Origin of the sequence: Pseudomonas guangdongensis, assembly GCF_900105885.1 — a bacterium.
GTDB lineage: Bacteria > Pseudomonadota > Gammaproteobacteria > Pseudomonadales > Pseudomonadaceae > Geopseudomonas > Geopseudomonas guangdongensis.
The window spans coordinates 615,344-840,594 of the sequence record NZ_LT629780.1; the positions used below are offsets into that span (position 1 = coordinate 615,344).

Annotated in this window: 211 protein-coding genes, 3 tRNA genes, 5 pseudogenes and 1 riboswitch (2 of these 220 running past the window's edge); of the genes and pseudogenes, 96 read left to right on the plus strand and 123 right to left on the minus strand. The window is 66.8% G+C overall.

Features of this window, described 5'->3' with window-relative positions; all coding sequences use genetic code 11:
- Positions 1-285, minus strand: partial view of a fumarylacetoacetate hydrolase family protein gene (locus tag BLU22_RS02955; RefSeq protein WP_090212009.1) — the 5' end (the start) only. It extends 495 nt beyond the left edge of the window; the window shows 285 of its 780 coding nt (coding positions 1-285); it begins with the start codon at positions 283-285; its stop codon lies off the left edge, out of view.
- A gap of 11 nt (positions 286-296) precedes the next feature.
- Complete coding sequence (locus BLU22_RS02960) at positions 297-1,046, minus strand: fumarylacetoacetate hydrolase family protein (RefSeq protein WP_090212011.1); 750 nt, start codon at positions 1,044-1,046, stop codon at positions 297-299.
- 201 nt (positions 1,047-1,247) lie between these two features.
- Here BLU22_RS02960 and hpaA point away from each other — a divergent pair, with 201 nt between their 5' ends.
- Complete coding sequence (gene hpaA / locus BLU22_RS02965; RefSeq protein WP_090212013.1) at positions 1,248-2,153, plus strand: 4-hydroxyphenylacetate catabolism regulatory protein HpaA; 906 nt, start codon at positions 1,248-1,250, stop codon at positions 2,151-2,153.
- 55 nt (positions 2,154-2,208) lie between these two features.
- Here the strand turns inward: hpaA and BLU22_RS02970 are convergent, their stop codons facing one another.
- Positions 2,209-3,513, minus strand: a complete 1,305-nt coding sequence (locus BLU22_RS02970) for an OprD family porin (protein WP_090212015.1) — start codon at positions 3,511-3,513, stop codon at positions 2,209-2,211.
- Between the two features lie 641 nt (positions 3,514-4,154).
- On the opposite strand from BLU22_RS02970, the gene BLU22_RS02975 reads away from it, so the two are divergent.
- The 4 genes from BLU22_RS02975 to BLU22_RS02990 all read left to right on the plus strand — a co-directional run bounded on the left by BLU22_RS02975 (position 4,155) and on the right by BLU22_RS02990 (position 8,305).
- A complete protein-coding gene (locus tag BLU22_RS02975; RefSeq protein WP_090212016.1) occupies positions 4,155-5,177 on the plus strand; it encodes a TRAP transporter substrate-binding protein in 1,023 nt (340 codons plus the stop codon).
- A gap of 6 nt (positions 5,178-5,183) precedes the next feature.
- Positions 5,184-5,717, plus strand: a complete 534-nt coding sequence (locus tag BLU22_RS02980; RefSeq protein ID WP_090212018.1) for a TRAP transporter small permease — start codon at positions 5,184-5,186, stop codon at positions 5,715-5,717.
- Positions 5,714-7,036, plus strand: coding sequence for a TRAP transporter large permease (locus BLU22_RS02985; protein ID WP_090212019.1), 1,323 nt, complete (start codon positions 5,714-5,716; stop codon positions 7,034-7,036). Before BLU22_RS02980 ends, BLU22_RS02985 begins: the two co-directional genes overlap by 4 nt.
- Before the next feature lie 66 nt (positions 7,037-7,102).
- Complete coding sequence (locus tag BLU22_RS02990) at positions 7,103-8,305, plus strand: Bcr/CflA family multidrug efflux MFS transporter (protein ID WP_090212021.1); 1,203 nt, start codon at positions 7,103-7,105, stop codon at positions 8,303-8,305.
- Between the two features lie 213 nt (positions 8,306-8,518).
- Here the strand turns inward: BLU22_RS02990 and BLU22_RS14910 are convergent, their stop codons facing one another.
- From BLU22_RS14910 to BLU22_RS03080, 18 genes are all read right to left on the minus strand, one after another.
- Positions 8,519-11,437: a DUF6701 domain-containing protein gene (locus tag BLU22_RS14910; RefSeq protein ID WP_157718962.1), complete on the minus strand. Its 2,919-nt coding sequence runs from the start codon at positions 11,435-11,437 to the stop codon at positions 8,519-8,521.
- The gene (locus BLU22_RS03000) at positions 11,434-11,835 is read right to left on the minus strand and encodes a hypothetical protein (protein ID WP_090212024.1); all 402 of its coding nucleotides are present in this window, start codon (positions 11,833-11,835) and stop codon (positions 11,434-11,436) included. The genes BLU22_RS14910 and BLU22_RS03000 overlap by 4 nt, the downstream gene beginning before the upstream one ends.
- Positions 11,825-12,754 (minus strand): PilW family protein, encoded by a 930-nt coding sequence (locus BLU22_RS03005; protein WP_231975261.1) that lies wholly within the window; start codon positions 12,752-12,754, stop codon positions 11,825-11,827. The genes BLU22_RS03000 and BLU22_RS03005 overlap by 11 nt, the downstream gene beginning before the upstream one ends.
- The gene (locus tag BLU22_RS03010; protein WP_231975262.1) at positions 12,754-13,206 is read right to left on the minus strand and encodes a type IV pilus modification PilV family protein; all 453 of its coding nucleotides are present in this window, start codon (positions 13,204-13,206) and stop codon (positions 12,754-12,756) included. Before BLU22_RS03010 ends, BLU22_RS03005 begins: the two co-directional genes overlap by 1 nt.
- A gap of 14 nt (positions 13,207-13,220) precedes the next feature.
- Entirely contained in the window at positions 13,221-13,655 is a 435-nt protein-coding gene (locus BLU22_RS03015; RefSeq protein ID WP_090212027.1) for a GspH/FimT family pseudopilin, read from the minus strand.
- 92 nt (positions 13,656-13,747) lie between these two features.
- Positions 13,748-14,218 (minus strand): type II secretion system protein, encoded by a 471-nt coding sequence (locus BLU22_RS03020; RefSeq protein WP_090212028.1) that lies wholly within the window; start codon positions 14,216-14,218, stop codon positions 13,748-13,750.
- Positions 14,219-14,260: 42 nt separating this feature from the next.
- On the minus strand, positions 14,261-14,752 hold the full coding sequence (locus BLU22_RS03025) for a pilin (protein ID WP_090212030.1): 492 nt from the start codon (positions 14,750-14,752) through the stop codon (positions 14,261-14,263).
- Positions 14,753-15,009: 257 nt separating this feature from the next.
- Entirely contained in the window at positions 15,010-15,486 is a 477-nt protein-coding gene (locus BLU22_RS15370) for a type II secretion system protein (protein ID WP_090212032.1), read from the minus strand.
- Between the two features lie 33 nt (positions 15,487-15,519).
- On the minus strand, positions 15,520-16,017 hold the full coding sequence (locus BLU22_RS15375) for a prepilin-type N-terminal cleavage/methylation domain-containing protein (RefSeq protein ID WP_157718964.1): 498 nt from the start codon (positions 16,015-16,017) through the stop codon (positions 15,520-15,522).
- Between the two features lie 91 nt (positions 16,018-16,108).
- Entirely contained in the window at positions 16,109-17,362 is a 1,254-nt protein-coding gene (locus tag BLU22_RS03040) for a type II secretion system F family protein (RefSeq protein WP_090212035.1), read from the minus strand.
- Positions 17,362-19,086 carry a GspE/PulE family protein gene (locus BLU22_RS03045; protein WP_231975263.1) on the minus strand — a complete coding sequence of 575 codons (1,725 nt, stop codon included), beginning with the start codon at positions 19,084-19,086 and terminating at the stop codon, positions 17,362-17,364. Before BLU22_RS03045 ends, BLU22_RS03040 begins: the two co-directional genes overlap by 1 nt.
- Positions 19,083-20,486, minus strand: coding sequence for a tetratricopeptide repeat protein (locus BLU22_RS03050; RefSeq protein WP_090212037.1), 1,404 nt, complete (start codon positions 20,484-20,486; stop codon positions 19,083-19,085). Before BLU22_RS03050 ends, BLU22_RS03045 begins: the two co-directional genes overlap by 4 nt.
- Positions 20,483-21,412 (minus strand): ExeA family protein, encoded by a 930-nt coding sequence (locus BLU22_RS03055; RefSeq protein ID WP_090212038.1) that lies wholly within the window; start codon positions 21,410-21,412, stop codon positions 20,483-20,485. The genes BLU22_RS03050 and BLU22_RS03055 overlap by 4 nt, the downstream gene beginning before the upstream one ends.
- Positions 21,413-21,415: 3 nt before the next feature.
- On the minus strand, positions 21,416-23,035 hold the full coding sequence (mshL, locus tag BLU22_RS03060) for a pilus (MSHA type) biogenesis protein MshL (protein ID WP_231975264.1): 1,620 nt from the start codon (positions 23,033-23,035) through the stop codon (positions 21,416-21,418).
- Positions 23,035-23,358, minus strand: a complete 324-nt coding sequence (locus tag BLU22_RS03065; protein ID WP_090212040.1) for a hypothetical protein — start codon at positions 23,356-23,358, stop codon at positions 23,035-23,037. The genes mshL and BLU22_RS03065 overlap by 1 nt, the downstream gene beginning before the upstream one ends.
- Positions 23,359-23,365: 7 nt before the next feature.
- On the minus strand, positions 23,366-24,055 hold the full coding sequence (locus BLU22_RS03070; RefSeq protein ID WP_090212042.1) for a hypothetical protein: 690 nt from the start codon (positions 24,053-24,055) through the stop codon (positions 23,366-23,368).
- A complete protein-coding gene (locus BLU22_RS03075) occupies positions 24,055-24,690 on the minus strand; it encodes a PilN domain-containing protein (protein WP_231975265.1) in 636 nt (211 codons plus the stop codon). Before BLU22_RS03075 ends, BLU22_RS03070 begins: the two co-directional genes overlap by 1 nt.
- Positions 24,690-25,607 (minus strand): MSHA biogenesis protein MshI, encoded by a 918-nt coding sequence (locus BLU22_RS03080; RefSeq protein ID WP_231975266.1) that lies wholly within the window; start codon positions 25,605-25,607, stop codon positions 24,690-24,692. Before BLU22_RS03080 ends, BLU22_RS03075 begins: the two co-directional genes overlap by 1 nt.
- 140 nt (positions 25,608-25,747) lie before the next feature.
- Here BLU22_RS03080 and trmL point away from each other — a divergent pair, with 140 nt between their 5' ends.
- Positions 25,748-26,209 (plus strand): tRNA (uridine(34)/cytosine(34)/5-carboxymethylaminomethyluridine(34)-2'-O)-methyltransferase TrmL, encoded by a 462-nt coding sequence (gene trmL, locus BLU22_RS03085; protein WP_090212043.1) that lies wholly within the window; start codon positions 25,748-25,750, stop codon positions 26,207-26,209.
- 121 nt (positions 26,210-26,330) lie between these two features.
- Here trmL and secB read toward each other — a convergent pair whose 3' ends face one another.
- Genes secB through BLU22_RS03100 form a run of 3 tightly spaced genes read right to left on the minus strand, consistent with a single transcriptional unit; the run spans position 26,331 to position 27,510 of the window.
- On the minus strand, positions 26,331-26,807 hold the full coding sequence (gene secB, locus BLU22_RS03090) for a protein-export chaperone SecB (RefSeq protein ID WP_090212045.1): 477 nt from the start codon (positions 26,805-26,807) through the stop codon (positions 26,331-26,333).
- 30 nt (positions 26,808-26,837) lie between these two features.
- Positions 26,838-27,092, minus strand: coding sequence for a glutaredoxin 3 (gene grxC / locus BLU22_RS03095; protein WP_090212046.1), 255 nt, complete (start codon positions 27,090-27,092; stop codon positions 26,838-26,840).
- Between the two features lies 1 nt (position 27,093).
- On the minus strand, positions 27,094-27,510 hold the full coding sequence (locus BLU22_RS03100; protein ID WP_090212047.1) for a rhodanese-like domain-containing protein: 417 nt from the start codon (positions 27,508-27,510) through the stop codon (positions 27,094-27,096).
- A 166-nt stretch (positions 27,511-27,676) separates the two neighbouring features.
- On the opposite strand from BLU22_RS03100, the gene gpmI reads away from it, so the two are divergent.
- The 3 genes from gpmI (at position 27,677) to BLU22_RS03115 (ending at position 31,915) form a co-directional block, all read left to right on the plus strand.
- The gene (gpmI, locus tag BLU22_RS03105; protein ID WP_090212048.1) at positions 27,677-29,215 is read left to right on the plus strand and encodes a 2,3-bisphosphoglycerate-independent phosphoglycerate mutase; all 1,539 of its coding nucleotides are present in this window, start codon (positions 27,677-27,679) and stop codon (positions 29,213-29,215) included.
- Positions 29,216-29,302: 87 nt separating this feature from the next.
- Positions 29,303-30,565 (plus strand): murein hydrolase activator EnvC family protein, encoded by a 1,263-nt coding sequence (locus tag BLU22_RS03110; RefSeq protein WP_090212049.1) that lies wholly within the window; start codon positions 29,303-29,305, stop codon positions 30,563-30,565.
- A gap of 45 nt (positions 30,566-30,610) precedes the next feature.
- Positions 30,611-31,915: a S41 family peptidase gene (locus BLU22_RS03115; RefSeq protein ID WP_090212051.1), complete on the plus strand. Its 1,305-nt coding sequence runs from the start codon at positions 30,611-30,613 to the stop codon at positions 31,913-31,915.
- Between the two features lie 85 nt (positions 31,916-32,000).
- Here BLU22_RS03115 and BLU22_RS15450 read toward each other — a convergent pair whose 3' ends face one another.
- Both BLU22_RS15450 and BLU22_RS15455 read right to left on the minus strand, forming a co-directional pair.
- The gene (locus BLU22_RS15450; RefSeq protein WP_394327545.1) at positions 32,001-32,501 is read right to left on the minus strand and encodes an RNA-guided endonuclease InsQ/TnpB family protein; all 501 of its coding nucleotides are present in this window, start codon (positions 32,499-32,501) and stop codon (positions 32,001-32,003) included.
- 34 nt (positions 32,502-32,535) lie between these two features.
- Positions 32,536-32,877, minus strand: a pseudogene (locus BLU22_RS15455) (hypothetical protein); the annotation flags it as partial.
- Positions 32,878-32,961: 84 nt separating this feature from the next.
- Between BLU22_RS15455 and BLU22_RS03125 the strand changes: the two are divergent.
- Together BLU22_RS03125 and BLU22_RS03130 are read left to right on the plus strand one after the other, a co-directional pair.
- Entirely contained in the window at positions 32,962-33,327 is a 366-nt protein-coding gene (locus tag BLU22_RS03125; protein ID WP_231975291.1) for a recombinase family protein, read from the plus strand.
- A complete protein-coding gene (locus tag BLU22_RS03130; protein ID WP_090212052.1) occupies positions 33,318-34,634 on the plus strand; it encodes an RNA-guided endonuclease InsQ/TnpB family protein in 1,317 nt (438 codons plus the stop codon). The genes BLU22_RS03125 and BLU22_RS03130 overlap by 10 nt, the downstream gene beginning before the upstream one ends.
- Before the next feature lie 42 nt (positions 34,635-34,676).
- Here BLU22_RS03130 and hisF read toward each other — a convergent pair whose 3' ends face one another.
- The 5 genes from hisF to hisB form a co-directional block, all read right to left on the minus strand.
- Entirely contained in the window at positions 34,677-35,447 is a 771-nt protein-coding gene (hisF, locus tag BLU22_RS03135; protein WP_090212054.1) for an imidazole glycerol phosphate synthase subunit HisF, read from the minus strand.
- A gap of 99 nt (positions 35,448-35,546) precedes the next feature.
- Entirely contained in the window at positions 35,547-36,284 is a 738-nt protein-coding gene (hisA, locus tag BLU22_RS03140) for a 1-(5-phosphoribosyl)-5-[(5-phosphoribosylamino)methylideneamino]imidazole-4-carboxamide isomerase (protein WP_090212055.1), read from the minus strand.
- Positions 36,285-36,323: 39 nt separating this feature from the next.
- Positions 36,324-36,584, minus strand: a complete 261-nt coding sequence (locus BLU22_RS03145) for a DUF2164 domain-containing protein (RefSeq protein WP_090212056.1) — start codon at positions 36,582-36,584, stop codon at positions 36,324-36,326.
- Positions 36,584-37,222, minus strand: coding sequence for an imidazole glycerol phosphate synthase subunit HisH (gene hisH / locus BLU22_RS03150; RefSeq protein ID WP_090212057.1), 639 nt, complete (start codon positions 37,220-37,222; stop codon positions 36,584-36,586). Before hisH ends, BLU22_RS03145 begins: the two co-directional genes overlap by 1 nt.
- Positions 37,222-37,815 carry an imidazoleglycerol-phosphate dehydratase HisB gene (gene hisB, locus BLU22_RS03155; protein WP_090212059.1) on the minus strand — a complete coding sequence of 198 codons (594 nt, stop codon included), beginning with the start codon at positions 37,813-37,815 and terminating at the stop codon, positions 37,222-37,224. The genes hisH and hisB overlap by 1 nt, the downstream gene beginning before the upstream one ends.
- Positions 37,816-37,958: 143 nt before the next feature.
- Between hisB and BLU22_RS03160 the strand changes: the two genes are divergently transcribed.
- The 7 genes from BLU22_RS03160 (at position 37,959) to BLU22_RS03190 (ending at position 44,929) form a co-directional block, all read left to right on the plus strand.
- Positions 37,959-38,360 carry an acetyl-CoA sensor PanZ family protein gene (locus BLU22_RS03160; RefSeq protein WP_090212060.1) on the plus strand — a complete coding sequence of 134 codons (402 nt, stop codon included), beginning with the start codon at positions 37,959-37,961 and terminating at the stop codon, positions 38,358-38,360.
- Positions 38,361-38,497: 137 nt separating this feature from the next.
- The gene (locus tag BLU22_RS03165) at positions 38,498-40,729 is read left to right on the plus strand and encodes an AsmA family protein (RefSeq protein ID WP_090212062.1); all 2,232 of its coding nucleotides are present in this window, start codon (positions 38,498-38,500) and stop codon (positions 40,727-40,729) included.
- Between the two features lie 86 nt (positions 40,730-40,815).
- A complete protein-coding gene (mutY, locus tag BLU22_RS03170) occupies positions 40,816-41,892 on the plus strand; it encodes an A/G-specific adenine glycosylase (protein WP_090212064.1) in 1,077 nt (358 codons plus the stop codon).
- Between the two features lie 38 nt (positions 41,893-41,930).
- On the plus strand, positions 41,931-42,203 hold the full coding sequence (locus BLU22_RS03175) for an oxidative damage protection protein (protein ID WP_090212066.1): 273 nt from the start codon (positions 41,931-41,933) through the stop codon (positions 42,201-42,203).
- 95 nt (positions 42,204-42,298) lie between these two features.
- Positions 42,299-42,374 (plus strand) — tRNA-Phe (locus BLU22_RS03180).
- Positions 42,375-42,402: 28 nt separating this feature from the next.
- Positions 42,403-42,478: transfer RNA gene (locus BLU22_RS03185), tRNA-Phe, on the plus strand.
- 282 nt (positions 42,479-42,760) lie between these two features.
- The gene (locus BLU22_RS03190) at positions 42,761-44,929 is read left to right on the plus strand and encodes a putative bifunctional diguanylate cyclase/phosphodiesterase (protein WP_090212068.1); all 2,169 of its coding nucleotides are present in this window, start codon (positions 42,761-42,763) and stop codon (positions 44,927-44,929) included.
- A gap of 76 nt (positions 44,930-45,005) precedes the next feature.
- Here BLU22_RS03190 and BLU22_RS03195 read toward each other — a convergent pair whose 3' ends face one another.
- The 6 genes from BLU22_RS03195 to BLU22_RS03220 form a co-directional block, all read right to left on the minus strand.
- Positions 45,006-47,132, minus strand: coding sequence for a methyl-accepting chemotaxis protein (locus BLU22_RS03195; protein ID WP_090212069.1), 2,127 nt, complete (start codon positions 47,130-47,132; stop codon positions 45,006-45,008).
- A gap of 323 nt (positions 47,133-47,455) precedes the next feature.
- The gene (locus BLU22_RS03200; protein WP_090212071.1) at positions 47,456-49,576 is read right to left on the minus strand and encodes a putative bifunctional diguanylate cyclase/phosphodiesterase; all 2,121 of its coding nucleotides are present in this window, start codon (positions 49,574-49,576) and stop codon (positions 47,456-47,458) included.
- A 246-nt stretch (positions 49,577-49,822) separates the two neighbouring features.
- Positions 49,823-51,436, minus strand: a complete 1,614-nt coding sequence (locus BLU22_RS03205) for a methyl-accepting chemotaxis protein (RefSeq protein ID WP_162274130.1) — start codon at positions 51,434-51,436, stop codon at positions 49,823-49,825.
- Positions 51,437-51,863: 427 nt separating this feature from the next.
- Positions 51,864-52,901, minus strand: a complete 1,038-nt coding sequence (locus tag BLU22_RS03210) for an IS630 family transposase (protein ID WP_090211663.1) — start codon at positions 52,899-52,901, stop codon at positions 51,864-51,866.
- A gap of 182 nt (positions 52,902-53,083) precedes the next feature.
- Positions 53,084-55,138: a putative bifunctional diguanylate cyclase/phosphodiesterase gene (locus BLU22_RS03215; RefSeq protein ID WP_162274131.1), complete on the minus strand. Its 2,055-nt coding sequence runs from the start codon at positions 55,136-55,138 to the stop codon at positions 53,084-53,086.
- Between the two features lie 336 nt (positions 55,139-55,474).
- A complete protein-coding gene (locus BLU22_RS03220) occupies positions 55,475-55,801 on the minus strand; it encodes a TraR/DksA C4-type zinc finger protein (RefSeq protein WP_090212075.1) in 327 nt (108 codons plus the stop codon).
- Positions 55,802-56,052: 251 nt separating this feature from the next.
- Between BLU22_RS03220 and BLU22_RS03225 the strand changes: the two genes are divergently transcribed.
- Positions 56,053-57,702: a response regulator gene (locus BLU22_RS03225; protein ID WP_090212077.1), complete on the plus strand. Its 1,650-nt coding sequence runs from the start codon at positions 56,053-56,055 to the stop codon at positions 57,700-57,702.
- Between the two features lie 83 nt (positions 57,703-57,785).
- Here BLU22_RS03225 and ettA read toward each other — a convergent pair whose 3' ends face one another.
- Positions 57,786-59,450: an energy-dependent translational throttle protein EttA gene (ettA, locus tag BLU22_RS03230; RefSeq protein WP_090212079.1), complete on the minus strand. Its 1,665-nt coding sequence runs from the start codon at positions 59,448-59,450 to the stop codon at positions 57,786-57,788.
- A 265-nt stretch (positions 59,451-59,715) separates the two neighbouring features.
- On the opposite strand from ettA, the gene glyA reads away from it, so the two are divergent.
- Together glyA and BLU22_RS03240 are read left to right on the plus strand one after the other, a co-directional pair.
- Complete coding sequence (gene glyA / locus BLU22_RS03235) at positions 59,716-60,972, plus strand: serine hydroxymethyltransferase (RefSeq protein WP_090212080.1); 1,257 nt, start codon at positions 59,716-59,718, stop codon at positions 60,970-60,972.
- A 112-nt stretch (positions 60,973-61,084) separates the two neighbouring features.
- Complete coding sequence (locus tag BLU22_RS03240) at positions 61,085-61,453, plus strand: PilZ domain-containing protein (RefSeq protein ID WP_090212082.1); 369 nt, start codon at positions 61,085-61,087, stop codon at positions 61,451-61,453.
- Positions 61,454-61,462: 9 nt separating this feature from the next.
- Here BLU22_RS03240 and radA read toward each other — a convergent pair whose 3' ends face one another.
- Positions 61,463-62,824: a DNA repair protein RadA gene (gene radA, locus BLU22_RS03245; protein WP_090212084.1), complete on the minus strand. Its 1,362-nt coding sequence runs from the start codon at positions 62,822-62,824 to the stop codon at positions 61,463-61,465.
- A 216-nt stretch (positions 62,825-63,040) separates the two neighbouring features.
- On the opposite strand from radA, the gene BLU22_RS03250 reads away from it, so the two are divergent.
- Together BLU22_RS03250 and mscL are read left to right on the plus strand one after the other, a co-directional pair.
- Entirely contained in the window at positions 63,041-63,793 is a 753-nt protein-coding gene (locus BLU22_RS03250) for an EAL domain-containing protein (RefSeq protein WP_197676766.1), read from the plus strand.
- 73 nt (positions 63,794-63,866) lie between these two features.
- Entirely contained in the window at positions 63,867-64,280 is a 414-nt protein-coding gene (mscL, locus tag BLU22_RS03255; protein WP_090212086.1) for a large-conductance mechanosensitive channel protein MscL, read from the plus strand.
- 6 nt (positions 64,281-64,286) lie between these two features.
- Here mscL and BLU22_RS03260 read toward each other — a convergent pair whose 3' ends face one another.
- Entirely contained in the window at positions 64,287-65,063 is a 777-nt protein-coding gene (locus tag BLU22_RS03260) for a ferredoxin--NADP reductase (protein ID WP_090212087.1), read from the minus strand.
- Between the two features lie 64 nt (positions 65,064-65,127).
- On the opposite strand from BLU22_RS03260, the gene BLU22_RS03265 reads away from it, so the two are divergent.
- Positions 65,128-66,255 (plus strand): methyltransferase, encoded by a 1,128-nt coding sequence (locus BLU22_RS03265; protein ID WP_090212089.1) that lies wholly within the window; start codon positions 65,128-65,130, stop codon positions 66,253-66,255.
- Positions 66,256-66,353: 98 nt separating this feature from the next.
- Here the strand turns inward: BLU22_RS03265 and BLU22_RS03270 are convergent, their stop codons facing one another.
- From BLU22_RS03270 to rplU, 5 genes are all read right to left on the minus strand, one after another.
- Positions 66,354-66,821, minus strand: a complete 468-nt coding sequence (locus BLU22_RS03270; protein ID WP_090212090.1) for a CreA family protein — start codon at positions 66,819-66,821, stop codon at positions 66,354-66,356.
- Entirely contained in the window at positions 66,818-67,936 is a 1,119-nt protein-coding gene (gene proB, locus BLU22_RS03275; protein ID WP_090212092.1) for a glutamate 5-kinase, read from the minus strand. The genes BLU22_RS03270 and proB overlap by 4 nt, the downstream gene beginning before the upstream one ends.
- 122 nt (positions 67,937-68,058) lie before the next feature.
- Positions 68,059-69,282, minus strand: a complete 1,224-nt coding sequence (gene cgtA / locus BLU22_RS03280; RefSeq protein ID WP_090212094.1) for an Obg family GTPase CgtA — start codon at positions 69,280-69,282, stop codon at positions 68,059-68,061.
- A 98-nt stretch (positions 69,283-69,380) separates the two neighbouring features.
- Positions 69,381-69,638 (minus strand): 50S ribosomal protein L27, encoded by a 258-nt coding sequence (rpmA, locus tag BLU22_RS03285; RefSeq protein WP_090212096.1) that lies wholly within the window; start codon positions 69,636-69,638, stop codon positions 69,381-69,383.
- 28 nt (positions 69,639-69,666) lie between these two features.
- The gene (gene rplU, locus BLU22_RS03290; protein WP_090212097.1) at positions 69,667-69,978 is read right to left on the minus strand and encodes a 50S ribosomal protein L21; all 312 of its coding nucleotides are present in this window, start codon (positions 69,976-69,978) and stop codon (positions 69,667-69,669) included.
- Between the two features lie 241 nt (positions 69,979-70,219).
- Between rplU and BLU22_RS03295 the strand changes: the two genes are divergently transcribed.
- Together BLU22_RS03295 and BLU22_RS03300 are read left to right on the plus strand one after the other, a co-directional pair.
- Positions 70,220-71,188, plus strand: coding sequence for a polyprenyl synthetase family protein (locus BLU22_RS03295; protein WP_090212099.1), 969 nt, complete (start codon positions 70,220-70,222; stop codon positions 71,186-71,188).
- Positions 71,189-71,331: 143 nt separating this feature from the next.
- A complete protein-coding gene (locus BLU22_RS03300; RefSeq protein ID WP_090212100.1) occupies positions 71,332-71,559 on the plus strand; it encodes a hypothetical protein in 228 nt (75 codons plus the stop codon).
- 13 nt (positions 71,560-71,572) lie between these two features.
- On the opposite strand, the gene BLU22_RS03305 is transcribed toward BLU22_RS03300, so the two are convergent.
- The 6 genes and pseudogenes from BLU22_RS03305 to BLU22_RS03330 form a co-directional block, all read right to left on the minus strand.
- Positions 71,573-72,190: an FKBP-type peptidyl-prolyl cis-trans isomerase gene (locus BLU22_RS03305; RefSeq protein ID WP_090212101.1), complete on the minus strand. Its 618-nt coding sequence runs from the start codon at positions 72,188-72,190 to the stop codon at positions 71,573-71,575.
- 38 nt (positions 72,191-72,228) lie between these two features.
- Positions 72,229-72,366, minus strand: a complete 138-nt coding sequence (locus BLU22_RS03310; protein WP_090212103.1) for a DUF2256 domain-containing protein — start codon at positions 72,364-72,366, stop codon at positions 72,229-72,231.
- On the minus strand, positions 72,363-73,898 hold the full coding sequence (locus BLU22_RS03315; RefSeq protein WP_090212105.1) for a cryptochrome/photolyase family protein: 1,536 nt from the start codon (positions 73,896-73,898) through the stop codon (positions 72,363-72,365). Before BLU22_RS03315 ends, BLU22_RS03310 begins: the two co-directional genes overlap by 4 nt.
- 37 nt (positions 73,899-73,935) lie before the next feature.
- Positions 73,936-75,333, minus strand: coding sequence for a 3'-5' exonuclease family protein (locus BLU22_RS03320; protein ID WP_090212106.1), 1,398 nt, complete (start codon positions 75,331-75,333; stop codon positions 73,936-73,938).
- Positions 75,330-75,635, minus strand: a complete 306-nt coding sequence (locus BLU22_RS03325; RefSeq protein WP_090212108.1) for a DUF6482 family protein — start codon at positions 75,633-75,635, stop codon at positions 75,330-75,332. Before BLU22_RS03325 ends, BLU22_RS03320 begins: the two co-directional genes overlap by 4 nt.
- 165 nt (positions 75,636-75,800) lie before the next feature.
- Positions 75,801-76,064 (minus strand): annotated as a pseudogene (locus BLU22_RS03330) (YqhA family protein); the annotation flags it as partial.
- Positions 76,065-76,540: 476 nt separating this feature from the next.
- On the opposite strand from BLU22_RS03330, the gene BLU22_RS03335 reads away from it, so the two are divergent.
- The gene (locus BLU22_RS03335) at positions 76,541-77,443 is read left to right on the plus strand and encodes a bacteriophage abortive infection AbiH family protein (RefSeq protein ID WP_090212110.1); all 903 of its coding nucleotides are present in this window, start codon (positions 76,541-76,543) and stop codon (positions 77,441-77,443) included.
- Positions 77,444-77,504: 61 nt separating this feature from the next.
- Here the strand turns inward: BLU22_RS03335 and BLU22_RS03340 are convergent, their stop codons facing one another.
- The 5 genes from BLU22_RS03340 to cadR form a co-directional block, all read right to left on the minus strand.
- Positions 77,505-78,542: a hypothetical protein gene (locus BLU22_RS03340; RefSeq protein ID WP_090212112.1), complete on the minus strand. Its 1,038-nt coding sequence runs from the start codon at positions 78,540-78,542 to the stop codon at positions 77,505-77,507.
- 199 nt (positions 78,543-78,741) lie between these two features.
- The gene (locus BLU22_RS15460) at positions 78,742-78,807 is read right to left on the minus strand and encodes a DUF4113 domain-containing protein (RefSeq protein ID WP_394327546.1); all 66 of its coding nucleotides are present in this window, start codon (positions 78,805-78,807) and stop codon (positions 78,742-78,744) included.
- Between the two features lie 109 nt (positions 78,808-78,916).
- Positions 78,917-79,165, minus strand: a complete 249-nt coding sequence (locus BLU22_RS03350; protein ID WP_090212113.1) for a hypothetical protein — start codon at positions 79,163-79,165, stop codon at positions 78,917-78,919.
- 320 nt (positions 79,166-79,485) lie between these two features.
- Positions 79,486-80,004 carry a hypothetical protein gene (locus BLU22_RS03355; protein WP_090212115.1) on the minus strand — a complete coding sequence of 173 codons (519 nt, stop codon included), beginning with the start codon at positions 80,002-80,004 and terminating at the stop codon, positions 79,486-79,488.
- A gap of 153 nt (positions 80,005-80,157) precedes the next feature.
- Positions 80,158-80,622: a Cd(II)/Pb(II)-responsive transcriptional regulator gene (cadR, locus tag BLU22_RS03360; RefSeq protein WP_090212117.1), complete on the minus strand. Its 465-nt coding sequence runs from the start codon at positions 80,620-80,622 to the stop codon at positions 80,158-80,160.
- A gap of 372 nt (positions 80,623-80,994) precedes the next feature.
- Here cadR and BLU22_RS03365 point away from each other — a divergent pair, with 372 nt between their 5' ends.
- The 11 genes and pseudogenes from BLU22_RS03365 to BLU22_RS03415 all read left to right on the plus strand — a co-directional run bounded on the left by BLU22_RS03365 (position 80,995) and on the right by BLU22_RS03415 (position 92,814).
- The gene (locus BLU22_RS03365; protein WP_449404113.1) at positions 80,995-83,130 is read left to right on the plus strand and encodes a heavy metal translocating P-type ATPase; all 2,136 of its coding nucleotides are present in this window, start codon (positions 80,995-80,997) and stop codon (positions 83,128-83,130) included.
- A gap of 203 nt (positions 83,131-83,333) precedes the next feature.
- Entirely contained in the window at positions 83,334-83,846 is a 513-nt protein-coding gene (gene lspA, locus BLU22_RS03370; RefSeq protein ID WP_090212119.1) for a signal peptidase II, read from the plus strand.
- Positions 83,847-83,905: 59 nt separating this feature from the next.
- Positions 83,906-84,277 (plus strand): annotated as a pseudogene (locus BLU22_RS03375) (ISL3 family transposase); the annotation flags it as partial.
- A 113-nt stretch (positions 84,278-84,390) separates the two neighbouring features.
- Positions 84,391-84,717, plus strand: coding sequence for a DUF2946 domain-containing protein (locus tag BLU22_RS03380; RefSeq protein WP_231975292.1), 327 nt, complete (start codon positions 84,391-84,393; stop codon positions 84,715-84,717).
- Positions 84,718-84,850: 133 nt separating this feature from the next.
- Complete coding sequence (locus BLU22_RS03385) at positions 84,851-86,140, plus strand: TolC family protein (protein ID WP_090212122.1); 1,290 nt, start codon at positions 84,851-84,853, stop codon at positions 86,138-86,140.
- Between the two features lie 29 nt (positions 86,141-86,169).
- Positions 86,170-86,712: a hypothetical protein gene (locus BLU22_RS03390; RefSeq protein ID WP_090212124.1), complete on the plus strand. Its 543-nt coding sequence runs from the start codon at positions 86,170-86,172 to the stop codon at positions 86,710-86,712.
- A 9-nt stretch (positions 86,713-86,721) separates the two neighbouring features.
- On the plus strand, positions 86,722-87,831 hold the full coding sequence (locus BLU22_RS03395) for an efflux RND transporter periplasmic adaptor subunit (protein WP_090212125.1): 1,110 nt from the start codon (positions 86,722-86,724) through the stop codon (positions 87,829-87,831).
- 14 nt (positions 87,832-87,845) lie between these two features.
- Positions 87,846-90,965, plus strand: a complete 3,120-nt coding sequence (locus tag BLU22_RS03400) for an efflux RND transporter permease subunit (RefSeq protein WP_090212127.1) — start codon at positions 87,846-87,848, stop codon at positions 90,963-90,965.
- Between the two features lie 146 nt (positions 90,966-91,111).
- Entirely contained in the window at positions 91,112-91,435 is a 324-nt protein-coding gene (locus tag BLU22_RS03405; protein ID WP_090212129.1) for a DUF2790 domain-containing protein, read from the plus strand.
- 273 nt (positions 91,436-91,708) lie between these two features.
- Positions 91,709-92,143, plus strand: coding sequence for a disulfide bond formation protein B (locus BLU22_RS03410; RefSeq protein WP_090212130.1), 435 nt, complete (start codon positions 91,709-91,711; stop codon positions 92,141-92,143).
- Positions 92,140-92,814 carry a DsbA family protein gene (locus tag BLU22_RS03415; RefSeq protein ID WP_090212132.1) on the plus strand — a complete coding sequence of 225 codons (675 nt, stop codon included), beginning with the start codon at positions 92,140-92,142 and terminating at the stop codon, positions 92,812-92,814. The genes BLU22_RS03410 and BLU22_RS03415 overlap by 4 nt, the downstream gene beginning before the upstream one ends.
- A 143-nt stretch (positions 92,815-92,957) precedes the next feature.
- Here BLU22_RS03415 and BLU22_RS03420 read toward each other — a convergent pair whose 3' ends face one another.
- Complete coding sequence (locus tag BLU22_RS03420; RefSeq protein WP_090212133.1) at positions 92,958-93,917, minus strand: arsenic resistance protein; 960 nt, start codon at positions 93,915-93,917, stop codon at positions 92,958-92,960.
- 291 nt (positions 93,918-94,208) lie between these two features.
- Between BLU22_RS03420 and BLU22_RS03425 the strand changes: the two genes are divergently transcribed.
- Complete coding sequence (locus BLU22_RS03425) at positions 94,209-94,766, plus strand: recombinase family protein (protein ID WP_090212135.1); 558 nt, start codon at positions 94,209-94,211, stop codon at positions 94,764-94,766.
- A 62-nt stretch (positions 94,767-94,828) separates the two neighbouring features.
- Here BLU22_RS03425 and BLU22_RS03430 read toward each other — a convergent pair whose 3' ends face one another.
- Both BLU22_RS03430 and BLU22_RS03435 read right to left on the minus strand, forming a co-directional pair.
- Complete coding sequence (locus BLU22_RS03430; RefSeq protein WP_090212136.1) at positions 94,829-95,146, minus strand: hypothetical protein; 318 nt, start codon at positions 95,144-95,146, stop codon at positions 94,829-94,831.
- Between the two features lie 259 nt (positions 95,147-95,405).
- The gene (locus BLU22_RS03435) at positions 95,406-95,903 is read right to left on the minus strand and encodes a hypothetical protein (RefSeq protein WP_157718965.1); all 498 of its coding nucleotides are present in this window, start codon (positions 95,901-95,903) and stop codon (positions 95,406-95,408) included.
- A 431-nt stretch (positions 95,904-96,334) separates the two neighbouring features.
- Between BLU22_RS03435 and BLU22_RS15465 the strand changes: the two genes are divergently transcribed.
- Both BLU22_RS15465 and BLU22_RS15470 read left to right on the plus strand, forming a co-directional pair.
- Complete coding sequence (locus tag BLU22_RS15465; protein WP_394327534.1) at positions 96,335-96,463, plus strand: hypothetical protein; 129 nt, start codon at positions 96,335-96,337, stop codon at positions 96,461-96,463.
- A gap of 8 nt (positions 96,464-96,471) precedes the next feature.
- On the plus strand, positions 96,472-96,693 hold the full coding sequence (locus tag BLU22_RS15470) for a hypothetical protein (RefSeq protein WP_394327535.1): 222 nt from the start codon (positions 96,472-96,474) through the stop codon (positions 96,691-96,693).
- Here BLU22_RS15470 and BLU22_RS03445 read toward each other — a convergent pair.
- Together BLU22_RS03445 and BLU22_RS03450 are read right to left on the minus strand one after the other, a co-directional pair.
- Positions 96,647-98,038, minus strand: coding sequence for a DEAD/DEAH box helicase (locus BLU22_RS03445; protein WP_090212138.1), 1,392 nt, complete (start codon positions 98,036-98,038; stop codon positions 96,647-96,649). The two genes, BLU22_RS15470 and BLU22_RS03445, sit on opposite strands and share 47 nt — an antisense overlap.
- Entirely contained in the window at positions 98,035-98,625 is a 591-nt protein-coding gene (locus BLU22_RS03450; RefSeq protein ID WP_090212140.1) for a hypothetical protein, read from the minus strand. The genes BLU22_RS03445 and BLU22_RS03450 overlap by 4 nt, the downstream gene beginning before the upstream one ends.
- Before the next feature lie 102 nt (positions 98,626-98,727).
- On the opposite strand from BLU22_RS03450, the gene BLU22_RS03455 reads away from it, so the two are divergent.
- Positions 98,728-98,958, plus strand: coding sequence for a helix-turn-helix domain-containing protein (locus BLU22_RS03455; RefSeq protein ID WP_090212141.1), 231 nt, complete (start codon positions 98,728-98,730; stop codon positions 98,956-98,958).
- On the opposite strand, the gene BLU22_RS03460 is transcribed toward BLU22_RS03455, so the two are convergent.
- The 12 genes and pseudogenes from BLU22_RS03460 to BLU22_RS03515 all read right to left on the minus strand — a co-directional run bounded on the left by BLU22_RS03460 (position 98,955) and on the right by BLU22_RS03515 (position 112,302).
- Entirely contained in the window at positions 98,955-99,173 is a 219-nt protein-coding gene (locus tag BLU22_RS03460; protein ID WP_090212143.1) for a BPSL0761 family protein, read from the minus strand. The two genes, BLU22_RS03455 and BLU22_RS03460, sit on opposite strands and share 4 nt — an antisense overlap.
- Positions 99,174-99,385: 212 nt before the next feature.
- Positions 99,386-100,414, minus strand: coding sequence for an IS5 family transposase (locus tag BLU22_RS03465; RefSeq protein WP_394327536.1), 1,029 nt, complete (start codon positions 100,412-100,414; stop codon positions 99,386-99,388).
- Between the two features lie 13 nt (positions 100,415-100,427).
- Complete coding sequence (locus BLU22_RS03470; protein ID WP_394327537.1) at positions 100,428-101,024, minus strand: endonuclease; 597 nt, start codon at positions 101,022-101,024, stop codon at positions 100,428-100,430.
- 227 nt (positions 101,025-101,251) lie between these two features.
- A complete protein-coding gene (locus BLU22_RS03475; RefSeq protein WP_175578014.1) occupies positions 101,252-101,692 on the minus strand; it encodes a hypothetical protein in 441 nt (146 codons plus the stop codon).
- Positions 101,689-103,695, minus strand: a complete 2,007-nt coding sequence (locus tag BLU22_RS14920) for a hypothetical protein (RefSeq protein WP_157718966.1) — start codon at positions 103,693-103,695, stop codon at positions 101,689-101,691. Before BLU22_RS14920 ends, BLU22_RS03475 begins: the two co-directional genes overlap by 4 nt.
- Positions 103,692-105,647, minus strand: coding sequence for a hypothetical protein (locus tag BLU22_RS14925; RefSeq protein WP_157718967.1), 1,956 nt, complete (start codon positions 105,645-105,647; stop codon positions 103,692-103,694). The genes BLU22_RS14920 and BLU22_RS14925 overlap by 4 nt, the downstream gene beginning before the upstream one ends.
- Entirely contained in the window at positions 105,644-107,104 is a 1,461-nt protein-coding gene (locus BLU22_RS03490; protein WP_090212151.1) for a tyrosine-type recombinase/integrase, read from the minus strand. The genes BLU22_RS14925 and BLU22_RS03490 overlap by 4 nt, the downstream gene beginning before the upstream one ends.
- Before the next feature lie 71 nt (positions 107,105-107,175).
- Positions 107,176-107,415 (minus strand): annotated as a pseudogene (locus BLU22_RS03495) (YqhA family protein); the annotation flags it as partial.
- Positions 107,416-107,494: 79 nt separating this feature from the next.
- Positions 107,495-107,836: a PA4575 family protein gene (locus BLU22_RS03500; RefSeq protein WP_090212152.1), complete on the minus strand. Its 342-nt coding sequence runs from the start codon at positions 107,834-107,836 to the stop codon at positions 107,495-107,497.
- A 164-nt stretch (positions 107,837-108,000) separates the two neighbouring features.
- Positions 108,001-110,451 carry a Lon protease family protein gene (locus BLU22_RS03505; RefSeq protein WP_090212154.1) on the minus strand — a complete coding sequence of 817 codons (2,451 nt, stop codon included), beginning with the start codon at positions 110,449-110,451 and terminating at the stop codon, positions 108,001-108,003.
- A 212-nt stretch (positions 110,452-110,663) separates the two neighbouring features.
- Complete coding sequence (locus BLU22_RS03510) at positions 110,664-111,488, minus strand: OmpA/MotB family protein (protein WP_090212156.1); 825 nt, start codon at positions 111,486-111,488, stop codon at positions 110,664-110,666.
- 10 nt (positions 111,489-111,498) lie between these two features.
- Complete coding sequence (locus BLU22_RS03515; protein WP_090212157.1) at positions 111,499-112,302, minus strand: motility protein A; 804 nt, start codon at positions 112,300-112,302, stop codon at positions 111,499-111,501.
- Between the two features lie 417 nt (positions 112,303-112,719).
- On the opposite strand from BLU22_RS03515, the gene BLU22_RS03520 reads away from it, so the two are divergent.
- The 7 genes from BLU22_RS03520 to BLU22_RS03550 all read left to right on the plus strand — a co-directional run bounded on the left by BLU22_RS03520 (position 112,720) and on the right by BLU22_RS03550 (position 120,495).
- Entirely contained in the window at positions 112,720-113,910 is a 1,191-nt protein-coding gene (locus BLU22_RS03520; protein ID WP_090212159.1) for a FliC/FljB family flagellin, read from the plus strand.
- Between the two features lie 264 nt (positions 113,911-114,174).
- Positions 114,175-116,415, plus strand: coding sequence for a class I SAM-dependent methyltransferase (locus BLU22_RS03525; protein WP_090212161.1), 2,241 nt, complete (start codon positions 114,175-114,177; stop codon positions 116,413-116,415).
- A gap of 14 nt (positions 116,416-116,429) precedes the next feature.
- A complete protein-coding gene (locus tag BLU22_RS03530) occupies positions 116,430-117,611 on the plus strand; it encodes an SET domain-containing protein (RefSeq protein WP_090212162.1) in 1,182 nt (393 codons plus the stop codon).
- 227 nt (positions 117,612-117,838) lie between these two features.
- Positions 117,839-119,290: a flagellin N-terminal helical domain-containing protein gene (locus BLU22_RS03535; RefSeq protein ID WP_090212164.1), complete on the plus strand. Its 1,452-nt coding sequence runs from the start codon at positions 117,839-117,841 to the stop codon at positions 119,288-119,290.
- 150 nt (positions 119,291-119,440) lie between these two features.
- Positions 119,441-119,659, plus strand: coding sequence for a DUF2835 family protein (locus BLU22_RS03540; protein WP_090212166.1), 219 nt, complete (start codon positions 119,441-119,443; stop codon positions 119,657-119,659).
- Positions 119,660-119,721: 62 nt separating this feature from the next.
- Positions 119,722-120,039, plus strand: coding sequence for a hypothetical protein (locus BLU22_RS03545; RefSeq protein ID WP_090212168.1), 318 nt, complete (start codon positions 119,722-119,724; stop codon positions 120,037-120,039).
- Positions 120,040-120,192: 153 nt separating this feature from the next.
- A complete protein-coding gene (locus tag BLU22_RS03550) occupies positions 120,193-120,495 on the plus strand; it encodes a hypothetical protein (protein WP_090212169.1) in 303 nt (100 codons plus the stop codon).
- Between the two features lie 71 nt (positions 120,496-120,566).
- Here BLU22_RS03550 and BLU22_RS03555 read toward each other — a convergent pair whose 3' ends face one another.
- The 4 genes from BLU22_RS03555 to BLU22_RS03570 all read right to left on the minus strand — a co-directional run bounded on the left by BLU22_RS03555 (position 120,567) and on the right by BLU22_RS03570 (position 125,425).
- Positions 120,567-120,908 (minus strand): hypothetical protein, encoded by a 342-nt coding sequence (locus BLU22_RS03555; protein ID WP_090212171.1) that lies wholly within the window; start codon positions 120,906-120,908, stop codon positions 120,567-120,569.
- Between the two features lie 118 nt (positions 120,909-121,026).
- Complete coding sequence (locus BLU22_RS03560; protein WP_090212172.1) at positions 121,027-123,144, minus strand: putative bifunctional diguanylate cyclase/phosphodiesterase; 2,118 nt, start codon at positions 123,142-123,144, stop codon at positions 121,027-121,029.
- Complete coding sequence (locus BLU22_RS03565; protein WP_090212174.1) at positions 123,141-123,593, minus strand: response regulator; 453 nt, start codon at positions 123,591-123,593, stop codon at positions 123,141-123,143. The genes BLU22_RS03560 and BLU22_RS03565 overlap by 4 nt, the downstream gene beginning before the upstream one ends.
- Before the next feature lie 2 nt (positions 123,594-123,595).
- Complete coding sequence (locus tag BLU22_RS03570; RefSeq protein WP_162274132.1) at positions 123,596-125,425, minus strand: ATP-binding protein; 1,830 nt, start codon at positions 125,423-125,425, stop codon at positions 123,596-123,598.
- 236 nt (positions 125,426-125,661) lie between these two features.
- Here BLU22_RS03570 and BLU22_RS03575 point away from each other — a divergent pair, with 236 nt between their 5' ends.
- The gene (locus BLU22_RS03575; protein WP_090212177.1) at positions 125,662-126,036 is read left to right on the plus strand and encodes a flagellar protein FlaG; all 375 of its coding nucleotides are present in this window, start codon (positions 125,662-125,664) and stop codon (positions 126,034-126,036) included.
- Between the two features lie 82 nt (positions 126,037-126,118).
- Here BLU22_RS03575 and BLU22_RS03580 read toward each other — a convergent pair whose 3' ends face one another.
- The 27 genes from BLU22_RS03580 to fliE form a co-directional block, all read right to left on the minus strand.
- Positions 126,119-127,834 carry a PilZ domain-containing protein gene (locus BLU22_RS03580; RefSeq protein ID WP_231975267.1) on the minus strand — a complete coding sequence of 572 codons (1,716 nt, stop codon included), beginning with the start codon at positions 127,832-127,834 and terminating at the stop codon, positions 126,119-126,121.
- 109 nt (positions 127,835-127,943) lie between these two features.
- Positions 127,944-128,642: an RNA polymerase sigma factor FliA gene (locus BLU22_RS03585; RefSeq protein ID WP_090212179.1), complete on the minus strand. Its 699-nt coding sequence runs from the start codon at positions 128,640-128,642 to the stop codon at positions 127,944-127,946.
- A 179-nt stretch (positions 128,643-128,821) separates the two neighbouring features.
- Positions 128,822-129,232: a flagellar protein FlhE gene (locus BLU22_RS03590; RefSeq protein WP_090212180.1), complete on the minus strand. Its 411-nt coding sequence runs from the start codon at positions 129,230-129,232 to the stop codon at positions 128,822-128,824.
- A complete protein-coding gene (locus tag BLU22_RS03595) occupies positions 129,229-129,819 on the minus strand; it encodes a hypothetical protein (RefSeq protein WP_090212182.1) in 591 nt (196 codons plus the stop codon). The genes BLU22_RS03590 and BLU22_RS03595 overlap by 4 nt, the downstream gene beginning before the upstream one ends.
- Positions 129,819-132,143: a flagellar biosynthesis protein FlhF gene (flhF, locus tag BLU22_RS03600; protein ID WP_090212184.1), complete on the minus strand. Its 2,325-nt coding sequence runs from the start codon at positions 132,141-132,143 to the stop codon at positions 129,819-129,821. Before flhF ends, BLU22_RS03595 begins: the two co-directional genes overlap by 1 nt.
- Positions 132,144-132,146: 3 nt before the next feature.
- Complete coding sequence (gene flhA / locus BLU22_RS03605; RefSeq protein ID WP_090212186.1) at positions 132,147-134,222, minus strand: flagellar biosynthesis protein FlhA; 2,076 nt, start codon at positions 134,220-134,222, stop codon at positions 132,147-132,149.
- An 8-nt stretch (positions 134,223-134,230) separates the two neighbouring features.
- Positions 134,231-135,391, minus strand: coding sequence for a flagellar biosynthesis protein FlhB (gene flhB, locus BLU22_RS03610; protein ID WP_090212187.1), 1,161 nt, complete (start codon positions 135,389-135,391; stop codon positions 134,231-134,233).
- A 203-nt stretch (positions 135,392-135,594) separates the two neighbouring features.
- Positions 135,595-136,293, minus strand: coding sequence for a protein phosphatase CheZ (gene cheZ / locus BLU22_RS03615; protein WP_090212189.1), 699 nt, complete (start codon positions 136,291-136,293; stop codon positions 135,595-135,597).
- A gap of 22 nt (positions 136,294-136,315) precedes the next feature.
- Positions 136,316-136,690 carry a chemotaxis response regulator CheY gene (gene cheY, locus BLU22_RS03620; protein WP_269457643.1) on the minus strand — a complete coding sequence of 125 codons (375 nt, stop codon included), beginning with the start codon at positions 136,688-136,690 and terminating at the stop codon, positions 136,316-136,318.
- 95 nt (positions 136,691-136,785) lie between these two features.
- A complete protein-coding gene (locus BLU22_RS03625; RefSeq protein ID WP_090212192.1) occupies positions 136,786-138,507 on the minus strand; it encodes a methyl-accepting chemotaxis protein in 1,722 nt (573 codons plus the stop codon).
- A 24-nt stretch (positions 138,508-138,531) separates the two neighbouring features.
- Positions 138,532-139,602 carry a protein-glutamate methylesterase/protein-glutamine glutaminase gene (locus tag BLU22_RS03630; RefSeq protein ID WP_090212194.1) on the minus strand — a complete coding sequence of 357 codons (1,071 nt, stop codon included), beginning with the start codon at positions 139,600-139,602 and terminating at the stop codon, positions 138,532-138,534.
- 97 nt (positions 139,603-139,699) lie between these two features.
- Positions 139,700-140,548 carry a CheR family methyltransferase gene (locus BLU22_RS03635; RefSeq protein ID WP_197676776.1) on the minus strand — a complete coding sequence of 283 codons (849 nt, stop codon included), beginning with the start codon at positions 140,546-140,548 and terminating at the stop codon, positions 139,700-139,702.
- A 20-nt stretch (positions 140,549-140,568) separates the two neighbouring features.
- A complete protein-coding gene (locus tag BLU22_RS03640; protein ID WP_090212195.1) occupies positions 140,569-142,332 on the minus strand; it encodes a methyl-accepting chemotaxis protein in 1,764 nt (587 codons plus the stop codon).
- Positions 142,333-142,398: 66 nt separating this feature from the next.
- Positions 142,399-143,718 carry a methyl-accepting chemotaxis protein gene (locus tag BLU22_RS03645; RefSeq protein ID WP_090212197.1) on the minus strand — a complete coding sequence of 440 codons (1,320 nt, stop codon included), beginning with the start codon at positions 143,716-143,718 and terminating at the stop codon, positions 142,399-142,401.
- Positions 143,719-143,762: 44 nt separating this feature from the next.
- Complete coding sequence (locus BLU22_RS03650) at positions 143,763-145,397, minus strand: methyl-accepting chemotaxis protein (RefSeq protein WP_090212199.1); 1,635 nt, start codon at positions 145,395-145,397, stop codon at positions 143,763-143,765.
- Between the two features lie 149 nt (positions 145,398-145,546).
- Positions 145,547-146,047, minus strand: coding sequence for a chemotaxis protein CheW (locus tag BLU22_RS03655; protein ID WP_090212201.1), 501 nt, complete (start codon positions 146,045-146,047; stop codon positions 145,547-145,549).
- Entirely contained in the window at positions 146,044-148,164 is a 2,121-nt protein-coding gene (cheA, locus tag BLU22_RS03660) for a chemotaxis protein CheA (protein WP_090212202.1), read from the minus strand. The genes BLU22_RS03655 and cheA overlap by 4 nt, the downstream gene beginning before the upstream one ends.
- A gap of 23 nt (positions 148,165-148,187) precedes the next feature.
- Positions 148,188-149,150, minus strand: coding sequence for a flagellar motor protein MotB (gene motB, locus BLU22_RS03665; RefSeq protein WP_090212204.1), 963 nt, complete (start codon positions 149,148-149,150; stop codon positions 148,188-148,190).
- On the minus strand, positions 149,147-150,022 hold the full coding sequence (motA, locus tag BLU22_RS03670; RefSeq protein ID WP_090212205.1) for a flagellar motor stator protein MotA: 876 nt from the start codon (positions 150,020-150,022) through the stop codon (positions 149,147-149,149). The genes motB and motA overlap by 4 nt, the downstream gene beginning before the upstream one ends.
- Before the next feature lie 152 nt (positions 150,023-150,174).
- A complete protein-coding gene (flhC, locus tag BLU22_RS03675) occupies positions 150,175-150,759 on the minus strand; it encodes a flagellar transcriptional regulator FlhC (RefSeq protein ID WP_231975268.1) in 585 nt (194 codons plus the stop codon).
- Positions 150,760-150,789: 30 nt separating this feature from the next.
- Complete coding sequence (flhD, locus tag BLU22_RS03680) at positions 150,790-151,119, minus strand: flagellar transcriptional regulator FlhD (RefSeq protein WP_090212210.1); 330 nt, start codon at positions 151,117-151,119, stop codon at positions 150,790-150,792.
- 279 nt (positions 151,120-151,398) lie between these two features.
- Positions 151,399-151,689, minus strand: a complete 291-nt coding sequence (locus BLU22_RS03685; protein WP_090212212.1) for an EscU/YscU/HrcU family type III secretion system export apparatus switch protein — start codon at positions 151,687-151,689, stop codon at positions 151,399-151,401.
- Entirely contained in the window at positions 151,682-152,911 is a 1,230-nt protein-coding gene (fliK, locus tag BLU22_RS03690; protein ID WP_090212213.1) for a flagellar hook-length control protein FliK, read from the minus strand. Before fliK ends, BLU22_RS03685 begins: the two co-directional genes overlap by 8 nt.
- Entirely contained in the window at positions 152,908-153,288 is a 381-nt protein-coding gene (locus tag BLU22_RS03695; RefSeq protein WP_090212214.1) for a flagellar protein FliT, read from the minus strand. Before BLU22_RS03695 ends, fliK begins: the two co-directional genes overlap by 4 nt.
- Positions 153,285-153,683, minus strand: a complete 399-nt coding sequence (fliS, locus tag BLU22_RS03700; RefSeq protein ID WP_231975269.1) for a flagellar export chaperone FliS — start codon at positions 153,681-153,683, stop codon at positions 153,285-153,287. The genes BLU22_RS03695 and fliS overlap by 4 nt, the downstream gene beginning before the upstream one ends.
- A gap of 33 nt (positions 153,684-153,716) precedes the next feature.
- A complete protein-coding gene (fliD, locus tag BLU22_RS03705) occupies positions 153,717-155,120 on the minus strand; it encodes a flagellar filament capping protein FliD (RefSeq protein ID WP_090212215.1) in 1,404 nt (467 codons plus the stop codon).
- A gap of 144 nt (positions 155,121-155,264) precedes the next feature.
- Entirely contained in the window at positions 155,265-155,591 is a 327-nt protein-coding gene (gene fliE, locus BLU22_RS03710; protein ID WP_090212216.1) for a flagellar hook-basal body complex protein FliE, read from the minus strand.
- A gap of 317 nt (positions 155,592-155,908) precedes the next feature.
- Between fliE and fliF the strand changes: the two genes are divergently transcribed.
- The 13 genes from fliF (at position 155,909) to fliR (ending at position 167,162) form a co-directional block, all read left to right on the plus strand.
- Entirely contained in the window at positions 155,909-157,678 is a 1,770-nt protein-coding gene (gene fliF / locus BLU22_RS03715; RefSeq protein ID WP_090212217.1) for a flagellar basal-body MS-ring/collar protein FliF, read from the plus strand.
- A gap of 1 nt (position 157,679) precedes the next feature.
- Entirely contained in the window at positions 157,680-158,666 is a 987-nt protein-coding gene (fliG, locus tag BLU22_RS03720; protein ID WP_231975270.1) for a flagellar motor switch protein FliG, read from the plus strand.
- The gene (fliH, locus tag BLU22_RS03725; protein WP_090212220.1) at positions 158,659-159,390 is read left to right on the plus strand and encodes a flagellar assembly protein FliH; all 732 of its coding nucleotides are present in this window, start codon (positions 158,659-158,661) and stop codon (positions 159,388-159,390) included. Before fliG ends, fliH begins: the two co-directional genes overlap by 8 nt.
- On the plus strand, positions 159,387-160,778 hold the full coding sequence (fliI, locus tag BLU22_RS03730; RefSeq protein WP_090212222.1) for a flagellar protein export ATPase FliI: 1,392 nt from the start codon (positions 159,387-159,389) through the stop codon (positions 160,776-160,778). The genes fliH and fliI overlap by 4 nt, the downstream gene beginning before the upstream one ends.
- Before the next feature lie 34 nt (positions 160,779-160,812).
- Positions 160,813-161,283, plus strand: a complete 471-nt coding sequence (gene fliJ / locus BLU22_RS03735) for a flagellar export protein FliJ (protein WP_090212224.1) — start codon at positions 160,813-160,815, stop codon at positions 161,281-161,283.
- Positions 161,284-161,292: 9 nt separating this feature from the next.
- Complete coding sequence (locus BLU22_RS03740; protein ID WP_090212225.1) at positions 161,293-162,609, plus strand: flagellar hook-length control protein FliK; 1,317 nt, start codon at positions 161,293-161,295, stop codon at positions 162,607-162,609.
- Between the two features lie 228 nt (positions 162,610-162,837).
- The gene (gene fliL / locus BLU22_RS03745; protein ID WP_090212227.1) at positions 162,838-163,323 is read left to right on the plus strand and encodes a flagellar basal body-associated protein FliL; all 486 of its coding nucleotides are present in this window, start codon (positions 162,838-162,840) and stop codon (positions 163,321-163,323) included.
- 4 nt (positions 163,324-163,327) lie between these two features.
- Positions 163,328-164,380, plus strand: coding sequence for a flagellar motor switch protein FliM (gene fliM, locus BLU22_RS03750; protein ID WP_090212228.1), 1,053 nt, complete (start codon positions 163,328-163,330; stop codon positions 164,378-164,380).
- Positions 164,373-164,903 (plus strand): flagellar motor switch protein FliN, encoded by a 531-nt coding sequence (gene fliN / locus BLU22_RS03755; protein ID WP_090212230.1) that lies wholly within the window; start codon positions 164,373-164,375, stop codon positions 164,901-164,903. The genes fliM and fliN overlap by 8 nt, the downstream gene beginning before the upstream one ends.
- Positions 164,900-165,322: a flagellar biosynthetic protein FliO gene (fliO, locus tag BLU22_RS03760; RefSeq protein ID WP_090212232.1), complete on the plus strand. Its 423-nt coding sequence runs from the start codon at positions 164,900-164,902 to the stop codon at positions 165,320-165,322. Before fliN ends, fliO begins: the two co-directional genes overlap by 4 nt.
- Positions 165,319-166,077 (plus strand): flagellar type III secretion system pore protein FliP, encoded by a 759-nt coding sequence (gene fliP / locus BLU22_RS03765; protein WP_090212233.1) that lies wholly within the window; start codon positions 165,319-165,321, stop codon positions 166,075-166,077. Before fliO ends, fliP begins: the two co-directional genes overlap by 4 nt.
- A gap of 25 nt (positions 166,078-166,102) precedes the next feature.
- On the plus strand, positions 166,103-166,372 hold the full coding sequence (gene fliQ / locus BLU22_RS03770; protein ID WP_090212235.1) for a flagellar biosynthesis protein FliQ: 270 nt from the start codon (positions 166,103-166,105) through the stop codon (positions 166,370-166,372).
- A gap of 4 nt (positions 166,373-166,376) precedes the next feature.
- Positions 166,377-167,162, plus strand: coding sequence for a flagellar biosynthetic protein FliR (fliR, locus tag BLU22_RS03775; RefSeq protein WP_090212236.1), 786 nt, complete (start codon positions 166,377-166,379; stop codon positions 167,160-167,162).
- A gap of 94 nt (positions 167,163-167,256) precedes the next feature.
- Here the strand turns inward: fliR and flgL are convergent, their stop codons facing one another.
- The 11 genes from flgL to flgB form a co-directional block, all read right to left on the minus strand.
- Positions 167,257-168,474, minus strand: a complete 1,218-nt coding sequence (gene flgL, locus BLU22_RS03780) for a flagellar hook-associated protein FlgL (RefSeq protein ID WP_090212237.1) — start codon at positions 168,472-168,474, stop codon at positions 167,257-167,259.
- 19 nt (positions 168,475-168,493) lie between these two features.
- Positions 168,494-170,389 carry a flagellar hook-associated protein FlgK gene (gene flgK / locus BLU22_RS03785; RefSeq protein WP_090212239.1) on the minus strand — a complete coding sequence of 632 codons (1,896 nt, stop codon included), beginning with the start codon at positions 170,387-170,389 and terminating at the stop codon, positions 168,494-168,496.
- Between the two features lie 101 nt (positions 170,390-170,490).
- Positions 170,491-171,531: a flagellar assembly peptidoglycan hydrolase FlgJ gene (gene flgJ, locus BLU22_RS03790; RefSeq protein WP_090212241.1), complete on the minus strand. Its 1,041-nt coding sequence runs from the start codon at positions 171,529-171,531 to the stop codon at positions 170,491-170,493.
- On the minus strand, positions 171,531-172,676 hold the full coding sequence (locus BLU22_RS03795) for a flagellar basal body P-ring protein FlgI (protein WP_269457639.1): 1,146 nt from the start codon (positions 172,674-172,676) through the stop codon (positions 171,531-171,533). Before BLU22_RS03795 ends, flgJ begins: the two co-directional genes overlap by 1 nt.
- A gap of 11 nt (positions 172,677-172,687) precedes the next feature.
- A complete protein-coding gene (locus BLU22_RS03800; RefSeq protein WP_231975271.1) occupies positions 172,688-173,371 on the minus strand; it encodes a flagellar basal body L-ring protein FlgH in 684 nt (227 codons plus the stop codon).
- 27 nt (positions 173,372-173,398) lie between these two features.
- Entirely contained in the window at positions 173,399-174,181 is a 783-nt protein-coding gene (gene flgG / locus BLU22_RS03805) for a flagellar basal-body rod protein FlgG (RefSeq protein ID WP_090212246.1), read from the minus strand.
- A 47-nt stretch (positions 174,182-174,228) separates the two neighbouring features.
- Positions 174,229-174,981, minus strand: coding sequence for a flagellar basal body rod protein FlgF (locus tag BLU22_RS03810; RefSeq protein WP_090212248.1), 753 nt, complete (start codon positions 174,979-174,981; stop codon positions 174,229-174,231).
- A gap of 19 nt (positions 174,982-175,000) precedes the next feature.
- A complete protein-coding gene (gene flgE / locus BLU22_RS03815; RefSeq protein WP_090212250.1) occupies positions 175,001-176,152 on the minus strand; it encodes a flagellar hook protein FlgE in 1,152 nt (383 codons plus the stop codon).
- 73 nt (positions 176,153-176,225) lie between these two features.
- Entirely contained in the window at positions 176,226-176,918 is a 693-nt protein-coding gene (flgD, locus tag BLU22_RS03820; RefSeq protein ID WP_090212252.1) for a flagellar hook assembly protein FlgD, read from the minus strand.
- 11 nt (positions 176,919-176,929) lie between these two features.
- Entirely contained in the window at positions 176,930-177,337 is a 408-nt protein-coding gene (flgC, locus tag BLU22_RS03825; protein ID WP_090212254.1) for a flagellar basal body rod protein FlgC, read from the minus strand.
- A gap of 13 nt (positions 177,338-177,350) precedes the next feature.
- The gene (gene flgB / locus BLU22_RS03830; protein WP_090212256.1) at positions 177,351-177,764 is read right to left on the minus strand and encodes a flagellar basal body rod protein FlgB; all 414 of its coding nucleotides are present in this window, start codon (positions 177,762-177,764) and stop codon (positions 177,351-177,353) included.
- 161 nt (positions 177,765-177,925) lie between these two features.
- On the opposite strand from flgB, the gene flgA reads away from it, so the two are divergent.
- The 9 genes from flgA to BLU22_RS03875 all read left to right on the plus strand — a co-directional run bounded on the left by flgA (position 177,926) and on the right by BLU22_RS03875 (position 185,339).
- Positions 177,926-178,627, plus strand: coding sequence for a flagellar basal body P-ring formation chaperone FlgA (flgA, locus tag BLU22_RS03835; protein ID WP_090212257.1), 702 nt, complete (start codon positions 177,926-177,928; stop codon positions 178,625-178,627).
- 112 nt (positions 178,628-178,739) lie between these two features.
- Positions 178,740-179,036, plus strand: coding sequence for a flagellar biosynthesis anti-sigma factor FlgM (gene flgM / locus BLU22_RS15220; RefSeq protein WP_231975272.1), 297 nt, complete (start codon positions 178,740-178,742; stop codon positions 179,034-179,036).
- 25 nt (positions 179,037-179,061) lie between these two features.
- A complete protein-coding gene (locus BLU22_RS03845) occupies positions 179,062-179,514 on the plus strand; it encodes a flagella synthesis protein FlgN (protein ID WP_090212261.1) in 453 nt (150 codons plus the stop codon).
- Between the two features lie 80 nt (positions 179,515-179,594).
- On the plus strand, positions 179,595-180,863 hold the full coding sequence (locus BLU22_RS03850; RefSeq protein WP_090212262.1) for a sensor domain-containing diguanylate cyclase: 1,269 nt from the start codon (positions 179,595-179,597) through the stop codon (positions 180,861-180,863).
- Between the two features lie 102 nt (positions 180,864-180,965).
- Positions 180,966-181,739 (plus strand): ABC transporter ATP-binding protein, encoded by a 774-nt coding sequence (locus BLU22_RS03855; protein WP_090212264.1) that lies wholly within the window; start codon positions 180,966-180,968, stop codon positions 181,737-181,739.
- Positions 181,740-181,799: 60 nt separating this feature from the next.
- Complete coding sequence (locus BLU22_RS03860; RefSeq protein WP_090212266.1) at positions 181,800-182,558, plus strand: ABC transporter substrate-binding protein; 759 nt, start codon at positions 181,800-181,802, stop codon at positions 182,556-182,558.
- A gap of 45 nt (positions 182,559-182,603) precedes the next feature.
- The gene (locus tag BLU22_RS03865) at positions 182,604-183,299 is read left to right on the plus strand and encodes an ABC transporter permease (protein ID WP_090212267.1); all 696 of its coding nucleotides are present in this window, start codon (positions 182,604-182,606) and stop codon (positions 183,297-183,299) included.
- Positions 183,296-183,988, plus strand: coding sequence for an ABC transporter permease (locus BLU22_RS03870; protein WP_090212269.1), 693 nt, complete (start codon positions 183,296-183,298; stop codon positions 183,986-183,988). The genes BLU22_RS03865 and BLU22_RS03870 overlap by 4 nt, the downstream gene beginning before the upstream one ends.
- A 139-nt stretch (positions 183,989-184,127) precedes the next feature.
- Entirely contained in the window at positions 184,128-185,339 is a 1,212-nt protein-coding gene (locus BLU22_RS03875) for a methyltransferase (protein ID WP_090212270.1), read from the plus strand.
- A 184-nt stretch (positions 185,340-185,523) separates the two neighbouring features.
- On the opposite strand, the gene adeC is transcribed toward BLU22_RS03875, so the two are convergent.
- From adeC to BLU22_RS03890, 3 genes are read right to left on the minus strand one after another with little or no spacing between them, the layout of a single operon-like run.
- Positions 185,524-186,921 carry an AdeC/AdeK/OprM family multidrug efflux complex outer membrane factor gene (gene adeC, locus BLU22_RS03880; RefSeq protein WP_090212272.1) on the minus strand — a complete coding sequence of 466 codons (1,398 nt, stop codon included), beginning with the start codon at positions 186,919-186,921 and terminating at the stop codon, positions 185,524-185,526.
- Positions 186,918-190,052, minus strand: coding sequence for an efflux RND transporter permease subunit (locus BLU22_RS03885; protein WP_090212273.1), 3,135 nt, complete (start codon positions 190,050-190,052; stop codon positions 186,918-186,920). The genes adeC and BLU22_RS03885 overlap by 4 nt, the downstream gene beginning before the upstream one ends.
- A gap of 12 nt (positions 190,053-190,064) precedes the next feature.
- Positions 190,065-191,216: an efflux RND transporter periplasmic adaptor subunit gene (locus tag BLU22_RS03890; protein ID WP_090212274.1), complete on the minus strand. Its 1,152-nt coding sequence runs from the start codon at positions 191,214-191,216 to the stop codon at positions 190,065-190,067.
- A gap of 158 nt (positions 191,217-191,374) precedes the next feature.
- Here BLU22_RS03890 and BLU22_RS03895 point away from each other — a divergent pair, with 158 nt between their 5' ends.
- From BLU22_RS03895 to BLU22_RS03940, 10 genes are all read left to right on the plus strand, one after another.
- Entirely contained in the window at positions 191,375-192,013 is a 639-nt protein-coding gene (locus BLU22_RS03895; RefSeq protein WP_090212276.1) for a TetR family transcriptional regulator, read from the plus strand.
- A 104-nt stretch (positions 192,014-192,117) separates the two neighbouring features.
- Positions 192,118-192,468 (plus strand): YajD family HNH nuclease, encoded by a 351-nt coding sequence (locus BLU22_RS03900; protein ID WP_090212277.1) that lies wholly within the window; start codon positions 192,118-192,120, stop codon positions 192,466-192,468.
- A gap of 111 nt (positions 192,469-192,579) precedes the next feature.
- Positions 192,580-193,275 (plus strand): UPF0149 family protein, encoded by a 696-nt coding sequence (locus BLU22_RS03905; RefSeq protein WP_090212279.1) that lies wholly within the window; start codon positions 192,580-192,582, stop codon positions 193,273-193,275.
- Between the two features lie 176 nt (positions 193,276-193,451).
- Positions 193,452-193,808 carry a histone-like nucleoid-structuring protein, MvaT/MvaU family gene (locus BLU22_RS03910; protein ID WP_090212281.1) on the plus strand — a complete coding sequence of 119 codons (357 nt, stop codon included), beginning with the start codon at positions 193,452-193,454 and terminating at the stop codon, positions 193,806-193,808.
- A 124-nt stretch (positions 193,809-193,932) separates the two neighbouring features.
- Positions 193,933-195,117 (plus strand): efflux RND transporter periplasmic adaptor subunit, encoded by a 1,185-nt coding sequence (locus BLU22_RS03915; protein ID WP_090212282.1) that lies wholly within the window; start codon positions 193,933-193,935, stop codon positions 195,115-195,117.
- A 4-nt stretch (positions 195,118-195,121) separates the two neighbouring features.
- Positions 195,122-196,342, plus strand: coding sequence for an ABC transporter permease (locus tag BLU22_RS03920; RefSeq protein ID WP_090212284.1), 1,221 nt, complete (start codon positions 195,122-195,124; stop codon positions 196,340-196,342).
- Entirely contained in the window at positions 196,335-197,051 is a 717-nt protein-coding gene (locus BLU22_RS03925) for an ABC transporter ATP-binding protein (RefSeq protein WP_090212286.1), read from the plus strand. The genes BLU22_RS03920 and BLU22_RS03925 overlap by 8 nt, the downstream gene beginning before the upstream one ends.
- Positions 197,052-197,210: 159 nt before the next feature.
- A complete protein-coding gene (gene ahpC / locus BLU22_RS03930) occupies positions 197,211-197,774 on the plus strand; it encodes an alkyl hydroperoxide reductase subunit C (RefSeq protein ID WP_090212288.1) in 564 nt (187 codons plus the stop codon).
- Positions 197,775-197,903: 129 nt separating this feature from the next.
- On the plus strand, positions 197,904-199,460 hold the full coding sequence (gene ahpF / locus BLU22_RS03935) for an alkyl hydroperoxide reductase subunit F (RefSeq protein ID WP_090212289.1): 1,557 nt from the start codon (positions 197,904-197,906) through the stop codon (positions 199,458-199,460).
- Positions 199,461-199,628: 168 nt separating this feature from the next.
- Positions 199,629-200,234: a hypothetical protein gene (locus tag BLU22_RS03940; RefSeq protein WP_090212291.1), complete on the plus strand. Its 606-nt coding sequence runs from the start codon at positions 199,629-199,631 to the stop codon at positions 200,232-200,234.
- Between the two features lie 83 nt (positions 200,235-200,317).
- Here BLU22_RS03940 and BLU22_RS03945 read toward each other — a convergent pair whose 3' ends face one another.
- Positions 200,318-201,757, minus strand: a complete 1,440-nt coding sequence (locus BLU22_RS03945) for an aminotransferase-like domain-containing protein (protein WP_197676767.1) — start codon at positions 201,755-201,757, stop codon at positions 200,318-200,320.
- A 154-nt stretch (positions 201,758-201,911) separates the two neighbouring features.
- On the opposite strand from BLU22_RS03945, the gene BLU22_RS03950 reads away from it, so the two are divergent.
- Positions 201,912-202,511, plus strand: coding sequence for a LysE family translocator (locus BLU22_RS03950; protein WP_090212294.1), 600 nt, complete (start codon positions 201,912-201,914; stop codon positions 202,509-202,511).
- Here BLU22_RS03950 and BLU22_RS14930 read toward each other — a convergent pair.
- The 3 genes and pseudogenes from BLU22_RS14930 to BLU22_RS03960 form a co-directional block, all read right to left on the minus strand.
- Positions 202,441-203,028: a hypothetical protein gene (locus BLU22_RS14930; RefSeq protein WP_157718968.1), complete on the minus strand. Its 588-nt coding sequence runs from the start codon at positions 203,026-203,028 to the stop codon at positions 202,441-202,443. The genes BLU22_RS03950 and BLU22_RS14930 overlap by 71 nt on opposite strands.
- Positions 203,029-203,462: 434 nt before the next feature.
- Positions 203,463-204,779 (minus strand): annotated as a pseudogene (locus BLU22_RS03955) (tyrosine-type recombinase/integrase).
- Between the two features lie 173 nt (positions 204,780-204,952).
- Positions 204,953-205,028, minus strand: a tRNA-Thr gene (locus BLU22_RS03960).
- Between the two features lie 405 nt (positions 205,029-205,433).
- Between BLU22_RS03960 and BLU22_RS15225 the strand changes: the two genes are divergently transcribed.
- The 10 genes from BLU22_RS15225 (at position 205,434) to BLU22_RS04010 (ending at position 221,720) form a co-directional block, all read left to right on the plus strand.
- Positions 205,434-207,347: a methyl-accepting chemotaxis protein gene (locus BLU22_RS15225; RefSeq protein WP_162274133.1), complete on the plus strand. Its 1,914-nt coding sequence runs from the start codon at positions 205,434-205,436 to the stop codon at positions 207,345-207,347.
- Between the two features lie 89 nt (positions 207,348-207,436).
- The gene (locus BLU22_RS03970) at positions 207,437-209,251 is read left to right on the plus strand and encodes a sensor histidine kinase (protein ID WP_090212298.1); all 1,815 of its coding nucleotides are present in this window, start codon (positions 207,437-207,439) and stop codon (positions 209,249-209,251) included.
- Positions 209,248-210,630 carry a sigma-54-dependent transcriptional regulator gene (locus tag BLU22_RS03975; protein WP_090212299.1) on the plus strand — a complete coding sequence of 461 codons (1,383 nt, stop codon included), beginning with the start codon at positions 209,248-209,250 and terminating at the stop codon, positions 210,628-210,630. Before BLU22_RS03970 ends, BLU22_RS03975 begins: the two co-directional genes overlap by 4 nt.
- Positions 210,631-210,965: 335 nt before the next feature.
- The gene (gene dctP / locus BLU22_RS03980) at positions 210,966-211,958 is read left to right on the plus strand and encodes a C4-dicarboxylate TRAP substrate-binding protein DctP (protein WP_090212301.1); all 993 of its coding nucleotides are present in this window, start codon (positions 210,966-210,968) and stop codon (positions 211,956-211,958) included.
- Between the two features lie 134 nt (positions 211,959-212,092).
- Positions 212,093-212,725, plus strand: coding sequence for a TRAP transporter small permease (locus BLU22_RS03985; protein WP_090212302.1), 633 nt, complete (start codon positions 212,093-212,095; stop codon positions 212,723-212,725).
- On the plus strand, positions 212,722-214,002 hold the full coding sequence (gene dctM / locus BLU22_RS03990; protein WP_090212304.1) for a C4-dicarboxylate TRAP transporter large permease protein DctM: 1,281 nt from the start codon (positions 212,722-212,724) through the stop codon (positions 214,000-214,002). The genes BLU22_RS03985 and dctM overlap by 4 nt, the downstream gene beginning before the upstream one ends.
- A gap of 203 nt (positions 214,003-214,205) precedes the next feature.
- The gene (locus tag BLU22_RS03995; protein ID WP_090212305.1) at positions 214,206-215,222 is read left to right on the plus strand and encodes a TRAP transporter substrate-binding protein; all 1,017 of its coding nucleotides are present in this window, start codon (positions 214,206-214,208) and stop codon (positions 215,220-215,222) included.
- Between the two features lie 136 nt (positions 215,223-215,358).
- Complete coding sequence (locus tag BLU22_RS04000; RefSeq protein WP_173867166.1) at positions 215,359-216,324, plus strand: MBL fold metallo-hydrolase; 966 nt, start codon at positions 215,359-215,361, stop codon at positions 216,322-216,324.
- 167 nt (positions 216,325-216,491) lie between these two features.
- Entirely contained in the window at positions 216,492-218,189 is a 1,698-nt protein-coding gene (ligB, locus tag BLU22_RS04005; RefSeq protein ID WP_090212307.1) for an NAD-dependent DNA ligase LigB, read from the plus strand.
- A 150-nt stretch (positions 218,190-218,339) separates the two neighbouring features.
- Positions 218,340-221,720 (plus strand): PAS domain-containing protein, encoded by a 3,381-nt coding sequence (locus BLU22_RS04010; protein WP_090212308.1) that lies wholly within the window; start codon positions 218,340-218,342, stop codon positions 221,718-221,720.
- 19 nt (positions 221,721-221,739) lie between these two features.
- Here the strand turns inward: BLU22_RS04010 and BLU22_RS04015 are convergent, their stop codons facing one another.
- Complete coding sequence (locus BLU22_RS04015) at positions 221,740-222,186, minus strand: c-type cytochrome (protein ID WP_090212310.1); 447 nt, start codon at positions 222,184-222,186, stop codon at positions 221,740-221,742.
- 172 nt (positions 222,187-222,358) lie between these two features.
- Positions 222,359-222,482, plus strand: a riboswitch (S-adenosyl-L-homocysteine riboswitch).
- Positions 222,483-222,489: 7 nt separating this feature from the next.
- Between BLU22_RS04015 and ahcY the strand changes: the two genes are divergently transcribed.
- The 3 genes from ahcY to BLU22_RS04030 form a co-directional block, all read left to right on the plus strand.
- Positions 222,490-223,896 carry an adenosylhomocysteinase gene (gene ahcY / locus BLU22_RS04020; protein WP_090212311.1) on the plus strand — a complete coding sequence of 469 codons (1,407 nt, stop codon included), beginning with the start codon at positions 222,490-222,492 and terminating at the stop codon, positions 223,894-223,896.
- Positions 223,897-224,082: 186 nt separating this feature from the next.
- The gene (gene metF / locus BLU22_RS04025) at positions 224,083-224,928 is read left to right on the plus strand and encodes a methylenetetrahydrofolate reductase [NAD(P)H] (RefSeq protein ID WP_090212313.1); all 846 of its coding nucleotides are present in this window, start codon (positions 224,083-224,085) and stop codon (positions 224,926-224,928) included.
- A 265-nt stretch (positions 224,929-225,193) separates the two neighbouring features.
- Positions 225,194-225,251, plus strand: the 5' portion of a protein-coding gene (locus BLU22_RS04030) for a DEAD/DEAH box helicase (protein ID WP_090212315.1). The gene runs 1,862 nt beyond the window's last position; the window shows 58 of its 1,920 coding nt (coding positions 1-58); it begins with the start codon at positions 225,194-225,196; its stop codon lies off the right edge, out of view.

The window sequence follows — 225,251 nt, forward strand, 5'->3', positions numbered from 1 at the left end:
GTGCATGTAGGCGACGTTATCCGGACGCCAGGTGATCTGGCGGTGGCCGGTGTAGGTGTTCGGCGCCTTGATGAACACCAGCGGCTCGGTCGGCGCCTTGAACGCCAGCTCGGCGGCGTGGTCGGCGTAGTTAAGACCGAGGGCGAACATGCTGCCGGTGGCCGGCGGCAGCCACTCGACCTGATCCTCGGCCAGCAGGGTGCCATCGGCCAGACGGACGGCGTTGGCGTCCTCGACGGTGACGTTGTGGACTTCGCCCTGGTAACGGATGCGTGCGTGTTTCATGTTCCGGCTCCTTATTCCGCGACCACGGTGTTGCTGAGGCGGCCAAGGCCGGCGATTTCGACTTCAACCTTGTCGCCGACAGCGATGTCGACGCGGCCTTCCGGCACGCCGGTGATGATCAGGTCGCCCGGCTCGAAGGTCATGAACTGGCTGAGGAAGCTGATCAGCTCGGGAATGGAGCGCACGAAGTTGGCGGTGCTGTTCTGCTGGCGGACTTCGCCGTTGACCAGCAGCCTGATCTCCAGCGCGTGCGGATCTTTGATGTCGGCGGCATCGACGACGACCGGGCCGACCGGGCAGAAGGTGTCGCGGCACTTGGCCTTGACCGCCGGGCGGTAGAAGCTGACTTCCGGCAGGGTGACCTCGTTGACCGCGGTGTAGCCGCCGACGTAGTCCATGGCCTCTGCCTCGGAAACGCGGCTGGCGCGCTTGCCGATCACCACGCCCAGCGCCGGACCGGCCTGGATGGCGTCGACGCCGGCCGGGAAGACGATGTTGCCCTCGTGACCGACCACTGTGTTCGGGGTCTTGATGTACAGCACCGGGGTCTTCGGCGGGGTCTTGTACGGGTCCTGGTTGAACTCGGCAATCTTGCTGTCCAGCAGACCTTGGTAGTTCAGCGCGATGCCGAACACGGTGCCGCTGAACGGGGCTTTCCAGGCGTCAGGCTTGACGACCTGGCCATTCACGAGCGCTTGACCCTTGTCGTCAACCGTCGCCTCGAGGACCTTGCCGTCCACTTCAATCATCGCTCGGCGCATGCCAGCTTTTCTCCACAGACCAATGGGATGAATCCGGAACCTGCCCAGCAGGACACGGCGATCACCGTAACCGAACGTCGACGACCCCGGTTAACATGTGAACTTTATAGTTAACATGTTAATCGTGGTCAAGCCTTTCCTCGCCGATTCCTGATCGCGAGGTATCATTCAGACTAGTTCGGCCCTGTGGAGAGACCAGCGATGCGCGGCAACGAGCCGATCCCGAACATCAATATCGGCCAGGTCTACGACCAGCGGTACGCCGACGAGGACGTCCACTATGAGGCACTGGGCAAGCTGGCCGACTTTTTCGGCCACAACATGCCGGTGCATCGGCACGACCGCTTCTTCCAGCTGCACTACCTGACGCGGGGCGCGGTCAGGGTCTATCTCGACGACCAGCAGTACAGCGAGAGCGCCCCACTGTTCTTCCTGACCCCGCCGACCATCCCGCACGCTTTCGTCACCCACCCGGACAGCGAAGGCCATGTGCTGACGGTGCGCCAGCAACTGGTCTGGCCGCTGCTGGAGGCCCACCGCAGCCAGTCGGGCGAACCGCGTCTGGTATCGCCCACCTGCGTAGCGCTGGGCGCACCCGACGCCCGGCATGCCAGCGAGGTGGAACACCTCGACCGCCTGTTCGCGATGCTCGCCGACGAGTTCGGCCAGCAGCTGCCCGCGCGCAACGCCAGCCTGCAGGCACTGACCCAGCTGATCTTCATCGCCCTGCTGCGCCTGTCCGCCGAGCCGGTGAAGAACCAGCACGTGCGCCACGACAACCTGCAGATCTTCCACCGCTTCAACGCACTGATCGAGGACCGCTACCGCGAACACTGGCCCCTGTCGCGCTATGCCGAAGCGATGGGCGTCACCGAGGCACGCCTCAACGACATCTGCCGGCGCATCGCCGACCTGCCGTCCAAACGCCTGGTCCACGAGCGCCTGATGCAGGAAGCGCGACGCCTACTACTATTCACTGCCGGCTCGGTCAACGAAATCGGCTACCAGCTCGGCTTCAAGGATCCGGCCTACTTCACCCGCTTCTTCAGCCGCGAGGCCGGCATGACACCCAGCGAGTACCGCCTGCGCGAAAGCGCCCGCGCCTGAGAATCGCACCCACGAAAAAGCCCGCCGGGGCGCGGCGGGCTTTTTTAGCGACTGCTTAGAGCAGCGGCAGGGTGTAGCTGACGATCAGACGGTTTTCGTCGACGTCGCGACCAATATGCGACTCGGTACGATAGGTCACGTTACGCACATGGAAACGCAGCCCCTTGAGAGTGCCCTCCTGCAGGGTATAGACGATATCGGTATCGCGCTCCCATTCCTGACCACCATTCTTGCCGCCAGCGGCGATGTTGGTGCCGTCGACATAACGAGTCATAAAGGTCAGACCTGGAATACCCAGCGAGGCGAAGTCGTAATCGTAACGAACCTGCCAAGCATCAGTCTCTTCTTTGGTGAAGATGTTATAAGTCACCAAGTTGATACTGTAGGGATCCGCGCCAGCAACCATCGGGAATGCTCCATCACCCGACAGGTCTTGGAACCCCAAACCAAATTTGTGCGCCCCGACACCCAGAGTGAACATGCCCTGATACATGTCATTATCAACCTGAGACGGATTGCGCCCCTGGTCTTTGGACTTGAAGTAGCGCAGGTCACTAGTAAGGCTCATACCCTCGCCCAGCGGCAGCTTATGTACCAGACCAGTAAAGTGCTGCTTGTAGACGTTGTCGTAATCGCCGTAGTAGTAGCTTGCAGTCAGCTGCGGGCTGAAGGCGTAAGCGCCACCAGCAAAGTCAAAGTTTTCGGTATGGACATTTGCATTGACATCAGGAAACTCCTGATTATTGCTGGAGTCACGCAGATTGAACTCGGTCAAACGCCCAGCGTGGAGTGTCAGACCATCCACCTCTTGGGAAGTGATCATACCGCCGGTGTAGGTGCCCGGCAGCAAGCGGGTATTATTGTACTGCACGACCGGCAGGGTCGGCATCAATGTGCCGATGTGCAGGGTCGACTTGGATACACGTACCTTACCCGTCAGACCAAGCTCACTGTAATCGCCAACCGGGTCACCATTGCGCTCCAGCGGCGACATGCCGATGCCACCGCTGGCACCACCACCGTTAATACCATCAACCCGCCCCTTGCCGGAGTCAAGACGGACACCAAGCAGACCGATAGCATCAACGCCCACACCTACGGTGCCTTCGGTGAAACCGGACTCAAACTTGGCAATGAAGCCTTGCCCCCAGTACTCACCATAGGACTGGAATTCGTTATCGAAAGCACGGCGAGTGGTAGAAGTCGCCTCATCACGATAATCACGGTTCAGATACATGTTGCGCAGTTCGAGGCTCGCCTTGCTGTCTTCGACCAGAGCGGCCTGGGACACGGCAGGGACGGCCATAGCGGCAGCGAGAATGCTCAAAGCCAGTTTCGAGCGCTGAGAAATTTTGCTCATTGTTGTTCTGTCTCCACGGGGACTTTTTTCTTCTTCGACGTTCACCCGCCAGCCGGCAGCAGGCCGACGAGCGGCCGTTGTTCTAGCACTGGACTAACATGTTAACAACGGCTTTTTTGCCTTGCGTGCTGATCCTTTTCGGTTTTTCAGCCCGCGCAACATGCCGGAAAAAACGGCGCATGGGAAGCTTCGGGGCCAATTCTGGCAAATCGAAAGGCTGCCTACTGCCCTCCCATGGGATGGGTTGACAGCCCGAAACGATTGTCACACCATCGCCAGCGTTAACTTGTTAACAAACGGCATCCAAGCCTCGGCAACCGCCTCATCGCGGATGGCGGCAGGGGCAGGGTTTGCCGCGCGCGTAACAGGTCCGGGCGCGCCTTGTAGCCCATCGTTGTGCCTGTCCCGGGTTGCCGCTGCCGCGGCGAAACCCGCATGGCAGGCAGTGCGCGTACGCCTCGGCTATGCTGGGCGTACGTTTGCCGGGACGATGTCGCGCACGCCCGGGCATGTCCCGTCTAGGTACCCGAACCACTCGTTACCCGGAGCCGTAAGCGTTCATCCGACAGCTTGCAGAAATTGCGTGCAAGCCTTCGATTAACATGTTACCAATCCAGGTACAACAATAACGGGAGTCTCTCATGAGAACCTTGAAACTCGCTGCCCTTGCCGTATCCATCGGTTTCGCTGCCGCCGCCCAGGCCGCCGACAGCTACACCCTGAAAGTCGCGCACTTCCTGCCGTCCACCTCCAACGCCCAGGCCAACATCATCGAGCCGTGGTGCGAGACCCTGCGTCAGGAGTCCAACGACCGCATCAAGTGCCAGCTCTACCCGTCGATGCAGCTGGGCGGTACCCCGGCCAAGCTGGCCGACATGGCGCGCACCGGTGTGGCAGACGTCGTCTGGACCGCCCCGGCCTACTCCGCCGGCAAGTTCCCGCGCGTCGAGGCCCTCGAACTGCCGTTCATCCTGCCGCCCGGCGCCAAGGCCGGCAACGAGATCATCTGGAGCTTCTACGAGAAGTACGCCAAGGACGATTTCAAGGACTACAAGGTACTGGTCGTGCATGGCGACGGCGGCATGGAGCTGCACACCCGCGGCAAGCAGGTCAAGAGCCTCGACGACATGCAGGGCCTGAAGATCCGCGCCTCCAGCCGCACCGCCGCCAAGAGCCTCGAAGCCCTCGGCGCCACCCCGGTGAGCATGCCGCCGGCGCAGATGACCGAAGCCATCTCCAAGGGCGTGGTCGACGGCGCGCTGGCCTCCTGGGAAGTGGTTCCGGCCACCAAGCTGGATGAAGTCACCCAATACCACAGCACCATCCCGGCCGGCGAAACCGCTCTCGGCTACACCGTGCTGACCATGCTGATGAACCAGAAGAAGTTCGACGGCATGCCCAAGGATCTGCAGGAAATCATCGAGCGCAACAGCGGCAAGGCCCTGCTCGACCGCTTCTCCACTGCCTGGGAAAAGGCTCTGGACGGCGCGCGCGCAGCCACTCCGGCCGAAGGCCTGGTGGCCATCGACGCCGCCGCCTACAAGGGCATGCAGAATGCTGCAGCCGGCGTAGCCGACGCATGGGTCAAGGAAGTCAGCGCTAAAGGAATCGACGGCCAGGCGCTCGTCGACGGCGCACGCAACCTCACCTCCGCCTCCCGGTAATCCTCCATGAACGAGTCGCTATCCTTTGGGAGCGACCAGCTGGCTGAGCGCGGCGCCTACCGCCGCGCTCTCCACTACACCGCCCAGGGCTTCGCCCTGGCCGGTGGTCTGGTCCTGATCGCCCTCATCAACATGTCGCTGATCTCCATCATCGGCCGCAAGCTGTTCTCCGCCCCGATCCGCGGCGATATCGAGCTGATGGAAATCGGTGCGTCCATCGCCATCGCCGCCTTCCTGCCGATGTGCGAGCTGCGCGGCATGCACATCAAGGTCGACACCTTCACCATGAAGCTGTCGCCATGCATCCAGCGCGCCCTGGACACCCTCGGCCACACCCTGTGCCTGCTCGCCGCGCTGATCCTCGCCTGGCGTACCGGCCTGCAGCTGTTCGACAACATGGAGTACGGCGACGTCTCCACCCTGCTGTCGATCCCCATGTGGATTCCGCTGGTCTTCATCGTGCCCAGCCTGGTGCTGCTGGCGCTGTGCTCGCTGGCCCGCATTACCGACCTCTTCCATCGTTCCGGAGGCCACGCATGAGCGGCTTGAGTCTCGGCCTGATCGCGCTGGCCATCACCCTGACCCTGCTGGCCCTGCGCGTGCATATCGGCATCACCATGCTGATCGGCGGCGCCGCCTGCTTCTGGGCAGTCAACGACGGCGACCTGTCCTCGCTGTTGTTCACCCTCAACAACCTCGCCTATTCGCGCCTGTCCAACTACGACCTGGCGGTGATCCCGCTGTTCGTGCTGATGGGCCAGTTCGCCACCCACGGCGGCCTGTCACGGGCGATCTTCCGCTGCGCGGCGGCCTTCATCGGCCACTGGAAAGGCGGCCTGGGCATGTCGGCGATCGGCGCCTGCGCCGGCTTCGGCGCGATCTGCGGCTCCTCGCTGGCCACTGCGGCAACCATGAGCCACGTGGCCCTGCCCGAACTGCGCCGCTACAACTACTCCGGTCGTCTGGCCACCGCTACCGTGGCAGCCGGCGGTACCCTGGGCATCCTGATCCCGCCGTCGGTACCGCTGATCATCTACGCGGTGCTGACCCAGGAATCCATCGCCAAGCTGTTCGTCGCTGCGGTGATTCCCGGCATCCTCGCGGTGCTTGGCTACATGGTGGTGCTGCGCATCATGGTCGCCCGCGAAGGCGGCCACGATCACGAACAGCAGAAGGCCAGCACGGCCGAGCGGATCAAGGCGTTCGTCAACGTGCTGCCGGTGATCGGCGTGTTCATGGTGGTGATCGTCGGCATCTACGGCGGCTGGTCCAACCCCACCGAGGCGGCCTCCATCGGCGCCGCGGCCTGCGGCATCCTCGCGGTGATCCAGGGCGGCATGCGCTGGGACGGCATCCGCACCAGCCTGCTCGGCACCGCGGAAACCACCGCGATGATCTTCCTCGTGCTGCTCGGCGCCGACCTGCTCAATTCCGGCCTGGCGCTGACCCAGATGCCCAACGAGCTGGCCGAGTGGGTGAAGAACAGCGGCCTGGCGCCAATGCTGGTGCTGTTCGCCATCCTCATCCTCTACCTGCTGCTCGGCTGCGTGATGGACTCGCTGGCGATGATCCTGCTGACCATCCCGATCTTCTACCCGGTGATCATGGGCCTGGACTTCTTCGGCCTGGACCCGTCCGAGAAGTCGATCTGGTTCGGCATCCTCGCCCTGATGGTGGTGGAGATCGGCCTGGTGACGCCGCCGCTGGGGATGAACCTGTTCATCGTCCAGCGCGCCGCCGGCAACGTGCCGCTGGCGGAAACCGCCAAGGGCGTTATCCCGTTCATCGCCTCGGACATCCTGCGCATCATCGTGCTGGCGCTGTTCCCCGCCATCAGTCTGTGCCTGCTCAGTCTGTAAACTGCACCTCCAAGGCCGCCTTCGGGCGGCCTTGTTCTTTTCACCCGGCATCCACCTGGAGGGCCCATGTCCAGCGTCGTCGCCAAACCCCACCGCCTGATCGTCCTGCTCGCCGCGCTGGTGGCCTTCGGCCCCCTGTCCATCGACATGTACCTGCCGAGCCTGCCGCTGATCGCCCAGGATCTCGGCGCCCCCGAGGCGCAGATCCAGCTGACCATCAGCGTATTCCTCGCCGGCCTGTGCGCCGGCATGCTGCTCTACGGACCGCTGTCCGACCGCTTCGGCCGCCGCCGCCTGCTGCTCGGCGGCATCGCCCTGTACCTGGTCGCCACCGTCGGCTGCATCCTCGCCAGCAAGGCCGAACAACTGGTGTTCTGGCGGCTGTTCCAGGCCCTCGGTGGCGCCGGCGCCTCGGTGCTGGCGCGCGCCATCGTCCGCGACCTGTTCCCCCTCAACGACGCCGCGCGCGTCCTGTCGCTGATGCACCTGGTGACCATGATCGCCACCCTGATCGCCCCGCTGCTGGGCAGCTGGCTGATGATGTTCGACGGCTGGCGGGCGATCTTCGTCGCCCTGCTGGCCTTCGCCGGCGTCTGCCTGCTGGCCAGCGCCTGGAAGATCCCCGAGACCCACCCGGCCGACGCTCGCGGCGCCTCGGTGGCTGCGGTATTTCGCGCCTACGGGCAGATCGCCCTGCAACCCCAAGCCCTCGGCTACATCCTCTGCATGGGCCTGTCGTTCGGCGGCATGTTCGCCTTCATCACCGCCTCGCCGTTCGTCTACATCGAACACTTCGGCGTCTCGCCGCAGGGCTATGCCTGGCTGTTCAGCCTGAACATCGGCGGCATCATCGTCGCCACCCTGCTCAACGCACGCCTGGTCACCCGCCTCGGCACCCAGCGCATGCTGGTCTGCGGCGCCAGCATCGCCGCCCTCTCCGGTATCGCCCTCGCCCTGCTCGGCGGCAGCGGCACCGGCGGCCTGCCGGCGGTGGTGATCTGCCTGCTGTTCTACGTCAGCGTCACCGGCCTGCTCGGCGCCAACAGCGTCGCCAGTCTGCTGTCGCGCTACCCGAAACAGGCCGGCGCCGCCGCCGGCCTCGCCGTCGCCGGCCAGTTCGGCCTCGGCACCGCCTGCAGCGCCCTGGTCGGCGCCCTGCACGATGGCAGCCCGCTGCCGATGAGCCTACTGATCGGCGTGACAGGTGTCGGCTGCCTGCTGGCCCTGCTCCTCACTCGCCAGGGCCGGCCGGCCGCTAGCGCGCAGTAAGGAAATTGAAACTGGCATGTCATATGCATTGCGTATACTGCGCCAGTTTCGGGGGCCACGGTACAAGGCAGGTCGTGGATTCCCCCTTTTAATCGCCAAGGCCCCGGAGCAGCACAGCGCTCCGGGGCCTTTTCTTTAATGGTCACTGCCGCTGCGACCAGCGGCGCAGCGCACCATGAGAGTGCGCCGCGCGCCATCCACGGGCACGGTGCCTCAGCGATACAGCTCGCGGCGGAAGATCAGCGGTTGGGGCCCTTGGTAGATGCCGAAGGTGGCAATGCCCGCTGCGGGCTCACGACCAGCTCCTTTCCAGTCGAAGTGCAGCCACTCCGGCAAGTCCTGAATCCCCACATTGACGCTGCCCGTTTTTCCAGCGCCGGGCGCAGTCAGCTTGATCTCACCGCCAGTCCCAGCGCCCAATACCACACCCGTAGTATCTCCGGCCTTCAGAACGCCGGAGAAGTCATCCAGCTTGGCTGCGGCGCCAAGCTCCGCCGCGCTACAGCTATCCCCGGAAGACGCCCGGAAGACACCCGGTGCCTGCCAGCTTTCCAGCGTCCAGGGCAGCGCCAGATCCGCCAGCTCCGAACCGCTTGCGTTGTCGATACGCAGGCGGCCCAGGCGGATCTCGCTGTGGTCGTACTTCAGGACATAGCCGCTGCTCGTCAGGCATGCTATCTCGCCCGGGCGGCGCGCACAGACATCGTCCGCATCCGTCAGCTCGGCTGCGGAAAAGCGTCGCTCAAGCGATACGGGCAAATCATTTCCGCCCGGCAGCGGATCACCCGAGGCGTAGCTCAGACCATCCCCGTTCCAGACAAAGGAGCGCTTGCCGTCGCCGTCACCGCCCCCCTCCACATCCTCACTGGGATTCAACAAGGTCAACGTGGCGGGTAGCAGCAGCCGCTCTTGGGCGGCAGCCGCATAGACGGCCCAGATCTCGCCCTGCGGACGCGACGACAAGCGCCAGAAATCGCCCAGGTCATAGTTGCCGGTGACAGCGCCACTTCGATTGCGAGCCGTCACGGTCAGGCGCGGCGCGTTCAGATACTTGATCTTCTCGCGCTGGTAACTGATGCCGTCGCAGCTATCCATGCTCGCCAGGCCGGACACCTCCAGATAAGCCGGCACGAAGCGTCCGACCAGCGCCTCGCTGCTACCGATGTCATAAGCAAAGTAGGGCGGCGGCGTGGCTGTCAGCCTGAAGATACCGACCTCGCTCTGCTGAGCCTGCACCTCGGTCTGCTCACCCAAGGCATGGCTGTAGCTGCCCGGCGAGAAGCTGCCGGCGGCGCCACCGGCCGGAGCCACGACGCTGCTGCCCAACGTGATCCCCGCCAGACGGAAACTCGGCGTGGTCGGGTTACCGGCCAGCTCGCTCGCCGTGCGTGGCTGATTGTCCCGCGTCCAGGCCACCGCACGGATGCGCAAAGGGAACGGATCGCCGGCCGCCACCAACTTCGCGCAGTCGGCCACCGTCGCGCCATTGCAGCTCGCGTCGTGGCTGATATGCAGCCCATAGGGACGGCTGACGAACTGCGTATTCCCCTCCATCACCAGCCCCGCATCGCCACGACTGGCATCGCCCTGATAACGGGCATCGAGCTGCATCTTGCCGGCATCGTCGTAGCGCACGCCGCTCTGTGCCTGACCGTTGGCATTGAAGGCAAGATTCCGCGTGACCGGCGTGGAGTCAACCGACTGTCCCCCAACCTGGATCAGCTTGTTGCCCCTCTGCTCGGTCGGCCCCGGATCGATGTAGCGCCCCCACAACTGCACCGGACGGGTCACGTTGGCGAACGCCGGGATACAGGCCGGGCTGTTGTCGCTCTTGCGTACCGCGCTGATCGTCAGCGTATCCGACTTGCCGGCAATCAGCGGCGGAACCGAAACCAGCAGGCCGCTATCGGCGAAGGTCAATGCACAGGTATTGATCGCCTGGCCGTCCCGGTAGCAACGCAAGGGTGCCGATGCCGGTTCGGTAATGCCTAGCGCCACCGTTCGCTCCTCACGAATCGCCAAGGCCAGGCTCGTGCTGCCAGTAAAGGTGACTGTGCTGCCGCCCACCCAGCCAGCGGGAGAAAGGCTAACCGTGCTTGCGCTCTGATAGGTTTGGCTGCAGGCATCATCGGAACAGGCCTGCAATGTCACTGGATGAGGCTGGCAGGTCAGGGCCTGGCTGGAATAACTCAGGCGGTAGTGATGCACAGCCACCAGCGGTGCGTCCTGACATAGCTTCTGCGGCGTTGTATCTGAAGGCTTACAGACCCCATAAATTGCACTATTGCCAGTTCCCTTGATGGTTTGGGCATCCCAACTCGCCGCTGTAACATTCCCCCAGACCGTCGACATCTTTAGATGAACCCTGTTGGTTGTGGTTATATTGCCCACAACCTCGCCACCATCCAGCTCGATATCATTGTTAGTCAGTCTTATGTTTCCTGTAAGCCGCAAATTGCTCAGCGATATCTTGCAGCACCCACCCGTAACGTTACCCCTAACTTCACCACCTTGTAGCTCGACCGTTCCATTAGGGCTATTGATCGCTCCATTGATATTGACGAGACTCGTCTTTATCCCATTGGCAGCCTGAATGTCGCCCTGTACCTTCCCGCCGGTCAGATCGACCGAGCCATTGCTGACGGCGATACCCGATTGGAACTCGGTGTTGTTGGCGGATATACCGTTATTGCGCTGCACCAACCCGCCGATCTTGCTGTCCTTGAAGCGTGCGTTACCAGACCCTGTAACCGAACCACTCACCTGAGTTCCCGTCAGATCAACCTCGCCACTATCCGATGCGATAGCACCGAAGATGCTCCCCGAGGCACGAACCACAATGCTGCCATAAGTGGACTTGAGCGAGATGCCATGATTGTTAGAGCCCAGCGTGTTGCTACCCTTCAACTCGAAACCTCTCTCGGCCTGGATGGTCAGGGCAACACTTGCAGTCACCGAGTCACCGACCCCGAAAATCACCCGACCATCGCAGCTGTTTTGTGACTGATTCCATGTGCCGGAGCATGGCGGGAAGGTGGCTGCAGGCAAGCTGTAGCTCGCCGCCAAACTCACCTGCACCTGCAGCAGCGACACGCATAGCAGTGAAAGTCCGATCAGAATCCGCATATTCATGGCGCCTCCGTTTCCACGACCGTTTCCAGCTTGCGCCAGGCGTAATCACGATCATCACCCAACTCGGCGCGTGCGGTCAGGTAATAGCACTTGATCTTGTCAGGAGTTTCTTCTGCAAGATCTGCATCATCGCAGAGTGACAACGACTTGCACTCGACACTCACCGAAGCATTTCCAACAGTGAATGGTGGTGCAGCCGAGCAGTCATGACGCACAGCTCGCACAATGCCCCACTCCAACCCCGCCCGCGCCGCCTGATAGGCACGGGCCTGTTGCAACAGCAGGTCGACGCTGGCGGTCTGGGTGACTGACAGCCGGCTCATCGCTGCCACCGCCAGACCGATCACCACCATCACGAACAAGGCAGCGACCAGCGCGAAGCCGCGTTCAGGGCGCATTGTCGACATGAACCTGTTGTAGCAGCACGACTTCTTCTCCACCTTTCTTGACTCCCAACTCGATAGTCACCAAGGCGTTACGGGTATTGGTACCCGGCTTGTAGTTAATCCGGCAACGGGATACCGAGCCGACCAACCAGCGGGCATTGCCATATTCATAGGTTCCGGCCGCACGCAAATCCGAAAAACTCGCCCGACGTAGACTTGTTTCGCCGCCCTCCGTCACGCACTTGTAGCCAACCACCTCCTTGGCCAGATAGAAGCGATGCTGCGGCGAAGCGTAGGCGAAGCCGAAACCATCGAGTTGCACGCCGCTCAACACGAGTTTCTGTTTATTCTCCGGTGGCTGTGCGGGCTCCAGACCGAAACCGACACCTGTCGGAGTGATAACGCCCGGCTTGCCATAGGCCCATACATTGGCTCCCGCCTGCGGCGCCGACGCGCCGCCAGCACCGATGTTGTAGATCACCATCCACTTCGATTCCTCGACTCTCGGCTTATCGAGCGGACTCAGAACCTCAATCTGGCACGTACCGGGGGGGGGCGGGCAGCGCGGTGGATCATAACGAACGCTGTTCAGATCAATATTGCCTGAGGCATTGGGCAATTGATTAGCACGATAACGCCCGGCCTCATGAATCGGCAGCAGCTCCAACGTATCGCCATAGCCGTCGCCATCGCTATCGGACACGCGCAGGGAGTTCGGCACCGCCAGACGAATGTCGCGTGTCATACGGTTAAGGGCGATTGCAGCCATGTCGGTCAGCTCGGCGCGGCGACTCTGCGCCATGAAGCCTTCCAGCGGACGGGACAGCACGCTGGACACCATCACCGCGACCACCGAAGCCAGGGCGATGACCATGACCAGCTCGACCAGGGTGAAGCCGCGCAGACGACGGGTATCGGTCTTCAGGATCATTACAGGCACACCTCGCCATAGCAGGTGCGCCAGCCGGTCAGGGTCAGAGTCTGCCCCTGCGGATCACGCACCGTCACATCGATGCGCAAGGCTGCTTCACCGTTGAACGCAGGCTTTTGCAACTCGCTCACCTCAATCTTGACGCCATAGCTCGCCAGCTTGTCGATCGCCTCACCGGCCACATCCTGCGGCGCCTGGAACTCTCCGTGGCTATGGTAGTCGCGCACATCGTTGAAACAGCGCCGCTCGCTGTTCGTGCAGCCAGCCGGAGGATCGGCCTCGTCATAAGGTTTGGCGAGGATTTCTTCCAGATAGGCCTCGGCAATCATCAGGCTCTGCTGACGCAGCATCGGATCGGCGGAGCGGGCGGTGATGGCGGCCATGGCGCTGTATAGCGCAGCAGCGGCGATGCCGACGATGACAATGGCGATCACCAACTCGACCAGGGTCATGCCGCGTTGCCTGTTCATCGCACATACCCCGTTTCGGCTTCGATACTGATGCGCTGACTGTCAAAGCTGACACTGCCATTTCCATCAAAAAACTCTGGCTGCCCTAAGCTCCCGAAAATAATTCTGAAACCCTCTGGATCCGATTTTTTCGCCAGCTCTTCTGCCTTGCCGACATTCTGGTAGGCATTTCCATCGCAGCTACGCGAGAGCTGGTACTTGTACTTGCCATCATCCGGATCGGTGAAGCAGGCCAGTCTTACCTTGCATCCGCTGGCAATCGCAAGTTTCTGTGCATAGCGCAGCCCTGAGCGCAGCTCCTCCGCGGCAGCTCTCTCATCGAACACCGCGCGATCGAAGAACCGCGGCCCGACCACGGCGGCCAGCACGCCGATGACCACCAGCACCAGGATCAGCTCGACGAGGGTGAAACCGTGCTGGCGGGTGGGCATCGAAGCTCCTTGGGCGGCAGGCCGGCGCATGGCCTAGCCGCGCGGCGGATGGTGGTGGGTGATCGGCGACTGTGGCGGAACCGCCGCTGGCATTACTTGCAGTTCGCGGCCAGCAGGCTGTCCGAGGTGATGCTGGGCGTCGGTACGCTCCAGCTGGCGCGCAGGGTGTAGTTGAACTTGCAGTCCCAGTTGCCCCAGATGGCCACGTTGATATTGCCATCTTTGCTGTCGCTGATGGCGATGATGTCGTTTTCTTCCAGCTGCGCAGCCTTGACGATGCCGTCCATGGTCGCTGCCGGGTAGAGGCCGAGCATTTCGATGGCCTCGCCCTCCAGGTAGATGACGCGCTTGCCGCCGACCTCGACCGGCGGGGTGACCTGCGCCTGCAGGTGGGCAGTCGCGGCGGCCGACTTGAACGCGCCGAGGGCGCCCTGCAAGGCGGCCAGCTTGGCGGCGCCGCCGAAACTGGCGAAGCGCGGCAAGGCGAAGGCCGACAGGATGCCGAGCAGGACGATGGTCATGATCAGCTCGATCAGGGTGAATCCGTTCTGGGAGCGCGACATGCAACCCTCCTGGTTGTCGGGCCGGGCGACCGGCAGCGTGGCTCAGCAGCCGTCGAATGCATCGCCCCACAACTGCATCGCCGGGGGCTGCTGGCTGTCGGCGGCGGGGGCTTCGTAGACGAAATAGCAGGTGTCCGGGTCGGGGGCGTCCTTGAGCTTGACCAGCAACAGGTCATATGTGGCGGTGGTCTGTCGCTCGCCCTCGAAGTCGTCGGTCAGCCGCGCGGCCAGCATGATGCCGCCGGTGGTGTCGCCGGGCTGGCTGGGGCTGGGCTCGGGGTAACCGTTCTGCATCTTGATGGTGACGCCTTCGAGCAGGACGCTGGCAGCGCGGTCGCCGCCGGCGGTGCGCTGCGCGGAGCCGGCGATCAGAGCCGCCGAGCGCGCCGCGCCCATGGCGTTCTCGACCACGGCGATGCGCGCGTCCTTGCCGAAATCGGCGAAGCGCGGCAGGGCGAAGGCGGCGAGGATGCCGAGCAGGACGATGACCATGATCAGCTCGATCAGGGTGAAGCCGCGCTGGTGGCGTGGCATGACTGTCTCCTTGTCGGTGAGCGCCTGGGCCTTCCTGTATGGCGCCCTGTTTGCAATGTCGGGTGAACACTGCTGTAGACCAGACCCGCATCGCCCCGCCCGGCGATGGGCGGGGCGATGTGTCGAACGTGAGAAAAGGCGGCTTTCCCGAACGGCTTAGTTCCTACGAACTAACATACGAGACACCCTATAACCAAGCATGCGGCGAGCCGTGCGTTGGACAAGCGCTGTGCGAGTTATCCACCTAACATGATGTCTCAGTTACAGTTCGCCGCCGTCAGTCCAGCTGCATTCCAAGTAGGCGCTGCCTGAACGCCACTGGCAACAGCGGTCACACTATAGGTGAAAGCGCAGGCGGCCTTACCCTTGGCAGCGACTGTATATGTCCCAGTGCCATCGGCAGCTGCACTGGGCGTAATATCGAAATCCGCAGTGCTCAGCTGCGCAGCCTTGGTAAGGCCGTTCGCATTGGCCGCCGGATAGGTACCCGTCATCTTGATTTTCTCGCCCTCGAGAGTGATCTCCGAGTTTGCATCCGGCGGAGTAATCAGCGCCTGCGAGTGTGCAATCGCCACGGCAGACTTTGCAGCTCCCAGAGCCCCCTGCAGTGCAGCCAGGCGCGCATCACCACCAAAATTCGCAAACCGCGGCAACGCAAACGCCGCCAGAATCCCCAGTACCACAATCACCATGATCAGCTCGATCAGGGTAAAACCGCTTTGCTGTCTTTTCATCGTCCTGTCCTTTCTTACGGGTTTTAAACGGCCTCAATCGGCCCTGATGTCGACCACACCACTTACGGTGTCGTAGGTGATGGTGCGCGGGGTTGCCGTGCGGCCATCGAGTCTGTAGGCGTAGCGGCAGAGGCTGCCGCTGCGGCTGACCTGGTAGTCGGCCTGGCCAGCATCGCCGGCGAGCGTGGGGATCGGGCCCTGCATCACCCCGCGCCACACCTCCATGCAGGCGGCGATGCCGCTGCCGCCGCTGCCCTGCGGCCAGCCGGCGGGGCTGGCGAGCATGTCGTCGGCACCGAAGCCGAGAATCCGCCCGCGGGCGTCCTGGGTACCGCGGGCACGGTTCATTTCCCACTGGCCGCGCGCCAGGATCACGCCGCCGGCCAGCGCGCTGCCGGTGCTGCGCACCGACACCGCATGGGCATCGTCGGCGGAGTTCAGGAAACGCGGCAGGGCGACGACCACCAGGATACCGATCACCGCGATCACCACTATCAGCTCGATCAAGGTGAAGCCTCGCTGGTGCGACATTTTCGCAATCATTCTTGCTCCCTGGTTCACCGTTCGTCCGTGCATGGTCGGCTTTTTGACCATTTTATCGCAATCGTGGCGCCCTCGTCCTTCAGCGTCCGCCCTTGGCTGCGGCGGACAGTTCCCACATCGGCAGGAACACGCCGAGCGCCAGCACCAGCACCATGATGCCCATGGCGACGATGAGGATCGGTTCGATGGCGTCGGCCAGTTGCTTGAGGTCGTAGTCGACCTCCTGCTCGTAGAAGTCGGCCACCTCGATGAACAGGTCGTCCATCGCGCCGGTTTCCTCGCCGACCGCCATCATCTGCAGCACCAGCGGAGTGAACAGCCCGGTGGCGGCGGCGCCGCGGGTCAGCGCCTCGCCACGCTCGACGCCTTCGCGCATGGCGACGATCGCCTGGCCGATATGCCGGTTGCCCACCGAGCTGCTGGTGATGTTGAGGGTCTGCAGCAGCGGCAGGCCGGCGCGGTACATCATCGCGAAGGTGCGGGTGAAGCGTGCCAGGGCGATGCGCTCGAACACCGGGCCGACGATCGGCAGGCGCAGCTTGTAGCGGTCCCAGGTCAGCGCGCCGGCGTCGGTCTCGATCCAGCGGAAGAATCCCGACAGCACCGCGGCCAGGGCGATGCCGAGCAGCCACCACCAGTTCTGCATGAATTCGGAGAAGCCGATCAGGATGCGCGTCGGCAGCGGCAGGTCGGCCTGGAACTGGGCGAACACCTTGGCGAAGGCCGGGATCACCAGCAGGTTGATCACGGTGAGCGCCACGCCCATGGCGATCAGCACGAACAGCGGGTAGCGGGTGGCCTGCTTGATGCGCTTGCGGGTCTCGCGCTCCAGTTCCAGGTGCGCGGCGAGCTGGCGGAACGCCTGGTCGAGCTGGCCGGTGTTCTCGCCGACGTTGACCATGCTGACGAACAGCTGGCCGAACACCTTGGGATGGGCGGACAGCGCCACGGCCATGGCGTTGCCGGCCTCCAGGTCGTTGCGCACCTGCTGCAGCACCTCGCGGAAGTGCGGGTTGCGGCTCGACTCGGCCAGCCCGCCGATGGCACGGATGATCGGCACGCCGGCCTTGCTGAGGCTGAACATCTGCCGGCAGAAGATGATCAGCTCCTCCAGGCGCACCCGCTCGCGGCCGAGCAGCTGGTTCAGCTTGCGCAGCAGGGCGTCCGCGCTGCCGGCGCCGGCCGGCGCTTTCTCGGCCTGGGCGTCGATGCTCAGCGGGGTGATGCGCTCGGCCAGCAGCTCGCCGGCCAGCGCCTCGGCGCTGGCGGCCTGGCGGGTGCCGGAAACCTTGCGGCCCTGGGCGTCGCGGCCGCTGAAACGGAAGCGGGCCATCAGCCCACCCGCTCGTCGCTGAGGCTGGCGCTGACCCGCAGCACCTCCTCGACGCTGGTCACCCCGGCGAGGGCCAGGTCGAGGGCGCTGGCCGCCAGCGGCCGGTAATGGGGCTGGGCCTGGGCGGTGTCGATGAAGCCCTGCGGATCGTTGCGGCGCAGCGCGGCGGCCAGCGCGGCGTCGATTTCCAGCAGTTCGTAGACGCCGACGCGGCCGAGGTAGCCGGTGTTGTGGCACTGGTGGCAGCCGCGCCCGCGCACGAAGCGCCGCCCGCCCAGCGTCTGGTTCTGGATCGCCTCCAGCCAGCGCAGCTCGCGCTCGTCCGGCTCGTGGGCCTCGCGGCAGTGCTCGCAGACCTTGCGCACCAGGCGCTGGGCCAGCACGGCGTTGAGCGCGTTGGCGACCAGGAACGGCTCGGTGCCCATGTCGATCAGGCGCAGCGGCGAGGTCAGGGCGTCGTTGGTGTGCAGGGTGGAGAGCACCAGGTGGCCGGTGATCGCCGCGCGCAGGCCGATCTCGGCGGTTTCCTGGTCGCGCATCTCGCCGACCAGCACGATGTCCGGGTCCTGACGCAGGGCGGCGCGCAGCACGCGGGCGAAGGTCAGGTCGATCTTGGCGTTGACCTGCACCTGGTTGATCCGCGGCAGGCGGTATTCCACCGGGTCCTCGACGGTGATGATCTTCTTCTCCGGGCTGTTCAGCTCGGCCAGCCCGGCGTAGAGGGTGGTGGTCTTGCCCGAGCCGGTCGGCCCGGTGACCAGCACGATGCCGTGGGGGCGCTGCAGCAGGGTGCGGAAGCGCGCCAGCATCTCCGCCGGCATGCCGCTCTTGTCGAGGCTGGCGACGCCGCCGCTCTGGTCGAGCAGACGCATGACCACCGACTCGCCGAACTGCACCGGCATGGTCGAAACCCGCACGTCGAGGTTGTGGTTCTTGACCCGGATGTTGAAGCGGCCGTCCTGGGGCAGGCGCTTCTCGGAGATGTCCAGGCCGGCCATGATCTTCAGGCGCATGACCAGCGCCGAGGCGATGCGGGTTTCCTTGATCAACTGCTCGTTGAGCACGCCGTCGATGCGCTGGCGCAGGCGCAGCACCTTCTCGTCGGGTTCGATGTGGATGTCCGAGGCCTTCATCTTCACCGCGTCCTCGAAGAGCATCTGCAGCAGGCGCACCACCGGCGCGTCGCTGTTGTCCAGGCTCAGGCCGCCGAAGTCGAAGTCGCTCTGTTCTAGGCGCTCGTCCAGCTCGCCGGCCAGCGACTCGATCTCGCGGGTGTTGCGGTAGAAGCGGTCGAGGCTGTCGAGCAGGTCGCCTTCGCGCACCACCGCCGGCTTGAGCGGCTGGCGCAGCAGACGGCCGATCTCGTCGAGGGCGTAGATGTCGAGCGGGTCGGCCATGCCGACCAGCAGGCCATCGGGCTCCTCGACCAGCAAGATGACCCGGAAGCGCCGCGCCACCGCTTCGGGCAGGCGCTGGATCAGCCCCTCGCTGAGCTTGAACTGGCGCAGGTCGACATAGGGGATGTTGAGCTGGCGCGACAGCGCTTCGAGCAGCTTGAGTTCGGAGATGAAGCCCAGGTCGACCACCGCGCGGCCGAGCTTGGCGCCGCTGCGCTTCTGCTCCAGCAGGGCCATCTGCAACTGGTTGTCGCTGATCAGCCCGGCCTGCACCAGCAGGTCGCCGAGGCGCAGCTTGCGTTGGGGAGTGGCGGGGGTGTCGGTCACGGGGCATCTCCAAGGGCCAGGGCGCGCTCGCGGGCGAACTGGCGGCTGTTGTCGTCGAGGCCGGCGCCCTGGGCGGCCTGGCGGTAGTGGCGGGCGGCCTCGGCGCGCTCGCCGAGGCGCTCCAGGGCGATGGCCAGGCCGAGCTGCCAGGCCGGACGCGGGGTACCGAGGGCCAGCAGCTGGCGATAGGTGGCGGCGCTTTCCGGCCACTGCCCGGTCTGCTGGTAGGCGGCGGCGAGCAGCGCATGCCAGGCCGGATCGCGGGCCAGCGGCGGCGGGTTGCGGCGCAGGGTGGCCACCGCGGCCGGGCTGTCGCCGCCCTGCAGCTGGGCGCGCGCCAGCAGCAGCGGCAGCTCATGGTCGGCGGGGAAGTCGGCCAGCCGTGGCGGCAGCTCCTCCAGCAGCCGCGCGCTTTGGCCGGCAGCCAGCCAGGCGCGCGCCAGGGTACGCAGCAGATCGAGGTTGTGCGGCTGCTGGCGCTGCAGCGGTTCGAGCAGGGCCAGGGCGCCGGCGGCATCGCCCTCGGCCAGCGCGCGCCGGGCGCGGGCCAGGGGATCGGGTCGGTGGCTGGCGATGCTCACCTGCGGCTGGCGCGCGATGCCGGCGGCCTGCACCGCCACCACCGGCGGCGCGGGCGGCAGTTGCCGCACGGCGGGGGCGGCGGCGAGCGAGGGATCATGCGGCGGCGCCGCGCCGGGGAGCGGCTCGCCCGCCACCGGCAGGTCGTCCAGCTCGACCGGCAGCGCCTGCGGCGTCTCGAACGGCACCTCGACCCACAGCTGCCAGCGCTCGCCGGCCGGCTCCAGGCGGTCATGCACCTGCAGCTGATCGCCGAGGCCGACCAGCAGCAGCTCGACGCCCTCCTCCTGCGCTTCCAGGCTCCAGGCCAGGCTGCGCCCGTCGCGCTCGAAGCGTCCCTCGCGGGCGCCGCTGGCGGGCAGGCGCAGATGCGGCAGATGCAGGGCGACCACCCCGCTCTGCTCGCTGCGCCGGTAGCTCGGCGCGCCATCCAGCAGCAGCTGCAGGGTGAAGCCCTGGCGGGCGTGCTGCGGCAGCACGGCGAGCAGGCGCAGCGGTGGGTCGACCGGCGCGGCAAACTCCGGCGCAGGCGGAGCCGTGCTCGGGGCCGGCGCGGCCGGGACGACCGGTGCCGGCACGGGGGCTGCCGCGGGCGCCGGCGCCGGATCGCCCGCCTGTAGCGGCATGCCGAAGCGCCACAGCCCGGCCGCGCCGGCGGCCAGCAGCAACAGCAGCAGGCCGCCGAGCAGCGCCCGCCGGCGGCGGCGCAGGCTGCGCGCGGAGGATTCCTCGACCGCCTGCAGGCCGGCCAGCGCGGCGCGCTCCTCGGCCGGCGCCTGGCGCGCATCGAGATCGCGCAGCAGATCGTTGACCAGGCTCATGGCGCGCGCTCCTGCCACCACAGCCAGCCGGACAGCAGGAACAGCAGCAGCGCCAGCGTCAGCAGGCCCCAGAGCAGCAGGTCGGCGAGCGGCGGCAGGCGGCGCAGGAACGGCCGCGCACCCTCGGTATCGCGCAGCGCGCGGCGCACATGACCGGCGCCGACCTGGCGGCGACCCTGGCCGAAAGCCACCATCAGCGCCTTGTTGGCGAGGATGTTGATCAGCCGCGGAATGCCGCCGCTGCCGCTGACCAGCAGGCGCAGAGCGCCGGGGGCGAACAGCGGCGCGCCGCGGTAGCCGGCCTGGGCCAGACGCTGGTTGAGGTACTGCTCGGTTTCGTGGCGATCCAGCGGCTCCAGGCAGTAGGAAAAGGTGATGCGCTGGCGCATCTGGCGGAACTCGGGACGCTCCAGCAGGCGATCCAGCTCGGGCTGGCCGAACAGCACCACCTGCAGCAGCTTGCGCCGCTCGGTCTCCAGGTTGGTGAGCAGGCGCACGGCTTCGAGGGTTTCCGGCGGCAGGGCCTGGGCCTCGTCGATCAGCAGCACGGTGCTCTTGCCGGCGGCGGCCAGCTCGATCAGCCGGCGGTTCAGCGCATCGAGCAGCGCGTGGGGCTCGGGCAGCGGCTCGCCGGGCGCCTGCAGTTCGCACAGCAGCGCCTGCTGCAGCTGCAGCGGCGTGAGCCCGGAGTTGGGCAGCCAGGCCGGCTGGTAGCGCCCGCGATTGAGGCTGTTGAGAAAGGCGCGGCACAGCAGGGTCTTGCCGGTGCCGACCTCGCCGGTGATCTTGACGAAGCCCTCGCCCTCAGCCAGCGCCACGCGCAGCAGGTTCAGGCAGGCGCGATAGGGCGCCAGCTGCACCAGGAACGCCGGATTCGGCGTCAGCGCGAAGGGCTTGGCCTGCAGGCCGAAGAACTCCAGATACATGTATCAGTCCAGCTCGCCGAAGCTGGCGGCGCTCTTGCGCAGCTCCTCCAGCCAGGTGTCCGCGCCGACCACCTGCGGGCGCAGCAGGATCACCAGCTCGCTGCGCTCCAGATCCTTGCGTTGCTGCTGGAACAACCAGCCGACGAAAGGCAGCTCGGACAGCCAGGGCACACCGGCATCGAGGTTGTCGTTGGCGTTCTGCAGCAGGCCGCCGATCACCACCACCTGGCCGCTGCGGGCGCGGATGATGGAGTCGGACTGGCGGGTAGTGGACAGCGCCAGCGGCAGGTTCAGGTCGCGACCCTCGCCGAGGCTGATCACCTTGTTCTGGTCCTGCACGCGGCTGACGCTCGGCCGCACGTGCAGGGTGACCTCGTCGTGCTGGTTGATCTGCGGAGTGACGTCCAGGGAGATGCCGGAGAAGAACGGCGTCAGGGTCACGTCCTGGGTCGGCTCGGAGACGCCGCCGGAGGTGACGGTGTTGCTGGACGACACTTCGGTGACGAAGAACTCGTCGCTGCCGACCTTGATCACCGCCTTCTGGTTGTTGAGGGTGGAGATCCGCGGGCTGGACAGCACGCGCACCTGCCCCTGGGTTTCCAGCAGCTCCAAGAGGCCGCTGAAGTCGCCGAGGGTCAGCGCCGCGCTGAACACCCCGCCGACGCCCTGCGGGCCGGCCAGCGAGTCGCCGACGATGCCGAAGCGGCTGTTGCCGTTGCGGTCGCGCCCCAGATCGGACCAGTTGATCCCGGCCTGGAAACCGTCCTTGAGATTGACCTCGAGGATCTTCGCCTCCAGCACCACCTGACGCTGCAGGTTGCGCTCGGCCTGTTCGAGGAACGCCTCGACGTTCTGCTGGTCAGCGCTGGAGGCGCGCACCACCAGCAGGCTGGCCTGCGGGTTGACCACCACCCGGTTGCCCTCCTCCTCGCCGATCAGCGCCTGGATCACCCCGGCCACCTCGCGCCAGAAGTCCACCTCGCTGCTGGTCACCACCTGGCTGGCGTTCACCGTGCTGACCCCGCTGCCACCGCTGCCTTCGCTACTGCCGGTGCCGCCGCTGCCGTTGTTGAGGCTGCTTTCGTTGGCGGTTACCTGCCCGGAGCTGACCCGCGTGTCGGTTTCGCCGCGGCGCTGCAGGTTGAGGTAGTTGAGGTTGTAGGTGCGGGTGATCAGCTGGTTGGGCAGGATGCGGTAGCCGTAGCTGGTGCGCCGGTAGTCGTAGCCGTAGGTGTCGCGCACCGCGCCGAGCACTTCCTCGAGGGTGACGTTGCGCAGGCTGAAGGTGATCAGCCCGCTGACCTCCGGATGCACCACCAGGTTCTCGCCGGCGCCGTCCATCAGGCTGAGGAAGAACTCGCGGGCCTCCATGTCGCGCACCGCGACATCGAAACGCGGCCCGTTGGCGCGGCCGGCGCTTTCCAGGCGCAGCGGCGGAATCAGCGCGGCCTGCACTGCCGGCGGCGGCGTGCCGGCCTCGCTCTGCGCCAGGCTTTCCGCCAGCAGGCGCTCGCTCTGCGCCTTGAGCTGGCGGTCGCCGTCGCGGAACGTCTGGCAGGCCGCCAGCAGGCAGCAGAGGCAGATCAGGCTCAGCTGAGGGAGTCGGAGGGGCATCATCGACATCAGTGCCTCGGAGTCAGAATGGGTTGGCTGAGGAACAGCTCGCTGCGCTGTCCCTGACGTTCGATCACCACGCTGCGGCTGCGAATCGCCAGCAGGCGCAGGTCGCCATGGCGCTCGCCGACGCGCAGGCTGCGTCCGTCGAGTACCGCGCGGTGGCCGTGCGGGCCGCGCAGGATGGCCTGCAACAAGGGCGCGGCGGCGACGGTTTCGCGGCTTGCCGCATCGAGCCGCACGCCGGCCGGCGGCTGGGTCGGGTCGCTCGCGGCCAGGACCGGCGATCCCAGCAGCAGACCCAGAATGGTGGCGCCGAGGGCGCGGAGCATCGTCGACTCAGACACCGATCCACCCCGCTTCCCGGCTCAGGGTATACAGCTCGACGGTAATCCGCGCGCGGCCGGGCCCGGCCTCCTCGACGCGGTAGTCGAGGCGCTCCCAGAACAGCCGCCAGTCGCCGCCCTCGATGCTGCGCAGGTAGTCGCGCAGCTCGAAGTAGCTGCCCTCCAGGCTCAGGCGCATGCCGTGGCGATAGAGGATCGGCGCCGGCTCCACCGCCGGCGCGGCGCTGTCGGCCACCGCGCCCGCCGGGGCCGGCGCGGCGGGCAGGCGCAGCGGCTCGGAGAAGCTCTCCAGGCCCTGCAGACGCAGACCGGGGCGGCTCTGCAGCAGGTCCTGCAGCACCTTCTGCATGCGCTGCGGGTCGATCAGCGCGGCGGTTTCGCGCTGCAGGACGTTGAGGTGGCGCTCGCGCACCGCCTCGGCGGCCTGCAGCGCCTCGCGCACCGCGCGGTCGGGATCGGCGGCGGCTCGTGCGGCCAGCTCGGCGCGCGCCACGTTGGCGTCGAGCAGGCGGGCGTGGTCGGCCTGCTGCTGGCTGCGCAGCCGCTCGTGGCGCTGCGCCAGCGGATCATGGACCAGCACCAGCCAGAGCATCGCCGGCAGCAGCAGGGCCACCGCCAGGCACAGCCACTGCTCGCGCGGCGCCAGCGCCTGCCAGCGCTCGATCAGGGCACTCGCATTCATCACTGCTGCTCCTCGTCATCGTCGGTGGCGCTGGAGGACAGGCGGAAGCGCAGGGTGCCGGCCTCGTCGCGGTCCAGGTCGAAACGGGCGAACTGCCGGCCGGCGAACGCCGGGCTGCGCCCCAGGCTGTCGAGATAGCCCGGCAGCAGGGCCGGGGTCTGGCCGAAGCCCTCCAGCAGCAGTTGCCCGCCGCCCTGTTCGATGCGGATGGTGTTCAGCCAGACGCCGCGCACATGGCGCTCGGCCAGCGCATCGAGCGCCGGACTGAAGCCGGTGCTGCGCTCGCGCAGCAGCATCTGCAGGTGCTCGGTCAGTTGCAGCAGCTGGCGGTTGCTCGCCTCCAGCGCGGCCAGGCGCTGCGGCAGGCGCGGGTCGGGCTGCGGCTCGCGGAAGCTGCGCTGCGCCTCGGCCAGCGCCTCCTCGGCCTGGCCCGCCGCCTGCGCCGCGGCGGCGGCCTGCTCCTGCATGCGCGCCAGGCGCCAGTAGCTCCAGACGCCGTCGGCGGCCACCGCCAGCACCAGCAGCGCCGCGCCCAGCAGCATCTGCCAGCGTTGCGGGCGGCCGTCGCGGGCGGCGCGCTGCGGCTGGTAAAGGTTGAGGTTCTGCAGCTTCGCTGCGGAATGCTGGGCGGACATCAGAGCGCCTCCCGGCGCAACGCCGCGCCAATGGCCGGCAGGCAGCGCGCCTGATGCGGCGGAGCGAGGTCCAGCAGCGGCGAGTCGGCAAACAGCATCGCCAGGTCGAGCAGCTGCACGCGCTGCGAGAGCCGCGAGGACAGCTCCATCTGCACCAGCTCGCCGCCCAGCTCCGGCGGCAGCAGCAGCAGGCGGCCGAGATGGCCCTTGCCCATCTGGCTTTCGAAATAGTCCAGCGAGCGCTGGATTTCCAGGGCCAGCAGGCCGCTGTCCTCGCCACGGTTGTCCAGCCCGCGTTCGATGCGCCGCGCCATGTACAGGTCGGCGCCGTTCTGCACGCAGACCAGGCTGTCGCGTCCGCCGAGCTGCAGGGTGGCGAGGTTCTGTCCTTCGGCGCCGGCCAGCAGGCCGAGGTTGCGCAGCGCCAGTTCGGCGACGTCGATGCTCGCCAGGCGCAGGCCGGCGGACTCGCACAGCGCCGCCAGTTCGTTCATCCGCGTGCGCGCCAGCGCCGCGCAGTAGACCATCGGCGTGCGACCGCGAAAGGCGTCGGCGGGCAGCGCGAAGGCGTCCACCACCAGGCCGTCGACGGGCTGGCTGACCAGCTCGCGGATGCGCCAGCGCACCGCATCGCGCAGCTCGCTGTCGGCCACCTCGGGGCGCTCGACCAGCAGCATCTGGTAGTCGTTGCTGGCGGCCAGCAGGTTGACGCTCAGCCCGGCCAGCCCCTCGCGCTCGACATACTGCTGCAGGGCGCCCGGCTGCGCGTCGGCGCTCGCGGCAAGAAAGGCGCAGGACTGCAGGCGCGGCACGCCGGCCTGCCAGTGCAGGCGCGCCAGCGCCAGGCCGTCGGCCGTCGGCGCCAATCCCAGCATCCCCGCAGCGGTCGTCTTGTTCTTCTTCCAGAAAGCCAGCAAATGGCATCTCCTTGCCGGTTATCGTTGCATTGCGACCCGCTTGGCTGCGCGCCGGTCGAGCCCGTCCGCAATGGACTGCCTACCGCTCCACAAGCCGCTAAGATACGCCATCTTCGAGATTGCGCAGAGCCCCCGCCCCCATGTTCCACGTCGTCCTGTTCCAGCCGGAAATCCCGCCCAACACCGGCAACATCATTCGTCTGTGCGCCAATGCCGGCTGCCAGCTGCACCTGATCGAGCCGCTCGGCTTCGAGCTGGACGACAAACGCCTACGCCGGGCGGGACTGGATTACCACGAGTACGCGACGGTGAAACGTCACGCCAGCCTGCAAGAGTGCCTCGTCCAGCTGCCCGGCGCCAGAGTGCTGGCTCTTTCCACCAAGGCCAGCCACAGCTACGCGCAGATGCGCTACCGGCCGGGCGACGTGTTCCTGTTCGGCCCGGAAAGCCGCGGGCTGCCGGCGGAGATCCGCGACAGCCTGCCGGCCGAGCACCTGCTGCGCCTGCCGATGCGGCCCGGCTGTCGCAGCCTGAACCTGTCCAACGCGGTGGCGGTGACCGTCTACGAGGCCTGGCGCCAGCTGGACTTCGCCCTCGACTGAGGCCGCCGGCCCGGCGAGCGGCGAGTATGCCAGCCGCGCCGGCACGCGCCTTGACGCCCGTCAGCGCCGGCCCTGAAAAGCAAAAGCCTCGCATTGCGAGGCTTTTCGGCAGTGCTGCGGATCAGGCCTGGGCCTCTCCGGCCTGCATGCGCGCCAGCTCCTGGGCGTAGAGCGCATCGAAGTTCACCGGCGCCAGCATCAGCGCCGGGAAGGAACCGCGCACCACCAGGCTGTCCAGCGCCTCGCGGGCGTAGGGGAACAGCAGGTTCGGGCAGAAGGCGCCGAGGGTGTGGCTCAGCGAGGCGGCGTCCAGGCCCTTGGCGAGGAAGATCCCGGCCTGCTGGACTTCGGCGATGAACGCCACTTCCTCGCCGTTCTTCGCGGTCACCGAGAGGGTCAGCACCACTTCGTGGAAGTCGCCGCCCAGCTCCTTCTGCCGGGTGTTGAGGTCGACGCTGATCGCCGGCTGCCACTCCTGGCGGAAGACTTCCGGGGTCTTCGGCGCCTCGAAGGACAGGTCGCGCACATAGAGGCGCTGCAGGGCGAACTGCGGCTGCTCGTTCTGGGCGGCAGCGGCGTCGTTGGCGTGTTCGGTCATGTGAGCTTCCTTGTTATTCGGGAAAGGGGATCAGCCGTTGAGCAGCGCGTCGAGCTTGCCGGCGCGCTCCAGGGCATGCAGGTCGTCGCAGCCGCCGACATGGGTGGCGCCGATCCAGATCTGCGGCACCGAGGTGCGCCCGGCCTTGCGGGCCATCTCGGCGCGCACCTGGGGCTGGCCGTCGACGTTGATCTCGGTGAAGCGCACGCCCTTGCGCTCGAGCAGCTGCTTGGCGCGCATGCAGTAGGGGCAGTAGTCGCTGGAGTAGACGATCACCTCGGACATGTCACTTCACCACCGGCAGGTTGTCGCCGCGCCAGCTGGCGATGCCGCCGCTCAGCCGGGTGGCCTCGAAGCCGGCCTTCTTCAGCTTGGCGCAGACGCTGCCGGCGTGCTGGCCCATGGCGTCGATGACGATCAGGGTCTTGCCCTTGTGCTTGTCCAGTTCGGCGATGCGGCTGTCGAGCTTGTCGAAGGGGATGTTCAGCGAGCCGGTGATGTGCCCGCCGGAAAACTCCTTGTGGGCGCGCACATCGAGCAGCACCGCGGCGCCGCCGTTGATCTGCGCGGTCAGTTCGCGGCAGTTCAGGCTGCGCCCGCCGCGCCGGGCCTCGTTGGCGATCAGCAGGGCCAGCAGCACCACGAACAGGGTGCTGAGGATGTAGTGGTTGGAGACGAACTCAGTCAGCTGGGCAAGGAACATCGCAAGCATCCGGCACGGAAAAATTGGCCCGCAGTATACACAGCCCACCGGCACGGCTGAACCCGGACGAAGGCCCCGCCACGCCGCCAGCAGTCAGCCTGCCGTGACGCCCGCCGGCGCAGCCCGTAAAATGGTGGCCTTTCGTATCCAGCCACGAGTCGGACGCATGCCTGCCACGCCCAAACCCCTGGTTCTGATGATCCTCGACGGCTTCGGCCACAGCGACAGCCCGGATTACAACGCCATCTTCCACGCCCGCACCCCGGTCTGGGACCGCCTGCGCGCCAGCTGCCCGCACGGCCTGATCTCCGGCAGCGGCATGGACGTCGGCCTGCCCGACGGCCAGATGGGCAACTCCGAGGTCGGCCACATGAACCTCGGCGCCGGCCGCGTGGTGTACCAGGACTTCACCCGCGTCACCAAGGCGATCCGCGACGGCGAGTTCTTCGCCAACCCGGTGATCAACGCCGCGGTGGACCAGGCGGTGGCCGCCGGCAAGGCGGTGCACATCCTCGGCCTGCTCTCCGACGGCGGCGTGCACAGCCACCAGGAGCACATCGCCGCGATGGTCGAGTCGGCGGCCCGCCGCGGCGCCGAACACATCTACCTGCACGCCTTCCTCGACGGCCGCGACACCCCGCCGAAGAGCGCCACCCCCTCCATCGAGCTGCTCGACGCCACCTTCGCCAAGCTCGGCAAGGGCCGCATCGCCAGCCTGACCGGCCGCTACTTCGCCATGGACCGCGACAACCGCTGGGATCGCGTCGAGCAGGCCTACAAGCTGATCGTCGACGGCGAGGGCGAGTTCGCCGCCGCCAGCGCCGTCGAGGGCTTGGAAGCCGCCTACGCACGCGGCGAGAGCGACGAGTTCGTCAAGGCCACCACCGTCGGCGCGCCGGTGAAGGTGGAAGATGGCGATTGCGTGGTGTTCATGAACTTCCGCGCCGACCGCGCCCGCGAGCTGACCCGCGCCTTCGTCGAGGGCGACGAGTTCGCCGGCTTCCAGCGCGCGCGCGTGCCGCAGCTGGCCGGCTTCGTCATGCTCACCCAGTACGCGGCGAGCATCCCGGCGCCCTGCGCCTTCCCGCCGGCCTCGCTGGACAACGTGCTGGGCGAGTACCTGGCGAAGAACGGCAAGACCCAGCTGCGCATCGCCGAGACCGAGAAGTACGCCCACGTCACCTTCTTCTTCTCCGGCGGGCGCGAGGAGCCGTTCGCGGGCGAGGAGCGCATCCTCATCCCCTCGCCGAACGTCGCCACCTACGACCTCAAGCCGGAGATGAGCGCGCCGGAGGTCACCGACCGCATCGTCGAGGCCATCGAGCAGCAGCGCTACGACGTCATCGTGGTCAACTATGCCAACGGCGACATGGTCGGCCACACCGGCGTGTTCGACGCGGCGGTCAAAGCGGTGGAATGCCTGGATACCTGCATCGGCCGCATCGCCGCGGCGCTCGACCAGGTCGGCGGCGAGGCGCTGATCACCGCCGACCACGGCAACGTCGAGCAGATGGAAGACGAGTGCACCGGCCAGGCGCACACCGCGCACACCTGCGAGCCGGTGCCTTTCCTCTATTACGGCCAGCGCGCGCTGCGCATCCGCGAAGGCGGCGTGCTCGCCGACGTGGCGCCGACCATGCTGCGCCTGCTGGACCTGCCGATTCCGCCCGAGATGACCGGCACGCCGCTGGTCGAGCTGCAGTGAGGATCGCGCCCCGGCCATGGCCGGGGCGTTCTTTTTGCCGGACTGCGGATGCATACTAGGCCGCTCCCGAACCGGAACCCCGCCGCCATGCTGCGTACCCTCCTGCTAGCCCTGCTCGTCTGCTGCCTCGCGCCGGCCCACGCCGATGAGCGCGCCGACGCCCAGCGCCAGCTGGAAGCCGCGCAGAAGGACATCGCCGAACTGCAGAAGCTGCTCGGCACCCTGCAGCAGGAGAAGTCCGGCATCCAGAAGCAGCTACAGGGCAGCGAGCGCGAGATGGGCGAGCTGCAGAAGCAGATCGACGCCCTGGAGCGCCAGCTGCAGGAAGGCGAAAGCGACATCCAGCGCCTGGACGAGGGGAAAAAAAAACTCCAGAGCCAGCGCGCTGAACAGCAGCAGCTGATCGCCCTGCAGATCCGCGCCGCCTACCAGAGCGGGCGCCAGGAATACCTCAAGCTGCTGCTCAACCAACAGCAGCCCGAACAGTTCGCCCGCAACCTCACCTACCACGACTACCTGAGCCGCGCGCGCAGCGCGCAGCTGGCCACCTACAACGCCACCCTGCAGCAGCTGCACGCCGTCGAGGCCGAGCTGGCCACCCGCCACGCGCTGCTCTCCGGCCAGCAGGTCGAGCTGCAGGAGCGCCGCGCCGCGCTGGACAAGGCGCGCGACGAGCACCGCAGCGTGCTGGCCCGCCTCAACGGCGAGCTGGGCGAGGGCGACCGCAAGCTCAAGGCGCGCCAGCAGGAACAGGCGCGCCTGGACGAGCTGCTCAAGACCATCGAGGCCACCCTCGCCCGCCAGGCGCGCGAAGCCGAGCAGCGCCGTCTGGCCGAACAGCGCGCCCGCGAACAGGCCGAGCAGCGCCGCCTGGCGGCCAGCGCCGGCCCCGCCGCGAGCAAGGCTGCCGGCCCGCAGGTGTCCAGCGCCGTGCCCAGTCCCGGCGGCCCCTTCGCCCAGGCCCGCGGCAAGCTGCCCTGGCCGGTGGACGGTCGCCTGCTGGCGCGCTTCGGCACGCCGCGCAGCGATTCGCGGCTGAAGTGGGACGGCGTGCTGATCGGCGCCCCCGCCGGCACCCGGGTGCGCGCCATCCACGACGGCCGCGTGGTGTTCGCCGACTGGCTGCGCGGCGCCGGCCTGCTGCTGATCGTCGACCACGGCGGCGGCTACCTCAGCCTCTACGGCCACAACCAGAGCCTGCTCAAGGGCGCCGGCGAGCGGGTGCGGGCCGGCGAGGCCATCGCCACCGTCGGCAACAGCGGCGGACAGGACAGTCCCGCGCTGTACTTCGCCATCCGCCAGCAGGGCCAGCCCAGCGATCCGCTGCGCTGGTGCAGTACCCAGGGCTAGAACGCGCCTGTCGCCGCGTCCGCCCCATCCACTCAGGAGTCCTTCATGTCGTCGCGTTTCCCTCTCTCCGCCCTGGCCCTGTCCCTTGCCCTGCTCGGCGGCGCGCCGCTGGCGCAGGCCAGCGAAACGCCCGAGGCCGGCACCGCCGCCCGCGGCACCCTGCCGCTCGACGAGCTGCGCACCTTCGCCGAGGTGCTCGACCGCATCAAGACCGCCTACGTCGAGCCGATCGACGACAAGACCCTGCTGGAAAACGCCATCAAGGGCATGCTCAGCAACCTCGACCCGCACTCCGCCTACCTGGAGCCGGAAGCCTTCCAAGAGCTGCAGGAAAGCACCAGCGGCGAGTTCGGCGGCCTCGGCATCGAGGTCGGCCAGGAAGACGGCATGATCAAGGTGATCTCGCCGATCGACGACACCCCGGCGGCGCGCGCCGGCATCGAGGCGGGCGATCTGATCAGCCGCATCGACGGCCAGCCGACCAAGGGCTGGACCCTGCTGCAGGCGGTGGACAAGATGCGCGGCAAGCCCGGCAGCAAGATCACCCTGACCCTGATCCGCGAAGGCGGCAAGCCGTTCGACGTGCAGCTGGAGCGTGCGGTGATCAAAGTGCGCAGCGTGAGGAGCGAGCTGCTCGACAAGAGCTACGGCTACCTGCGCATCACCCAGTTCCAGATCGACACCGGCAAGGAGGTCGGCAAGGCGCTGGCCAAGCTGCGCAAGGACAACGGCGGCAAGCTCGACGGCCTGGTGCTCGACCTGCGCAACAACCCCGGCGGCGTGCTGCAGTCGGCGGTCGAGGTGGCCGACCATTTCCTCGCCAAGGGCCTGATCGTCTACACCCAGGGGCGCATCGCCAACTCCGAGCTGCGCTTCTCCGCCGACCCGGCCGACGCCAGCGCCGGCGTGCCGGTGGTGGTGCTGATCAACGGCGGCAGCGCCTCGGCGGCGGAAATCGTCGCCGGCGCCCTGCAGGACCACAAGCGCGCCGTGCTGATGGGCACCGACAGCTTCGGCAAGGGCTCGGTGCAGACCGTGCTGCCGCTGACCAACGACCGCGCCCTGAAGCTGACCACCGCGCTCTACTACACCCCCAACGGCCGCTCGATCCAGGCCCAGGGCATCGAGCCGGACATCGTCGTCGAACGCGCACGCCTGACCCGCGACCAGGCGGCCAGCGGACCGATCAAGGAAGCCGACCTGCCCGGCCACCTGGGCAACGGCAACGGCGGCGCGGACAAGCCGAGCAACGCCAAGAACGTCCCCGCCGGCAAGCCCCAGGACGACGACTACCAGCTGGCCCAGGCCCTCAACCTGCTCAAGGGCCTGAACATCACCCGCCGGCCGTGAGTCCGTGGTCGGGTTAGCCGCAACGCGGCGTAACCCGACCCACGCCGGTCGCGACTCCCTCCAGTTCCATTAGACCTATCCAAAACTACCCATAGGTAGCTTTGGCGCTAACTTCCTGCTTCGCCGGGGGCGGCTTCGCCTTGGCGTTGCCGCCAGGGCCAGCGCCTTTCCCTCCACAGGCAGACACCGTGGAACTCACGGCGTCATGCTTCAAGTTGATGGCAGCGTTACCATCCCGGTCATGTGAGGTCTGGCATGCCGGGCATGTCCAACCGCGCACCAACAGCGGCAGGCTCTCCAATACATACCCGCAGCACGAACAGGTCTTGCTCTGGCAAACCAGCAATCCGCCACCACCACCTCGCTGCCGCACAGGTCGCTCTTGTAGCCGAGCTGGCGGCGGAACTCGAAGAACCCCATGCCCACAATCGAGCGGGGCCAGACGGCGATTCTTCAGCATGCCAGACACATTCAAGTCCTCGATCCCGATCACCGGGCAGCGGCGCGTCAGGCTCGTGGTGAGCGGGTGCAGGGCATCCTGGCGAATGTTGGCGATCCGGGCGTATAAGTCTGGCCAGCCGGACACGGGCCTTCTTGCTGTTGGCCGAGCCCTTCTGCTTGCGACTCAGGCTGCGGGACAGTCGGCGCAGGCGCTTGAGCAGGCGGGTATGGGCTTTCGGCCCGGCGATCACCTCACCGGTCGAGAGCGTGGCCAGCGCAGCCCCCCCCCCCAGATCCACACCGACCGCGCTTTGGTTTTCGGCTTTGGGCAAGTGGGACAGGTCCTGGGTGTCCACAGTAATGCTGGCGAACCAGCGGTCAGCCACGCGACTGATCGTCGCCGAGAGGATCTTGCCGGTGAAGCGCAACGTCTCTCGCGTCCGCCCCCAGCCAAGGTTGGGGATGCGGATGCGGCAGCCGTCGCCAGCAATCGTCGCTGCTACACTAAACGCCAGATCCATGCGCTCCTGGGGCTGTAGCTACCCGTCCGTGCGGTACGACAGGTCGCATATTGCCGGGTCTCCAGCACAGCGCAGCGGCCGGACCTGGCCAACCAGCGTCGGGGGCTCGAGAAGTTCGTCGTTGCTCGAGGGCTCGCCGGCGGCTTGAACTTCAAGCGCAAGAAGTTTCTCGCCCTGATGGACTCGATCGGTCGCGGCGAGGTCAAGGTCTTGATCCTCGCACACCGTGACCGACTGGCCCGATTCGGCTTTGACTGGTTCGAGCATTACGCGCAATCGAATGGCTGTGAAGTCTTGGTACTCAACCAGGAACGCCTGTCTCCCGAACAGGAGATGGTTCAAGATCTGATGACCATCACGCATAGTTTCTCGGCCCGGCTTTGCGGGCTGAGAAACTACCGCAAGAAGCTGGATGCAGCGCTCAAGGAAGCGGAGCCGCCATGCACCTGACCCACAAGATCGCCTTGCGCCCAACTGCCGCCCAAGTGGACTACTTCGTGCGTGCCTGCGGCACGGCGCGCAGGGTGTGGAACTGGGCGCTCGACGAGTGGGTCAAGCAGCATGCCGCCGGTGGCAAACCCAATGCGATGGCGCTGAAGAAGCAGTTCAATGCGATCAAGTACGACCTCTATCCCTGGCTCAAGGACATCCATCGGGATGCCCATGCCCAGCCATTTGCTCACCTGGGCAAGGCCTGGTCTACGTTCTTCGCGGACATCAAGGCCGGGCGGCGAGCGCATGAACCGCGCTTCAAGAAAAAGGGTCGCTGCCGCGACAGCTTCTACGTCGCCAACGACAAGTTCAGCCTGGACGGCAAGCAGATTCGTTTACCGAAGATCGGCGCCGTGGCGATGACCGAGGCGCTGCACTTCGAGGGCAAGGTTCTCGGCGCGACCGTGTCGCGCAGCGCCGAGCGCTGGTTTGTCGCCATCCAGGTCGATGTGCCGGAGCATCAGGCACTACGCCCGCGTGCGGGTCACGGCGTGGTCGGCGTCGACCTGGGGATCAAGGCGGCAGCCATCACCTCGGCCGGCGATGCCTTCGAAGCCCCCCGGCCGCTGAAGGCCGCCCTGCGTCGACTGAAGATCCGCAGTCGACGGCTCAGCCGTCAGCTGGAAGCGGCCAAGGCCGCCGCCGGCTTTGCCCCGGGCGCCCGGCTGCCCAAGGGCACCCGCCTTCCAGTCTCGAACAACCGGCGCAAGTCCACTGCGACCTTGGCACGGCTGCACCATCGTATTGCCAATATCAGAGTGGATTTCACTCACAAGCTCACCACGAAGCTCTGCCGCGAAAACCAAGCGGTAGTGATCGAAGATCTGAACGTCAAGGGCATGTTGGCCAACGACCGGCTGTCCCGCGCGATCAGCGATGTGGGCTTTGGGCTGTTCCGCCAGCAGATGGCCTACAAGGCGCAACGCTACGGCGTGCGCCTTGTGGTAGCGGATCGCTGGTATCCCAGCAGCCGGCTCTGTTCGGCCTGCGGCTGGAAAAACGAGGCACTGACGCTGAAAGACCGGGAGTGGACGTGCGCCGACTGCGGCACACGCCACGACCGTGACTTCAACGCTGCGTGCAACCTGAAGCGGCTCGCAACCGAAACTGCGCTACCCGTGGCAAGACCGTCCGGCAACGGCGGCGCTACGGCGGGGGAGGTCCCCGCCGTAGCCGGGAAAGTGACGCCTGTCAGAGACGAATGCGGCCAACAAGGCGCGTCGGGGCAGGAAGAAAGGCGTGAATATCTTTGTTCACCTTTTTGATAGCAGCCACTGGCTCCCGTCTTCATTCCCGGCAGCAGCGCCTCAACGCACCACGATGCCGCGGCTGGCCAGGTAGGCCTTGGCCTCGGGCACGGTGTACTCGCCGAAGTGGAAGATGCTCGCTGCCAGCACCGCGTCGGCCTTGCCTTCGAGAATGCCGGCCGCCAGGTGCTCCAGATTGCCGACACCGCCGGAGGCGATCACCGGAATGCCCACTGCCTCGCTGATGGCGCGGGTCACGCCCAGATCGTAGCCGCTCTTCACCCCGTCCTGATCCATGCTGGTCAGCAGGATCTCGCCGGCGCCGTAGTCTTCCATCTTCTTCGCCCAGGCCACGGCGTCGAGGCCGGTGGGCTTGCGCCCGCCGTGGGTGAAGATTTCCCAGCGGCCCGGCTCGCCGGGGGCGGAAACCTTCTTGGCGTCGATGGCCACCACGATGCACTGCGAGCCGAAGCGCTCGGCGGCCTCGCGGACGAACTCGGGGGTGAACACCGCGGCGGTGTTGATCGACACCTTGTCGGCGCCGGCGTTGAGCAGGTTGCGGATGTCCTGCACGGTGCGCACGCCGCCGCCGACGGTCAGCGGGATGAACACCTGGCTGGCCATGCGCTCGACGGTGTGCAGGGTGGTGTCGCGGCCATCGGAGCTGGCGGTGATGTCGAGGAAGGTGATCTCGTCGGCGCCCTGCTCGTCGTAGCGGCGGGCGATCTCCACCGGGTCGCCGGCGTCGCGGATGTTCTCGAACTGGACGCCCTTGACCACGCGGCCGTTGTCCACGTCGAGGCAGGGAATGATGCGTTTGGCGAGGGCCATGACAATCTCTCTCGTAGGGTGGACAACCGCGCAGCGTTGTCCACCGAGTCACCGGGTTGACGGTGGACAAGCAGAGCGTTGTCCACCCTACGGCTCACATCAGCCTTTGAAGCTATCGCACAGCGCCTGGGCTTCGGCCACGTCGAGGGTGCCCTCGTAGATGGCGCGGCCGGTAATAGCGCCGACGATGCCGGCGTTGCGGGTGTCGAGCAGCTTGCGGATGTCGCCGAGGTTGTGGATGCCGCCGGAGGCAATCACCGGGATGCAGCTGGCGTTGGCCAGGGCCACGGTGGCCTCGACGTTGCAGCCCTGCATCATGCCGTCCTTGGCGATGTCGGTGTAGACGATCGCCGAGACGCCGTCGGCCTCGAAGCGCTTGGCCAGGTCGGAGGCCTGCACGCTGGAGACTTCCGCCCAGCCGTCGGTGGCGACGAAGCCGTCCTTGGCGTCCAGGCCGACGATCACCTTGCCGGGGAACGCCTTGCAGGCCTCGGCGACGAATTCCGGCTGCTTGACCGCCTTGGTGCCGATGATCACGTAGCTGACCCCGGCGCGCACGTAGTGCTCGATGGTTTCCAGCGAGCGGATGCCGCCGCCGATCTGGATCGGCAGGTTCGGGTAGCGCGCGGCGATGGCGGTGACCACCTCGCCGTTGACCGGCTGGCCCTCGAAGGCGCCGTTGAGGTCGACCAGGTGCAGGCGGCGGCAGCCGGCCTCGACCCACTTGGCGGCCATCGCCACCGGGTCGTCGGAAAACACCGTGGCGTCGTCCATCAGGCCCTGACGCAGGCGCACGCAGGCGCCGTCCTTCAGATCGATTGCGGGGATGATCAGCATTGCTCGAACCTGTTCAAGTCGGTTGGAATCGGTGACGGGTCAGCTCTTTTCGAGCGCCCACAAGTCGCTCTCGATGCTCTCGAACCTGTCTTTCAGGTGCGCCTGCACATCGAGGATCGCCTTGTTGTAGAAGTACGGGGCAATGTCGCGAGCGAACAGATCCAGCAGCTCCTGGGCTTCGAAGGCGCCCAGTTCCAGCTCGAAACGCTCGGCCAGGAAGTCCTTGAGGATCTGCTGCGCCGCCTGCTCCTGCGCGCGGTCCAGCGCGAGGAGCGGCGCCTTGCCCTTGGCCCGGCTCATTACCGGCGGCCGTCCCAGCTCACGAAGTTCTGCAGCAGCTGCAGGCCGTGGCTGTGGCTCTTCTCCGGGTGGAACTGCACGGCGAAGCGCGAGCCGTCGGCCAGCGCGGCGGCGAAGTCCTTGCCGTAGTGGCCGCGCCCGGCCACCTGCGCCGGGTTGCCGGCCTCGATGTAGTAGCTGTGCACGAAGTAGAAGCGCCCGCGGTCGGGGATCTCGTGCCACAGCGGGTGGTCGAGGCTCTGCTCGACCTCGTTCCAGCCCATGTGCGGCACCTTGAGCTGCTCGCCATCCTCGACCATGTCCTTGCCGAAGAAACGCACCTGGCCTGGGAACAGGCCGATGCAGTCGACCCCGCCGTTCTCCTCGCTGCGCTCGAGCAGCGCCTGCATGCCGACGCAGATGCCGAGGAACGGGCGGTCGGCGCTGACCTCGCGCACCAGCTCGTCGAAGCCCAGGCGACGGATCTCGGCCATGCAGTCGCGGATCGCACCGACGCCGGGGAACACCACGCGGTCGGCCTCGCGGATGGTCTGCGCGTCGCTGGTCACCAGCACCCGGCCGGCGCCGACGTGCTCCAGCGCCTTGGCCACCGAGTGCAGGTTGCCCATGCCGTAGTCGATGACGGCGACGGTCTGCATCACAGGCACCCTTTGGTGGAGGGCATCTGCCCGGCCATCCGCGGGTCCTCGGTCAGCGCCATGCGCAGGGCGCGGCCGAAGGCCTTGAACACCGTCTCGATCTGGTGGTGGGTGTTGGTGCCGCGCAGGGTATCGATGTGCAGGGTCACCAGGGCGTGGTTGACGAAGCCCTGGAAGAACTCCTGGAACAGGTCGACGTCGAAGCCGCCGACCGTGGCGCGGGTGTAGGGCACATGCATGGTCAGGCCGGGACGGCCGGAGAAGTCGATCACCACGCGCGACAGCGCCTCGTCCAGCGGCACGTAGGAGTGGCCGTAGCGGACGATGCCCTTCTTGTCGCCGATGGCCTTGGCGAAGGCCTGGCCGAGGGTGATGCCGACGTCCTCCACGGTGTGGTGGTCGTCGATGTGCAGGTCGCCCTTGCACTCGATGTCCAGGTCGATCAGCCCGTGGCGGGCGATCTGGTCGAGCATGTGCTCGAGGAAGGGTACACCGATGTCGAATCGGGCCTTGCCGGTGCCATCCAGGTTGATGGAAACCTTGACCTGGGTTTCCAGGGTGTTGCGCTCGACGGACGCCTTGCGTTCGGCCATTGCCAGCTCCACAGAATCACGGGGCGAATTGAGGCGCCATTATAGGCCGCAGCCGCCCCTACGGGCTACCGACGCGCCCGGCGCGCAGGGCTGCGCGCAAAGGCATACAATCGCCGTCTGCCTTTCACCGCCCGGAGCCCGCCATGCCCGTCATCGTCGAAGCCGTCACCCAGCCCAGCGCGCAGGATCGTCTCGACCTGGAGAAAATCTACGCCGACGCCCCGGCCTGGCTGCTGACGCCCCATGCCGATGCGCAGGCGCTGATCGACGCCGGCCTGGCCGGCGGCCGACTGATCGCCGGGCGCTTCAACGACCGCCTGCTCGGCGCCGCCTGGCTGGAGCCGGGCAGCGATGGCTGGCGACTCTCGCACCTGTGCGTGCGCAAGATCACCCGCGGGCGCGGCGTGGCCGCCCGACTGGTCGCCGCCGCCCGCCAGCAGGCCGAGAGCGCCGGCGCGCCGCTGCGCCTGCTGGCGCCGGCGCAGCAGCTGGAAGTCCAGGCCTGGGCGAAGCGCCTGGCCCTGCCGCTGGACGAGCAGCACTGACATCCGCCGCGCCGCCGCGCAGGGCCGCCACCTGAGACGCCAGGCGCGGAACACCGGCGCGGCCTGTCGGTCATAGGCGGGCCGCGGCCCGATATACTCCAGGGCCGGTTTCCGCCCCGCACAAGGATCGCTCCCCGATGAAAAACCTCGGCAAGCTGCTCGGCGCCCTGCTGCTCGGTCTGTTCCTGCTGCTGATCGCGCTGGGCGTGGCCGTCACCCAGTTCTTCGACCCCAACGACTACAAGGCCGAGATCCGTCAGCTGGCCCGCGACCGCGCCGGCCTGGAGCTGGACCTGCGCGGCCCGCTCGGCTGGAGCCTGTTCCCCTGGCTCGGCCTGCAGATCCACGACGCCAGCTTGGCGCGCAGCGAGCGTCCCGACCAGCCGTTCGCCGAGGTCGACATGCTGGGCCTGGCGGTGCGGGTGCTGCCGCTGCTGCGCCGCGAGGTGGAGATGAGCGACATCCGCATCGACGGCCTGCGCCTCGACCTGCAGCGCGACGCCCAGGGTCGCGGCAACTGGGAAGGCCTCGGTCGCCCGGCCGCAGCGCAGCCCGGCGCCGCGGCCGCGCCGGCCGGCGAAAACGCCGCCAGCGCCGCCGCCACCGAGGCGAACAGCGACAGCCGCGCCCCAGCGCTGCGCCTGAACATCGACAGCCTGGCGCTGAGCAACGCGCGCATCGACTACCGCGACGCCGCCGGCAACCGCCGGTTCAGCCTCGAAGGCATCGACCTGCGCAGCGGCGCGATCCGCGAAGGCGCGGCGATCCCGCTGCGGATCAGCGGCTTCTTCGCCAGCAACCAGCCGCTGCTGCGCGCCCGCGCCGAGCTGCTCGGCCAGCTGCGCTTCGACCGCGCCCTGCAGCGCTACCAGCTGGAGGAGGCGCGCCTGCAGGGCGACATCTCCGGCCAACCGCTGGCCAACCGGACCCTGAACTTCGACGCCCAAGGCGACCTGCTGGTCGACCTAGCCGCCCAGGTCGCCGAATGGAACGCCCTCAAGCTGCGCGCCAACCAGCTCGACGCCCTCGGCGAGCTGAAGCTGCGCGAACTGGACCGCGCGCCCAAGCTCGAAGGCGGCCTGTCGCTCGCCGAATTCGACCTGCGCGCCTTTCTCGAAGGCATCGGCCAGGAGCTGCCGGCGATGGCCGACCCCGGCACCCTGCGCCGCGCCGCGCTGGTCGCCCGGCTCAGCGGCACGGCCGACAGCCTGAGCCTCGACGACCTCAAGCTGCAGCTCGACGACAGCCGCATCGAGGGCCGTCTGGCGCTCGACGACTTCGCCCGGCAGCGCCTGCGCGCCCAGCTCAAGGGCGACCGCCTCGATCTGGACCGCTACCTGGCGCCGCCGGCCAAACCGGACGCCGCCGCCCGCAGCCGCCAGGCGCAGGTCGCCGATAGCCTGCAGCGCCCCGGCGAGGGCAGCACACCGCTGCCGGAGGCGCCGGCCGAGGCGGTCTGGAGCCGCGCGGCGCTGCTGCCGCTGGAGCGCTTGCGCAGCCTGGACGCCGAACTCGACCTGCAGTTCGCCCACCTGACCCTGCGCCAGCTGCCGCTGGAAGACACCCGCCTGCGCCTGCGCGCCGCCGGCGGCCAGCTGCACCTCGAACGCCTCGACGGCACGCTGTTCGACGGTCGCTTCGCCTTCGCCGGCAGCCTCGACGCGCGCGGCGAGCAGCCGCTGCTGCAGCTGCGCCCGGAGCTTGAAGGGCTGCCGCTGGAGCGCCTGCTGCAGGCCTTCAAACCCGAGCAGCCGGCGCCGCTGCGCGGCAACCTGCAGCTGCAGGCCGACCTGCAGGCGCGCGGCAACAGCGAGCAGGCGCTGATCGACAGCCTCGCCGGCAGCGCCAGTTTCGCGCTCGACAACGGCGTGCTGCCCGACGCCAACCTCGAACAGCAGCTGTGCCGCGGCATCGCCCTGCTCAACCGCAAGGTGCCGAGCAGCGACTTCGCCGCGCGCGACACCGCACTGCGCGAGCTGAGCGGCAGCCTGCAACTGCAGGACGGCGTGGCCCGCAACCGCGACCTGCGCGCGCGCATCCCGGGTCTAGCGGTCAACGGCCAGGGCGACGTCGACCTGCGCGTGCTCGGCCTCGACTATCGCCTCGGCGTGGTCATCGAGGGCGATGCCCGCGAGATGCCCGACCCGGCCTGCCAGGTCAGCGCCCGCTACGTCGGCCTGGAATGGCCGCTGCGCTGCCGCGGTCCGCTGGAGCTGGGCGCGCGCGCCTGCCGCCTCGATCAGGACGGACTGGGCAAGATCGCCGCCCGTCTGGCCGGCGAGAAGCTCAGCGAAAAGCTCGACGAGAAACTCGGCGACAAGGTCAGTCCGGAGCTCAAGGACGCGCTGCGCGGCCTGTTCCAGCGCTGAGCCGCGCCACCCCGGGGACGAATTCGGCCGCCGCTCCCTGTAGCATGGCGGCCGAACCCCTTCCGCCTCCCACCGCCATGACGCCCATGACCGCACCCGCCCCCACCGCCGACTTCGCCGCCCGCGTGCTCGCCTGGTTCGACCAGCACGGCCGCCACGACCTGCCCTGGCAGCAGGACATCACCCCCTACCGGGTCTGGGTGTCGGAAATCATGCTGCAGCAGACCCAGGTGGCCACCGTGCTCGGCTACTACGACCGCTTCATGGCCGCCCTGCCGAGCGTGCAGGCGCTGGCCGCCGCTGCCGAGGACGAGGTGCTGCACCTGTGGACCGGACTCGGCTACTACAGCCGCGCGCGCAACCTGCACAAGGCGGCGAAGATCGTCGTCGCCCAGCACGGCGGCGAGTTCCCCCGCTCAGTGGAGGCGCTGGCCGAGCTGCCGGGCATCGGCCGCTCCACCGCCGGCGCCATCGCCAGCATCGCCATGGGCCTGCGCGCGCCGATCCTCGACGGCAACGTCAAGCGCGTGCTGGCCCGCTACCTGGCCCAGGACGGCTATCCTGGCGAGACCCGCGTCGCCGCGCAGCTGTGGGCCGCCGCCGAACGCCTGACCCCGCAGGCGCGGGTCAACCACTACACCCAGGCGATGATGGATCTGGGCGCCACCCTGTGCACCCGCAGCAAGCCGAGCTGCCTGCTCTGCCCGCTGGTCGAGGACTGCCAGGCCCACCGCCTCGGCCGCGAGAAGGACTACCCGCAACCCAAGCCGCGCCGCGAGCTGCCGCAGCGCCGCACGCTGATGCCGCTGCTGCACGACGGCAAGGGCGCCATCCTGCTCTACCGCCGCCCGCCGAGCGGGCTGTGGGGCGGCCTATGGAGCCTGCCGGAGCTGGAGCAGCGCGAAGCCCTCGACGCCCTGGCGCGCCGTCATAATCTGCGCCTGGGCGAGGCGCAGCCGCTGCCGGCGCTGCTGCACACCTTCAGCCATTTCCAGCTGCACATCGAGCCGCTGCTGGTCGCCGCGCAGCCGCTCGGCTACGCCGTGGCCGAGGGCGACTGGCTCTGGTATAACCTCGCCAGCCCGCCGCGCCTGGGGCTCGCCGCCCCGGTGAAGAAACTGCTCAAGCACGCGCAGGCCGCCCTGCAGCCCCCGGCCGCCTGACGGCTGCGCCTTTCGCCCCCGTTTCGAGGAGAGACCCGATGACCCGCATGGTGATGTGCCGCAAGTACAACCAACAGCTCCCCGGCCTGGAGCGTCCGCCCTACCCCGGCCCCAAGGGCGAGGACATCTTCAACAACGTCTCCAGGCAGGCCTGGGAAGAGTGGCAGAAACACCAGACCATGCTGATCAACGAGCGCCGGCTGAACATGATGGACGGCGAGGATCGCAAGTTCATCCAGGCGGAAATGGACAAGTTCCTCGCCGGCGAGGAGTACGCCCAGGCGGAAGGCTACGTGCCGCCCAGCGCCTGACCCGTCACGGCCGCAAGTGTCTGAAAAAAACTGATTTTTTTCGCGGCGACGGTTGACTGCGCAACGGGAAAGACGGTTTAATGCCGCCCGTTGTTGCCCAGGTAGCTCAGTTGGTAGAGCAGGGGATTGAAAATCCCCGTGTCGGCGGTTCGATTCCGTCCCTGGGCACCACTTGTTTCAGGTGCCCGATCCCTGATTCGCCCAGGTAGCTCAGTTGGTAGAGCAGGGGATTGAAAATCCCCGTGTCGGCGGTTCGATTCCGTCCCTGGGCACCATCGAACATCGTCAAAAGCCCCGGCCCAGCGCCGGGGCTTTTGCATTGCGCGCCCGTCACGCAGAGCGGCCGGTGCGCATCCGCACTGGTGACGCCCCGCCCCGCCGGCCTATACTGCGCCACCGGCTCGCACAGCCCAACTTCAAGGCTCGGAAGGGAATCGCCACATGCCGAGGACGATCGTCAGCGCCCGCACCGCGACAGCGATGCCCTCCGCAGCCGCAGGCCCTCTCCGCGCCGTGCAGCCCATCCGTCCCCGGTACGAGCGGCAGCGTCAATCCCCATGAGCTCCAAGTCCCCCGACTCCCACGCCATCGCCCTGCTCGAACGCCGCCTGGCGCGCGAACGCGCCGCCCGCAAGGCCGCCGAGACCCTGCTCAGTAGCAAGAGCAGCGAAGTCTACGAAGCGCTGCTGCGCTCCTCCGACACCCAGCGCCTGCTGGAAATGGCCCTGTGGGCCAGCGGCGAATCGATCTGGGAATGGTCGGCCGAAGACGACACCTACATCACCCGCAGCTTCGCCAACCCGGACCTGCCGCCACGGGTCGCCAGCGGCTCCCTACAGCAACTGGCGCAGCACCTGCACCCCGACGACCGCGACCGCTTCTGGCTGAGCTGGCGCATGCACGCCGCCGGCGCCAGCGAACCCCTCGACCTGGCCATCCGGGTCAGCAACAGCCGCCGCCACTGGCGCTGGATCCGCGTGCGCGGCAAGGCCGTCGAACTCAGCGCCGACGGCACCGCGCAGCGCATCGTCGGCACGGTCAAGGACATCACCGCGCACCGCGAGGCCGAATACTCCTTCCGCCTGATGGCCTCGGCCTTCGCCAGCTCGCGCGACGCCATGCTGGTGCTGCGCGACAACTGGCAGATCATCGAGGCCAACGACGCCTTCCAGCAGCTCACCGGCGAACAGGGCCTGCCCGGCCGCGCGCTGTCCGACTACCTGCGGCTGCCCGACAACCTGCAGCAGCGCTTCGACGACGGCGGCCATGCCCAGTGCGAAACCCGCCTGCGCGCGCGCAGCGGCGTCGAGGTGCCGGTCGAGCTGACCCTCAGCCGCTTCGCCGCCGAGGACAGCACGCTGTCCTACCTGATCGCCACCCTGCGCGACATCACCGACCGCAAGCGCACCGAAACCGCCCTGGAACGGGTCGCGCGCTTCGACGCGCTGACCGAGCTGCCCAACCGCAGCAGCCTGCAGCAGCAGCTCAGCCTGCAGCTGCGCAAGGTCGACGCCAACCGGCAACTGGCGGTGCTGTTCATCGACCTGGACGGCTTCAAGCAGGTCAACGACTCCCTCGGCCACCAGGCCGGCGACGAGCTGCTGCGCATCGTCGCCGCGCGCCTCGGCCCGCTGCTGGCCGACAACGGCCTGCTGGCGCGTTGGGGCGGCGACGAGTTCGTCGCCCTGCAGCGGGTCGGCGCCGACCGCGAGCAGACCCTGCAACTGGCCGAGCGCCTGCTCCACCAGCTCAGCCAGGACATGCAGATCCGCGGCCACCGCATCAGTATCTCCGGCAGCATCGGCATCGCCTTCGCCCCCGAGGACGGCAGCGACGCGGAAACCATCCTGCGCCACGCCGACGCCGCCATGTACGCCGCCAAGCACGCCGGCAAGAACCGCTGCAAGGTCTACCACCCGGGGCTGACCGCCGACGCCCTGGAGCGCGTCACCCTGCTCGCCCAGCTGCGCACGGCGATCGACAACGAGGAGCTGGATTTCGTACTGCAGCCCAAGTTCAACGCCCGCGGCGAGGTGGTCGGTGCCGAGCTGCTGGCGCGCTGGGAAACCGCCCTCAACGGGGTGATCTCCCCCGGCGTGTTCGTCCCGCTGGCCGAGCAGAACGGCATGGCCGTGGGCCTCGGCCGCCTGGCGATCCGCCGCGCCGCCGACTACGCCGCCTGCCTGGCCGCCGCCGGACGGCCACTGCCGGTGGCGGTGAATATCTCCGCCTGGCAGGTGATGGACGACCGTCTCGGCGAGGTGCTGCACAGCGCCTGCATGAACGCCGGGATCACCCCGGCACAGCTGGAGCTGGAGGTCACCGAGTCGATCTTCCTGCAGGAATCCGACGCCCCGGTGCAGCACCTGACCGCCCTGCGCGAACAGGGCTTCCCGATCGTCATGGACGACTTCGGCACCGGCTACTCCTCCCTCGGCTACCTACGCCGACTGCCCTTCGACACCATCAAGATCGACCGCAGCTTCCTGATCGACGTCGACCTGGACGTCAAGTCGCAGCGCCTGCTCACCGGCATCGTCGACCTGTGCCGCTCGCTGGGCATCGGCACCGTCGCCGAGGGCGTGGAAACCCGCGAGCAGCTCGACCTGCTGCGCCGCCTGGGGGTGGCGCAGTACCAGGGCTACTACCTGGCCCGGCCGATGTCGCTGGCGGCGATGCTCAAGTTCCTGCCGCGCCACGCCGAGCTGCAGGAAACCCTCGGCTGAGCGACGCCGCCGGAGCTGCGCCCATGAGCCGCCGCCGCGGCGCCAAGCACCGGCCGGCGACCCGTCCAGCCCGGCGCTACGCCTGGCTGACCTTGAACTGCCCGACCAACTGGCGCAGCTTGCCGGTGTCGTGGCGCACGCTGGCCGAGCTGCCGGCCAGGTTGCGCAGGATCTCCTGCATCTCCTGCGCCGCCTGGTCGACGTTGTGCACCGTCTTGCCGTAGTGGGCGCTGCGCTGGGCCAGACGGGTGATCAGCTCGAACATCTGCGCCACCGCCTGCTGCAGGCGCCTGTTCGCCGAGCCGTCCTGCTCGGACTGGCGCAGGCTGGCATCGACGTTGGCCACCCCGCCGTTCATGAAGGCCACCGCATCGCGAGTCTCGGCCTGCAGCCCCTCGACCACCCGGCGGATCTCGTCGGCGGCGCCGGCGGTGCGCGAGGCCAGGCTGCGGATTTCCCCGGCGACCACCGCGAAGCCGCGGCCGTGCTGACCGGCGCGGGCCGCCTCGATGGCCGCGTTGAGCGCCAGCAGGTTGGTCTGCACGGTCACCTCGCTGATCAGCGAAACGATGCTGCCGATCTGCCCCATGCGGCTGTCCAGCGACTGCACGCTGCCGGCCGAGCGCTCCACCACGTCGCGGATCGCCTGGGTGCTCTCGCGGGCGCTGCCGATCACCGCATCCATCGCCCGCTGCATCTCCTCGGCGGTCAGCGAGGCCTGCTGGATCTCGCCCAGCTGCGCCTCGACCATGCGCAGCATCTCGCCCATCGCCCCGGTCATCGCCAGCGAGGTGGCGCAGGCCTCGGCGTTGCGGCCGAGCATCTGCTCGTTGGTCTGCCCCACCGCATGGGAGGCGCCGATCACCTCGCCCACGGTGTTGTCGAGGTTGTCGATGAAGCTGTTGATCCAGCGCGCCATGTCGCCGGTCTCGTCGTTGCTCATCCGGCTGCCGTCCAGGCGCTGGCTGAGGTTGCCGCCGCCCTCGGCAATGCCGCGGATCACCCCGGTCATCTCGTCGAGGCGGCGCGCCAGACGGCGCGGGCCGAAGGTCACGAACAGCAGGCTGGACAGCGCCAGCAGGCCGACTTCGAGCAGCTCCAGGGTGCCCTCGGGCAGGCCGCTGTAGTGCTTGAGCAGGCTGCTGGCGGCCAGCCAGCCGCCCATGGCGAGGATGAAGGTACGCACCAGACCGAGGGTCAGCGAGCGGCGCCGGTAGACCTCCTCCAGGTCGGCCTCGCACATCATCCCCCAGCGGTCCGGCGAGCAGGGCAGCTGGAAGGTCACCCCCTTGCCGACCACCGGCACGTGCCGGTAGTCGGAGTAGCCCGGGTAGGTGACGAACAGGTTGCTGCCGTTGCGGATGGTCTCGCGCACCCCCGGGTGCAGCTCGCCGGTAGCCGGGTCGACGAAGCGCAGCTCCAGCTCGGTGTGGCGCCGCACCTGCACCGTCGACCAGCGGGTGTGCACGCCGCTCTTGAGGTTCTCGCCGAGGCTGAAGGTGCTGTCCTCGAAGCGCGAGCGCGACAGCGCGGTGCCGGGGGCGATGTGCGGTTCGAAGCGCGCCTCGACCATGAACAGATAGTTGTCGCCGGAATCAGGATAGACATGGCCGGCCTCGCGCTGGATCAGGTCGCCCAGCACGTCGTTGGGCACCCGCCCGCACAGGCAGCCGAGCACCTGGCCGTCGCGCCGGATCGGCTGGTAGAACATCAGCGTCACCTCGTCGTGGAAGCGCGAGCTGGACGGGCCGATTTCCAGCGTCAGCGGATCGCGGTAGGGCCCATGGAGGAACGGCTTACGCAGGCCGGCGGCCAGCGCGCGCGGGTCGAGGTCGCTGGCCTCGCAGTGCGCGGCCCAGCTGGAGGCCAGCACCACGCCGCTCGGCGAGGCCACGAACAGCTCGGAAAAGTCCGAGGCCCGCTGCAGCCGCTCGGCGAGCAGGGCATTGTCCAGCCAGGCGAAATCCTGGCTGAGGCCCTCGGCCAGCTCGTGCAGATAGGCCCACTGGCTGCGCGCCCAGCTCTGCAGCAGGCGCACGCGGGTCTGCGCGATGCCCTCGAAGACCTGCTCGGCCAGCGGATAGGTGCCGCGATTCAGCCAGCACGACCAGCCCAGCGCCAGCTTGCCGGTGCGCCCCAGCCACGGCAGCCAGCGCCGCTCGGCGGCGGACAACGGCATGGCCTTGCTCTTCAATGTCGACATGGGCTCCCCTCTGCAACGGCAATCCTGATGCAGCCGGTACAGCAAGAAAGGTGCCATGACTACGGAACGGGCACGACGGCCGCCCCGGCGCACAACGGCGGTGCAGCCCCGCGGCGCAACGGGGCATGCCGCGCACCGGGATGGGGCGTAACGCACCGAGCATGCCACCCACGTCCCCGCGTCGCGAGCGACGCTGGCGAGGCGGTGCCAGGGGCGGTCGCTGCGCGGCCGGGCGGCGAACGCCTGCCCATACGCCCGGGCCGAATCAGCCCCCACGGCTGCATGGCCGGCGGCTCCGCTTGCGCGACGAGGGCGGCGCGCGCTCAGCGCGGCGCCTGCTCGACCAGCAGCGCCGTGCAGGCGGCGACGTTCAGCGGCCGCGAGAAGTGGAAGCCCTGTACCAGATCGCAGCCCTTGCTGCGCAGGAACTCGGCCTGCGCGGCGTTCTCCACGCCCTCGGCGACCACCTCCATGCCCAGCGAATGGCCCAGCACGATCACCGCCTCGACCACCGGATCGTGGCGGGTATCGGCCTTGATCCGGCTGACGAAGGCGCGGTCGATCTTCAGGCTGGTGGCCGGCAGGCGGGTCAGGTAGCTGAGCGAGGAATAACCGGTGCCGAAGTCGTCGATGGCCAGACCGAAGCCTTCGGCGCGCAGCTGCCGGAGCAGCGCCAGGTGCGCGCCGGTGTTGCCCAGCGCGGTGCCCTCGGTGATCTCCAGCTCCAGCTGCGCGGGCCGCACCCCGTACTCGGCGAGGATCGCGCGCAACTGGCCATGCAGGTCGCGGCACTCGAAGTGCTGCGCCGACAGGTTGACCGCCAGGCGCGGCACCGTCAGCCCCTGCGCCTGCCAGAGGCGGATCTGCGCGCAGGTCTGGCGCAGCACCCAGTCGCCGATGCCGCGGGCCAGGCCGTGCTTCTCGGCGAAGGGAATGAAGCGCGCCGGCGACACCGCGCCCCACTCGGGATGGAACCAGCGCAGCAGCACCTCCATACCCTGCAGGCGGCCGTCGTCGAGGCGGTACTTGGGCTGGAAATACAGCTCGAAGGCGTCGCCGGCCAGCGCCTGGCGGATGCCCAGCTCCAGCTCCAGCGCCGAGCGCAGCTGCTCCTGCAACTGCTCGCTGAAGAACACCAGCTCGTTGCGGCCCTTGGCCTTGGCCTCGTGCATCGCCGCCTCGGCCTTGCGCAGCAGCTGCTCGTGGTTGCGCCCGTCGTCCGGGCACAGGCAGACGCCCAGGCTGGCGGTCAGGTTGAACGGCCCGGCCGCGGTCGCGTAGGGCTCGCTGAGCCGGGCCAGGATGCGCTGGGCCAGCGCGGCGGCCTGCTTGGCGCTGCCGATGTCGTCGACCAGCACGGCGAACTGGTCGGCGCCCAGGCGCGCCAGCAGGTCGTGGCGCGACAGGCTGGCGCGGATACGCCCGGCGCTCATCTTGAGGATCTGGTCGCCGGCCAGCTGGCCGAGCGCCTCGTTGGCCAGCTTGAAGCGGTCCAGGTTGATGTGCAGCAGGGCGCTGCGCCGCCCCTCGTGGCGCCGGTTGCTGAGCAGCAGGCGCAGGCCCTCGACGAAGCTGGCGCGGTTGTGCAGCCCGGTCAGCGGGTCGTGGGTGGCGAGGTACTCGGCCTGCTCGCGGGCCTGCACGTGCTCGGTGATATCCAGACCCAGCCCCTGGAACTCCCAGCCCTCCTTGAGCTGCAGCGGCGTACCCAGCGCACGCACCCGCCAGTCGATCCAGCGCTCGCTGCCGCCGCAGCGCATGCGGATCTGCAACTGCTGGTGCAGGCCCTCGCTGAACAGCGCCTCGAACTGGCGCTTGACGATCACCCGGTCGTCGGGGTGGATGAACTCCAGCAGGCTCTTGCCGAGCATCGCCTCGGCGCTTTCGCCGAGGAACAGCACCATCGCCGGGTTGCAGAAGGTCAGCCGCAGCTGGGCGTCGACGCGCATGATCAGCTCGGTCTGGCTCTCGACGATGTCGCGGTAGCGCTTCTCGGCGTGGTGCAGGTTGAGCAGCGCCTGCTTGTAGCTGGTCAGGTCGTGGCAGATGCCGACGAACAGCCGGCCCTCCTCGGTCTCCGCCACGCCCACCGAGAGGTGCATGGGAAATACCTCGCCGTTCTTGCGCCGGCCCTCGACATCGCGGCCGATGCCGACGATCCCGGCCTTGCCGCCGCCGGCATAGGCCTGCAGGTAACTGTCGTGCAGCGCGGCGTGGGGCTGCGGCATCAGCATCGAGATATTGTTGCCGAGCACTTCGGCGGCGGCATAACCGAACAGCACTTCGGCGGCACGGTTGAACAGGCGGACATGGCCGCGAGCATCGATGGCGACGATCCCGTCGACGGCCGCCGCCAGCAAGGCGTCCTGCACCGACACCCGGCTCTGCAATTGCGCGCGCGTCAGGCCATCGAGTTCCTTGCAACCCAATTCATCGCTATACATCGAAGGCACCGACTCCCGTGTCTTCAGGCCAGAACTGCGCGATCCGCTCGACAGTCCGCAGCGCCATTGTCCATTGTGGACAACTCATGACAGCCATTTAAAAGGATTGTCGCGGCGGCGAACAACTCCGCGCTGCCGGCACCGGGCAAATAATTGTCCGCGGCCGGTGCGCGCCCGCCGCAGCGCGCATTCCCGGCGCAGGAACAGCGCGCCCGGCCGGGCGCAACGGGCGGGGCCGCCCCGGCGTCAGTGGCGGCGCCCCGCCGGCGTACCCGCCACGCTGCCGAAGAACTCCAGCGCCTGCTCCAGTTCGGCGCCCTGGGCATCCAGCCGGCGGGCCAGGTGCGCCGACTGCTGCACCAGCGCGGCGTTCTCCTGGGTGACCCGGTCCATCTGCCCGACCGCCTGACCGACCTGGGCGATGCCGCTGCCCTGCTCCTCGGCGGCGCCGGCGAGTTCGGCCATGATCACGTTCAGCTGGGTCACCGCGCCGACCACCTCGTGCAGCGTATGCTCGGCCTGGCGCACCTGTTCGGCGCCGCTCTCGATCACCGTGGCGGAGCCTTCGATCAGCGCCCGCACCTCCTCGGTGGCCACCGCGGTGCGCTGCGCCAGGGTCCGTACCTCGCGGGCGATCACCGCGAAGCCGCTGCCCTGCTCGCCGGCCTTGGCCGCCTCGATCGAGGCGTTGAGGGCCAGCAGGTTGGTCTGGAAGGCCAGCGTCTCGATGCTGCCGATCACCCGGTCCATCTGCGCCGCGCCGCCGGTGATGCGCTCCATGGTGGCCACCACCTCGCCCATCACCGCGCCGCTCTGCTCGACGGTGTCCACCGCGCGGCCCGCCAGGTCGCCCGCCTCGCGGGTGTGCTGGGCGCTCTGCTGCACGGTGGCGGTGATCTGCTCAATGCTCGCCGCGGTCTGCTGCAGCGCCGCCGCCTGCTGCTCGGTGCGTGCCGAAAGGTCGAGGTTGCCCTCGGCCATGCCGCGCGTCGCGCCGGCCACCCGGTCGATGCTGGCGTGGATGTCCAGGACGATGCCGCTCAGGCTCTTGCGCAGGGTGTCGAGCAGACGCTCCAGCTCGCCCAGCTCGTTGCGCTGCAGGTCCTTGAAGCGCAAGCCGATGTTGCCGGTGGTCAGCTGCTCGACGAAGCGCACCGACTCGTCGAGCGGGCGCAGGATCGCCCGCGCGGTGCCGATGCCCAGCCACACTGCCAGCAGGCTGCCGCCGCCGATCAGCCCCCACTGCGCCCCCAGCAGCGTGCGCTGCAGGTCGGGATCGCCGCTGGCCAGGCCGTTCAGCGCCAGCAGGCCGCTGCCGGCCAGGGTCGCCGCGCAGGCAGCGGTCAGGTAGACCAGCCGCGCCTTGAGCGAGCCCAGGTGCAGGCGCTCCAGACGGCCGAGCAGGCCGCCATGCACCAGTTGCCCGCGATCCAGCTGCATGGCGCCGCGCTCGCCCCGGGCAATCGCCGGATAGGCGCTCTGCGCCCGGGCAATCTCCTCGCGAGCGGCCTTGACGCGGATCGAGGCGTAGCCGGTGTGCACACCGTCCTCGTAATAGGGCAGCACCGAGGCGTCGACCCAGTAGAACTCGCCGCTCTTGCGCCGGTTCATCACCAGCCCGCGCCAGAGCTGGCCGGCCGCGATGGTCTGCCACAGGTTGGCGAACGCCGCTGCCGGCATGTCCGGATGGCGCACGATGTTGTGATCGGCGCCCAGCAGCTCGGCGTAGTCAAAGCCGCTGACGGCGACGAACGCCGGATTGGCGTAGGTGATGCGCCCCTTCAGATCGGTGCGCGAAATCAGGAACTCGTCATCCTGGAGCACATATTCCTGAGCTGTCGCGAGTGGGTCGTTACCCATTGCAGATACCTGGCAGAGATGGAAATTACCTACCCCGGATAACGGGGCGGGTCGGCAAGACCGATAAAACCTGTGCGCTAGGGCCTGTAACTCTCGAACGGCGGCCATAGCGGTGTTTCATTTATTCCAGCGCGTATCCTGCAGGCTCATTCGTTAAATATTGAATGGCTGTTTCCTGGCAGACGAAATGCGGCATTGTTCTTCTCGTTATTCAGACTATTGTTCATGTTTTAATTAGCTGCCGAGCGACCTGCCGCGATATTGACAAGCGTCAATCGACAGGCGGGCATTCACCCCGGATACGGACTCCACGCCCCATACCTTGGGAGTCCGGTACGACCCAGGTGGTACTTGCGGCGCACACCCGGCAGGCCAGCGTGCGCCACATGTTCACGGCGTTATTAATCCGGCAACCCAATACCCCAAATCATGCTGCATACGCGATTTTGGGATGTCGGAAGTAGGAACGAATCCGCTCGGGCTTTGATTGAAGGCGCCGCATGACCGAGCGGACTCGGCCTTCCAACGCATCCCGACTTTTCAAACTTGGCCCGCTGCGCACCTGATGCTTGAGATCGCCATTCAGGTATTCGTCCGGGTTGAGCTCGGGGGCGTAGGCGGGCAGAAAGAACACCTCAATCCGTTCGCGCCGCCCCTCCAGCCAGGCTTTGACCTTCTTGCTGTGGTGCACGCGCAGGTTGTCCAAGACCAGGAAGACCTTGCGCCCGCTGGTATCCCGGATCAGTCGCCCCAGGAAGCGGATCAGCACGACCGCTGTCATGGTTTCCCGGTACAGCATGAAGCGCAGCTTGCCCCGGTTGGTCACCGTCGAAATCATGTTCGTGGCAAAGCGGCTTCCGCTGACTTCGCGTACGGGCGTCCGCCCTGCCGGGGCGTAGCTGCGCCCTGCATGACTGTCGCTGCGCAGGCCGGTTTCATCGCCCCAGTGGATCTCGCCGCCCTCGGCCTTGGCGCGCTGCTCGATCTTCGGATACTCGGTTTCCAGCCAGCGCTTTATCGCCTCGGGCTTCTGCTGGTAGGCGCGCTTCAACGGGCGTTGTGGGGTATAGCCCCAACGCTTGAGGTATTCACCGACTGTCCGGATAGGCATCTGAAAGCCGCAGTGCAGGGCGATCAGGGCGCGCACCGCATCACGCGTCCAGAGCGCGAAGTCCAGCTTCAACTGATCCGGCATGGTGTCGAGCAACAGGGTGCGAATCAGTGACTCCTGCTCGGAGGACAGGCTGCGTCGCTCCCCCGGCAGCGATCCGCGCTGGCCACCTTCGATCGCGGCCTCTTTGCCCTGGTGCTCCGCGATCGCGACCCAATGCGCCACCGTGCGCAGATGAACGCCAACGGCTTCGCCGATGGCTCTGTAGGTATACCCCTGCTCGCGCATGCGTAGGGCGATAGCGCGTTTTTCGCGCTGTTCCAAGGGGCTGAGGCTTCGTGCGTCGCTGGTCATGGTGAAAAACGCTGATTATGCCCTATTGTATTGCCGGATTAATATATTGTCGCGAGAGCGGCGGCGATAGCGCGAGCGCCGCACGTCGCTGCGCCACTGTCGGCGCCTCCCGACTCCAGCGGCACATCGGTAACGCCACGCCGGAGCACCAGGTATCTGCGCGTCGGCGTGGCGAGTCGGGATCAGGGCTCCGTGACCGGCGCCGGTTGGCGCACCGCCTGCAGCACGGCGCCGGCGCGGGCGGCGTCCATCGGCCGGGCGAAGTGGAAGCCCTGCACCACGTCGCAACCGGCGCCGCGCAGGAACTCCACCTGTACCTCGTTCTCCACCCCCTCGGCGACCACCAGCATGCCGAGCAGGTGGCCGAGGCCGATCACCGCCTCGACCACCGAGTCGCGGCGGGTATCTTCCTTGATGCGGTTGATGAAGGCACGGTCGATCTTCAGGGTGCTGGCCGGCAGGTGGGTCAGGTAGCTGAGCGAGGAATAGCCGGTGCCGAAGTCATCGATGGCGATGCTGAAGCCTTCGGCGCGCAACTGGTTGAGCAGCCCCAGCAGTTCTTCGGTGTTGCTCAGCGCGGCGTCCTCGGTGATTTCCAGCTCGATCTGCGCCGGCGCCACGCCGTAGTCGGCGAGAATCGCCAGCAGCTGTTCGTGCAGGGCCTGGCCCTCGAACTGGCGGGCCGACAGGTTGACCGCCAGCACCGGCACCTGCAGCCCCTGGGCCTGCCAGCTGCGAATCTGCGCGCAGGTGCGGCGCAGCACCCACTCGCCCAGCGGCCGGGCCAGGCCGTGGGCCTCGGCGACCGGGATGAAGCTGGCCGGCGACACCGCGCCCCACTCGGGATGGAACCAGCGCAGCAGCACTTCCATGCCCTGCAGGGCGCCGTCGGCGAGGAAGTACTTGGGCTGGAAGTACAGTTCGAAGCCGTCCTCGGCCAGCGCCCGGCGCAGCTCCAGCTCCAGCTCGGCGGAGGGCAGCTGCTGCTCCAGCTCCGGGGTGAAGCACACCAGCTCGTTGCGCCCGCGGGTGCGGGCGATCTGCATCGCCGTTTCGGCGCGCTGCAGCAGCTGCTCATGGCGGTCGCCGTGCAGCGGCGCGCAGCAGATGCCCAGGCTGGCGGTGAGGTTGAAGGCCCCCACCGAGGTCACGTAGGGCTCGCTCAGCATGGCCAGGATCTGCTGTCCCAGGCCGTTCAGCTGGGTCTGGGCGCCGACCGACGCACACTCCACCAGCACCGCGAACTCGTCGGCGCCCAGCCGTGCCGCCAGCGCCCGGCCGCTGGTCAGGCCGCCGATGCGCGCCGCCGCGACCTTGAGCACCTGATCGCCGGCGCCATGGCCGAGGGACTCGTTGATCAGCTTGAAGCGGTCCAGGTTGATGTGCAGCAGGGCGAACTCGCCGCCGCGGGCCAGCAGCTCCTCCATCCGTTCGGCGAGGCTGGCGCGATTGTGCAGGCCGGTCAGACGGTCGTGGCTGGCCAGGTACTGGGCCTGCTCGCGCGCCTCGACATGATCGCTGACATCCAGCCCGAAGCACTGGAACTCGCGCTGGCCGCCCTCGCCCACCAGCGCGCGCACCCGCCACTCGATCCAGCGCGGCTCGCGCTCGACGCTCTGCATGCGCGCCTGCAGCTGGCGACCGCCGCCCTCCCCGCACAGCGCGCGAAACGCGCGGCGCAGCCGCAGGCGGTCGGCGGGATGGACGAACTCCAGCAGGCGCCGGCCGAGCAGACGCTCCTCGCTCTCGCCAAGAAAGCGCGCCAGCGCCGGGTTGCTCAGGATCACCCGTAACCCGGCATCCAGACGCACGATCAGCTCGGTCTCGCTGTCGAGGATGTCGCGGTAGCGCCGCTCCAGGTGGTGCAGGCGACGCAGGGCCTGCTTGTAATGGCCGAGATCGTGGCAGATGCCGACGAACGCCGGCCCGCCGGGCAGGTCGACGCGGCCCAGCGACAGGTGCATGGAGAACAGCTCGCCATTCTTGCGGCGGCCCTCGACATCCCGCCCGCCGCCCACCGCCTGCGCACCCTCGCCGTGCAGGTAAGCGGCGATCTGCGCATCGTGGCGCCCGGCCTGGCGCTCAGGCATCAGCATCGCCACATTGCGCCCGAGCACCTCGGCGGCGCTGTAGCCGAACAGGCGCTCGGCCGCCGGATTGAACAACAACACGAGACCCTGTCGGTCGATGCCGATGATCCCATCGGCCGCCGCCTCGAACAGCGCCCCCTGCAGCAAGGTACGAGCCTGCCGTTGTCCCTCACTCAGCCCATCAAGCCGATCACGACCATGAACAGTCGGATTCATCATTCCCCCAGGTTGGCCAGCACGGGCCATGCGCAGGCCGCTCATGCCGACCTGCCGACCACTTCCATATCGATATTGTTGTTATGCCGAGTCTATCGGCAGGGGAACGAGAAACTTTATTAGATATAAGGTGCATGCCAGAGCGGTTGCGCGCGACAGATATTTTATTGACGGCTTTAGTGCCAGAAAAATGCGCACCACCGGCCGTGCCATGAACTCGCCGCAATCCGCCCCGCGACAAGGCCCCGAGGCGGCAGACGCAGCCGCTCAATGCGCCGGGCGCGAGGCGCAGTTCATGCACAGCTCGGCCGCCGGCAAGGCCGCCAGGCGCGCTGCGCCCACCGGCTCGCCGCAGCCAACACATTCGCCGTAGCGCCCCGCCGCCAGACGCTCGCGCGCCCGCTCCACCTGGCGCAGGCCGTCCTCGGCCTCGGCCAGCAGGGCGCGCAACACGTCGTCGTTCTGCCGCTGCACCGCCTGCTCGGCAAAGCTCGGCGAATGGCTGCGGCCCAGATCGCGGCGGATCGCCTCGGCACGGCGGGCATACTCGGCGGCCAGGGCATCCAGGGCCTGACGCGGATCGATGGTGTTCATCACGGCAACTCCTCGGTAACGGGTCGATAAGTCCAGTGTGGCCGACGATCGGCGCGCGGCACTGATGCCGGTCAACGGCCAGCCATGCGGATCGCGCCAGACTGCCGGCGTATCTCTGCGCAAAACTGCCGATTCCGTTGCAGGCCGGTAACCTGGCATCGGCTACAGTCGACGATCGTTTGCGAATCAATGGATTGGCCGCACGGACAGGGAATTGCCGCCGCTGCCCGGCCTCAACAAGAAGCGGGATCATGACCGGATACGAAGACCCCAACCGCGACCGCCTGAAGCAGCACTTCGCCCAGCGCGTCGTGCATCAGGCCCGCCACGTCCTGGAAGTCTGGCAGCGCCTGCAGCGCAGCGCCTGGAATCCGGCCGATACCGCCGAGCTGGTGCACGCCTGCCAGCGCCTCGGCCAGTACGCCCAGCGCTTCGAGCAGCCGGCCCATGCCGAGCTGGCCGCCGCCATCGACCAGTGCCTGCAGGCGATCCATGCCAACCGCGGTCGTCCCGGCAGCCTGCAGCTCAGCGAACTGAACAGCCTGATGCAGCGCCTGTCGCACACCGGCCTGCGCCAGGGCGACCGCTTCGAGGCCGGCATCCTGCCGCCCTTGCGCAAGCCGATCTACCTGGCACTGCAGGACCCCGAGCGCAGCGAGCGGCTGGCCCGCCAGCTGGAATTCTTCGGCCTGTCCTGCCTGATCTGCGACAGCCCCGAGGCCTTCCGCCAGGCCATGCAGCAGCGCTACCCGGCGGCCATCGTCATGGAAGTGGACTTCTACGGCCCCGGCCTGGGCCTGCGCCTGGTGGTCGAATGCCAGCAGGGACTGGCCCACAAGCTGCCGGCGCTGTTCTTCAGCGAGCGCGAAGCCGACACCCTCACCCGCCTGGCGGCGGTACGCGCCGGCGGGCGCGACTTCTTCTGCGCCAGCCTGGACGCCGCGGCGCTGATCGAGCGCCTCGAAGAACTCACCGACACCGTGCAGTGCGACCCTTACAAGGTGCTGATCGTCGACGACTCGCGCGCCCAGGCCACCTTCACCGAGCGCACCCTCAACGGCGCCGGGATCGTCACCCGCACCCTCACCGACCCGATCCGCGCGCTGGCCGAACTTAACGACTTCCAGCCCGACCTGATCATCCTCGACATGTACATGCCCGAGTGCCTGGGCACCGAACTGGCCCAGGTGATCCGCCACAACGAACGCTACGTCAGCGTGCCGATCATCTACCTGTCCGCCGAGGACGACGTCGACAAGCAGCTCGGGGCGATGAGCGAGGGCGGCGACGACTTCCTCACCAAGCCGGTCGAGCCGCGCCACCTGATCGCCACCGTGCGCAACCGCGCCGCCCGCGCGCGCAATCTCAAGGCGCGCATGGTGCGCGACAGCCTGACCGGACTGTACAACCACACCCACATCCTCCAGCTGCTCGACGATGCCCGCCTGCGCGCCCGCCGCGAGCAGAAGCCGCTAAGCTTCGCGATGCTCGACATCGACCACTTCAAGCGGGTCAACGACGGCTACGGCCACCCGATGGGCGACCGGGTGATCAAGAGCCTGGCGCTGTTCCTCAAGCAGCGCCTGCGCAAGACCGACCACATCGGCCGCTACGGCGGCGAGGAGTTCGCCGTGGTGCTGCCCGACACCGACGGGCCGACCGCGGCCATGGTGATCAACCGCATCCGCGAGCGCTTCGCCGAGATCGTCTACCCGGCGCAGCCCCAGGACCTGCGCTGCACCTTCAGCTGCGGGATAGCCGAACTGCACGACGAACCGGACGCCAACGCCCTAGCCAGCCACGCCGACGAGGCGCTGTATGTCGCCAAGCGCGGCGGACGCAACCGCGTCGAGGTCTTCGCGCTGGCAACAGTCCCCGGCGAGATCCTCCAACTGGCCTGAACCGTCCGCCCAACAAAAAGCCCCGGCCTTGCGGCGCGGGGCTTTTTTCATCCTGCGGGTGCGGGCACGCTCGCCCGCGGCAGTCAGGCCAGCTTCTTGTAGCGCACCCGGTGCGGCTGGGCGGCCGCGTCGCCGAGGCGCTTCTTGCGGTCGGCCTCGAACTCGGTGTAGTTGCCTTCGAAGAAGTACACCTGGCCGTCGTCCTCGTAGGAGAGGATGTGGGTGGCGATGCGGTCGAGGAACCAGCGGTCGTGGGAGATCACGATGGCCGCGCCGGGGAAGTCGAGCAGCGCCTCTTCGAGGGCGCGCAGGGTTTCCACGTCGAGGTCGTTGGACGGTTCGTCGAGTAGCAGCACGTTGCCGCCCTGCTTGAGGGTCAGCGCCAGGTGCAGGCGGCCGCGCTCACCGCCGGAGAGGTCCTTGACGAACTTCTGCTGGTCGCCGCCCTTGAAGTTGAAGCGCCCGACGTAGCCGCGCGAGGGCACCTCGTAGTTGCCGACCTTGATCATGTCGAAGCCGTCGGAAACCTGCTCCCAGACGGTCTTGCTGCCGTCGAGGTGCTCGCGGCTCTGGTCGACGCTGGCGATCTGCACGGTCTCGCCGATGTCGATGCTGCCGGCATCGGGCTGTTCCTTGCCGAGGATCATACGGAACAGGGTCGACTTGCCCGCGCCGTTGCCGCCGATCACGCCGACGATGGCGCCCTTGGGCACGCTGAAGGTCAGGTTGTCGATCAGCACGCGCTCGCCGTAGCCCTTGCACACGCCGTTGAACTCGATGACCTTGTCGCCCAGGCGGGGACCGGCCGGGATGTAGATCTCGTTGGTCTCGCTACGCTTCTGGAATTCCTGCGACTGCATTTCCTCGAAGCGCTGCAGGCGCGCCTTGGACTTGGCCTGGCGCGCCTTGGCGCCCTGGCGCACCCACTCCAGCTCGGCCTTCATCGCCTTGGCGTGGGAGGCCTCGGCCTTGGCTTCCTGGGCCAGACGGGCGGCCTTGGATTCCAGCCACTGCGAGTAGTTGCCCTCGAAGGGGATGCCCTGGCCGCGGTCCAGCTCGAGGATCCAGCCGGCGACGTTGTCGAGGAAGTAGCGGTCGTGGGTGATCGCCACCACGGTGCCGGGGAAGTCGTGGAGGAAGCGCTCCAGCCAGGCCACCGAATCGGCGTCCAGGTGGTTGGTCGGCTCGTCCAGCAGCAACATGTCGGGGGCCGACAGCAGCAGGCGGCACAGCGCCACGCGGCGCTTCTCGCCGCCGGAGAGGTGCTCGATGCGCGCATCCCAGGCCGGCAGGCGCAGGGCGTCAGCGGCGACTTCCAGCTGGCGCTCCAGGTTGTGGCCGTCGGCGGCCTGCAGGATGGCTTCGAGCTTGGCCTGCTCGGCGGCCAGCGCGTCGAAGTCGGCGTCCGGCTCGGCGTAGGCGGCGTACACCGCGTCGAGGCGCGCCTGGGCTTCCTTGATTTCGCCCACCGCCTCCTCGACGATCTCGCGCACGGTCTTTTCCGGGTCGAGCTGCGGCTCCTGGGGCAGGTAGCCGATCTTGATCCCCGGCATCGGCCGGGCTTCGCCTTCGAACTCGGTATCCACGCCGGCCATGATGCGCAGCAGGGTCGACTTGCCCGCGCCGTTCAGGCCGAGCACGCCGATCTTGGCGCCGGGGAAGAACGACAGGGAGATGTCCTTGAGAATCTGACGCTTCGGCGGCACGACCTTGCCGAGCCGATGCATGGTGAAAACGTATTGAGCCATGACAGACCTGAATGGTTGACGACGGTGATGGGCAAGGCGGCAGCGAAACTCCGCGCCGGCCGGGCCTTGCGAGGGTGGCGCAAAGCTACCCGAAATGCCGCGCCAAGGGCAAACCAGCGGCCCGGCGGGCGCGGCCTGCGGGGCACGGGTGGACGATGAGCGGCGCTCGTCCCGCGCTTGATCGGCATTCATGTGCCAGCGCGCCGGCATTGGGTTAGAATGCGTCCCTTGAACTCCCTTCTGCCCAGCTCCCCTGAGGACCGCCATGTTCAGCCGTGATTTGACCCTCGCCCGCTATGATGCCGACCTGTTTGCCGCCATGGAGCAAGAAGCCCAGCGCCAGGAAGAGCACATCGAGCTGATCGCCTCTGAAAACTACACCAGCCCGGCGGTGATGGAAGCCCAGGGCAGCGTGCTGACCAACAAGTACGCCGAAGGCTACCCGCACAAGCGCTACTACGGCGGTTGCGAATACGTCGACATCGTCGAGCAGCTGGCCATCGACCGTGCCAAGCAGCTGTTCGGCGCCGACTACGCCAACGTCCAGCCGCACGCCGGCTCGCAGGCCAACGCCGCGGTGTTCCAGGCGCTGGTCAAGCCGGGCGACACCATCCTCGGCATGAGCCTGGCCCACGGCGGTCACCTGACCCACGGCGCCAGCGTCAACTTCTCCGGCAAGATCTACAACGCCGTGCAGTACGGCCTGAACCCGGAAACCGGCCTGATCGACTACGACGAGGTCGAGCGTCTGGCCGTCGAGCACCAGCCGAAGATGATCATCGCCGGCTTCTCCGCCTACTCGCAGGTGCTGGACTTCGCCCGCTTCCGCGAAATCGCCGATAAGGTCGGTGCCTACCTGTTCGTCGACATGGCCCACGTGGCCGGCCTGGTCGCCGCCGGCGTGTACCCGAACCCGGTGCCGTTCGCCGACGTGGTCACCACCACCACCCACAAGACCCTGCGCGGCCCGCGCGGCGGCCTGATCCTGGCCAAGGCCAACGAAGAGATCGAGAAGAAGCTCAACTCTGCCGTGTTCCCGGGCGGCCAGGGCGGCCCGCTGATGCACGTGATCGCCGCCAAGGCCGTGTGCTTCAAGGAAGCCCTGAGCGACGAGTTCAAGGCCTACCAGCAGCAGGTGGTGAAGAACGCCCAGGCGATGGCCGAAGTGTTCGTCGAGCGCGGCTTCGACGTGGTTTCCGGCGGCACCCAGAACCACCTGTTCCTGCTGTCGCTGATCAAGCAGGACATCACCGGCAAGGACGCGGACGCCGCCCTCGGCCGCGCCTTCATCACCGTCAACAAGAACGCCGTGCCGAACGACCCGCGTTCGCCCTTCGTCACCTCCGGCCTGCGCATCGGCACCCCGGCGGTGACCACCCGCGGCTTCAAGGAAGCCGAGTGCCGCGAGCTGGCCGGCTGGATCTGCGACATCCTGCAGAACATGGGCGACGAGTCGGTGATCGACGCCGTGCGCGAGAAGGTCAAGGCCGTCTGCGCCAAGCTGCCGGTGTACGGCAACTAAGCACCCGCGCTGCGCCCCCGAAACCCGGCTCCGGCCGGGTTTCTTTTTGCCTGCCGGGCGGCGCGGCGACTTGGCTTATAGTTAAAACAAGATTGCAGCAGGAGTACCTCCCATGTCCGCCCCATCCCACGAGCGCCGGCGCTTCCAGCGCATCCCCTTCGAGGCCGAGGTCGAGCTGCGCCAGGATCAGGCGTGCTGGACCGTGCGCCTGCACGACCTGTCCCTCAAGGGCCTGCTGGTCAGCCGCCCGGAATCGTGGCCGGCGGCGGACGCCGCGCCGCTGCAGGCCTGCCTGCGCCTCGGCGCGGAAGTCGAGGTGCGCATGCTGGTGACCCTCGCCCACCAGAAGGATGGCCTGCTCGGCCTGCAGTGCCGGGAGATCGACCTAGACTCGATCACCCACCTGCGCCGGCTGATCGAGCTGAACCTGGGCAGCAGCGAACTGCTCGAACGCGAGCTGGGTGCGCTGGTGCAGGGCTGAGTCCCTGCCTCACTCGAACAGCGCATCCAGCGCCTGCTCCAGGCGCGTCACCGCCACCACCGCAAGACCGGGCGGCGCCTCCTTGGGTGCGTTGCCCTTGGGCACGATGGCGCGCTTGAAACCGTGCTTGGCGGCCTCCTTCAAACGCTCCTGACCGCTGGGCACCGGGCGGATCTCGCCGGACAGGCCGATCTCGCCGAACACCAAGAGGTCGTGCGGCAGCGGCTTGTTGCGCAGGCTGGAGATCACCGCGGCCATCAGCGCCAGATCCGAGGCGGTTTCCAGCACCTTGACCCCGCCGACCACGTTGAGGAACACGTCCTGGTCGTAGGTGGGGATGCTGCCGTGGCGGTGCAGCACGGCCAGCAGCATGGCCAGACGGTTCTGGTCGAGCCCCAGGGTCACGCGGCGCGGGTTGGCCAGATGGCTGGTGTCGACCAGCGCCTGCACCTCTACCAGCATCGGCCGCGAGCCCTCCCAGGTGGCCATCACCACGCTGCCCGGCACTTCCTCCTGGGCGCGGGTGAGAAAGATCGCCGAGGGGTTGCTGACCTCCTTGAGGCCGCGGTCGGTCATGGCGAACACGCCCAGCTCGTTGACCGCGCCGAAGCGGTTCTTCACCGCGCGCAGCAGGCGCAGGCGACCGTCCGACTCGCCCTCGAAATACAGCACGGTGTCGACCATGTGCTCGAGCACCCTGGGGCCGGCCAGCGCGCCCTCCTTGGTGACGTGGCCGACCAGGAAGATCGCCGTGCCGCTCTGCTTGGCGAAACGCACCAGCAGCGCCGCGCTCTCGCGCACCTGGGCGACGCCGCCCGGCGCCGACTGCAGCTGCTCGGTGAAGATGGTCTGGATCGAGTCGATCACCATCACCCGCGGTTTCTCCTGGCGTGCGGTGGCGATGATCGACTCGATGTTGGTCTCGGTCATCACCTTGAGCTTGTCCTCGGGCAGACCGAGGCGCCGCGCGCGCATCGCCACCTGCTGCTGCGACTCCTCGCCGGTGACGTACAGCGCCGGCATGCGCTCGGCGATGCGGCACAGGGTCTGCAGCAGAATGGTCGACTTGCCGATGCCCGGGTCGCCGCCGATCAGCACCACCGAGCCGTCGACCAGGCCACCGCCGAGCACGCGATCCAGCTCGCTGGAGGCGGTGGAGAAGCGCGGCGTCTCCTCGACGCTGACCTCGGCGAGGGTCTTCACGTTGGCCTGCTGGCCGGCCCAGCCACCGCGCCCGGATGGCGTCGCCGTGCCTTCCAGCACGGTTTCCACCAGGGTGTTCCAGGCTCCGCACTCGCCGCACTGGCCGGCCCATTTGGGGAAGGTGGCGCCGCACTCGCTGCAGCCATACATGCGCTTGGCCTTGGCCATGACAACTCCGTCGCTGGGAAACAGGCCCCATGATAGCGGAGCGACGGGCCTTGCCGGGGGCGCCGTGACAGGCTTGCCAACGGCTCCCGCTGCGCTGGAAAATTCCTTGTACAATCAAACAGGTACCCTCGAAGCAGGGCGCTGCGCGCCCGCCAGCGGATGACAACGCGCGCAAAACCTGCTTTCGTGCCCTATCTCCCTTTCGAGTCATCCACCATGTCCGAAAATCTGCCTCCCTGCCGCGCCTGCCAAGGCGGTCCCGGTTTCGCCCAGCCACTGAGCATGGCCTTCCAGCCGATCATCGACCTGCCCAGGCGCCAGGTCTTCGCCCACGAGGCACTGGTGCGCGGCGCTGACGGCAGCAGCGCCGGCAGCCTGCTGGAGCAGCTCGACGACGAGAACCGCTACCACTTCGACCAGCAGTGCCGGATCAAGGCAGTGGAATGGGGCGCACAGCTGGCCGTGCCGGCCCTGCTGTCGATCAACTTCATGCCCAACGCGGTCTACCGCGCGGAAACCTGCATCCGCGCGACCCTGGAGGCCGCACGGCGCTACAACTTCCCGCTGGAGCGGATCATCTTCGAGGTCACCGAGCAGGAGCAGGTCCTCGACCTCGACCACCTGATCGGCATCCTGCGTGCCTACCGCAAGCAGGGCTTCCGCACCGCCATCGACGACTTCGGCGCCGGCTACGCCGGGCTCAACCTGCTCGCCGACTTCCAGCCGGACCTGCTCAAGCTGGACATGGCGCTGATCCGCGATATCGACCGCGACAGCGTGCGCCAGGTGCTGGTCGACGGCGTGCTGGGGATCTGCCGGCGCCTGAACATCCAGGTGATCGCCGAAGGGGTGGAAACCGTGGCGGAACTGGACACCCTGCGCGGCATGGGCGTCGAGCTATTCCAGGGTTACCTGTTCGCCAAGCCGGCCTTCCAGGCCCTGCCCGAGATCCGCTATCCGCAAGCCTGAGCCGGCGCACAAGGTCCGCGCACCCGGCGGATGGCCTAGACTGCCATTCCAGCACCCCACAGGAGTTTTCCCCATGAGTCTGCTCAGCGAGTTCAAAGCCTTCGCCGTCAAGGGCAACATGATCGACATGGCGGTCGGCATCATCATCGGCGCCGCCTTCGGCAAGATCGTCTCCTCGCTGGTCGGCGACGTGATCATGCCGCCGCTGGGCGTGCTGATCGGCGGGGTCGACTTCACCGACCTGGCGATCACCCTCAAGGCCGCCGAGGGCGACCTGCCGGCCGTGGTGCTGGCCTACGGCAAGTTCATCCAGTCGATCATTGACTTCGTGATCATCGCCTTCGCCATCTTCATGGGCATCAAGGTGATCAACCGCCTCAAGCGCGAGGAGGAAGCCGCTCCGGCCGCCCCGCCGGCGCCGACCAAGGATCAGGAGCTGCTGACCGAGATCCGCGACCTGCTCAAGGCCCAGCAGCGCGATCGGTGACCCCGGCTACCAGTAGTTCTCCACCGCCAGCTGCCCCGGCCGGCGGCTGAGGCTGAGCTGCAGGCCGCGCGCCCTGAGGCGAGCATGCAGCGCCTCGACCATCTCCGGGTTGCCGCAGAGCATCAGCCGCGAGTGCTCGGGACTGATCGCCAGGCCAGCGGCGCGCTCCAGCTCGCCGCTGTCGAGCAGCGCGGTGAGCCGCGCGTGCAGGCAGCCCGGCAGCGCCTCGCGGGTCACCACCGGCAGGTAGACCAGCTTGTCCGCCACCCCCTCCAGCCAGTCGCGCCGCGCCAGCTCGGCGATCAGCGGCTGATAGGCCAGCTCGGCGCCGCTGCGCGCGCTGTAGGCCAGCACGATGCGCTCGAAGCGCTGCCAGACCTCCAGGTCCTGGAGGATCGACAGGAACGGCGCCACCCCGGTGCCGCTGGCCAGCAGCCACAGGTCGCGGCCGTCGGGGAAGCGGTCGAGGGTCAGGTAACCGTAGGCCTGGCGCTCCACCAGCAACTCGTCGCCGGGACCGAGACGCTTCAGCTCGCTGGTGAACTCGCCGTCCGGCACCTCGATGGAGAAGAATTCGAGCAGTTCGTCATGGGGCGCCGAAACCATCGAGTAGGCGCGCCAGACGATGCAGCCGCTGGGCTTGCGCACGCCGAGGCGGGCGAACTGCCCGGCGCGGAACCGAAAGCCCGGATCGCGCGTGCAGCGCAGGCTGAACAGGCTCGGCGACCAGCGCCAGACCTCCAGCACGCGCTGGCGGGTGAACTTCTCCTCGCTGACCGTCATACTCGCCTCCTTAGACTGCCGCCGGCGCGGCAGGCCTCCTTCATATAGCGCAAATCACCCGCCCATGTCCCTGTTCATCTCCCCCTTCGCCCAACTCGACCTGCTGCGCCAGCCCGAGCAGCGCCACGACCCGCTGCAGGCCTTCGACGCCGCCGACGAGTACCTGCTCGCCCACCTGCACGAACAGGGCCTGGGCGCCGGGCGCCGCGTGCTGCTGCTCAACGACGGCTTCGGCGCCCTGGCCTGCGCGCTGGCCGGCCACGCCGAGGTGACCAGCAGCGGCGACTCCTTCCTCGGCGCCCTGGCGCTGCACAAGAACCTCGCCCGCAACGGCCTGGCGCCGGCGGCGGTGCGCTTCGTGTCGGCCAGCGAGACGCCGCAGGGGCCCTTCGACGTGGTGCTGATCCGCGTGCCCAAGACCCTGGCGCTGCTGGAGGAGCAACTGACCCGCCTGCACGGCCAGCTCGCCCCCGGCGCCCAGGTGGTGGCCGCCGCGATGGTCAAGCACCTGCCGCGCGCCGCCGGCGACCTGCTGGAGCAGTATGTCGGCCCGGTGCAGGCCTCGCTGGCGGTGAAGAAGGCGCGCCTCTTGCTGTGCAGCCCCGAGGCGCGCCCGGCGCCGCGCTCGCCCTACCCGAGCCGCTACCGCCTGGACGATCCGCGCCTCGAATTGCTCAACCACGCCAACCTGTTCTGCCGCGAAGGGCTGGACATCGGCACCCGCGCCTTCCTCCCGCACCTGCCGCGCGGCCTCGGCCGCGCGCGGGTCGCCGACCTGGGCTGCGGCAACGGCGTGCTGGGCATCGTCAGCGCACTGGCCAACCCCGAGGCCGAATACACCTTGGTGGACGAGTCGTTCATGGCAGTGCAGTCGGCCGCCGCGAACTGGCGCGCCGCCCTCGGCGAGCGGCCGGTGGAGGTGCGCGCCGCCGACGGCCTGGCCGGCCAGCCGCCGGCCTCGTTGGATCTGGTGCTGTGCAACCCGCCGTTCCACCAGCAGCAGGTGGTCGGCGACTTCCTCGCCTGGCGCATGTTCCAGCAGGCCCACGCGGCGCTGGCCCATGGCGGCGAGCTGTGGATCGTCGGCAACCGCCACCTCGGCTACCACGCCAAGCTCAAGCGGCTGTTCCGCGAGGTCAGCCAGGTCGGCGCCACGCCCAAGTTCGTCATCCTGCGCGCGCGCAAGGGCTGAGCCGCGAGTCCCCGCAGCGCGGCGAACGCGCAGCGGCCTCCGGCCGCTGGGAGCCGGGGCCGGAGCCGTGATGTGCTTGCGCTAGGTTACGGAGGGAGTCAGTGCGCCGACGGCCAGGGCAGGATCGGGATGGCGGTCACCGCGTTCTGCGGGCTGCCTTCGATCAGGCGGTCGCTGTAGACCAGATAGACCAGGGTATTGCGCGTGCGGTCGAAGAAGCGCACCACCTGCATGGTCTTGAACACCAGCGAGGTGCGTTCCTTGAACACCTCCTCGCCTTCTTTCAGCGCTTCGCGGAAACGGATCGGGCCGACCTGACGGCAGGCGATGGACGCCTCGGCGCGGTCCTCGGCCAGCCCAAGGCCGCCCTTGATGCCGCCGGTCTTGGCCCGCGACAGGTAGCAGGTCACCCCCTCCACCTTGGGGTCGTCGAAGGCCTCGACGACGATCTTGTGGTCGGGGCCGAGCAGCTTGAATACCGTGGAGACCTCGCCGACGGTCTCGGCCTGCACCGTGCCGGCAGCCAGGGCCAGCGCGACGACCAGACCGCGCAGGGCGGGCCTCATACCAGCACCAGATTGTCGCGGTGCACCAGCTCCGGCTCGTCGATGTAGCCGAGCTCCTGCTCGATGGCTTCGGTGCTCAGGCCGATGATCCGCTGGGCGTCGGCGGCGCTGTAGTTGACCAGCCCGCGGGCCACCTCGCGACCGTCCGGTCCGAGGCAGACCACCATCTCGCCGCGGCGGAAGTTGCCTTCCACCGCGGTGACGCCGACCGGCAACAGGCTCTTGCGCTGTTCGAGCAGGGCGCGCACCGCGCCGGCGTCGAGGCTCAGGGTGCCGCGCATCTGCAGGTGGCCGGCCAGCCACTGCTTGCGCGCGGCGTAACGGCTGCGCTCGGGGGTCAGCAGGGTGCCGAGGCGCTCGCTGCCCTTGAGGCGGTCGAGCACGCGCTCGATGCGCCCGCCGACGATGATGGTGTTGGCCCCGGAGCGGGCCGCCAGGCGCGCGGCGCGCAGCTTGGTCTGCATGCCGCCGCGACCGAGGGCACCGCCGGTGCCGCCGGCCACCGCGTCGAGCGACGGATCGTCGGCACGGGCCTCGAAGATCAGCTGGGCATCGGGGTTGTGCCGCGGATCGGCGTCGAACATGCCGTCGCGGTCGGTGAGGATCACCAGCAGGTCGGCCTCCACCAGGTTGGCGACCAGCGCGGCCAGGGTATCGTTGTCGCCGAAGCGGATCTCGTCGGTGACCACGGTGTCGTTCTCGTTGATCACCGGGATCACGCCGAGGTCGACCAGGGTGCGCAGGGTGCTGCGCGCGTTGAGGTAGCGTTTGCGGTCGGAGAGGTCGTCGTGGGTCAGCAGCACCTGGGCGGTCTGCAGGCCGTGCTCGGCGAAGCTGGACTCCCAGGCCTGCACCAGACCCATCTGGCCGACCGCAGCTGCGGCCTGCAGCTCGTGGATGGTACCCGGACGCTCGCTCCAGCCCAGCCGGCTCATGCCGGCGGCCACCGCGCCGGAGGACACCAGCACCAGTTCGACGCCGGCGCGGCGCAGTGCCACCATCTGCTCCACCCACACGGCCATGGCGCCGCGGTCGAGCCCGCGGCCGTCGGCAGTCAGCAGCGCACTGCCGATCTTCACCACCCAGCGGCGGGCCTTGCTCACCTTCTCACGCATGTTCTGCAACCTTGCAATAGGGTTTGGGGCGCAGGGCGACCCTGCGCCGGTCGAACCTCACAACCTGTCCCGCTCCCGCCCGTGCGGCCATGCTGCATGGCCGCGCGAGCGTGCCGCCGGCCTCAGCGGACGTAGAAGATCTCCGGGCCGTCGCCGTCGTCATCCTCGTCGTCGAGGTCGTCGTCCTCGTCTTCCAGCGCATCGGCGCTCTTCACCCCGGCACGGCGCAGGGCACGGGCATCGTCCAGCTCCTGCAGACGGGCGCGGGCCTCGTCCTCGATGCGCTGGTCGAGCTCGGCGATCGCCTCGGCGAAGGCCGGCTCCTCGGCGATGCGCAGGCTGCGCTCGTCGATGTAGTTCATGATGTCGCCGCACAGCTTGTCGGTGCCTTCGCGCTCCAGGGCGGAGATCACGTAGACCGGACCTTTCCAGTCCAGGCGCTCGATCACCTGGCGCATGCGCGCCTCGCGCTCCTCGTCGAGCAGCTGGTCGGCCTTGTTGAGCACCAGCCAGCGGTCGCGCTGGGTCAGCGCCGGGCTGAAGCGGGCCAGCTCGCGGACGATGGCCTCGGCGGCGTCGGCCGGATCGGAGTCGTCCAGCGGCGCCAGATCGACGAGGTGCAGCAGCAGGCGGGTGCGCGCCAGGTGCTTGAGGAAGCGGATGCCGAGACCGGCGCCTTCGGAGGCGCCCTCGATCAAGCCGGGAATGTCGGCGATCACGAAGCTCTTCAGGCGACCGACGCTGACCACCCCGAGGTTCGGCACCAGGGTGGTGAACGGGTAGTCGGCGACCTTGGGCTTGGCGGCGGACACCGCGCGGATCAGCGTGCTCTTGCCGGCGTTGGGCATGCCGAGCAGGCCGACGTCGGCCAGCACCTTGAGCTCCAGCTTGAGGTCGCGAGCCTCGCCGGGAGTGCCGTGGCTGGTCTGCCGCGGCGCGCGGTTGACGCTCGACTTGAAGCGGGTATTGCCCAGGCCGTGCCAGCCGCCCTTGGCCACCAGCAGGCGCTGACCGTCTGCGGTCAGGTCGCCGATGATTTCCTGGGTAGCGGCATCGATCACCGTGGTGCCGACCGGCACCGGCAGGACCAGCTCCTCGCCCTTGGCGCCGGTGCAGTCCTTGCTGCGACCGTTCTCGCCGCGCTGGGCCTGGAAGCGGCGGGTGTAGCGGTAATCCACCAGGGTGTTGAGGTTGCTGTCGGCCTGCAGGAAGACCGAGCCGCCGTCACCGCCGTCGCCGCCGTCCGGTCCACCCTTGGGCACGAACTTTTCACGACGGAAACTCATGCAGCCGTTGCCGCCGTCACCGGCCTGCACATGGATGGACACTTCATCGACGAATTTCATGGGTAACGCCTCCCCGCCCAGGCGGGTCATTTTAGAGCAAGGGATTTACAAACAAAAAAGCCCTGTCGGCAGACAGGGCTTTTTCGGCGAACGCGTGATCAGTTGGCCACGACGCTCACGTATTTGCGACCGAAGGCACCCTTGGTCTCGAACTTGATCACACCGTTCACCTTGGCGAACAGGGTGTGGTCCTTGCCCATGCCGACGCCGACGCCGGCGTGGAACTTGGTGCCGCGCTGACGCACGAGGATGTTGCCAGCCACTGCAACCTGGCTGCCGTACATCTTCACGCCAAGGCGTTTACTTTCTGAGTCGCGGCCGTTACGGGTAGAACCGCCAGCTTTTTTGTGTGCCATGAGTCAATACTCCGGAAAAAGAGGGGGATCAGGCCTGAATGCCGGTGATCTTGATTTCGGTGAACCACTGACGGTGGCCCTGACGCTTCATGTGGTGCTTGCGGCGGCGGAACTTGATGATGCGAATCTTGTCGTGACGGCCCTGGGCGATCACTTCGGCAGTCACCTTGGCGCCTTCGACGACCGGAGCACCGATCTTGATGTCGTCGCCGTTGCCGACCAGCAGAACCTGCTCGAAAGCGATGCTTTCGCCGGTTGCCACGTCGAGCTTCTCGATCTTGAGGAATTCGCCTTCAGCGACTTTGTACTGCTTGCCGCCGGTAACAATTACTGCGTACATGGAATGTCTCCGTTAGACCTGCTCACCTGGCGCTTTGGAGGAGGAGTTATCGGCCAGCATGGCTGCATGGCGCCGGAAGGGTCGCCGATGCAATTGCGTAAGGCAGGGAATGCCAGGGAAGTTCGGGCCGGCGATTGTACGAAACGCCGCCGGGCCTGACAAGAGCCGCCATGGCTTGCCTTGACACTGCCAGACCCGCCACCTAGCATGCCGCGCAACCTTCGAGGAGCCTTGACAGCCGATGCAACCCCAGGCCTTTTACCGCGTGGTGGCGGACGACTTCACCGCCGTCGACGGCATCATCCGCCGCCAACTCGCCTCCCGCGTCCCCCTGGTGGAGAAGATCGGCGACTACATCACCTCCGCCGGCGGCAAGCGCCTGCGCCCGCTGCTGGTGCTGCTGGCCGGTAACGCCCTCGGCGCACGCGGCGAGCGTCTCGACCTGCTGGCCGCGACCATCGAGTTCCTGCACACAGCCACCCTGCTGCACGACGACGTGGTCGACAAGTCCGGCCTGCGTCGCGGTCGCGCCACCGCCAATGCGCTGTGGGGCAACGCGCCCAGCGTGCTGGTCGGCGACTTCCTTTATGCGCGCTCCTTCGAGATGCTGGTCGAGCTGGGCGAGCTGCCGGTGATGCAGGTGCTGGCCAACGCCACCCGGGTGATCGCCGAGGGCGAGGTGCTGCAGCTGTCCAAGGTGCGCGACGCCAGTACCACCGAAGAGATCTACATGGAGGTGATCCGCGGCAAGACCGCGATGCTGTTCGAGGCCTCCACCCACAGCGCCGCACTGCTGGCCGGCGCCAGCGCCGCCCAGGCCGAGGCGCTGCGCAGCTTCGGCGACGCCCTGGGGGTCGCCTTCCAGCTGGTCGACGACCTGCTCGACTACCGCGGCGATGCCGCCACCCTGGGCAAGAACGTCGGCGACGACCTCGCCGAGGGCAAGCCGACCTTGCCGCTGATCTACGCCATGCGCGAGGGCACGCCCGAGCAGGCGCAACTGGTGCGCGATGCCATCCAGAAAGGCGGCATCGAGAACCTCGACGCCATCCTCGCCGCGGTGGAAGCCAGCGGCGCCCTCGACTACACCGCCAGCCAGGCCCGCGCCTTCGCCGCCCGCGCCATCGCCTGCCTGGACGCCCTGCCGCCCAGCGAGTATCGCGACGCACTGGTGGAACTCACCGAGTTCGCCGTCGCCCGCACCCACTGAAGGCCTCGCGGCCATGCGATAACGCCCGTCATGGCCTGGCCATGACGGGCGTTGTGTTTTTCGCGCCGGGAACGACGGATGGACTTGGCTACCGCTCCGATAGGAATTATTCTCAAGTGAGAATCGACCTAAGGAGCTGCGCCATGACCTATCTGATCGACGCCTGGCTGGATCGCCCGCAACCCTACTTGCGCATCCTGCACCGCGACAGCGGGCAGGTCTGCGTCCAGCTGGAGGCCCAGGCGCTGGCCGATCTGCAGGAGCAGGGCGACCTGGACCTGGCCAGCCTGACCAGCAACGAGCCGCAGAGCCTCAAGGAGCTGCTGCGCACCCTGTTCCTCTACGGCTACGCCCAGGCGCTGCGCCCCTGAGGGCGCCCGCCGCTCAGAGGATATCGAGCAGTTCGACGTCGAACACCAGCACGCTGTGCGGCGGGATGCTGCCGACGGCCTGCCCGCCATAGGCCAGCTCGCTCGGCACATGCAGGCGCCACTTGCTGCCGGCGTTCATCAGCTGCAGGGCCTCGACCCAGCCGGCGATCACGCCGCCGACCGGGAATTCAGCAGGCTGGCCGCGCTCGTAGGAGCTGTCGAACACGGTGCCGTCGATCAGGGTGCCGTGGTAATGGGTGCGCACATGGTCCTCGGCGCTCGGCTTGGCGCCGTCGCCGCTCACCAGCACCTCGTACTGCAGGCCGGAGGCCAGCACGGTGACGCCTTTGCGCTGGGCGTTCTCGCTCAGGTAGTCGCGACCGGCCTGGGCAGCCTGCTCGGCCTTGGCCGCGGCTTCGGCCTGCATGCGCTCGCGGATCACCTGGAAGCTGGCGTTCAGCACCTCGGCGGGGACACGGTTCTCGGCGCCGTTGTAGGCGTCGGCCAGACCGGCCAGCACGGCCTCCAGGCTGGCGCCGGGCGGCGGGTTGTCGCGCAGCTGGCCGCCGAGCTGCAGGCCGATGCCGTAGCTGACGCGCGCTTCGTCGGTGGAAAGGTCGAGTTGGGACATGGGAACTCCACGCAAGGACAGAAAAAAGGTCGGGCAGACTAGCACAGGCGCCGCCCGCGCCGGCAGCGCTCCGAGCAGTAGCGCACCTCGTCCCAGCAGCGCGCCCACTTCTTGCGCCAGGCGAACGGCAGGCCGCACACCGCGCAGGTCTTCACCGGCAGCTCGCTCTTCTTCACAGCGCCTCCCCGGCGTCCAGCCGCGCCAGCAGTTGCTCGCCGCGCGCCCACAGCGCCTGCCGCTTGCCCTCCTCCATGCGCGCCAGGTTCTTGTAGACCATGGCCATGCGCGGGTTGCCCTGCAGCGGCTCGCGGTGGCGCATGAGGAAATGCCAGTAGAGCGCATTGAACGGGCAGGCGTTCTCGCCGGTACTGTCCTCCACCTTGTAGACGCAACCGGCGCAGTAGTCGGACATGCGCTTGAGGTACTGGCCGCTGGCACAGTAGGGCTTGGAGCCCAGATAGCCGCCGTCGGCGTGCAGCACCATGCCCAGCACGTTGGGCAGCTCCACCCAGTCGAAGGCGTCCATGTACACCGCCAGATACCAGTCGCACAGCTGGCGCGGCTCGACGCCGGCGAGCAGGGCGAAGTTGCCGGTGACCATCAGCCGCTGGATATGGTGGGCGTAGGCGTAGTCCAGGGTCTGGCCGATGGCCTGGCGCAGGCAGTTCATCCGCGTGTCGCCTGTCCAGTAGAACGCCGGCAGGTCGCGGGTGTTGGCGAAGGCGTTGCGCTGCGCGTAGTCCGGCATCTGCAGCCAGTAGATGCCGCGCACGTACTCGCGCCAGCCGATCAGTTGGCGGATGAAGCCCTCGGCGGCGTTCAGCGCCACCCGCCCCTGCCGGTAGGCCGCCTCCACGTCGGCGCACAGGCGGCGCAGGTCGAGCAGGCCGACGTTGAGCGCGGCGCTGATCCTGGCGTGGAACAGGTACGGCTCGCCCGCAGCCATGGCGTCCTGGTAGTCGCCGAAGGCGGCCAGGCCGAAGTCGAGGAAATGCGCCCAGAGCTGCTCGGCCTCGGCGTGGGTCACCGGGTAGTCGAAGCCGTCGAGGCGCCCGTAGTGGTGGGCGAAACGCGCAGCGACCAGCGCCAGCACCTCGGCGGTGATGGCGTCCGGCGCGAACTGCGCCGGCAGCGGCCCGCGCAGCCCCTTGGGCAGGCGCTTGCGGTTGTCGGCGTCGAAGTTCCACGCGCCGCCTTCCGGTGAGCCGTCCGGGTGCAGCAGCAGGCCGCTTTTCCTGCGCATCTCGCGGTAGAAGAACTCCATGCGCAGCTGCTTCTTGCCTTGCGCCCAGCGGGCGAACTCGGCGCGCGAGCAGAGAAAGCGGCTGTCGGCATGCCAGACCAGCGGCAGGCCGCTGGCCTTCAGCGCCTGCTCGACGCGCCAGTCGCCGGCCTCGGTGACGTAGATCTCGGCGGGCCGGTGCCGCGCGGCGCAACGCGCCAGCTCGCCGGCCAGACTGCCGCTGTTGGCCGGATCGTCGAGGGTCACGTAGTCCACCGTCACCCCGCGCTGGCGCAAGGCTTCGGCGAAATGGCGCATGGCGCTGAACAGGAAGGCGATCTTCTGCGGATGGTGCGGGACGTGGCCGGCCTCCTCGGCCACCTCGGCGAGCAGCACGCGGTCGCGGGCCGGATCGAGGTCGGCCAGCGAGGGCAGGTCGAAGGACAGCTGGTCGCCGAGGACCAGACGCAGGGCTCGCACGCTCATCGGGCGGAACTCCCGATGGGCTGCTCACGGAAGGCACTCACAGTTCGACGATCTCCATCTCGGGGTGGCGGCGCAGGTGGCTGCGCAGGATGCGGTAGGTGTCGCGGGTGAAGGGCGCTTCAGGGTTGTCCAGCAGCGCGGCGATCCGCGCCGGATCGCGGACGCTGCCCAGGTGCCGCCAGCCGTCCAGCACGTGCCACTCGCACAGTTCGTTGGCCGCATCGCGCTCGACCAGCGCCACCGGGCCGCGCCACGGCCAGGCCGCCAGGCGCCGGCCGCCGAAGGCGGCGCGCAGGCGGGCGTCGTGCGCGCTGCGCGGCTCGCGACCGCAGCAGGCGCCACGGCACTGGTCGAGCTGGGCGGCGAAACAGGCGCCCTGCCCGCTTTCCAGACCGAGCAGGCGCAGGCACAGGCCATGCTCGCGGGCCTGGCCGCGCAGCCATTCCAGGGCATCGCGGCGGGCGCGAAACAGTCCGGCGTGCTCGACGCCCGGCGCTAGCCGCGCCAGCGCCTGCAGCTCGGGGCGCAGGCCGCCGCCGGCCAGCTGCAGGGTCCAGGACAGCAGCTCGCGCTGGCGGCGCAGCTGGCGGTTGTACAAGGGTTGCAAGCGCGCCACCTCGGCGGCCTCCAGCAGCAGCGCGCCCAGCTCGCCGGCGGTCGGGGTGACGCGCACCTCGCACACCTGCTGGGCCATCTGCAGGCTGCGGCGGCTGGCGTGATCGTTCTGGAAGTGCGACTGCACCCGGCGGCGCAGGTTGCGGCTCTTGCCGACGTAGAGCAGCGCGCCGCCGGCGCCATGGAAGTAGTAGACCCCGGGACGCTCGGGCAGCTCGGCCAGGCGTGCGGCGCCGAGTCCCGGCGGCACCGCGCCCTTGCGCAACTGGCCGTTCAGGCTTTCGGCGCAGGCCGGATGGGCAGCCAGACGCTGCAGCAGTTGCCAGGTCGCCTCGGCATCGGCCGGCGCACGGTGGGCGATGAAGCGCGGGATGGCGAGCTGCGCGCACAGCGCGTCGAGGCCATGGGCCGGCAGTTCGGGATACAGCTGGCGGGCCAGGCGCAGGGTGCACAACTGGCGGGCGCGCAGCGCGAGGCCGGCAGCGCGCAGGCCGCGGCGCAGGAAGGCCAGATCGAAGCGCAGGTTGTGGCCGACCAGCAGCCGCCCCTGCAGGGCCGCCAGCAGCTCGCCGGCGATCGCGGCGAAGCGCGGCTGATCGCGCAGCTCGGCATCCAGCACCCCACTGAGCGCGGCTATCGCGCCCGGCAGCGGCTGGCCGGGGTCGAGCAGCCAGCTCAAGCGCCCGCTAACCCGCCCGGCATCGACCAGCAGCACGGCGATCTCCCAGATGCCGTCGCGCTGCGGGTGCAGGCCGGTGGTTTCCACATCCAGCACCGCCAGAGGACGCTGCAGCGCCGCCGGCAGTGCCGCGCCGCTCACCAGTGCGAGCGCATGCCGATCGGCACGCGCAGCGGTTCGCGGCGTCCTTCGCTCAGGCCGCACATCTCGTCGTAGGGCGACTGGTGGACCAGGTGGAAGGGCAGCTCGGGCACTTCCTGCAGCAGGTCGCGGGCGTGCTCCACCGAACGCAGGTGCCAGACCTTGCCGCGTTCGTCGTGCAGGGCGTGGCAGCGGCCGTCCATGTGCGCTTCGAGCACATAGATGCCGCCCTCCAGGGAAATCAGGTCGAGGGCTTCGATACGCCCGGCGAGGGCGTGGGTGGACAGGTCGTGGAGTTTCATGGCGGTCACCTCGGGCGATAATTTATACAAGCAGCACACAAGGTACAATATTTGTACAAATTATCGCGACCGCAAGACCGCCGATCCGAATCTGCCCGCGCACCCCGCAAACGACACCGCCCGTCGGCCTCGGGGCTGACGGGCGGTGCGGGAGGCGGGCGCGACTCAGTGCTTGGTCAGCTTGTCCACGTAGGCCATGGCGAAGGCCGACACCACGAAGGTCATGTGGATGATCACGTACCAGAGCAGCTTGTCGTTATCGATCTTCTGCGCGTCCATGAACATGCGCAGCAGGTGGATCGAGGAGATCGCCACGATGGAGGACGCCACCTTGAGCTTCAGCGAGCCGGCATCCATCTTGCCCAGCCAGTCGAGCTTCTCCTTGCCCTCGTCGATATCCAGCTGGGAAACGAAGTTCTCGTAGCCGGAGCAGTCGAAATGGACAGACGCATGGACATCGCCTCTGGGCCTGAAAACACGCGGCTTTTGACACCCGCAATACAAGTCCATATGGACATGAGATGTATGTGGACAGAAACGCGATCAATGTCCATATCCTATGCGCCCCTGCTGTTCATCCTTAAGAGACTGTGGCAGGGCGGCCCGGTCCTGTTCCTCTGCGAGCTCGCGCTTCCAGTGGGCGACTAGGGCGTCGACTCGGTCGTGGATCTGCGGGGGCTTCGATAGAACCAGACCTAACCCCTAGCGGACCCAAGCCACGCGCGGCCAGTGGCGACTGGCAGATATCGGCCAGTAGCGGACGTTCATGGATATCTACAAAGACTGGGCGACTCAGTCAGCGGGCACCGATTTCGGGAAACTAGAACATCAAAGTTCTACCCTACTTTCGTTATTTTAGATAATTTGCTAAATCACCAAAATCAAACTTCAATTTAGGAACCTTGATGGATACACAAATCCTCTACGTCATCGGCAACGGCTTCGATCTCCACCATGGTCTGCCTACCCAGTACAAAAATTTCAAAGCATTCCTGAATATGGTCGATCGGCAGGTATTTGACTGGATAGATACTTATGTTCCCGCGGATGAGGATTGGTCTGATCTTGAGCTTGCCCTGGCCGATATGGACACCGAAAGCGTCGTCTCCGATCTGACTGGTTTCCTTGCGTCATACGCTGACGAGGATTGGAGCGACGCGGGGCATCATGATTTCCAGTACGAAGTTGATCGGGTCGCCACCGGTTTATCGAAAACGCTGCAATCACGATTCGGTGATTGGATCAGATCCATCGTAGTTCCAGACTGCAGTCCAATCCATCAGCTACTGGGTACGTTGGATAGGAACGCCATATACCTGACCTTCAACTATACCAGCACGCTGAGCAAGCTGTATGACGTCCCAGCAGAGAATATCCTGTATATACATGGTGAAGGCGCTGAGCCTGGCTCTGAACTGATTCTGGGCCATGCATGGACTCCAGATGAGCGTACGTCGCTTCAGAAAGGCCTTGATGGAGAATCAGCAGACCATCGGGTAATGGAGGCGCTCGGCAGATTGGATGACTACTTCGAGCAGACCTTTAAGCCAAGCGAGCAGATCATCAAGCTCAACGCGGACTTTTTTTCAAATCTGCGATCAGTCACTCACGTGACTGTGCTTGGCCACTCCCTTTCGTCGGTGGATAAAGCATATTTCCTCGCGATGGTCGAGGCGCTGGAGAGGCGACCTGTAATCTGGACAGTGGCGGTCAGATCGCATGATGACGACACTCACAAAATTCAGTGCCTCAATGATTTCGGAGTTCCCAGAGAGCAGATCTACTGCAAACTCTGGTCGGAGCTATAGTGTGTGGTGAGGTGCCTGCCTGGCCACTTGCAGTGCTAAGCCAGGTCGTGCCACGCCCTAGTCAATCCTCGCGCATGAATTTCTCATAAGAATAAGCGTGATAGGAACACAGCCCACCATTGTCCTGATCGTCTTGCCCCAAGCTCTCCTCACAGATCTTGCATTCCGTGTATTCGAGCTCAGCGGAACACCACAGGCAGGACTGCTCATGGATGAGGAACGCTCCCCGACCGCATTGATTGCAGTCCTCAAGGGTGGGCTCATCACCGTCGCGCGGGTCGTAACTATGGGCTTGCTGTAGCGCGTCGACCATGAGCGGGGCTATCAAGGCTGTGTATCCACAGGCGATACAGGTTGCCTTAAAACGGTCATCGTTGTGTTCAACGGTATCGCCTGCATCTAGGCTTTCTTGCGCAGGCGCTAACAAAGTGGAACCGCATTCCGGGCACTTTGATTCTTCCAGCCAGGGCTCCATTCCTTCTGGCACGCAAGCATCAGACCATGCATCTTCACATCGTTTTGTGGTATCTACAAAGAAGTTGTGATGCAACAGCATGAGTTGCCAGGCATCCCCGAGGATTGCTGCTGGTGACTCTTCCAGCTCCGTCTGAATAAAATCCCGTAGCACTGGGAACAGCTCCGCCACGAAATCGGCGACCTCACCTAGCGTGTGAGCGGGATGCAGGTGCTCCAGATGGTTGCGGCACGCCTGTAGCTTTTCGATCACAGCCCAGTCGACATCGATCTCAAAAGCTTCGAAGCGCTTTTGGATCGTTACCACATCGATTGTGGTGGACTTGAACTTGCCCACCGGCACCCATTCGATACCTCCATCGCCATCTGAGTGAGGCAAAACCTCAGGTGGATTGAAGATTAGAGCGTCAGCATCAGCGGGGTCATCGACACACGTAGCGATTTTGTACTTGAACAGGAGTAGTACTCCTGCGAAGAGATTCCGGATAGCCGAGAGCGCCCGCGCTGGATCGCCCCCTGGATGTCTGCAGCGCTCGAAGTCCTCAACGCCTAACCGAATAGAGGTAAGTGCGTTCTCGCGAAGCTTGGCGGCATCAAGCCTCGGCATCGGGCGTTGGGGAGCCATATGATGATTTTCCTTCACGGCCTCAAAATAATTCGGCAGATATTAGCTGACGGGATCTGTGAATGGCACGCACTTCCCTAGAGCCCGGTTAGTCTCGTAGCGAGGCCCGCGAGAAGGGGCACGTTGCCAAAATCACCAACGTGTGCTCTTGGCCGATAGCAGTCTCTACTGACCCAAAGCATTCGACCTGACTGTGTGTTCAGGTCACGCGGCGCAACTCGCTCCAGCGGCTCACGTAGCTGGGCGATTTGAGCTCCTGACGCATTCTCCACCTAGCGCCGCCGGCACGCGGGCGAGCTGAATGGTGCCGCGGCCCATGCGCGCGTTGATGCGGTCGAGGGTGGCCATCAGCGCCTTTAGTAGTTGGGATCAGCTCATTCATCTTGGGCGTCTAAATCGGTTGCCACCTTTCCGAAAGACTCCCAGTGGCCAACCAGCTCATCGACGCGATCGGGAATGCGCGGGGTTTTGCTGAGCACAAGGCAGCGTGTCGTGCCCACGTACTCTTCGATCAGGTACAGCGAGTCTCCGACGTCGACCCCCATTTCCTGCAGGGCTTCATCAGGAATGCGAATGCCACCATCGCCTTCCCACTCTTCGATCACGACCTGCCGGGTTTCCATGGGCGGCTCCTGGGTGAGTTAGATCAGGCGTCCGCGGGGGGAGGCGACGGCGAGCCGACGCTCACGGATCCCACGGCACAGGCGTTCAGGGTAGCGAGCCTGCCGCCGGCCGGAAAGTGAAGATAACGGATTTTATCGTCACTTTCCTGCCGAGGGAGGAAACCTTGGGCTATGTACTAAAAGTGCCTGTGCTCGGTGAGGTCGCGTTTAAAAGTGGTTCGGAATGCTCCATGACGGCCAGTACACTCCGAGCCATCGTCACTTTTCGCCTCGTGTGACCTTCGTTCAGCTGACTTTTCGGACAGAACCCAGAGTCATGCTTACTGAGCGGGTTTAGCTAATGGCATTCCCATGTAGTGTTGGTGCCACATCATGTGATCCATCATCATCTGCTGCATCCCCATGTACCTGTCCATCATGTACTGGCGCTGTGCTCTCTGCTCCGGGGGCAGGTTCGAATAGTCCTGCCAGCCCATCATGTGGCCGCCACCCATCATGCCGCCGCCCATCATGTGCCCACCCATCATGCCTCCACCCCACATGCCCATACCCATGCCGTGCATCATTCCCATCCCGCCTTGCATGGTATTCCAATGCTCCTGGAGGAGTTTCTGCCGCTCCTTCGGGTCTTGGGTTTGCCGGATTTTCTCCATCTGGGCCTGCATCTTCTGGAGGTTTTCCTGCGCCTGAGCCATCTGCTTGTCGAACTCGGCAATGCTCGGAGCTTGCTGCTGCGCCGGGGGGGTAGCGCTTTTGGCTGGGGTTGGGTCTGCCGCCAGCGCCCATGCGGATGACAGTGATGCGGCAACGAGGAGTACCGCCAGTTTGATGTTTTTCATATCGAGCTGCCTTTGTGGTGGTGAGCTGAACCAACATCCCTATGAGCGAGCGATTGCGTTGACTCAACGGGTTTTGCCTAAAACTGTAGAGCCTCTTGGCTGGATTGCCTATTTGATTGCTCCCTTCACAAGCGGCACTCAGGCTGGCCCCGGCTACCGCTGATGGGAGATGCCTCCTGAGTGCGCGCAGCGCACGTGATTGCCCTCGCTCGTTTCGCCTTCGCATAACGGCTGCGACAATTCGTGGAGGATGCCGCAGTGGGCGGCGGCACTCGGCTCGTTGCAGCACTCACGCAAGCTCTTGAGCTGTTGCTCCAGCTGGCGGAGCTCCTCGATGCGTGCGGTGACATGGCCGATGTGCGCGTCCAGCAGGGCATTCACATCGGCGCAGTGCTCGCTGGGAGCATCCTTGAAGTGGAGCAGTCCCCGAATCTCGGCGTGTGTCATGTCCAGCATGCGGCAACGGCGAATGAAGGACAGCCTTTCGACATGCGCTTCGGTGTAGATGCGAAAGTTGCCGTCGCTGCGGGCGGGCGAGGCGAGTAGCCCCTCGCGCTCGTAGTAGCGGATGGTTTCGATCTGGGTGCCCGTGGTACTGGCTAGCTCACCGATTTTCACGTTGGTCTCCGATAGCCGGGTCTGGTGACTCCTATTTGCAGCATAGGCTCTTGACTCTGTAGTCGCTACAGGTTGTTTACTCGTGTCCAACGTCATTGGGGGTACAGCATGGGTGAGTGCAACGCTGTTGGGTGCGGTTGTTCCACTGCGTCGTCAGCGGAACCGAAGAGTCTTGCCACCGGAGCGGGCAAGACTGTGCAGTACCGCATCGACAACATGGACTGCCCCACCGAGGAACGGCTGATTCGCGACAAGCTGGAGCCGCTCGCCGGGGTGACAGGGTTGGAGTTCAACCTGATGCAGCGCACGCTGACGGTGAACCATCAGCTCGATTCGTTGGAACCGGTCGAAGCCGGATTGCGCGCCATCGGCATGCAGGCCCAGCGTCTTGCCCTTCCAGCCGAGCAGGTGTGCACGGTGTTGACCATCGCGAAGATGTGTTGCCCCACCGAGGAACGGCTGATTCGCGACAAGCTGACCGGAATGCCCGGCGTCGAGTCCCTGGACTTCAATCTGCTGCAACGCCGTTTGACGGTCACGCACCGTCCCGAAAGCCTGAATGCCATCTTGGGCGCGCTGACATCCATCGGCCTCGAAGCCAAGGTCGAACCGAGCGTTGCCAACGACACCGCCGAGCCGTCTACCAGCCCCCGCCATTGGTGGCCACTGGCCGTGGCGGGCGTGAGCGCGACCCTGGCCGAGGTCGTGCACTGGTTGAACGGTGGCAATCACTGGCTGGTCGTGGCGCTTTCCGTGCTGGCGATTGCGGTAGGCGGACTCTCGACCTACAAGAAAGGCTGGATTGCCCTCAGGAACCGCAACCTGAACATCAATGCGCTGATGTCGATTGCCGTTACCGGGGCGATGCTCATTGGCGAGTGGCCGGAGGCGGCCATGGTGATGTTCCTGTTCGCCCTGGCCGAGGTGATCGAGGCCCGATCGCTCGACCGTGCGCGCAACGCGATTCGCGGCCTGATGGAACTCGCTCCGGAAACGGCCACCGTCCAGCAACCGGATGGCACGTGGCTGGGTGTACCCGCCAGACAGGTGGCAGTGGGAGCCACGGTGCGTCTGCGCCCGGGCGAGCGAATCGCGCTGGATGGCGTGGTGACCCAGGGGCACTCGAGCGTGAACCAGGCTCCGATCACCGGCGAGAGTTTGCCGGTGGACAAGACCGTGGGTGACAGCGTGTTTGCCGGGACGATCAACGAGACGGGGTCGTTCGAATTTCGGGTGACGGCCGAAGCCAGTCACTCGACGCTATCCCGGATCATTCATGCCGTCGAATCCGCCCAAGGGAGTCGGGCGCCGACCCAGCGCTTCGTCGACCGCTTCGCGCAGATCTATACGCCGACAGTGTTCCTGATCGCCTTGCTGACCGCGGTGATGCCGCCGTTGTTCTTGTCCGGCGAGTGGATGGACTGGATCTACAAGGCGCTGGTGCTGCTGGTGATTGCCTGCCCCTGTGCACTGGTGATCTCCACGCCGGTATCCATCGTCAGCGGCCTGGCTGCGGCCGCACGCAAGGGCATTCTCATCAAGGGCGGTGTGTACCTTGAGGAGGGTCGCAAGCTGGCCACGCTGGCACTCGACAAGACCGGCACCATCACCCATGGCAAGCCGGTGCAGACCGACTTTATTGCTTTGCGCGGAGACGAGGCCCGGGTTCACGCCCTGGCGGCCAGCCTCGCTGCGCGCTCGGATCATCCGGTATCCCACGCCATCGCCCTGGCGGCAAACGAAGCCGGCTTGGCGTTATACCCGGTGACCGATCTGGCTGCCATTCTGGGCCGTGGCGTGCGTGGCCGTATCGACGATCATCTGTACCAGCTGGGCAACCACCGGCTGATCGAGGAGCTGGGTCTTTGCTCGGAAGCCATCGAGGCGCAACTGTTTGCCCTGGAGCGCCAGGGCAAGTCGGTGGTGCTGCTGGTCAACCAGCACGAAGTCCTGGGCATTTTCGCGGTGGCCGACACGGTGCGAGAAACCAGTCGCGAAGCGATCAGCGAGCTGCACGCCCTCGGGGTGAAAACCCTGATGCTCAGCGGCGACAACATCCATACCGCCGAAACCATTGCCCGCTCGGTCGGCATCGACGAGGCTCGCGGTGGGCTGCTGCCGGAAGACAAACTCAAGACCATCGAAGGGCTGATGACGAGTGGCAAGGCCGGTGCGGTCGGCATGGTGGGGGACGGGATCAACGATGCGCCCGCGCTGGCCCGGTCGAGCATCGGCTTCGCGATGGGAGCGGCGGGGACGGATACCGCCATCGAGACGGCGGACGTTGCGCTGATGGACGACGACCTGCGCAAGATTCCCGCATTCGTCCGGCTTTCGCGGGCGACCACCACGGTGTTGCGGCAGAACATCGCTTTCGCCCTCGGGATCAAGGCGGTTTTCCTGCTGCTGACGTTCACCGGGCAGGGCACGCTGTGGATGGCGGTGTTTGCCGACGCGGGGGCCAGTTTGCTGGTGGTGGCCAACGGGCTGCGGTTGCTGCGCAAGTAATGGGTTTGCGAGCTTCTGCGGTCCACGAGTGCTGATCCAGGGGGGCAAGCCAGGCTGGAAAGTGTGGGTGTCCGGAATATATGGTTGGGCGGCGTTCTCGTCGCTTGGCTTGGTTCAAATTTCCAGATCTGATTGCCGGTACCGTCGTGGGTGTTGTTGTGCACAATGGCGCTAGGTGCATTCTGGCGCTTAAGGATTAAAAAATGCTTGTTCTTGACAAGAAGCTCTCGTCGCATGCCATATTGTCTCTCTCCGGCTTGATAGCAGCGTCGGACCAAGGTGTAAAGTGGATAGTCCAGCAGTCAATGGGTTATGGCGAGTCTCTTCCAGTGACTCCGTTCCTTAACTGGGTACACGTTTGGAACACCGGTGCCGCATTTAGTCTTTTCGCTGATGGTGGAGGCTGGCAGCGCTACTTTTTTATAGGGATCGCGGTATTGGTCTCGATTGTGCTTATCAAATTTATCCGAGACAATCGTCATAAAGGGGAAGCCATCGCTTACTGCCTGATCCTCGGTGGTGCTACAGGTAATCTGATTGACCGGATATTCCGTGGCTATGTTGTGGACTACCTTGATTTCTATTGGCGATACTGGCATTGGCCGGCCTTCAACCTCGCCGACATTGCAATTGTCCTCGGTGCATTTCTTATCGCTTCCGTAAGCTTGTTACGTGGGAAATCAAATCTCAATGTCGAGCCAGATGGGGCTGCCTGAAGCCTACACCTAATAAAGCCATGACCGAAACTCCCGACGACATCCTGCACATGCCGGAATACGAGGTGCGGGCCTGCAAGACCACCTTCAGACTCCAGCTACCGGAGATGATGGACGGCTTCCGCCTGACGCTACGGCTGCATGAGTACGTGGAGAAGGCCCTGCCCTAAGTGGTTGAACAGACCGGCCTGGACGAGAAGACGGTGTGGGACATTTTCAACGCTTGTGCCGAGCTCATGAGCTACTGGCGCCGCCTCGAGACGCCCCGTATCTTGGCATCGATGAACTGTATCTGGATCGGCGTTATCGTTGCGTCCTCACCAACATCAAGGCGAAGGCCGTGGTTGATCTGCTGGCCAGCCACCGTCAGGATGTGGTGACCAGCCCTGATGAAGCTGAAAGACTGGCAGAAGGTCGAGATCGTCAGCGTGCCGTCGGTCCCGTCAGGTTTTCTTACCAGACAGAAACTGTTAAGATTCCATATAACTAATCCATCTACTATCAAGTCCTTATGCGCCGTTGGCTAACGATTTTTCTGCTGGTGATGATGCCGCTGCAGCTCGGTTGGGCTGCAGTGGGCAGCTATTGCCAGCACGAATCGGGTAACCAGACGAAGCATTTCGGCCACCACGTTCATCAGCACCAAAGCCAGGCGGGAAGCGAGGACGACGACGGTCCCGATCCCCAAGGCGGCAAGAACCTGCATGGCGATTGCAACGCCTGCGTTTCCGCTGGCGTCACGGCGATCTTTTCCGCGGCAACTCTGTTTGATGTGAACAGCTCCTCAGCTGGCGAGACTGGCTACCAAGCTCATCCGCTGTCCCGGCCATTCTCTCCGCCTGAGCGCCCTGCCTGGGCCCGCCTCGCCTGATCGGCGAGGCGACTCCTCTCTCCCGTACCCACTCAACGACCATCGTCAGCGACGATGAGCGTTGGCGTGCTGCGAGCCAGCTGATGGCGTCTCGCCGATTCCCCGTGAGCTTTTTCATCACTGGAGAGTCGGGATGTTCCCAAGCAAAACCAGAAAATGGCTGCCCTGTGCCTTGCTCGTGCTGGCCACCGGCAGTTCGTTGGCGCAGACAGCGCCAAGTGCTTCCAGCCTGCAGTCGGTCACTGCCGGTCCTTTATCGCTGAAGCAAGCCTTCGATACCGCTTGGGCGCGTCAGCCCGAAGCGGAGTCCTCGTCTGCGCGTCGTGAGGCGGCCACTGCCCGTCGCGCCGCCGCCGCCAGCTGGACCGCCGAGCCCATGGCCCTGGAGCTGTCGAGCAAAGGCGACCAGCTCAATGGCAACGATGGTAGCCGCGAGCACAATGTCGGCCTCGCCATCCCCCTGTGGCTGCCCGGCGAGCGCTCGCGGACGGGCGCCGTGGCCGAGGCCGAGGCCCAGTCCACCGCCAGTCGCGCCTCGGCTGCGCAGCTGCGTACTGCTGCCGAGGTGCGCGAGGCGTACTGGCAGTGGCAACGCAGCCGGGTCGAAGCGAGCCTGGCCCGCGAGCGCGAGGGCAATGCCCGACAGCTCGCTGCCGATGTCGCCAAGCGGGTCAAGTCGGGTGAGCTGGCCCAGGCCGATCAGCACCAGGCCGAGGGGGCTGCGGCTTTGGCCGAGATCGAAGCGGCGCGAGCCACGAGTGCGCTGGCGACGGCTGCGCAGCAGTTGCGCAGCCTGATCGGCACCCTGCCGGGTGGTCGCGAAGAGGCTGCGTCTGGCGTAGTTGCCGGTGAGCCGGTACCCGCGCTGCCCGCCGACTTCGCTGTGCTGGATGCCCAGCATCCGGCGGTGGTCGCACTGCTGGATCAGGCCGAGGTCGCTCGCCGCTCGGCCGAGCTGGCTCGCGTGCAGACCCGAGCCAATCCCGAGTTGACCTTGTCTACCAGCCGCGAACGCGAGCCGGGGGAGTCCTATGACGAAAGCCTCACCTTGGGCATTCGCATCCCCTTCGGCTCGGGCAGCCGCAATCGCGCCAAGCAAGCCACGGCCGAGGCCGAAGCCATCGAAGCCGAGGTGCAGGCGCGTCTGGCGCGTGAGCGCCTGCTCGGCGAGCTGGAGGCCGCCCGGCTGGAGTTCGAATCCGCCCGCGCCCAAGTGACTGCTGCCGATAAGCGTGCCCGGCTCGCCCAGGAGTCGCGCGGTTTCTTCGAAAAATCCTTCCGCCTCGGCGAAACCGATCTGCCGACGCGCCTGCGTATCGAGCTCGAGGCAACCGACGCCAAGCGTCAGGCCGCTCTGGCCCGACTCGATCAGGAGGCGGCGACTTCCTCACTGCGCCAGGCACTGGGTCTGCTGCCCGAATAGGGCCAGAACGAACCTACAGGACTGCAAAGATGACACTGTTTCCAAGGCTGACAGCCTTCACTGCGGCGATCTTGATCGCTGCCGCCCCCCTGGCCACTCAAGCCGGCGAGGGGCATGACCATGGCGAAGCACCGGCCACTCCGACAGGGTCGGCCCTGCCGCGTTTCGCAGCGACTTCCGACACCTTCGAGCTGGTCGGCGTGCTCGATGGCCACGACCTCACCCTGTGGCTCGACCATGCAGCCGATAACAGTCCGGTCGAGGGCGCGAGCCTCGAACTGGAGATTGGCGGCGTCAAGGTCGAGGCCGAGCAGCACGAAGCCGGCGAGTTTGAGGCCGAGCTGGCGGCAGAGCCCGAGGAGGGCGAGATCGCCATCAAGGCCAAGGTCGTCGTCGGCCAGCGCACGGAGCTGCTGAGCGGTGATCTGGATATCCACGAAGAGCACGCCGAAGAGTCTGCATCTGGCGCCTCTTGGGGTACCTATGGTGCCTGGGGGGCCGGCGGGCTGGTTCTGCTCGCCTTGCTGGGTTGGGCTATGCGCCGCGCCCGTGTCGCTCCTCGTCATTCGTGAAGGTGTTCCATGAAAGCTAATTTTCTGATTTCCGCGGTGTGCTTGGCTCTGCTGTCCCTGACCTCGCCAGCCTGGGCTGGCGAAGGGCATGACCATGGCGAAGAAGCGCCTGCAACCAACGGAAACGGCCCGCAGCGACTGCCCGACGGCAGCGTATTCCTGCCCAAGCCGGCGCAACGCCAGATCGGGGTGCGTACCTTGCCGCTCGAGACGGCCGAGTTGCCGCGCTCGCTGGAGTTGGCCGGCAAGGTGGTGATGGACCCCAATGCCGGCGGCATGGTTCAGGCCGTGCTGGCTGGGCGCCTCGTGGCTGGACCGCGCGGCTTTCCCAGCGTCGGGCAGGTGGTGAAAAAAGGTGAGGTGCTGGCCTATGTCGTAGCGACCGGCGATGTCCTCGAACGGGCCAATCAGGCTGCGCAGCTGGCCCAACTGCGGGCGGCCAAGGGCCTTGCCGACCAGCGCCTGGCGCGCTTGCGCGAGCTGGCCGATACGGTGCCGCGCAAGGATATCGAGGCAGCGGCCAGCGAGGCCGCGAGTCTGGGGGCGCAAATCGCTGCGCTGAGTTCGGGCGTCAATGCGCGGGACGCACTGGTTGCGCCGGTTTCCGGGGTGATTGCCTCGACCAATGCCGTCGCCGGCCAGGTCGTCGACGCCCGCGAACTGGTGTTCGAGGTAGTCGATCCCTCCCGTCTGCGTATCGAAGCGCTGGCCTACGACCTGAACCAAGCGGCCGATGTGGCGGGAGCCACTCTGGCGGTGGGCAGCGAACGTGTGTCGCTGACCTTCATCGGCGCGGCCCGCAGCCTGCGCGATCAGGCCCTGCCGATGCTGTTCCAGGGCGAGGGCAGCGCCTTGTCCCGGCTTGCCGTGGGGCAGCCGGTGAAAGTCTTCGTGCAGACCGCCAGTCGTACCCAGGGCATCCGGGTTCCAGCAGCGTCGCTGATGAAGAATGCTGCCAACCAGAATGTCGTCTGGGTCAAGACCGCCCCGGAGCACTTCGTGCCGCGCCCGGTCACCTTTGCCGCGCTGGACGGGGTATCCGTGGTGGTGACCAGTGGGCTTGCCTCTGGGGATCGTGTCGTGACGCAGGCCGCCAGCCTGATCAACCAAATTCGCTGAAGGGAGCCTGACCCATGTTCAAGTGGCTCCTCGACAACAGCCTCGGCAACCGCCTGCTGGTGATCATCGCCAGCCTGGTGCTGATGGCCTACGGCGCATTCACCCTGTCACGCATGCCGGTGGATGTCTTTCCCGATCTGAACAAGCCCACGGTCACCATCATGACCGAGGCTGGCGGCATGGCCGCCGAAGAGGTCGAGCAACTGATCACCTTCCCGCTGGAGACCACGATGAACGGTCTGCCCGGCGTGGAGAGCGTGCGCTCGGTCTCCAGCAGCGGGCTGTCGTTCATTTACGTCACCTTCGACTGGAGCACGGAGATTTTTCGGGCCCGGCAGATGGTGTCGGAGCGGCTCTCCGCGATGGAGGAGGGCTTGCCACCGGGCGTGATCCCGCGCATGGGGCCGATCAGCTCCATCATGGGCGAGATCATGCAGATCGCGATTCCCATCGACGCGGCACGGATCACCCCGATGCAGGTGCGCGAGTTCGCCGACTGGGTGCTGCGTCCGCGCCTGATGGCGATCCCCGGTGTGGCCCAGGTGATCCCGATTGGCGGTGAGGTCCGCCAGTTCCAGGTCCAGCCCGACACGGCGCGCATGGCCGAGCTGGGCATCAGCCACACGCAGCTGGAGGAGGCGCTCAAGGGCTATTCGTCGAATACCTCCGGGGGCTTCCTCGAGCTCAATGGGCGCGAGTATCTGATTCGCAACCTGGGGCGGACGTCGAGTCTGGGGGATCTGTCGAACCTGGCCATCACGGCGCGTAACGGCCAGCCGATCCTCCTGCGGCAGATCGCCGAAGTGACCTTTGCCGCAGCCCTGAAGCGCGGCGATGCCGGCTTCGAAGGCAAGGCAGCAGTGATCCTCGGCATCCAGAAACAACCGACGGCCGATACCATCCAGCTGACCCGCTCCATCGAGGCGGCGCTGGGGGAAATGCGCAAGTCGCTGCCGACCGGAATGGAGGCCCCCCAGGTCACCTTCCGTCAGGCCAGTTTCATCGAGGCTTCGATCAGCACCCTGCAGGGCAAGCTGATCGGCGCCTCGGTGTTCGTCGCGGCGATCCTGTTCTTCTTCCTCGGCACGCTGCGGCCCACCATCATCGCGCTGACGGCCATTCCGGTGTCGATCTTCATCACCGGTCTGGTGTTCAAGTACTTCGGCCTGTCGATCAACACCATGACCCTCGGTGGCCTGGCCATCGCTATCGGTGGATTGGTCGACGATGCTGTGGTGGGCGTGGAGAACGTGCTGCGCCGGCTGAAGGTGGAGCGGGCCAAGCACCCCGAGCACCGCCTGCACCCGCTGGAACTGGTGGGGCACGCGACCATGGAGGTGCGTTCGGCCATCCTCTACGCCACCATCATCATTGTGCTGGTGTTCCTGCCGCTGTTCGCCCTGCCGGGCATGGAAGGGCGGCTATTCGTACCGCTGGGGATCGCCTTCATCGTCTCGACCCTGGCCTCGCTGGTGGTTTCGGTGACCGTCACCCCAGTGCTGTCCTTCTATCTGCTGCCGCGGATGAAGTCGCTGGAGCATGGCGACACCAAACTGCTGGCTTGGCTGAAAAGCCGCTATCGCAGCAGCTTGCAAGCCGTCCTGCAGCGTCCGAAGGCAGCTGTAGTCGTAGCGGGCATTGCCGTGTTGGTCGCGGCAGCGAGCGTGCCGTTCTTCCCGAAGACCTTCCTGCCGCCGTTCAACGAGGGCACCTTGCTGATCGGCCTGCGTCTGAACCCCGGCGTGACTCTGGCGGAGTCCTCGGCGCTGGCCCAGCAGGCCGAGCAGTTGGTCATGCAGGTGCCGGAAGTGACCCACGTCGGCCGCCGCAGCGGTCGCGCGGAGCTGGATGAGCACGCCGAGGGTGTGCACGTCAGCGAGCTGGATGTCGGCCTCAAGCCGGCCTCGGAGCTGACCCGCTCGATGGATGAGATCAGCGGTGACATCCGTTCGCGGCTGGTCAATCTGCCAGCGGCCATCGGCATCGGCCAGCCGATCTCGCACCGGATCGACCACATGCTGTCCGGCGTACGCTCACAGATCGCCATCAAGATCTTCGGCGAGGATCTGGACACCCTGCGCGGCCAGGCGGATACCCTGCGCGGCAGGCTGGCGGATATTCCTGGCATCGCCGACCTTGAAATCGAGAAGCAGGTGCTGGCTCCGCAGATCAAGGTGCGCATCGACTACGCCGCCGCCGCCCAGTACGGCGTGCCCGCGCCGCAGATCCTGGCGACGCTGGAGAGTCTGGTCGAGGGCGAGAAGGTCACCCAGATCGTCGAGGGTGGCCGGCGTTTCGCCCTGGTGGTACGTCTGCCCGAGACGGCGCGTTCGGCGGAGGGCTTGGGCAACATCCTGTTCGAGACCCCGACCGGTAGGGTGCCGCTGTCGCGGATCGCCAGCATCGAGGACGGCGACGGCCCGAACCAGATCAGTCGCGACGACGGCAAGCGTCGCATCGTGCTATCGGCCAACGCCCAAGGGCGCCCGCTGTCGGAGATCGTCGAAGACATCCGCAAGGTGGTCGACGAGAGCAAGCTGCCGGAAGGCTACTTCATCACCCTGGGCGGCCAGTTCCAGGCCCAGGAGGAAGCGTCGCGTCTGGTCGGCCTGCTGTCCATCGTCTCGCTGATCCTGATGTTCGTGGTGCTCTACAGCCGCTACAAGTCGGCGACCCTGTCGGCGCTGATCATGGTCAACATCCCGCTGGCCCTGGTCGGCGCGGTGCTCGGCCTGTGGTTGTCGGGGCAGCCGCTGTCGATTGCTGCGCTGATCGGCTTCATCACCCTGGCTGGCATCTCGGTGCGCAACGGCATCCTCAAGGTCAGCCACTACATCAACCTGATGCGCATCGAGGGCGAGAACTTCGACCACGCGATGATCCTGCGTGGCTCGCTGGAGCGCCTGAGCCCGGTGCTGATGACGGCGCTGGTCACCGCCTTTGCCCTGGCGCCCCTGCTGTTCGAGGCCGAGCGGCCGGGCACGGAAGTCCTCCACCCGGTGGCGGTGGTGATCTTCTCCGGCCTGATCAGCTCGACCCTGCTCGATACCTACCTGACCCCGGTGATGTTCTGGCTGTTCGGCCGCAAGGACACCGAGCGCCTGATGGCTGATCGCGAAGCGGGGGCCTTCTGATGGTTTGCCTCATTTTTCATCGAAATCACAGCCCTCCGGGGCGGTATTGCGCACCACAACGTAACCGTGTTTGCCGGCAAATGATCCGGAAGCTGAAGTCACTGAAGCAGCACTCGGCAAATTACCGAAGTGATAGAGGAACTCAAATGAAAACCCTGAAAGCAATCTTGGCCATCTCGATGTTTGCCGTCTCTTCCATCGCAATGTCGGCTGGTTTCGATAAAGATCCTGGCAGGCTCATCCAGGAGAACCAACGCGCCATGGAAGCGTATGCCGCAGAGCTCGGGAAACCCGCTCCGAAAGTCGAGAAGTATCGCTATGGCATGGAGCTCGATGTAGTCAAGGTGATCAGTGTGACACGCAAGGCCAAGGTCTGTGGCGTGGTGCCTGCGCGGATGACCTTCCTCGACTCAAAGGGTGAGCTCCAAACGGTCGAGTACCAAGCAGTCGGAGGATGCCGGCGCGGCTGAGCGGGGGCCGGCTGACCAATCGCCTAAAAATGGCCCCACCTAATGTAAGGAGCGGCTGACTGCAGCCGTGTGGTTGAAAGTGCTTTCGTCTGGGCCTTGCTCCTTTCCAGACACTCGGCGTCCCAGTGGCGCCGATTTTTTAGGGAATCTCCTATGGGATTTAGGATCCCGACGAGCCCTTCTGAAAACCGCCAATCTGGGAGGAATCGTCATGTTTCAAGTCAATGGGATGGCTGTCCACTGCTGTCCTCGTTACATAACAAGGAGGGGCCAATGAGTACGTCATCATCTTCCGGACCCTGGCCACTGCTTCTACTCGCCTGGTTGGTGGCGCTGCTGTCGAGTCTCTCCGCACTATTCATCGGAGAGGTCATGGGGCAGGCTCCCTGCGTACTGTGCTGGTTCCAGCGCACCTTTATGTTCCCGCTGGCGGTGATCCTGGCCATCGCCTGCTACCGCTCGGACTTCGCCATCTGGCGTTACGCTCTGCCGCTGGCCGGCATCGGCGCGGCACTGGCCTTCGCTCACACGCTGCTCTACGCCGGGCTGATTCCTCAGCCGATCCAGCCCTGCACGGCTACCGGTCCGTCCTGCTCGGGCGCCGGCATGACCATCTTCGGCGGCGTGCCGCTGCCGATGCTGGCCCTGTTTGCTTTCGTCCTTATCGCCATCCTGCTCCTCGTCATTCGCCGGAGAACTGCTCCATGAACCGCCGTACCCTGGTCATGATCATCAGCGTGGCGATCCTGGCCGTCTTCGCCGTGGCCGTATTCCTCTACTCGCAGACGACGCCGCCGCAACCGCCGCAGGTGGCCCAGGCGCCCGCCCAGATGCCGCCGGACGCGCCCAATGGCGGCAACCTGGTGCGCTTCCACTCGCCGGTGTTCGGCCCGGCACAGGCGCCGGTGACCATCGTCGAGTTCTTCGACCCCTCCTGCGAGGCGTGCCGTGCCTTCTACCCTCATGTGAAGAAGATCCTCGTCGAGAACCCCAGCGATGTGCGGCTGGTGCTGCGCTATGTACTGTTCCACCAGGGCTCCGAGGAAGTGACGCGCATGCTGGAGGCCGCGCGCAAGCAGAACCTCTACCCGCAGGTATTGGAGGCCGTGCTCGCCGCCCAGCCAGGCTGGCACGACGACCCCAAGGTGGCAGCAGCCTGGGTCGCCGCCGAGGGCGCCGGCCTGGATGTGGAGAAGGCCCGCGCTGACATGCACACGCCCGGCGTCGACGCCGTACTGGAGACGGATATGCAGGACGTCAAGACGGTGGGTATCCGGGGCACCCCGACCTTCTTCGTCAATGGCCGCGCGCTGAGCGAGTTCGGTCCCGAGCCGCTGCGCGATCTGGTTCGCAGCGAAGTAGCCAAGGCCAGGAACTGACACCAAGGGTGCGCTGATAGAGCTTACAGTCCACCTCCTGCCGGGCGTAGCGTAGGCACCCGGCGGGTGGTGCTGCCGGGATGGCACCGGCACTCGCTGAAGTGCTGTTTTCGCCCGCTACCAAACACAGACAGGTACAGGCTCTAGATACCCCTTACCAGCGCCGGGATGGCGCGCAGGTAGATCAGCTCACCGACCAGCTCCACCAGGGTCTGGGTTATCACCGCGGCCGCCGCCAGCCCACTGATCGGCTCGGGCAGGGCCAGTGCCAGTGGCAGTACCACCAGCGAGTTGCGAGTGGAGGTACTGAAGGCCACCGCCCGCGCTGCCGGCGCCGCCAGGCGGAACAGCCTGGCGCTGAACGCCCCGAGCGCAGGGGCGAGCAACATGAACGCGGCGTAGACCGGTAGCAGGGGGGCCAGCACTTCCAATTGCTGGGCCACCGCAGCGATCTGCGAACCGATCACGGTCACCAGTACCACTGCCATCGCCGGCACGGGCAGCCAGGCCCAGCCGGCGCTCCAGATGCGTACCGCCGCGGAGCGTCTCGCACTCAGCTCGGTGGCGACGGACAGCCCCAAGGGCGCGACGATCAGCAACAGGAAGGCCTCGGCGAAGGGACGGATAGCTATCACCGTGTCCACCTGCGTGCCGAGCATGAGCTTCAGATAAACCGGCAGCATCAGCAGCTGGAGCAGCAGCAGGAGGGGCGTGGCGGCCAGTACCAGCCGCGAGTCGCCTTTGCCCAGGTGGGTGAATACCACCACGTAGTCGATGCAGGGCGTCAGCAGAACCAGCAGGGCTCCGACCAGCAGGGCCTTGTTGGTCGACAGCGGCAGGGTCAGAAGCCAGACCAGCAGCGGCACCAGCACGAAGTTGGCCAGCAGCAAGGCGCCGACGAAGCGTCGGTTGGCGAAGGCTTGCTGAAGTTCAAGGAATGGAATCTGCATGAACATGGCATACATCAACACGGCAATCGCCGGCGTGATAGCCATTGCCGCCAGATCAGCCATATCTTCGGAGGTCAGACCTGCAGCAGCCGCGATGGCTACGGCGACGAAATACAAGCCTATCTGGTTATGCTCCAGCCAGTCTCGCAACATCCTCAATCCCCTCCTGTTTGTGGTGCAGGCATTCTCGCACCTTGAAAGGCGTTATTTCTGGGCTGAGGTGTTTTCAAGCGGCAAGAGACAATTCAGATAAAGCAGAAGATAGGCGTGACAGAGTTTTTGATCGATTACGGCCGCCACTCATCTGTCCGGATGAGCCATACCCTATCCAGACACCCAGAAAGCCCGCCTCTAACCGTCTGGATAGGGTCGTTTTTTGAATTGTTTGACATATGTATGTTAGCCTCTTAAGGTTCATCCATACACATTCCCCTAGGAGGTGGCATGCAGGGGCAGCGGATCGGCTACATCAGGGTCAGTACCCTCGACCAGAACCCGGATCGCCAGCTCGAGGGCGCCCAGGTGAGCAAGACGTTCACCGACAAGGCCTCCGGCAAGGACACACAGCGTCCCCAGCTCGATGCTCTGCTCGGCTATGTGCGCGAGGGCGATACCCTGGTGGTGCACAGCATGGATCGCTTGGCACGCAACCTGGACGACCTCCGCCGCCTGGTGCAGCAGCTCACCGGTCGCGGCGTGCGGATCGAGTTCATCAAGGAAGGACTGATCTTCACCGGTGACGATTCGCCAATGGCCAACCTGCTGCTGTCGGTGATGGGGGCCTTCGCCGAGTTCGAGCGAGAACTCATCCGCGAGCGGCAGCGCGAGGGGATCGCCCTAGCCAAGCAGCGCGGCGCCTACCGCGGCCGAAAGCCCGCCTTGAGCAACGCCCAGGCCGCCGAGCTGCGCCGTCGCGCCGAGGCGTGCGAGCCGAAAGCTGGCCTGGCTCGCGAGTTCGGGATCAGCCGGGCGACCCTCTATGAGTACCTGAGAGGCATCTAATCCGGCGCTTATTTATGGGTATTGGCCCATAAATAAGTGCTTTAAATGGTCAGATGGACGGATCAGGTCGCCCAAGCTTCGACTCGCTTGCCGGCGCGGATCTCGATGAGTGCTCGCCGCAGCCGGCTATAGCGATCGGCGGCAGCCACGACGGACTCGACCTCAGCCATAACCTCAGCAAAACGAGCACGATCGGTATAGTGCAGGCTGTCCAACCCGCGGATCAGCGTGTCTGCGTGCATCCGCATCGCCGTCAGTTCATCAGAGGTCGGGATTTCGTCCTCAGTCATGTCGGCGATCTCGTCGATCAAGTCGGCCTCAAACCCGAGGCCGGTCAGACGTTCCAGGCCGTAAATTTCGCTGATTGTGCTCTCTTTCATGGCGTTTCCCTCGTGACTGCATGAGTTGCGGCGATTTCCGCTGCTTTCCGGCACTGATTTATGGGTTATTAGCCCCATATTTACGCGCTTTCAATGGTCAGGTCTGCACTCGCCCAATCGATCGCATCCGTGCGGGTCTTGCGTGGCCGAGCCATGACCACATCGCAGCACGCAGGTGCTAGAGTCAGGCTGCCGGCACGGCAACGCAGGGTGCTGCCGTCCGCCCGGTACGCATGGATGCGCTGGCCGATGCCGGTCCTCACGCGGAGCTGATCGTGCCTGGGAGCTTGATGTTCCAGGCGACGATCTCCTCTTGGCTGTCGCGTGCGTACAGCGGCTCGCAGTTGGCGCCGTGGTCTTCCAGCCAGGCCTTGGCCGCCTCATCGAGCGCGCGCGCCACCAGCTTGAGCTTCTGCACGTAGGTCCACCCGGACTCCTGCCGGAGTGTCGCGCGCACGGTGTTGGTCGGCAGGAAGCTCGGCGGTGCGAGGCGTTCATGCCGCTCGAGGTCATGCAGCCAGCGGCCTGCGGTCAAGCCGATCTGATCCCGGCGATGCTCGAGGGCCGCCCAAGCTTGGGCGGCCCGGGTCAGTTCGTCGGGCTCGACCAAGCGCACCGTGTCGATGCCTTCGGCCTGCCGATCAACGCCGTAGTTTTTACGGAGCTGCTGGATGAACGCCGTCGCCGCGGCATACCACTCGGCTGCTGCACGGGCATCAATGTCGCGAGTGCTGTGGTGGATGCTTGATCTGGCCATGAGACCTGTATTTATGGGTAAACAACCCATAAACGGGGACCTCTAAAAACGTAGGCGAGGCAGTCAGCGCAAGGCGAAAACAGGCGAAAAAGCGCAGTTTATGTGTTGTAAATGAGCATTTTGAGCCTGTTTTCAACGCAGCGATGACAACGCAGGTGGTTTTTAGAGGTGCCCAAATAATGCCTTGATAAGGCAATGTCCAGTCGGGTACGGCACGATAGGCACCGGCCCGCATTTCGAGATCAGCCGAGCCACCCTCTATGAATATCTGTGCGCTGGCGAGCAGCCTGCCGCGCTCAATTTGATTCTGTTACACAATCAATGGAGTACAGCATGTCCAAAATGGCCGCATTTCGCCGCGCCGAGCGCGAGCTCAGGAGCAACTGGCCCTGCTGGAGAAGCTCTAGGCTGCAGCCGGCCTGCAGATCGAAATGGAGTTCGAAGACAAGCTGAAGGCACTGATGAGCGAGTACGGCATGGATCTGGCGAAGGTGGTCAGCATCCTCGATCCGCATCCGACCGAGCCTGAGCAGACCGCCCCTGCTGACGTCGCCAGGTGAGGGTCTACGTGCAGCCGGTCACAGGCAAGCGCATCGAGACCAAGGGGGCGAACCATCCACTGCTCAAAGCCTGGAAAACAGAGTTCGGGGCTGATGTGGTGGAGGGGGGGGCGGCAAGCCTGAATGGTAATGCTGGGACTTCGAGTGGCCACGCTCCGCCGGGTAGTGATGGCCGACAGGCTTTCAAAAACAAGCCAACAATAACTGCCGATAGTGTTGCGAAAAGCTGACCTGATAGCTCGGCTCGGCAGCAAAATCCCCCAGGGAGTAGCCGCCCGCCGCACTGGCCCCAGGAGGCTGCCCAGCTTCATCACCACTGCGACCATCGGCCTCGCTGCCAGCCCCCATCCCATCAGCCATCGAGCCAGCAGGAGCGGCGGGCATCTGCACCTGGCTCAATACCGCCAGGTCATCCGGCAGATCCTCCGCAATCCGCTCGGCAAAGCGCCGCAGGGTCGGCTCCGCAAGCATGAATAGCCACGCTTGGTCATCGGACTCGCCGATGCGCCGCAGCACCCGTCCCAGCACCTGCCGGTAGTGCAGCTCAGTACGGATGCGGCTGAGGTAGCAGCACACCTGCAGGCGGGGGATGTCCGTACCTTCGCTGATCATCCCCACAGCAACGATCCAGCGGCACTCGCTGTGCCTGAACGCATTGATCACCTGCTGGGCATCCGGAGTCCGGTTGGTCACGACCTGGCAACCTTCCCCCATGGCTTCCAGAGCCTGGGCAATCTGCTGGGCGTGCTCGATATCGGTGGCGACCACCAGGCCGGCCGCATCCGGCTTGATCTGGCGAAGCTCATCCAGCTTGTCGCATCCCAGACCGAGCAGTTGATCGATCACCTCGTCATGGCGCAGCAGTTCTTCGTAGGTGACGGGGGACTCCCCAAGCAGCTTGGCGATGCTGGGGAACAGCCTGACGGTGTTCTCGGTCTCCAGCTCCTCCGTGAGCTTCACCTTCTTGTTGTCGAGGAGGACGATGCGGGGCGAGCGACATACCCCATCAGCGATGGCTTCTTTCAGCCCGTAGCGGTAGTCGCAGATCAGGTGCCCCTCCGGCGATGAATAGCGGGCCAGGGCAATCGCTCGGTCGTCCGAGCGCCATGGCGTTCCGGACAGCGCCAAGGTGAAGGTGGCGCGATCCTGTATCCGTTGCAGGATCTGCTGCCCCCAGGCGTTGCTCAGCAATGGATCATGGCCGGCGCAGTGGTGGATCTCATCGAAGACGACGAATACGCGGTAGTCGTCGAGGAGCCGCCAGAACCCCTCGTCCCGGTAATCCATGGCCTGATAGGTGTACGCGGCCCCCACAGCGCCGAGCAGGCCGTCCAGACGCTTGCCGAGTACCGCCGCAAAGGTCGACCGGAAGCCCTCGACGACCTGGCACGATGGCGCGAAGCAGAGCACCAGATCGACCCTGTCTTGCTCCAGCAGGCGGCAGGCCAGCTCTGCCGCCATGCGCGTCTTTCCGGCGGCCGGCGTTGCCTGGCAGAAGAAATGCGGCGTGGAAAGGAAGTGTTCCAGCGCCGTGTCGATGCAGCAGCGCTGCCAGTCTCTCAGGGAGGAGGTCATCGCGCCGAGGCAAGCGTCTTGAGCGTCTTCTCGACGGCACGGAGGTGGCCCAGCAGGCGCGAGCTGCGGTCTCTCGCCTCCAGGTACTCGTCTTCGACCTTGTCGCGGAGATGCGGCATTTCGTCGAGGAGCTGCTTGAATCGTTCCGCCTCGCCCATCGCTGACAGGAAGTCCAGCCGGATCTCCTTGAGGAGCGTTTCCAGATGCTGCTCCGCATCGGAAGCAGGGTTGGGCGGCACGCTTCCTAGCTTGGGGGCTGACGGCTCTTGCTCTGGCTCACGCACGGTCTTGAGGCTGTTCTCGAACCCGCCGTCGACCAGCTCCAGTAGCAGATGCTCCGGGAACGGTTGCAGGTGGTAGACCTGCCCCCGAGAGCGGCGTTCTTCGTCAGGTACGAGCCAGCCTGCACGAAGCATGCGGCGAATCTGCTCATACACATACCGGCGTACATCGCCGAGACGAAAGGTCATGCGTTCCAGGCGCTTGGCATAGGCATCCCGCAGGTCACGGGTCGTGAACTGCGTGTGCCCCTCTTCCTGAAGCAGCTCATACAGCCGCCTGTCGAAGATGAACGAGGCAGATTTCATGCAGGCACCCGAGAGGTCGTAGCGTAAAAATGCGGATTATAGTCCGTGGCCCGTGCGTCCGCAAACGCAGATAGTGCCGCCTCAATTGGAGTTGAGGCGGTCATGGATCAGTTGGCGAAAGCGTTGGGGGCACGCATCCGGACGCAGAGAAAAGCCTGTCGGCTTTCTCAGGATGCACTCGCGCTGGCCTGCAGCATCGACCGCAGCTACATGGGGCGCATCGAGCGTGGCGAGGTGAACATCACTGTCGAGAAGCTGTACCGCATCGCCAGCCTGCTGAGCTGCGATCCAGCCTCTCTCCTGCCTCCAGTGGCGGAGCTACAGCCCGGCTAGTCGATGCTGGAGCTCAGGAATGGCTCAGAAAGGCTGTCCTCTCTCCGCTCCTCTACCTTTCCGGCCAGCAGCACCTCTCGCGCGGTTGGGTAATGACGCAACAGGCGACGAGCCTCAGTGCGCACGACCTCAGGCAGAGTCTTGTCACGGGACAAGTCGACCAGAAACTCGCGGGCTTGAATGATTGAGCGGGTGCGCTCAGTCGGCATCGTCATACCGTTTCCTCACATTTCGGCACTACTAACTCCGCATCCTCGCGGCAGATGCGCTGGGCTCTGCAGGCAAGGGGCGACCTATGGGCACCTCTAAAAACACACATCTGAGCTGAGCCAGACAGTGACGAGCACAACTCCTGGCATCCGAGTGCCGGGGGACGTGCTCGCAGAACATCCTTCGGCCGGTCGCGATACGCGACCGGTAGCCTGGCTCAGGCCAGTTCCAGCAGACTCGACATCCGCTTGAGGTTGTAGACCGCCGATTTGACCATCAGGCCAAACTCCGCACGGGCCAGGCCAATGCTCCGGATCATCTTGCCGCCCATCTGGGCGAGGCTGGCGAAGACATGCTCGACTCGAGCGCGGGGGCTGGCTATGCGCTTGTTCCGTGCCTTGCCCCGCTCACTGATGGGCTTGCCGGCCTGGCCCTTGCGCTGGATATGCGGCCGCCAGCCGATCATCTTGAGCCAGCGCTCCCGAGGCCCGTCGTGGTAGCCGCGATCTGCCCAGAAGTCCCGGCTGCTGTTATTCCGGTCGAGCACATCCACCAGATGCCGGGTGTCTGCCTCGCTGGCATCGCTCACCCGCACGCAGCGGATCAGCTTGTGCCGACGATCCACGCTGACCGACAGCTTGTAGCCGAAATACGACTTGCCGTGCTTCTTCGTCCAGCGCGCATCGGCATCCTTTTGCCGGCGCTTGGCCGGCGACCACTCGATCGGTACGGCCTTCTCCTTCACCACGGCCTGTTCGTCGGCCGTGTTGTGCTGGGTCGGTGCGCGAACAATGCTGGCATCGATGATCTGTCCCTCGCGGGCTCGGAATCCGTACTCCTGCAACTGGCGCTGTACCTCGGCAAAGATCTGGTGCTCGACATTGGCTTGCACCAGACGCTCGCGAAAGACCCAGATCGTGTTGCGATCTGGAACCCGGCCGGAGTGTTTCAGTCCGGCAAAGCGCTGGAAGCTCATGCGGTCGAGCAGCTGGAACTCCATTTGCTCATCGGACAGGTTGAACAGCTGCTGGAGCACCAGCAGGCGAGTCATCAGCTCTGTCGGATACGGTGGCCGACCGCCCTTGGCCCGGCTGGGCCTGGGAGCCCAGCGATCGATTTCAGCAGCCAGGGCAGCAAAGCCCACATGCTTGTCGAGCAGGGCCAATGGATCGCCCAGGCTGTCCAGCTTGGCTTCACGTTCCTGGTCGGCAAACAGGCTCAACATCAGCAGACTCCGGGTGGTCAACGGGACGGCGATTTTACCCGGAGGTGAGCCTGGTTTTTAGAGGTGCCCCATAGCGGTCGTGCATATAGAAGTAGATGCGGGCGACTTGACCCTTCACTTCGTTGCGCGGCTCGGTGATGCGCTGCTTGAAGTCGGTTTTGGTCGAGCAGGTGCCGTACTGCTTCGCGGTCGATGGCAGCATACCGAACTGGAAGTTGCTGCGATCACCATTGACCTCACCGATGCTCGGCGAAAGGTTGTGCATGTCGGCTTCCATCGTGCGGAAGACAAGATCGGTGCTTTTGCAGTTCTCCCGCCCGCCGTTCTGCCAGCACTGACGCTGGTGGCCCAGCACCCAAGCAGGCACGACATGCTCCCACTCGATGCGTCGCGCTCTGTTCTGGTCGGCCCGCACCTCGTACCCGCACGCTGCCAGGTCTACTCGGCCACCAGAGCGCCCCATCCACCGCCAGTCACAGCCACAATACAGCTCACCGTCATCGTTACGGTCGAAGTAGACAGTCCTGCGCAGCTCGATCTTGGCTTTCTCGAATGACTGAGGGGCAGCGATGCTTGGGAGGTGGAAAAGCCCGGCGATGACGGCCAGACCAAAAAAGAGAACTTTCTTCACGAAGAGCCTTATGAAATTGGTGATGTGTATGCCCTGCGGGCACATCTTACAATTGGCAGCTCAACCGTCAGAGGCAAGTTAACAACAGCTGCCGATAGTGCTGCGAAAAACTGACCTGATAGCTCGGCTCAGTAAGTTTCCACAGGAAATTTTTCGAGCATTTTTCGGACCACATAATCGCTGAGAGCCGCAATGATACTTTACTGTCCTCCTACGCCGGCCGCTGCTCAATGGAGGTTGCCCAACGGCACAACATTGCTGTGCTGTTTTTCGGCGGTGATTTCACTGATCTTTTGTTTGAGCGAGTCATTCTCATGCTGGAGAGAGTAATTCTCCTGCGCCAACGTCGCAATCTCTTGAAGGGCAAGCTCATATTCTGCCTTAAAAACGTTTAGCTGATCTTTTGCTGCTTGCTTGAGGGCTCTCTGCTTCTTCGCGTCTTCTGATGCAGACAGCCTGGAAGACTCTTGCTGCACCGCCGCTGCTGCCGCCTCGATTTCGGCAATCAACTCCGCGTGTTCAGCCCGACTCTTCTTGATCGAGCCACGCTTGCGGCCGGCCTCCAAGGCCACTGTGTCTTTATTGATCGCAGAGCCTTTCGGTACGCTTTTCGGCTTCCCTTCGATCAGTCGCCGTAGGGCTGCGCGATAATTATCAACTGCACTCATGCCATCGCCTCCATTTTCTCCAGCAGACCGGTCTTCTCCAGCTTCTCGTAGATCGCTGAAATTTCGGATTCAAGTTGTTTGTACTGAGGATTCTCCACCGCGAACAGGGATTTCTCACGCTTCAGGTTATCCAGACCGCGCCGGATATTTTTCAGGCTGCGGTCGTCATCGAGAATGGAATTCTCGCAGTCCATGCACGCAAATATGCTGGTGAAGGAAATCTTGTCGCAGGGTTCGAGGTTGGTACAGCCACCAATCGGGCCGATCTTGTAGACCATTTCGCCTTTGAGGAACTTCTTTTCAGTCATAGCTCGGTCGGTCGTAATGATGAGTGGCTGGCCTTTATCGCGTGCTACTTGAATGCGATTGCCTTCCCCGCCCCAAAGCCGACTGGCGCTATTGATTACATTTGCTTCGTAGTTGATATATTGCGACTTGAGGCGTTCGCACTCCAGCTCCTCCATCCAGCCTTGTGCTTCGTCTGTTTGCAGAAAGTTCACGGCAAAGGCGCTGCCCTTCCGGTAGTACGAGGTCATAACTTCGGTCAGATGCTTGAATTGCAGACCCAATGAACCGACTGAAACCATCCCTGAGCGCGCCGCATAGACGGCCAGCGAGCGCCGGCACTGGTGAGTCGCCAGCGGCCAGGGCTGACCGATTTGAACGTCAGGGTCGTTTCGCCAATCCCGAAAGCCATCAAACTGCTCCAACTCACGAATATCTGCTTCCTGCACAATTATTTCAGGCCACCGTGAAAATAGTCGTTTTTTTCTTACCAACATAGCGCGCCCCCCCGCCACGGGAGAGCACTTAAATTCCCGGTAATCATTGGAAAATTTAAGCGAAGGAAAGAGTGGAGACTTACTTAAGTCGGTGTAATCAAGATCGTTCCACAGCGCAGTGATCTCCCCGACACACCGAGCCGCGACAACAGCTTTCTCAGCAGCGGGCGTAGTTATCCAGAATGTTTCCGTCTGATTTTGACCGGCGACCTTCGACGTATAACCGCGCAATATCGAAAAATCTGCGCCGGCCATTTCAATAGTTTGATAGGCGTCAGCTGGAAGACATCGGGCTTCATTATCACGCATACCCGAAAAAAAGTGAATCCAGTATTTTGCGGCGCATTGAATCTCACCAACATACTTACGCAGGTCGGCACCGTCCGCAATTGAATACTTCTCAAACAACGAACGCAACCCAAAAAGTGAAACCAAGTCCGACCAGACAACACCCTCTTTATAAAGGTACATTCTAGCTTCAGACACGCCGAATCGCGGGTTTTCTTTCCGCTTCCGGCAAAACGCGACTAGCGCATCGCGATGCTCATTGAAGGCATCTAGCTCAGAATTGATTGCCGCAATAAAAGCAGCGTAGATTCTGGTCGGAATCAGCTTGGTTTGTTGCTGCTCACCATTACCCCACTTGGAACTCTTATCGTAGATCGCCTGCATGAGTTTAATAGGCTCATAACTGGCCGGTGCAATCGTAAAATCAGGGTGTTTTACCCGGAATTCAAATATCTCTTTGAGAAAAGTAAGCATGCGACCCATAGCATCTCGCTCTAGGAGCGCAAAGCTTGGCAGAAAAAATCGATTGATATTTTCGCTCTCAAATAGTTGAGTCAGTGACAGATTATTTCTGAACGACAGATACACCAGCTTTCTAAGGGTGCTCATTGTTAATGACACAGGCTTGCGCGGCATTGGAAATAAATACATTCGCGCAAATTGAATGCACTTCATTTCCTCGACAATGACCGTAGCCAGCGGATTTTCCGAACCATCGGCCCAACTAACGAAGTCATAGATGCAAACGCCTCTGGCGTCGTACATCTTCATATTCCACACATTATCTTGATAGCGCGAAACAACCTCGCCCGTCGCCGCGCGCGAGATTACAAAATCACCGCCAACGGCAAGGTGGTCCGATTCGTTGGCGTAGCTATCGGGCAACTGATGCTGTTGCCACTGGTTAAGCTGAAGATAGGCGATAATGCTCACGACACGGCTCCTAGCGTAACCAGTGTATCGAAGTGGATAGCCCAAAACTCATCAAGATCACCGGATTCGACTTCTTCGCGTACCCGGTTGATCGTTGATTGACTGTCGCCATCAGCGTCTTGCATGGCTGACAGCACTTCGTCAATGCGATGAACAGTCGGGCCGAATTTGCTTTGCCAATGGTCAATGGGTTGTTTGTGTTTAATAGACTGGATCAAGTAACGCAACGACAGCAGGCGTCGCATATCCTCTTCGTCGGCGTGAACCGCATAGAACTCACAGAACAAACAGGTTTCAGGGTCGCGGCAAGTGGGCGTGGGTGCCAGCTCAGTAAAGCCCTGGGCGCGCTCTGGCTGCGTCTCAGGCGCTTTCTCACACGCCCCTGCTCCCGTCACGGCCTCGGGTCTCTTTTCGTCGAGGATACGCACTGGAATTCGCTCTACAGTGCGCGTGCGATCAACCGCCGCCTGGTGCATCGCCTCAAAGAAACTGGCCATTTCCCCGGCGAAGTCCTCTAGGGCGGGCCGGCTGTAGGCTTGGCGAACCATGTCTTCGGTATTGCTGAGTTTTTCGGCGGTCAGCGTCATATCGCCACCGCTCAACTTCACATATTGATAACTAACATTTTTCCGCCACTGTCTGGGCGTGACCCACATTGTTCGGGGTAGCGTTTTAGAAAAGAGCATCCTGAGCGCATCGATAGAGGAACCGCCGACCTGCGTAATTCCATGTTTAGCAGATAAATACGGAAACACCAGCGCACTATCGCTACCGTTCAAAACCCACTCGCGCAATTTAAGATATTTCTGGAATACTGGCGCGAACCGCAGTCCGAACTCTGGCACAACGGTTTTTCCGCCGGCCCGCCCCTTGGTTCCTGAGAAACGCTTACCTTTCGTACTCGGCACAAATTCAAGCGTATCGACCTCAAGCGCTTGAGCAACACTCAGATTGCAACCTGTAGCGGCGATAAATGCCAGCATGCCCGCCACTACGGCATGATTACCAAATCTCTGCCTAAGAGCAGATCGAAAGTCCTTGTTGTTTTTTTCATACATCCTTCTTGATGACCTGTAAGCGCCTCTTGCGCTTTCTATAGCTTTTCTATCGTCGACCAGCCCAAAGTGCACTTTTACTTGGTCCAACGTAGGAAATACCGGGGATTTGAGCAGCAGGTTCGCAATACTAAAGTCTGCGGTCTTAGTTCTCCCGCTATCAACCTCCACTGTATACAGATAGCAGGACTCGCCGCTGGGTGAGACGAGATGCAGCGGCACCTCTCCATTTCCAACCAGGATGCGATGTGCTTCATCAATAAAACTGAGCAGGGTGGCGAATGTCTTTGCCTGCTCATCGGCACTCGGGAGTTTCAGGTTTACATGGCTCGCCTGATCGCGTCGCTTAGTAATTAAAGTGGTAATACCCTTGACCTCAGGCTCACTAAGGCCTGTTGCAAGCCTCACCACTGTTAGCGCACCGGATTGATATTGCGATGCAGTCACTTGTTTAAGTGGTTGCCCACCGATACCCGAGCTATTCACTCGATGCAGCAAATTCCGCGTATATTCGCAATAGGCGTTCTTCATAGACGCGACATTATCAAAATAATAGGGCTGCTCTTGAACGTCTAGCCAGTCAACAAAATATCTGCTCAATACGAATTGGTGAATTGCTCTGGAACTACTTTGGGACAGTCTCAACTCCTCGATTAGCGCCCGCACGAAGGGGATTCGAGAATTGTCGAGCGACGAAATATCGACCGGAGTGCCGATCTGCTGATTGGTTGACCTATTCCGACGTCGGTAACAGAGAGCGCCCACATCAATGTATAGCGGGCCTGGGTCAACGGGATTGTCAGCCGCCAATACAGCAAGCTGCGGCTGGATGACCTCAATATTTACATCCTTGTAGTCGACGGTGATGACCTGGCGCTGAACAAACTCATTGCTCATACAAGGCCGTCCGCGTTAGCCGCTGTGTTCACATGCTTGAATAACTGAGACTCAAATTCATGCTGGACGCTGTTTTTCCATTGCAGGCGAGACTTGTAATTCAAATACTGCATGGTTGTTTCTTTGCTAGAGTGCCCCATGCGCTGTTGAACGTACTCCAGCGCCGCAGTAATGCGCTGGTCGCCCATATGTTTCAGCTGACTTTCGAGCAGGTTCATACCGAAGCTTGCGCGCAGATCGTGGAACGTAAAGTCCTGAAAGCTCGGATTTTCGGAATAAATACGGGGCAGCAAAATTTCACGAATATGCTGTCGCAGTGACGCGCCATCCTGAATTGAAACATTCAGAGCCCGATCTGACATGCCGGCCTTCCGGCTCACACTGGCATCGCGCCTATCGTAGATCTCTTTTTTGCTCGTGTAGTAGGGGATGCCATTCCTGCTTAGAAAAACGTAATTGTCTTCCGTGTCACCGTAAAACGAGCGCTCTCGCCGCTTGATGGCTTCCGGGCTGCGGGAATAAATCAACATATCTTTGACCAGCCATTCAGGCACAAGCAGTTGCATCGGCTTTCCGCGCTTCGTGTCAATCTCCGTGCCGTGTCCTATGGGTAGCCTTAAATCTCCATCACCATCCATTTTTCCTTTGAGGTGCTTGACGCGCATGGTGCCTACAGTTTGGATTCGCGCCCCCGTAAATAGTGCAAAGTAAAACATCAACTGATATTCACGCGAGGAAGCCAGCAGCGCTTTAAGAACACTCTCCTGATCCTCGACCGTTAGGGGGCGCAACTCGCCACCGTCATTGATATAGTCTGATTGCCGCTGCTTCTTCGGCGTCGAAATGGTGAGATTGTGCGACTTGATCTTTATGGAATTCTGGATGCCATACTGTGAGGTCACAGTGATGTGGCGCCCGACTTCCTCAAAGGGAGCATTCTGAATCAGACTTCTATCAACCAGATTCCAATTCATGATTTCACGATAGAAGTTCACTACGGCGTTAATGCGCGCCTTAGCATTGCTGGCGGACAACTCGCCATTCCTCAATTGTTCTTCGAGTCGCCGCTTGTAGCGAAACGTGACTTTGAGGCGATCATTCTTCGGTAAACACAAATAATCCAATTGTTCATCTTCAAGGAAGCGAAGATAGTCCAGCAGATGATCGGCAATGCCTCGAAAGGTTCTCGACTCATACCCACTTTCATTTTTGAGCTTATTTGTGAGGTAGAGATTTCCGATTCTCCAAGGCCGGCCATCACCCTGAATTAGAATTGGGAAGTTTGGGTAATACCCGTCCTCATCGGCTGAGAACACATAATCAGGCACGCCATTGGGATTGCCATCATGATGCGTCGAAAGGAACTTTATTTTCTGGAAGCGGAACTCAGGAATCAGTACGCGCCGGGCGCGGGACTCGTAGCGACTTTTTCCGGTCTTTATCTGATTGCGTGACATCGGACGACGTCCTCAGCAGCGTCATTTGTCCGCATTGTAGATCCTGCTGACTGCGGTGCCTACACACCTACATTCGGACTGCCGGAGATCATCACCATCACCAGCAGGCCGCCGACCAGCGCCATGTCGACCAGCGACAGCAGCACCAGGATCAGCTGGATCTCGGCCAGCTCGAACACCCGGGGCAGGACGTGGAAGACTTCCTGGAAGAACTTCAGGACCAGCGCCAGCAGCGCCAGCGACAGACCGAAGTAGATCGGCGCCAGCAACCAGCGGGCCGCGTACATGGCATTTTCGATCAGGCGTTCCATGGCGGGCAGTCATCCGGTCAGGGGGGAAGCGCCGGCCCGACGGCTCGCGCGCCGCGCCCGCCGCCGGCAACGGGGTCGTTCAGGGCTGCGGCTGCCGCAGCCAGCTGCCGCCCGGATGGCCGCGACCGGCGTTCTGCCGGCGCAGCTCGCCCTGCAGGTGCAGGGCCCAGATCGCCGGCCCGTCGACCAGCCGGTAGCCCTGACGCAGCAGGTTGGAGACGATCTCGCGCAGCACCGCATGGGCCTCGGCGGCGCCGTGGAACGGCCCCTGGGCCTTGAGCGTGGCGGGCTGGGCGGCGTCCAGCCCGGCGGCGCAGAGCAGGCTCCACAACCCCTGCCCGCCGGCCAGCGGACGCACGACGAACTCGATGCGGGTGACGACTCCCGGGCATTGCCGGGTCAGACAGAGGTGGCGCGACATGGCGACGGTCCTCGCGGGGGGCTTGTAGTGAGCCTAGTCCCGCCGCAGCGCCTTGCACAGCGCCGGTTATCCACCGTCGCTGTGGATAACCCCGTGGATGGCGCGGGGACAGATGCCGCCGGCCGCAGAACGCAGCCGGCGGGCGGGCGCTGGTCGAAAAACGCTCAGCCGGCCGAAGCCGGCGCCGCCTCGTCCGGGGCGTCGTCCTTGCCGGCCTTGTCGTCCTCTTCCTCCTCGGCGGCGATCTCCTCCTGCAGCTCGGCGATCTCGCGCAGGCGCTCGACCACCCGCGCGTTGACGCAGCCGGCCGGGAATACCCCGCAGGCATCGGCGCTGCCGGCGTGCTCGCCGACCAGCACGCCGAGGGCCTCGTCCACGGTGCGCACCGCGTAGACGTTGAACAGCCCGGCGCGCACCGCGTGGATCACCCGGGTATCGAGCATCAGGTTGCAGACGTTGGCCCAGGGGATGATCACCCCCTGCTCGCCGGTCAGCCCGCGCGCCTCGCAGAGGCGGAAGAAGCCCTCGATCTTCTCGTTGACCCCGCCGACCGCCTGCACCTCGCCGAACTGGTTGATCGAGCCGGTGATCGCGAAGCACTGCTTGAGCGGGGTGCGCGACAGCGCCGAGATCAGCGTGCAGACCTCGCCGAGCGAAGCACTGTCGCCGTCGACGTAGCCGTAGGACTGCTCCAGGGCGATGCTCGCCGAGATCGCCAGGGGGAACTCCTGGGCGTAGCGGCTGCCCAGGTAGCCGGTGAGGATCATCACCCCCTTGGAGTGGATCGGCTGGCCGAGGCTGACCTCGCGCTCGACGTCGACGATCCCCGAGCTGCCCGGGTAGACGGTGGCGGAAATCCGCGCCGGCACGCCGAACGCCGAGTCGCCGACCTCCAGCACGGTCAGCCCGTTGCACTTGCCGACCGCCGAACCGTCGGTGTCGATGAGGATCACCCCGGCCAGCATGTCGTCGAGAATCCGTGCCGAGACGCGCCCGGTGCGGGTCGCCTTGGCCTTCAGGGCGCGCTCGATGTGGCCGATGTCGGTCAGCTCGTCGCCGGCCACCTGGCGGATGAAATCGGCCTCGCTGACCAGCTGGAACAGGTCACCGATGCGCGCCGACAGGCGCCCCTGGTGCTCGGCCAGCCGCGCGCTGTAGGTGGCCAGGCGCGCCACCGCCTCGTTGGTCAGCGGCGCCATGCCCTCCTCCGAGGTGCGCGTCTTCAGCAACTGGGCGAACTGCTCCAGGCTGTCGTCGGCCAGCGGGATGTCCTCGTCGAAGTCGGCCAGTACGCGGAACAGCTCCTGGAAATCCGGGTCCAGCTCCTGCAGCGCGTAGTAGATCTGCCGCGAGCCGACGATCACCACCTTGACCTGCAGCGGGATCAGCTGCGGGGTCAGCGACACCGTGGCGATGCGCCCCAGCTCGGCCAGCGGCGACTCCATCTTCAGCTGGCGGCCGTGCAGGGCGCGCTTGAGGGCGTCCCAGACGAACGGCTCGCCGAGCAGCTTCTCCGCTTCGAGGATCAGGAAACCGCCGTTGGCGCGGTGCAGCGCGCCGGGGCGCAGCTGGCGGTAGCTGGTGTACAGCGCGCCCTGGTCGGAGCTGTACTCGATGCGCCCGAACAGGTTGTCGTAGGTCGGGTGCGACTCGAACACCACCGGCGCGCCGCCGTCGCGGGCATGGCCGACCATCAGGCTGGGGCCGTAGTACTCGACCAGCGCCTGCTTCTTCTGCGCATCGGCGCGGTTGTCCTCGACCAGCTGGTCGACCACCGTCTTCAGCAGGTCGACCTGCACCGCCTGCAGCCAGGCGCACACTCCGGCGTTCTCCGCGTACTGCGCCGACAGCGGCGAGAGCAGCGGTTCGAGCGCCAGGGTGATGGTTTCCTCGTTGAGCTGGCGCAGCCGGTTGCTCGACTCGCGCTTCCACTGCGGCAGGCTGGCCAGCTCCTCGTTGAGGCGCTCCTCCAGGTGGGCGATGTCGGCGTGGAAGCGCGCGCGCTCGGCCTCCGGCAGTTGGGCGAACTCGGCCTCGTCCAGCGCCTGGCCGTCCTTCATCGGGGTGAAGGCGATGTTGCTGCTGTCGCGGTACAGGGCGATGCCGCGCTCCAGCGCCAGCTTCTCGATCACGTCCAGGGCGCCGTCGTAGCGCTGGTTGAAGGCGCGGTCGATGGCGTTCTTCTTCTGCTGGTAGGTGGGCGTCTCGAACACCGCCGGGAAGGTCGCCAGCAGGTTGTCGATCAGCTGGTCGACATCGGCGATCAGCCGCTGCGCGGTGCCCGGCGGCAGGCGCAGCACGCGCGGCTCGCGCGGCTCGTCGAAGTTGTTGACGTAGACCCAGTCGCTGGGCGTGGCCTGGCGCTTGGCCTCGGCCTTGAGGTAGCGGCGCACGAAGGAGAAGCGCCCGGTGCCCGACTCGCCCATGACGAACACGTTGTAGCCCGGCCGCGGCATCGCCACGCCGAACTGCAGGGCGTCCACCGCGCGCTCCTGGCCGAGCACGCCGCGGAAGGGATCGAGTTCGTCGGTGTTGGCGAAACGCAGGCTGTCGGGATCGAACTGGCTGCTGAGCTGTTCGGGGGTGAGGCGCAGGGAATGAGCAAAATCGGCCATCGGGGTATTCCGCAAGGGTGGCAGGTACGCGGCGACCGCGCGCCGCGCGACCGGCGGCGCGGGCCAGCGGCCCCGGCGCGCCGGTCATTTTGCCGCCGATTGTTGACCCATCACCCCCGCTTGGCAAGGAGCGCCGGCCGCCGCCCCGAAGCCGGCACACAGACCGGCAGGCTCGCCGGGCGGCGAGCACCCGGCGAACGCGGCGCCAGCTGCTACTGCGGCGTTTCCATGATTAGCTCGACCCGCCGGTTGGTCGCCTTGCCCTCGGCGCTGGCGTTGTCGGCTAGCGGCCGGGTATCGGCATAGCCCACCGCGCGCAGCCGGTTGCTGCTCACCCCGTTGGACTCCAGGTAACGCACCACGCTGCCGGCGCGGGCGCTGGACAGCTCCCAGTTGGAAGGGAAGCGGGCGCTGCGGATCGGCACCGCATCGGTATGCCCGACCACCGCGACCTGATGGTCGGTGCTGTTGAGCACCGGCACCAGCTGGCGCAGCACGCGCAGACCGTCGAGGCTCAGCTCGGCCTGGCCGGAGGGGAACAGGATCTCGCTGCTGATGCGGAAGCTCACCGTGCCCTCGCTGACCACCACGTCGATGTCCTTGCCCAGCTTGTCCAGCGGCAGGCCTTCCAGCGGGTCCTTCTTGTGCGCCTGCGACTGGGTCTGCGGGGTCGGCACCTCGTTGCCGGAGGTTTCCAGGATACCGGCGTTCTTCGGCAGCACCTGCTGCCCGGCCAGCCCCTCGGCGATGCCCTGCATGTTCTTCAGGCCGTCGCCCTTGCCGGCGAAGGCCAGCATCACCACCAGCATCACCAGCAGCAGGGTCATCACGTCCAGATAGGTCATCAGCCAGCTTTCTTCCTCGGCCTCGCCGACCGGCATCGACGCCGCGTCCGCCGCCTGGCGCTTGACCCGGCGCGTCGCCTGCTTGGCGCGCGCCAGAGCCTGTTCCAGCTCGCGCTGGCGCAGCAGCAGGGCCTGCCGGGAATTGGCCGGCGCGGCCTGGGGTGCGCCGGAACCGCCGTTCTGCTCGCTCATCGCCGCCCCCTCAACCGCGCTCGTAGTCGCGTTCGCTGGAGCCGCTGTCGTTGATCTCGTCCTGGTACTGGGCCATGAACGAGTTCAGCGTCTCGCGCATCAGGCCCGGGCTGCGCTTGTTGCACATCATCGAGATGCCCTGCAGCACCATGTTCATCAGCACCACGCGCTGCTCGGTACGCCGCTCCAGCTTCACCGCCACCGGCTTGAACACCAGGTTGGCCAGCAGCACGCCATAAAAGGTGGTGATCAGCGCAATCGCCATCTGCCGGCCGATGGACGACATATCGCCGTCGCCGAGCAGGAACATCAGGTTGACCAGACCGATCAGCGTACCGACCATGCCGAACGCCGGCGCGAAGCTGGCCATCACCCGGAACAGCTGCGCCTCGGCATGCTCGCGCGCGCGCAGCCGCGAAATGCGCCACTGCAGCAGCTCGATGATGTCCTCCTCCGGGGTGTTGTCCACCACCAGCTGCACCCCGGTGCGCAGGAAGGGATTGCGCACCTGATCCAGCGCCTCCTCGACCTGACGCAGGTTGCCGCCCATCCACTTGCGCGAGATCTCGACCAGTTCTTCCATGTCGTCCTGGGTATACAACTTCTCGTTGCGCATCACCGTGGCGAACAGCCCGAAGATGCGCAGCACCTCGCTCAGCGGGTAACTGATGAAGGTCGCCGCCAGGGTGCCGACCAGCACGATGGCCAGGCTCGGCAGATCGAGGAACAGCATGGGATCTTCGGCGGAAAACACCATCACCACCGCCAGCAGAATGATGCTGGCGAGGATGCCGATAAAGGTTGAGGGGTTCATGGACGCTCCGTGAACAGGTGGGCAGACGCAGTCGTTATTCTTCGCTATGGCCAAACAGCCATCATGGTGGCGGGCGAGGGTATGCCAAGGGTCACCCCGCTGCAATCGCGGATTCTCCAGCAGATCGCTGCCGGCGGCCTTGATCCGCGACAGGGACGCGGGAAGAGCTTCTAACCGCATGCCCCTGCTCGCCGCAGCGAGGATGGGTGACCCACGTCACTCCCGGGCATCCTCTCTCGCGCCCCTGCAGCGCCAAATCTCCGCCGTCAGAAAAAAAAACCACTTTCCCCCTAAAGCTTGCCGTACAGCCGCCGATAGCTGAAGTAACGGCCAAACGGCGCCGTTGCCGCCAGGCGCAGAGCCATCGCGCAGCGCAGCTCGCCACTGGCATACATTGAGCAAGCAAGGAGTCACTCCATGTCCGTCATCAATACCAACTACCTGTCGCTGGTTTCCCAAAACAACCTGCAGAAGGCGCAGAGCTCTCTGGGCACCGCTATCGAGCGCCTGTCCTCGGGTCTGCGCATCAACAGCGCCAAGGACGACGCCGCCGGCCAGGCCATTGCCAACCGCATGACCTCCCAGGTCCGCGGCCTGACCCAGGCCCAGCGCAACGCCAACGACGGCATCTCCGTCGCCCAGACCGCCGAAGGCGCGCTGAACCAGGTCAACGACAACCTGCAGCGTATCCGCGAACTGGCCGTGCAATCGTCCAACGACACCAACTCCAAGGAAGACCGCGCCTCCATCCAGGCCGAGATCAAGCAGCGTCTGACCGAGATCGACCGTATCTCCGAACAGACCGACTTCAACGGCGTGAAGGTGCTGTCCAAGGACCAGAACCTGAACATCCAGGTTGGCGCCAACGACGGCGAGACCATCAGCGTCGGCCTGAAGAAGATCACTGCCGAGACCCTGAAACTGTCCGACTTCAACGTCAGCGGCCCGAAAGGCACTATCGCTGATGCAGCTGCAGCAGACTTCCAAGCAGCCTATGGTTCGACCACTAAAGTTGCCGGCGCCACCGTCGCAGAAGACACAGCCGACAAGCTGGCTGAGCGCCTGGGCGTTGACGCAGCTAGCGTGAAACTGGAAGCAGCTAAAGTCTTTGTCGACGACGAAGGCAGTATGTTCGCCAAGGTCAATATCAAGGCTAACAGCGTCGCGGAGTCCAACTCCCTGAAGGCGCTGGGCTTTGAACTGGAAAATGGCGACGCTGCTGACTACTACATCGCCCTGGAGCCGAGCGAGGCCAATGTCAGCACCCCGACCGTTGCTGCATTCAAAATCGACACCGAGAACCTGAGCCTGGCCTCGCTGAGCACCGGTGCCAGCTCCAACCCGATGGAGAAGCTCGACGCCGCACTGAAACAGGTCGACGAACTGCGCTCCGATCTGGGTGCCATCCAGAACCGTTTCGAGTCCGCCATCACCAACCTGCAGACCAACACAACCAACCTGCAGACCGCCCGTTCGCGTATCGAAGATGCCAACTACGCCGAGGAAGTTGCCAAGATGTCCCGCGCGCAGATCCTGCAGCAGGCCGGCACTTCCGTCCTGGCCCAGGCCAACCAGGTTCCGCAGGGCGTGCTGTCCCTGCTGCGCTAATAGCGCCGCCCGCCGGCAGGCTCGCCCTGCCGGCGCAGCACCACAGGGCACCCTTCGGGGTGCCTTGTCGTTTCCGCCCCCGGCCGGCCGGAAACGACAAGGCATCGCGCATGCTATAAAAGCCGCCGTACAAGCCGCGGGACCGTTGCAGGGTAAAAGGCGCGCGCCGCGCTTTCCTGTCGCCGGCCAGGCACGCAGCCCCGGCCCGCGCCGCAACTGCCAACCGCACACCCCGCCCAGACATTGCACATCAAGGAGCCTCCCATGGCGTCGTCCGACGACTTCAGCTGGCAACTGCATTCCCCCATCGTCGTGCTGGATAACGGCCCCTGGCTGGCACGTCAGCCACGCTTTGCCGAATATCTGGATTGGGGCAGCTTCCATGTCATCAGCTTCGATCCGGGCATGAGCCTGCCGCGCGACAGCCTGCCGACCAGCGAGCGCTTCCAGCTGCTCCCCCTGGCTATGCTCGGCGACGGCAGCACCGAGCAGGTCAACGTCTGTATCGATCCCGCCTGGAACGCCAGCCTGAGCCCGCTCGACGAAGCCATTTTGCCCGAGGGCTGTCAGGGCGCGGCCCAGGTCATCGCCCAGTTGCCGGTCAGCCCGGTACAACTGGACGCCATCGAAGGGCTGCCATGCCTCGATTGGCTGGTGCTGGGCGCCGGTCACGATGCACTGACAATCCTCGAACAAGGCAGCCGGGCACTGGCCGATACCCTGCTGCTACAGGTGGAACTGTGCTTCCAGCCAGTACATGCCGGACAGCCAGGCTTCGAGCAAGTCGCCGACTGGGCATGCCGTCACGGCTTCCGCTTCCACGGCTTCACCCAGGTGCACCACCTGCCGCTGCAACTGCCGGAGGACTACCAAGCCACCGAACAGGGAATGGCCTGGCTGAAGGCCAGCGCCCTGTTCGTTCCCAACAGGGCGCGCATGGCCCGCCTGGACGCCGAGCAACTGACCCGGCTGGCATTCCTCTTCGATACCGTCTTCGATGCACCGGCCACCAGTTTCGCCCTGCTGCAGCAAGCCGATACACAGCTGGCACGCCGCTACGGCCATGCCCGCCTGCCCCGCGCCGAGCGCTGCCTGCCCGATGCGCTGAGCGACTGGCACGGTGCCGAGGCAGTCTGCGAGCAGCCGTTGCCGGAGCGTATCCGCGAGCGGGCGCTGGCCTGCCTGGCACGGGGTAGCGTACAGGGTGCCATTCTCTGGAGCCGTAAATGGCTAGAACAGGAGCCCGAGCACCGTGAGGCGCTGCACTGCCTTGCCGAGGCGCAGTCATACGCTGGCCAGCACGCCGAGGCGCAGGCCCTGCTGCAACGTCTGCAGCGTCGCTACCCCGACGATGCAGCGCTGGCCGCCAGCCTGGCCTGGACCTACTGGCGCGCCGGGCAGCCCAAGGGGACCCGCAAGACCCTGGAAACGCTTCCCCAGGACACCGATGCCAGCCTGACCTACTTGCAGGCCCGACTGCAGGCCGCCAGCGCCAAACCCCGCGAGCGCCGCGAAGCCTTGCAGCTGTGCAGCAGCGCCCTGGCGGCCAGCCCGCAGGCCGCTCACTGGCTGGCCCTGCAGGCCAGCCTGCTGGCCATGGCCGGCGCCCACGAACAGGCACAAGCTGCCAGCCGGGAGGCCATGGCGCAGCTCGACGACAGCGACATGGAGCTGCGCGGGCTGGCCCTGCTGGATCTGGCCGATACCTGGCAACACATCGGCGAGCCGGGCCACGCCCTGCAGACGCTGCAACAGCTCAGCGAGATGCGCCCCGCATCGCTGATCTCCGCTCAGGCCCAGGGGCGCCTGGTGGACGCATTGGCGCGCAGTCCGCAGGCGACGGAGCGGGCATTGGGCGACGCCTTGCGCCCGCTGTGGAGTGCCTGGCGACAGAGCGGGCGCGGCCGCTTCGGCCTGCCCGAGCAGTCGTTGCCGGCGCTGCGCCTGGCTGGCTGCCGCGATACCACGCAGCGTCTGGCGGCCTACGAACTGGCTCAGCTGCTGCCCGGCGCAGCCCGGGTTCTGGATATCCACAGCCAGAACGGTGCCCTGCTGATCGGCCTGGCCGCTCAGGTACCGCTGGCTGCCGGTATCGGGCTGAGCGAGCATCCGGCCGACCGGGTCCTGGCCCAGGCCTGCGCCGCACGCCTGGGGCTGGCAAACCTGAGTTTCGTCCCCGGCTCCCTCAACGACTACGCACACGACGCCCCCTTCGACCTGATCATCGCCAGCGAAGCGCTGCATCGCAGCGGCCTGCACTGGGAAGACTTCGGCGAGCGGCTGCTGGCGCTGTGCGCTCCCGGCAGCTGGGTGCTGCTGGAAAGCCAGGGCAACTTCGACCTGGAAGAGCCGGAACCGGGCTTTGCCGACATGGCCACCGCCATCGCCAGCGCCGGCTTCGAGAGCGTGCGCGAGATCCGCTTGTGCGACGACGGCAACAGCCTGCGCAGCGCCTATCTGCTGCGCGCCCCCATTACTACCACCCCGCGTCCCGCGCAGGACTGATAGGAGCTTCCGCCATGAACATGCCGATCTTTACCGGGGACGCCAGCGATATCGAGCCCCTGCATAACCTCTGCCGCCTGCTTCTGGACAACGGTGCCTGGCTGCACCGCGAACTGGTCATCCATGCCGAGGGCGGCGATCTGTCGCTGCGCGGCGCGCGACCGGATACGGAGCGCGCCAGCTATATGCGCGTGCCGGTACAACTGATGCCGGCGTTGCAGGACTTCACTCTGCTCACTGATCGGGATCGTCAATTGTGTGCTGTGCCAGTGCGCAAGGACATCGACCCACTACAACAGCGTGTGATGCAGTTGATGCTGGAGTTGTATAACCGGACCGGCAAGCTAGCTCAGTGGGAGGCCAGCTATCCGGGCTTCGCCTGGTACGATCAGGATGCGCTGATGCAGCACCTGTCCAGCGCTCGCCCCACTAATGGGTGCAAACAGATCTACGCTGCCGCACAGAATCCACAGAGCATCGAAGCCACCTTGCCCCACAGCTTCATGGGTTCGCGCAAGTTCTTTATGCGCAGTCAGTACAGCGGAAGAACGAGCCACACACATGTACTGATGCCGCTAGTGGACTGCCTCAACCACCACCCCTTGGCAGAGGGCTACAAGATTCACGAAACGCCGCAGCCTGCTGTGATGCGCGTCCTGACACGTCCACAAGGCGAGCAGAGCGAGCTTTTCGTCTCCTATAACCAGTTCGATGCCGTGGATACGCTGTTGAACTATGGCTTTGTCGACAGTCAGACACCGTTCTTCTTCTCGGTGCCCTGCAGCGTTCAGATCGGCCAACATTGTCTGGAAGTCCAGCAACAGCGCTACCTGGAGTCCGCCCATCGCCATCCGCGCCTGCGCGCCCTGGGCCGACAGGCGCCGGGAGTCGAGGTCACAGGTGCGCAGTCGCTGAGTATCTCCGGCTTGATTATTCCCGATGCGGAAAACATCGATCAGCTGCGTCTGGCCGCTGCCGCCATCGGAGAGATCAGCGGGCTGGTCAAGAGCCACAAGGACATGGAGATCTTCGTGCGCGGTTTCGAGGCCAAGGTGATCGAGTACAACAGCCAGTGGTGGCAGACCCTGCGCGAGCTGACCGGACATCTGGATACCCAGCACCCGGCAGCGCAACTGGCTGCCAGAGGCTGCGCGCATCTGGAGGCCTACGCCGCGGCGATTGCACGGCTACATTGAAGCCCCTTTCACCCACTCTATGCGGCGGTATCGGGCGCTCAGCGCCGGCTGCGACGACCCCTGTCGCAGTGCAATACGTCATGGCTTAATTGCCTTTCCGATAGGTGGTAGTCTGCGCGCCATCGCAATGGATGCCATGCGCCCAGACCGTCCACCGCGCCCCGCTCGTTCGAGATGGCGCGGCCCGAATGGCCGCGCACATCGACCAAGAGCAATGGTGCAGACTCATGCTGAACATCAAGACCAACATCCCTGGACTGCAGTCGCTGAACAACCTGAAGGCGGTGCAGAAGCGTATGAGCAGTGCGATGGAGGGACTGTCATCGGGGTTGCGGGTCAACTCCGCGGCCGACGATGCCGCCGGCCTGAGCATTGCGAACCGCATGACGGCCAACTTGCGCGCCAGCGACAAGCTGACGCAAGGCATCAACGATGGCATCAGTCTGATGCAGGTGGCCGAGGGCGGCCTGAACAGCATCAACGAAATACTCCAGCGCTCGCGCGAGCTGGCCGTACAGGCTGCCAACGGCACACTGTCGGACGGTGACCGGGCGAGCATCAATGCCGAATACAAGCAACTGAAGGCGGAGATCGACCGGATTTCCCGAGGCACCGAGGCCTTCGGCAAACACCCGCTGGCGCCGGGGCTACCCGAGCCGACAACCGCGATCCTGGGCAATACGCCGCCACTGGGGCAAAAGTTCCCGGTCAGCGGCTCGGGCGGCTCGTTCTCCTCGGGCATCGTTTCCACCGCCTATGTGCCGGCAGGTGCCAAGAATGTCACCCTGACCATCGATTCCCTCGGGGCCGATGACGATATCCAGCTGTTCGCCCGCGATGGCACCCATCTGGTCGGTACGCCGCTGCTCGGCGCCGATGCCGACATCGTCTGGATGCAGCGGCAGGTCACCGATGGGGCTTCGGCCAAGAATCTGGTGCTGACCACGGAAAACGGCTTCCTGCCTACGGCCAGCTATTCGGATGCCCAGCTGCTGCAAGGTCCGGCGACCTACGATGCAAGCGGTGGCGCCACAGGCACCTACAACGGTATGACCTTCACCTACAGTGGCGACGGCGACCGCTATGAGGATGCCCTGACCGGCGGTTACAACAACGGCAGCAATGGCGCCAATCGGGTCGAGCGGCTGAATATCGACGAGGCGACGGAAGACCTCGTACTGCTGGTGGTCGGCCAGGGTGCCTTTACCGCCACCGTCACCTGGGACACGATGCCCTCCCCCACAGTGACGCCCCCGCCACCTCCGCCACCACTGAGCACGCCGACGGAGATTCTACTGAGCGCCTCCTATGGCAACCGCCCCGATTCGGTGACTATCGAGCCCACTCCCTCCGACAGCGCCTCGCTGGGGCTGGCGGATGTCGAGCTTGACCCTATAGAAAAGGCTCGCGAGGCACTGAGCAAGCTACAGCAGGCGATGAACAAGGTGGATCGCTATCGCGGCCAATATGGTGCTCTCAGCAACCGTTTCGAGGGGGCCATCGTGAATCTGGTACAGGAAAAGATCAGCACTGCGAGCGCACGTAGTCGCATCGTGGATGCCGACTACGCCAAGCTCAGTGCCGAACTGGTGCGCACCCAGATTCTCCAGCAGGCCGGCACCGCCATGCTGAGCCAGGCGGGGCAATTGCCCCAGGCAGCGCTGACCCTGCTGCGTTGAACAGCGCTAAAGTCTAAGGCTAGGCGGGCGACTGGACCGGGCGGCAAACGCCGCTTCTACAGAGCGTCATGGGCGCCTGGTTCGGCACAATCCTTGCCAGCACCGCGCAGCGGTTTATCATCGCGCTCCCCTCTCGCCGAACTCACGCCCATGCCCAGCCTGGACATCACCCTGGATCTCAGCCGCGAGCAGTGCATCGCCCACTACCAGGGCCAGGCGCAGCAGGTGTATGCGCGCAGCCTGGATGGCCGGCGCGTGGTGTTTCCGGCCAGCGCGCTGGTCCGGGTGATGACCCACGACGGCGTGCGCGGACGTTTTCGCCTCGACTTCAGCCCCTCCGGGCGACTGCTCGGGCTGGTGCGGGTCTAGAGAGTCCCGCCGCCCGGCATGCCCACTCCCCTCTCCCGATCCGCCCCACCACCGAGCCGCCGATGAGTTCACCTCCGCAGTTCCAGATCCAGTTCCGCGAGCGCCTGGCCGGCAGCATCGCCAAGGCCGAGCGGGCGCTGAGCGCCGAGTACGCACCCAAGCTGGCGCTCTACCGGGAGCCGGAGCGGATCGTCGAGCGGCTCAACGGCATTCTCCAGCGCTGCACGCTGCTGCGCAGTCTGCTGCTGTTCCCCATGGGCGTCCGCGAGTTCAACGAGCTGCTGCGCAACGAGATCGACTTCGTGCGCGGTGCCGAGCTGTTCCTCGACGAACTGGGGCTGTACCAACCGGCGGCACTCGGGGCCACCGCCGCGGTCTGAGGAAGGGTGCGCCGCTCGGCAAAGCGGAAAGCAGCGCACAAACGCTACTTTTCTGACGACAGAAAAATGTCTCTTCGCGTTACAGTAGGCGCCATCCGCAGGATGCGCCGCCGGCGCGGCCGCACCTTCCACTGACGACACCCGCAGATTCCCATGAGCCAGACTCCTCTCCTTCAGGACCCGTTCCGCGCCCGCCTGGGCGGCATCATCCGCCAGGCCGAAACCGCCCTGAGCCCCGACTGGCAACCGCGCCTGCTGCAGTTCAAGGAGCCGGAGCGGATCGTCGAGCGCCTGCAGGCCATCATCAAACGCTGCGCGCTGCTCAACAGCCTGCTGCTCTTCGATATCGGCATGCGCGAGTTCAACGAGCTGCTGCGCAACGAGATCGACTTCGTGCGCGGCGCCGAGCTGTTCCTCGACGAGTTGGGCATCGTACAGATGCAATCCACCGGCTGATCCGGCCACCGACTAGCGGAAACGACAGACCCCGGCCGAGGCCGGGGTCTGGGAGCGATGCGGGCGCTGGTTCAGTGCTTGAGCAGGCTGAACAGGTAGTCCGGCAGCGGGTCGATGACGATGGGCTGACCCTCGTAGCGGGCCTTGACCTCGGCCTGCGGGGCGACGCCGTTGGGCAGGCGCGCGGCATCGCCGAGCTGGCGATGGGCGTGGAAGTCGATGACGCAACCATCGGCCTCGACCCAGAAGTGCGGTGACAGACTCTTACCATCCAGTTCCACTCGACCGAGCATCGCCTTGCAGGGAATGCGCTGCTCGGCCAGGCGGGTGATCACCAGGCGAGCCATGCCGTCGCATTCGACGTGGGCGGGGTTCAGGTCATTGAGCAGGTTTTGTAACTGGGGGCCGTTCATGGGTGGAATCCTTGGTGGTGTTCCGGCTGTTCAAGGTGGGCGTATTTTAGACTAAAGTCTAATGCCCGTGTATGCGCAGTTTTCCGGTTTCTTCCATCGCACATGAATTTCCGGCATATCACGCCAGGCCGAGCGCCGCCGGTCGCGCCCGGCGCAGGTAGTCTTCCAGCTCGCTCAGGGGCATCGGCCGGGCGTAGTAGTAGCCCTGGAACACGTCGCACTGGCTGTCAAACAGCCGCGCCGCCTGGGCGGCGGTCTCCACGCCCTCGGCGACCACCTGCAGGTCGAGGTGGTGGGCCATGGAGATGATCCCGCGGGTCACGGCGGCATCGCGCGGGTCGTCGATCAGGTCGCGGATGAAGCTGCGGTCGATCTTGACCTTGTCGATCGGCAGGTCCTTGAGGTAGCTCAGGCTAGAGTAGCCGGTGCCGAAGTCATCCAGGGCCAGGCCGACGCCCAGCGCCTTGAGTTCGCGCAGCAGCGCGATGGCCCGCTCGGCGTTCTCCAGCAGCACGCTCTCGGTGATCTCCAGCTCCAGGCAGCGGGGCGGCAGGTCGCTGGCCCGCAGTGCCTCGCGCACGCTGTCGAGGAAGTTGTCGCGCAGGAAGTGCACCGCCGAGATGTTCACCGAGACGGCGCCGCCCTGCAGCCCGTCGAGCTGCAGGCGCCGGGCGTCGCGGCAGGCGCGGGCCAGCACCCAGAGGCTGATCGGGATGATCTGCCCGGTGTCCTCGGCGACCGGGATGAAGCGCGCCGGCGAGATCATCCCCTGCTCGGCGTGCGGCCAGCGCAGCAGCGCCTCGTAGCCGGTCACCGCGCCGCTGCGCGCATCGATCTGCGGCTGGTAGTGCAGCTCGAAACTCAGCGCCTCGATGGCCTTCTGCAGCTCGTTGCGCAGGGTCATGCTTTCGCTGACCTGGCGGTTGAGGTGCTCGGTGTACCACTGGTAGTTGTTGCGGCCGCGCTGCTTGGCCTGGTACATGGCCAGGTCGGCCTGCTGGATCAGCTGCATGGGCTGGGCGATGGCGCCGTCGCTGAGGGTGATGCCGATGCTGGCGGTGACGTGCAGGTCCAGCTCGTTGAGCCGGTAGGGCCGCGCCACGCAGGCGATCAGCCGCTCGGCGACCGCCAGCACGTCCTCGCCGTGGGCCAGGTCGGGGAGGACGATGACGAACTCGTCGCCGCCCAGGCGCGCCAGGGTATCGCCGGGACGCAGCTCGGCGGCCAGGCGCTGCGCCACCTCGACCAGCATGCGGTCGCCGATGGCGTGGCCGAGGGTGTCGTTGATCGGCTTGAAGCCGTCGAGGTCCAGCAGCATCACTCCCAGCTGGCGCTGGTAGCGGCGGGCGATCTGGCAGCCCTGCTCCAGCCGGTCTTCCATCAGCGCGCGGTTGGGCAGGCCGGTGAGCACGTCGTGGTTGGCGTTGTAGGCCAGCTGCGACTCGAAGTGCTTGCGCTCGGAGATGTCGTTCTGCACGCCGATGTAGTGGGTGATCACCCCGCGCTCGTCGGGCACCGGGGCGATGTACAGGTCGTTCCAGAAGGCGCTGCCGTCCTTGCGGAAGTTGCGCAGCACCACATGCACCTCGCGCTGCGCGGCCAGCGCCCGGCGGATCTCCTCGATGCCGCTCTGCCGCGTCTCACTCCCCTGCAGGAAGCGGCAGTTGCGGCCGAGCGCCTCCTCGGCGCTGTAGCCGGTGATCTGCTCGAAGGCCGGGTTGACGTAGATCACCGGGCGGCCGGGAGCCTGCGCGTCGACGATCAGCACGCCGTTGTGGCTGGCTTCCAGGCAGCGCTGCAGCAGCGCGGCGCGGGCGTTGCTCTGCAGCAGGCGCTCGCTGGCGGCGCTGCGCTCCAGGGCGTAGCGGATCGCGCGGCCGAGCTGGCGGGCGTCGAACTGGCCCTTGACCAGGTAGTCGGCGGCGCCCATGGCCAGTGCGCGGGCATCCAGCTCGGTGTCGTCCTGGCCGGTGAGCAGGATCATCGGCCGCAGCCGGCCGGCCTCGCCGGCGTATTCGAGCAGCTCCAGGCCGGAGTCGGCGCCGAGCCGGTAGTCGATCAGGTAGAGGTCGTGGGCATCGCGCGCCAGCGCGGCCTTGCCGGCGGCCAGGCCGCTGACCCAGTCGAGGTGGCAGGACAGGCCGGCGGCCTCGTCGAGCAGGTCGCGCAGGATCAGGTAGTCGTCCTCGTCGTCCTCGATCAGCAGCAGGCGCAGCGGTTGCGCGGTGGGGGTCATGTCGGTGGGTCCTGTTCCGGGGTGTCGCTGGCGCAGCGATAGTGGCCGAGACTGCCGATCAGGTCGAGCAGCCCCTGGTAGCTGGCGGGTTTGCTGAAGAAGGCGCGGGCGCCGGCCTGGCGGGTGGCGGCGATTTCCTCGGCGTCGCAGGAGGTGCTGAGGATCACCACCGGGATGTGCCGCAGGCGCGGCTCGCGCTGCAGCTCGCGCAGCGTCTCGCGGCCGTCCATGCGCGGCATGTTGAGGTCGAGGAGGATCAGTTGCGGGCAGCAGGCGCCGCGCAGGTCGTGGCGCAGGCAGCGCTGCAGGTAGGCCAGCGCCTCCTCGCCGTCGTGGGCGAAGGCCACCGGCCCCTCGACCCGGCACTCGCGCAGGGCCTCCTGCAGCAGTAGGCAGTCGTCGGGATCGTCGTCGACCACCAGGATCGGGCCGCACAGGTTCGGCTGCATGCTCAGGCTCCTTGCTCGCGGACCGGGAAGCTCACGCAGAAGCGCGCGCCCTCGCCCGACCGGCTGCTGGCGGAGAGCGTCGCGCCATGGCGCTCGACGATCTTCTTGACGATGGCCAGGCCCATGCCGGTGCCGGGATAGTCCTGGCGGCCGTGCAGGCGCTGGAAGGGGTTGAAGATGCGGTCGAGGTACTTCTCGTCGAAGCCCACACCGCGGTCGCTGACGCACAGGGTATGGCGCCCGGCCTCGTCTGGCCAGGCGCGGATGCTCACCTGTGGGGCCTGGCCCGGGGCGTGGAACTTGATGGCGTTGCCGAGCAGGTTCTGCAGCAACTGGCGGATCTGCAGCGGGTCGCCGTCGATGCACGGCAACGGCTCGCGGACGATCTGCGCGCCCTCGGCCTCGATGGCGCCCTCCAGATCGTGCAGCACCTCGTCGAGCAGCGCGTCCAGCGACAGGCGCACGAACGGCTGGGCGCGGGTGGCGACCCGCGAATAGGCCAGCAGGTCGCGGATCAGCCCCTGCATGCGCACCGCCGCGCCGCTCATCCGCTGCAGGTAGTCGAGGCACTGGTCGTCGAGCCCGCTGGCGCGGCTCTGCAGACGTTCGGCGAAGGCCTGGATCTTGCGCAGCGGCTCCTGCAGATCGTGGGAGGCAACGAAGGCGAACTCCTGCAGTTCGCGGTTGCTGCGCGCCAGTTCGTCGAGGGTCGCCTGCAGGGTGCGCTCGGCGGCCTTGCGCTGGTGGATGTCCTTGGCCACGCAGAACACCCCGACGATGCCGCTGTCGGTGACGATCGGCATCAGCGTGACCTCCAGCTCCAGCGGCTGGCCGGCGGCGTCGACGCCCTGCACCTCGAAGCCGCTCGGCTGGCCGACGGCGCTGCGCCGCAGGCGGGGCAGGATGCGCTGCGCCTCGGCGCCGGGCAGGTGGCGGCTGTAGTGGCTGCCGCACAGGCGCGTCTCGTCATGGCCGAACAGCGCGCAGGCGGCCGGGTTGGCCTGCTGGATGCGCCCGTCGAGGGCGAAGGCCAGCACCGGATCGGGGCTGCAGCTGAACAGCGAGCGAAAGCGCTGTTCGCTGTCCTGCAGGCGGGCATGGGCCTGCAGGTGCTCGATGGCCAGGCCGGCCAGATGGCTGGCGGTGGCCACCCGCTCCTCCAGCTCCGCCTCGACCCCGGCGGAATGCGACCGGTAGATGCCGAAGGTACCGAGCAGCTGGCCGTCGCCGGCCAGCAGCGGCGTCGACCAACAGCTGTTCAACGCATGCCGGGCCAGCAGCTCGTGCAGCCCGGTCCAGGCCGGGTCGCGGGCGGTATCGGCGCTGAGCACCGGCTGGCGGCGATGGGCGGCGGTGCCGCAGGAGCCGATGCCTTCGCGGATCGGCACGCTGGCGATGGCCTCGCTGTAGTCGGTCGGCAGGTTCGGCGCGGCGGCCAGTTGCAGGCGGCGGCCGTCGCCCGAGGCGGTCATGATCGAGCAGCGCAGGTCGCTGCCGCGCGACTCGACCAGCCGACAGATCTCGCCGAGGGTGCTCGCCAGCGGCTGGCGGGTGGAGATCATCCCGAGGATGCGCCGCTGCGCCTCCACATAGGCCTGCTTGTCGGCCTGCTGGTCGTCGAGGCGCTGCTGCCGACGAGCCGGCGCCGGCGCGCGCGGCACGAGCATCAGCAACAGGTTTAGGAGCAGACCGCAGGCCAGCACCGGCAGCAGCCACGCCGGCGGCGCCTGGCGCTGCAGCAGGGCGACCAGCAGGCTGGCCAGGCCGACCGCCTGCAGGGCGAAGGCCAGGGCACGAAGGTAGACCGGAAAGGACGCGGCGCGTAGGTACATGTATGGGCTGCCCGGATATCCCGCGGCCCTCATGGCCGGGGAACGCCACTGTAGCGGCAAATCGCCGGGCGATGCAGCGTCTTCCGGACTATCGTATAAGCCGCCGCGCACGGCTGCCGGCACGCCGCGGGCAGGCGCGAACCGACCGCCCGACGCTCAAGACTCGCGGCGGCCAGCCGATATGCTTGTCGATGTGCCATGACAAAAAGTCATGCTTCGTATGGAGGGGAACACCCATGAATTCACCGCTCTTGGATGCCAGCGCCGTCACACCCAACCCGGCCACCGTCAACCTCACGCCCCGGCAACGCCTCGAAGGCGCTCTCGCCCAGCTGCCCGCCGTCGCCGGCAGCGCCGCCGCGCAGAGCCAGAGCAGCCAGCCGGCACTGCTCGACCGCCAGGAACTGGTCGAGCCGGTACAGCGCATCAACGAGTCGCTGGCCGGCTTCGGCGTCGAGTTCCAGCTCAGCGAGCCGGGCAAGCATCTGGTCGCACAGATCGTCGACCGCGAGAGCGGCGAGCTGATCCGGCAGATTCCCAGCGAGGAAGTGCTGCGCGTGATCGACAATCTGGACAAGATGCGCGGCCGCCTGCTCGAAGAGACCGCCTGAGTCGTCCGCCAGGCGGCGACCCGGATCGGCGCCACGCCCCGACTCGTACACCGAGCGGGGCGGGCATGCAGTACGTACCCGCTCAGGCCCAGCGGGCCTCCGGCACGATGATACCCTCGACCTTGCCCAGCTTGCCCAGCTCGGTGCCGGTCAGCGGCTCGCTGAGGGTCGCACCCAGCAGGGTGGCCTGATCGGTGAGCTGCACCTGGGCGATGCGCCCCTGGGTGTCCAGACGCTGCACCCAGCCCAGCGCGCCCTCGGCGAAGCGCACCAGCGCGCCGATCGGGATGATCCCGAAGTGGCGGATGTAACGGCTGCACCACTGGCTGTCAAGCTGCGCCTCGCGGCCGATCAGGTAGCGATAGATGCCGCTGACCGCCTGCCCCGGACGATCCGGACGGGCGCGGCTCATCGCGTCGACCACGTCGACCACCGCGGCGACCCGGGCCAGTTCGCCCAGTTGCTCGCCCTTCAGCGCCAGCGGATAGCCGCTGCCATCCAGACGCTCGTTGATGCCCTCGACGATACCGCGGATCACCGGCTCAGGAATCCACTTGCAGCTGCCCATGCGCGCGCGCAGCATGCCGACGTGGGTGGCGAACTCGCTGCGCTGTTCGGCGCTCATCCGCTCGACGCGCAGCAGCGCCGGCGGCAGCAGGGCCTTGCCCAGGTCGTGCACCAGAGCACAGGCGACCACTGCCTTGACCAGGTCGCGCGGCGCGTTGCGAGCGGCGATCAGGTCGGCCAGGCGGGTGGCCACGGCGATGCTGTGCTGCACCAGCGGCGAGTCGTCGACCAGGCAGTGGCTGGCGAACAGCATCGACTCGCGGTCCTCGTCGAGCAGGTTGAGGAGGAATTCGCTGTGCCGCGACAGCAGCACCGGATCGACCTCGCCGCCCTGCTGCAGCTGCAGCAGCTGGCCGTTGAGGTACACCGCGACCCGCGCCAGGCGGCGGGCCATCGGCGTGGCGTAGTCGAGGCCGTGGGGACGCGGGCCGCTGTCGACCGCCTTGCTCTGCTCGGGACGCACGAACAGCGCCGAGGGCGCCAGCGAGGCGTCGCCGCCCACCGCGGTGCGCGCCCCTTCGCGCTCGATCTCGCGCACATAGAACCACAGGCGCCGCTCCAGCTCGGCGCTCAGCTCGCCGAAGCCGCAGCCGAAGCGCACGCTCTGCCAGTCGCCGCTGATCTGTGCATGGCGCACCACGCCGTTCAGGTTGACCTTCTGGCCGTTGGGGAACTGCAGCTCGATGCGCTCGAGCACATGCTCGGCCTGCAGCTCGGCGGCGCCGCCGGCGGCCTGCAGCTCCAGGCGGCAGCCCCCGAGCGACAGGTCGAGCAGGCGACCGCCGAACAGGCGGTCGCTGTTCTCGGCCTTCACCGTCACCAGCACTTCCATGCGCGCGTTCAGCTCGGCGCGGAAGGTACTGCGCCGGTGCAGCACTTCCAGCCACTGTGGCCAGTCGCAGGCGATCTGCACCCGGCCGGCCACTTCCAGACGCTGGCGCGGGCGCAGCGGCGCGGTCTGCAGCAGGGTGCCGCCGGCCCGGCCGGTCAGCACGAAGGACTCGGGCATCTTCTCCAGCATGTCGGCCACGCCGGGCGCCGAGGTCAGGTCGAGCACCAGCTCCTCGTCGGGACTGACCTCCATCAGCAGCACCGGCAGCGGCTGCTCCTCCTGGTAGATGCACAGCAGCTGCGCGTCGCCCTGGGCACACAGGGTTTCGAGCAGATCGCGGCAACGCCCCGGATGTTCGACGCGGGTGAAGATATCGCTGGCCTGTTGTTCCATTTCCATCCCTTAGCTCGCCTGCGGCAGGACGCCGGCCGGTCGCGGGCGGGTCATGCAAAAGGTCGTTATGATGCCAGCATATCGGCTGTGCGGGGATCGACTTTAGCCGCCCGCCTCACTCCGACAGCCAGCTGCGCAGCCGCGCCACCGCCTGGCTGTGCAACTGACAGACGCGCGACTCGCTGACCCCGAGCACGGCGCCGATTTCCTTGAGATTGAGGTCTTCCTGGTAGTAGAGGGCGAGCAGCAACTTCTCGCGCTCGGGCAGGGCTTCGATGGCCTTGATCAGCCGCTCGCGGTCGCGCCCCTCGGCCAGCTCGGCGAACGGCGAGAGGGCCTGGCTGGTGGCGCTCACCGCATCGATCTCGTCCTCGCCCATCTCGTCGAGCGCCACCATCTGGCTGCCGTTGGCATCCAGCAGCAGCTGACGGTATTCGGCTAGGTCGATGCCCAGCGCGGCGGCGATCTCGCGCTCCTCGGGCGCACGACCGAGGCGCTGTTCGAGCAGACGCAGAGTCTCGTCCAGGGCACGGGCGTTGCGCCGCACCCGGCGCGGCACCCAGTCGCGACTGCGCAGCTCGTCGAGCATGGCGCCGCGGATGCGCTGGCTGGCGAAGGTGGCGAAGCTGGCGCCCTGATTGGCGTCGAAGCGCTTGAGGGCATCGAGCAGGCCGATGGTGCCGGCCTGGATCAGGTCGTCCAGCTCGACGCAGGCCGGCAGCTTGAGCTGCAGGCTGAGGGCCTGGCGCCGCACCAGCGGCAGATGCTGTTCGAGCAGATCGCGCTGTTTGAGTTTGCCCTGTGCCGTGTACATCCGCTCGCCTGAACTGCCCTGAAGAGAAACCCGAGAAAGAGTGGTCGCCACGCGCATCGCGCCCGTACCTGGGCGGGGTGCCCGGCGGGCCGGTGCCTGCATTGTTACCGCGCCCCTGCGAGGGTCAAGCCCGGAACACTCGCCGCCAGTGCCGGCTATTCGGTGCTTTGTCGCCGTGCTCAGCGGTAATGCACGAATAGTTGCAGGTCGCGCACCTCGACGGCTGGCATGCCCGGCGCCAGGTGGAAGCGAAAATGCAGCGGCTGTCCGGCGTCCAGCCCGGCCAGGCCACGGGTCAGCCCGCGCCCCACGCCCGAACGGCTGTCCAGCTCGACACAGCGCTGCGGGTGGCAGAGCCAGGCCTGTAGGTGCGTGGCCATCGGCAGCTGGAACTGCCAGCGCACCTGCTCCAGGCTGCGGCCCCGGGCCATCGCCGGCGGCGTCAGCAGCGCCGACGGGGTGTCGCGCCCGGCCACCGCGACGCGCAGGCTCGCAGCGCTGGCGTGCCAGCTGCTCACCGCGCCGGCCGCCAGCAGCGGCTCGGAGCACAGCGATAGCGCTGCCAGCAGGACGATCCCCAGACGCTTCATTCGGCCACTCCCGGCTGCTCGGCGAGCAGCAGCAGTTCGATGCCGAGAAAGCCCGCCGCGGCCTGCTGCAGGTTGCCGAGCAGGCCGCGATGGGAAGCGATGCCCGGATGCAGCACCAGCAGGCGCTGCGGGCCGTCGGCCTCGGCCAGCCGGCGCAGGGTCAGGTAGGCGCGGCGGAAGCTGTCCAGGTCGCTGTCCACCCACAGCGCCCAGCGCGACTGCTGGGCCGCCAGCACGCCGAAGTGCGGACTGTCGACATCCAGCGCGACGATGCGCCATAGCTGCGGGTCGCCCAGCCAGCGGTGGCCGTTGGCGTGCCAGCGCTGCAGGGTCTGCCAGGCGCGCGCGCTCTGCTGCGCGCTGGCGTCGGGCAGACCGACCACCATCAGGGTCTGCCGCGGCTGCGCCGCGTGGCTGGGCGACGGCTCGACCGATGCCTCGACGACAACCTCGGGCGCTGCCGGCGGCGGCGTTTCGGCGGGCGACGCCAGCCCCTGCTGCTCGGCCCAGCGGCGCAGGCCGGCGGCCTGGTCGCTGGCGCCTAGGCCATTGTCCGGCTGGCTCGCGGCGGAGGAAAACTCGAACATCAGTACAGCCCGCCGCCCTGGGTGCCGATCTGCCGGAAGGCGTCGCGCGCGGCCAGCAGGTGCAGCAGCGCATCGAGCTGCTGGCCCGGTCCGCGCGGACGCCGGCTGCCGCTGAGCGCCGCCAGCTGGGCGCGCACGTCCATGGCCCAGGCGTCACTGGCCTGATCGAGACGGCTGGCCGCAGCCGCCAGTCCGGCGGCGAGGAACAGGCGCAGCTCCTGCTGCAGCGGCTCGCGGTCATCGCCGAGCGCCTGCCAGGCGCGCAGGGTCAGCGACGGCAGTTCGTCGCCGCTCAGCTGCCGGCGCAGGCTCTCGGCCTGCCGGGCCAGTCCCTGCTGGCCCAGTTCGGGGCTCCAGGCCAGCCAGTGGCGCTGGGCGAACGGCTGGGTGGCGTCGACCTCGAACAGCTGGCCGAACCAGGCCTGCACCGGCCAGCCCGGCACCGCGCCCTTGCCGCTGCGCAGTTGCACCGGCACCTGCTGCAGCGCCAGGCGCACCTGGCGGCCACGGTAACGCAGCTCCAGACCGGCATGGGGTTCGGCGACCTCGGCGAGCTGGGCCAGGCTGTAGCGCTCGCCCAGGTAGTCGACGCGGCTGCCGCCCTTGGCCAGGCAGACCCAGGCGCTGCGCTGCTCGGCCAGCTGCGCCAGCCCCTCGGCGTCCGGGCAGGCCGGCAGCAGGTGGGTGCTGGCGCCCAGGTTGGCGTGCGCCCAGTGCAGGCGGCGATCCTGGCCGGCCGGCAGCAGGTGGGCCAGCCACGGGCGCACCTGCAGACGCCCGGCCTCGTCCAGGGCCAGCAGCGGCATGCTCCAGCCGGCCCCGGCGACCGCCGTGGTGCGCCCCCACAGCAGTTGCCGGGTGCCCGGCAGCAGGCTGCCGTCCATCGCCTGCAGCAGCTGGGCCAGGCGCTCGCCCTGCAGGCTGCGCGGCAGTGCCGACAGCTGCCAGGCGGCTTCGAGCAGGGCGAAACCGTCGATCTCGCGGCGCAGATTGTCGAGCGCCGCGGCCAGGCCGCGACCGTGGCCGAGCAGCCCGCGCGACAGCGCCTCCAGACGCTGCGCGGCGCCGAGCGGGGCGCTGTCCTGGGGCACGAAGGGCGACGGCTGGCTGACCGCCAGAGCCTGGCGCAGCAACGCCGGCGCCTCGGCCAGCTGCAGGTCCTCGGGCACCTGCTGGCCGGTGGCCACGTAGTTCAGGCGCAGGCCGTGGCGGATCAGGATGTCCAGCACCGGGCCGAGCCGCGCCGCCTCGTCGGACTTGCTGACGATGCAGTCGTGCAGACTGCTGCCGGCAGCCAGCGCAGCGCGCTGGTAGGTGTCGACCACCTCTTCGAGGGTGTCGCCGTGACTGGCGGCGTTGAGCAGCAGCATCAGGCGGATCGGCCGGCCGGCAGCGCCGAGCTGGCTAATCTGGGTGAGCAGGCGCTGGTCGCGCTGGCTCATGCCGACGGTGTCGATGATCACCAGGCGCTTGTCGGCCAGCTGGCGCAGCAGGTCGTCCAGCGGCGCATCGGCGGCCAGGGCGTGGACCTCGACGCCGAGCAGGCGGGCGTAGATGCGCAGCTGCTCGTGGGCGCCGATCCGGTAGCTGTCGGTGGTGACCAGCGCCACCTGGCTGCCGCCGTGGCGCATCACGTAGCGCGCCGCCAGCTTGGCGGTGGTGGTGGTCTTGCCGACCCCGGTGGGGCCGACCAGGGCGATCACCCCGCCGTCGTCGAGCAGGTCGGCCTCGTCTTCCAGCACCGGCAGCCGCGCGGCCAGCTGGCGCTCCAGCCAGGCGCGCACCGCCGGGGTGTCGGCCGACTCGTCGCTCAGCTCGCCAGGCAGCGCGCCGAGCAGTTCGGCGCTCAGGCAGGGGCCGAAGCCGGCGCCGAGCAGGCGCTGGTGCAGCTGCATGCCGCAGTCGCTGCGGGTCGCTGCGGCGCTGGCCTGGCGGTTGAGCAGCGCGCGCATGTCCTGCAGCTCGCCGAGCAGACGCTCGCTGAAGGCGGCGAAATCCTGGGGCGCGGCGGCCGCGGGTGGCGGCGGCACCTGGGCGGCATAGGCGGCGGCGCTGGCAGCGCGCTGATAGGCGCTGGGCGCGGCGGTGGGCGGCGGCGCGGCCGGACGTGGTGCGGGTGCCGGAGGGGCGGCGCGCGGCGCGGGCGGCGGGCTGGACTCAAGACCGCCGGCCAGCTGACGATGGGTGTCGTCGGCCATGGCGAGGATTTCCACCCCCTCGGCGGTGCTGCGGTTGGAGAGGATCAGGGCGTCCTCGCCCAGCGCCGCGCGCACCTGGCGCATGGCTTCGCGGCTGTTGATCCCGACAAAACGTCTGACGCTCATCTGTTACTGGCCTCCGATCAGGCTGGTGACTCGCAGGGTGCGGTCATCGGGAATTTCCGCCAGCGACATGACCACCAGATGGGGCATGCGCCGGCGCAGGAAGCGCGCCAGCAGCGCGCGCAGCTTGTGCGGCACGACCAGCACCGGCGGCTCGCCGTTGCCTTCCTGACGGCTCAGGGCGGTTTCCGCCTGCTGCATGAGGTTGGCCGCCAGGCCCGGCTCCAGCGCGCCGCCGTTGCCGATGGCCTGGCCGAGCACCTGCTCCAGGCCCATGTCCAGGCCGATCACGTGCAGCTCGGGGAGGCCGGCGAACCACTGCTGGGTGATCGCCCGGCCGAGCGCCACGCGGACCATCGCCGAGAGCTCCTGCACATCGCCCTGGTGCAGCGGCGCGTACTCGGCCAGCGCATCGAGGATGCTGCGCATGTCGCGGATCGACACGTCCTCCTCCAGCAGGTTCTGCAGGATGCGCTGCAGCGCGGTGAGCGACACCTGCTTGGGCACCACCTCGTCGACCAGCGCCTTGTCCAGCTTGTCGAGCAACTGCTGGACCTCGCCGCGACCGAGCAGGTCGCCAGAGTGGCGGTGCAGCAGGTGGTTGAGGTGGGTGGCGGCCACGGTGCTGGCGTCCACCACGGTGTAGCCGTAGACCTGGGCGTGCTCGCGCTGGCTGGAGTCGATCCACACCGCCGGCAGACCGAAGGCCGGGTCGGTGGTCGGCGTGCCGTCGAGGCGGCCGCTGACCTGGCCGGGGTCGATGGCCAGCCACTTGCCCGGATGCAGTTCGCCGCGGCCGATTTCCACGCCCTTGAGGGTGATCACGTAGGTGTTCGGCGTCAGCTCCAAGTTGTCGCGGATGTGCACCACCGGCGGCAGGAAGCCCACGTCCTGGGCGAACTTCTTGCGCACGCTCTTGATCCGCCCGAGCAGCTCGCCCTGCTGGCGGTTGTCGACCAGCGGAATCAGCCGGTGGCCGACCTCCATGCCGAGGGTGTCGACCAGCTGCACGTCGTCCCAGCTGGCTTCGGGCGTTTCCACCGGGGCCGGCGGCGGCGCGCTTTCCACTTCCTCGACCAGGCGCTGCTCGGTGCTGCGCTTCATCCACCAGCCCAGACCGGCGAGCAGCGCGGTGAACAGCAGGAACACGAAGTTGGGCATCCCCGGCACCAGCCCGAGCAGACCGATCACCGCCGCGGAGAGGAACAGCACCTTGGGACTGTTGAACAGCTGACCGATCATCTGCTGGCCGACATCTTCCTCGGTATTGACCCGCGACACGGTGACACCGGCGGCGATGGAGATCACCAGCGCCGGAATCTGCGCCACCAGGCCGTCGCCGATGGTCAGCAGCACGTAGGAGCGCGCGGCGTCGGAGAACGCCATGTCGTGCTGCAGCATGCCGATCAGCAGGCCGCCGATGATGTTCACCGCCATGATCACCAGGCCGGCCACGGCGTCGCCGCGGACGAACTTGCTGGCGCCGTCCATCGAGCCGTAGAAGTCGGCTTCCTGAGCGATTTCCTTGCGCCGCGTGCGCGCCTCCTCCTCGCCGATCAGGCCGGCGTTGAGGTCGGCGTCGATAGCCATCTGCTTGCCGGGCATGGCGTCGAGGGTGAAGCGCGCGCCCACCTCGGCGATCCGTCCGGCACCCTTGGTGATCACCATGAAGTTGATGATCACCAGGATCAGGAACACCGCCAGGCCGACGGCGAAGTTGCCGCCGACCAGGAACTGGCCGAAGGCCTCGATCACCTTGCCGGCGGCATCGGCGCCCTGGTGGCCCTCCATCAGCACCACCCGGGTCGAGGCGACGTTGAGCGACAGGCGCAGCAGGGTGGTGAACAGCAGCACCGCCGGGAAGGCGGCGAAGTCCAGCGGCTTCTGGGTGAACATGCTCACCAGCAGAACCATGATCGACAGGGCGATGTTGAAGGTGAAGAACACGTCGAGGGCGAACGGCGGCAGCGGCAGCACCATCATCGACAGGATCAGCAGGATCAGGATCGGCCCGGCCAGCAGCTTCATGTTGGCGTCGGCCAGCCAGCTCTGCCGGCCCAGGAAATCGTTCAAGGCTTTCATCGGTACCGCTATTCCTCAGGTTGCTTGCCGCGCACCGGACGCTGGTCCATGCCTGCCGGCACCGGCAGGTCGTGCGGGGTGTCCGGCAGATCGCCGCCGTCCTCGTGTACGCGCTTCAGGCGATAGGCCCAGGCCAGCACTTCGGCCACCGCAGTGTACAGCTCGGCGGGGATCTCCCGGTCGAGATCGACATGGTAATAGAGCGCCCGCGCCAGCGGGGCGGCTTCGAGCAGCGGCACCCCGTGTTCGCGGCCCAGTTCGCGGATCCGCGCGGCCACTGCCTCGGCACCCTTGGCGACCACCCGCGGCGCGCCCATCTGCCCCTCCTGATAGGACAGCGCCACCGCATAGTGGGTCGGGTTGGTGACGATCACGTCGGCGGTCGGCACCTTGCTCATCATCCGCGAGCGCGCCATGGCCTGCTGCTGGGCGCGGATGCGGCCCTTGACGTGGGGATCGCCGTCGGACTCCTTGCTTTCGCGGCGGATCTCCTCCTTGCTCATGCGCAGCTTCTTGGCGTGGCTCCACAGCTGGTAGGGCACGTCGATCCCCACCACCACGATCAGCGCCAGCACGATCAGCCCGCAGGCCAGCGCCGCCAGACGCAGCGCCGAGGCCAGCGCCTGCTGCAGGGGCATCTCCGCCAGCGACATCAGCTCGCCGATGTGCGCCTTGAGGAAGAACACCGCGACCGAGCCGACCAGCAGGCTCTTGGCGATCGCCTTGCCCAGCTCGGCCAGCGCCTGGGTCGAGAACATCCGCTTGAGGCCCTTGAGCGGGTTGAGCTTGGACAGCTGCGGCTGCAGCGACTTGGCGGAAATCAGCAGGCCGCCGAGCAGCGACGGCGCCGCCAGGGCCAGGACGGTCATCAGCACGAACAGCGGCAGCAGGGCGAACAGGGTACGCTCGCCGAGCACCCAGAAGTGCGCCAGCATGGCGGCGCTGTCGAAGGCATGCTGGCGCTCGAACAGGAAGGCCTGCTCCATCACCGTGCCAAGTTGGTCGTAGAGCATACCGCCCATGCCCCACAGCCCGCCCAGACCGCCGAGCAGCAGCAGGAAGGTGGTCAATTCGCGGGAACGGGCGACCTGCCCGTCTTCGCGGGCCTTCTCGACCCGTCGGGGCGTCGCCGCTTCGGTCTTTTCCTGGTCGCTGCTGTCGTCAGCCATGGCGGTTCATCCCCGCAGGCGCAGGGACGACGCCGTGTTCGCTGGGCTGACCCGCAGCTGCGGCATCCTGCGCACCTGTGGCGTCTCGTGCGTATTTGAAGGGAGGGTATTCTGCGGGCCTGCCCCCTGCCACGATCAGGGAAACAGCACGACGAATCGCGCGCTTATGTCGCGATTGTCGTGTGTCGTGGCCGGCGGGAAAATCAGAAGCCCAGCTGGGCCAGCAGGTCGTCGACCTGATCCTGATTGGCCACCGCGTCGCCGGGGGTCGGCTTGATCTGCGGGCCGTTGAGCAGCTGCGGAGCCTTGTTCTCTTCCCACTCGGCCTCGGCCAGGCGCTTGAGCACCGCCTGCTCGGCACCGTCCGGGACGCTGTCGATCAGCACCTGGACCAACTGGTGCTCGATCTCGCGGATCACTTCCATCATCTTCTTGATGACTTGGCCGGTGAGATCCTGGAAGTCCTGGGCCATGAGGATTTCCATCAGCTCGGCCTGGGTGGCCTGGGCGTGCTTGGGCACCTCGACCAGATAGCCGCGGGTTTCCTGCACCAGCGCCTTGGCCTCGTCCAGCTCCAGCGGATTGGCGAACCACTCCTGCCAGCGCTTGTCCAGATCGGCCGCGCCCTTGGCCAGCGCATCCTGCAGCGGCTGGGCGCGATCCACGGCATTGAGCGCACGCTCGGCAGCCTGCTCGGTCATCGATGCGATGTAGCCGAGGCGATCCCGAGCATCCGGGATCGCCTGCGCCGCCTTTTCGATTTCCTTGTCCAGCCCCAGCTCGCGCATGCTGTCGCGCAGCATGCGGGTCACCTGACCGATACGCTGGATCAGCTCGTCCGAGGCCGCAGCGCCACCGGCCGTGCCCCAGTTGTTATCCTCGTTCTGCGCGTTATCGCTCATGCGCGTGACTCCTCGTTTGTGCTTATTTGCCCAGCTTCTCGAAGATCTTGTTGAGCTTCTCTTCCAGGGTCGCGGCAGTGAACGGCTTGACCACATAGCCGTTGGCGCCGGCCTGAGCGGCGGCAATGATGTTTTCCTTCTTGGCCTCGGCGGTCACCATCAGCACCGGCAGATGCTGCAGGGCGGCATCGGCGCGGATCTGCTTGAGCATGTCGAGACCATCGAGGTTGGGCATGTTCCAGTCGGACACCACGAACTCGAAGGTACCGGTACGCAGCTTGTTCAGCGCGTCCTGACCGTCCTCGGCTTCCTCCACGTTGGTGAAGCCCAGCTCCTTGAGCAGACCGCGCACGATCCGCCGCATGGTCGGGAAATCGTCCACTACCAGGATGCTCATGTTCTTGTCGGCCATCGTTCTTCCTCGTTATATCACGGCATTAGGCATGTAAGTGATGCAGGTGCCGCCCTGCCTGAGTGCGGCGCCCACCGGTCTTAGAATTCTTCCCAGTCGTCGCTGGCGCTGGCCGTCTCGGCGGGACGCCTGGCCGGCGCACTGCCGGCAGCGGCGGCGCGCGCCTCGGGCGGACGCTTGAGGGGCTCGCTGCGCGGCGCCGCCGCGAGCGCAGGCTGCGGGCGACGCAGACGCTGCTCGTCGCGCAGGCGGAACACCGAAACCGCCTGTTCCAGACGCTGCGCCTGCTCGGCCAGCGAGGCCGAGGCAGCGGAGGCTTCCTGCACCAGGCTGGCGTTCTGCTGGGTCACCTGATCCATCTGCGCCACGGCGGTGTTGACCTGGCCGATGCCCTCGCTCTGCTCGTGGGAGGCGGCGGAGATCTCGTCGATGATGTCGGTGACCCGGCGCACCGCGCCGACCACCTCGCCCATGGTCTTGCCGGCCTGCTCGACCAGCTTGGAGCCGTCCTGCACGCGGCGGGTCGACTCCTCGATCAGCGCCTTGATCTCGCGCGCCGCGTCGGCGCTGCGGCTGGCCAGGTTGCGCACCTCGCCGGCCACCACTGCAAAGCCGCGGCCCTGCTCGCCGGCCCGCGCCGCCTCCACCGAGGCGTTGAGGGCGAGGATGTTGGTCTGGAAGGCGATCGAGTCGATCACGTTGATGATGTTGGCGATGCGCTGCGAGCTGTCGTTGATGCCCTGCATGGTATCGACCACCTGATGCACCACTTCGCGGCCATGGTCGGCGGTGCTGGAGGCGTCGTTGGCCAGCGCGCTGGCCTGACGGGCGTTGTCGGCGTTCTGCTTCACCGTGGAGGTCAGCTCCTCCATGCTCGCCGCGGTCTCCTCCAGGGAGGCGGCCTGCTGCTCGGTGCGCGAGGACAGGTCGGCGTTGCCGGAGGCGATCTGCTGGGTGCCGACCAGGATCGAGCCGCTGCCTTCGCGCACGGTGCTGACGATCCCCGCCAGGCTTTCCTGCATGTCGCGCATGGCCTTGAGCAACTGGCCGACTTCGTTCTGCGAGTTGACCTGGATGTTCTGCGACAGGTCGGCCTTGGCCAGCTGCTGCAGATAGCCGACCGCCTCGTTGACCGGACGCACCACCATGGCCAGCAGCACGAAGCGGATGCCCAGCAGCAGCAACAGCGCCGCGCCCAGGGCCAGGGCGCCGATCAGCGCGAAGCGCGCGACATTGTCCTGGTAGGCCTGCTGGCGCGCCTGGTAGTCCTTCTCGTTGGCCAGATAGAAGGCATCCAGAGCACGGTTGGTGGCCGGGCCGTACTGGGTCATCAGGGTGTCTTTCTGGCTCTCGTAGCCGGCCAGATCGTTGTCGCGCAGCGCCTTGACCATGCCGACCTGCATGTTCAGCGCCGTGCCGAAGGCCGCGGCGAAATCCTCGGCCAGGGTACGCAGGGCCGGATCCTCCAGCGGCGGCGCGGCCTTGAAGACGTCGAAGCGGTCCTGGGCGCGCTTGACGAAGTCCTCGGCCTCGGCCAGCAGGCCCGCCGCCTGCGCGGCATCGCCGGCCTGGACGCGTGCGGCATAGCTCTCCATGCGCAGGAAGGCGTTCAGACGCAGGATGTAGGCACGGTTCATCGAGTCGACCATCTGGATGTCGACGTTCTCGATATGCCGGATATCCTCATTGGCCATGCGGCTGCTGGCGAACCCCAGCGCGGCGATCATCAGGATCAGCAGCGCAAAACAGACCAATGTGGCGTTGAGCATCGCCCGGATGCTCAACCTGCGCAGAAACTCCATAAACCCCTCCCCGCTTGAAAACGATCAGACTCGCTGTGCCCGCCCCGAGGCGACCACCTGTTTGAGAATGCGCTCGGCCATCTGGTCGAGCGACACCACTTCGCACGCCCCGCCGAGGGCGATGCCCTCGCGCGGCATGCCAAAGACCACGCAACTGGCTTCGTCCTGGGCGAAGGTGAAGGCCCCCGCCTGACGCATTTCCAGCAAACCGCGGGCGCCATCCTTGCCCATGCCGGTCAACAGCACGCCCACGGCGTTGCGTCCGGCGTTTTCCGCCGCCGAACGGAACAGCACGTCCACCGAAGGGCGGTGGCGATTGACCGGCGGCCCGTCATCCAGACGGGCGACATAGTTGGCACCGCTGCGCACCAGCTTGAGGTGCGCGGTTCCCGGAGCGATGTAAGCGTGGCCGGGGAGGATACGTTCGCCGTCTTCGGCTTCCTTGACCGCGATGTTGCACAGGCGGTCGAGGCGCTCGGCGAAGGAGCGGGTGAAGCCGCCCGGCATGTGCTGGGCGATCAGGATCGCCGGGCTGTTGGCCGGCAGCGGTTCGAGCACCGCGCGGATCGCCTCGGTGCCGCCGGTGGAGGCGCCGATGATCACCAGCTTCTCGCTGGAAATCAGCGGCGCGCGCAGCGGCGCGGCCTTCGGCGCATCGGCGGCGGGCGCCTGGCGCGGAGCGCGCGGCCGCGAACGGGCGGCCTCGCGGATCTTCTCGGCGATCAGCTCGCTGTAGTCGAGCATGCCGTTGCGGATGCCGATCTGCGGCTTGGAGATGAAGTCCAGCGCCCCCAGCTCCAGCGCGCGCAGGGTCACTTCCGAGCCGGCCTGGGTCAGCGAGGAAACCATCAGCACCGGCATCGGCCGCAGGCGCATCAGCCGCTCGAGGAAGTCCAGACCGTCCATGCGCGGCATTTCCACATCGAGGGTCAGCACGTCGGGATTGTGCTGCTTGATCAGATCGCGCGCGACCAGCGGATCGGGAGCGACCGCCACCACTTCCATGTCACCCTGGGAGTTGATGATTTCGCTCAGCAGGTCACGGATCAGTGCCGAGTCGTCGACACACAGTACCTTGATCTTGGGGGTGCTCACGGCATATCTCCTTTGCGGCAACCGCGCCGGCCTGGCGAGGCAGCGGGGCGGTTGCATCCAGCGTCTGGCATATCAGGTCAATATCGGCGGCGCCGTCTCAGGCTTTAGCGCCCGGCGCCAGGGTGTAGACCGTCTGCCCGCGCAGCTTGAACTCGTCGGTCAGGTAGGTGAAGTTCTCCGAATGCCCGGTGATCAGCAGGCCGTCCGGCTTCATGTAGGGCACGAAGCGCTTGAGGATACGGGTCTGACTGGGCTTGTCGAAGTAGATCATGATGTTGCGGCAGAAGATCGCGTCGAACTGGCCGCTGACGTCCCAGCGCGGGGCGTGCAGGTTGAGCTGGCGAAAGTCCACCATCCGCGCCAGTTCCGGGCGCACCCGGGCCAGGCCGATGCGCTCGCCGCTGCCCTTGAGGAAGAAGCGCTTGACCCGCTCCTCGCCGATCTCCAGCACCTGCTTGAGCGGGTAGACGCCGACCTTGGCCTTGGCCAGGGCATCGGTGTCGATGTCGGTGGCGATCACCTGGGACTGGCTGGCCACGCTCGCCGGCAGGCTCTCCAGCAGGGTCATGGCGATCGAGTAGGGTTCCTCGCCCGTGGAGGCGGCGGCGCACCAGATGCGCACCGGCTCGCTGCGCCCGGCGATGTGCTGGGCCAGCAGCGGGAAGTGGTGGGCTTCGCGGAAGAACGCGGTCAGGTTGGTGGTCAGCGCGTTGGTGAAGGCCTCCCACTCGCGCGCCGCCGGCTGGCGGGCCAGGCGGTCGAGATAGTCGCCGAAATGGCTGATGCCATGCAGGCGCAGGCGCTTGGCCAGACGGCTGTAGACCATCTCGCGCTTGTTGTCGGCCAGCACGATGCCGGCACGGTCGTAGATCAGCTGGCAGATGCGTGCAAAATCGGTATCGGTCAGCACCAGGTCGCGGCCGAGAATGCCGGCCGCACCGGGCAGGTCAGTATGCAACTGGCTGCTCAAAATGACTCCCACTCCTCGACGACCGGGACATCCCGGCGCGAGTCAGGCTTGCCCGAACTCCCTTTGGCGGACATCGCCGCAGGTCCTGTGTTGGGCATTCCCTTGCCGGTTGCCGCGACGGCCGGACGGCTCGCCTGTGGCGCACGCACCGCCGCCGGACGGGCGGCGGTTTCCTTGAGACGGAAGACGGAGATGGCCCGTTCGACCTCGGCGACCTGATCCTCCAGGCGCTTGGCAACCTGTGCGGCGCTCTGCACCAGTCCGGCGTTCTGCTGGGTGACATCGTCCATCTGCACCACGGCCTGGTTGACTTGGGCGATGCCGCTGCTCTGCTCGTCGGAGGCGGCGGCGATCTCGCCCATGATGTCGTTGACCCGCGTCACCGCGCCGACCACGCCATCGATGCTCTGCTCGGCGCGCCGCACCAGCTGGGCGCCCGACTCGATCTGCAGCGAGGAGCTGTCGATCAGGCTGCGGATCTCCTTGGCCGCCGCCGCCGAGCGGCTGGCCAGGTTGCGCACCTCGCTGGCCACCACGGCAAAGCCGCGGCCCTGCTCGCCGGCCCGCGCCGCCTCCACCGAGGCGTTGAGGGCGAGGATGTTGGTCTGGAAGGCGATCGAGTCGATCACATTGATGATTTCGGTCATCTTGCGCGAGGTAGCGGTGATCTCGCGCATGGTCTCGACCACCTGGCTCATCACCGCCCCGCTGTCACGCACCGTGTCGGAGGCATCGCCGGACAGCTGGCTGGCCTGACGGGCGTTGCCGGCATTCTGCTGCACGGTGCCGGTCAGCTGCTCCATGCTCGCCGCGGTCTGCTGCAGGGACGCCGCCTGCTGCTCGGTACGCGAGGCCAGGTTCTCGTTGCCGCGGGCGATCTCGTGCGCCGAGTGGGCGAAGGTGTCGATGCTGCCGTTCACGTCGGCGGCGATGCTGGTCAGGCTCTTGCGCAGGGTGTCCAGCAGATGGGCCATGCGGCCCATCTCGTGCTCGCCGAAGTCCGGCAGCTCGGCACCGAGATTGCCGGCCGCCAGCTGGGCGGTGAAGTCCATCGAGGCGTGCAGCGGGCGCAGCACCGAGCGCACGGTCGAGTAGCCGAGTCCGGCCAGCAGCAGCAGGCCGACCAGCACCAGGCCCAGCTGAGCCATCTGGTAGCTGCCATGGGCCGCAGCGCTCTCGGCCTGCATGCCCAGGTAGCCGAGCAGCCCGCTGAGCAGCAGCAGGGCAACCGAGCTGCCGACCATCAGGGTCAGCCGCCCGCGCAGGGAGCCGAGCTTGCCGAGGCGCTCCAGCAGGCCGGGCAGACCGCGCTTGACCAGCCGGCCGCGGGCCAGCCCGAGGTTGCCGCCCTGTCCCGCCTGAATCGCCTGGTAGGCGGCGGCGGCGGTGTCGATGTCGCGCCGCGACGGCTTGACCCGCACCGAGGCATAGCCGGCCAGCTGACCATTCTCGTAGTAGGGCGTGACGTTGGCGTTGACCCAGTAGTGGTCGCCGTTCTTGCGACGGTTCTTGACGATGCCGTTCCAGCTCTGACCGCCCTGGATGGTCTGCCACAGGTTGGCGAACGCCACCGGCGGCATGTCGGGGTGGCGCACCAGGTTGTGGTTGGCGCCCATCAGCTCGGCATGGCTGTAACCGCTGACCTTGACGAACGCCGGATTGGCGTAGGTGATCCGCCCCTTGAGGTCGGTGCGCGAAATCAGGAAGTCGTCGTCCTGCAATTCGTACTCACGCTGGGTGACTGGCTGATTGTTGCGCATGCAAAAACATTCTCCGAGGCATCTGGCGCCCGGAGGATTCGTATCGTTCCGGGCGGGGTATTGTTATTAGAAGTCTTGCCAGTCGTCGTCCGTTTCGCGGCGGCTCGATTCCTTGCGAGCGGGAGTGGTGGGCTGGCGGGCGACGCTGCGCTCGGCGCTCTCGAACTGCGTCTGCGCCCAGGACTTGGCCGCGGCAGCCGGGGAGCGGCCGGCAGCCTGTTCGAACTCGGCCAGCACGCGGAACCCCTCCACGGCCTGGCGCAGGCGGTTGGCCTCACCGACCAGATCGGCTGCCGAACGACTGGCTTCCTGCACCAGGTTGGCGTTCTGCTGGGTCACCACGTCCATCTGGGTGACGGCTTGATTGACCAGGGCGATGCCGCTGCTCTGCTCCTGGGAGGCGGCGGCGATCTCGTCCATGATGTCGGCGACCTTCTGTACCGAGTCGACGATTTCCTGCATGGAGCTGCCCGCTTGGGCGACCAGCTTGCTGCCGGCATCGACCCGCTCGACCGAGGCGTTGATCAGCGCGCGGATCTCCTGCGAGGCCTGCGCACTGCGGCTGGCCAGGCTGCGCACCTCGCCGGCGACCACGGCAAAACCACGCCCCTGCTCGCCGGCCCGCGCCGCCTCCACCGAGGCGTTGAGGGCGAGAATGTTGGTCTGGAAGGCGATCGAGTCGATCAGCTTGATGATCTCGGCGACCTTCTGCGAGCTGCTGCTGATCTCGCCCATGGTGCTGACCACCTCGCCGACCACCTCGCCGCCGCGCTTGGCGGCCTGCGCCGCGCTGTCGGCCAGGCTGCTGGCCTGGCGTGCGTTGTCGGCGTTCTGCCCGACGGTGGAGGTCAGCTCCTCCATGCTCGATGCGGTGTCCTCCAGGGAGCTGGCCTGCTGCACGGTGCGGGTCGACAGGCTGCTGTTGCCGTCGGCGATTTCCTGCGCGCCGTCGCGGATCAGCTGGCTGCTGTGACGCACCGTACCGACGGTTTCCGACAGGCGCTGCTGGATGTGCGCCAGGCCGGCGAACAGCTTGCCGATCTCGTTGGTGCTGCGCACCTCGATGCGCCCGGCCAGGTCGCCGGCGGCGATCTGCTCGCAATGCTCGACCACCCGCTGCAGCGGCCGGATCACGTTCACCGACACCCCCCAGAGCACACCGACCACGGTCGCTGCGGTGCCCAGCAGGATCAGGCCGATCGCCCAGCGCACCAGCGTGGCGAACTCGGCGAAGTTCTGCAGCTGCACACCGCCGGCCCGCAGGGCCTGCTCGGCATGGTTGATGCTGTAGAGGTTCAGGGCGCTCGACACGGCCAGCAGCACCGCGAAAGTCGCCAAAACCAGAGCCCAGCTCACGCGCACTGTCATGTTGTCGATCAGTTTCATGCCCAACTCCCTGCCTAGTCTGTCTGCCGCTGTCGCCTCACGAATCAGCTGAAGCTGGTTTCGAAACGCTGCTCGCCCGCCCGCGGCGCCGGCACCTGTCGAGGCTCCTGCGCCGGTGCGTGGCGGGCGCTCTCGTCGGTGACGAAGTGCGCAACGTGCTCGCGCAGCTCGTCGCTCTGCTGGCTCAGGCGCTTCGAGGATTGTGCGCTGTCATGCACCAGACCGGCATTGCGCTGGGTCATCTGGTCCATTTCCGCCACGGCCACGTTGACCTGCTCGATACCGTTGCTCTGCTCGCTGGAGGCCGAGGAAATCTCGCTGATCAGGGTATTCAGGCGGGCCATGTCGCTGACCACGCCCTGGATGATCTCGCCGGTTTCGCGCACACGCTGGTTGCCGGCACGCACCTGGTCGCCGGCACCGTTGATCAGGTCCTTGATCTCGTGAGCGGCCTCGGCACTGCGGCTGGCCAGCTTGCGCACCTCGCCGGCCACCACGGCGAAGCCGCGGCCCTGCTCGCCGGCCCGCGCCGCTTCCACCGAGGCGTTGAGAGCGAGGATGTTGGTCTGGAAAGCGATCGAGTCGATGGTGTCGACGATGCTGGCCATCTGGCTGGCGCTGTTCTGGATCGCGTTCATGCTCGACACCACCTGCTCCATCGAGCTGCCGCCCTGACGGGCGTTCACCGCGCAGCTTTCCGCCAGACTGCGTGCCTGGTCGGCGTTCTCGGCATTCTGCTTGACCGTGGAGGTCAGCTCTTCCATGGTCGAGGCGGTCTCGGCCAGGGCCGCGGCCTGCTGTTCGGTGCGCGAGGCCAGTTCGGTGTTGCCGGCGCTGATGGTCAGCGCCGCGGTGTTCACCTCGTCGGCACTGCGCTGAATCTCGCCGACGATATTCGACAGCTGCTCGCACATGCGCGCGATAGCGGCCAGCAAGCTGCTGTCGTCGCCCGGACGCAGGCGCGGCCGGACGGTCAGGTCGCCCTCGGCGATCTGCTTGACCACCCGCGCGGCATAGCGCGGGTCGCCCCCCAGGCTGCGGCTCAGGTCGCGACTGACCCAGCCCATCATCAGGGTCAGCAGGGAGCCGATCACCATCAGGGCCAGCAGGGTGCGCAGCAGCTCGGCGTAGAAGGCCTTGTCGATGTCGGCGACGTACACGCCGGTGCCGATGTACCAGCCCCAGGCGTCGAAGCGCTTGATGTAGGAGCGCTTGGGCTCGGGCTCGCCGCTCGCCGCGTGCTTCCAGTGATAGTCGACGAAGGCCTGGCCATTGGCGGCGTTGGCGGCGTCGAGGAACTCGCGGAACAGCAGACGGCCGTCGATGTCCTTGTAGTCTTCCAGCGGAGTGCCGCTGGTGATGGTCGGGTGGCTGACGTTGTAGAGATCCTGGTCGAAGACGAAGAAGTAGCCGCGACCTTCGTCGTAGCGCATGGACTTGAGCAGCTCGCCCGCGTACAGCTGGCCGGCATCCAGCGTCATGCCGCCGCGTTCCACCTGAGCGGCCACGTCGCTGAGCATCGACACCACGATGGCGGTTTGCTCGCGGGCCTTGTTCTGGCGCTCTTCGGTCATGACCGTGCGGGTGCTCCAGGCGCCCCATGCGGCGATCAGCAGCATGGCGATCCAGGCGGCGACCAGGGAGCCCCACAGTTTCTGGTTGGTAGTCAGGTTACGCATATCACGCCCTTCGCGGGTTGCTTGTTATGTATCAGGCAGGTCTGTCGCCCACCTTGACGCCAATTTATCGTCTTAGCTATCGGCACGGCACGCCCGGACTTGAATCGAACGGCCGCCACACCCCCGTGCAGCGACCGCGAGCGCGGCACTCAGAGCGCGGCGCGTTCGACCAGGGCCAGCTCTTCGCTGTTGAGCAGCTTCTCGATATCGACCAGCACCAGCATGCGTTCGCCGATGCTGGCCAGGCCGCTGAGGTAGTCGGAGGACAGCGACAGGCTGAACTCCGGGGCCGGCTTGATCTGCTCGGGGGTCAGGGTCATCACGTCGGACACGCCATCGACCACCACGCCGACGATGCGGCTGCCGACATTGACCACGATGACCACGGTCTGCCCGCCGTACTCGACGCTGGGCAGGTTGAACTTGATGCGCAGATCGACGATCGGCACGATCACACCGCGCAGGTTGGTCACCCCCTTGATGAAGTCGGGCGTGTTGGCGATCCGCGTGACGTTCTCGTAGCCGCGGATTTCCTGGGCCTTGAGGATATCGATGGCGTACTCCTCGCTGCCCAGGGAGAACACCAGGTACTCGCGGCTCTGGCCATCGGCGACGGCAGCGGCCAGGCCGGATTGATTCAGGTTGGTCATGACAACATCATCTCCTGTACGGACGGTGCTGCGGCCCGCGACGGCTGCACAGCGGGTTGACTACGGCTGAGACGGTACAGATCGGCAATGTCGAGAATCAGCGCGACGCTGCCATCGCCGAGGATGGTCGCCGCGGAAACCCCCGGCACCTTGCGATAGTTGGTTTCCAGGTTCTTCACCACCACCTGCTGCTGACCGATCAGGTCGTCGACCAGCAGCGCATAGCGGCGGCCCTCGCCCTGGACGATCACCGCGATGCACTCGGTCGGTTCGGTGCGCGCATCGACGATGCCGAATACCTGATGCAGGGCGACCAGCGGCAGGTACTCTTCGCGCACCTTGAGCAGCTGGTCGGTGCCGGCCATCGAGTAGATGTCGTCGCTGCGCGGCTGCAGCGATTCGATCACCGCGTTGAGCGGCAGGATGAAGATCTCGTCGGCGGCGCGGATCGACATGCCGTCGAGAATCGCCAGGGTCAGCGGCAGGACGATGCGGGTGGTGGTGCCCTGCCCCTTGCGCGAGAGGATCTGCACATGGCCGCCGAGCGACTGGATGTTACGCTTGACCACATCCATGCCCACGCCACGCCCGGACACATCGGTGACCTTCTCGGCGGTGGAGAAGCCGGGGGCGAAGATCAGTTGGAACACCTCGTCGTCGGACATGCTGTCGGATACCGCCAGGCCGTTGCTGCGTGCCTTGGCCAGCAGCTTGTCGCGGTCCAGACCGGCGCCGTCGTCGATCACGTCGATGAGGATGTTGCCGCCCTGATGCTGGGCGGACAGGGTCAGACGGCCGGTGCGCGGCTTGCCGGCCGCCTCGCGGGCCTCCGGCAACTCGATGCCGTGGTCGAGGCTGTTGCGCACCAGGTGGTTGAGCGGATCGATGATGCGCTCGACCAGACTCTTGTCCAGTTCGGTGGACTTGCCGACGGTGATCAGCTCGACGTCCTTGCCCAGCTTGGCGGCGGTATCGCGCACCTGGCGGGGGAAGCGGCTGAACACGAAATCCATCGGCACCATGCGGATCGACATCACAGCTTCCTGCAGGTCGCGGGCATTGCGCTGCAGCAGGCTCATGCCGTTGACCAGCTCGCTGTGCACCGCGCCGTCGAGCTGGCTGACCGACTGGTCGAGCATCGACTGGGTGATCACCAGCTCGCCGACCAGGTTGATGATCTGGTCGACCTTGTCCACCGGCACACGCAGGCTGCTCGATTCGGCACTGGCCGCCGGCTTGCTCTCGGCGCGCGGCGCGGCGGGCTTGGCGGCGGGCGCCGGAGCGGGAGCCGCAACCGGTGCGGGCGCCGCAGCGACCGGCGGCGCAGCGGGCGCGGCGGCAGGAGCGGCCGGTGCGGCCGGTGCGGCCACGGGCGCCGGCGCCGCACTTGCGCCGATGCCCAGCACGCAGATTTCCAGCTGCTCGGGCTCGACCACGAAGCACAGTACCGCCTCGATGTCGTCGGCATCCTCGCCGCTCAGCAGCTCGACCTCGTAGCGCTGTTCGTTTCCGGACTCCTTGAGGATGCGGCCGAACTGCTTGAGCTCCTCGACCAGCAGGGCGCGGTCCTTCTCGCCGACGCCGAGCAGCGCGACGCACAGGCGGGCGCCTTCCTCGGCCGGGGCGCTGTCGGCCGCCGACGTTTCCACGGGGGCCTCGACGACCGGCTTTTCGACGGCAGGCGGTGCAGCGGGCTTGGCGGCGGCAGGCGCGGCGGCACTCGCGCCGCCGATTTCGTCCAGCGCCAGCTGCTGCAGGGTTTGGCAAATGCGCGCAAAGGCCTCCGCATCAGGCTCGGCGCTATTGCGATAGGCGTCCAGCTGATCTTGCAGCATGTCCTTGGTTTCCAGAAAGAGGTCGACGATGTCGCGACGCAGCGTCAGCTCGCCGCGGCGCAGGTGATCGAGCAGGTTCTCGAAAATATGTGTGGTCTTTTGCAGCACATCGAAGCCGAACGTGCCGGCCCCGCCCTTGATCGAGTGGGCGGCACGAAAGATGGCATTGAGCTGCTCGATATCCGGAGCGTCGATATCGAGCTCCAGCAGATGACGCTCCATATCTTCCAGAAGTTCTGCGGCCTCTTCGAAGAAGGTGTCGTAGAAATCGGTGATATCCATGCAGGCACCCAGGCAATTGTTGATTATGGGGTAACGCGTTGGCTGCCAGGCTCCGTGGCACCCTCCGGAACGGCAGCATCCTCTGCCGGCGTTGCGATTGCGGGCTCAGTTATAACCGAATCCGGGGCATCGCCGACTTGTTGCATGTCAGGGTCGTCCGGATTGAGGATCGCCTCGGCCGTCCGGCTGTTGAGCACGATGACCGTGATACGCCGATTGATCGCATCGTTGGGACCTGCGCCCTCGAAACGTACGCGGTCGGCCATGCCGGACACCCGCAGCAGCTTCTCGGAGGCCAGCCCGCCGGCGATCAGTTCGCGCCGCGAGGCGCCGGCCCGGTCGGCGGACAGTTCCCAGTTGCTGTAGCCGGCCTCGCCGCCGACATAGGGCAGGCTGTCGGTGTGTCCACTGATCTGGATGCTGTTGGGCAGCTCGTTGAGCATCGGTGCGAGAGTCCGCAGCAGCGTGCGCATGTAGGGCGCCAGACGCGCACTGCCCAGTTCGAACATCGGCCGCTGCTCGGTATCCACCACCTGGATACGCAGGCCCTCGGGGGTCACGTCGATGCGGATCTGGTCTTTCAGCTCGCGCAGCAGCGGGTCGCGCTCGATGACCGCCTCGATGCGCTCTTCCAGTTCGCTCATGCGGGCGCGCTCCTCGGCCAGCAACTGCTCCTCGCGCGGATCGATCCGGTTACGCTCGCCTTCGGCGAAGATCGGGTCGGGGCCGCCGCCGGGAATCGCACTGGTACTGGCGGTATCGCGATCGCCCCCCGCCATGGCAACCACCAGCGGGGTGCGGAAGTACTCGGCGACTGCGGTCTTCTGTGCCGGATCGGCCGACGACAGGACCCAAAGCACCAGAAACAGCGCCATCAGCGCCGTCATGAAGTCGGCGAAGGCAATTTTCCAGGCACCGCCGTGATGACCGTGCACCACCTTCTTGCGGCGAATGATGATGATCGGCCTGTGGCCATCGGCACTCATGCGTTGCCGGCTCCGGAGCTCTTGCTGTTGCGCACATGCTCCTCAAGCTCGCCCGCGCTGGGGCGCTCGGCGGTGTGCAGCGCCTTGCGGCCGAACTCCACCGCCAGTTGCGGCGCATAGCCGTTGAGGCTGGCCAGCAGGGTCACGCGCATGCACTGCAGGACCTTGACCGCCTCCGCCACCTGACCTTCGATGCGGCTGGCCAGCGGCGACACGAAGCCATAGGCCAGCAGGATGCCGAGGAAAGTACCTACCAGCGCGTGCGCGATCATCTTGCCCATCTCATCGGGCGAGGCGTCGGCGGCACTGAGCGCCTTGACCACGCCCATCACCGCCGCCACGATGCCGAACGCCGGCAGGGCATCGCTGACCCTGGTGAGGGCATTGGAAGGCAGGTGCGCCTCGTGCTCGAACTCCTCGATCTCGTGGAGCATCAGCTCGTCGATCTCGTGGGCATTCATATTGCCGCTGATCATCAAGCGCAGGTAGTCGGTGAGAAAGCTCATGATCATCGGATCGCGGGCCAGTCGCGGATAGTCGCTGAACATCGCGCTGTCCGCCGGATTGTCGATGTCCTTCTCGATCGACAGCATGCCCTCGCGCCGCGCCTTGGACAGCAACGTATAGAGCAGCGCCATCAGGTCCATGTACAGGGCCTTGTCGTACTTGAGCGTGGGCTTGAGCTTGGGGACGATGCGTAGCGTTGCGCGCAGCACCTTGCCATTGTTGGCCGCGATGAACACGCCGATGGCGCCGCCGCCGATCATGAGCAGCTCGGTCGGCTGATACAGCGGCCCGAGGCTGCCGCCGGAAAGGACGAACCCGCCGAACACGGAGAGGATGAGGATGATGAATCCGATAGCGATCAGCACAACTGGAGCGTCCTTAACTTGCAGGTCAGCACAACATTCTATCGACTGAACAACGCCGCACTTTAGCGGAAACCGGGGAACTTTCGTCGCAGATCCGACTCTCACCGGCCGCCACACCAGCCAACATGCCGGCGTGACGAGACCTCATGATGTCAGTGATCCAGCTTGTTTCCCAGCCATTGCGCAGCCGACACCGGCGAATCGCCCAGCGTCTCGGCGCTTTCCAGCTCGCGCAGCTCGGCTTCGCGCCGCTTGCGCGTCTTGCCCGCCCGCGAGGGTGGCTGGCAGATGCCGCACACATAGCCCTGCGTCGGCGCATGCGAGTGCGCCACGAACTGACCACCGCAGCAGGTGCAGCGCACCAGCTCCAGCATCTCGCTTTCAAAGAAGCGCACCAGCGTCCAGGCGCGGGTCAGGCCGAGCACGAACTCGCCGTCATCCAGACTGACCTGTTCGAGATACAGGCGGAACGCCTTGACGAAAGCTTCCATCCGCTCGCACTGGTAATCGTCCACCAGGCTGCGGTAGATGCCATAGAACAGCGAGGAGTGGATATTGGGCAACCAGGTGACGAACCAGTCCGTGGAGAAGGGCAGCATGCCCTTCGGCGGGGATACGCCACGCACCTCCTTGTACAAGCGGATCAGCCGCCCGCGACTGAGATCGGTCTCGGTCTCCAGGACCTGCAGCCGGGCCCCCAGCTCGATCAGCTCGATCGCCAGCTGGACCTGGAGCATCTCATTGACCAGACTTTTCTCCGACAACGCTCAGACCTCCCCATCCCTGCCAGCATCCGCACCGGCGGATGCCATGAGCAGCGCCGCGTGAATCCGCGACAGCCCCTGCTCGCGCTGATTGTTCAGCACTTTGGTCAGCTGCTCGGCATCCTCGAAGGCAAGCCTGCAGATCAGCTGATTGCTGCGCGCCAGCTGCACCAGTTGCTTGCCGGACAGATCCATCAGGAGCTCGGCCATGTCCGCGCCAAGCTTCAGGCGAAACATGGCCGTGGCGCGATCCTCACGCAGCAGGCGCTGAGCCAGCAGCAGGTAGGAGAGGTTCAGATCCTGAATGTCGTCCAGCACACTATCGGTACCCATTGGCACTCCCTGAAACCTCGCGTACGACATGCGCCGAGGTGACGCACGGCCGCAAGGAAACGATGACTGCGCCGTAGCGCGCCATCCGCTGTGATTATTAGGGGATCCACGCTGGCGCCAGAAAAATGACTGGCGTCACCGATGTTTTTTTGAACTTTACCACGCACCCCATCCATTGGGTAGCAGCCTTTCCCATCGCTGCCGACGCAATCACCCACCACTCGTCCGGTTATGCAACACGGTCGACAACCGCCACTTCGCGCAGATTCAAGCCGAGAGTCAGTCCCTGTCCCGCTCCAGGCTATGCACCCAGACCAGCAGCTCGGCAACGACCTGATACAGTTGTGGCGGGATCTGCGCATCCAGATCTACCTGCATCAGCAGCCCTACCAGCTCGGGCGCGCCATGCACCGGCACGCCGCTGCGCTGCGCCTCGGCGACGATGCGCTCGGCCAGCCCGCCATACCCCTTGGCAACCACACGCGGCGCAGCATCGCCATCCCCGTAGGCCAGCGCCAAGGCCTGGCGCCGCCGGTGTGGCGGAACCGTCTTGGCGGTATCGTCACTCATCTGCAGCCCCCTCGACGGGACGTGCCGCTACGCCCTGCAGATCGACCTCGGCAAAACCGCATGCCAGCAAACGTGCCTGCAGCTGCGGACGATCCGCCTCAAGACGCGCCAGCAGTTCGTCCGACTCGCTGACCACCCGCAGCGAAAGCTTCTCGCCTCGCCAGCTCACCGCCACATCCAGCACCCCCAGACGCTCCAGCTGCAGGGTAAAGCGCACCTGCCACTGCGCGGCCTCGTCCTCCGCCGCCGCGCTCTCGCGCCCCGACCCACCGCCTTCATCTTCCGGCGCCTGGATCAGCAACGCCATGAACACGCCGGGCCAGACCTGCCCCTCCCAGCGCAGCACCGGCGCCACCAGCAGCTCCAGCTGGTGACGCACAACCCCCTGCAACAGATCCTTGAGGACTGCCGCATCACGCGCCTGTGCCGGCACCGACCACTCGGGGTCATCGCCGGCCAGCGCCTCCATGGCCAAGGACAAGGCACTGCGCCGCACGCCGGCGACCTCTGCCTTGGCTTCCGCCTCGACCGGAACGACCTGCGGTGCACCAGCTACCGGCGCGGACAACTCCGCACCGGAGCGCGGTACGAGCCCGCTGCCGCCCTGCACCACAGGCGCGACGGGAGCGGCGGGAGCAGCAGCGGCGGATGCCGGGAAGAGCTTCGGCGCCAGCAACTGGGCCAGCAGGGAGCGCTCGCCCGTCGGCGCCGCTTGCGGCAACTGCGCCGCCCAGGTCTGCGGCTCGCGCAGCAAGGCCTGCAGCGGCAACTCGCCGCGATACCAGCGCGCCAGATGAGACTCGTAGAATACGCCGCTGGAGGAAATGCTTTGCCGCAGACTGCCGGCCAGCTGATCCGCCGGAACATCCGCCTTGCCGGTCAACAGCGGCGCCAGCGGCGTGATCGTCGAAGGCTGCGCAGGATGACGCAACAGGATGTCGGCAATGGTCCGCGCTGCCGGACTGAGGGTCGTGGTGGCCGACGACGTCTGCGCTGGCGGCGGCGCAGGCTGACCGGGGGAAGAGGCCGGACGCCCGGCCACATCCAGCAGAACCTGCGGCAGCCGCGCATCCAGCCGCGAGTCGCTGTGTACCGCACGCGCTGCTTCACTGGGCAGCAGCGGCGTCACCGGGGGATTGATCGGACGGGCAGTCGGCAGATCGACCCGCTTGCCCAGCACCTGATGCAGGAGGGTATCGATCAGCGGAGTTAAGCCACTCACCCCTGGGCTTTGCTGAAGCGTGCCGCCGCCTCATACACGGCGGCACCCGCGGCACTTCCACGCCCCTGCGGCTCGCGCCGACGGGACAAACCGATCAACTCGCCCAGCTCGTCGCGCCGCGCGACCAGCCGGCCACGAATCTCGACATCCAGTTCGAGAATCTGCTCCAGCAACTCCAGCTTGCGCCGCTGCCCCTTGGCATCGAGCCCCGGCAATGCATCGCACTGGCGCAGCTTCTCGACATCGATCAGGCAGCGCGACTTTTCCAGCAACAGACCGGACCAGTCACCGGAACGTGCCAGCTCCAGCATGCGCAGGGACTGCTGCAGGAGCAGCTCATAGGACTCGATAAGTTGCGGCGCTGCGCTCATGGTCATTGCCCGTTGATCTGAGGACCGATTTCACGCCAGGCGGAAGCGATGTCCCCAAGCAGGGAGATCGCTTCATCCAGACGCTGCGGGTCGTTGTACAGATTGGCCTGCATCAGCAGTCGCACCACATAGTCGTAGAGCTGCTCCAGACGCTCGGCCAGCTCGCCGCCACGCTCGTGATCCAGGCCGGCCATCAAGCCGTTGTTGACGATATCGATCGCCCTGGAGATGGCCCTGCCTTTCTCCGCCGGGTTGCCACCTTCCATGTGCAAGGCTGCGGTACGGATCGACGCCAAAGCGCCGTCGAACAGCATGACGATCAGTTGATGGGGGGAAGCCGACATGACGCCGCTCTCCACCCCGACCTTGGCATAGGCATTCGCCCCACGCATGGCATTCATGGCGTTACAGACTCTCCGCTGGATACCCCTGTATCACTTGCCCAGCTGGGCGTTCAGGGCATTGAATTGCTGGGTAATGTAGCTGCTGGTCGAATTCATGTTGGCCATCAGCGAGTCGAGCTGGGCGAACTGCTTGCGGTAGCGCTCGATGGTGGCGTTGATGCCGCTCTCCATCCGCTCATAACGCTCGTCCAGCCCCTTGTTGCGCTCCTTCAGGCCCTCGGTGCCCTTGGTCAGAGCCCCGTCGCTGGAAAGCATATCCTTCAGACTGCTGGCCAGCTTGCCCGCCAGGCCATCGTCCTCGACGCTAGCCCCGCCCGCGCCGGCGAAGAAGGTGCTGAGCGCTGCCGCATCGCCCTTGACCGCCTTGTCCAGCTTGTCGCTGTCGATCTTCAGCTTGCCGTCGAGCTGCAGGCTGATACCGATATCGGACAGCGCCTTGTAGGTGCCGCCCTCGCCCCCCGCCGACATCACGCCGCGCAACCGGCCTTGCACGCTGCGCAGCGCCGAGTCGCCGAGCAGCTCGCCCGCCACCTTGGTCTCGGCATTGAACGAAGTCAGACTGGACATGGTGCCAACCAGGGTGTTGTAGGCGTCCACGAAGCCGGTGATGGCCGACTTCATCGCCGCGGTATCGCGCTCGACGGTCAGGGTCTGCGCATCGCCGGTAGCGGATACGGTGAGGGTCACCCCCTGCAGAGCACCCTCGACGGTATTGGTCTGACTGCTGACGGCAATCCCGCTGACTTCGAGCTCGGCATTCTTGGCCGCCACGGTCTGCTTATAGCCACCGGCATTGCTACCTGCATCGTAGGCATTGAGCAGGCCATTCAACTGATCTCCACCAGCGCCGCCATCGTCGAAGTCGATAGTCATGGTCGACGCGGTACCGGTCTTGTCCGAGCTCAGCACCAGTCGATAGGGCGTAGCTGTACCGTCATTGACGATCGACGCGGTTACCCCGCCTTTCTTGGCGTTGATCGCATCGCGGATGCCTTCCAAAGTGTTGTTGCTGCTATCCAGGGTGACTTCCAGAGGATCGCCGCTACCGACCTTGATGCTCAGCGTCCCCTCGCCCAGCGCCGCGGTCTTGCTTGCCACGCCGCTGGTCGCCACGCTCTGTGCCTGGGCCAGCTGGGTCACCTTGACCTGATAGCTGCCCGGCACCGCGTCGGCGCTGGTCGCCACGGCAACACCGCTGCCGCTGATCTTACTGGTCTGCCCCTGGAAGGTCTTGGCATCGTTGAGCTTGGTGGTGGCCGCCTGCAACGAACCCAGCGCACCCTGCAGGCGCGCATAGGCGGAAATCTTCGACTGGTTGACCGCCTTCTGCTGGGCAAGCGGTTGGAGCTTGAGGCGCTCGGCCGTATCGAGCTGGTTCAGCAACCCGCTCAGATCCAGTCCGGAGCCCACGCCGAGGGATGAAATCGAAGCCATGACACTTGTTCCTTGAGCTGAGTCTCTGAAGGGCCGCTCCGACACTCCAGGCGAAGACTTTGAGCGGCAGCTATACCCTGACTATCGGCCGGAGCACGCAAGACTTTAGAAGACCGCGAGCCGAACCGCGAAAGGCATGCCCCCTCACACCTGCATGTTCATCACTTCCTTGTAGGCGCCAACCAGGCGATTGCGCACCTGCACGCCCATCTGGAAAGCCACGCTGGCCTTCTGCATGTCGACCATCACGTCGTTGAGCGCCACGTTCGGATCGCCGGACTGGAAGGCTTCGCCACGCGCGCTGGCGGCCTGCTGCAAGCGGTTGATGCGCTGGATCGCCGCCTGCAGCTCGCCGCCGAAGGCACTGCTCGCCGCGCTTGTGGAAGCCTGGCCTTGAGCGGCACTGCCGGCGGCCTGGGTGGCCAGGGACTGCAATTGCTGCAGCGCGGATTGAATGGCCGGTGTGCTCATGATCGGACTCTGGACGCCAATAAGGGGGACGCACCTGCAGGCAGGGCAAGAATGGCCGCAAGCCTACCAACCGAACAGACTGCGGAAAGCGACCAATTGGCAATAAAACCTCCGGCTTTTCTTGCCTTTGGGGTTGCCCTCTGCACGCATAATAGCGCTCCTCATACGTCCGCCCTCCGCACCGACAGCCTCTCTAGATCACGAGCCTGCACAGCCTTGGCGGCCCCACGCACGAACTCTGAACCGGATGCAGCAATGCCTTTCGTCTCGCCCCTGGTCAGCCACCGGAGGTGCTTGTGAGTAATGCAGCCCAAGGAATGAGCGGCACCCTGGGCACTCAAAGCAATCCGCAGGAAGCCCCCCCGCTGTCCCGTCTGCTCGACCAGATGCGCAGCAAGCCACTGATCCCCCTGCTGATCGCCGGTGCTGCCGTCCTGGCGATCGTCGTCGCCCTGCTGCTCTGGGCCCAGGCCCCCGAGTACCGCGTCATCTACAGCAACCTCAGCGAGGCCGATGGCGGGCGCATCATCGCCGAACTGGACAAGCGCGCCATTCCCTACCGCATCGGCGAGGGCGGACAGACCCTGCAGGTGCCGGCCGACAAGGTTCATGCCCTGCGCCTGCAACTGGCCGAGCAGGGGCTGCCGCAAGGCGGCAACGTCGGCTTCGAACTGCTCGACAACCAGGCCTTCGGTGTCAGCCAGTTCGCCGAGCAGATCAATTTCCAGCGCGGCCTGGAAGGCGAGCTGGCACGCTCGATAGAAGCGCTCGGCCCGGTCGCCCGCGCCCGCATCCATCTGGCCATGGGCCGTCAGTCGGTGTTCGTCCGCGAGCGCGAGCCGGCCAGCGCCTCGGTGGTCCTCAACCTGCACCCCGGTCGCGAACTCGGCGAGGGCCAGGTCAACGCCATCGTCCACATGGTGTCCTCCAGCGTCCCCGGCCTGAGCGCGGAGGCCGTCACGGTGGTCGACCAGAACGGGCGCCTGCTGTCGCTGCCCACCTCAGGTTCGCGCGACCTGGACGGCACCCAGCTCAGCTACATCGACGAGGTCGAGCGCTCCTACCAGCGGCGCATCGAGAACATCCTGCTGCCGATCCTCGGTCGCGAGAACGTCCGCGCCCAGGTGGTCGCCCAGATCGACTTCTCTTCCCGCGAGCAGACCGCCGAGCGCTACGGCCCCAACCAGCCCCCGAACGAGGCGGCGGTACGCAGCCAGCAACTGTCCGAGAACTACCTGGGCGGCGACCAGCTGGCCCGCGGCGTGCCCGGCGCGCTGACCAATTCGCCGCCCAACACGCCGCCGCCCGCACCGCCGGCGACCACCGACGCCGCGCAGCCTCCGGCAGCCCAGCAGACCGACGCGGCCGCCGCCACGAATGCCGCCAACGACGCCCAGGCGCCGGCCACCGCCAATGCGCAGACCGGCACCGCCCAGGGCTCGTCCTCGCTCAAGCGCGACCAGCTGATCAACTACGAAGTCGACCGCAGCGTCGAGCACGTGCAGCATCGCCGCGGCAACATCCAGCGCCTGACCGCCGCAGTGGTGATCAACTATCGCGATGCGGTGAACGCCGAGGGCGAGGCGATCCGCGAGCCGCTCAGCGCCGAAGAGCTGGAGAACATCAACCGTCTGGTGCGCCAGGCCATGGGCTTCTCGGCCATGCGCGGCGACGAACTGGAGGTGATCAACAGCCCCTTCGCGCCGCAAGAGGAAACGGTCGAGGTCACCGAGTGGTGGAAGACCCCGGAGTTCTTCAACCTGGCATCGAGCCTGTCGCGCTACCTGCTGGTGGCCTTCATCGCCCTGCTGCTCTGGCTGCTGATCCTGCGTCCGCTCAAGCGCCGTCACGACGAGACCCTGGAGGCCGCCGCCGCTCAGGCCGCCGCCATCGAGGCCGCCACGCTCGCCGCCAGTGCCGCTCCCGCGCCGGGCACGGTCAGCGCCGAAGAAGCGGCCCTGCAACGCAAGCAGCGCCGCAAGTCGTCGGTCTACGAGCACAACCTGGAAAACGTCCGCGAAATGGCCAAGGAAGATCCGCGCCTGGTCGCCATGATCGTCCGCACCTGGATGAGCAAAGATGATTGAGATGACGCCCGTACGCCGCAGCGCGATCCTGCTGCTGTGCCTGGATGAGGACAGCGCCGCCGAGGTCATCAAGTTCCTGCCGCCCAAGGACGTGGAAATCGTCAGTATGGAAATGGCCCGCCTGACGCAGATTTCCCACGAGGAAATGCGTCAGGTGCTCGAAGAGTTCATGGACGAGACCGAGCAGTACGCGGCGATCAACATCCACTCCAGCGACCACATCCGCGCCGTGCTGACCAAGGCGCTCGGCAGCGAACGGGCCACCAGCCTGATCGAGGACATCCTCGAAACCAGCAACACCGGCTCGGGCATGGACAAGCTCAACCTGATGGAGGCCTCGACGGTCGCCGAGATGATCCGCGACGAACACCCGCAGATCATCGCCACCATCCTCGTCCACCTGGAGCGCCACCAGGCCGCCGACATCCTCGAACTGTTCGACGAACGACTGCGCAACGACATCGTCCTGCGTATCGCCACCTTCAGCGGCGTGCAGCCGGTGGCCCTGCAGGAACTCACCGAGGTACTCGGCGGCATGCTCGACGGTCAGAACCTCAAGCGCAGCAAGATGGGCGGCGTGAGAACCGCGGCGGAAATCCTCAACCTGATGAATTCCAGCCAGGAAGAGGTCGCCATCCAGACCGTGCGCGCCCACAGCGAGGACCTGGCACAGAAGATCCTCGACGAGATGTTCCTGTTCGAGAACCTGCTGGACGTGGACAACCGCGGCATCCAGCTGATCCTCAAGGAAGTCGATACCAACTCGCTGGTCATCGCCCTCAAGGGCGCCCCGCCGGCGCTGCTGGAGAAGTTCCTGATGAACATGTCGCAGCGTGCCGCCCAGCTGCTCAAGGAGGACATGGAGGCGCGCGGCCCGATCCGCATCTCCCAGGTCGAGAGCGAGCAGAAGGCCATCCTGCAGATCGTCCGCCGCCTGGCCGACAGCGGCGAGATAGTCCTGGGCGGCGGGGACGACGCCTATGTCTGACCGCGGCTCGCGCGACGGCAGCGAACAGTGGCGCCCCTGGCAGATGGACGAACTGGAGCGTCCGGCCGACAGCGCACAACCCGATCAGGACAGCCTGCGCCGCGAAGCCATTCGTCGCCAGGCGTTCCGCCGCAACGCCGAGCTCGAAGCCCTGCGCCGCCAGGCTCACGAGCAGGCGCGCCAGCAGGGCCACGAGGAGGGCTTCGCCGCCGGACGCGCCGAGGGATACGCCCAGGGCCTCGAAGAGGGCCGCCGCGCCGGCGAACAGGAGCTGCAGCTGCAGATCGCCCAGACCCTGCAGCCACTGCGCCAGCTCGCCGAAGAGTTCCGCAAGGCGCTGGCCCACCTGGACGAGCAGATCGCCGACCAGCTGGTCGGCCTGGCCATGGCCACCGGCCGCCATCTGGCCGGCGAGGCGCTGCAGACCCATCCCGAACAGATCCTCGCCATCGTCCGCGAACTGCTGCACGCCGAGCCGGCGCTGACCGGCAAGCCGCGCCTGTGGCTGCACCCGGCCGACCTGCTGCTGGTCAGGGCGCACCTCGGCAACGAACTGGCCGCTGCCGGCTGGCAGCTGCAGCCGGACGAGCTGGTCAGCCGCGGCGGCTGCCGGGTCAACAGTGCCAGCGGCGAGCTAGACGCGACTTGGGAAAGCCGCTGGGACAGCCTGCTCGAACAGCTGCGCCATCGCCAGTCCCCCGGCGCCAGCCACACCGCGCCATGACCTCCGCCGCCGCCCATCGCCAGCGCTGGCTGCACGCTCTGGACAGCGTGCAGCAGCGCATCACGGAACTCCCCGCCTACCGCACCAGCGGGCGCATCGTGCGCGCCACCGGCATGGTGCTGGAAGCCGTCGGCCTGCGCATTCCGCTCGGCGGCGTCTGCCGCATCGAACTGTCATGTAACAGCCAGCCACAGGCCGGGCGCCGCTTTGCCGAGGCCGAGGTGGTCGGCTTTGCCGGCGAGCGGCTGTTTCTCATGCCCCTCGAGGAAATCAGCGGACTGCAACCCGGCGCGCGCGTGCTGCCGCTGGGCGAAGGGCGCAGCGGCGGCCTCAGCGCCCGGCGCTTTCCGCTCGGCGAAAGCCTGCTCGGGCGCGTGGTGGACGGCAGCGGCGAGCCGCTGGATGGTCAGGGCCCGCTGAGCCAGGCCCATTACGCGACCCTGCAGACGCCGCCGATCAACCCGCTCAACCGCGCACCCATCGACACCCAGATCGACGTCGGCATCCGCGCCATCAACGGCCTGCTCAGCGTCGGCCGCGGCCAGCGCATGGGCCTGTTCGCCGGCTCCGGCGTCGGCAAATCGGTGCTGCTCGGCATGATGGCCCGCTACACCCGCGCCGACGTGATCGTCGTCGGCCTGATCGGCGAGCGGGGCCGCGAGGTGCAGGACTTCATCGACAACATCCTCGGCGAAGAGGGCCGCCGCCGCTCGGTGGTGGTCGCCGCACCGGCCGACACCTCGCCGCTCAAGCGCCTGCAGGGCGCGGCCTACGCCACCCGCCTGGCCGAGGACTTCCGCGATCACGGCAAGGACGTGCTGCTGATCATGGATTCGCTGACCCGCTACGCCATGGCCCAGCGCGAGATCGCCCTGGCCATCGGCGAGCCGCCGGCGACCAAGGGCTACCCGCCGTCGGTGTTCGCCAAGCTGCCGCGCCTGGTGGAGAAGACCGGCAACGGCCCGCGCGGCGGCGGCTCGATCACCGCGTTCTATACCGTGCTCAGCGAAGGCGACGACCAGCAGGATCCGATCGCCGACTCGGCCCGGGCGATTCTCGACGGGCACATCGTGCTGTCCCGGGCCCTGGCCGAGAGCGGCCACTACCCGGCCATCGACATCGAAGCCTCGATCAGCCGGGCGATGACCGCCATCGTCAGCGACGCCCAGCAGCGCCGGGCCCAGCAGTTCAAGCAGCTGCTCTCCAAATATCAGCGCAACCGCGACCTGATCAGCGTCGGCGCCTATGCGCCGGGTCATGACCCGCAGCTCGACCATGCGGTAACCTTGTATCCTCGACTGGAGCGCTTCCTGCAGCAGCGCATCCACGAGCGCGCCGACCTGGCGGAAACGCTGAACGTGCTCGACCATCTGGTTCCCGGCCCCTGAGGCCTGTGCTGCGCCGCTCGACAGGTAACCCGCCATGGCCGCGACCACCGCCCTCGATACCCTGATCGACCTGACCAAGGAAGCCCTGGATCAGGCCGCCCGCCTGCTGGCAGGCGAGCGGCGTACCCAGCAGCAGGTGCTGCAGCAGCTGCAGACCCTGAACCAGTACCGCCTGGAGTACGGCCAGCGCCTGCAGGAGGCGCTGCAGCAGGGCATCGACCCCGCCAGCCTGCTCAACTACCGGGCCTTTCTCGGCTCGCTGGACAACGCCATCGAGCGCGCCAGCCAGACCCTGCGCCAGCAGCAGCAAAAAGTCGACAACAGCCAGCGACTGTGGCAAGAACAACACCGCAAGCTGAATTCCTACGACACCCTGGTCGAACGTCGCCAGCAGACCGTCATGCTGCACGCCAGCCGCGCCGAACAGCGCGCCAGCGACGAACTCAGCGCGCGCATGAGCCGCAACGGCGCCGCGCTCCTCCCGCCGTCCGACCAAAGTGCATAAAGAGGCTTCATGGACATCATCGCCCTGCCCGCAACACCGGCCGCCACCACGCCGCCCTCCACAGCGCCACGCCAGGACGAAGGCTTTGCCCGCAGCCTGGAGCAGGCCAGCGCGCGCCAGCCGGCCGGCGGCGACAAGAGCGGCGGCCGCACCGCGACCGATACCCGCACCGCGCGCAGCACTCCACCCTCGGCCCAGAGCAGCGATCACGAAGCACAGGACGCCGGCTACGACAGCGCCGTGCCGACCGAGCTGGCTGCGCTGCTGAGCCTCCAAACTCTGCCGGTCGCTATGCCCGACAACGAGGGTGCTGCTACCCCAAGCAACCCCCTGCCCGGCGAAGCGCCGCTGCCTGCCATCCTACCCGGCAGCGCCGAACTGGTCGCCGCGGATGCCGTCCTGCTGGCTACCTCGCAGGATGCAGCACCTGTAGCGCCTGGCGCCCCGCTGTTACCCAGCGATAGCGCGGCGGACAGCCTGGCGCAGATCAGCGCCCGCCTGGCGCTGATCGAGCAGGCCGGCAATCCCCTGCCGGCAAACGAGATGGCCGCGGCGCAGAACGGCGCTGCGCCGCTCGCCGCCACACCTCTGGCCGGGCTCAATCCCCTGCCGCGCAGCGATAGCCAGAGCGCCGCTTCCGCCACCCTCGACAACCTCACCGGCACCCGCACACAGAGCGTCCCGCAGCCCACACTGGTCCCGAGCACAAGCGCAGCTGCCATGCCCGCCGCCGATGCAGCCAGCGCGCCCGCCGCGCCGCTGCCGAGCAGTGCCGCCGGCTTCGACATCCCCGAGGGCCTGCAGACCGTCCGCAGCGAGCCCTTCGCCCCCAGCCTGGCAGCGGCCACCACCAGCAGCCCGGCCGCCAGCCTGCCGGCTGCGACCCTGAGCGCTCCGCTCGGCAGCAGCGACTGGCAGCAGGGCCTGGGCCAACAGCTGATCGGCCTGCACCAGCGCGGCGGACAGCAGATCGAGCTGCACCTGCACCCGGCCGAGCTGGGTCCCCTGTCGATCAGCCTGAAGCTCGGCGACAATGCCGCCCACGCGCATTTCCTGGCGGCGCACCCGCAGGTGCGCGCCGCCATCGAACAGGCCCTGCCGCAGCTGCGTGAGGCGCTGGCCGAACAGGGCATCACCCTCGGCGAGACCTCCGTGGGCGAGCAGCGCCAGCAGCAGGCCCAGGGCGAGCCCGGGTCGCGCAGCGAGGCCCGGGGCGAACAACTGGCCGGCAACGGCGAGGCCGACGAGATCGCCACCGGGCTGCCGCAGGCCGGCGCCCGCACCACGACCGGCCTGCTGGCCGGCGGTATCGACCTGTATGCATGAGGCCGCGCGAGGGCGGCGGCACGGCCAGGGCAGCCGGGACTCAACCTTCCCGGCGCGTGGCCGATAAGCCTGCCAGGCACCTTCGCCAGTGCCCCGGACGCTGCGGATTTTGTGCGGCAAAACAGGAAGATAGCCGCGATACGCGAGCCTTATCTGTCCATCGCGGACGACAGCCTGTCGTCATACTCTTCACCCTGCTGAATGACCGATCCCGACATGGCACGAGCAATGAGCAATCCCCGACCCGCCGCCAAGAAGAACACCTGGCTGATGCCGCTGCTTCTGGCAGTCATCGCCGCCGGCGGCAGCGCAGCGGGCATGTACTACTTCATGGTCAAGCGCGGCATGAGCGACTTCGGCATGACGCCGGCCGCAGCTCAGCCGATCCAGGCCGCGCAGCCGATCTTCGTGCCGATTTCGCCGTTCACCGTCAACCTGCAGAGCGAACGCCGCCAGCCGCACCTGCTGTACATCGGCCTGTCGCTGCAGGTGAGCGACAAACAGACCCAGGAATTCCTGCTCCAGCACATGCCGCAGATCCGCAGCCGCCTGCTGATGCTGATGGCCGGGCAGAAGGCCGAAGAGCTGATCACCCCCAATGGCAAGGATGTGCTCTCGGCACAGATTCTCGGCCTGTTCCAGACCCCGCTGGCCACGCCACAGCCCCCGCTGGGCGTGATCGACGTCCTCTACACCGACTTCATAGTGCAATAGGTCCATGGCCCAAGACGATCTGCTCTCGCAGGAAGAGATCGACGCCCTGCTCAAGGGCGTCAGCGGCGAGGAAGACAGCGCCCCTAGCGAGAATGCGAGCAAGGCGCGCATCCGCCCCTACAACCCGGCGACCCAGCACCGGGTGATCCGCGAGCGTCTGCACGCCCTCGACATCATCAACGAGCGTTTTGCCCGCTACTTCCGCACCAGCCTGTTCAACCTGATCCGGCGCAGCGCCGACATCACCGTGGACAGCGTGCGCTACCAGAGCTATAGCGACTTCGCACGCAACGTCCCGGTGCCGACCAACCTCAACCTGCTGGCCATGAAACCGCTGCGCGGTACCGCCCTTGCTGTATTCCCGCCCAACCTGGTGTTCATGGTGGTGGACAACCTGTTCGGCGGCGACGGTCGCTTCGTGACCAAGTCGGAAGGCCGCGAGTTCACCAGCACCGAACAGCGCATCATCCGGCGCCTGCTCGGCCTGGCGGTGGAGGCCTACGAAGGCGCCTGGAAGTCGGTCTACCCGCTGGAAATCGACTACCTGCGCTCGGAGATCCAGGTCAAGTTCACCAACATCACCAGCTCGCCCAACGAGATCGTGGTCAACAGCACCTTCCATGTCGAAGTCGGCAACCTGGCCAGCGACTTCAACATCGTCCTGCCCTACACGATGATCGAGCCGCTGCGCAGCCTGCTCAACGGTCCGCTGACCGACAGCCACCCGGACGAGGAGCAGAAGTGGAGTTCGCGCATGGCCGGCGAGCTGCGCCAGTCGCAGATCGAGCTGGTGGCCGACTTCGGCGACATCCCCTGCAGCATCGGCCAGGTCATGGCGCTCAAGGTCGGCGACGTGCTGCCTTTCGAGCTGCCGGACATCGTCATCGCCCGGGTCGACAGCGTACCGGTGATGACCTGCGAATACGGCAGCCAGAACGGCCAGCGTGCCTTGCGCGTCAAGGACCTGATCGACCACTCGCCTGCCACCGGCAAGACGCACGCCGACCGCTTCGTGAAGGGCTCGACGCCCGCCGCCAAGGAAACCGAGAATGACTGACCCCAACAAACCCGACGAACCGAGCAACCTCGAGGACGACTGGGCCAGCGCCATGGCCGAGCAGAGCGACACCTCGGGCAGCGCCGTCGAGGACGATCCCTGGGCCGCCGCCATGGCCGAACAGGCTGCCACTTCGACCGAGGCCGACCCCTGGGCCGCCGCGCTCGCCGAGCAGGCCGTCGCGCCGGCCCCGGCCGCCGCGCAGAATGCCGGCGACAGCGTGTTCAAGCCGCTGAACAAGGGCGCCCCGAGCGGCAACATGCGCGACCTGGAAATGGTCATGAACATCCCGGTCAAGCTGACCGTGGAGCTCGGCCGCACGCGCATCACCATCAAGCAGCTGCTGGAACTGGCCCAAGGCTCGGTGATCGAGCTGGAAGGCCTGGCCGGCGAGCCGATGGATATCCTGATCAACGGCTACCTGATCGCCCAGGGCGAGGTGGTGGTGGTCGACGACAAGTACGGCATCCGGATCACCGAGATCATCACCCCTTCCGAGCGCGTGCAGAAACTCAACCGATGAGCAACGGCGCCGAAACCGCCCGCGAAGCCGCCAGCGGCCTGGGGTCCAGTGTCGACAGCCTGAGCGGCTTCGCGGTGCTCGGCAAGACCGCCATGGCCCTGCTGGCGGTGGTAGCGGTGATCCTTCTGTGCAGCTGGCTGCTCAGGCGCATCGGTCCTTCACGCCATTGGCAGGGACAGAGCCTGAAGGTGGTCGGCAGCACGCTGCTCGGCCCGCGCGAGCGGGTGGTGATCGTCGAGGTACAGGGCACCTGGCTGGTGCTGGGCGTGACCGCCAGTCAGATCAGCCAGCTGCATGCACTCCCCGCCCCGCCCGAGGTGCCGACGCCGCCCGCGCCGCCGGGAGCCGCCGGCGTTGCCGAACGCTTTGCCGATGCCCTGCGCCAGCGCCTGCAGGGTGGAGGCCCGCGTACGCCATGAAACACGCCCTCCCGCGCAACCTGCTGCGCCTGCTCGGCCCGCTGCTCCTGCTGCTCCTGCCCGGCCTGAGCCTGGCGCAGACGCTGCCGGCCTTCACCAGCCAGCCGCTGGCCGACGGCGGCCAGCAGTGGTCGCTGAGTCTGCAGACCCTGCTGCTGCTCAGCTCGATGGCCTTCCTGCCGGCCATGCTGCTGATGATGACCGGCTTCACCCGCATCGTCATCGTGCTCAGCCTGCTGCGCACGGCGATGGGCACCCAGTCGGCACCGCCCAACCAGGTGCTGCTCGGCCTGGCGCTGTTCCTGACGTTCTTCGTCATGTCGCCGGTGCTCAACAAGGTCCACGAGAGCGCCTGGCAGCCGTTCTCCCGCGACGAGATCAACTTCGAGCAGTTCATCGAGATCGGCAGCCAGCCGTTCCGCGAGTTCATGCTGGCGCAGACCCGCCAGCCCGACCTTGCGCTGTTCGCCCGCCTGGCGCAGATCGAGGAGCTGGAAGGCCCGGAACAGGTGCCGATGCGCGTGCTGATGCCGGCCTTCGTCACCAGCGAGCTGAAGACCGCCTTCCAGATCGGCTTCACCATCTTCATCCCCTTCCTGATCATCGACCTGGTGGTCGCCAGCGTGCTGATGGCGCTGGGCATGATGATGGTGCCGCCGGCCACCATCTCCCTGCCGTTCAAGCTGATGCTGTTCGTGCTGGTGGATGGCTGGCAGTTGCTGATGGGCTCGCTGGCCCAGAGTTTCTACCTGTGACGGGGCATCCCCGAGGAGCACTGCGATGACGCCGGAAATGGTCATGGACCTCGCCTACCAGGGCATGCGGGTCACCCTCTCGCTGGCGGCGCCGCTGCTGCTCACCGCCCTGGCGATCGGCCTGCTGGTCAGCCTGTTCCAGGCCGCCACGCAGATCAACGAAATGACCCTGTCGTTCATTCCGAAGATTCTCGGCGTGTTCGTGGTGCTGATCTTCGCCGGGCCGATGCTGATGCAGCTGATCACCGACTTCACCCGCGAGCTGTTCCGCAACCTGCCGACCCTAATCGGCTGAGTCCATGATCGAGGTCACCTCGGCCCAGTTGCAGCTCTGGGTGGCCGCGTTCCTCTGGCCGCTGAGCCGCATCACCACCTTCCTGGTCGCCGCGCCCCTGCTCGGCCACAGCAGCATTCCCAACCCGGCCAAGATCGGCCTGGGCGTGCTGCTGACCCTGATCGTCGCCCCGACCCTGCCGCCGCTGCCGGAGGTGCCCATCGTGTCCTGGGCCGGCCTCGGCATCCTCATCGAGCAGATGCTGATCGGCCTGGCCATGGGCCTGGTGATGCGTGTGACGTTCACCGCCGTGCAGGTCGCCGGCGACATTATCGGCCTGCAGATGGGCCTGGCCTTCGCCACCCTGTTCTCGCCCGATGCCGGCAACACCATGATCCTCGCGCGCTACCTGTACATGATCGCGCTGCTGATGTTCCTCGCCTTCAACGGCCACCTGGTGGTCATCGAGATCCTCGCCACCACCTTCCACACCCTGCCGATCGGCATGGTCCGCTTCAATCCAGAAGCCTGGCGGATGCTCGCCGGCTACGGCTCGACGATCTTCACCGCAGGCCTGCTGCTGGCCCTGCCACTGGTCGCCTCGCTGCTGATCATCAACCTAGCGATGGGCATCCTTAACCGCTCGGCGCCGCAGCTCACGGTATTCTCGGTGGGCTTCCCGCTGTCGCTGACCGTGGGCCTGGTACTGCTGATGGTGCTGATGGGCGACCTGGGGCGCTACCTGGAACGCCTGTTCAGCGAGGGCCTGCAGTTCCTGCAACATCTGCTGGGCAACATGAGCCTGGGCTGAGCGACAAAAGCACGACGCCCCCGGCGGCCAGGCCGCAGGGGGCGTCGGTAGCGATTCTGCAGCCCGGCAAGACCTGCGCCTTGCCGGGCAAAGATCACATGCGGTCGAACAGCGACAGTTTCTGGATATCGAGGAAGGACTTCTGCGCCGCCTGCAGACCGACCTGACGCAGGGCGTATTCGGAGATGGCCTTGTTGTAGTCCAGGTCGACCAGATCGGACAGGGTCTGGGCATAGTTGAGTGCGCGGTTGCTGCCCACCGAGTCCAGCACATCCAGCTCGTTGAGCCGCGCACCCACCGAGGCGCGGGTGGTCAGCACGTTGTCCAGCGCATTGGACAGTTCACGCATCGAGGTGGACACTGTGTTGCGCATGCGTGCCTGCTCTTCCGGAGTGCCAGCCGGGCTGTCCAGCACGGCCAGCGCCTCTTCGAAGGCGCGGAACAGATTCGGGTCTGCTTCCCGAGCGCGACTCACTGTGATGCTGTCGCCGACTGCTGGCGTGCCTTCGAGCGTCAGGGACAAGCCGTTGAAGGCGATGTTCTTATTGTGCGGATCGGCCGGATCGTAGGTACCGGTACTGCTCGGCGTGGCCGCAGAGGGCGGACTGAACACCTCGTAGCCGCCACTGCCGTCGAACTTGATGGTGAAGGCATCGCCGAAGTTGGTCGCCGCATTGTCGACCACCGTGGGCCCGACGAATGCCACACTCCCTGTCGCGTTTTCCTTGGCCACGTACTTGGCGGAGCTGTGTACGCTCATGAAGATGTCCAGACCATTGTCACTGCTGGGCATCAGCCGCGAGGAGTCGACTTTCTGTTCGGCCACGCCGGTATCGCCGATATAGGTCACACGCCCACTGGTTGGATCCTTGACGAACGGCGGGCTGTTGTCGCGATAACCGCCGAACAGGTAACGGCCGTTGCCATCGGCCGCGTTGGCCTGACCGATCAGCGTCTCGTAGATACCGCGGATTTCGCTGGCCACCGAGGAGCGGTCGGCATCGCTCAGGGTGCCGTTGGCTGCCTGCACCATCAGCGTCTTGGCGCTAGTGATGGCATCGGCGACGCTGTTGAGCACGCTCTCTTCCTGGCCCAGCGAGTTGCGTGCGGTGATCCGTGCATCGGCGTACTGCTGGTTGACCGCAGCCGACTGGCCGACGCTCACTGCCCGCGAGGCGGCCTGCGGATCGTCGGAAGGATTGACTACCCGGCTGCCGCTGGAAATCTGCTGACCGATCTTGAGGAACTTGTCTTGCTGACTGGCCAGCGAGTTCAAGCTCTGCTCGAACATGGTGACGGTACTGATACGCATAGGGTCGAATTCCTCTTAATCAGCTGCGCATGGACAGCAGGGTGTCGATCACCGTGGTGCCCACCTCGATCACCTTGGCGCTGGCTTGGTAGTAGCGCTGGAAGCGCAGCAGGTTGGCACCCTCCTCATCCAAGCTCACACCGGAGTCGCTCTGCTGAACGGCCTTGAGCTGCTTGACCAAGCCCTCCTGAGCATCCTGGTTGACCTGAATGATGTTGGTGCGGTTACCCACATCGCTGACCATAGAGGCATAGGCTTGAGTCAGACCGGCACCGCCATTGACCAGCTTGGCATTCTGCAGCTCCAGCAACGCCACGGCATTGCGGTTATCGCCCGGGCCTCCCGGCATCTTGACCGTGAAGCTGTCGCCATCCTTGGGCACACCGTCGACGGTGAGAGTGATATCGCCGAAGCTGAGGGTGGTCTTGCCCTGGGCATCGGTACCGGTCGTCGCCGCGACGACGGCGCCGCTGGCCAGCGTCACCGTATAGTTGCCGCCGGAATAGGAAACTTCGTAGTTGTTGAAAGTTGGCGGCGTGGCTGGGTCGAAGCTCGCGGTCAGCGAGGCGGTACCACCGTTGCTGCTCTTGGCCGCGATCTGCGCGATGCTACCGGCCGCCAGGCGACCGACGTCGGCGATTTCGCTGCGCAGGTCGCGCGCCGCTCGGCGTACCGGCTGGATCTGGAAGCGGTCGCCATCGGCGACGGGAGCGCCGTTGACGCTCACCTCCATGCCGCCAAAGCTGATCTTGCCGGTGGCTCCGTCGTAGGCATAGCTAACAACCTCGCCGGTATCGCGTCGGGTAATCTGCAGCCCTGCGGACAGGTCACTGGCGTCTTTCACCAGGACGTCGTAGTCGGCGATGTTGAGCTTGTCGATCTGCTCCGGATCGAACTCTGCGGTCAAATAGGCCGAGCTGGTGTTCTTGTCGTTACCGAAGGCCTGCGGCTGCCCAACCGAGAAGAAGTCACCGCCCAGTTCGCCATTGAGATCGACACCCTGGCGGTGCTGCTGATTGAAGCCGATTGCCATGGCTACCGCCATCTGGCCGAGCTGGTTCTGCGCACGATCCAGGGTTTCGCGGCGGAAGGCCATCAGACCGCCCAACTCTCCGCCCTTGAAACTCTCCTCGCGTAACTGGAGGAGGTTGCCATTGACATCCTTATAACCGACAACCGTACGTCCAGGATCGGAAGTCGATGGCATAGCCTGCAACTTGAAGCTGCTGGAACCAGCCACCAACGACAGCCCGTTACCGATGCTGACGTTGTAGCTGCCGCCATCCTGCTGCACCACTTTCACGTCAACATAGCGGCTCAGATCGGCCACCAACTGATCACGTTGATTGAGCAGGCTGTTGGGCTCTGCACCAGTCTTGGCCTTGGCCAGACCGATCTCGCGGTTCAACTTGGCGATCTGCTCGGCCATGTTGTTGACCTGCACCACCTGACTCTCGATCTGCCCGTTGACTCCCGACTGCATGTCGTTCAGATAGCTGTCGAAGGCACGGAACTGCGCAGTCAGGGTATCGGCAGTGCCGAGCACACCTTGACGGGCCGCAGGATCCGAAGGTGTGGCTACCAGCTTCTGCAGGGCGGAAAAGAAGTTCTGCATCAACGGTGCCAGACCGGCATCGCGATCAGCGAGCAGGTTATCGATCTGGTTGATCTGCACCTCGTAGGCCGACAGCGCACTGTTGCTGCTGATCGCCTGATTCAACTGGGTGGAGATGAACTGGTTGAACTGACGCTGCACTCCAGAGACGCCGACGCCATTGCTGCTGGAGTTCTCAGCCAGCAGGGTGACTTCACGGTTGTAACCGGGCGTATAGACGTTGGTGATGTTGTTGCCGGTGGTGGCCAAAGCGATCTGCGCAGCATTCAGACCGCTGACGCCGATGGAGAAAATGCTCATGAGTTGCTTCCCGTTGCATCATGCTGAATGTATCGGCCGGGCTGCGGAAACCTTGAGGAATTCCGCACGACCATCACCGCCGAAGCAGGCAGTCCCGACCCTCAGGGTGTGCTGCGCGCGACCAGCGCAGCACCGCTAGGCGGCGAGCCAGCGTCGAGCGGACCGATGCTGGCCATCACCGCCACCAGCTTGTCAGCATAGGCCGGATCGGTGGCATAGCCGCCGCGCTGCAGGGCATGGGCCGCCTGCACCGGATCGCTAGCGGCGACCACGCCGGCATAGCGCGGATTGTTGCCGATCAGCCGGGCATAGTCGGTGAACGATGCCTGATAGGAGGGATAGGCACGGAAGGTCTCGACGCGCTTCTGCTCGCGGCCATCGATGTATTCGCTGGTGGTCACCGCCGTGGTGGCGCCGCGCCACTGGCTGCCGGCCTTGATGCCGAAGAGGTTGTGGCTGTTGCCGCCATCGGCGGTCGGAATCTGGTAACGCCCCCAGCCGGTTTCCAGCGCCGCCTGGGCGAGGATCAGTTCGGCCGGCACGCCGCTGGTGGCACTAGCCGCCCGTGCCGGCGCTTCGAGGCGAGCCAGGAACTCGCGCACGTGCGCCGGGCGCTCGCGGGCTTCCCGCGCTGCGCCACCCGGCACCGGCAGCGACTCGCCCGCGGCGAACGGCGAACCTTGCCGCGCGCGTGCCACCGGGGCTTCCGATACCGATGCCTCGGCGGCACGGCTCTCGGCAGGCGGCACCGGCAGGCTGCCGTACAGCGGGCGCGGCACGCCGCGCGGAATACCGGCGATCAGCGCAGCCTCGTCGACGTTGCCCGTCTGACCGGCGAACTGGCGCTGCTGCTGCAACTGGCCGACCAGTTGATCGGCCAGGCCCAACCCGTTGCCAGCCAGTTGTTGCGCCCACTGCTGATCGAGCATTTCGGTGTACAACTTGCTCTGCGAACTGTCCAGCAAGCCGGACTGCGGCACCGCCTCGCGCATGCTTTTCAGCATCATGTGTAGGAACAGCGCCTCGAACTGCCGGGTTGCCTCCGGCAGGCCGGCGTCGGCATCGTCGCGGGCGGTCTGCTTGAGGCGCTGCAACCCCTGTACATCCAGGGCGAACTGGCCGCTGAGGTTGTCGACGCTCATCAGATGATCTCCAGTTCGGCGCGCAGCGAGCCGGCCGCCTTGAGCGCTTCGAGGATCGACATCAGATCCTGCGGAGTGGCACCCAGGGCGTTGAGCGCCTTGACCACATCCACCAGATCGGCACTGCCCTCGATCATTCGCAGGGCGGTACCCTGCTGCTGCACGGAAATGTTGCTCTTCTCGGTGACCACGGTCTCGCCTTCGCTGAACGGCTCGGGCTGGCTGACCTGCGGCTCGGTGTCGATGACGATGGAGAGGTTGCCATGGGCCACCGCCGCGCGGTGCAGCTTGACCGCGCCATTGAGCACCACGGCGCCGGTGCGCGAGTTGAGGATCACCTTGGGCGTCGCGGCGATCGGCAACACCTGTACGCTTTCCACCCGCGCCATGAAGTTGACCCGCTCGTTGGGCGACAGCGGTCCCTGCAACTGGATCAGCCCGCCATCGCGTGCCGAGGCCACGCTGCGTCCGAATTCGCGATTGATCGCCGCCACCGTGCGCTGGGCAGTGGCGAAATCCGGCTGGCGCAGGTAAAGGTCGAGCACGCCGTGACGGTCGCCCAGTTGCAGCGGTACCTCGCGCTCGACGATGGCACCGCGACTGATCCGCCCGCCGGCCTGCTGGTTGATCTGCACGCTGCTGCCACCGGCCTCGGCACCGGCACCGTTGACCAGCAAGTTACCCTGAGCCAGCGCATAGGTATCGCCGTCCACCCCCTTGAGCGGGGTCATCAGCAGAGTGCCGCCGCGCAGGCTGCGAGCGTTGCCGATAGAGGACACCACCACATCGATCTGCTGGCCGGGGCGCGAGAACGGCGGCAGCTTGGCAGTGACCATCACCGCGGCAATGTTGCGCAGTTGCATGTTGGTGCCCGGCGGCACGGTGATGCCCAGCTGCGAGAGCATGTTGGTCAGGCCCTGTCCGGTGAACGGCGCCTGCATAGTCTGGTCGCCCGTGCCGTCGAGGCCGATGACCAGGCCATAGCCGACCAAGGCGTTGTCGCGCACGCCGGCGAAGTCGGCGATATCGCGCACCTGCTCCGCCTGGACGAGGGCGGACAGGCCGCCTCCCAGCCCAAGCAACAGGGCACACAGGCTGCGGCGCAGCCAGACGCCGAGCGGCGCCCGCAAATCGAATCGAGGCATTGGTCGAGACATCAGAAGGGCGAAATGTTCAGGAAGAAGCGCTGCAGCCAACCCATGTGCTGCGCCTCGTTGATGTAGCCGTCGCCGACATACTCGATGCGCGCATCGGCGACCTGGGTCGAAGGCACGGTGTTCTGCCCGGTGATCGCGCGCGGGTTGACCACCCCGGAGAAGCGGATGAACTCGGTGCCCTGGTTGATGGCGATCTGTTTCTCGCCCCGCACCCGCAGGTTGCCGTTGGGCAACACTTCGATCACCGTGGCGGTCAGGGTGCCGGTGAAGGAGTTGTTGGCGCGAGAGCCGCCGCTGCCGCCGAACTGGCTGTCGCCCTCGACCTCGAATGCATACTCCGACAGGCGGCGCAGCTTCTCCGGCACGATGCCGGGAGTCAGGCTGGCTGAGCCATTGCGGTTCGCGTTGGAGGCCGAGTTCTTGCTGGCGCTGACCTGTTCGTTGAGCACGATGGTCAGGATGTCGCCGACCATGCGCGGCCGACGATCCTCGAACAATGGCTGATAGCCATGACTGGCCTGGAAGATCGAGCCATTGGGCTGCGGCTGCTGGCGCATCGGCACCGAGATCTGCTCCTGCTCACCCACCACCGAGGGTCGCGGCAGCTGCGCGCAGCCGCTCGCCAACACCAGCAGGATGCAGGGCAACAGCCCCCGCCGGCTCGCCACACTGATTTCAGCCACGCACAGTCTCTCCGCCCGCATCCATCATCACAGCTGGCTCAGACGCGCGAGCATCTCGTCCGAGGTCTTCACGGCCTTGCTGTTGATCTCATAGGCACGCTGGGTCTGGATCATGTTGACCATTTCCTCCACCACATTGACGTTGGAGGTTTCCACGTAGTTCTGATAGAGCACCCCGGCACCGTTGAGGCCAGGAGTATTCTCGTTCGGAGCTCCGGACGAGTTGGTTTCCAGATAGAGGTTCTCGCCGATGCTTTCCAGGCCGGTCGGATTGACGAACATCGCCAACGTCAGCTGACCGACCTCCTCGCCCTGCGAGTTGCCCGGCACGGTCACGCTGACAATGCCATCCTTGCCGACCGTTACCGACAGCGCATTCTGCGGAATGGTGATGGCCGGCTCGATCGGGTAGCCGCTGGCGGTCACCAGCTGCCCGGTGCTATCGATCTGGAAACTGCCGTCACGGGTATAGGCGGTAGTGCCATCAGGCAACAACACTTTGAAGAAGCCCTTGCCGCTGATCGCCAGATCGTTGGAGTTGCCGGTATTCTGCAGCCCACCCTGGGTATGCAGGCGCTCGACGGCCACCGGGCGCACGCCGGTACCGATCTGCATGCCGGAAGGCAGCTCGGTCTGGGTAGTGCTCTGCGCCCCGGGCTGACGAATGGTCTGGTACAACAGATCTTCGAATACCGCGCGCGAGCGCTTGAAACCGCTGGTGCTGACGTTGGCCAGGTTGTTGGCGATCACGTCCATCTGCACCTGCTGGGATTCCAGGCCAGTCTTGGCGGTCCACAGCGATCTGATCATCTTGCAATCCTCAAATTCTAGCGAGGCGACCCTGGCCGCCCCAGCAATCAGCTCAACGACAACAGGCTGTTGGCGCGCTGGGCGTTCTCGTCGGCGGAGGTGATACCCTTCATCTGCAGCTCGTAACGCCGGGCGTTGGCGATCATCGCCACCATGGCTTCGGTGGCGCTGACATTGCTGCCTTCCAAGGCTCCGGTAGCGACACGGATATTCTCGTCGGCCGGTAGCGGCTGCACAGCGCCTTCGGCATTGGGTGCGGCGCGGAACAGGGTATCGTCACCGCGTAGCAGACTGCCCGGCTCGGCGGAGATCAGTTTGAGGCGCCCGACCTGAGCGACGTTTTCCGGGGTCTCCCCCTCCCCCAGTGCACTGACCGTGCCGTCGCTGCCGATGGAAACCTCGCTGCCCAGCGGCACGATCAGCGGGCCGCCTTCACCGATCACCGGGCGTCCGGCGACACGCAGCATGCCGGTGCTGTCGATCTGCAGATCGCCGCGCTTGGTATAGCCCTCGCTACCGTCTTCGGCCTGTACCGCCAGCCAGCCATTGGCATCGATGGCGATGTCCAGGGCGCGCCCGGTCATGTTTACAGGTCCCTGAGAAAAGTCAGCCCCGGGCGTGGTGGCCTGCACCACGCTGCGGGTCGGCAGCCCCTCACCCTTAACATCGAGACTACGCATAGCCTGCAACTGGGCACGAAACCCCGGAGTAGCAGCGTTGGCCAGGTTGTGGGTCACCACGGCCTGCTGATCCAGGGTCTGCTTGGCGCCGCTCATGGCGGTATACAGCATGCGATCCATCGTTCAGCTCCGCTCAGTCTTAACGCAGGTTCACGGCCTGCTCAAGCGCATCGCTCTGCGCTTTCACCGACTGAGCATTAGCCTGATAGTTGCGCTGAGCAATGATCAGGTTGACCAGCTCCCGCGTAAGGTCGACGTTGGAAGACTCAAGCACACCGGCGAAGACCGAACCGAAACGCCCCATGCCGGCCACACCGCTAAGCGGCTGACCGGATGCGGCGGTTTCCACCCAACCATTATCGCCGACCGGCTGCAGTCCTTCCGGGGTACGGAAGGTCACGATGCTCAGTGTGCCGAGGGTCTGCTTCTGCTCGTTGGAGTAGCCACCCACCACGTTGCCGTTCTTGTCGATGGTGATGCCGACCAGACTGCCTGCGGCATAGCCGTTCTGGGTCAGGGCAGTCTGCTCGAAATCGTTGCCGGACTGAGTGGTCCCGATCAGATTCAGGCTGAGGTTGAGCTGCGCGGCGCCGTTTGTCGGGGTGTACGTGAAGGGGGCGCCGGTCGCACCAGTAGTCAACACGCCATTGGCATCGAAGGTCAGGTTACGACTACCCCCTGCCGGATTGCCGTCGACGGTGGCCTGAGCAGTCCAGGCATTGTTGGCGGTCTTGATGAAGTAGACCACCATCTGATGGGCATTGCCCTGCGAGTCGTAGACAGTCGCAGTGGTGGAGTTGTTGAAGGTGTCCGGATCAGCCGGGTTAAAGGGGGTGGCCGTAATCACATCGGAGCTGGACTTGAGGTTGAACACCGACTTGATTTCCTCGGTAGCCTTGGCGGCCATCTGCCCGGAAGGAATCAGCAGAGCCGCCTGCTCTCCCATCAGCCGCCCGCCCTGGGCGTTTTCCAGGTAGCCGTCAGGCGTCAGGGTCAACTGTCCGTTGCGCGAATAGATCACCTGTCCGGCCTGCTCGAACTTGAAGAAGCCCTCACCGCTGATGGCCAGGTCCAAACCACGCCCGGTGGTGTCCAGATTGCCCGAACCGAAGTTCTGCACCACACCCGACACCGACACGCCGAGACCGATCTTGGCGCTGGCGTAGACATCGGCGAACTGCGTCTTGGCCGCCTTGAAGCCCACGGTCTGCGAGTTGGCGATGTTGTTGCTGACCACGTCGAGGTTGCTGGCGGCGGAATTCAGGCCGCTGAGCGCTTGGGAAAAGCCCATGTTCTACTCCCGATAAGATTGGCGAGGGAGCCTCCGGAGGCTCCCGCTTGCTGCAATGGTGATGAACTAAGAGTCAGAGAATCTGCCGGACAGCCTGCAGGTCGACACGGCCCAGCGTCGGCCCCAGATCCAGCATCGGACCACTGTCACTGATGCTCACTCCGCCGACCAACCCATAGCTCAGGCCGGTAACCTCCACAGCCTTGCCTTCGGAGCTGGCCTCGATATTGAACTTATAGGAGCCTGCAGGCACAGCCGTACCATCTGCACCAGTGCCATCCCATACGAAGGAGTCGACGCCGGCCTTGAGCGCACCGAGATCGAACTGGCGCACTACCTGACCGGCATTGTCAGTGATGGTAACCACGACCGAGTCGGCGGCCTTGTCCAGGTCCAGCCCGAAGGGGGTCGCTACCGGGTTGCCCTCCGCATCGGCACCCACCAGCACACGATCGCCTGGCACCAGTACACCCTTGCCGATCAGCGCAGCCGCCTGCAGGGTCTGCCCGGCCTCGATCTGGCCATTGATACCCTTGAGGGTGGTATTGAGCTCCTCGATGCCGCTGACCGTATTGATCTGCGCCAGCTGCGAGGTCAGCTCGGCGTTTTCCATCGGCTTGAGCGGGTCCTGATTCTTGAGTTGCGTGACCAGCAAGGTCATGAAGTTGTCGCGCAAGTCGCTGGAGGCCTTCTTCTCGGCGGCCGCGCTGCTGCCCACGCCGTTGAGCCTGGCAACGGACTGGGGATCAAATGTGGTCGTGGTCATTGCTAGGTCTCTCAGCCTTCGCCCAGGGTCAGGGTCTTCAGCAGCAGTTGCTTGCTGGTATTGAGCACCTCGACGTTGGCCTGGTAGGAACGCGAGGCGGAAATCATGTTGACCATCTCGTTGACCGGCTCGACGTTGGGCATGCGGATGTAGCCCTGCTCGTCGGCCAGCGGATGCTCGGGACGGTATTCCAGGCGGAACGGCGAGGGATCGTCGACCACCTCGGTGACGCGCACGCCCCCCACGCCGGTGCCGTCCTGGCCTTGCGCCTCGAACAGCACCTGCTTGGCGCGATAAGGCTGGCCATCGGGGCCGACCACGCTGTCGGCGTTGGCCAGGTTGCTGGCGGTCACGTTCATCCGCTGCGACTGCGCCATCAGCGCCGAGCCGGAAATTTCGAAGACACTGAACATCGACATGGTGACTTACCCGTTACTCCGACTGCATGGCCGATTTCAGCCCCTGCAGCCGGCTGTTCATGAAGGTCAGACTGGCCTGGTAGCGTACCGCGTTGTCGGCGAACGCGGTGCGCTCGCGATCCATGTCCACGGTGTTGCCGTCCAGGCTCGGCTGGTCCGGCACGCGATACAGCAGCTCGCGCACGGCCGGCGCCTGCAGGCGCCCCTGCAGATGCCGACCCGAGGTGGTCGCCAGCTCCATGGACGAGCCGCTCGGGCGCCCGTTCTGCATGGCGCCGGCCAGTTCGCGGGCGAAATCGAAATCGCGCGCCTTGAACGCCGGGGTATCGGCGTTGGCGATGTTGTTGGCCAGCACCTGCTGGCGCTCGGCGCGCAGATTCAGCACTTCCTGGTGAAAACGCAGCGCACCATCGAGCTTGTCGAGCATGCCGGAGACCTCTCCCTGCAAGATTTTTTCAGTCCGTAGAATAAACTGCAGCCCCTCGCCACAAAGAGCGAAACAAGCCCGCATTTGTTGACCAATTCCGTCCTTGCCCGCGCGCCCGCCGACCTAGACTGCCAGCCAACCCGACCGGAACCCGTTCACGCATGCCGCGCCACCGTCCACGCCCCCGCACCCGCGCCCTCCTTCCGCTCGCGGCGCTCTGCGCCGCTCTCGGCAGCCTGTCGAATCCGCTCCTCGCCGACGAAGCGGTCAATGACAGCGTGCGGCAATTCCTGGAGCAGCGACTGCTGGAGCAGGGCCTGCAGGGCAGCGTCGAAATCGCTGCCAGCAGCGCGCGGATGCCCGCCTGCAGCGAGCCGCAGCCCTTCCTGCCCAGGTCCGGCCAGCGCCTGCTCGGCCGGGTCGCCGTCGGCGTGCGCTGCGCCGACAGCCAGACCCGCTACCTGCAGACGCAGATCGGCGTCGTCGGCGACTACGTGGTCGCCGCGCGCGCCATCGCCGCCGGCGAAACCCTCAGCGCGGACATGCTCGAAGTGCGCCAGGGCGCGCTGGAGCGCCTGCCGCGCCAGCTGATCAGCGACCCGCTCAGCGTGGTCGGCATGCAGACCACCCGCGCCCTGGACGCCGGCAGCCTGCTGCAGTCGCGCAGCCTGCGCGCCGCGCTGCTGGTCGAGCGCAATGCGCGGGTCAGCGTCGAAGCGCTGGGCACAGGCTTTCGCATCAGCCGCGACGGCGTCGCCCTGGATGCCGGCGCGCTGGGCAGCGAGATCCGCGTGCGCACCGACGGCGGCGAAATCCTCCGCGCCCGCATCGTCGGGCGCAACCGCCTGCAGGTGGCACAGTGAGCGCGCGGCGACGAACGCGGGGCACCTTCGGACGATTTCTCGCTCTCAGCCATTCAAGTTCGCCGGATCGCGGCCGATACTTGGTTCAGAACCCACGCGAGAGACCCTCACTGTGAAAATCGACAGCTCCCCCCTGATATCGCGCACCAGCCCCACCGAGGGCAAGGATGCGGCTGCCAGGGCGCGGCGCAGCGATGCGCCGGCCCAGAGCGGACCCGCCGAGTCGCCCGCGGCGATTGCCCACCTCGGCCGCAACAGCGGTGCAGGCAACAGCCAGGACATCGACCTGGCCCGCGTCGCCGAAATCCGCCAGGCGATCAGCGAAGGCCGCCTGGAAATCCGCGCCGAGCGCATCGCCGACGGCCTGATCCGCAGCGTGCGCGAAATGCTCGACAACCCGGCGGACTGACCGCCCCCATTGCAAGAGGCAGCCCATGAGCCTGGCCAAGCACCTCGAGATCCAGCACCGCGCCCTGCAAGACTTCGTCGACCTGCTCGAGCGCGAACAGCGCCTGCTGGCCGAAGCCGACGTCGACGGCCAGCAGCTGCTCGAAGTCGCCGACGGTAAGCGCAGCGTGCTGGGCGAAATCGAGCGCCTGGAAACCCTGCGCACCCGCGCCCAGGGCAAGCTGGGCTATCCCGAAGGGCGCAGCGGCGCCGAGCAGGCGGCCCGCGATGCCGGCTGTCTCGCCACCTGGCAGCAGCTGCACGACACCGCGCAGCGCGCGCAGACGCTCAACCAGCTCAACGGCGAGGTGGTGCGCATGCGCCTGGAACAGAACCAGCGCATCCTCAACTTCCTCAACGAGGCCGCCGGCAAGCCGCTCTATGGCCCCAACGGCCAGTCGCGGCGCCACGGGCTGGGCGGCGTTTCCTCCAGCGCCTGAGGCGCTGGCCACGGCAGACGGTTCGCGCTCGCCGCTCGCAGGCCGGCGCCGTCTGCCCCACGCGACTGCCGAGCCCCACCATGACCACAGCCCTCTCCCTCCAGATGCTCGAGGCGGCCGTCGAGCAGTGCTACGACGCCATCCTCGTCACCGGCGCCGAGCTGGACGCCCCCGGCCCGCGGATCGTCTACGCCAACCCGGCGTTCTGCCGGATGAGCGGATACGCCCACGAGGAGCTGCTCGGCCGCTCGCCGCGCCTGCTGCAGGGGCCGGAAACCGATACCGCGACCATCGAACGCCTGCGCCAGTGCCTGCGCGAGGGGCGCCGCTTCGAAGGCACCACCGTCAACTACCGCAAGGACGGCAGCCGCTACTGCGTCGAGTGGCACATCTCGCCGGTGCGCGACGCGCAGGGGCGGATCAGCCACTTCCTCTCGGTGCAACGCGAGATCACCGCGCGCCTGCAAGCCGAGCAGCAGCGCGAACTGCTGGCCAGCGCGCTCAACGCCACCGCCGACAGCGTGCTGATCACCGACCGCGCCGGCACCATCGTGTTCGCCAACCGGGCCTTCGAGGCGCAGACCGGCTACCCGGTCGCCGAGGTGCTGGGCAAGACCCCGCGCCTGCTGCAGTCCGGGCAGCATGGCGCGGACTTCTACCAGCAGCTGTGGCGCAACCTCGAACGTGGCGAGAGCTTCCGCTCCACCTTCACCAACCGCCGCCGCGACGGCTCGCTGTTCCACCTCGAACAGACCATCACCCCGGCGCGCGACGCCGACGGTCGGATCAGCCACTTCGTCAGCGTCAGCAAGGACCTCACCGAGCGGGTGGAAAAGGAGCAGGCCCTGCAGGTGCTGGCCTTCACCGACAAGCTCACCGGCCTGTACAACCGCAGCTTCGGCGAGCAGCAGCTGACCCACGAGTGGAACCATGCGCGGCGCTACCGCCGCCCGCTGAGCGCGATCATGGCCGACCTCGACCACTTCAAGGCGGTCAACGACACCTACGGCCATGCCTGCGGCGACCGCATCCTCGCCCTGCTCGGCGACACCCTGCGCCGCTGCGTGCGCAAGAGCGACACGGTGATCCGCTGGGGCGGCGAGGAGTTCCTGATCCTCGCCCCGGAAAGCGACGCCGAAACCGCCGCGCAGCTCGCCGAGCGCATCCGCTGCGCCGTCGCCGCCCTGCGCGACCCGCAGGTGCAGCGCCTGACCATCTCCCTGGGCGTGGCCCAGCTGAGCGGGAGCGAGGAAACCGCGCAACTGATCGAGCGCGCCGACCGGGCGCTCTACGCGGCCAAGGCCGCCGGGCGCAACCGCGTGGAGATCGCCGACGGCGTGCCGGCCTGAAGCCGGCTTGGCGCCGCAGCGGGCACTGTGCTAGCGTGCGCGCCGCCGGAAGCATACCCTGACGCAGGAGCGCCTTTTTCACCGAACGACCAAGGAGCCTGCATGGCCGCAGCCATCCCCGCGCTGGAAATCCGTGACCTGCACAAACGCTACGGCGAGCTGGAGGTGCTCAAGGGCATCTCGCTGACCGCCCGCGATGGCGATGTCATTTCCATCCTCGGCTCCTCCGGCTCCGGCAAGTCCACCTTCCTGCGCTGCATCAACCTGCTGGAAAGCCCGCACCAGGGGCAGATCTTCGTCGCCGGCGAGGAGCTGCGCCTGAAGCCCGGCAAGGACGGCGCCCTGGTCGCCGCCGACAACCGGCAGATCAACCGCCTGCGCAGCCAGCTCGGCTTCGTGTTCCAGAACTTCAACCTCTGGCCGCACCTGAGCATCCTCGACAACATCATCGAAGCGCCGCGCCGCGTGCTGGGACAGAGCAAGGCCGAGGCGATCGAGAGTGCCGAGGCGCTGCTGGCCAAGGTCGGCATCGCCGACAAGCGCCACAGCTTCCCCGCCCAGCTGTCCGGCGGCCAGCAGCAGCGCGCCGCCATCGCCCGCACCCTGGCCATGCAGCCGCGGGTGATCCTGTTCGACGAGCCGACCTCGGCCCTCGACCCGGAAATGGTCCAGGAAGTGCTCAACGTGATCCGCGCCCTGGCCGAGGAAGGCCGCACCATGCTGCTGGTCACCCACGAGATGAACTTCGCCCGCCAGGTGTCCAGCGAGGTGGTGTTCCTCCACCAGGGGCTGGTCGAGGAGCAGGGGCCGCCGGCGCAGGTATTTGACAATCCGCGTTCGGAGCGCTGTAAACAGTTCATGTCCAGCCTCAACTGACGGGCCGGACTTCGCCGCGCCCCACAAGGGCGTCGACTGAGCCACACGGAGCACAACCCCATGACGAACTACAAGAAGATCCTGCTCGCGGCAGGTGCCGCCCTGATGCTGCTCGGCAGCGCCGCCCAGGCCGCCGAGAAACTGCGCATCGGCACCGAGGGCGCCTATCCGCCCTTCAACCAGATCGACGCCAGCGGCCAGGTGGTCGGCTTCGACCTCGACATCGCCCACGCCCTGTGCGCCAAGATGCAGGTCGAGTGCGAGGTGGTCACCTCCGACTGGGACGGCATCATCCCGGCGCTCAACGCCAAGAAATTCGATTTCCTGATCGCCTCGATGTCGATCACCGAGGAGCGCAAGGGCGCGGTCGACTTCACCGAGCCCTACTACAGCAACAAGCTGCAGTTCATCGCGCCCAAGTCGGTGGACTTCAAGACCGACAAGGCCAGCCTGGACGGCAAGGTGATCGGCGCCCAGCGCGCCACCATCGCCGGCCTGTGGCTGGAGGACAACCTCGACGGCGTGGTCGACATCAAGCTCTACGACACCCAGGACAACGCCTACCTGGACCTCGCCGCCGGGCGCATCGACGGCATCCTCGCGGACAAGTTCGTCAACTGGGAATGGCTCAAGAGCAAGGCCGGCCAGGACTTCGAGTTCAAGGGCGAGCCGGTCCACGACGACGACAAGATCGGCATCGCCGTGCGCAAGGGCGACGACGCCCTGCGCCAGCGCCTCAATGCGGCCCTCAAGGCCATCATCGAGGACGGCACCTACCAGCAGATCAACGCCAAGTACTTCCCCTTCAACATCCTGTGAGTCCGCGCGGGTGCGCCGCCAGCGCGGCGCACCCGCCCCCCGCCCATGATTCCTGACCTGCACGGCTTCGGCCCGGCGCTCGCCGCCGGGACCTGGATGACCCTCAAACTGTCCCTCGCCGCGGTCGGCGTCGGCCTGCTGCTCGGCCTGCTCGGCGCGGTGGCCAAGACCTCGACCCGCCCGCTGCCGCGCCTGCTCGGCGGCGCCTACACCACTCTGGTGCGCGGCGTGCCGGAAACCCTCTGGGTGCTGATGATCTACTACGGCACGGTGAGCGGCCTCAACGCCCTCGGCGCGCAGTTCGGCCAGCCGGAGCTGGCCCTCGATCCCTTCGCCGCCGGCACCCTGGCCCTCGGCCTGTGCTTCGGCGCCTACGCCACCGAGGTGTTCCGCGGCGCCCTGCTGGCGATTCCCAAGGGCCAGCGCGAAGCCGGCCTGGCGCTCGGCCTGTCGGCGCCGCGGATCTTCTGGCGCATCACCCTGCCGCAGCTGTGGCGCACCGCCCTGCCCGGCCTCGGCAACCTGTACATGATCCTGCTCAAGGACACCGCGCTGGTCTCGCTGATCTCCCTGGAGGAGCTGATGCGCAAGGCCGGCGTCGCCTCCAACGCCACCAAGGAACCCTTCACCTTCTACATGAGCGCCGCCGTCATCTACCTGGGCCTGACCGCGCTGGTCATGCTGGCCCTGCACCTGCTGGAAAAACGCGCCGGACGCGGCTTCGCGAGGAACGAGCTATGAGCGGCTGGGACCTGTTCCTGCGCTGGTGGCCGAAGATGCTCGAAGGCGCCGCGCTGACCCTCGAACTGGTGGCCATCGCCGTGATCGCCGGCCTGCTGGTCGCCCTGCCGCTGGGCATCGGCCGCGCCTCGCGGCACTGGTACGTGCGCGCGCTGCCCTACACCTACATCTTCTTCTTCCGCGGCACACCGCTGCTACTGCAGCTGTTCATCGTCTACTACGGCCTGGCGCAGTTCGATGCGGTGCGCCAGAGCGCGCTCTGGCCGTTCCTGCGCGACCCGTACTGGTGCGCGCTGCTGACCATGACCCTGCACACCGCCGCCTACATCGCCGAGATCATGCGCGGCGCGATCCACGCCGTGCCGATCGGCGAGGTGGAGGCGGCCCGCGCGCTGGGCATGTCCAAGCGCCAGACCCTGTGGCACATCATCCTGCCGCGCGCCGCGCGGATCGGCCTGCCGGCCTACACCAACGAAGTGATCCTGATGCTCAAGGCCAGCGCGGTGGTCTACACCGTGACCCTCTACGACATCATGGGCATGGCGCGCACCATCAGCGCGCGCACCTACGAGCAGATGTACTTCTTCGTCTTCGCCGGGGTGCTCTACCTGCTGGTGACCATCGGCCTGACTTGGATCTTCCGCGCCATCGAACGCTGGCTGCGGGTCGACGCCGCGCGCGCGCGCTGAGCCGCGTCCGGGCGCCCCGGCGGCCGCGCTGCCGGAGCGCCCGGGGGAGGACGACTCAGCGCCACCGCCCTGCGGCAGGCCCTGCGCGCCGCGCCAGTCGCTATAATCGCCGCCCGCCCACCGCCCGCCTCCGCCTGCCGTGTCCGAACTCCTCCAAGGCCCCCTGCTGCGCCAGCGCTTCGCCGAACTGGACGCCTTTCTCCGCGAACACCAGCCGCTGTGGCGGGAAAAGCCCTTCACCGCCCGCCGCCTCGGCTGGGAACCGGCGCATCCGGCGCTGGCCGCCTGGTTGCGCCGGCGCAGCCTGGAGCAGGCCGAGGCGGCGCACAACCACCCCGAACGCCTCGACGCCCCGGCGCCCTTCCCGCAACTGGCCGCACGCGCCGCACAGCTCGCCGCGCTCGGCGAACTGCCGGCTGCCGCGCCGCAGCCATTGCCGGCGCAGTTCAGCGTCGACGTGCCGGGACGCAAGTGGCAGCAGATCGACGCCTTCGCCCGCCGCCTGCAGTTCCGCGCGCCACCGCGCCACTGGCTGGACTGGTGCGCCGGCAAGGGCCATCTGGGCCGGCGCCTGGCCCACGCCGGCACGCCGCTGACCTGCCTGGAATACGACGCCGCGCTGGTCGCCGACGGCCAGCGCCTCAGCGAGCGTCTGGCGCTGCCGGCGCGCCACCGCATCCAGGACGTGCTGGCCGGCGACGCCGCCGCGCAGCTGGATGCCGGGCACACGCCGGTGGCCCTGCACGCCTGCGGCGAGCTGCACGTGCGCCTGCTGGAGCTGGCCAGCCGGAAGGGCTGCCGGCAGCTGGCGGTGGCGCCCTGCTGCTACAACCGCATCGCCTCGGAGCACTACCGGCCGCTGTCGCAGCCGGCGCGCGACTCGGCCCTGCCGCTGAGCCGCGACGACCTGCGCCTGCCGCTGGCGGAAACCGTCACCGCCGGGGCGCGGGTGCGCCGTCAGCGCGACCGCTCGATGGCCCGGCGGCTGGCCTTCGACCTGTTGCAACGGGAGCTGCGCGGGGTGGACGACTACCTGCCGATGCCGTCGCTGGCGCCGGCCTGGCTGGACAAGCCGTTCGCCGCCTACTGCCGCGAACTGGCCGCCCTCAGGGACCTGCCCGAGCCGGGCGAGCGCGACTGGGCGGCACTGGAGGCCGCCGGCTGGCAGCGCCTGGCCGAGGTGCGCAACCTGGAGCTGGTGCGCGGTCTGTTCCGCCGCCCGCTGGAACTGTGGCTGCTGCTGGATCGCGCCCTGTATCTGGAGGAGCAGGGCTACCGGGTGCGCCTGGGCAGCTTCTGCGACTACCACCTGACCCCGCGCAACATCCTGCTGCTGGCCGAGCGCGACTGAAGCGGCGGCCCGGCAGGCCACTCGCGCCGCGCTTATCTGCCAAAAAACACACCACGACGTCCGAGCCTGCCCACGCTGCCCGGCAGGCTCGCGCACGGGAGCAATCTCTCGACCTCGCGGAAACGCAGAAGGCGCCCACGAGGGGCGCCTTCTGTCGGGACTGCACGCTGCCGCCGCAGCGACCTTATTCCACCCCGCCGCCGAGCGCCTTGAACAGGGCGATCTCGCCGGACAGCTGGGCCAGGCGGCTGGCGATCAGCTGCTGGCGGGCGGCGAACAGCTGGCGCTGGGCGTCGAGCAGGGTCAGCTGGCTGTCGACCCCGGCGCGGTAGCGGCTCTCGGCCAGGCGGTAGTACTCGCTGCTCGACTCGACCAGGTCGCGCTGGGCGACCAGCTGCTCGCGGTAGGTGCCGCGCGCGGCCAGGCCGTCGGCCACCTCGCGGAACGCCGCCTGGATCGCCTGCTCGTACTGGGCCACGCGGATGTCCTGCTGCAGCTCGGCGTAGTCGAGGTTGGCCTTCAGGCGCCCGGCGGTGAAGATCGGCAGGTTGATCTGCGGCTGGAACAGCCAGGTGCCGCTGCCGCCGTCGAACAGCCCGGACAGCTGGCTACTGGCGGTGCCGGCGCTGGCGGTCAGGCCGATGCTCGGGAAGAACGCCGCGCGCGCCGCGCCGATGCTGGCGTTGGCGGCCTTGAGGACATGCTCGGCCTGGAGGATGTCCGGGCGGCGCAACAGCAGCTCGGAGGACACGCCCACCGGCAGCTCGGCGAGCAGCTCGCCATCCAGCGCCGCCGTCGCGTTCAGCCCTTCGGCGCTGCCGGTGCCGAGCAGCAGCTGCAGGGCGTTGGCGTCCTGGGCGACCAGCCGGCGGTACTGGGCGACGCTGATCCGCGCGCCCTCCACCGCGGTGCGCGACTGCGCCAGCTCCAGCGCGGTGGCGACGCCGACCTCGAAGCTGCGCTGGGTCAGCGCGTAGCTCTGCTCGTAGGTGCGCAGGGTGTCCTCGCTCAGCGCCAGCTGGGCGCGGTCGGCCTGCAGCGCCAGCCAGGCGTTGGCCACGCCGGCCACCAGGCTGATCTGCGTGGCGCGCTGTGCCTGCTCGGTGGCGAAGTACTGCTGCAGCGCGGCATCGCGCAGGCTGCGCACCCGGCCGAACAGGTCCAGCTCCCAGGCGCTGACGCCCAGGGTGGCGCTGTACTGGCCGGCGGTGGTCGGCTCGCCGGAGGCCGACAGGTCGCCCGGCAGGCGCTGGCGGGTGCCGCTGCCAGCGGCGCCGAGCTGCGGGAACAGCTCGCTGCGCTGGATGCGGTACTGGGCCTGGAAGGCCTCGACGTTGAGCGCGGCGACGCGCAGGTCGCGGTTGTTGTCCAGGGCCACGGCGATCAGCTGCTGCAGCGCCGGATCGCGGAAGAAGCCGCGCCACTCGGGCGGCGTCGCCGTCGCGGCCTGGGTGGTGCCGGCGTACACGCCATCGCCGGGCAGGGTCGCGGCCACCGGCGGCGCCGGGCGCTGGTAGTCGGGGATCAGCGAGCAGCCGCCCAGGGCCAGCAGGATGCTCAGGGAGAGGATCGTCTTGTTCACAGCGCGGACTCCTTTTCGGCCTGCGGCTTGCGCTTGCGCTCGGTCAGCGAGCAGATCACCACATAGAACAGCGGGATCCAGAAGATTGCCAGCACCAGCGCGGACAACATGCCGCCGATCACCCCGGTGCCGATGGCGTGCTTGCTGCCGGCGCCGGCGCCGCTGGAGATGGCCAGCGGCACCACGCCGAGGATGAACGCCAGCGAAGTCATCACGATCGGGCGCAGACGCATGCGGCAGGCTTCCACAGCGGCGTCGACCAGGCTCATGCCCTGCTCGTGCAGCGACTTGGCGAACTCGACGATGAGGATCGCGTTGCGCGCCGACAGGCCGATGGTGGTGAGCAGGCCGATCTGGAAGTACACGTCGTTGGACAGGCCGCGGCCGTAGGTGGCCAGCAGCGCGCCGAGGATACCCAGCGGCACCACCAGCATCACCGACAGCGGGATCGACCAGCTCTCGTAGAGCGCCGCCAGGCAGAGGAACACCACCAGCAGCGACAGCGCGTACAGCGCGGTGGCCTGGTCGCCGGCCAGACGCTCCTCGTAGGACAGCCCGGTCCAGGCGATGCCGACGCCCGGCGGCAGCTGGGCGGCGATCTTCTCCACCTCGGCCATCGCCTCGCCGGAGCTGAAGCCCGGGGCGGCGGCGCCGAGGATCTCCATCGCCGGCACGCCGTTGTAGCGCGACAGCTTGGGCGGGCCGTAGATCCACTGGCCGCTGGCGAAGGCGCCGAACGGCACCATGTCGCCGGCCGCGTTGCGCACGAACCACTTGTCGAGGTCCTCGGGGTTCATCCGCGCATCGGCCTCGCCCTGCATGTAGACCTTCTTCACCCGGCCGCGGTCGATGAAGTCGTTGACGTAGCTGCCGCCCCAGGCGATCGACAGGGTCTGGTCGATTTCGGCCAGCGACACGCCCTGGGCGCGGGCCTTCTCGTCGTCGATCAGCAGCTGGAACTGCGGCTCGTCGCGCAGGCCGTTGGGACGCACGCCGGCCAGTTTGGGGTTCTGCGCCGCCAGGCCGAGGAACTGGTCGCGGGCCTGGGTCAGCACCTGGTGGCCGACGCCGGCGCGGTCCTGGAGGAACAGGTTGAAGCCGGTGGCGTTACCCAGCTCCATCACCGCCGGCGGCGCGAAGGCGAAGGCCATGGCGTCGCGGAAGGCGAAGAAGCGCTGCTGCGCGCGCTGGGCCAGGTCGAACACGCTCTGCCCCGGCTCGCTGCGCGCCGACCAGGGATGCAGGCCGATGAAGGCCATCGCCGAGTTCTGCCCGCGGCCGGCGAAGTTGAAGCCGTTGACGGTGAACACCGAGCGCACCACCTCGCTTTCCTCGTCCAGCAGGTACTCGCGCATCTGCCGGACCACCTCGTAGGTGCGCTCGGCGCTGGAGCCGGCCGGCGTCTGCACCTGGGCGAACAGCACGCCCTGATCCTCCTCGGGGAGGAACGAGGTGGGGATCTTGGTGAACATCCACGCCATCACGCCGACGATCACCAGATACATCAGCAGGTACGGCGCCTTGCGCTTGAGCACCGCCTTGACGCCGCGCTCGTAGCCGTTGACGCCGCGCTGGAAGCTGCGGTTGAACCAGCCGAAGAAGCCGCTCTTGCCGTGATGCTGCCCTTTGGCCAGGGGCTTGAGCATGGTGGCGCACAGCGCCGGGGTGAAGACCAGCGCGACCAGCACCGAGAGGGCCATGGCCGAGACGATGGTGATCGAGAACTGCTGGTAGATCACCCCGGTGGAGCCGGGGAAGAACGCCATCGGCACGAACACCGCCGACAGCACCAGGCCGATGCCGACCAGCGCGCCCTGGATCTGCCCCATCGACTTGCGGGTGGCCTCCAGCGGCGACAGGCCCTCCTCGCTCATCACCCGCTCGACGTTCTCCACCACCACGATGGCGTCGTCGACCAGCAGGCCGATGGCGAGGATCATGGCGAACATGGTCAGGGTGTTGATGCTGAAGCCGAACGCCGCGAGGATGCCGAAGGTGCCGAGCAGCACCACCGGCACCGCCAGGGTCGGGATCAGCGTGGCGCGGAAGTTCTGCAGGAACAGGTACATGACCAGGAAGACCAGGACGATGGCCTCGAACAGGGTCATCACCACGCCCATGATCGACTCGGAGATCACCGGGGTGGTGTCGTAGGGGTAGTAGACCTTCATCCCCGGCGGGAAGAACGGCTCCAGTTCGGCGATGGTCGCGCGCACCGCCTTGGCGGTGTCCAGGGCGTTGGCGCCGGTGGCCAGCTTGATCGCCAGACCGCTGGCCGGGCTGCCGTTGAACTCGGCGCTGATGCTGTAGTTCTCGCCGCCCAGTTCGACCCGGGCGACGTCGCCCAGGCGCACCTGGGAGCCGTCCGGGTTGACCTTGAGGAGGATGTTGCGGAACTGCTCGGGGGTCTGCAGGCGGGTCTTGCCGATGATGGTCGCGGTCAGCTGCTGGCCCGGCGAGGCCGGCAGGCCACCGAGCTGGCCGGAGGATATCTGCACGTTCTGCGCCTGGATGGCGCTCTTCACGTCCACCGGGGTCAGCGCGAAGTTGTTCAGCTTGGCCGGATCGAGCCAGATGCGCATGGCGTACTGCGAGCCGAACACCTGGAAGTCGCCGACGCCCTTGGTCCGCGACAGCGGGTCCTGGATGTTGGAGACGATGTAGTCGGCCAGGTCGTTCTTGTCCATGCTGCCGTCTTCGGAGACCAGCGCCACCACCAGCAGGAAGTTCTTCACCGCCTTGGTGACGCGGATACCCTGCTGCTGCACCTCCTGGGGCAACAGCGGCGTCGCCAGCTGCAGCTTGTTCTGCACCTGCACCTGGGCGATGTCAGGGTCGGTGCCCTGCTCGAAGGTCACGGTGATTTCCATGCTGCCGTCGGAGTTGCTCGACGAGCTGATGTAGCGCAGGCCGTCGATGCCGTTGAGCTGCTGCTCGATCACCTGCACCACGGTGTCCTGCACGGTCTGCGCCGAGGCGCCCGGGTAGCGCACCGAGATGCCCACCGCCGGCGGGGCGATGCTCGGGTACTGGTTGATCGGCAATTTGAGGATCGCCAGACCGCCGGCCAGCATGATCACCAGGGCGATCACCCAGGCGAAGATCGGCCGGTCGATGAAGAATTTCGACATGACTGCGCTCCCTTAGCGGCCGGCCGCCGGCGCCCCGGCGGGCGCGGCGGACAGCGCCGGCACGTTGCCGGCCGGCTTGACCTGCACCTCGACGCCCGGCTGGATGAACTGCAGGCCCTCGGTGATCAGCCGGTCGCCGGGCGCCAGGCCCTCGCTGACCAGCCAGAAGCTGCCGGCGGTGCGTTCGGCCTTGAGCACGCGCGGCTCCACCTTGTTCTCGGCGTTGACCACCATGGCCACCGCCTCGCCCTTCGGATTGCGCATCACGCCCTGCTGCGGGGCGAGGATCGCCGCGCTCTTGCTGCCGGTCTGCAGCTGCGCCTGGACGAACATGCCCGGCAGCAGCTGCTGCTCGGGGTTGGGGAACACCGCGCGCAGGGTCACCGACCCGGTGCCCGGATCCACCGACACCTCGGAGAACTCCAGGCGCCCGGCATGGGCGTAGGCGCTGCCGTCGGGCAGGGTCAGGGTGGCGCGGGCGGCGTTGTCGCCGACCTTCTCCAGCTGGCCGGCGGCCAGCTCGCGGCGCAGGCGCAGCAGTTCGGTGGCCGGCTGGGTGACGTCGACGTAGATCGGGTCGAGCTGCTGGATCACCGCCAGCGCCTCGCTCTGTCCGCTGCTGACCAGCGCGCCCTCGGTCACCGCCGAGCGGCCGATGCGCCCGCCGATCGGCGCCAACACCTTGGTGTAGCGCAAATCGATCTGCGCCTTGTCCAGCGCCGCCTCGGCCTGCAGCTGGGCGGCGCGCGCCTCGTCGTACTGCTGGCGGCTGACCGCCCGCTCGTTGACCAGCAGCTTGTAGCGCTCGGCCAGGGCACGGCTCGACAGCACGCTGGCCTCGGCGCTTTTCAGGGTCGCCTGATAGGTGGCCGGATCGATCTGGTAGAGCTGCTGGCCGGCCTTGACCTCGCCGCCCTCGGCGAACAGACGCTTCTGGACGATGCCGCCGACCTGCGGGCGCACCTCGGCGATGCGGTAGGCGCTGGTACGGCCGGGCAACTGGCTGGTCAGGGTGTACGGCTGCGCTTCAAGGGTCACCACGCCGACCAGCGGCGCGGGACGCGCCGGCGCCGCGGCGTCCGGTTCCTGCTGGCAGCCGGCCAGCGACAAAAGCGACAGCAGGGCGGCTGAGCCCAGCGTCGCGCGAGCGAAAGTGCGGTTCATCGGCAAGGCCTCGAATTCGTTGCACGGACAAGGAGGAAAACGGTGGGAATGGTTGAATCCCCGATGAGCGGCAATATACTTACGTTCACGTTTGTTTGTAAATGCGCACCTGTTGCCGCAAATGTGCCCCGCAGCAGGTTCCGCTCACGAGACCGACCATGGCCCGACGTACCAAAGAAGAAGCCCAGGAAACCCGCAACCAGATCCTCGACAGCGCCGAGCGGGTGTTCGCCAGCAAGGGCGTGACCCACAGCACCATGGCAGACATCGCCGCCGATGCCGGGGTGTCGCGCGGCGCCCTCTACTGGCACTTCACCAGCAAGACCGACATCTTCCACGCCATGTTCGTCCGCCAGCACGACGCCAACAAGGTCGTCTGCGCCGCCGCCCGCGACCCGGACGAGCCGGACCCGCTGGGCCAGATGCGCAGCATCCTCAGCCACTTCCTGCGCAAGGTGGTCGAGGACCCGCAGCAGCGCCGGGTCTGCGAAATCCTCCACCACAAGTGCGAGCTGGCCGGCGAGCAGGCCGCCCTGCGCCAGCACCTGCAGGCCACCGGCGAGGAGATCGACCAGGACATCGCCCTGTCCCTGCGCCACGCCATCCAGCGCGGCCAGCTGCCCGCCAACCTCGACCTGCAGCGCGCCGCCGTCGCCGTCCACGCCTACATCCACGGCCTGATCAACAACTGGCTGCTGCGCCCGGACGGCTACCCCCTGGCCCGCGAGGCCGAGCCCCTGGTCGACGCCCTGCTGGACATGCTCAGGCTCAGCCCGGCGCTACGCCACCCGGCCTGAAGCGCCGCGCCCTGCCGCGCCACGCGCGGCAGTTGTCGCCCCCGCCCATCTGCCCCAGACTGTTCGCCAACGACACCATCATTGCGAGCGGAGCGAGAACCAAGATGTCCGACAGAACAGGCAGCAGCGCCAGCTATCGGCAGCGCGAGTCAGGCTATCGGGACAAGGCGCTGAAGATGTACCCGTGGGTCTGCGGGCGCTGTGCGCGGGAATTCACCTATTCCAACCTCAGCCAGTTGACGGTCCACCATATCGACCACAACCACGACAACAATCCGGCCGACGGCAGCAACTGGGAGTTGCTCTGCCTGTATTGTCACGACCACGAGCACTCCAAATACTTCATCTATAACGGCGAGAACGGCAGCGCGGTGATTCCCGGCGAGAAGTCGCCGCAGGTCAAGCACAATCCGTTCGCCGACCTCAAGGCGCTGATGGACAAGCAGCAGAAGTAAGCTCCCCGTCCGCCGCGGGAATAACCCCGCGGCCACCGAGAACGGTGCGCAGCGCGCACTTTCAGGGCCGGCGACAATCACTGCCGGCCCCACCATGTCAGGAATAACCCCATGCAAGAAGTCCAGATGGCGCCGCTCAGCGAAGCGGAAATCGACGAACTCAATCAACTGCTGTTCGATTACTCCGAACAGGTTGAGGAAACGCACGGCAGCCAGGGACAGGAAGTCGATTGCGTATTCAGCATTTCCGAACTGGACGGTTTCCTCACCGCCGTGCTGACCGGTCCGGAACCGGTTTCGCCGTCGGTCTGGCTGCCGGCGCTGTGGCGCGGCAAGCTGCCCAAGTTCGACAGCGAAGCCGAACTGCAGCAACTCACCGACCTGCTGATCCGCCACATGAACGCCCTGGCCGACAGCCTGTTCGAGAACCCGGACAACTTCGCGCCGATCTACGAGATCGGCGACGCGGAAGACGACGGCGAAGAAGAGCAGATCATCGTCGACGAATGGTGCTACGGCTACATGCGCGGCGTCGAACTGCACGAGAAGGACTGGCAGGTACTGCTCGACCAGCAGCCGGAACTGCTGACCCCGATGCTGCTGTTCAGCGGCTTCGAACTCGACGGCGGCGAACAGCCCGGCAAAGAGGACCTGGAAGTCCTGCGCGAAAGCATTCCCGACCTAGTCTTCGCGGTGCGCGACTTCTGGCTGGCCGAGGCGGAAAAACCCAAGGCGCCGAAAACCGGTCGCAACGATCCCTGCCCGTGCGGCAGCGGCAAGAAGTTCAAGCAATGCTGCCTGCATTGATCTGATCCGCTGCGGCGCGGATATTCCACGGCCGTCACCCCGTTCGGTTGACGGCCTGTCGCGATCCCGATAAAAAGCAGCGGCGCGTAACACAACGGCGGAGTGCCTCAGGCATTACCGCCGTTTTGCATCCATTATTTCACTGTTCACCCTTATCCCGATCCGGAGAAATCTCCATGTCCAAGCTGTTGGAATTTCGCAAGGCCGAGCGCGAGCTCAGGGAGCAACTGGCGCGACTGGAATCGCTCAAGCACGACTCCGAACTCAAGCGCGAAATGGAATTCGAAGAGCAACTCAAGGCACTGATGCAGGAATACGGTTTCAAACTGCAGCAGGTCGTGGATATTCTCGATCCGCCGCCGGTGCATATCCCGCAACTGGAGATCGGCCGCCGCGGGCGCAAGCTGCAGATTTGGACAAACCCGGTGACCGGCGAAGTGCTGCACACCAAGAGCGGCAACAACAAGCAGCTCAAGGCCTGGAAGGCCGAATACGGCGAGGACTTCGTCGCCACCTGGCTACAGAAGGACTGACCTGCACCCGACCGCGCGCCGGCGCCCTGCGGGCGCGGGGCTCGCGCAGCCGCCGCGATAGTGCGCGGCGCACTTTTCTTGCACACTGACCCGCCGCCCCGCCGGCCCCTCCAGGGAGCGTCCCGTGCCGTTCGCCGTACCGCGTCTTCGCCCCGTGCTGTTGCTCCTCGTCCCCCTGCTGCTGCTCGCGCTGCCGGCCTGGCGCCACTGGCAGGGCCCGCTGCTGCCCGGCTACCGGATCGAGGCGCGGCCGCTGGTGCAGCGCGTAGTGGCCAGCGGCGAGGTCAGCAGCCAGTCGTTGGCGCAGGTCGGCAGCGAGATCACCGGCGTGGTCGCCCGGCGGGCGGTGCGCGAGGGCGACGCGGTGCGCGCCGGCGACCTGTTGCTGGCGCTGCGCGACGACGAGCAGCAGGCGCGTCTGCGCGAGGCCGAGGCGGCGCTGCGCCAGCTGCAGGACAGCGACCGCCCGCAGGCCGCCGCCGCCCTGCGCGAGGCGCAGAGCGCGCTGAACCAGGCCGAGCGCGAACTGGCGCGCCGGGAAACCCTGCAGGCCCGCGGCCTGCTCGCCGTCGAGGCGCTGGAGCAGGCCCGCCAGGCCCGCATCCGCGCCCGCGAGGCGCTCAACCGCGCGCGCCTCGATGCTGCGGCCCTGGCCGCCGGGGCCAGCCAGGAACAGCTGCTGCGCCAGCGCCTGGAGGCGGCGCGCGCGGCCCTGGCCAAGACCCGCATCCACGCCCAGCACGACGGCATCGTGCAGACCCGCAGCGTCGAGCCGGGCGATCTGGTGCAGCCCGGCCGGGTACTGCTGGAGATCGCCCGCACCGACAGCCGCGAGATCCTCCTGCCGCTGGACGAGAAGAACCTCGCCCCCCTGGCCCTCGGCCAGCACGCGCGGGTGATCGCCGACGCCTACCCCGAGCGCGCGCTGCAGGCCCGCGTCGCCTTCATCGCTCCGGCGGTCGATCCGGCGCGCGGCACCCTCGACGTCCACCTGGAGCTGCTGGAGCCGGCCGACTTCCTCCGTCAGGGCATGACCGTCTCGGTGGAGATCCGCACCGCCGAGCGCGAGCGGGCGCTGGTGCTGCCCCACGATGCGCTGCGCCAGCGCGACGGCGAGCGCGCCCGCGTGCTGGTGCTCGACGCCGGCCGGGTCGCCGAGCGCGAGGTGCGCCTGGGCCTGCGCGGCAGTGCGCTGAGCGAGGTGCTCGACGGCCTGCAGGACGGCGCGCAGGTGCTGGCGGTCGACGCCGAGCCCGGCCGGCGCGCACGCCTGCAGCCCCTGGCGCTGCCCGCCGCCGGCACGGAGTAGGCCGATGCCGCTGTTCGCTGCGCTGTGGATCGAATGGAAGATCGCCCTGCGCTTCCTCGCCGACAACGCCATGCAGACCCTGCTGATCGTCGTCGGCATCGCCGTCGGTTCGGCGGTCATCGTCTTCATCACCGCGCTGATCACCGGCCTGCAGGCCAACGTCATCGAGCGCACCCTGGGCACCCAGGCGCACATCCGCATCCTGCCGCCCGAGGAGGTCAACCGGGTCACCGCGCTGGCCCCGGGCAGCCTCGACCTGCGCCTGGAAAGCCCGCGCGCCCAGCGCCTGCGCTCGATCCTCAACTGGCAGGAGGTGCGCGACCTGCTCGACGCCGAGCCGCGCCTGCGCGCGGTGTCGCCGCTGGTCAGCGGCCCGGCGCTGGCCCGGCGCGGCACAGCGCGCGCCTCGGTGGCGCTGCTGGGCATCGACGCCGAGCGCTACGCGCGGATCATCCCGCTGCAGCGCCACCTGGTCGCCGGCCGCTTCGAAATCGCCGCCGGCAAGGCGCTGATCGGCAGCGAGCTGGCCCGCGACCTCGGCCTGCAGGCCGGCGACAAGCTGCGCCTGGACGCCGGCGAGGGCCGCGAGGCGGTGGTCGACGTGGCCGGCATCTTCGAGCTGGAGGTGCGCGAGCTGGACGCCCGCTACGTCTACCTCGACCTCAAGCAGGCGCAGACCCTGCTCGACCTGCCCGGCGGAGTGACTGCCATCGACACCACGGTGGACGCCATCTTCGACGCCGAGAGCATCGCCGCGCGGCTCGGCCGGCTCACCGGCCTCAAGGCGGAAAGCTGGATGGCCAGCAACGGCCAGCTGCTCAACGCGCTGCGCTCGCAGACCATGACCACCCAGATGATCCGTCTGTTCGTCGGCCTCTCGGTGGCCTTCGGCATCGCCAGCGTGCTGGCGGTCAGCGTGGTCCAGCGCACCCGCGAGATCGGTATCCTGCGCGCCATGGGCAGCCCGCGCGGGCAGATCCTGCGGGTCTTCCTGCTCCAGGGCGGGCTGCTCGGCATGGCCGGCTCGGGCCTCGGCGGGCTGGTCGGCTGGTCGCTGGTGCAGGTGTTCAACGTCTTCGGCCCCAGGCTGTTCGTCATCCCGGTGGACCCGACGCTGATTCCCTCGGCGATGGCGGTGGCGACCCTCACCGGCGTGCTGGCCGCCGCGGTGCCGGCGCGGCGCGCCGCCCGTTACGATCCGGCGGTGGCGATCCGTTATGTCTGAACTGCACGACGAGGTGCTGCGCCTGAGCGGCGTCGGCAAGACCTACAACCCCGGCACGCCGCTGGCGCAGAACGTGCTGCAGGACATCGACCTGCGCCTGGCGCGCGGCGAGCTGTGCGCGCTGATCGGCCCCTCCGGCTCGGGCAAGAGCACCCTGCTCAACCTGATCGGCCTGCTCGACAGTCCCAGCGCCGGCGAGCTGTACCTGCAGGGCCGACCGACCCGCGCCCTCGACGACGCGGCGCGCACCCGCCTGCGCAACCGCGCCATCGGCTTCGTGTTCCAGTTCCACCACCTGATCCCGGCCTTCAGCGTGCTGGACAACGTGCTGATGCCGCTGATGATCCGCCACGGCAAGCCCGACGCCGAGGACCGCGCGCGCGCCCTCGAACTGCTCGCCGCAGTGGGCCTGGCCGACTTCGCCGCCAAGAAGGCCAACCAGATTTCCGGCGGCCAGCAGCAGCGCGTGGCCATCGCCCGCGCGCTGGTCACCCGCCCGGCGCTGCTGCTGGCCGACGAGCCGACCGGCAACCTCGACACCAGGACCGCCGAGAGCGTGTTCGCCCTGTTCCGCCGCTTCAACCGCGAGTTCGGCTGTGCGGTGCTGGTGGTCACCCACGACCCGCGCCTGGCCGCGCAGTGCGCGCGCACCGTGGAACTGGTCGACGGCCGCATCGTCCGCGATGCGGCGAATACGGCTGCAAAATGAACGACCTGTGGCTTAGACTCGGGCACCTGGCCCGATCCGGGCCAGCGACTTAGCATAGGCAAAGACTATCGCCTTGATTCCATCAATCAATTTAGATTAGTCATCTGCCCTGTGTAGTATGCATCGCACAGTTTCCCAACCTCCGAAGGAGTTCAGCGAATGTCCCTCATCAACACCCAGGTTCAACCGTTCCAGGCCAACGCTTTCCACAACGGCGAGTTCATCCAGGTCACCGAGCAGTCCCTGAAGGGCAAGTGGTCCGTGCTGATCTTCATGCCGGCCGCCTTCACCTTCAACTGCCCGACCGAGATCGAGGACGCCGCCGACAACTACGCCGAGTTCCAGAAGGCCGGTGCCGAGGTGTACATCGTCACCACCGACACCCACTTCTCCCACAAGGTCTGGCACGAAACCTCCCCGGCCGTCGGCAAGGCCCAGTTCCCGCTGGTCGGCGACCCGACCCACCAGCTGACCAACGCCTTCGGCGTGCACATTCCGGAAGAAGGCCTGGCCCTGCGCGGCACCTTCATCATCAACCCGGAAGGCGTGATCAAGACCCTGGAAATCCACGACAACGCCATCGCCCGCGACGTCAGCGAGACCCTGCGCAAGCTGAAGGCCGCCCAGTTCGTCGCCAACAACCCCGGCCAGGTCTGCCCGGCCAAGTGGAAGGAAGGCGCCCAGACCCTGACTCCGTCGCTGGATCTGGTCGGCAAGATCTAAGCAGCCTCCCCCGCTGCCGCGCCGCGGAGGGGCTCGCCCCCTCCCAGCGCCCGAATGCCTGGGCGCCTTCGCCCGGGCATTCTTTTTTCCGAATTCCGCATCCCGAATTCCGCAGAGGACACCGTCACCATGCTGGACGCCAATCTTAAAACCCAGTTGAAGGCCTACCTCGAAAAGGTCACCCAGCCGTTCGAGATCGTCGCGTCCCTGGATGACGGCGCCAAATCCCAGGAACTGCTCGCCCTGCTCAACGACATCAACAGCCTGAGCGAGAAGATCACCCTGAACACCGCCGGCCGCGACGCCCGCGTGCCCTCCTTCGCCCTGGTGCGCCACGACCGCGACGTCAACGTGCGCTTCGCCGGCCTGCCGATGGGCCACGAGTTCACCTCGCTGGTGCTGGCCCTGCTGCAGGTGGGCGGCCACCCGTCCAAGCTGTCGGCCGAGCTGATCGAGCAGATCCAGAGCCTGGAAGGCGAATTCCACTTCGAGACCTACTACTCGCTGTCCTGCCAGAACTGCCCGGACGTGGTCCAGGCGCTGAACCTGATGGCGGTGCTCAATCCCGCCATCCGCCACGTGGCCATCGACGGCGCGCTGTTCCAGGACGAGGTGGAGGCGCGGCAGATCATGTCGGTGCCGAGCATCTACCTCAACGGCGAGCCGTTCGGCGCCGGGCGCATGGGCGTCGAGGAAATCCTCGCCAAGCTCGACACCGGCAGCGCCAGCCGCGACGCCGAGAAGCTCAAGGCCAAGAGCGCCTTCGACGTGCTGGTGGTCGGCGGCGGCCCGGCCGGCGCCTCGGCGGCCATCTACGCCGCGCGCAAGGGCATCCGCACCGGCGTCGCCGCCGAGCGCTTCGGCGGCCAGGTGCTCGACACCATGGCAATCGAGAACTTCATCTCGGTGGCGGAAACCGAAGGCCCGAAACTGGCACGCGCGCTGGAAGAGCACGTGCGCCAGTACGAGGTCGACATCATGAACCTGCAGCGCGCCAGCAAGCTGATCCCCGCCGAGCGCGAGGGCGACCTGCACACCGTGCAGTTCGACAACGGCGGCGAGCTGAAGGCCAAAACCGTGATCCTCGCCACCGGCGCGCGCTGGCGCGAGATGAACGTCCCCGGCGAGCAGGAATACCGCGGCCGCGGCGTGGCCTACTGCCCGCACTGCGACGGCCCGCTGTTCAAGGGCAAACGCGTGGCGGTGATCGGCGGCGGCAACTCCGGCGTCGAGGCGGCCATCGACCTGGCCGGCATCGTTGCCCACGTCACCCTGCTGGAGTTCGGCGAGCAGATGCGCGCCGACGCGGTGCTGCAGAACAAGCTGCGCAGCCTGCCCAACGTGACCATCATCACCATGGCGCAGACCACCGAGGTCAAGGGCGACGGCCAGAAGGTCACCGGCCTGGTCTACAAGGACCGCCATACCGACCAGAGCCACAGCGTCGAGCTGGAAGGCATCTTCGTGCAGATCGGCCTGCTGCCCAACAGCGACTGGCTCAAGGGCACCGTCGAGCTGAGCCGCTTCGGCGAGATCATCGTCGACGCCAAGGGCCAGACCAGCATCCCCGGCGTGTTCGGCGCCGGCGACGTGACCACCGTGCCCTACAAGCAGATCGTCATCGCCGTCGGCGAAGGCGCCAAGGCCTCGCTGAGCGCCTTCGACCACCTGATCCGCCAGAGCTGAGGGACGGCTCGGCCGAGCCGTCCCGATCCCCGCAGCGAACCCGCGCCCAGGCGCGGGTTCGCTGTTTTTGTGCTGTGGGAAAGCCCCCGGCAGGCTACCATTCACGTCAGAAAAACAACGCCAATGATCCTGCCGCCGGGGTCATGCATACGTGAGGTCGCACGGCACATGAACGAACTGACGCACACCCTCCTGCTGCGCCTGCTGGACAGCCAGGACCCGGTGGAGATTCCCGCCCGCCTGGTACGCCTGCTGGCCACCGAGGCCATGCAGTACCGCGAGCACGCCCAGCAGCACGGCGAGCTGGAGGACGAACTGCGCCAGCGCTGCGCCGAGCTGCTGGAGAAACAGCGCAGCGGCACCCTGCCGCCCGGCAGCCTGCAGCGCTACGCCGCCCTCAACTGCGAGGGCAACCTGCAGCTGGCCACCCAGCAGACCATCCAGGCCGCGCTGCGCTTCACCGCCGGCAAGTACGCCGCCGGCTGCTGGGTGCCGCGCGACCTGCTGGAGCAGACCGAAAGCGCGATCAGCGACTCGATCAACCACGGCTCGCCGACCCAGTCGAACCGCGACCAGGCGCTCAGCGAACTGCGCCTGGCGCTGGACGACGAGAAGGACCCGGACGCCGCCAACCTGTGGGTGGCCCGCGAGCTGGTGCAGCACGCGCTCACCGCGCTGGGCGAGGCGATGTACGGCCGCGCCTACTCCCAGGCGTACCGCGACGAACTGCAGGCGCGCCTGGAAGCGGTGCTGGCCGCAAGCGACGCCGACTGAGCCCGCACCATGCCGCCACCCGGCGGCACGGCAGCCAGATCCTCCCCGGCCGGCGCGCCGTCTCCGCGCCGCGCCCAGCCCCCTCAGTCCGCCGCGCCGCTGCCGGCCAGCGCACAGGCCAGCTCGCCGAGCCGGCGCAGCGCCGCGCCGGCCCGCTCGTCCAGCGGATAGCAGCAGGACAGCCGCAGGCAGTGCCGGTAGCGCGCCCCGGTGGAATACAGCAGGCCGGGAATGATCACGATGCGCTCGGCCAGCGCGGCGTGGAATAGCGCCAGACTGTCCACCGACGCCGGCAGCTCCAGCCACAGCAGGAAGCCGCCGGCCGGCTGGGTGGCGCGAGTGCCCGCCGGAAAGTGCCGGGCGATCAGCCCGCGCACCGCGTCCACCTGGGCGGCGTAGCGCCGGCGCAGGGCACGCATGTGGTGGTCGTAGCCGCCGCTTTCGAGAAACGCCCCGACCGTCTCGCCGAGCAGCAGCGACTCGGCGACGGTGGAGGAAAACTTCAGCTTGCGCACCGTCTCGGCGAAGCGCCCGGCCTCCAGCCAGCCGATGCGGTAGTCCGGCGCCAGGGTCTTGGTATAGCTGGCGCAGACCATCACCCAGCCCTCGCTGTCGAAGGCCTTGACCGTCGGCTGCAGCGGCTCGACGAACTGCAGCTCGGCGTACAGCGCATCCTCGATCAGCGGCACGCGATGGCGGTTGACCAGCTCGGCCAGGCGCCGCTTGGCGGCCAGCGGCATGCTGCAGCCCAGCGGGTTGTGCACCGTCGGCATGGCGACGATGGCCTGCAGGCGCTTCTCCTCCAGCAGCAGCTCCAGGGCGTCCAGCGCCAGGCCGTGCTGCGGGTGGGTGGGAATCTCCAGTGCGCGCAGGCCGAGGCTGGCCAGCAGGGGATAGAGGTTGAAGTAGCTGGGCGACTCGATGCCCACCGTATCGCCGGCGCGGGTCACCGCGCGCAGGGCCAGCTGCAGCGCCTCCATCGCGCCATGGGTGAGCAGGATGTCGTCGGCGGCCAGATCCATGCCCAGCAGCTTGGCGCGCCGGGCGATCTGCGTGCGCAGGCGCAGCGAGCCGGGCGGCAGGGCGTAGCGGCCGACCAGCTGCGGCTGGCGGCGCAGCAGCGCGGCGGTCAGCCGGGCCAGCTTGGCGCCGGGATAGAACATCTCGCCGCGCGGACAGGCCAGGGCCAGGTCGACATGGTCCTCGCGCTGCTGGCACTGCAGCACCACGCTCATCAGCTCGTCCAGCTCGCCGCTGGCGCGCACCCCGGACGGCCGCGCGCGCAGCGGCCGCTGCAGCGCCGGCAGGCTGCTGCGCACGTAGTAGCCGGACTGCGGGCGCGCCTCGATCAGGCCGCGATCCTCCAGCAAGCGATAGGCGGCGGTGACGGTATTCAAGCTCAGCGCATGCTGCGCCGCACAGGCGCGCACCGAGGGCAGCCGCGCGCCGGCCGGCAGGCTGCCGCGGTCGATGGCCTCGGCCAGCTCGGCGGCCAGTTGACGGTAGCGGACGGGGGCATTCATCGCGAAACACCGGTGACAGCGGGAAGGCCAAGCGATGGTGACAGTCGCCTTCCCGGCCAATCTGTCACCATGACAATGATGTTTTCGTGAGTCTGTCACCCTCGCGCGGCGCTGCCTAGCATGGACTGCCCACGATTCAGCGCAGGATCCCGCCATGTTCGAAGCCCTCGCCCTGGCCAGCTACATGGGCGTGATGTCGATCACCCCCGGCCCCAACAACATCATGCTCACCGCCTCGGGGGTGAACTTCGGCTTCCGCCGCACCCTGCCGCACATGCTCGGCATCGCCCTCGGCTGCTCCGTGCAACTGCTGCTCTGCGCCGTCCTGTTCGCCCAGATCGCCGGCTGGCTCGGCGCCGTCCGCCCCGCACTGGCGGTGGCCGGCTGCGCCTACCTGCTCTGGCTGTCGCTGCGCCTGGCCCGCGCCGCCGCGCCCGAACGGCGCGAAACAGCCCGGCCGATGGGCTTTCTCGCCGCCGCCCTGTTCCAGTGGATCAACCCCAAGGCCTGGGTGATGGTCCTCAACGCCTGCGTGCTGTTCATGCCCCGCGACGGCCAGCTCAGCGCCGCCGCGGCCATGGCCCTGCTGGCGCTGGCGGTCAACCTGCCGTGCATCGCGGTCTGGGCCTGGGGCGGCGAACGCCTGCGCCACTGGCTGCAACAGGACCGCGCCCTGCGCCTGTTCAACCTCGCCATGGCCGGCCTGCTGGCCGCCACGGCGCTGTGGTTGCTGGTGGAGGAGCTGGGGCTGTAATACCGCCAGCGGCCCTACCCAGATCGAGATCGGCAGCACCGGCTGGGCACCCTAAAAAACTTAAACGCCAAAAACGACAAAGACCCGCACTGCTGCGGGCCTTTGTCGTTGCTTTATATGGTGCGGCACCGGGACTGTCATTTGCCGGGATGGCGAAGCCTGCCACCAGGGTGGCACGCTTGGTGGCCTCTTCGGCGAGCGTGTGGAGCCACTGACGCCAGATCAGCACGGCGGCGCCAGGGACGGGGCCGGCACTGGTGGTGATCGTCGCGGCGGGCCTGCCTGCGCTGGCACTCTCGAAGTAATCGGCCAGGGCGCTATATGTGACGACACAGCCGCCAGGCGTCGCGCTCAGGATGGCCGATGCGTAGGTTTCGTGAATCGGGTGGTCAGCAGGTGCCAGCGTTCGCAACAGCGCCGCCACTTCTCCGGCCAGCAGGCGCGGATTGATCGGATGGCCTTCCTCCCATTCGGAGGTGATCCTGTCTAACTGAATGCGCCCGAAGCGTGCCGTCATGACGTTGCGTCCCCACTCGTTATTCGGCCTGTCCCTGGCATTGATCGGCCACCCCTGCGGCACGCCTCCACTGCGCGCAATGTTGCTGGGGTGGCTGGTTTAATGGCTGTATAGATCAACAGCGGTTGCCGGGATTGTACCGCAAGGCATGAGAAAGTTTTTCCCAGGCTGCGCCGGGCTGGGAATCTGCGCCGGGTGTGCGGTTGCTGGCGCTGGCGGCCTGTCCGGTTCCCTCGGTTCCCTCAGTGTTTTTCGCGGGGGAACCGCTGGAACCCGCGCCAGCTCTGGCGGTTCCCCCGGTTCTCTCGGTTCCCCCGGAAAAACGTCATGGTCAGGCAGAAAACCGACAGGCAGCCCCAAGGCCCACCAGCAGGGGGAAGGGTCGCATGCGACTTACCCTTTCGTGAGATTTCAGGGAACCGGGGGAACAGCTCTCAGCCCTTGCGCTTGAGCGCCACCACGTTGGCGGCCTCCTCGCCACGGTTGGCGAAGTCGTAAGGGGTCGCGTACTTCTCCCGGCAGGCGTCCAGGTAGTCGGCCCACCACTGGCACATGAGCCGGCGCTCCTCGATGTGCTCGGCCTTGTGGATGTAGGCCGCACGTACCCCGTTGCGCTCTTGGTGGCTCATCTGCCGCTCTACCGCGTCACGGCTCCACAGCCCCGACTCCACCAGGGCGGAACAGGCCATCGCCCGGAAGCCGTGGCCGCATACCTCGGTCTTGGTGTCGTAGCCCATGCGGCGCAGGGCGGCGTTAGTGGTGTTCTCGCTCATCGGCTTCCAGTGGGCGTGATCGTTGGGAAAGATCAGCTCGAAGCGCCCCGTCAGCTGGCGCACCTCGGCCAGCAGCGCCAGGGCTTGCCGGCTCAGGGGGGCAAGGTGCGGCGTGGCCATCTTGGCGCCCCGGGTGGAATGCCGGACGCCCTCGAAGGGCTGGCGCTCGGCGGGGATCGTCCACAGGGCCCGATCGAAGTCGATTTCCTCCCAGCGGGCAAAGCGCAGCTCACTGGAGCGGATGAACACCAGCAGGGTGAGCTGTACGGCCATGCGGGTGAGCTGGCGCCCGTTGTAGGCATCCGTCCGCGCCAGCAGCTCGGGCAGACGTTCCAGCGGCAGGGCCGGGCGGTGGGCCGTCTTGCGGGTCGCCGTGGCGCCTTTCAGATCGCTGGCCGGGTTGGTGTCGATGATCCCGTGTTGTACCGCCATGCGCAGGATGCCGGCGATGTACTGGCGCAGGCGGCTGGCCGTCTCCAGGGTGTCGCGGCGCTCGGCCGCCTTGAGCGGCGCCAGCAGGTCGCGGGCCTTCAGATCGGCCACTGGTCGCAGGCCCAGGGTGGGGAACAGGTGAAGCTCCATCCGGCGCAGCACCGTGGCGGCGTGGTGCGGCTTCCACTTACGAGCGCAGACGCTGTGCCACTCGCGGGCCAGCGCCTCGAAGGTGTTTGTTCTGGCAGTCGCCGCCTCTACCTTGGCCAGCCGAGCGGCCTCCACCGGATCGCGCCCGATGGCCAGCAGCTCCAAGGCTTCGGCGCGGCGCTCCCGGGCTGCTTTCAGGCCAAGGGCCGGGTAGTTGCCGAAGGTGGCCAGCCCTTCCCTGCCGTCTGGCCGGGTGAACTTGAGGCGCTAGGTCTTCACCCCGGACGACTTCACCAGCAGGAAAAGCCCCTGCCCGTCGAACAGTTTGTAGTCCTTGTCGCGGGGCTTGGCAGCCTCGCACTTGGGATCGGTAAGGGGGGTGACGGTGCGCGCCATAGGGGTACGTTTTCCGAATCGAATCGACGTACCCCGAAACATACCCCTAAACCACGGGGGTATCTAGGCGAACTCGGGCAAACCCCAGAAATAGAAAAACCGGCGCAAGGGCCGGTTTCTCTAGGGTTCCTGTCTTACTCGGGCGAACTCGGCGCAAGTCAGGATAGTGTTTGTGGTGCCGGCACCAGGAATCGAACCCGGGACCTACTGATTACAAGTCAGTTGCTCTACCAGCTGAGCTATACCGGCACAGGGTGCGCATTATAACGACTGGCAGCGCCGAGTAAACCCAATCTTCGGGCAATCGGCAGCCGACCGCCAGGAGTCGGGCGGCGGTTTTGCCGAAGTGCCGGCACATTGCCACACCGCTGCAATAACCCTATGAAAGTATTGGGATTTATCAGGCGCCATGGCCCATCAGGGGAATCGCGCCATGAAATCGGCGCATTTTTGTACAAAAAACGACGCACCCCGCCGACGCTCCGGAAGCGTCAAGTTCGTGACCGGTGTCAATTTTGCCACTATGGCGCGGGCGTACATTGCTGCGTCGCGGCCCGTTTGTCGGCGCTGCAGTCAGGGATCGGCCATCTGCTGTCTCGCTCCGGGCCGAAGTCATGCGCGGTACTGAATACACAAGAACGACAGGGACACACGATGCGCAAGAGTCAGCCAGTCACCCAGCATGAGTACCAGATACGCGACGACCAGAACCTGCTGTCGCGTACCGACCTCAAGGGTCGCATCACCTATGCCGCGCCGGCCTTCGTCGAGGTCAGCGGCTACTCCCACGAGGAGCTGATCGGTGCGCCGCACAGCCTGGTGCGCCATCCGGACATGCCCGAGCAGGCGTTCGCGGACCTCTGGCAGACCATCGAGCGCGGCGAGATCTGGAGCGGTCTGGTGAAGAACCGCCGCAAGAACGGCGACTACTACTGGGTGCGCGCCAACGTCGCGCCGATCATCGAGAACGGCACGCTGATGGGCTACTCTTCGGTGCGGGTGCGCCCCGACGAGGACGAACGGCGCGAGGCGGAAGCCGTCTATGCGCGCCTCAAGGCCGGCGACGGGCGCGGCATCCGCCTGCATCGCGGGCAGGTGGTGCAGAGCGGCCTGCGCAGCTGGCTGCGGCACATCAACCCGCAGGCCCTGAAGACCCGCCTCAACGGCATGATCGCCCTCAACCTGCTGTTGCTGGGGCTGTGCGCCGCGCTGAGCCTGTTCGGTTTCCGCCGCGCCAGCGAGCAGTTGCGCCAGCTCGACCAGCTGGGCGGCCAGCAGGTCGACGGCATGGCCGCGCTGCTCGCCACCATGCAGGCCGACCAGCAGAGCCTGCTCACCGCGCAGCTGCTGCTGATGCTGTTGGTCGGCGGCCTGATGCTGGGCATCGGTTCGCTGCTGCTGCGCAACTTCCTGCGCGAGCTGCGCGCCTCGATGACCTTCGCCATGCAGGTGGCCACTGGCAACCTCGCCGCGCAGCCGCCGGCGCGCTCGCGCAGCGAGCTGGGCAAGCTGATGGACATGCTGGCGATCATGCGCAAGAGCCTCAGCAACATCGTCATCGACGTCAACCGCAGCCTCGAAGTGGTGCGCCCCGCCGCGCAGTCGATCGCCCATGGCAGCGAGGATCTGTCGTCGCGCACCGAGCAGCAGGCCTCCTCGCTGCAGCAGACCGCGGCGAGCATGGAGGAAATCACCTCCACCGTGCAGCAGAACGCCGACAACGCACGTCAGGCCAGCCAGCTGGCCGACGCCGCGGCGCTGGAGGTTCGCCACAGCGGCAGCGCGATGCATGAAGTCGTCGACCGCATGGGGCGCATCACCGCCAGTTCCGAGAAGATCGCCGAGATCATCCGGGTCATCGACTCCATCGCCTTCCAGACCAACATCCTCGCCCTCAACGCCTCGGTGGAGGCGGCGCGGGCCGGCGAGCACGGTCGCGGCTTCGCCGTGGTGGCCGGCGAGGTGCGCAACCTGGCCAGCCGTTCGGCCAGCGCCTCGGCGGAGATCCGCCAGCTGATCGAACGCTCGCACCAGGAGGTGCGCGGCGGCGAGGAGCAGGTCCGCCGCGCCGAGGAGTCCATCGGCCGGGTCGTCGAGGCGGTGCTCAAGGTCAACGACATCATGGGCGAGATCTCCGCCGCCTCCGACGAGCAGACCCGCGGCATCGCGCAGATCAACCAGGCGGTGGCGCAGATGGACAACGTCACCCAGCGCAACAGCGAACTGGTGCTGAACTCGGCGCGCGCCGCCGGCGCCATGCAGGACCAGGTCAGCGAGCTGAGCAATGCGGTGGCGGTGCTGCGCCTCGGCGGCAGCGGCCACGAGCATGTCGAGCGCGAGACGCGCCTGCGCGCTCACCATGCCCGACGCGGCCACGTCGAGGCGCCGGTCCACCATGCCAGCGCCTGGCACAAGGGCCACCATCACGACGCCGACGCCCCGTCGCTGGCGGCCGTCCAAGCCGCCAGCGCACCCGCCAGCGCGCCGCGCCCGGCCCCGCCGGCAGCTACCGCCAAGCCCGCGGCGCCGCGCAAGTCGGCTGCCGAGGACGACTGGGAAGAGTTCTGAAACGCCCCGATGAACGCCGGGCCGGCGCTCTGGCGCGGCGTTCGTCGCCCGGCGCATAATGCCGGCTGATCCGCCGCCGGCTCCGCTGCATGTCCACCCTCGCCCCCTCGCTGCGCCGCCCGCGCTGGCGCACCCTGCTGATCCTCGCCGCGCTGCTGGCCCCGCTGCTGTGGCCGATCGAGCATCTGGCGACCCGCTACTACCGCGAGCGGGTCGCCGAGCAGAGCAGCCAGACCCTGGAACTCTACGTCGCCAACCTGCGCGGCACCCTGCGCCGCTACGAGGCGCTGCCGCACATCCTCGGCGACCTGCCGGCCCTGCGCGCCGCCCTGCGCGCGCCGGAGGACGCCGACAGCGTCAACGCCGCCAACCAGCTGCTCGACCGGGTGCGCCGGCAGAGCGGTGCCGACGTGATCTACCTGATGAACCCCGCCGGCCTGACCCTGGCGGCGTCGAACTGGAGTCACTACGACGCCTTCGTCGGGCGCAACTTCGCCTTCCGCCCGTATTTCCGCGAGGCGCTGGCCGGGCGCCTCGGTCAGTTCTTCGGCCTCGGCACCACCTCCGGCAAACGCGGCTACTACTTCGCCGCGGCGGTGCGCGACGGCCACGAGACCCTCGGCGCGCTGGTGGTCAAGGTCGACCTCGACCACACCGAGACCCTGCTCGGCAGCACCCCCGAGCAGTTGCTGGTCAGCGACGTCAACGGCGTGGTGATCCTCACCTCGCGCCCCGACTGGCGTTTCCGCGCCACCCGCCCGCTGGGCGAGGCCGAGCGCGCCGAGATCGCCGCCAACCTGCCCTACCCGACCCAGGAGCCGCAGCCGCTGCGCCTCAGCGAGCAGGCCTGGCTGCGCCAGAGCCATCGCCTCGACGAAACCGGCTGGACGGTGAACATCCTCGCCCCGCGCAGCCTGGTCGAACGCCCGGTGCAGAGCGTGCTGGCCATCGCCGCGGCGACCCTGCTGGCGCTGCTGCTGCTCGCCGCCGTGCTGCTGCAGCGCCGCCGTCACCTGCTCGAACGCCTGGCCCTCGACGCCCATGCCCGCCGCGAGCTGGAGCAGCGAGTCGCCGAGCGCACCGAGGACCTGGTGGCGCTGACCGAGCGCCTCAAGCAGGAAGTGCTGGAGCGCGAGCAGGCCCAGCAGGAGCTGGTCCGCGCCCAGGACGAGCTGGTCCAGGCCGGCAAGCTGTCGGCGCTGGGCACCATGAGCGCCAGCATCAGCCACGAACTCAACCAGCCGCTGGCGGCGATCCGCAGCTACGCCGACAACGCCGGCGTGCTGCTCGATCACGGCCGGATCGACGACGCCCGCGGCAATCTGAAGCTGATCAGCGAACTGACCGCGCGCATGGCCTCGATCATCAGCCACCTCAAGGCCTTCGCCCGCCGCGACCGTAAGGCGCCGGAAACCGTCGCCCTGCAGCCGGCGCTGGACGATGCCCTGGCGCTGCTGGCCAATCAGCGCCGCGCCCTGCAGGTGGAGCTGCTGCGCGACCTGCCGGACGCCACCCTGTGGGTGCAGGCCGGCGAGACGCGCCTGCGCCAGGTGCTCGGCAACCTGCTCAGCAACGCCTTCGACGCCATGGCCGAAAAGGCGCCGCCGCGCCGGCTGTGGATCAGCGCGCAGACCCTGGCCGACGGGCGGATCAGCCTGAGCCTGCACGACAATGGCCCGGGCTTCTGCGCCGAGGCGCTGGCGCACGCCCGCGAGCCGTTCTTCACCACCAAGACCACCGCCCGCGGCCTGGGCCTGGGGCTGGCGATCTGCGACAGCCTGATCCGCGCCCTCGGCGGCGAGCTGCTGCTGGCCAACCACCCGGACGGCGGCGCCCTGGTCACCCTCAACCTGCTGCCGGCCGGTACCGGCCTCGGCACCCCGTCCCCGGAGGATCGCTCATGACCAGCCCAGCCGACATCGCCGCCGCCACCGAGGTGCTGCTGATCGACGACGACCCGCACCTGCGCCAGGCGCTGTCGCAGACCCTCGACCTGGCCGGCCTGCGCGTGCAGGCGCGCGGCGATGCCCGCGGCGTCGCCCAGGCGCTGCCGGCGGACTGGCCGGGGGTGGTGGTCAGCGACATCCGCATGCCCGGCCTCGACGGCCTGCAACTGCTGGAACAGCTGCACGGCCGCGACGCCGAGCTGCCGGTGATCCTGATCACCGGCCACGGCGATGTGCCGCTGGCGGTGCAGGCGATGCGCGCCGGCGCCTGGGACTTCCTGGAAAAGCCCTTCCCCAGCGAGACCCTGCTCGACGGCGTGCGCCGCGCCCTGGCGATGCGCCGCCTGGTGCTGGAGAACCGCCAGCTGCGCCAGACCCTGTCCGGCCGCGACGCCCTGGAGGGCCGGCTGATCGGCCTGTCGCCGGAGATCGTGCGCCTGCGCCAGCAGGTCGCCACCCTCGCCCGCACCCAGGCCGACGTGCTGATCCTCGGCGAGACCGGCAGCGGCAAGGAGGTGGTGGCACGCGCCCTGCACGACCTGTCCAGCCGCCGCGACGGCCCGTTCGTGGCGATCAACGCCGGCGCCCTGGCCGAGTCGGTGGTGGAAAGCGAGCTGTTCGGCCACGAGGCCGGCGCCTTCACCGGCGCCAGCAAGCGGCGCATCGGCAAGTTCGAGTTCGCCAACGGCGGCACCCTGTTCCTCGACGAGATCGAGAGCATGAGCCTCGACGTGCAGGTCAAGCTGCTGCGCCTGCTGCAGGAGCGCGCGGTGGAGCGGCTCGGCTCCAACCAGCTGATCCCCCTGGACATCCGGGTGATCGCCGCGACCAAGGAGGACCTGCGCCTGGCCGCCGACCAGGGGCGCTTCCGCGCCGACCTGTACTACCGCCTCAACGTCGCGCCGCTGCGCATCGCCCCGCTGCGCGAGCGCGGCGACGACGTGCTGCTGCTGTTCCGCCACTTCGGCGAGGCGGCGGCCGGCCGCCACGGCCTGGCGCTGCGCCAGCCGGACGCCACCGAGCGCGCCGCGCTGCTCGGCCACGCCTGGCCGGGCAACGTGCGCGAGCTGCAGAACGCCGCCGAGCGCTTCGCCCTGGGCCTCGACCTGGGGCTCGGCGAGGCGGCCATCGTGCTGCCCGCCGAGGGCAATCTGGCGGCGCGGGTCGAGGCCTTCGAGCGCAGCCTGATCGCCGCCGAGCTGGCCCGCGGCCACGGCTCGCTGCGCAGCCTCGCCGAGGCGCTGGGCATGCCGCGCAAGACCCTCCACGACAAGCTGCGCAAGCACGGCCTGCAGCTGGGCGAGAGTGGCGGAAACCCGCACGACGAGCTCGACTGAGACGGCGGTATTCCGCCACCCATCCTGCCGCGGGCCGCTTCCCGACCACGCCCGGCGGCCCCGCCGCCACCCCTAGACCAAAGTCGAACGACGCCCCGCAAGGCCCGTCACAGAGGGCCTTGCGCACCCCTGCAAGGCCCGTGCGGCGCCGCTTCCGGACAGATGGCACAGGCATTGCTATGGCCATGGCATCCGCTTCCGTCGCCACGGCCGGCCGCTCGCCCGTCCCCTCTGCCTCCCCCCCTCCGGCAGAACACGTGCGCAGCATCCGCCGAGCGCGGCGGCGGATCACGCCCAGCGCCATGCCGCGCCGTTAAAACAAGAGGATTTCCCCGATGTTCAAGCTGACTGCCAAGGCTCTCGCCTGCGCCCTCTCGCTCACCATCGCCGGTCTGGCCCAGGCTGCCGATCCGATCGTGATCAAGTTCTCCCACGTGGTCGCCGAGCACACCCCCAAGGGTCAGGGCGCCCTGCTGTTCAAGCAGCTCGCCGAGGAGCGTCTGGCCGGCAAGGTCAAGGTCGAGGTCTACCCGAACTCCTCGCTGTTCGGCGACGGCAAGGAAATGGAAGCGCTGCTGCTCGGCGACGTGCAGATCATCGCCCCGTCGCTGGCCAAGTTCGAGCACTACTCCAAGCCGATCCAGATCTTCGACCTGCCGTTCCTGTTCGACGACATGGCCGCGGTCGACCGTTTCCAGGCCAGCCCCGCCGGCCAGGGCCTGCTGTCCTCGATGGAGGACAAGGGCATCACCGGCCTGGGTTACTGGCACAACGGCCTCAAGCAGCTGTCGGCCAACAAGCCGCTGCACGAGCCCAAGGACGCCCGCGGCCTGAAGTTCCGCGTGCAGGCCTCCCAGGTGCTTGAGGAGCAGTTCAAGGCGGTGCGCGCCAACCCGCGCAAGATGAGCTTCGCCGAGGTCTACCAGGGCCTGCAGACCGGCGTGGTCAACGGCGCCGAGAACCCCTACTCGAACATCTACTCGCAGAAGATGCACGAGGTGCAGAAGTACATCACCGAGTCCAACCACGGTCTGCTCGACTACATGGTGATCACCAACACCAAGTTCTGGACCGGCCTGCCGGACGACGTGCGCACCGAGCTGCGCAAGATCATGGACGAGGTATCCGTCGAGGTGAACAAGCAGGCCGAGGCCCTCAACCAGGGCGACAAGCAGCGCATCCTCGAAGCCAAGACCACCGAAATCATCACCCTGAGCGACGAAGAGCGTGCCAAGTGGCGCGAGGCGATGAAGCCGGTGTGGAAGAAGTTCGAGGGTGAGATCGGCGCCGAGCTGATCAAGGCTGCCGAAGCCGCCAACGCCCAGTAAGAGGCCAGCCCGTCGGGGCCGGCACACGGCCCCGACCTGCGCCCGACGGACTGGGCACTGCCGCCGCAGCGACGCAGCGGCAACGGCCTGCCCGGCAGGCCGCCTGATTCATCCACTGCCCGGAGATGCCACCCATGAATGCCTTGCGGCGGGTCTGGGATCGTTTCGAGGAAGGCTTCATCGTCTTCCTGCTGACGGCCATGACCCTGGTGACGTTCGTCTACGTCATCCTCAACAACCTGTACACGCTGTTCTACGCCCTGGGCGACCGCTTCGAGGCGCCCAGCGAGTTCTTCTTCGCCATCGGCGACGCGATCCTCGAACTGGCCCAGGCGATGACCTGGAGCAACGCGCTGACCAAGGCGCTGTTCGCCTGGCTGATCTTCTTCGGCCTGGCCTACGGCGTACGCACCGCCGGCCACATCGGCGTCGATGCACTGGTCAAGCTGGCCAGCAAGCCGGTGCAGCGGATCATCGGCCTGATCGGCTGCAGTGCCTGCCTGGGCTACGCCGGCCTGCTCAGCGTGGCCAGCTTCGAGTGGGTGCAGACCCTGTTCGTCGCCGCCATCGGCGCCGAGGACCTCGGCCACTTCGGCGTGCAGCAGTGGCACATCGGCCTGATCGTGCCGCTGGGCTTCGCCATGGTGTTCGTGCGCTTCCTGGAGATCTTCGTGCGCATCCTGCGTAACGAGCAGACCGGCCTGGGCCTGGCCGACGAGGCCGCCGAGGCGGTCAAGCTGACCGAGCACGAGGAGTCCGGCAAATGACCATCCTGTTCCTGTTCCTCGCTCTGTTCGTGCTGATGTTCATCGGCGTGCCGATCGCCGTGTCCCTCGGCCTGGCCGGCTCGATCACCATCATGCTGTTCAGCCCCGACTCGGTGCGCTCGCTGGCGATCAAGCTGTTCGAGACCTCCGAGCACTACACCCTGCTGGCGATCCCGTTCTTCCTCCTCGCCGGCGCCTTCATGACCACCGGCGGCGTGGCCCGCCGGCTGATCGACTTCGCCAACGCCTGCGTCGGCCACATCCGTGGCGGCCTGGCGATCGGCGCGGTGCTCGCCTGCATGCTGTTCGCCGCGCTGTCCGGCTCCTCGCCGGCCACCGTCGCCGCGGTCGGCTCCATCGCCATCGCCGGCATGGTGCGCTCGGGCTACCCGCAGGCGTTCGGCGCCGGCATCGTCTGCAACGCCGGCACCCTGGGCATCCTCATCCCGCCGTCGGTGGTGATGGTGGTCTACGCCGCCGCCACCGAGACCTCGGTCGGCAAGCTGTTCATGGCCGGCGTGGTGCCGGGCATCCTGCTCGGCGTGGTGCTGATGGCGGCGATCTACATCATCGCGGTGAAGAAGAACCTGCCGGCCCTGCCGCGCGCCTCCGTGCGCGAGTGGCTGAGCGCCGCGCGCAAGGCGATCTGGGGCCTGCTGCTGATGGTGATCATCCTCGGCGGCATCTACTCGGGGATGTTCACCCCCACCGAGGCGGCCGCCGTGGCGGCGGTGTACTCGGCGTGCATCGCGCTGTTCGTCTACAAGGACATGACCCTGCGCGAAGCGCCCAAGGTGATCCTCGAGTCGGGCAAGCTGAGCATCATGCTGATGTTCATCATCGCCAACGCCATGCTGTTCGCCCACGTGCTGACCACCGAGCAGATCCCGCAGACCATCACCTCCTGGGTGATCGAGATGGGCCTGTCGCCGTGGATGTTCCTGCTGGTGGTGAACATCGTGCTGCTGGTCGCCGGCGCCTTCATGGAGCCCTCGGCGATCATCCTGATCCTCGCGCCGATCCTGTTCCCCATCGCCGTACAGCTGGGCATCGACCCGATCCACCTGGGCATCATCATGGTGGTGAACATGGAGATCGGCCTGATCACCCCGCCGGTCGGCCTCAACCTGTTCGTCACCTCGGCGGTGACCGGCATGCCGGTATCGGCGGTGATCCGCGCGGCGATGCCCTGGCTGATGATGCTGCTGGGCTTCCTGGTGATCATCACCTATGTGCCGGCGGTGTCCCTGGCCCTGCCCGAGTGGCTGGGCATGTAAAGCGCTTTCCCCCCTCCCCCATGGGGCAGACCCGGCAGGATGCCGGGTCTTTTTTTGCCCGAAATCCGCGCCGATCGCGGCACTTCGCCGCCGCCGGCGCGGCCAAGGCGGCCCCCGCCCCGCTTTCCCGACAAAAAGTGCGTGCATGGCTCGAATTAACATGTTACCAATCTAGCCACAAAACAATAACGGGAGCCTTCCTCATGAAAGTCCTGCAACTCGCTGCGCTCGCCACGGCCATCGGCTGTGCTTCCCTGGCCCAGGCCGCCGACACCTACACCCTGAAGGTCGGCCACTTCCTGCCGTCCACCTCCAACGCCCAGGTCAACATCATCGAGCCGTGGTGCGAACAGCTGCGCCAGGAGTCCAACGACCGCCTGAAGTGCCAGCTGTACCCGTCGATGCAGCTGGGCGGCACCCCGGCCAAGCTGGCCGACATGGCGCGCAACGGCGTGGCCGACATCGTCTGGACCGCTCCGGCCTACTCCGCCGGCAAGTTCCCGCGCGTCGAGGCCCTCGAGCTGCCGTTCATGCTGCCCTACGGCGGCAAGGCCGGTAACGACATCATCTGGAAGTTCTACGAGCAGTACGCCAAGGACGACTTCAAGGGCTACAAGGTGCTCGGCGTGTTCGGCGACGGCGGCATGGACCTGCACACCCGCGGCAAGCCGGTGAAGACCCTGGCGGACCTGCAGGGCCTCAAGCTGCGCGCCTCCAGCCGCACCGCGGCCAAGACCCTCGAAGCCCTCGGCGCCACTCCGGTGAGCATGCCGCCGGCGCAGATGACCGAAGCCATCTCCAAGGGCGTGGTCGACGGCGCACTGGCCTCCTGGGAAGTGGTCCCGGCCACCAAGCTCAACGAGGTGACCCAGTACCACAGCGCCACCCCGGCCGGCGAAACCGCCTTCGGCTACACCGTGCTGACCATGCTGATGAACCAGAAAAAGTTCGACGGCATGCCCAAGGACCTGCAGGAGATCATCGACCGCAACAGCGGCCCGGCCCTGAACGACCGCTTCGCCGCCGCCTGGGACAAGGCGATGGACAGCGCGCGCAGCGCCACTCCCGCCGAAGGCCTGGTGGCCATCGACGCCGCTGCCTATAAAGGCATGCAGGACGCCACCGCCGGCGTGGCGGCCGCCTGGGCCAAGGACATCAGCGCCCAGGGCATCGACGGCCAGCAACTGGTCGACGGCGTGCGCAGCCTGAGCGCGCGCTGAGTTCCGACTGCCCCGGCAGGCGCCCCCAGCGCCTGCCGGGGCAGCGCCGCCCTTCCCCTGGCGGCGCGCGGCCCGGCTACGGCCGGCCGCATCCCTCCGGCACATACCAAGACACACCACAACAAAAGGTCAGCCCATGAAGCTCTCCAAGAACACCCATGCCCTGCGTAAATCCCTGCTCGCCGCCGCCGTCGGCCTGGCTCTGGTCGGCAACGCCGCCTGGGCCGCCGAAACCGGCGATCCCAAGATCCGCCTGCTGCTGCTCGGCACCAAGGGCGGCCCGTCGATCCTGCAGACCAAGAGCCTGCCGCAGTCCACCGTGCTGATGGTCGGCAACGACGCCTACCTGCTCGACGCCGGCTACGGCGCCAGCCTGCGCCTGGTCGAGGCCGGCATCCCGCTGCGCAACCTCAAGGGCATCTTCATCACCCACCTGCACAGCGACCACGTCGTCGACTATCCGGCGGTGCTGATGAACGGCTGGGCCAGCGGCCTGAAGACGCCGATCAAGGTGTTCGGCCCGCAGGGCATCGGCGAGATGACCGAGCATGCCTGGAAGACCTTCGACGTCGACATCAACCTGCGCATCGTCGACGAAGGCAAGCCAGATCCGCGCCCGCTGGTGACCACCCAGGTGATCAAGGAAGGCCTGGTCTACCAGGACCAGAACATGAAGGTCAGCGCCGTTTCCGTACCGCACCCGCCGTTCGACAAGGGCCAGGCCTTCGCCTTCAAGTTCGAGGTCGGCGGCAAGAACATCGTGCTGTCCGGCGACACCAACTACTCCGCCGACCTGGCGAAGTTCGCCAAGGACGCCGACGTGTTCATCAGCGAAGTGGTTCACGTCGAGGGCGTGCAGCGCCTGGCCGACCGCATCGGCAACGGCTCCAAGCTGGCCGAGGCGATCATCTCCCACCACGTCACCGCCGAGGACGTCGGCCGCATGGCCAGCGACGCCAAGGTCAAGAAAGTGGTGCTCAGCCACTTCGTCCCCGCCGACGATCCGACCCTGACCGCCGAACACTGGCGCTCGGCGGTGGCCAAGACCTACGCCGGCGAGATCGTGGTCGGCCACGACGGCATGGAAATTCCGCTGCAGTAAGCGTCTCCGGCCGCTCCCGCAACGCCCCGTCGCGCCTCGCGCCGCGGGGCGTTGTGCCGACTGCGCCCCAGTCGCGCGCGCTGCGCCGCGCGGACTGCGAGCCGGCGCACAGCCCCGGACGGCGCAGCGCCTAGGCTGGTCGGCACGCCCGCCGCCCGGAGCCTGCCATGTCCCGCCGCCTCCTGCTCGCCCTGCTGCTCTCGTCCGCCCCCGCCAGCTTCGCCGCCTGCCCCGACTGGCCGCCGCCGCGCGCCGAGCGCGAGCTGCAGGCGCTGGCCGAGCGCATCGCCGCCTGGGATCGCGCCTACCACCGCGATGGCCGCAGTCCGCTCGACGACGACCTCTACGACCAGGCCCGCGCCCGCCTGGCGCAGTGGAACCGCTGCTTCCCCGCCGCCGCCCGCCATCCGGCGCCGCTGGCCGGCAACGCCGGGCCGCTGGCCCATCCCGTGCCGCACACCGGCCTGGCCAAGCTGCCCGACCGCGCCGCCGTGGCGCGCTGGATCGCCGGCCGCGAGGCGCTGTGGGTGCAGCCCAAGGTGGACGGCGTGGCGGTCAGCCTGGTCTACCGCGACGGCCACCTGGACCGACTGATCAGCCGCGGCGACGGCAGCCACGGCCAGGACTGGACGGCGCACGCCGCGCGGATCGCCGCGATCCCCGCATACCTGCCGGAGGCACCGGCCCATCTGCTGCTGCAGGGCGAGCTGTACTGGCGCCTCGACCGGCACAGCCAGGCCCGCCAGGGCGGCGCCGGCGCGCGCGCCCGGGTCGCCGGCCTGCTCGCCCGCCAGCAGCTGGGCGAGGCCGAAGGCGCCGGCATCGGCCTGTTCGTCTGGGACTGGCCGCAGGGGCCACAGGCGATGACCGCACGCCTGGACGCCCTCGCTGCGCTGGGCTTCGATACCCGCGCCCTGACCCAGCCGGTCGCCGATCTGGCCGCCATCGCCCGTTGGCGCGAGCACTGGCACCGCGCGCCGCTGCCGTTCGCCAGCGACGGCATCGTCATCCGCAGCGAACCGCGCCCGCCGGCCGAGCGCTGGAGCGCCGAACCGCCGGGCTGGGCGGCGGCCTGGAAGTATCCGCCGCGCCAGGCGCTGGCCGAGGTACGCTGGGTGGAGTTCCGCATCGGCCGCAGCGGGCGCATCACCCCGCTGCTGCACCTGCTGCCGGTACGCCTGGACGACCGGCGCATCGCCCGGGTCGGCGCCGGCTCGCTGCGCCGCTGGCAGACGCTGGACATCCGCCCCGGCGACCAGATCGCCCTGAGCCTGGCCGGACAGAGCATCCCGCGCCTGGACGGGGTGGTCTGGCGCAGCGCCGAGCGCGCCGCCCTCGCCGTGCCCGACCCCGCCGCCTACCACGCGCACAGCTGCTGGCGCCGGCTGCCCGGCTGCGAGGCACAGTTCCAGGCGCGCCTGGCCTGGCTGGGCGGCCGCCAGGGCCTGGCCCTGCGCGGCATCGGCCCCGGCACCTGGCAGGCGCTCGGCGAGGCCGGCCTGCTGCACGACCTGAGCGACTGGCTGAGCCTGGACAGCGCCCGCCTGCAGGCGGTGCCCGGCTTCGGCCCGCAGCGCATCGCCACCTTGCAGGCAGCCCAGCAGCAGGCCCGGCGCCAGCCGCTGGCCCGCTGGCTGCGCGGCCTGGGCCTGCCGGAGGGCATCCCGCTGGCCGGCGCCGAGCGCTGGTCGCAGCTGGCCGCCCGCTCGCACGCCGACTGGCGGCAGGCCGGTGCGACGCCGCGCCAGGCGGAGCGCCTGCTGGGCTTCTTCCACCACCCGGAAATCATTGATCTGCAGCAAGGCCTGCGCCGGGCCGGGCTTGCCGGCTTCGCCGACGACGCGCATGATCGGCCGGCGCCATAGCCGCCGCCCGAGGCCTAGTACCTTAGACATAAGACTGACGCTTTCCGGCAGATCGACAGCATTCCGTCATTGAGAGCGGGCACACGCCCCCGCTAGAATGCCGTTCATCGCTTTTTGTCACCGATCCCTTGCCCGAGCCGCTCACTGTTCATGCCGACATCCACAGCCAGTGGCTCGCGCCCACCACCGACACCCCGCCAGCAGGCCCTGCGCCTCGCGGCCGTGGCCGTGTTGCTGCTGGTCGTGCTGGCCGTGCACTGGCTGCTCCTGCTGCGCTCCTGGGAGCAGCAGCGCCAGCAGGCCGACCGCGAGCTGCACCAGCGCGCCGAGCAGATGGTCGGCGCGCTGACCCGCCAGGTCGATACTCTGGTCGGCAGCCTCGACTACATGGCCGCCGGCCTGGCCAGCGCCTGGAGCGAACAGCGCCCGCGCTTCGACCGCGCCACCCGCGAGGTCGAGCAGAGCCTGCCGCCCGGCGCGCTGCTGCAGATCGCCATCGCCGACACCCGCGGCCAGGTGATCTACAGCAGCCTGGGCGCCTCGGCCGGCCAGCTGTCGATCGCCGACCGCGAGCACTTCCAGGTCCACCTGCGCAATGCCCGTCCGCAACTGTTCATCAGCCAGCCGCTGCTCGGCCGGCTGTCCGGGCGCTGGTCGATCCAGTTTTCCCGGCCGATCCTGCGCGAGGGTCGCTTCGACGGCGTGATCGTGCTGTCGATCTCCCCCGAATACCTCGCCGAAAACCTGCGCAGCTTCCTGCCCCAGGACGGCGACGCGATCTCCCTGCTGCGCCAGGACGGCAGCTATCTGACCCGCTCCAGCCGCCTGCCGGACGTGCTGGGCACGCGCCTGCCGCCCTCGCTGGACTTCTACCACGACGAGCAGCGCGCGCGCGGCCACTTCGACGGCGTCGCCCCGGTGGACGGCATGCAGCGCCACTACGTCTGGCAGCGCACCGTCCATCATCCGCTGCTGGTGGTGCTGGGCCTGGACCGCAGCAGCGCCGCGCACGGCATCGACCACACCATCACCGCCAGCTTCGAGCGCAACCTGGCGCTCAGCCTGCTGATCCTGTTCGGCGCCGGTGCCGGCGGCTGGGCGCTGCGGCGCAAGCAGCGTCACCTGCACGGCCTGCGCGAGACCGGCGAGCGCCTGCAGCTGGCCCTGCAGGGCGGTAACCTCAGCCTGTGGGACTGGGATCTGGCCGGCGACCGCCTGACCTTCGACGGCCACTTCGCCCAGACCCTGGGCTATGCACCCGACGAACTGCCGACCCACCCCTCGGTGGTCACCTCGCGGATCCACGCCGACGATCGCGCCGCGCTGCGCGACTGCCTGATCGCCCACCTCAAGGGCGACAGTGGGCACTTCGAGTCCGAACATCGCCTGCAGCACCGCGACGGCCACTGGCTGTGGGTACAGGCGCGCGGCCGGGTGATGCGCCGCGATGCGGACGGCCGCGCGCTGCGCGTGGTCGGCACCCTGCTCGACATCGGCCCGCGCAAGCAGGCCGAGCAGGCCCAGGCCGAACTGCAGGCGCGGCTCGGCAAGCTGGCCGAACAGGTGCCCGGGGTGATCTTCCAGTTCCTCCTGCGCCCGGACGGCAGCGCCTGCTTCCCCTACGCCAGCCCGAGCCTGGTCGACATGCACCAGGTGACGCCGGCCGAGGCGGCCGCTGACGCCGCGCCGATCTTCGCCTCCCTGCACCCCGACGACGTCGAGCGCATCCAGCGCAGCATCCAGCGCTCCGCCGAGGAGCTGAGCCTGTGGAGCGAGCGCTACCGGGTGATCGGCGCCGACGGCCGCGAACGCTGGATGGAAGGCCATTCCAAGCCCGAGCGTCAGGCCGACGGCAGCATCCTCTGGCACGGCCACACCCGCGACGTCACCGAGGAGCAGGCCACCGCCCGCGCCCTGCGCGCCAGCGAGGAGCGCCTGCGCATGACCGTCGCCGCGGTGCGCGACGGCCTCTGGGAATGGGACCTGTACGGCGACCGGCTGTCCTGGGACGCGCGCTGCGCGGAGATCCTCGGCCATGCCGACCTCGCCCATCTGGACAGCCTGCCGGCCCTGCTGACCCACATCCATCCGGCCGACCGCGACCAAGTGCTGCTGCAGATCCAGCAGCAGAGCGCCACCCGCCAGCACTTCAGCGTCGAGTTCCGCCTGCCGGCGGCCGGCGGCGAATGGCTGTGGGTAGCCAGCCGCGGCCGGGTGATGGACTGGCAGGGACGCTGGCCGCGGCGCATGCTCGGCACCCTCTCCGACATCCACGAACGGGTCTCCCAGGACCAGCTGCGTCGCGCCCTGCTGGAACAGAGCGCGGCGGCCATCTTCCTCGCCGCGCCGAACCGCTGCATCCACTACGCCAACGCCCGCGCCCAGGAAATCTTCGGCCAGGGTACCCGCAGCTTCGTCGGCAGCAGCTTCCGCGCCCTGCACCTGGACGATGCCACCTATCAGGCCTTCGGCGCCTATTACCAGGAGCTGCGCAGTTGCGGGCAGCTGCGCCTCGAACATCCGTTGCGCGACGGCCGCGGCCAGGTGCGCTGGTTCGACCTGCACGGCAGCCTGCTCGATCTCGACCAGCCCGAAGGCGACGTGATCTGGACGATGATCGACATCACCGAGCAGCGCCTGGCCACCCAGGCCCTGGCCGCCGAGCGCAGCCGCCTGACGGCGATCGTCGATCACTTCCCCGGCGGCGTGCTGGTGGAGGATCAGGACGGCTGCATCGTCCTCGCCAACCGCAGCCTCAACCAGCTGTTCAACCTGCCCCTGAGCCCCGACGAGCTGGTCGGCGTGGCCCGCGCGCAACTGCCCGAACTCTGCGCCGAGCCGGCGCTGGACTGGCTGGGCGAGCCCTGCGGCATCCTCGAGAGCTGCGAGCTGAGCGGCCCCGACACGCGCATCCTGGAAGTCGACCGCCTACCGATCAGCAGCGCCAGTCGCAGCCTCGGCCACCTCTGGCTGCTGCGCGACATCACCGAGCGCAAGCAGCGCGAGATGCAGCTGGAGGTGCTCGCCGCCACCGACGAGCTGACCGGCCTGCCCAACCGCCGCGCCTTCCTCACCCACCTCGACCAGGCGGTGGCCGACCGCTACGTGGGCTTCAGCGAACCGGGCGTGGTGCTGATGCTGGACATCGACTACTTCAAGAAGATCAACGACACCTACGGGCATGCCGTCGGCGACCAGGTACTGCAGCACATGGCCCATCTGCTGCAGACCTCGCTGCGGCGCGGCGACATCGCCGGGCGCCTGGGCGGCGAGGAGTTCGCCGTGCTGCTGCCCGACACGCCGCTGGAGAACGGCCTGGGCCTGGCCGAGCGCCTGCGCCGCACCCTCGCCGAAAACCCGGCGGCGACCGACGCCGGCGCCCTGAACATCAGCGCCAGCATCGGCGTCAGCCAGCTCGACGACTGCGACAGCCACGGCCTGCTGCGCCGCGCCGACGAGGCGCTGTATGTCGCCAAGCACGCCGGCCGCAACCGGGTGCAGCTGTGGCAGGAGCAGGACGTGACCGCCTGAGCCTGCCGCCCCGGCTCACTCAGTAGACGCGGAATTCCTCGTGGCAGGCCTTGCAGGCCTGCTCCACCCGCGCCACCGGCGCAACCAACTCGCGGGCGCGCAGCGGCGCGACCCGGCTGGCCTCGACCAGCGCCGCGGTGCTGGCCTCCAGATCGCGGGCCAGTTCGCTGAAGCGCTCCTGGCGCTGCCAGACATCGTCGCGGGCCTTGCTGTGCTCCTCGCGCACCGCCGGATAGTGCTGCCAGGGCTGGCGCGACAGCGTGTCGAGCTGCACCGCGCCGGCGGCGAAACGCTGCTCGTCGAACGACAGCCGGCCGCGCAGCATGCCGCCGAGGTCTTCGCTGGTCTTGAGCATCTGCTGGTACAGCGCCTTGCGCTGGCCCAGCGGCGAATTGGGGTCGATGCGCTCGCAGGCGCTCAGGGTCAGGCCACTCAGGGCCAGCAACAACAGGGTTCGGGCAATCATGGCTACTCGGGAGGTCGGCTCGAAAACGCGCGACAGTATCCGCCCATCGCCGGCCCCGGCCAAGCCTGCGCGGCGTAACCGCGCGTGTCGCGCCGACATCACAGCGCTTGGGCAAGGCCGCCGGCGCCGCTATAATCGCCTCCTCCTGCGGCCTCCCGGCCGCACCCGCCTCCCGTCCGAGGGGCGCTGCAGCAGGTTCCGCGCCGGTCCACGCACCGGCTCCTGTCAGGCTCGGACGGGCTGTCGCCACGGCACGCATCCTGCGGCCGTTCTGACTTCAACGGCGCCCATTCGACATCACGAATGGAGATACGCATGAGCGCTGCTTTTGCCGATTACAAGGTTGCCGACATCACCCTGGCCGACTGGGGCCGCAAGGAAATCATCATCGCCGAGTCCGAAATGCCGGCACTGATGGGCCTGCGCGCCAAGTACGCCGCCGAACAGCCGCTGCAAGGCGCGAAGATCCTCGGCTGTATCCACATGACCATCCAGACCGCGGTGCTGATCGAGACCCTGGTGGCCCTCGGCGCCGAAGTGCGCTGGTCCTCCTGCAACATCTTCTCCACACAGGACCAGGCCGCCGCCGCCATCGCCGCCGCCGGCATCCCGGTGTTCGCCTGGAAGGGCGAGACCGAGGAGGAGTACGAGTGGTGCATCGAGCAGACCATCCTCAAGGACGGCCAGCCGTGGGACGCCAACATGGTGCTGGACGACGGCGGCGACCTGACCCAGATCCTCCACGAGCGCTACCCGGCGATGCTGGAGAAGATCCACGGCATCACCGAGGAAACCACCACCGGCGTGCACCGCCTGCTCGACATGCTCAAGGCCGGCACCCTGAAAGTCCCGGCGATCAACGTCAACGACGCGGTGACCAAGAGCAAGAACGACAACAAGTACGGCTGCCGTCACAGCCTCAACGACGCCATCAAGCGCGGTACCGACCACCTGCTCTCCGGCAAGCAGGCACTGGTGATCGGCTACGGCGACGTGGGCAAGGGCTCGGCGCAGTCGCTGCGCCAGGAAGGCATGATCGTCAAGGTCAGCGAAGTCGACCCGATCTGCGCCATGCAGGCGTGCATGGACGGCTTCGAGCTGGTCTCCCCGTACCTGAACGGCGAGAACGACGGCAGCGAGGCCTGCATCGACAAGGCCCTGCTGGGCAAGATCGACCTGATCGTCACCACCACCGGCAACGTCAACGTCTGCGACGCCGGCATGCTCAAGGCGCTGAAGAAGCGCGCCGTGGTGTGCAACATCGGCCACTTCGACAACGAGATCGACACCGCCTTCATGCGCGCCCACTGGGCCTGGGAAGAGGTCAAGCCGCAGGTGCACAAGATCCACCGCACCGGCAAGGACAGCTTCGATCCGCACAACGACGACTACCTGATCCTGCTCTCCGAAGGTCGTCTGGTGAACCTCGGCAACGCTACCGGCCACCCGAGCCGGATCATGGACGGCTCCTTCGCCAACCAGGTGCTGGCGCAGATCCACCTGTACGGCGCGCGTTTCGCCGACCTGCCGGCCAGCGAGAAGGCCGCGCGGATCAGCGTCGAACTGCTGCCCAAGAAGCTCGACGAGGAAGTGGCGCTGGAGATGGTCAAGGGCTTCGGTGGCGTGGTCACCCGCCTGACCGCCAAGCAGGCCGAGTACATCGGCGTCGCCGTCGACGGTCCGTTCAAGCCGGAAACCTACCGCTACTGATCCTGCCGGGAGGGAGCGACCGCGCCGCGGTCGCCCCATCCCTGACGGCGCCGGCCGGAACCGGCCGGCGCCGTCGAGCGATCAGTCCTGCAGGGTGGAACACCCGCGCCAGCGGTTTTCCACCACCGGTAGCACACGGTGGAAAAGGCTTGCGGCCATTTCCACCCTACGCCCAAGGAATCCGCAATGTCCCAGGAACGCCGCTACAGCTTCGAGTTCTTCCCGACCAAGACCGACGCCGGGCACGAAAAACTGCTCAACGTGGCCCGCCAGCTGGCCGGCTACAACCCCGATTTCTTCTCCTGCACCTACGGTGCCGGCGGCTCGACCCGTGACCGCACGCTGAATACCGTGCTGCAGCTCGACGGCGAAGTGAAGGTGCCGACCGCGCCGCACCTGTCCTGCGTCGGCGACAGCAAGGCCGAGCTGCGCCAGCTGCTCAATACCTACAAGGATGCCGGCATCCGCCGCATCGTCGCCCTGCGCGGCGACCTGCCCTCGGGCATGGGCATGGCCAGCGGCGAGCTGCGCTACGCCAACGAACTGGTCGAGTTCATCCGCGACGAGACCGGCGCGCACTTCCACATCGAGGTCGCCGCCTATCCGGAAGTCCACCCGCAGGCGCGCAGTTTCGAGGATGATCTGCACAATTTCGTGCGCAAGGCCCAGGCCGGCGCCGACAGCGCGATCACCCAGTACTTCTTCAGCGCCGACTGCTACTTCTACTTCGTCGAACGCGCGCGCAAACTGGGTGTCGAAATCCCGATCGTTCCGGGTATCATGCCGATCACCAACTACAGCAAGCTGGCGCGCTTCTCCGACGCCTGCGGCGCCGAGATCCCGCGCTGGATCCGCAAGCAGCTGGAAGCCTACGGCGACGATCTCGCCAGCATCCAGGCCTTCGGCGAACAGGTGGTGACCGAGATGTGCGAGCGACTGCTCGACGGCGGCGCCCCCGGCCTGCACTTCTACACCCTGAACCAGGCCGAACCGAGCCTGGCGATCTGGAACAACCTCAAGCTGCCCCGCTGAGGTCGAGCCTTTCGGCTCGCGCGCCCGCCCCGACCTGCACTGCAGGACGCCGGCAGGCGCCGAGACTGCCCGCGCTGTCGCGCGGGCAGCCGCTCGTAACGCTACGGACCTCCGTCCAGACCACCGCCCGGCGCAGGGCGACGGCCGTCGGGCGGGGGCGCAGGCCTGGCCCGCGCCCTGTTCGCAGCCCTGATGATGATGCGCGCGGGATCGAACCTGATCCCCCCCGAGTCGGCGGGTTGCCGACGTGACACAGGAACCCCGCATGTCCTTTACTTCCCTCGGTCTCTCCGAGGCCCTGGCTCGCGCCGTCGAGGCCGCCG

Bases quoted from the DNA above. Each gene is read 5' to 3' on its own strand.
- BLU22_RS02990 (WP_090212021.1), top strand. From the start codon at position 7,103: ATGTCCAGCGTCGTCGCCAAACCCCACCGCCTGATCGTCCTGCTCGCC.
- BLU22_RS03165 (WP_090212062.1), top strand. From the start codon at position 38,498: ATGAAAAACCTCGGCAAGCTGCTCGGCGCCCTGCTGCTCGGTCTGTTC.
- BLU22_RS03020 (WP_090212028.1), bottom strand. From the start codon at position 14,218: ATGTCGCGCTCCCAGAACGGATTCACCCTGATCGAGCTGATCATGACC.
- BLU22_RS03000 (WP_090212024.1), bottom strand. From the start codon at position 11,835: ATGCGCCCTGAACGCGGCTTCGCGCTGGTCGCTGCCTTGTTCGTGATG.
- BLU22_RS03190 (WP_090212068.1), top strand. From the start codon at position 42,761: ATGAGCTCCAAGTCCCCCGACTCCCACGCCATCGCCCTGCTCGAACGC.
- fliH (WP_090212220.1), top strand. From the start codon at position 158,659: ATGTCTGACCGCGGCTCGCGCGACGGCAGCGAACAGTGGCGCCCCTGG.
- BLU22_RS02970 (WP_090212015.1), bottom strand. From the start codon at position 3,513: ATGAGCAAAATTTCTCAGCGCTCGAAACTGGCTTTGAGCATTCTCGCT.
- BLU22_RS03410 (WP_090212130.1), top strand. From the start codon at position 91,709: ATGAGTACGTCATCATCTTCCGGACCCTGGCCACTGCTTCTACTCGCC.
- cheY (WP_269457643.1), bottom strand. From the start codon at position 136,690: ATGAGCATCCTGGTAGTGGACGATTTCCCGACCATGCGGCGGATCGTG.
- BLU22_RS03460 (WP_090212143.1), bottom strand. From the start codon at position 99,173: ATGACGATGCCGACTGAGCGCACCCGCTCAATCATTCAAGCCCGCGAG.
- fliJ (WP_090212224.1), top strand. From the start codon at position 160,813: ATGGCCGCGACCACCGCCCTCGATACCCTGATCGACCTGACCAAGGAA.
- fliS (WP_231975269.1), bottom strand. From the start codon at position 153,683: ATGAATGCCATGCGTGGGGCGAATGCCTATGCCAAGGTCGGGGTGGAG.
- BLU22_RS03910 (WP_090212281.1), top strand. From the start codon at position 193,452: ATGTCCAAGCTGTTGGAATTTCGCAAGGCCGAGCGCGAGCTCAGGGAG.
- BLU22_RS03195 (WP_090212069.1), bottom strand. From the start codon at position 47,132: ATGTCGACATTGAAGAGCAAGGCCATGCCGTTGTCCGCCGCCGAGCGG.
- BLU22_RS02975 (WP_090212016.1), top strand. From the start codon at position 4,155: ATGAGAACCTTGAAACTCGCTGCCCTTGCCGTATCCATCGGTTTCGCT.
- BLU22_RS03885 (WP_090212273.1), bottom strand. From the start codon at position 190,052: ATGTCGAAATTCTTCATCGACCGGCCGATCTTCGCCTGGGTGATCGCC.
- BLU22_RS03340 (WP_090212112.1), bottom strand. From the start codon at position 78,542: ATGGCTCCCCAACGCCCGATGCCGAGGCTTGATGCCGCCAAGCTTCGC.
- BLU22_RS03015 (WP_090212027.1), bottom strand. From the start codon at position 13,655: ATGCCCACCCGCCAGCACGGTTTCACCCTCGTCGAGCTGATCCTGGTG.
- BLU22_RS03010 (WP_231975262.1), bottom strand. From the start codon at position 13,206: ATGACCCTGGTCGAGTTGGTGATCGCCATTGTCATCGTCGGCATCGCC.
- mutY (WP_090212064.1), top strand. From the start codon at position 40,816: ATGACCGCACCCGCCCCCACCGCCGACTTCGCCGCCCGCGTGCTCGCC.
- dctP (WP_090212301.1), top strand. From the start codon at position 210,966: ATGTTCAAGCTGACTGCCAAGGCTCTCGCCTGCGCCCTCTCGCTCACC.
- BLU22_RS03535 (WP_090212164.1), top strand. From the start codon at position 117,839: ATGCTGAACATCAAGACCAACATCCCTGGACTGCAGTCGCTGAACAAC.
- BLU22_RS03510 (WP_090212156.1), bottom strand. From the start codon at position 111,488: ATGAGCGAGCAGAACGGCGGTTCCGGCGCACCCCAGGCCGCGCCGGCC.
- fliP (WP_090212233.1), top strand. From the start codon at position 165,319: ATGAAACACGCCCTCCCGCGCAACCTGCTGCGCCTGCTCGGCCCGCTG.
- BLU22_RS03005 (WP_231975261.1), bottom strand. From the start codon at position 12,754: ATGATCCTGAAGACCGATACCCGTCGTCTGCGCGGCTTCACCCTGGTC.
- ahcY (WP_090212311.1), top strand. From the start codon at position 222,490: ATGGAGATACGCATGAGCGCTGCTTTTGCCGATTACAAGGTTGCCGAC.
- hisA (WP_090212055.1), bottom strand. From the start codon at position 36,284: ATGCTGATCATCCCCGCAATCGATCTGAAGGACGGCGCCTGCGTGCGC.
- BLU22_RS03985 (WP_090212302.1), top strand. From the start codon at position 212,093: ATGAATGCCTTGCGGCGGGTCTGGGATCGTTTCGAGGAAGGCTTCATC.
- BLU22_RS03200 (WP_090212071.1), bottom strand. From the start codon at position 49,576: ATGTATAGCGATGAATTGGGTTGCAAGGAACTCGATGGCCTGACGCGC.
- BLU22_RS03505 (WP_090212154.1), bottom strand. From the start codon at position 110,451: ATGGCCGATTTTGCTCATTCCCTGCGCCTCACCCCCGAACAGCTCAGC.
- BLU22_RS03355 (WP_090212115.1), bottom strand. From the start codon at position 80,004: ATGAAAAACATCAAACTGGCGGTACTCCTCGTTGCCGCATCACTGTCA.
- motB (WP_090212204.1), bottom strand. From the start codon at position 149,150: ATGAGTGCCGATGGCCACAGGCCGATCATCATCATTCGCCGCAAGAAG.
- BLU22_RS04010 (WP_090212308.1), top strand. From the start codon at position 218,340: ATGCCGACATCCACAGCCAGTGGCTCGCGCCCACCACCGACACCCCGC.
- BLU22_RS03695 (WP_090212214.1), bottom strand. From the start codon at position 153,288: ATGACCATGAGCGCAGCGCCGCAACTTATCGAGTCCTATGAGCTGCTC.
- BLU22_RS03325 (WP_090212108.1), bottom strand. From the start codon at position 75,635: ATGAAACTCCACGACCTGTCCACCCACGCCCTCGCCGGGCGTATCGAA.
- cheA (WP_090212202.1), bottom strand. From the start codon at position 148,164: ATGGATATCACCGATTTCTACGACACCTTCTTCGAAGAGGCCGCAGAA.
- BLU22_RS02985 (WP_090212019.1), top strand. From the start codon at position 5,714: ATGAGCGGCTTGAGTCTCGGCCTGATCGCGCTGGCCATCACCCTGACC.
- BLU22_RS03500 (WP_090212152.1), bottom strand. From the start codon at position 107,836: ATGTCGCGCCACCTCTGTCTGACCCGGCAATGCCCGGGAGTCGTCACC.
- BLU22_RS03795 (WP_269457639.1), bottom strand. From the start codon at position 172,676: ATGCCTCGATTCGATTTGCGGGCGCCGCTCGGCGTCTGGCTGCGCCGC.
- BLU22_RS03900 (WP_090212277.1), top strand. From the start codon at position 192,118: ATGTCCGACAGAACAGGCAGCAGCGCCAGCTATCGGCAGCGCGAGTCA.
- BLU22_RS03970 (WP_090212298.1), top strand. From the start codon at position 207,437: ATGTCCACCCTCGCCCCCTCGCTGCGCCGCCCGCGCTGGCGCACCCTG.
- BLU22_RS03130 (WP_090212052.1), top strand. From the start codon at position 33,318: ATGCACCTGACCCACAAGATCGCCTTGCGCCCAACTGCCGCCCAAGTG.
- fliI (WP_090212222.1), top strand. From the start codon at position 159,387: ATGACCTCCGCCGCCGCCCATCGCCAGCGCTGGCTGCACGCTCTGGAC.
- BLU22_RS03395 (WP_090212125.1), top strand. From the start codon at position 86,722: ATGAAAGCTAATTTTCTGATTTCCGCGGTGTGCTTGGCTCTGCTGTCC.
- BLU22_RS03475 (WP_175578014.1), bottom strand. From the start codon at position 101,692: ATGAGTGCAGTTGATAATTATCGCGCAGCCCTACGGCGACTGATCGAA.
- BLU22_RS02980 (WP_090212018.1), top strand. From the start codon at position 5,184: ATGAACGAGTCGCTATCCTTTGGGAGCGACCAGCTGGCTGAGCGCGGC.
- BLU22_RS03855 (WP_090212264.1), top strand. From the start codon at position 180,966: ATGGCCGCAGCCATCCCCGCGCTGGAAATCCGTGACCTGCACAAACGC.
- BLU22_RS14910 (WP_157718962.1), bottom strand. From the start codon at position 11,437: ATGAATATGCGGATTCTGATCGGACTTTCACTGCTATGCGTGTCGCTG.
- fliL (WP_090212227.1), top strand. From the start codon at position 162,838: ATGAGCAATCCCCGACCCGCCGCCAAGAAGAACACCTGGCTGATGCCG.
- fliG (WP_231975270.1), top strand. From the start codon at position 157,680: ATGACGCCCGTACGCCGCAGCGCGATCCTGCTGCTGTGCCTGGATGAG.
- flgD (WP_090212252.1), bottom strand. From the start codon at position 176,918: ATGACCACGACCACATTTGATCCCCAGTCCGTTGCCAGGCTCAACGGC.
- BLU22_RS03995 (WP_090212305.1), top strand. From the start codon at position 214,206: ATGAAAGTCCTGCAACTCGCTGCGCTCGCCACGGCCATCGGCTGTGCT.
- BLU22_RS03380 (WP_231975292.1), top strand. From the start codon at position 84,391: ATGATGCCGCTGCAGCTCGGTTGGGCTGCAGTGGGCAGCTATTGCCAG.
- BLU22_RS03590 (WP_090212180.1), bottom strand. From the start codon at position 129,232: ATGAAGCGTCTGGGGATCGTCCTGCTGGCAGCGCTATCGCTGTGCTCC.
- fliD (WP_090212215.1), bottom strand. From the start codon at position 155,120: ATGGCTTCGATTTCATCCCTCGGCGTGGGCTCCGGACTGGATCTGAGC.
- hisH (WP_090212057.1), bottom strand. From the start codon at position 37,222: ATGCAGACCGTCGCCGTCATCGACTACGGCATGGGCAACCTGCACTCG.
- flhA (WP_090212186.1), bottom strand. From the start codon at position 134,222: ATGAAAGCCTTGAACGATTTCCTGGGCCGGCAGAGCTGGCTGGCCGAC.
- BLU22_RS03655 (WP_090212201.1), bottom strand. From the start codon at position 146,047: ATGACCAACCTGAATCAATCCGGCCTGGCCGCTGCCGTCGCCGATGGC.
- fliM (WP_090212228.1), top strand. From the start codon at position 163,328: ATGGCCCAAGACGATCTGCTCTCGCAGGAAGAGATCGACGCCCTGCTC.
- flgK (WP_090212239.1), bottom strand. From the start codon at position 170,389: ATGAGCATTTTCTCCATCGGCGTCAGCGGTCTGAATGCTGCGCAGATC.
- BLU22_RS03305 (WP_090212101.1), bottom strand. From the start codon at position 72,190: ATGTCCCAACTCGACCTTTCCACCGACGAAGCGCGCGTCAGCTACGGC.
- BLU22_RS14925 (WP_157718967.1), bottom strand. From the start codon at position 105,647: ATGAGCAATGAGTTTGTTCAGCGCCAGGTCATCACCGTCGACTACAAG.
- proB (WP_090212092.1), bottom strand. From the start codon at position 67,936: ATGCGTGAGAAGGTGAGCAAGGCCCGCCGCTGGGTGGTGAAGATCGGC.
- BLU22_RS03040 (WP_090212035.1), bottom strand. From the start codon at position 17,362: ATGGCCCGCTTCCGTTTCAGCGGCCGCGACGCCCAGGGCCGCAAGGTT.
- lspA (WP_090212119.1), top strand. From the start codon at position 83,334: ATGCTTGTTCTTGACAAGAAGCTCTCGTCGCATGCCATATTGTCTCTC.
- BLU22_RS03540 (WP_090212166.1), top strand. From the start codon at position 119,441: ATGCCCAGCCTGGACATCACCCTGGATCTCAGCCGCGAGCAGTGCATC.
- BLU22_RS03945 (WP_197676767.1), bottom strand. From the start codon at position 201,757: ATGAATGCCCCCGTCCGCTACCGTCAACTGGCCGCCGAGCTGGCCGAG.
- BLU22_RS03205 (WP_162274130.1), bottom strand. From the start codon at position 51,436: ATGGGTAACGACCCACTCGCGACAGCTCAGGAATATGTGCTCCAGGAT.
- BLU22_RS03390 (WP_090212124.1), top strand. From the start codon at position 86,170: ATGACACTGTTTCCAAGGCTGACAGCCTTCACTGCGGCGATCTTGATC.
- hisF (WP_090212054.1), bottom strand. From the start codon at position 35,447: ATGGCCCTCGCCAAACGCATCATTCCCTGCCTCGACGTGGACAACGGC.
- radA (WP_090212084.1), bottom strand. From the start codon at position 62,824: ATGGCCAAGGCCAAGCGCATGTATGGCTGCAGCGAGTGCGGCGCCACC.
- BLU22_RS03975 (WP_090212299.1), top strand. From the start codon at position 209,248: ATGACCAGCCCAGCCGACATCGCCGCCGCCACCGAGGTGCTGCTGATC.
- fliN (WP_090212230.1), top strand. From the start codon at position 164,373: ATGACTGACCCCAACAAACCCGACGAACCGAGCAACCTCGAGGACGAC.
- BLU22_RS15225 (WP_162274133.1), top strand. From the start codon at position 205,434: ATGCGCAAGAGTCAGCCAGTCACCCAGCATGAGTACCAGATACGCGAC.
- BLU22_RS15375 (WP_157718964.1), bottom strand. From the start codon at position 16,017: ATGTCGCACCAGCGAGGCTTCACCTTGATCGAGCTGATAGTGGTGATC.
- BLU22_RS03445 (WP_090212138.1), bottom strand. From the start codon at position 98,038: ATGACCTCCTCCCTGAGAGACTGGCAGCGCTGCTGCATCGACACGGCG.
- BLU22_RS03570 (WP_162274132.1), bottom strand. From the start codon at position 125,425: ATGTACCTACGCGCCGCGTCCTTTCCGGTCTACCTTCGTGCCCTGGCC.
- BLU22_RS03270 (WP_090212090.1), bottom strand. From the start codon at position 66,821: ATGAGGCCCGCCCTGCGCGGTCTGGTCGTCGCGCTGGCCCTGGCTGCC.
- BLU22_RS03845 (WP_090212261.1), top strand. From the start codon at position 179,062: ATGAGCCTGGCCAAGCACCTCGAGATCCAGCACCGCGCCCTGCAAGAC.
- fliO (WP_090212232.1), top strand. From the start codon at position 164,900: ATGAGCAACGGCGCCGAAACCGCCCGCGAAGCCGCCAGCGGCCTGGGG.
- BLU22_RS03160 (WP_090212060.1), top strand. From the start codon at position 37,959: ATGCCCGTCATCGTCGAAGCCGTCACCCAGCCCAGCGCGCAGGATCGT.
- BLU22_RS03295 (WP_090212099.1), top strand. From the start codon at position 70,220: ATGCAACCCCAGGCCTTTTACCGCGTGGTGGCGGACGACTTCACCGCC.
- BLU22_RS03145 (WP_090212056.1), bottom strand. From the start codon at position 36,584: ATGAGCCGGGCCAAGGGCAAGGCGCCGCTCCTCGCGCTGGACCGCGCG.
- BLU22_RS03895 (WP_090212276.1), top strand. From the start codon at position 191,375: ATGGCCCGACGTACCAAAGAAGAAGCCCAGGAAACCCGCAACCAGATC.
- BLU22_RS03065 (WP_090212040.1), bottom strand. From the start codon at position 23,358: ATGCTCCGCGCCCTCGGCGCCACCATTCTGGGTCTGCTGCTGGGATCG.
- BLU22_RS03260 (WP_090212087.1), bottom strand. From the start codon at position 65,063: ATGACGGTCAGCGAGGAGAAGTTCACCCGCCAGCGCGTGCTGGAGGTC.
- BLU22_RS03530 (WP_090212162.1), top strand. From the start codon at position 116,430: ATGAACATGCCGATCTTTACCGGGGACGCCAGCGATATCGAGCCCCTG.
- BLU22_RS14930 (WP_157718968.1), bottom strand. From the start codon at position 203,028: ATGACGGCACGCTTCGGGCGCATTCAGTTAGACAGGATCACCTCCGAA.
- fliE (WP_090212216.1), bottom strand. From the start codon at position 155,591: ATGAGCACACCGGCCATTCAATCCGCGCTGCAGCAATTGCAGTCCCTG.
- glyA (WP_090212080.1), top strand. From the start codon at position 59,716: ATGTTCAGCCGTGATTTGACCCTCGCCCGCTATGATGCCGACCTGTTT.
- BLU22_RS03415 (WP_090212132.1), top strand. From the start codon at position 92,140: ATGAACCGCCGTACCCTGGTCATGATCATCAGCGTGGCGATCCTGGCC.
- dctM (WP_090212304.1), top strand. From the start codon at position 212,722: ATGACCATCCTGTTCCTGTTCCTCGCTCTGTTCGTGCTGATGTTCATC.
- fliF (WP_090212217.1), top strand. From the start codon at position 155,909: ATGAGCGGCACCCTGGGCACTCAAAGCAATCCGCAGGAAGCCCCCCCG.
- BLU22_RS03240 (WP_090212082.1), top strand. From the start codon at position 61,085: ATGTCCGCCCCATCCCACGAGCGCCGGCGCTTCCAGCGCATCCCCTTC.
- BLU22_RS03550 (WP_090212169.1), top strand. From the start codon at position 120,193: ATGAGCCAGACTCCTCTCCTTCAGGACCCGTTCCGCGCCCGCCTGGGC.
- flgC (WP_090212254.1), bottom strand. From the start codon at position 177,337: ATGTCGATGTTCAGTGTCTTCGAAATTTCCGGCTCGGCGCTGATGGCG.
- cgtA (WP_090212094.1), bottom strand. From the start codon at position 69,282: ATGAAATTCGTCGATGAAGTGTCCATCCATGTGCAGGCCGGTGACGGC.
- flgL (WP_090212237.1), bottom strand. From the start codon at position 168,474: ATGCGTATCAGTACCGTCACCATGTTCGAGCAGAGCTTGAACTCGCTG.
- BLU22_RS03645 (WP_090212197.1), bottom strand. From the start codon at position 143,718: ATGAAACTGATCGACAACATGACAGTGCGCGTGAGCTGGGCTCTGGTT.
- BLU22_RS03210 (WP_090211663.1), bottom strand. From the start codon at position 52,901: ATGACCAGCGACGCACGAAGCCTCAGCCCCTTGGAACAGCGCGAAAAA.
- secB (WP_090212045.1), bottom strand. From the start codon at position 26,807: ATGACCGAACACGCCAACGACGCCGCTGCCGCCCAGAACGAGCAGCCG.
- BLU22_RS03810 (WP_090212248.1), bottom strand. From the start codon at position 174,981: ATGGATCGCATGCTGTATACCGCCATGAGCGGCGCCAAGCAGACCCTG.
- BLU22_RS03575 (WP_090212177.1), top strand. From the start codon at position 125,662: ATGAATTCACCGCTCTTGGATGCCAGCGCCGTCACACCCAACCCGGCC.
- ettA (WP_090212079.1), bottom strand. From the start codon at position 59,450: ATGGCTCAATACGTTTTCACCATGCATCGGCTCGGCAAGGTCGTGCCG.
- rpmA (WP_090212096.1), bottom strand. From the start codon at position 69,638: ATGGCACACAAAAAAGCTGGCGGTTCTACCCGTAACGGCCGCGACTCA.
- BLU22_RS03450 (WP_090212140.1), bottom strand. From the start codon at position 98,625: ATGAAATCTGCCTCGTTCATCTTCGACAGGCGGCTGTATGAGCTGCTT.
- BLU22_RS03580 (WP_231975267.1), bottom strand. From the start codon at position 127,834: ATGGAAATGGAACAACAGGCCAGCGATATCTTCACCCGCGTCGAACAT.
- fliR (WP_090212236.1), top strand. From the start codon at position 166,377: ATGATCGAGGTCACCTCGGCCCAGTTGCAGCTCTGGGTGGCCGCGTTC.
- BLU22_RS03365 (WP_449404113.1), top strand. From the start codon at position 80,995: ATGCAGGCCCAGCGTCTTGCCCTTCCAGCCGAGCAGGTGTGCACGGTG.
- BLU22_RS03545 (WP_090212168.1), top strand. From the start codon at position 119,722: ATGAGTTCACCTCCGCAGTTCCAGATCCAGTTCCGCGAGCGCCTGGCC.
- flgE (WP_090212250.1), bottom strand. From the start codon at position 176,152: ATGGGCTTTTCCCAAGCGCTCAGCGGCCTGAATTCCGCCGCCAGCAAC.
- BLU22_RS03625 (WP_090212192.1), bottom strand. From the start codon at position 138,507: ATGGAGTTTCTGCGCAGGTTGAGCATCCGGGCGATGCTCAACGCCACA.
- flgA (WP_090212257.1), top strand. From the start codon at position 177,926: ATGCCGCGCCACCGTCCACGCCCCCGCACCCGCGCCCTCCTTCCGCTC.
- BLU22_RS03740 (WP_090212225.1), top strand. From the start codon at position 161,293: ATGGACATCATCGCCCTGCCCGCAACACCGGCCGCCACCACGCCGCCC.
- BLU22_RS03405 (WP_090212129.1), top strand. From the start codon at position 91,112: ATGAAAACCCTGAAAGCAATCTTGGCCATCTCGATGTTTGCCGTCTCT.
- BLU22_RS03025 (WP_090212030.1), bottom strand. From the start codon at position 14,752: ATGCCACGCCACCAGCGCGGCTTCACCCTGATCGAGCTGATCATGGTC.
- BLU22_RS03425 (WP_090212135.1), top strand. From the start codon at position 94,209: ATGCAGGGGCAGCGGATCGGCTACATCAGGGTCAGTACCCTCGACCAG.
- BLU22_RS03865 (WP_090212267.1), top strand. From the start codon at position 182,604: ATGATTCCTGACCTGCACGGCTTCGGCCCGGCGCTCGCCGCCGGGACC.
- BLU22_RS03075 (WP_231975265.1), bottom strand. From the start codon at position 24,690: ATGTCCGCCCAGCATTCCGCAGCGAAGCTGCAGAACCTCAACCTTTAC.
- BLU22_RS03640 (WP_090212195.1), bottom strand. From the start codon at position 142,332: ATGCGCAACAATCAGCCAGTCACCCAGCGTGAGTACGAATTGCAGGAC.
- BLU22_RS03435 (WP_157718965.1), bottom strand. From the start codon at position 95,903: ATGGCCAGATCAAGCATCCACCACAGCACTCGCGACATTGATGCCCGT.
- BLU22_RS03350 (WP_090212113.1), bottom strand. From the start codon at position 79,165: ATGGAAACCCGGCAGGTCGTGATCGAAGAGTGGGAAGGCGATGGTGGC.
- BLU22_RS04000 (WP_173867166.1), top strand. From the start codon at position 215,359: ATGAAGCTCTCCAAGAACACCCATGCCCTGCGTAAATCCCTGCTCGCC.
- BLU22_RS03860 (WP_090212266.1), top strand. From the start codon at position 181,800: ATGACGAACTACAAGAAGATCCTGCTCGCGGCAGGTGCCGCCCTGATG.
- BLU22_RS03585 (WP_090212179.1), bottom strand. From the start codon at position 128,642: ATGTACACGGCACAGGGCAAACTCAAACAGCGCGATCTGCTCGAACAG.
- BLU22_RS03050 (WP_090212037.1), bottom strand. From the start codon at position 20,486: ATGAGCCTGGTCAACGATCTGCTGCGCGATCTCGATGCGCGCCAGGCG.
- BLU22_RS03870 (WP_090212269.1), top strand. From the start codon at position 183,296: ATGAGCGGCTGGGACCTGTTCCTGCGCTGGTGGCCGAAGATGCTCGAA.
- fliQ (WP_090212235.1), top strand. From the start codon at position 166,103: ATGACGCCGGAAATGGTCATGGACCTCGCCTACCAGGGCATGCGGGTC.
- ahpF (WP_090212289.1), top strand. From the start codon at position 197,904: ATGCTGGACGCCAATCTTAAAACCCAGTTGAAGGCCTACCTCGAAAAG.
- mscL (WP_090212086.1), top strand. From the start codon at position 63,867: ATGAGTCTGCTCAGCGAGTTCAAAGCCTTCGCCGTCAAGGGCAACATG.
- flhC (WP_231975268.1), bottom strand. From the start codon at position 150,759: ATGCTCCAGGTCCAGCTGGCGATCGAGCTGATCGAGCTGGGGGCCCGG.
- BLU22_RS03300 (WP_090212100.1), top strand. From the start codon at position 71,332: ATGACCTATCTGATCGACGCCTGGCTGGATCGCCCGCAACCCTACTTG.
- BLU22_RS03650 (WP_090212199.1), bottom strand. From the start codon at position 145,397: ATGCGTAACCTGACTACCAACCAGAAACTGTGGGGCTCCCTGGTCGCC.
- BLU22_RS03385 (WP_090212122.1), top strand. From the start codon at position 84,851: ATGTTCCCAAGCAAAACCAGAAAATGGCTGCCCTGTGCCTTGCTCGTG.
- BLU22_RS03400 (WP_090212127.1), top strand. From the start codon at position 87,846: ATGTTCAAGTGGCTCCTCGACAACAGCCTCGGCAACCGCCTGCTGGTG.
- BLU22_RS03595 (WP_090212182.1), bottom strand. From the start codon at position 129,819: ATGTTCGAGTTTTCCTCCGCCGCGAGCCAGCCGGACAATGGCCTAGGC.
- BLU22_RS03905 (WP_090212279.1), top strand. From the start codon at position 192,580: ATGCAAGAAGTCCAGATGGCGCCGCTCAGCGAAGCGGAAATCGACGAA.
- gpmI (WP_090212048.1), top strand. From the start codon at position 27,677: ATGCCTGCCACGCCCAAACCCCTGGTTCTGATGATCCTCGACGGCTTC.
- BLU22_RS03940 (WP_090212291.1), top strand. From the start codon at position 199,629: ATGAACGAACTGACGCACACCCTCCTGCTGCGCCTGCTGGACAGCCAG.
- BLU22_RS03175 (WP_090212066.1), top strand. From the start codon at position 41,931: ATGACCCGCATGGTGATGTGCCGCAAGTACAACCAACAGCTCCCCGGC.
- BLU22_RS03920 (WP_090212284.1), top strand. From the start codon at position 195,122: ATGCCGCTGTTCGCTGCGCTGTGGATCGAATGGAAGATCGCCCTGCGC.
- flhF (WP_090212184.1), bottom strand. From the start codon at position 132,143: ATGAGCGTCAGACGTTTTGTCGGGATCAACAGCCGCGAAGCCATGCGC.
- BLU22_RS03850 (WP_090212262.1), top strand. From the start codon at position 179,595: ATGACCACAGCCCTCTCCCTCCAGATGCTCGAGGCGGCCGTCGAGCAG.
- BLU22_RS03225 (WP_090212077.1), top strand. From the start codon at position 56,053: ATGACCGGATACGAAGACCCCAACCGCGACCGCCTGAAGCAGCACTTC.
- BLU22_RS03420 (WP_090212133.1), bottom strand. From the start codon at position 93,917: ATGTTGCGAGACTGGCTGGAGCATAACCAGATAGGCTTGTATTTCGTC.
- BLU22_RS03455 (WP_090212141.1), top strand. From the start codon at position 98,728: ATGGATCAGTTGGCGAAAGCGTTGGGGGCACGCATCCGGACGCAGAGA.
- BLU22_RS03335 (WP_090212110.1), top strand. From the start codon at position 76,541: ATGGATACACAAATCCTCTACGTCATCGGCAACGGCTTCGATCTCCAC.
- hisB (WP_090212059.1), bottom strand. From the start codon at position 37,815: ATGGCCGAACGCAAGGCGTCCGTCGAGCGCAACACCCTGGAAACCCAG.
- ligB (WP_090212307.1), top strand. From the start codon at position 216,492: ATGTCCCGCCGCCTCCTGCTCGCCCTGCTGCTCTCGTCCGCCCCCGCC.
- ahpC (WP_090212288.1), top strand. From the start codon at position 197,211: ATGTCCCTCATCAACACCCAGGTTCAACCGTTCCAGGCCAACGCTTTC.
- BLU22_RS03490 (WP_090212151.1), bottom strand. From the start codon at position 107,104: ATGTCACGCAATCAGATAAAGACCGGAAAAAGTCGCTACGAGTCCCGC.
- BLU22_RS15370 (WP_090212032.1), bottom strand. From the start codon at position 15,486: ATGAAAAGACAGCAAAGCGGTTTTACCCTGATCGAGCTGATCATGGTG.
- BLU22_RS03315 (WP_090212105.1), bottom strand. From the start codon at position 73,898: ATGAGCGTGCGAGCCCTGCGTCTGGTCCTCGGCGACCAGCTGTCCTTC.
- BLU22_RS03950 (WP_090212294.1), top strand. From the start codon at position 201,912: ATGTTCGAAGCCCTCGCCCTGGCCAGCTACATGGGCGTGATGTCGATC.
- BLU22_RS03220 (WP_090212075.1), bottom strand. From the start codon at position 55,801: ATGAACACCATCGATCCGCGTCAGGCCCTGGATGCCCTGGCCGCCGAG.
- flgB (WP_090212256.1), bottom strand. From the start codon at position 177,764: ATGCTCGACAAGCTCGATGGTGCGCTGCGTTTTCACCAGGAAGTGCTG.
- rplU (WP_090212097.1), bottom strand. From the start codon at position 69,978: ATGTACGCAGTAATTGTTACCGGCGGCAAGCAGTACAAAGTCGCTGAA.
- BLU22_RS03100 (WP_090212047.1), bottom strand. From the start codon at position 27,510: ATGTTCCTTGCCCAGCTGACTGAGTTCGTCTCCAACCACTACATCCTC.
- BLU22_RS03565 (WP_090212174.1), bottom strand. From the start codon at position 123,593: ATGCAGCCGAACCTGTGCGGCCCGATCCTGGTGGTCGACGACGATCCC.
- BLU22_RS03265 (WP_090212089.1), top strand. From the start codon at position 65,128: ATGTCCCTGTTCATCTCCCCCTTCGCCCAACTCGACCTGCTGCGCCAG.
- hpaA (WP_090212013.1), top strand. From the start codon at position 1,248: ATGCGCGGCAACGAGCCGATCCCGAACATCAATATCGGCCAGGTCTAC.
- flgG (WP_090212246.1), bottom strand. From the start codon at position 174,181: ATGATCAGATCGCTGTGGACCGCCAAGACTGGCCTGGAATCCCAGCAG.
- BLU22_RS03115 (WP_090212051.1), top strand. From the start codon at position 30,611: ATGTCGTCGCGTTTCCCTCTCTCCGCCCTGGCCCTGTCCCTTGCCCTG.
- BLU22_RS03890 (WP_090212274.1), bottom strand. From the start codon at position 191,216: ATGAACCGCACTTTCGCTCGCGCGACGCTGGGCTCAGCCGCCCTGCTG.
- BLU22_RS03250 (WP_197676766.1), top strand. From the start codon at position 63,041: ATGTCCGAAAATCTGCCTCCCTGCCGCGCCTGCCAAGGCGGTCCCGGT.
- BLU22_RS03525 (WP_090212161.1), top strand. From the start codon at position 114,175: ATGGCGTCGTCCGACGACTTCAGCTGGCAACTGCATTCCCCCATCGTC.
- flhB (WP_090212187.1), bottom strand. From the start codon at position 135,391: ATGGCTGACGACAGCAGCGACCAGGAAAAGACCGAAGCGGCGACGCCC.
- BLU22_RS03110 (WP_090212049.1), top strand. From the start codon at position 29,303: ATGCTGCGTACCCTCCTGCTAGCCCTGCTCGTCTGCTGCCTCGCGCCG.
- BLU22_RS03560 (WP_090212172.1), bottom strand. From the start codon at position 123,144: ATGACCCCCACCGCGCAACCGCTGCGCCTGCTGCTGATCGAGGACGAC.
- cheZ (WP_090212189.1), bottom strand. From the start codon at position 136,293: ATGAGCGATAACGCGCAGAACGAGGATAACAACTGGGGCACGGCCGGT.
- BLU22_RS03070 (WP_090212042.1), bottom strand. From the start codon at position 24,055: ATGAATGCGAGTGCCCTGATCGAGCGCTGGCAGGCGCTGGCGCCGCGC.
- BLU22_RS04015 (WP_090212310.1), bottom strand. From the start codon at position 222,186: ATGATTGCCCGAACCCTGTTGTTGCTGGCCCTGAGTGGCCTGACCCTG.
- BLU22_RS03520 (WP_090212159.1), top strand. From the start codon at position 112,720: ATGTCCGTCATCAATACCAACTACCTGTCGCTGGTTTCCCAAAACAAC.
- BLU22_RS03555 (WP_090212171.1), bottom strand. From the start codon at position 120,908: ATGAACGGCCCCCAGTTACAAAACCTGCTCAATGACCTGAACCCCGCC.
- metF (WP_090212313.1), top strand. From the start codon at position 224,083: ATGTCCCAGGAACGCCGCTACAGCTTCGAGTTCTTCCCGACCAAGACC.
- grxC (WP_090212046.1), bottom strand. From the start codon at position 27,092: ATGTCCGAGGTGATCGTCTACTCCAGCGACTACTGCCCCTACTGCATG.
- BLU22_RS03430 (WP_090212136.1), bottom strand. From the start codon at position 95,146: ATGAAAGAGAGCACAATCAGCGAAATTTACGGCCTGGAACGTCTGACC.
- BLU22_RS03685 (WP_090212212.1), bottom strand. From the start codon at position 151,689: ATGAGTGACGATACCGCCAAGACGGTTCCGCCACACCGGCGGCGCCAG.
- flgJ (WP_090212241.1), bottom strand. From the start codon at position 171,531: ATGAGCGTCGACAACCTCAGCGGCCAGTTCGCCCTGGATGTACAGGGG.
- mshL (WP_231975264.1), bottom strand. From the start codon at position 23,035: ATGTCGATGATGCCCCTCCGACTCCCTCAGCTGAGCCTGATCTGCCTC.
- BLU22_RS03515 (WP_090212157.1), bottom strand. From the start codon at position 112,302: ATGAACCCCTCAACCTTTATCGGCATCCTCGCCAGCATCATTCTGCTG.
- trmL (WP_090212043.1), top strand. From the start codon at position 25,748: ATGTTCCACGTCGTCCTGTTCCAGCCGGAAATCCCGCCCAACACCGGC.
- BLU22_RS03925 (WP_090212286.1), top strand. From the start codon at position 196,335: ATGTCTGAACTGCACGACGAGGTGCTGCGCCTGAGCGGCGTCGGCAAG.
- flhD (WP_090212210.1), bottom strand. From the start codon at position 151,119: ATGGGTACCGATAGTGTGCTGGACGACATTCAGGATCTGAACCTCTCC.
- BLU22_RS02960 (WP_090212011.1), bottom strand. From the start codon at position 1,046: ATGCGCCGAGCGATGATTGAAGTGGACGGCAAGGTCCTCGAGGCGACG.
- BLU22_RS03055 (WP_090212038.1), bottom strand. From the start codon at position 21,412: ATGTATCTGGAGTTCTTCGGCCTGCAGGCCAAGCCCTTCGCGCTGACG.
- BLU22_RS15465 (WP_394327534.1), top strand. From the start codon at position 96,335: ATGGAGTTCGAAGACAAGCTGAAGGCACTGATGAGCGAGTACGGCATG.